The following is a 230,686-nucleotide window of genomic DNA, read 5'->3' as shown; positions in this document are numbered from 1 at the left end:
CTACACCGGATGTTCCCTGGGAGGTGTCTGCCACGGGCACTTTTTCCCTGCTAATCATCCAAGATCGTCAGCGATGGGGATCCATCACATCAAATTCTTGAAATCGTTTCAATTTCCCCGAAAAAGACCGGAATTCCCCCCTGTCTTTTCCCAATTTCGCGGTCCGTCTAGCATAGGACGCCGGGACTCGCAACACGCGTAATAGCGGAAAGCGCCGTTTGGGCAAGGGGGAATGCGTTTAAATTTTCCGATTTCGCTCAGGATGCGGCATCTGTGCGTCACAAAAGGCAAAAAGCCCGCTTCAGACCAGCCCGAACACGTAGCTCAACGACAGTGCAGCGAGCAGAAAGTGTACAACCAGGAGTATGAAATTCCGCATGGTTGCGCCTCCGTCCGAGAGAATGGAGAGAATGCCGCCGAACACGCTGAGACCGAAAGCCGCACCGAAGGCGAGATAGACCATGGGCTGCGCCAGAAGCAGGGCGGCGGCGCCGAGACCGAGATAGAAGCCGGCAAGCGATGAGCGCACGAGCGCATAACCATCCCTGCGCTCACCCGACGGCTGCAGACCAAAGGCACGCAGCGTAATCCCCGGCGCAAACATGAAAAAAAGGCCCATCACGGCCGAAACCACCGCCGCTCCGAAAGCCAGCTGCTCGCCGAACTCGGCGGGAAAATAAAACTCCATCTCGGTCCCCAAATCATTTTGACTGCCTGCTGCGTTATGACACGGTCATGACAGCGGGAAAACGCCCCAGCGGCAAAGTTCAAAGGAAACTTTGCGGATCGATATCGAGCTGAACATGCACGCTGCCGCGCTCTTTGGGGCCATTGGCCAGCAATGTGCGAAGGAAGGACTGCATATCGGAATTGCGCCGCCCATGCACCAGGAGACGGAAACGGTGGCGGCCGCGGATGAGCGCGAGCGGCGCTTCCGCCGGGCCGAGTAGCATGATGCCGGTAACCTGCGGCGCTGCGGCCCTTAAACCCCTGGCATGGGTTTCCGCTTCCCCGCGCGTATCGGCGGAAACGATGATCGAGGCGAGACGGCCGAAGGGCGGCAGAATGGCCTTTTCCCGCTCCACGATCTCCCTTTCGTAGAAGGCCGAGGCATCGCCCGAAACGATCGCCTGCATGACGGGATGCTGCGGCTGGTAGGTCTGCAGCAGACCATGGCTCTTCAACCCCGTGCGCCCGGCGCGCCCCGTCACCTGCGAGAGCAGCTGGAACGTTCGCTCTGCCGCGCGCGGATCGCCATTGGCAAGGCCCAGATCGGCATCAACGATGCCGACAAGCGTCATCAGCGGAAAATTATGCCCCTTGGCGACGAGCTGCGTGCCGATGACGATATCCGCCTCACCCTTGACGATCGCCTCCAGCTCCAGCCGGAGGCGCTTGACACCCATGAGATCGGAGGAGAGCACGATGGTGCGGGCCTCGGGGAAATGTTTCTCCACCTCTTCGGCAATGCGCTCCACGCCGGGACCGCAGGCCACCAGATGATCGAAGGTGCCGCACTCCGGGCAATGGTCCGGCGTCGGCTCATTGTGGCCACACTGGTGGCACTGCAACTGATTGCGAAAGCGGTGCTCCACCAGCCAGCTGGAACATTGCGGGCACTGGAAACGGTGGCCGCAGACCCGGCAAAGCGTCAACGGCGCATAACCACGGCGATTGAGGAAAAGCAGCGCCTGCTCGCCCTTTTCGATCGTCTTGCCGATGCCGCGCAGCAGGACGGGCGAGAGAAACCCTCCCCTTTCCGGCGGATGGCGGCGCATATCGACGAGGTGCAGATCGGGCATCGCCGCATCGCCAAAACGTGTATGCAGGTGAATGGTGTTGTAGCGCCCCGAACTGCCATTGACCTGGCTTTCCACCGACGGCGTTGCCGACACCAGCACGACAGGAAATTCTGCGATCCGCGCCCTGACGACGGCCATGTCACGGGCATTATAAAAGACGCGGTCTTCCTGCTTGTAGGCGGGGTCGTGCTCTTCATCAACGATGATGAGACCGAGATTGTCGAAGGGCAGGAAAAGCGCCGAGCGCGCGCCGGCCACCACCTTCACCTCACCCGTCACCGCCTGCCGCCAGACCTTTTCACGCATGCGCGGCGACAGGTCCGAATGCCATTCCGCCGGTTTCGCGCCGAAACGATCCTGAAAACGCTCAAGAAAGGCCGCCGTCAACGCGATTTCAGGCAGCAGGATGAGAACCTGCTTGCCCTGACGGAGCGTTTCGGCCACCGCCTCGAAATAGACCTCGGTCTTGCCCGAGCCGGTCACGCCATCGATCAGCGAGACATGAAAACCACCCTTGCGCACATCTTCAAGGATTTCCGAAGCGGCCTGTTTCTGCGGGCCTTCCAGACGCGGCTCGACATAGTCAGGATCGGGCTCGGCCACGACAGGCGGCGCTGGCAGAAAAACCGTCTCGAACACGCCCTGTTTGACAAGGCCGTCGATGACGCTGGTCGAAACGCCGGCGGCATGGGCAAGCCCGCTCTTCGTCCAGCCGTGCCCTTCCGCGGCCAGTTCCATCACCCGTTCGCGGGCGGGGGTCAGGCGCTCCGGCCGGCCTTCCGTCAGCCGAAGCCCCTCGATCATCGGTTCGGGATCGAAGGCGGTAGGCGCTCTGAGCGCCATGCGCGCCACCAGGCCGGGCGGAGAAAGCGTATAGGCGGCAACCCAGTCAACGAAACGGCGCATCTCCGCCTTCAGCGGCGGGCATTCGAAACTCTTGGTGATGGGCCGCAATTTCTTTGGATCGACGCCCTTGTCGCCGGCATCGTCCCACACCACGCCGAAGACCTGTCGGGGACCGAGTGGCACCTGCACGACCGAGCCGGTCTCGACCACCATATCCTCAGGCACCGCATAGCTGTAGGGCCCGGGCGCCGGCATGGGCACGAGAACGGGCACCGTGCGCACGGGCGACGGCGGGTCGAACAAAGCCCCAAACAGATCGGACGAATCTTTTGCCATGATGTGGCGACCATGCCCCGGCGAGATGAAAAAGGAAACCGCCCGGATGTAGTGGGCCCATCCCGCAAAGTCCATCTCTTAACCAAATACTGACCATAGGGGCATAGCTTCAGAGCATGGAATGGAGCGCCCCGTGACTGAAATCCTGACATTTGCGCAACCCGATCTTTTGAACGAGCGCCAGTCCTGGCTCGCCGGTCTTGCCGGCGAGCGCCGTCTTTCCGACAACACCGTCGAAGCCTATGAACGCGATACCCGCCAGTTCCTGACATTTCTCACCGGTTACATCGGCAAGCCCGCCGCCATCGCCGATATTGCCGATTTGCGCCCGGTCGATCTTCGCGCCTTTCTGGCCAACCGACGCAAGGAGGGAGTTGGTGCGCGTTCACTCGGCCGGCATCTGGCCGGACTGCGCTCCCTTCTTCACCACCTGCAAAAAAAAGGCCTCGTCAATGCGGCCGGCGCCACCGCCATGCGCGCGCCAAAACAGCCGAAATCCCTGCCAAAACCGCTGACCGACCGGCAGGCCCTGAAGATCACCACGGCCGAGGCACAATTGAACGAGGAACCGTGGATCGCCGCCCGCAATGCGGCAGTCCTTTCGCTGCTTTATGGCTGCGGCCTCCGCATTTCCGAGGCACTCGGTCTGACGCCAGCCGATTTTCCGTCCGGTGCCCGCAGCCTGCGCATCACCGGCAAGGGCAACAAAACGCGTATCGTGCCACTGCTGGCAGTGGTGACGGAAGCAGTCGATGCCTACAGGAAGCTCTGCCCCTATGCTCTGGCGGCGGATGCCCCCCTCTTCCTCGGCGCACGCGGCGGCAAGCTGCAGCCCGCCATCATACAGCGGGAAATGCAGAAGCTGCGTGGCGCTTTCGGCCTGCCGGAAAACGCCACGCCACATGCGCTGCGCCATTCCTTCGCCACCCATCTTCTGGCTGGTGGTGGCGATCTGCGCACCATTCAGGAACTGCTGGGCCATGCGAGCCTGTCCACTACCCAGGTCTATACCGGCGTCGATACCGCCAGACTGCTGGAAATCTACGACAATGCCCACCCGCGCGCATGACGCAGGAAATGGTTAACCATAAACATTAACCAGACATCCAAGCCGCCGTTCTATAAGCGAACAAGAACCGGATTGGACCCATGCACAGCCTGATAAAGCCACACAACCTTACCGCCACCCTGATGGGCAAAACCGGCGACGCCCTGCTGTGGCTGCTCGCGGCCCTGCATGTCACGGCCCTCGCCATTCTGCTCATGACTTTGCTTTCGCTAAGTGAAGCGGAAGCCGCAGGGCAACAGATCACCTGCACGGGCAGCGACATTCTCGTGGATATGCGCAAGACCGATCCGCAGGCTTTTGCGAAGATCGAACAGGAAGCGTCAGCGATCCCCAATGGCAAGGGTAATTTCTGGCGCATCGAAAAGGCCGGAACCGAGCCCTCCTATCTTCTCGGTACGATGCATGTCACCGACCCACGCGTTCTGGAAATGCCTGCCGCCGCGACACCCGCCTTCGAAAAAGCCGCAACTGTCATCGTGGAATCGGACGAAATCGTCGACGACAAGAAGGTCGCGACCTCGCTGCTGAGCAAACCCGAACTCACCATGTTTCTGGACGGCAAGTCGATCACCGACATCCTGTCGCCGGAGAATGTCGCGCGTCTGGAAAAGGGTCTCAAGGAGCGCGGCATTCCGCTGAATGCCGTTTCACGGATGAAGCCGTGGATGCTCTCGAGCTTCGTTGCCCTTCCCGCCTGCGAATTTGCCCGCAAGGCCACCGGCCTCTCCTTTCTCGACAAGAAATTGGCCGAAGATGCACTCGCGGATGGAAAACGCCTCGTCGGGCTGGAAACCATGGTCGAGCAGCTGACGGCCATGTCCGAACTGCCGATGGAATTTCATCTTCAGGCGCTGATTGAGACGCTCGAACTCGGCGACCGCATGGACGACGTGATGAAGACCATGACCGATCTCTATGTCGCCGGCGATATCGGCATGACCATGCCCATGCTGAAGAGCCTGGACCCCAAGAAGGCAGTGGCAGAAAACGAACAGGGTTACGCCGCCTTCGAGCAACGTATCATCACCGACCGCAATCACGTCATGGCGGAACGGGCCACCCCTGAACTGGCCAAGGGCAATGTCTTCATGGCCGTGGGCGCCCTGCACCTGCCGGGCGAAGAGGGCGTGATCGAACTCCTGCGGGCAGAAGGCTTCACCCTCACGCGGGTTGAATAAGACCCCCGTCTGCGATGCGGACAGGCCGGACATTGGCGCAGAATGGCCGCATCGTCGCCGGCACGATCCGACGGTGAAACGGCCCGACGATAAGAAGATATAGCCGCCCGAACAGGTTCCTGCGCCTGACAATGGTGGTGACGCTCACCGTCTGGCGGCTACCCGTCTCTTCGAGATCGATGACGATCCGGAAATCGAGATGGCGGTCATCGAAGCCGAGCACGGTCCGTTCCGGCGTGGATGACAGAACCGGAAACCCGCCCGCCGAAGCACCCGCCGCCAGTTCGACCGTTTTCAAGCCGAAAAGCGAAACGACACGGTTTCGAAGCGTCATAAGGCGGCTTATCCATAGCGGCGGATGGTCGAGAAGCAGCCTGCTCACATCGAGCGAGGACGACTTCGGCGACACCATCTCCCCTTCGAAACGATCCCACCAGTCAGCGCCCGGCAATATGTCTTCGTTATTCCGCATCCATGAACCCCGGCCGCCCGATGCGGCAGGAGCCACCATCGTCTTTTTCCGATGGGCGGGAAACGCGACAAACCGCCGCTCGAAGCATTCCCGGCGAAAGCGCGAAGCCATCTTTCGTCCTGAAGTGCCCTAGCCGTGTGTCATGCGCTTCAGGACATTGGTGCGCCAGTAGAACTGGTGAACCAGAACGGCTGCGACATGGCCGACGATCAACACCCACATCAGCGCCTTGAACGGGCCGGAATGCAGCTGGCCTGCGGCCTGGGCACCGAAATAATAGGCGGCGACACCGGATAGAGGCAGGACGAAGAACAAGGCGTAGAAGGTGAAATGCGCCACTTTGGCCGCGATCTGAAACGGCCAAGGCTCTTCCGCGGGATGCGGCGGCACGCCCTGGAAAAAGCGCAGACAGAGGCGCAGAACCGCAAGCAACAGGATGGCAAAACCGACATAGGCGTGAATATTGGCCGAGGAAATCTGATCCGGTGTCAATGTTTCACCCCGCCGCATCAGCCGGTAGGCATGGGCCATGGCGTCAGGAAACAGCAGATTGAAGAAGATCAGAAGCGCCATCGCCCAATGAATGATGCGCTGTGGAACCGAGAAGGAAACTTGAGTTGAAAATGCCATTTTATTGCCTTTTATCAAAAGGTTAGACAGGCTATGGCACGAGTATGTGAAACCCCGGCCTGCATGGCAAGCCGGGGTTTGGCAGATGAATGAAATTTAATATTTGCACGTCGGGCAGAAACACCCCCGGGCGGTTTTGAAAGCCAGCACGCAAACAGAAGCCAGACCGGCGGAACGCTTTCGTTTTCGTTCTGCCGTTCCAGCGCCGGTCACATGTGGATCGGCTTGAAGAACGTCGCAAGTGCCGCTTCCTTCACGGCTTCCGACATGGTCGGGTGCGCATGGCAGGTGCGGCCCAGATCTTCCGAAGAACCGCCGAATTCCATCAGCACGGTGATTTCGTGGATCATTTCGCCAGCGCCGAAGCCGACGATGTGACCGCCGAGAACCCGGTCGGTTTCCTTGTCGGCAAGGATCTTCACGAAACCATCCGTCACCTGCATGGCGCGGGCGCGGCCATTGGCGGTGAAGGGGAACTTGCCGACCTTGTAGGCGACGCCAGCGGCCTTCAGTTCTTCCTCGGTCTTGCCGACGGAAGCAATTTCCGGCTGGGTATAGACGACTGCCGGAATGACATCGTAGTTCACATGGCCGCGCTGACCGGCGAGGATTTCCGCAAGCGCGACACCTTCGTCTTCGGCCTTGTGCGCCAGCATCGGACCCTTCACCACGTCACCGATCGCATAGATGCCGTCGACATTGGTCTTGTAGTGGCCGTCGATTTCGACACGGCCACGGCTGTCCAGCACCACGCCTGCTTCCGCAAGACCGAGACCTTCGGTGTAGGGTTTGCGGCCGGTGGAGATCAGCACGACATTCGCTTCCAGCGTTTCAGCCGCGCCGCCCTTGACCGGCTCGAACACGACCTTCGCACCGGTAGCGGTCTTTTCAACAGCCGTCACCTTGGCGCCGAGCTTGAAATCGAGGCCCTGCTTGGCGAGCAGACGCTGGGCCTGCTTGGAAACTTCGCCATCCATACCACCGAGAATATTGTCGAGATATTCGACGACGGTAACCTTGGCACCGAGGCGCGACCAGACCGAACCAAGCTCCAGGCCGATGACGCCACCGCCGACAACAATCAGCTTTTCCGGAACCTTGGAAAGGGCGATCGCACCCGTGGAGGAGACGATGACGCTTTCATCGATATCGACCTGAACGCCCGGAATGCCGGCAACATCGGAACCGGTGGCGATAACGATGTTCTTCGCTTCGATTTCTTGGCTCTCGCCCTTGTCGTTGGTGACGGAAACCTTGCCGGCGGAAACGACCTTGCCGGTGCCCTGGAAGGCATCGATCTTGTTTTTCTTGAACAGGAAGGACACGCCGTCGACATTGGCCTTCACCACGCCGTCCTTGTGGCCCATCATCTTTTCAAGGTTCAGCTTCGGCGCGGCGACTTCGATACCGAGCGAATCGACGCCATGGGCAACATGGGCGAAGGTTTCGGACGCGTGCAGCAGCGCCTTCGAAGGGATGCAGCCGACATTGAGGCAGGTGCCGCCATAGGTCGCGCGCTTTTCGATGACAGCGACCTTCAGGCCGAGCTGTGCCGCCTTGACCGCGCAAACATAACCGCCGGGGCCCGTGCCGATTACAACTACATCATATGCCATGTTCGTTTTCCTGATTGATGTCGGGCAAGATGCGGGATCGTTGCCCTGCTTGCGTTTGACCTGAAACTCAGGCCGCTTTTTCCGTTGCGAGTTTTATACCGAGTGCGATGAAGACCACGCCGCTGGTGCGGTCGATCCATTGGCTGGCGCGCTGAAATGCAGCGCGCATGCGCGGCGTCGTCATGAACAGGCTGACGCCGACGAACCACAGGATAAGGCAGCTCGCCATGACGAGCCCGTATCCGAATTTGATGGCGACCGGCGTATGCGCGTGAACCACCGTCGAAAAGATCGACAGGAAGAAAAACACCGGCTTGGGATTGAGCGCATTGGCGGCAAAACCGAGTGTGAACGCCTTCAGCGCCGTCTGCCTGCTTTTGACCGGCACGACACCATCCGCGTCAGCCTCCGGCAATTCGGTCTTGCCCGCACGCAGCGCCTTGATGCCGATATAGATGAGATAAGCGACGCCCAGCCATTTGACGATGTTGAAGAGATAGATCGATTGGGAAATGATGAGGCCAAGTCCGAGGATCGTATAGGTGACATGGAACATCAAAGACGTTCCAACACCGAAACTGGTGATGATCGCCTGCCTGCGCCCATGCACCATGGCCTGGCGCATGACCATGGCGAGATCGGCACCGGGCGACACGATCGCGAAGGAGAAAATCGCCATCAGGGATGCAAGTTCGATGAGATATTGATGCATCGTAAAGCAGCCTTCAGAACATCAGCACGACAAACATGAGCGCCAGCCCAAGCACGGACCCCAGCCACACGAAAGAGCGGATATAAGGGACGCCCGCCAGATAGAGCGGAATATAGATCACCCGGCAGATCAGCCAGATCCAGGCACCAGTCAGCGCCAGACCGGCAGGATCACCCGCCATGATGACCCCGAAAGCGAGCGCCAGAAAAGCCGGATATGTTTCCCGGAAATTCGCAGACGCGCGTGAGGCACGGCCGGAAAGCCTGCCCTGCGGCACCTGGCTGCCATCCCTTGGCCCGGCATTCCATTCCAGCCCGAATTCCTTGGTCGCCGTCATGCCCTGCAGCATGACGTGAAACACGAGCAGAAGAACGCTTAGACCGATGAGCGGCAGAAAAGGGGAAGCGGCAAGAAATGTCGGCTGCACATCTGCTCTCCAGGTGGTCTTTCAGCGGGGCTTCACTTGAAACCCCGCTGAAAGGAAAAGCAAGAGCGATTAGAGATCGAGAACCAGACGTTCCGGATCTTCCAGGCTTTCCTTGACGCGGACGAGGAAGGTCACGGCTTCCTTGCCGTCAACGATACGGTGATCGTAGGAGAGCGCAAGATACATCATCGGGCGGATAACGACCTGACCGCCGATGGCGACCGGGCGTTCCTGAATCTTGTGCATGCCGAGGATGCCCGACTGCGGTGCGTTGAGGATCGGCGAGGACATCAGCGAACCGTAGACACCGCCATTGGTGATGGTGAAGGTGCCACCCTGCATGTCGGCCATGCCGAGCGAACCGTCACGCGCGGCCTTGGCGAGGCGGCCGAGCTCCTTTTCGACGCCGGCGATGGAGAGCTGGTCAGCATCGCGGATAACAGGAACAACGAGGCCCTTGTCGGTGCCGACAGCCATGCCGACGTGACAATAGTTCTTGTAGATGATGTCCGTGCCGTCAATTTCAGCGTTGACGGCGGGCAGTTCCTTCAGCGCGTGGGTCACGGCCTTGGTGAAGAAGCCCATGAAGCCGAGCTTGACGCCATGCTTCTTCTCGAACACGTCCTTGTAACGGTTGCGCAGGTCCATGACCGCGCTCATGTCCACCTCGTTATAGGTGGTCAGCATGGCGGCGGTGTTCTGCGCATCCTTCAGGCGACGGGCGATCGTCTGGCGCAGGCGGGTCATCTTCACACGCTCTTCGCGGACCTGATCCTGTTCGGCGGAAACCGGACGGGGTGCGGCGGCCGGAGCCGGAGCGGCGGCAGGTGCGGAAACGCCCTTGGCGACAGCGGCGAGAACGTCACCCTTCAGAACCTGGCCGCGCTTGCCCGAACCGTCGACCTGATCGGCAGACAGGTTGTTTTCAGCAAGCAGCTTGCCGGCGGCAGGTGCCGGCGGCATGGAACCGGTTGCCGGAGCGGCAACGGCGGCAGGTGCCGGTGCGGCGGCCGCAGCAGGCTTTGCCGGTTCTGCGGCAGGTGCGGAGGTTGCTGCACCGGCAGCACCTTCGGCGATCTGGCCGAGAAGCGCGTCGAGGCCGACGGTCTCGCCGTTCTGCGCAACGATTTCGGTGAGAACGCCGGACGCAGGCGCCGGGACTTCGACGGTAACCTTGTCGGTTTCCAGTTCAACGAGAGGTTCGTCGGCCTTGACGGTATCGCCGACCTTCTTGAACCAAGTGCCGACGGTCGCTTCGCTGACGGATTCGCCGAGGGTTGGTACGCGGATTTCAGTGGCCATGATCTAGTTCCGTTATTCAGGTGTCTTTTTTGCGGGGCGATGCGGGAGAGTTTTCACTCTCCCAGCGCGTCTTCCAGGAACGCAGCAAGCTGCGCCAGATGCTTGGACATCAGGCCGGTCGCCGGAGAGGCGGCCGCCGGACGGCCCGTGTAACGGACCTTCTGGTACTTGGCGTCGATATGCGCCAGAACCCATTCCAGGTAAGGATCGATGAACGACCACGCACCCATGTTCTTCGGCTCTTCCTGGCACCAGACCATCTCCGCATTGCGGAAGCGCGACAGCTCGTTGATGAGCGCCTTGGCCGGGAACGGATAGAGCTGCTCGACGCGCAGCAGGTAGATGTCGTCGATACCGCGCTTTTCGCGTTCCTCGAGCAGATCGTAATAGACCTTGCCCGTGCACATGACGACGCGACGGATCTTCGAATCCTTCTGCAGCTTGATCGGGCCGTCCTTGATGACTTCAGCATCGTCCCACAGGAGACGGTGGAAGGAGGACTCGCCTGCAAGCTCGGCCAGCGACGAGGTGGCGCGCTTGTGACGCAGCAGCGACTTCGGCGTCATCAGAATCAGCGGCTTACGGAAGTCACGCTTCATCTGGCGGCGCAGGATGTGGAAGTAGTTGGCCGGCGTCGTGCAGTTGGCAACCTGCATGTTGTCTTCGGCACACATCTGCAGCCAGCGCTCCAGACGGGCGGACGAATGTTCCGGGCCCTGACCTTCGTAGCCATGCGGCAGAAGGCAGACGAGACCGGACATGCGCAGCCACTTGCGTTCACCCGACGAGATGAACTGGTCGAACACCACCTGCGCGCCGTTGGCGAAGTCGCCGAACTGGGCTTCCCAAAGGGTCAGCGCATTAGGACGGGCCAGCGAATAGCCGTATTCGAAACCGAGAACGGCTTCTTCCGAAAGCATCGAGTTGATGACTTCGTAACGGGCCTGCGTCGGCGAAAGATTGGCAAGCGGAATATAACGCTCTTCGGTCTCCTGATCGTAGAGAACCGAATGACGCTGCGAGAAGGTGCCGCGTTCGCAATCCTGACCGGAAAGACGGATCTTGTGGCCGTCTGCAACGAGCGAACCGAAAGCCAGCGCTTCCGCCATCGCCCAGTCGATGCCTTCACCCGTCTCGATCATCTGCGAGCGGTTTTCCATGAAGCGCTGGATCGTGCGGTGGGCGCTGAAGCCTTCCGGAATGGTCGACAGCTTCTTGCCGATTTCCTTCAGCTGCTTCATCGGTACGCCGGTCTTGCCGCGACGCTGCTCATCGGCATTGTCGGCGGCGCGCAGGCCCGACCACTGACCATCCAGCCAATCGGCCTTGTTCGGCTTGTAGGACTGGCCCGCTTCGAATTCCTGCTCCAGATGGGCGCGCCAGTCGGCCTTCATCTTCTCGAATTCGCCTTCGTTGATCAGGCCTTCGGCGATCAGACGGTCGGCATAGATGCGCGCCACGGTCTTGTGGCCACGGATGACCTTGTACATCTTCGGCTGCGTGAACGCCGGCTCGTCGCCTTCGTTATGGCCAAAGCGGCGATAGCAGAACATGTCCACGACGACAGGCTTGTGGAACTTCATGCGGTATTCGGTGGCAACCTTGGCCGCATAGGTCACAGCTTCCGGATCGTCACCGTTGACGTGGAAGATCGGCGCTTCGATCATCTTGGCAACGTCGGACGGATAGGGCGACGAACGCGAGAAGGCCGGGTTCGTCGTGAAACCGATCTGGTTGTTGATGATGAAGTGCATGGTGCCGGCAACGCGGTGGCCGCGCAGACCGGAAAGGCCGAGAATTTCAGCAACAACGCCCTGACCCGCAAAAGCGGCATCGCCGTGCAGCAGGAGCGGCAGTACCTTGGCGCGTTCCGACAGCGGAATGATGTCGCCGTCCCATGCCTTGGCAAGCTGGTCCTGCTTGGCGCGGGCCTTGCCCATCACAACGGGGTTGACGATTTCAAGGTGCGACGGGTTGGCCGTCAGCGACAGGTGAACCTTGTTGCCGTCGAATTCGCGGTCGGAGGAAGCACCGAGGTGGTACTTCACGTCACCGGAACCCTCGACATCGTCAGGCTTGAACGAACCGCCCTTGAATTCGTGGAACACGGCGCGATGCGGCTTGCCCATGACATTGGTCAGAACGTTCAGACGGCCACGGTGGGCCATGCCGAGAACGACTTCTTCGAGACCTTCCTGGCCGCCGCGCTTGATGATCTGCTCGAGTGCCGGGATCAGCGATTCACCGCCATCAAGGCCGAAACGCTTGGTGCCCTTGAAGCGCACGTCGAGGAACTGCTCGTAGCCTTCGGCTTCGACCAGCTTGGACAAAATGGCCTTCTTGCCTTCAGCCGTGAAGGCAACGCCCTTGTCCGGGCCTTCGATGCGCTCCTGGATCCAGCCTTTTTCTTCCGGGCTGGACATATGCATGAATTCGACGCCGATGGTGGAGCAGTAGGTGCGCTCCAGAATATCGATCATCTCACGCACGGTCGCATATTCGAGGCCGAGCACGTTATCGATGAAAATCTTGCGGTCGTAGTCGCTTTCCTCGAAGCCGTAGGACTTCGGCGACAGCTCGTTGTAATCCTCAACGGCGACGGCGATGCCGAGCGGATCGAGCTTGGCATGCAGGTGGCCGCGCATGCGGTAGGCGCGGATCATCATGATGGCGCGAACGCTGTCACGGGTTGCCTGCAACACTTCCGCTTCGCTGACCGGCTTGCCCGTGTCGGCGCTCTTGGCTTCGGCCTTCGCCTGAACCTTTTTCTCGATGGCCTTCTCGACCGTGGCCCAGTTTCCGTCCAGCGCGGATACCAGTTCGCCATTCGCCGGGATAGGCCAGTTGGCACGCTTCCAGGAGGCGCCCTTGGCCGCCTTCTTCACATCTTCCGGATTATCGGACAGTGCCTTGAAGAAGCTCTGCCACTCCGGCGACACGGAAGAGGGATCCTCTTCGTACCGGGCATAGAGCTGCTCGATATAGGCTGCATTCGCGCCGTCCAGAAACGACGTGATCTGAAACTGCTCGTTCGCTTCTTGCCTTGCCATTTTCGTTCCTGCGGACTTGTCCGTCCGCCTCCTCGATGCCGTTAGGGCCGTTTCACCGGCCTGCCGCTTTGATTATTGCTGTCTGCCGCCGGGGCGGTATGCCGTCTGTCTGTCTGCTTGCGGCATCGGGCAGCGCAGCGTTGAAGCCGCGCCGCCCGTTACCGGTCTCATGTGGTCTCAGCCCTTGAGGACTTCAACCAGCGTCTTGCCGAGGCGCGCCGGGGAAGGCGAAACCTTGATGCCGGCCGCTTCCATGGCAGCGATCTTGGATTCCGCATCGCCCTTGCCGCCGGAAACGACAGCGCCGGCGTGGCCCATGGTGCGGCCCTTCGGAGCCGTACGGCCCGCGATGAAGCCGGCCATCGGCTTCTTGCGGCCCTTCTTGGCTTCGTCGATCAGGAACTGCGCCGCATCTTCTTCAGCCGAGCCGCCGATTTCGCCGATCATGATGATCGACTGCGTGGCTTCATCGGCGAGGAACATTTCCAGGATGTCGATGAACTCGGTGCCCTTGACCGGGTCGCCGCCGATGCCGACAGCCGTCGTCTGGCCGAGGCCTTCGTTGGATGTCTGGAACACGGCTTCATAGGTGAGCGTGCCTGAACGGGAAACGATACCGACCGAACCCTTGCGGAAGATGGAGCCCGGCATGATGCCGATCTTGCATTCTTCCGGCGTCAGGATGCCCGGGCAGTTCGGGCCGAGCAGGCGCGACGTGGAGCGGTCGAGGCGAGCCTTGACGCGCACCATGTCCATGACCGGGATACCTTCGGTGATGCAGGTGATGAACGGAATTTCAGCATCGATGGCTTCGATGATAGCGTCGGCTGCACCTGCCGGCGGAACATAGATCACGGATGCATCCGCACCGGTCTTTTCCTTGGCTTCGGCAACGCTTGCGAAGATCGGCAGGGTTTCGCCCTTGGAACCGGTCCAGGTTTCGCCACCCTTCTTCGGGTGAATACCGCCAACCATCTGCGTGCCGTAATAGGCAAGCGCCTGCTCGGTGTGGAAGGTGCCGGTCTTGCCGGTCAGGCCCTGTACGAGGACCTTGGTGTCTTTATTGACGAGAATCGACATTATATCCGGTCCTTCAAATTAGCCGTTCACCGCTGCGACGATTTTCTTCGCCGCATCGTCGAGATCGTCAGCCGCGGTGATCGCAAGGCCGGACTCGTTGAGGATCTTCTTGCCAAGCTCGACATTCGTGCCTTCGAGGCGCACGACGAGCGGAACCTTCAGACCGACTTCCTTGACGGCTGCGATCACGCCTTCGGCAATGACGTCGCACTTCATGATGCCGCCGAAGATGTTGACGAGGATACCCTCGACCTTCGGGTCGGCCGTGATGATCTTGAAGGCCGCCGCAACCTTCTCCTTGCCGGCACCGCCGCCGACGTCGCAGAAGTTAGCCGGCTCTTTGCCGTACAGCTTGATGATGTCCATCGTCGCCATAGCGAGACCTGCACCGTTGACCATGCAGCCGATGTTGCCGTCGAGGGCGACGTAAGCGAGGTCCCACTTGGAGGCTTCGATTTCCTTGGCGTCTTCTTCGGTCTCGTCGCGCAGCGCCTTGACATCGTCATGGCGGAACAGCGCGTTGCCGTCGAAGGACATCTTGGCATCGAGAACGCGCAGATGGCCATTTTCCATGACGATCAGCGGGTTAACCTCGAGGAGGGCCATGTCCTTCTCGTTGAAGGCCTTGTAGAGGATCGGGAACAGCGCCTTGGCGTCTTCGGCTGCAGCACCCTCAAGCTCGAGAGCCTTGGAGATCGCGGCAACGTCGGCGTCGCTCACACCCTTTTCCGGGTTGATGGCGATGGTATGGATCTTTTCCGGCGTGTCGTGGGCGACAGCTTCGATGTCCATGCCGCCTTCCGTGGAAACCACGAAAGCGACCTGGCCGACGGAACGGTCAACCAGCAGCGAGCAGTAGAGTTCGCGGGCAATGTCAGCGCCGTCTTCGATGTAGAGGCGGTTGACCTGCTTGCCGGCTTCACCGGTCTGCGCCGTTACCAGCGTGTTGCCGAGCATGTCCTTGGCGTGGGAGACGACTTCGTCGATCGACTTCGCCAGACGAACGCCGCCCTTGGCGTCCGGGCCAAGTTCCCTGAACTTGCCCTTGCCGCGGCCACCAGCGTGGATCTGGCTCTTGACGACGTAGAGCGGGCCGGGAAGCTGCTTGGCGGCAGCTTCGGCTTCTTCGACCTTGAGAATGGCGACGCCTTCAGCAACCGGCGCGCCGTAGCCCTTCAGAAGAGCCTTGGCCTGATATTCGTGAATATTCATGGAATAATCCCTGTTTGGAGCCGCTTGAAATATTACTTCAGCGACGGAGCGATGTTGACGCAGGCTTCGCAAAGACCAGCGACAGCGCCGACGGATTTCTGGAAGGCGGCTTCTTCTTCCTTGTTGAGTTCGATCTCGATGATGCGCTCGATACCGCCGGCACCGATGATGGTGGGCACGCCGACATACATGTCGTCTACGCCATACTGGCCCGAGAGGTGGGCAGCGGCGGGCAGAACGCGCTTCTTGTCCTTGAGGTAGGATTCAGCCATTTCGATCGCCGAAGCGGCCGGCGCGTAATAGGCCGAACCGGTCTTCAGCAGGCCGACGATTTCAGCGCCGCCGTCACGGGTGCGCTGGATGATCTGCTCGAGGCGCTCGGCGGTCAGCCAGCCCATCTTGACGAGATCGGTCAGCGGAATGCCGCCAACGGTGGAATAACGTGCAAGCGGCACCATCGTGTCGCCATGACCGCCAAGAACGAAGGCAGTGACGTCCTGAACCGAAACGTTGAATTCTTCAGCCAGGAACAGACGGAAACGGGCGCTGTCGAGCACGCCGGCCATACCGACGACCTTGTTCTTCGGCAGGCCGGAGAACTTCTGCAGTGCCCAGACCATGGCGTCGAGCGGGTTGGTGATGCAGATGACGAAAGCGTTCGGGGCATATTTCTTGATGCCGGCGCCGACCTGCTCCATGACCTTGAGGTTGATACCGAGCAGATCGTCGCGGCTCATGCCCGGCTTGCGGGCAACGCCGGCGGTGACGATGCAGACGTCGGCACCTTCGATGGCGGCATAATCGGAAGCGCCGGAGAGCTTGGCATTGAAACCTTCAACCGGACCGGACTGGGCAATATCCAGACCCTTGCCCTGCGGAATGCCGTCGGCAATATCGAAGAGGACGATATCGCCCAGTTCCTTCAGGCTGGCGAGGTGTGCCAGCGTGCCGCCGATCATGCCAGAACCAATAAGTGCAATTTTTTTGCGAGCCATCGAATGCTTCCTCTTGAGCTTCAATTCAATTTCACCGCGCCAAACCGGCAGCTAAATTGTCGCACTTCGATTAGCCCCATTGGCCAAAATTGGCAACAGATTCTTTTGTGATGAATATTTTCAATCGTTTAGATCATTATTTTCTTACGTAAACGTAAGAAAATACGTCACGAAAGTGTCAAACTTTCTGCCGCTTTTCGTGATGCAGCGCCAGATAATCGGCACTGCGCATCTCAAACAACCGCGAGGCCGTGCGGTCGAATTCGAAACCTTCCGTCCCCTTGCGTTTGCCGAGCAGGTCCTCCGGCATGGCGGCAGCGGAAGCGAAAAGCCTGACGCTGTGATCGTAAAGCGCATCGATGAGGATGATGAAACGTTTGGTCTCGTTGCGCTTGTCCGCGTTCAAGAACGGAATGTGGTCGATGAAGACCGTATCGAAACGATTGGCGATGGCAAGGAAATCGGAAGCCCCGAGTGGCTTCTCGCAAAGATCGGAAAAGGAAAAACGGGCGACCCGGCCGCTGGCGCGGGGCACCAGAATGGAGCGGCCCTTCATCGGTATCTCGGTCGGCGCAACGAGGTGACCGGCAATCATGTGCCGCCAGGCCATGTCCATCGCCTGATCCGCCGAACCGTCGAGCGGCGTGACATAGACGGGCAGGCTTTCCAGCTTCTCCATCCGGTAGTCGGTGGGGCTGTCCAGCGTCACCACCTCCACATATTTCTTCAGCAGATCGACGAAGGGCAGGAACAGACCGCGGTTGAGGCCGTCCTTGTAGAGATTGTCCGGCACGACGTTGGAGGTCGTCACCAACGTGCAGCCATTGGCGAACAGCTCGCTGAACAACCGGGCGAGGATCATCGCATCGGCAATATCCGTGACGGTGAATTCGTCGAAACATAAAAGCTCGGCTTCCGCCAGCAGCTGGGCGGCAACGGGCGGAATGGGGTCAGCCTGTTTGGTTTCGCCGTTCTTCAGCTTCTGCCGGTGCGCGTGCACACGATTATGCACATCCGCCATGAATTCATGGAAATGGCAGCGCCGCTTGGAGGAAACCGGTGCCATTTCATAGAACATGTCCATCAGCATCGTCTTGCCACGACCAACGCTGCCATAGACATACAATCCCTTGACGGCGGCGGCAGGTCCGGCCTTGCGCGCGAACATCCAGCCAAGCGCGCTCTTTTTCTTGGCCGGCTTGCGCGCCTTCAGATCGGCAAGGATACGATCGAGATGCGCTGCCACGCCAAGCTGAGCCGCATCGGCCTGCAAGGTGCCAGCTGCCGTCAATGCGTTGAGCTGTTCAACGACACTATGATTGTAATCAGGCAATGGCTTCATGGAAAAGCGCCCCGGCCGCGGGCGCAACGCAGCACCCGCGAGGAATGGAATGACTCAGAACAACGAAAGCAATCCGGCCGCACCGGAACGGCTCACCGGCTGAGGCTGAGCGGCTGACCGCTGTTGGTCGTGCCGTCGAAGCGCGCATCGGCGCTCTTGTAGACGCGGCCGATGGTGTCGCCCGAACGGTTCTTGAAGAGAACCATCTTGCCCGACACTTCCCAGGAACCCATCGCCGTCAGTTCGCCGGAACATCCACGTGTGCCGCCGCGCGAACCGCTGCCGAGATTGGTGAGCGTCAGGAACATGTCACAATTGGCGCCGCCATTGGAAACGCGCCAGTTGCCGACCATGGATTCCTTGGTCACGTCAAGCGCCGTTGCCGGAGGTGCCGCGGAAGCGACATTCATGCCGCCAGGGGCCGCCGATGCCGGAGCCGAAGGGAACTGGCTGCCCGAAGCGCCACCAGGCGGCGGCAGGGCGCCGGACTGAACGGAAGGAACCGGCTGAGCCTGCAAGGGCGGCGTATAACCGGGATTGTTGCTGCCGTTATTGTTGTAATCGTAGGAGGTACGTTGGCAACCGGCGAGACTCATCACAACCGCAAGGCCTGTCACCACATATCTGAATTGCATATCAAGCTCCCGATTCTCTCGCTTCAGGAAAGACGATGATCAAACAAGAAGGCTGAATTATTACCAAAGCCTTATCTTGCGCAAGCGATGGCCGGGATAATTACAATTTCGGTTGATTTTTACCGATTTTCCCGAGCCATGTCGTAAAAAGAGCCGCGGCTGAGACCGCGGCCCGGATAAATTCCCGTCACCAGCGAATCGCCGTTAGACGCGACGTTCGACCATCATCTTCTTGATTTCCGCGATCGCCTTGGCCGGGTTCAAGCCCTTCGGGCAGGCCTGCGCGCAGTTCATGATGGTGTGGCAGCGATAAAGACGGAACGGGTCCTCGAGATTGTCGAGACGCTCGCCGGTTGCTTCGTCGCGGCTGTCGATCAGCCAGCGATAGGCCTGCAGCAGAACGGCCGGACCAAGGTAACGGTCGCCATTCCACCAGTAGCTGGGACAGGAGGTGGAGCAGCAGGCGCAGAGAATGCACTCATAAAGACCGTCGAGCTTCAGGCGGTCCTCATGGCTCTGCTTCCATTCCTTGGCAGGCGTCGGCGAAACCGTCTTCAGCCAGGGCTCGATGGAGCGATGCTGGGCATAGAAGTTCGACAGATCGGGAACAAGGTCCTTCACGACGGGCATATGCGGCAGCGGATAAACCTTCACCGTGCCGTTGATCTCCTCCATGCCCTTGGTGCAGGCAAGCGTGTTGGTGCCGTCGATGTTCATGGCGCAGGAACCGCAAATGCCTTCGCGGCAGGAGCGGCGCAGCGTCAGCGTCGGGTCGATATTGTTCTTGATGTAGAGAAGCGCATCGAGAACCATCGGCCCGCAATCGTCGACATCGATATAATAGGTATCGATGCGCGGGTTCTGGCCGTCATCCGGGTTCCAGCGATAGATGCGGTATTCGCGCACATTCTTGGCACCGTCAGGCTTCGGCCAGACCTTGCCTTCGCTGATCTGGGAATTCTTGGGGAGAGCGAGTTCAACCATATCCAGTTCCTCAAATCAGTAGACGCGCGCCTTCGGCTCGATCTTTTTCGGATCGATGCCGTCGGCGATGAGGTCGGTGTGAACCGGGCGGTAGTCGAGCTTGACGTCGCCTTCCGGGCTGACCCAGGAGAGCGTGTGCTTGCGCCAGTTCACATCGTCGCGACCGGCGAACGGACCGTCGACGAAATCCTCACGGGCGTGCGAACCACGGCTTTCCTTGCGCGCTTCCGCGCCATAGACCGTGGTGATCGCATTGGCCATGAGGTTGTGCAGCTCGAGCGTCTCGACCAGATCGGAGTTCCAGACCATCGAACGGTCGGTGACCTTGACGTCAGGCAGTTCCTTCCAGATGGCGGAAAGACGCTGGCAACCGCTTTCCAGCGATTCCTGCGTGCGGAACACGGCCGCATCGTCCTGCATGGCGCGCTGCATCTTGTCGCGCAGCACCGCCGTCGGCGTCGAGCCATTGGCATAACGCACGCTGTCGAAGCGCTCCATGATCTTGTCACAAGCCGCGATGTCGAGCGCCGGAACCGGCGCATCGCGGTCGATGACCTGCGCGGCGCGAATGGCGGCGGCACGGCCGAAGACCACAAGGTCGATCAGCGAGTTGGAGCCGAGGCGGTTCGCACCGTGAACCGAGGCGCAACCGGCTTCGCCGACAGCCATCAGGCCGGGTGCGATACGTTCCGGGTTGTTGGCATCGGCATTCAGCACTTCACCCCAATAGTTGGTCGGAATGCCGCCCATATTGTAGTGAACCGTCGGCAGGACCGGGATCGGCTCGCGCGTCACGTCGACACCGGCGAAAATCTTGGCGCTTTCGGAAATGCCCGGAAGGCGCTCATGCAGGATCGCCGGATCGAGGTGATCGAGATGCAGGAAGATGTGGTCCTTGTTCTTGCCGACGCCGCGGCCTTCACGGATTTCCATCGTCATGCAGCGCGAGACCACGTCACGCGAGGCAAGGTCCTTCGCGGAAGGCGCATAACGCTCCATGAAGCGCTCGCCTTCGGAGTTGACGAGATAACCGCCTTCGCCGCGTGCGCCTTCGGTGATCAGGCAGCCTGCGCCGTAGATACCGGTTGGATGGAACTGCACGAATTCCATGTCCTGAAGCGGCAGGCCGGCACGGGCGATCATGCCGCCGCCGTCGCCGGTGCAGGTATGGGCCGAGGTCGCCGAGAAGTAGGCGCGGCCGTAACCGCCGGTCGCCAGGACCACCATCTTGGCGGCGAAGCGATGGATCGTGCCGTCATCGAGGTTCCAGGCAACGACGCCGGTGCAGCGGCCGTCGGGAGACATGATGAGGTCGAGCGCGAAATATTCGATGAAGAATTCCGCATTGTTGCGCAGCGACTGGCCATAAAGCGTGTGCAGAATGGCGTGACCGGTACGGTCGGCGGCGGCGCAGGTGCGCTGCACCGGCGGGCCTTCACCATAGTTCTGCATGTGACCGCCGAACGGGCGCTGGTAGATCTTGCCTTCCTCGTTGCGCGAGAAAGGCACGCCGTAATGCTCCAGCTCATAGACCGCTTTTGGCGCTTCCATGGCGAGATATTGCATCGCATCGACGTCGCCGAGCCAGTCGGAGCCCTTCACGGTGTCGTAAAGGTGCCACTGCCAACAGTCAGGCGTCATGTTGGTGAGCGATGCGGCGATGCCGCCCTGCGCCGCAACCGTGTGGGAGCGCGTCGGGAAAACCTTGGTGATGCAGGCCGTGCGGAAACCCTGTTCCGCCATGCCGAGCGTTGCGCGCAGACCCGCGCCGCCGGCGCCCACCACGATCACGTCATAGGAGTGATCGACATAGGTGTAGGCCTTGCCATTCTGGGAAGGTGAACTGATCGATGCCATGGCGGACTTATCCTGCGAATGCGATTTTCAGAATGGCGAAGATGGAAAGGCCGCCAATGAGAACCGCGAAAAACATATTGAGCATCAGAAGAACGAGCTTCGAAACCTCGGCGTGAATGTAGTCTTCGATGATGACCTGCATGCCGAGCTTCATGTGGATGAGGCCGGAAACCAGAACCAGAGCCATGATGACCGCAACGAGCGGGTTCGACAGCGCCGCGACGACTTCAGGATAGGGCGCGCCGGCATATCTGATGAGGAAGACGACAAAGAAGACGAGCAACGGAACGTTGGCGACCGCAGTCACACGCTGGCGCCAGAAATGGTCGGTGCCTTCCTTGGCGGAGCCGAGGCCGCGAACCTTTCCGAGAGGTGTACGCATATCCATGAAAAATCTCCTCAGCGCACGATCAGGGCAATGACCCAGATCAGCGCGGTCAGACAGATCGACACCACCCATGAGGCCTTTGCCAGCTTGGTGGTAAAGTGCTTTTCGAAACCGTAGCCCAGATCCCACATGAAGTGGCGAAGACCGCCCAGCATGTGATGGACCAGAGCCCAGGTGTAGCCGATCAGGATGAGCCTGCCGATGATCGTACCCATCGCCCAGTTGACCCAGTCGTAATAGGCAGGACCCGAGGCGATTGCGATCAGCCACCAGGCAACCAGAAGCGTTCCGAAATAAAGCGCGCCGCCTGTAATGCGGTGCACGATGGATGCGACCATCGTCGGAATCAGCTTGTAAACTTGAAGATGCGGCGACAGAGGCCGGTTATTTGTCACATTCGCCATCAGAACCTCGCGGCGTTTTCCCGTGCGCCCACAAGATTGGACGCCCCCAAGCAACAGCACATGACGAAAGAATGTGCATTGCACCAACCGCGACGTTTAATCACATGGGGGCATCACCACAAGCACATTTCATGACCGATTCGAATTTAATCGATTGGTTCACGAATTTTTTTTGGAATTTTTTTGCGTGAAAATAAAAAATCGAGCGTTTCCAAGATTTACACCCTCGAAATATTTACCTTTACGTAATTCAGGAATCGTGTAATTTACCTTTGGTTAACCTGAAAAATCCGGAGAATGTGGCTCATGTTACAGCGCCGAATCGCCGCTCTGACCATGATGGTCGCAGGCGTCATTTTCACCGCAATGCCATCTGCGGCGGCAGAGGATTTTCATAGCCGCCATGATTATCGGCATAGGCAATCACAGACAAGTTTCTCCACGGACGGGCTGCCGTCAACCCTGCCCGGCGGCACCTATGTGGGCGCGATATCGGCCCTGCGGATACGCGGCAACGGCAATTATTTTGCAATCGGCGGCGGGTTTACGCAAAGAGGAGCAGGGGATACGACGGCCGCGCAACTTGCCCCCAAGGCTAAAATCATCAACGTCCATGCCGAAAGCGCGGGCGATGCCTGCGCCTACGAACATGGCGTCTGTATTATCAGGCCCTAGGGCGTTCCGGTAAAAATGCAGAACGACCTTGCGTTCGAAAATGCGGAACGCTCCGATCAGATGAAGCGCCACACCGTGGTCTTTTTCACTTCGCTGTCTTCCAGCGCCCGCGTTACCGGCACCTGACAGGTGGCTTCAGCGCGAAGACGCTCTTTGGGCAGATAAGCCCGCCCCGGATCGCCGACGAGCACCCTCACGCCCTTTTCCGTCAGGTCCAGAAACCATGGCACCAGAAGATCGGCGAAGGCACGGTCGTAAAACACATCGCCCGCCAGCAGCACATCCGCCTCCACCGGCTTTCCGACCATATCGAGCCCCGTAAAACCGATATCCACGCCATTGAGCGCCGCATTCAGCCGAATGGCCGTTTCCGTCCATGGATCGATATCGGCGGCCAGGACCGTATCGGCACCCGCTTTCGCAGCCGCTATGGCGACCAACCCGGAGCCGCTGGCGAAATCCAGCACGCGTCTGCCGGAAACGCTTTCAGGATGATCGAGAACATAACGGGCAAGCCCCTGCCCGCCGGCCCAGGCAAAGGCCCAGAAGGGCGGCGGCAGGCCGATCTCCTCCAGCTCCTCCTCCGTCTTCAGCCACAGCTCATGCGCTTCGGTGGCGAGATGAAGGCGCAATTCCGGCACATGCGGCGGATGCATGATGCCGGTATTGTCGAGAATGAAACGTTCGGGATCGGTCCTCACCGAAGGATCAGTCCGGTGACTTCGGCGGATTGGCGAGTTTGCCCATGCGGCAGACCTCAAGATATTCCTCTTCCGTCACGGGCTGCACGGAGAGCCGCATGGAGGTGACGAGCGACATCTTCTCCAATTTGGGGTTGGCCTTCACATCCTTCAGCGAAACCGGCTGCGGCATATCGCAGACAGCGCGGATATCAACGCAGTCCCATTTCAGATCCCCTTCGGCGGTCGAGTCCGGATGCGACAATGCGCAGACTTCGACGATGCCGACAACATCCAGCCCCTCATTGGAATGATAGAAGAAACCCTTGTCGCCGATCTTCATGGCGCGCATGTTGTTGCGCGCCTGATAATTGCGCACGCCGGTCCATTCTTCGCCCGCCTCGCCCTTGGCCTTCTGCATCTCCCAGGACCATTTGAACGGCTCGGACTTGTAAAGCCAGTAATTCGCCATGCCCACTCAAGCTCCCGGATTGTTGAAGACCCAATTATAGGGCTTCACATCCACGCTTTCGAACAGGCCAGCCTTGGCATAGGGATCGGTATCGGCGAGCGCCTTCGCCGCATCGATATCGGCGGCTTCAACGATCACGAGGCTGCCATTCGGCTTGCCTTCAGCATCCAGAAACGGACCGGCAATCTTCAGCGTACCCTCGGCATTCAGCTTGTTCAGGTGCTCCAGATGCGCCGGGCGCGTTTCCATGCGTACATTCAGATGGCCGGGCTTGTCCTTGCAGATAAAGGCAAACAGCATTTTCGTCTCCTCGTTAAAACATGTCTTTCAAAAGCGTCAGCGGCTTGGAGCAAAGACCCACCCTCATTCGGTGGTGATGGGCCGTGTCATCAATTGTTGCATGGCGTTCGCCACATCCAGATTGCCGTCGATGATGGCAGCCACCGCTTCGGTAACCGGCATGTCGACGGCATGACTTTCTCCGAGCCGGGCGGCGACGGCTGCCGCAAAGGCACCCTCCACCAACCCGCCGGACATATCCTTGCCCTCACCCCGGCCAAGCGCGATGCCGAAACGCAGGTTGCGCGACTGGTGGCTGGTGGCGGTCAGCACCAGATCGCCGAGGCCCGAGAGGCCGCGCACTGTGTCCGCCTTGCCACCCATCGCAACGATGAGACGCGACATCTCGGCAAGGCCGCGCGAAATCAGCGCCGCCCGGGCGGAATCACCAAGACCCGCGCCTTCGACGATGCCGGCGGCAATGGCGAGCACATTCTTCAGCGCCCCGCCAAGCTGCACGCCGATACGGTCGGTCGAGGCATAAAGCCGGAAGGTCCTGCCGGAAATCGTGGTCGCCAGCCGTTCGGCAACCGCTGCGTCTTCCGCCGCAATCGCCATGGCGGTGGGCAGGCCGCGTGCGATATCTGCCGCAAATCCCGGACCGGAAAGGACCGCAATCGGATGATGCGGCAGTTCCGCCTCAAGAAGTTCCGTCAGCAGCCGGCCGGAGCTGCGGTCGATACCCTTGGCGCAGGTAACGATGATGGAGTCATTAGCCAGATAAGGACCATAATGACGCGCCGCATCCGCATGAGCCTGCGAGGGCATGGCGAAGAGCACGATATTGGCGCCAGCCAGCACATCCGGCTCAACCGAAAATTCAAGCGCGTCCGGCAGCTCGACACCCGGCAGGGCCGCCTCGTGAACACGATCAACCTTCAGATCGGCCATCAGCGATGCATCACGTCCGAGCAAGGTGACGTCATGCCGGTTTTCCAGCGCAATGACGACGGCAAGCGCAGTTCCGAAGGCGCCAGCGCCGATGACGACGATTTTTTCCCGCTGCATCAGGCCTTGGCTCCCCTTTTGCCGAAACCGATTAACGTCTCCGCATTGCCATCAAGTGGCCAGCGCGAGCGCGGCGGTATCTCCAGCGGATCGGCTTGCCTGCCATCCGCCATGCGCTCCAGTCCCGCCCAGGCGATCATTGCGGCATTGTCGGTGCAAAGCCGGTGCGGCGGCGCGACGAAACGGAAGCCATGCGTATCGCAAAGCGCCTGCAGCGTCTGGCGGATTTCCTGATTGGCGGCGACACCGCCGGCGACGACCAGAGCAGGCTCGGTTTCCATATGCGGAAATTCCTGGCTGAAACGGGCAAGGCCACGGCCGATCCGATCCTTGAGTGTGCGCGATACCGCTCTCTGGAACGAAGCGCAGATATCGGCGATATCCTGCTCCGAAAGCGGCGCGATGGCGGTCGCCGCCTGCCGCACCGCCGTCTTCAGGCCGGAAAAGGAAAAATCGAGCCGGGTTTCGCCGACCATCGGGCGCGGCAGCGGAAACCGGTTCGGGTCCCCCTTCGCCGCCGCTTTCTCGACCGCAGGCCCGCCGGGATAGGGCAGCCCGAGAAGCTTCGCAGTCTTGTCGAAAGCTTCACCAAGCGCGTCATCGATGGTGGTGCCCCAGCGCTCATAATCGCCCACGCCACGCACCAGCACCAGCTGGGTATGGCCGCCGGAAACCAGCAGCATCAGATAGGGGAAAGACAGGCCATCGGTCAGTCGCGCCGTCAGCGCATGGCCCTCCAGATGGTTGATGGCGTAAAGCGGCTTGTCCGCCGCCTTGGCTATCGCCTTGCCCGTCATCAAGCCCACCAGCAGGCCACCGATGAGGCCGGGTCCGGAGGTGGCAGCAATGGCGTCGACATCGGCAAGCGTGACACCCGCCTGCTCCAGCGCTTCTTCCACCAGCGTGTCCAATGCCTCGACATGGGCGCGCGCGGCAATTTCCGGCACCACGCCGCCATAGGCGCTGTGTTCCTCAAGCTGCGACAAAACGACGTCGGAGACGATCTCGCCACGCCCGTCCGCATGCCGAACCACAATGGATGCAGCGGTTTCGTCACAGCTTGTCTCTATGCCGAGGATACGAAGAAAGGGGGTCATCAAATCTGTTCGTTCATTGCGATCATGCGCTGAGTTGGTCTAAGACAACTCCGGTAACAATGGATAGACGCGGATGCAAACAAAACCTTTCCGAATCGGCACGCGCGGCAGCCCTCTGGCGCTCGCACAGGCTTATGAGACCCGCAGCCGGCTGATGTCGGCGCATGGCCTGCCGGAAGACATGTTCGAAATCGTCGTGCTATCCACCAAGGGTGATCGGATAACCGACCGCGCTCTGTCGGAGATCGGCGGCAAGGGCCTGTTCACTGAAGAACTGGAGAGCCAGCTTCTGTCCGGCGAACTCGATATTGCCGTGCATTCCTCCAAGGACATGCCGACCGTCTTACCCGAGGGCCTGCATCTCTCTGCCTTCCTGCCGCGTGAAGACATGCGCGACGCCTTTATCGGCCGCACCGCGCCGAAGCTTCTGGAGTTGCCGCAGGGCGCCGTTGTCGGCTCCGCCTCTCTGCGCCGTCAGGCGCTGATCCGCCGCCTGCGGCCGGATCTGAGCGTCATCGTTTTTCGCGGTCTGGTCGATACCCGCCTGCGCAAGCTCGAAGAAGGCCAGGCGGATGCAACGCTTCTTGCCTTTGCCGGCCTGAAAAGGCTCGGCAAGGAGAATGTCCCGACGGAAATTCTCGACCCGAAGGAATTCCCCCCCGCTCCGGCACAAGGCGCGATCTGTGTGGAAAGCCGCATCGGCGATACGCGCATGGACGAGCTGCTTGCCCCGATAAATGACAGGCCGACTTTCGACGCCGTGACCTGTGAGCGCGCCTTTCTGGCCGCGCTTGATGGCTCCTGTCGCACGCCGATCGCCGGTTATGCGACCTGCGACGGCGACGATTTGCATTTTTCCGGGCTCATCCTCACGCCCGATGGCCAGACGAGCCACGGCATCGAAATCTCCGGCAGCCGCAGGGATGCGGCGAAACTTGGCCGACAGGCCGGCGAAGAGGTGCGCGCCAGGGCGGGCAGCAATTTCTTCGAAGGCTGGAGCTGAGCCGGTGCGGATCGTCGTCACCCGGCCGCAGCGTTCGGGCGAAAGGACGGCCGCAAAGCTTGAAGCGCTCGGCCATGAGCCGGTGCTTCTTCCGCTGTTTCATCCCGTCCATCATGGCGAACGCGCCATCTCGGCGCTCTCCGGTCCGCTGGCGGCTATCGCGGTAACCAGCGCAGAGGCGGTACGGGCACTGGACACATTCGGAGAGCGACTGGCCCCGCATCTTTCGAAACCGCTTTTTGCGGTCGGCGGAGCAACGGCGCAGGCAGCGGAAAAAGCCGGATTCGGGCAGATATTCACCGCGTCAGGAGATGCGCTCGGTCTGACTGCACTGGTGACGGAGCACCGCGCCTTTTTTTCCGAGGAACAACCCCTGCTCTATCTCGCCGGCAGGCCACGTGGCTCCGTCTTCGAGGAAGGTCTTGCCGCAGCGGGCATTCCCTTCAGAACGGTCGACTGCTACGAGATGCTGCCCTCGGACATCTCCGAAAACATGCTTGAAACGGCCCTTCTCGACACCGCTGCCGATGTAGTCCTGCTCTACTCCTCGGAGTCGGCACGGGCCTTTTTCCGCCATGCGTCGGCGGAAAAATATGTGAGGGCGCTGGCGGCGGTCCAGTTCATCTGCATCAGCCGCAATGTGCTTTCTCTGGTTCCGGAAATCTTCCGCTCAAAGGCCATCGCCGCCGAAGAGCCGAGCGAGGCGGCGATGTTCGAACTTCTGCGCCAGAACTCTGGAACCTAATTGGCGTTCGCCCCTTTCCTTTGCCGCCGTCACTGACTAGGTTTAGATTACTGCAGGCAGAAATGAGGTTGTCATGGTATCGGGAAAGCCGCCACGCCACTCCAAGTCCAAAGCCGAACCGGTCACAATCGACCTGGACGCAAAAGACGTGAAAGCAATTTCCGCCGAAGGGGACGCTGCCGGGACGGATGAAAAGCCCGATGACAAAACGCCGGCGTCACCTGTAAAACCGGGCGCTCCGGAAACAAAGCCTGAAGCAGTCGCAACGGGCAATCCCGCGCCCGTCTGGGATCAGCCGAAGAAAACCCCTATCGAGCCCGAGCCCAATGTCGGCAAAGCGGACTCCGCAGCCGCCGGACCGAAGGCTGAAAGCACCGGGGACAAGCAGAAGGAGCCGGTCTCGTCGGTTCCTGTTCCGCCCAAAGCCGATGCAAAACCGACGGCGGATACAGCCGGAGCGAGCGCCGCCGCGACTGCTGCTGCGGCGTCGAAACCGGCTTTTGGCGCCACAGCCTCCGCCGGCACATCCGGCAACGCCTCTGCCGCGAAACCATCGGCCACGACCCCGTCTTCAGGGCCGGCCAAACCGTCCGCACCACCGCAGGCGGAGCGCAAACAGGCGGCAACCTCGGGCCTGATCGCAGCCGGTATCGTCGGCGGCCTCATCGCCCTCGCCGCCGCCGGCAGCATGCAATATGCCGGTATACTGCCTTCCTCCAATCCCGGAAAAGCCGGAAGCGATGAGATCGCCACATTGAAAACCGATATCGCCAGCCTGCGGCAGCAACTCGCCAATGCCCCGACGGCGGACACTTCGGCACTGGAACAGCGCATCGCGACGCTCGAAGGCGCAAAGGGTGAGGCCCCGCAGGTGGATGGGCTTGCGGAAAAAGTCGCCGCGCTGGAAACCGCGCTGCAGTCGGAACGATCCGCGCAGGCATCGGCAACAGCGGAACTGACGCGCCGCCTCGCCGATGCGGAAACCAAGATCAACGAACCGCGCGACGATATCGAAGTCGCCCGCGCCATCGCCTCGGCCGCGCTGAAGGCCGCGATCGATCGCGGCGGTCCGTTCCTCACGGAACTCGACACGCTCTCCAAGGTCACGCCCGACGATCCGGCCATCGCATCGCTGCAATCCTTCGCCGCAACCGGCGTGCCGTCACGTTCCGAACTGATGCAGAAATTCCCTGATGTCGCCAATGCGATGCTGTCGGCCATCAATCAGCCCGACCCCAATCAGGGCATCATGGAGCGCCTGACGGAAAGCGCCTTTTCGCTGGTAAAGGTGCGCCCGGTCGGAAATATCGAGGGTGAGACGCCTGACGCCATGATCGCGCGCATGGAAAACAAGCTGCGCAACGGCGATCTGCAGGGCGCGGCACTTGAATGGAACGGGCTTCCCGAGGCTGCCCAAACAGCGTCCGCCGACTATAAAAAATCTCTGGATGCACGCATCGAGGTCGAAAATCTGGTGGGCGGCACGTTGAACCGCGCCATCACCAGCACCGGCAGACAGGGGTAAGGGCATGACCAGAATTCTGACTTTCGCCCTTCTCGTTCTGGCGCTCGGTTTCGGCTTCTCCTGGCTGGCAGACCGGCCGGGCGTGCTTTCCATCGTCTGGCAGGGCCAGCTGATCGAAATGAGCCTGATGGTCGCCGCCTCCATCATCGCAGCACTGGTTGCGGCCGTCATGCTGGTCTGGTGGATTGTCAACGCCATCTGGACCTCACCCAATGCCGCCCGCCGTTATTTCCGTGCCCGCAAGCGCGACCGCGGTTATCAGGCGCTCTCCACCGGCCTCATCGCCGCCGGGGCCGGCAATGCCATCCTCGCCCGCAAGATGACGGCCCGCACGCAAGGATTGCTCAGCGCCGACCAGGAACCACTGATCCACCTCCTCGATGCGCAGGCCGATCTCATCGAAGGCAAATATGACGAGGCGCGCCGCAAGTTCGAAGCCATGGCCCGCGATCCCGAGACCCGCGAGCTTGGCCTTCGCGGCCTTTACATCGAAGCCCGTCGTCAGGGCGCTTATGAGGCCGCCCAGCAATATGCCGAGGACGCGGCGGAAAAAGCCCCCTATCTGCCCTGGGCAGCACAGGCGACGCTGGAAAATCGTTGTCGCAACGGACAATGGGATGACGCGATCCGTCTGCTGGACCAGCAGAAGGCGGCCAGCGTCATCGAACGCGGCGAAGCGGAACGCCTGAAAGCCGTGCTTCTCACCGCCAAGGCCGGCGAAAAGCTGGAAAGCGATCCTGTCGGTGCGCGCGAGGATGCCAAGCACGCTCTGAAGCTCGCAAAAAGCTTGGTCCCGGCAGCTCTGATCGCGGCAAGGTCCTATTTGCGCGAAGACAATCTGCGCAAGGCCGCCACGGTTCTGGAGCCCGTGTGGAAAAACGATCCACATCCGCAGATCGCCGAACTTTATGTCCGCGCCCGCAGCGGCGATACCGCCATCGACCGGCTGAAACGCGCCGAGCGGCTCGAGAGCCTGAAACCCAACAATATCGAATCCCTGTTCGCCGTCGCGCAGGCAGCACTCGACGCAAAGGAATTCGCCAAGGCGCGGGCCAAGGCTGAAGCCGCAGCCCGGATCGAGCCGCGCGAGAGCATCTTCCTGCTGATGGCCGATATTGAGGAAGCGGAAACCGGCGATCAGGGCCGGGTTCGCTACTGGATGGCGCAGGCGCTGCGCGCGCCGCGCGATCCGGCCTGGGTGGCCGATGGCATCGTCTCTGAGAAATGGCTGCCGGTTTCGCCCGTCACGGGCCGTCTCGATGCCTTCGAATGGAAAGCGCCTTTTGGCCAGCTCGAAGGTCCCGTCGAAGACCTGACAATCGAAAATGCGATTGCCGCCGCACCCGCAAGGGCCGAACCGGTTGCGAAAACAATCGTCGTTGAAGCTGCTCCCGAGCCTCGCACGGAGCCGAAGCCCGCTCCCGCCACACCGATAGAGGTGGCGCCGACCGTAGCGGTTCCCAAGGAGAAAAAACCCGTTACGATCGAAGCGCCGGTTGAAACCGAAGCTGCGGATGAAAAGGCGGAGGCCGTACCCTTTTTTGGCGGCGCACCGGATGATCCCGGCGTCAAGAAACCCGGCGCGGAAGCCGAACCCAAGACCCGGCTCAAACTCTTCTGACCAACAGGATATCGATGCTCAACCGGATTCAGTCGTTTATTCAGAACCTCGTCGGTCCGCATGCGGATGATTTCAGCCCTGATGATCTGAGGGTGGCGGTGGCCGCCCTCTGTTTTCAGGTGATGGAAGCGGACGGCACTGTCTCGAAAAGCGAGCGTGACCGGCTGCGTGAAATCCTGCAGGACTATTATCATCTCGATTCCGGCAAGCTGGATGCGCTTCTTGACGCCGGTCAGGAGGCTGGCAAGGAAGCCGTCGATTATTACCGCTTCACCACCGATATACGCCGTCATCTCGACGAAGATCAGCGCGTGGAGCTTATTGGCATATTATGGGATATTGTTTACGCTGACGGCGAACGAAGCGAAATGGAAGACCATGTGATCTGGCGTGTTGCCGATCTGCTCGGTGTTTCTGTGCGCGACAGGGTTCTGCAACGTCAGCAGGCCGCCACGAGGTCCGGGCCCGCTGAAGAAAGCGAAAACGAAGACGATGCTGTTTGACCCTTCCAGGCAACAGAAAGAACAACCTTCGCTGCTCATCGTCCTGCATCAGGAACGTTCCACGCCCGGCCGCGTCGGCCAGATGCTGGTGGAAAAGGGGTATCGTCTGGATATAAGACGGCCCGCACTCGGCGACGACCTGCCGCAAACGCTCGAGAAACACGCGGGCGCCATCATCTTTGGCGGCCCGATGAGCGCCAACGATTCTCATGACTACGTCAAAGCCGAAATCGACTGGCTGAAGGTGCCGCTGAAGGAGAACAAGCCTTTTCTCGGCATCTGTCTCGGCGCGCAGATGCTGTCCAAACATCTGGGCGGCAAGGTCGAGGCCGACAGGGAGGGCAAGGTGGAAATCGGCTGGTATCCGCTCCATCCCACCGAACATGGGCGACTTCTGATGCCGCACTGGCCGAAGATGGTCTATCATTTCCACCGCGAAGGCTTCGATTTGCCGCACGGAGCCGAACTTCTGGCCTCGGGCGAAACCTATCCCAATCAGGCCTATCGCTATGGAAAAAATGCCTGGGGCCTGCAGTTTCACGCAGAACTGACCCGCGCCATGATGCACAGCTGGGTGGTTCGCGGCGCGCAGCGTTTCGGCATGCCCAATGCGCAGGTCGGCAGCCAGCATCTGGAAGGCCGCATGCTGTTCGACACGCCGCTCAGGGCATGGCTCGGCAATTTTCTCGATCTGGTTTTTGAGGGCAAGGCGCAGCGCTGAAGCCCGTCGCCGTCAGCGCGGCGCGTCCAGATTGTCGATCTTGCGCAGCTTGGAGAAACCGAGCGCCCAGATGACCGCCACGGCAAGCGTACCGGCTCCGCCGATGACGACTGCCGGAACGGCCCCCACAACATGAGCCATGGTGCCGGCACGGAACTCGCCCAGCTCATTGGAGGCTCCGACGAACACCATGTTCACCGCATTCACACGCCCGCGCACCTCATCCGGCGTCCAGAGCGCAATCAGGGTTTCGCGCACATACACCGACACCATGTCTGACGCGCCCATGACCACCAGCGCCGCGATGGACAGCCAGGCCGTTTCCGAAAGCCCGAACACCACGGTGGAAATGCCGAAGAGACCGACACCAACGAACATCAGCAGGCCGGCATGATGGCGGATGGGCTTAAACGCCAGAATGACCGCAACGGTGATGGCCCCGATGCCGGGTGCGGCGCGCAGAAGCCCGAGCCCCCATGGCCCCAGCGTCAGCACCTCCTTCGCGAAAATAGGCATCAACGCAACGGCGCCACCCAGCAGGACTGCAAAAAGATCGAGCGAGATCGCACCGAGGACGATTTTTTCCTGCGAGATGAACTTGAACCCGGCGAGCATGGTTTCAAGGCTGATGGCTTTCGCCGGGCCGCGCTGCTCCGGCTTGCGGATTGTCACCGCCAGTATCGCCGATACGATAAAGAGCACGAATGCCACGCTATAGGCGACAGAAGCGCCAAGGCCATAAAGCAAGCCACCGGCAACGGGGCCGAGAATGGATGCCATCTGCCAGGAAGAGGAATTCCAGGCGATCGCGTTCGGCAAATCCTCGACAGGCACGAGATTGGGCGCCAGCGACTGAACCGCCGGCCCCATGAAGGCCCGCTCAATGCCAAAGACGACGAGAATGGCGAAGACCGGCCAGGGGGAAAAACGGTGCGCCAGCGTAAGACCCAGAAGAGCCACGGCACACAGCGCGGCGATCAGCAGGCATATGGCCATGATGCGCCGGCGATTGTGCCGATCGGCAACCGTTCCGGTGACGAGGATCAGAAGCAGCGATGGCAGGAACTGGAAAAGACCGATCAGGCCGAGATAAAAGGCATTACCGGTCACCTCATACATCTGCCAGCCAACGGAGACGCTGACGATCTGGATGGCGAAGGCCGAGAAAAACCGGGCGCTGAAGAAACGGCGATAGGAACTATGCCGGAATGCGCCGAAGCGGTTTTCGGCAGAAGGCAGGGACATCGGCTGGGTGCTCGCGAGACAATATGAGATGTTTGCAATAGAGCGATATGACAAGAATCGCCAGCCATATTGGCGCAACACTTGCCGGTTCGCGCGTCAATGTCTAAATGTCTTGCAACCAAGATACGGAGATATTGATGCTTGCCCTGTTTCAGACCATCGATCTGGCCTTGAACCTCTACACCTGGGTGCTGATCGCCAGCGCCATTTTTTCCTGGCTTTATGCCTTCAACGTCATCAATTCCCGCAACCAGTTCGTGAATGCCATCGGCAGCTTTCTGTTCAATGTCACGGAACCGGTTCTGCGCCCCATCCGCCGCATTCTGCCCAATCTCGGCGGTATCGATATTTCGCCGATCATCGTGCTCTTGATCATCTTCTTCATCCGCTCCTTCATGTGGAATACGCTTTACCCGATGGTCGCGTGAGCGGTTGCTGGCAGAAGCACAGCGGTCATATCCGCCTGTCCGTTCGCCTCACCCCGAATGGCGGGCGGGACGCCATTGACGGCGTGGAACAGGATGCGGACGGGAATAGCCATCTGAAAGCCCGTGTCAGCGCCGTGCCGGAAGGCGGCAAGGCAAACAAGGCCCTTATTGTTTTGCTGGCGAAAAAACTTGGGCTACCCAAATCCTCCATCGGCTTCGTTTCAGGCGAAACAGCGCGCAAAAAAATCCTCCGGATCGATACCGACCCGGAGGATTTCGAAGAGCTGTTTAAAAAGCTCGAAAACTAGATCAGCCCTGCGCCTTGTAGCGCTCGATGGCTTCGACGATCAGCTTCTTGGCAACGTCGACATCCTGCCAGCCGCCCATCTTCACCCACTTGCCGGGTTCCAGATCCTTGTAGTGCTCGAAGAAATGCTCGATCTGCTTCAGCGTGATTTCCGGCAGGTCGGTGTAATTATTGACCTTGTCGTAGCGGCGCGTCAGCTTCGGAACCGGCACGGCGAGAATCTTCTCGTCCTTGCCGCCATCATCTTCCATGATCATCACGCCGATGGGGCGGACATTGATCACACAGCCGGGAACCAGCGGGCGGGTGTTGCAGATGAGAACGTCGATCGGATCACCATCGTCCGACAGGGTATGCGGCACGAAACCATAGTTACCCGGATAGGTCATCGGCGTGTAGAGGAAGCGATCGACGATCAGCGCACCGGCATCCTTGTCCATCTCGTACTTGATCGGATGGCCACCGACCGGCACTTCAACGATAACATTTACGTCTTCCGGCGGATTCTTGCCTACGGAAATTGCATCGATACGCATTCGCTTCCCTCATTCGACGGGTTGGATTTGGTTTTCGATACTGGGAAAGTCGCCGCATTGCAACATGGCTTTGGGCGGATAAGGCAGAATGCAGGATTTGAGGCTATCGCAATTGCGCATGGCCGCCACGAAAAGAAAACGGCGTGAAATCCACCGGACGCTCTCGTCAGTTCCAGACAAAACCGACCTTGCGCAGCGAAGTGCCGTCGAAATCCTCCATGCCCTCGGCAATATCGCGGCCGCCATGCGAGCGGAAAAACCGATTGGCGACATCGCTGTCCTCGAGGCACCAGACAACAATGCCGTTGCAGCCAAGCGAGGTCAGCAGCCTGCGCGCTTCCGTAAACAGCAGCGAGCCAAGACCGATACCCTGATATTCCGGGCGAAGATAAAGTTCGTAGATCTCGCCGTCATGCGGCAGCCCACGCGCCCGGCTGAGGCCAAGCGTCGCGTATCCGGCGACCACACCGGCCACCTCCACCACCAGCATGGTTGCGGAACCCTTGGTCGCCTTCTTCCACCAAATCTCGCCACGACGCTCCAGCATCTGCGTCAACGGCCTGTGCGGTATAAGCCCCGCATAGGCCTGTTGCCACGACAGGCGGTGCGCCTCGGAAATGGCGCGCGCATCATGCGGCTCGGCACGGCGAACATCGATGGATAACGTTTTCATAACGCGATTCTGGCCCCGGCCACGGAAACTTGCCAGTCATAAAGGTTAACGCCGGCGAGCTTACCCACAGCCTATTCATGTGGACGACCGATAAAAATTAACGCATCCTTAACCTTCGGCACAAGCGCCTTTCGACTCATGCACACATAAAAACGAATGCATAAAAAAACCCGGCGCGAAGCCGGGTTTTTCGAAAGCAGGGATCGAACCGATCAGCTGGCGGCAAGCTTTGCCTTTTCGAAGCGCTTGCGGTCGTTCGGGTCGAGGTAGAGCTTGCGAAGACGGATCGACTTCGGCGTGACTTCAACGAGCTCGTCATCCTGGATCCAGGACAGCGCGCGCTCCAGCGTGAACTTGATCGGCGGCGTGAGCTTCACGGCCTCATCCTTGCCGGCGGCGCGGATGTTGGTCAGCTTCTTGCCCTTCAGCACGTTCACGTCGAGGTCGTTGTCACGGCTGTGAATGCCGATGATCATGCCCGCATAAACCTTTTCGCCGGCGTCGATGATCATCGGGCCGCGATCTTCAAGGTTGAACAGGGCATAGGCAACGGCTTCGCCCGACTCGTTCGACAGCAGAACGCCGTTGACGCGGCCGCCGATCTCACCCTTGTAAGGCTGGTAGTCGTGGAACAGACGGTTCATCACGGCCGTGCCGCGCGTGTCGGTCAGAAGTTCCGACTGGTAACCGATCAGGCCGCGGGTCGGCGCGAAGAAGACCAGACGGACGCGGTTGCCACCCGAAGGACGAAGCTCGACCATCTCGGCCTTGCGCTCAGACATCTTCTGAACGACGACGCCGGAATGTTCCTCATCCACGTCGATCACGACTTCTTCGACCGGCTCCATCAGCTGGCCGTTTTCATCCTTGTGCATGACAACGCGCGGACGCGACACGGCAAGTTCGAAGCCTTCGCGGCGCATGTTTTCGATCAGAACCGCCAGCTGCAATTCGCCGCGGCCAGACACGAAGAACGAATCCTTGTCGGCGGATTCCTCGATCTTCAGCGCAACGTTGCCTTCGGCTTCCTTGAACAGACGGTCGCGAATGACGCGGCTCGTGACCTTGTCGCCTTCGGTGCCGGCAAGCGGCGAATCGTTGACGATGAAGGACATGGTGACGGTCGGCGGATCGATCGGCTGCGCCTGCATGGGTTCCATGACGGCGGGATCACAGAAAGTATCGGCGACGGTGCCCTTGGAGAGACCGGCGATGGCGACGATATCGCCCGCATGGGCTTCCTCGATGGAGGTGCGCTCAATGCCGCGGAAAGCGAGGATCTTCGAGATACGACCGTTTTCGATCAGCTTGCCGTCCTGGCCGAGAACCTTGACCGCCTGGTTCGGCTTGATCGAACCGGAAGCGATACGGCCGGTGATGATGCGGCCGAGGAAGTTGTTGGCTTCAAGGATCGTGCCGATCATGCGGAACGGGCCTTCTTCGACCTTGGGCTCGGGCACGTGCTTGACGACGAGATCGAGAAGCGGCGCAAGACCCTCATCGGTCGGGCCTTCCGGATTGACGTTCATCCAGCCGGAGCGGCCGGAACCGTAAAGGATCGGGAAGTCGAGCTGCTCGTCGGTGGCGTCGAGAGCCGCGAAGAGGTCGAACACCTCGTTGACGACTTCCTCGTGGCGGGCATCCGGACGGTCGATCTTGTTGATGGCAACGATCGGGCGAAGACCAACCTTCAGCGCCTTGCCGACCACGAACTTGGTCTGCGGCATCGGGCCTTCGGCAGCGTCGACGAGAACAATGGCGCCATCCACCATCGACAGGATACGCTCGACCTCACCGCCGAAGTCGGCGTGGCCGGGGGTGTCGACGATGTTGATGCGGGTATCTTTCCACTCGATCGAGGTCGCCTTGGCGAGAATGGTGATGCCGCGCTCTTTTTCGATGTCGTTGGAATCCATCACGCGTTCCATCACGCGCTGGTTTTCACGGAACGAACCGGATTGCTTCAGAAGCTCGTCAACAAGCGTCGTTTTTCCATGGTCAACGTGCGCGATGATCGCGATGTTGCGAAGTGCCATTGTTTAAAATCTCTGAGGTTGGGCGCTATATTGATGAGAAACGCCAATTTAGTTTGGCGCGCTCATAACCTTTTTTTTGCAAATGCGAAAGGGGGGCTCATGTCATAAGCCCCCTGCGCCCAGCTTCTAGCTCAGAATTATGACAGTCTCTTATAGGAGACCGCGCTTCGAAAGCATGGCATCCGGGCTCGGCATCTTGCCACGAAAGGCGAGATAAGCCTCCTCGGGATCGATCGAGCCGCCGACGGAATAGATATTGTCCTTCAGCCGGCGCGCCATCTCGCCGTCAAAGGCATCGCCGGTTTCCTCGAAAGCCGAAAAGGCGTCGGCGTCCAGCACTTCCGACCACATGTAGGAATAATAGCCGGCGGAGTAGCCGTCGCCCGAGAAAACATGCTGGAAATGCGGTGTCGCATGGCGCATGACGATGGACTTCGGCATCTGGAGCGCGGCCAGAACCTCCCCTTGCACGGCCATCGGATCGGCAACGCTGTCGCGCGTGTGGAACGCCATGTCGACGATCGCCGAGGAGGTGAACTCCACCGTGCTGAAACCGGCATTAAAGGTCTGCGCGGCCAGAACCTTGTCCAGCAGCACCTTCGGCATTGGCGCGCCCGTGTCATAATGCAGGGCGTATTTTTCGAGAATTTCCGGCACCGTCAGCCAATGTTCGTAAAGCTGCGACGGCAATTCGACGAAATCACGCGAGACACCCGTTCCGGAAACGGAAGGGTAAGTGACATCAGACAGCATGCCATGCAACGCGTGGCCGAATTCGTGAAACAGCGTGCGCGCATCGTCAAGCGAAAGCAGCGCCGGTTTGCCCTCGGCCGGTTTGGCGAAATTGCAGACATTGTAGATGATCGGAATTTCACCGACGGTGCCGTTCTTCAAGGGCAGCTTGTGCTGCGACTGGAACGAACTCATCCATGCACCGGATCGTTTGGAGGGGCGGGCGAAATAATCGCCGAGGAACATGGCCTTCAGACCGCCCTTTTCGTCGCGGATTTCGAAAACCCGCACGTCGGGGTGATAGGCGGCAACGCCCTTGACCTCGACCGCTCGAACCCCAAACAGCCGCCCGGCCACATCGAAGCAGGCCTCGATGATCTTTTCCAGCTGCAGATAGGGCTTCAATTCCGCCTCCGAGAAGCTGAATTTCCGTGCCCTCAGCTTTTCGGCATAGTGGCGCCAGTCCCACGGCAGCACCTCGTGATTTCTGCCCTCCTCGGCAATGATGGCAGCAAGTTCAGCCTCTTCCTCGCCCGCGCGGCGCACGGCCTTTTCCCAGACCTGACCGAGAAGGCCGTTCACGGCATCGGGCGTCTTTGCCATCGTGTCATCAAGCTTGTAGGCGGCGAAATTGGCGTATCCGAGAAGTTTTGCCTTCTCCTCGCGCAGTTCGAGCGTGCGCTGGACGATCTCGCGATTGTCGGTCTCGCCGCCATTCTCACCGCGCGCCACCCAGGCCTTGAATGCCTGTTCGCGCAGATCGCGACGTTCGGAGAAGGTCAGGAAGGGCTCGATGATGGAGCGCGAAAGCGTGACGGCGAATTTGCCGTCCTCACCATGCTCACGGGCGGCACCCGCCATTGCATCGCGCAGAAAACCGGGAATGCCGGCCAGCTCCTCCTCCGTGGAAAGCAGAAGCTTCCAGTTCTTCTCGTCCGCCAGCACATTCTGCCCGAATTTGGCGCCGAGACCGGCAAGCTCTTCATTGATCGCCGCAAGCCGCTCCTGCCGGTCTTTCGGCAATTTTGCGCCAGAGCGTACGAAACCCTTCCAGTGCCGTTCGAGAACACGCTTTTCCTCGCCCGTCAGCCCGAGCGCCTCGCGCTTTTCCCACAATGAATCGATGCGCTTGAACAGTGCTTCGTTCATGCCGATCTTGGAATAATGCCGCGACATTTTCGGCGCGATCTCCCGCTCAAGCGTCTGGATCACCCCATTGGTATTGGCCCCCGCCCTGTTCCAGAACAGCGCCGAAATACGCGAGAGATCATCGCCGGCGATTTCGAGTGCGGTCACCGTGTTTTCGAAACTCGGGGCCTGCGTATTTCCGGCAATCGCATCGATTTCCTGTTCATGGGACAGAAGTGCGGCCTCGAAAGCCGGCGCGAAATCCTCATCCTTGACCGCATCGAATCTCGGCAGACCATTGAGGCCGTTCCAGTGAACGAGTGCGGGATAAAGCGCGGTCTTGGATGGCATTTCATCTTCCTTGTACAATTCCGGTTTAAGCCCATATGGGCACGCCTCCACCACCAATTCAATACGCCGTAATTTGGTGTGGAATATGCGATCACCATCACGGCAAAGTATTGACCGAAGCGATGGTGTCGTGATCTGGTTTCTTGAAACAATATCCCATGATGGAGATATGTATTATGGAGATTTATTCTTTAAGGTCCTCTAATAATTTCCTTTTCAGGGACAATTCCCGAAATGCCAGATCCGTGGGCAGCGCCGATTTCGGCAAGGCTCCCAAATCCGACGCAGGTCCGGGCTTCGAGGAAACTGTAAAACGTATCGACTTCACCCGCGTCAGCCCGCACGAATTGCGGGAAATTGCCCGGGAATATTATGATATGGGGAAAATCAGCCAGGATACGTGGCTTGAGCTTTCGTCCGAACTGCCGACGCAGACGCTGAATGCCAATGGCGAGGTGATCGATATAACCGAAGTGACCGACGATACGGATTTCAACTTCGTCGCCTATTTTTCCGACCGGGCCGAGATTGCCCGCTCCATCGGCACCGCAGATGAAGTGGAAAAAATGCAGGATGTCCTGTCTTTTTTTGCTTTGGTGTAATGATCATCGACTATGCTGGCGGCCATCCCGCAACCGAACTGACGAATACTTTACTCGATTTTCGACAATATGATTTGTGCACCATTGATTATCGCCCGGAATTTAGTAAGGCTGACTTACGAAAAGGCGAAGCATGGGCACGAAGCGCGAAAAAGATTCACTGGCATTTCTGCTGAACAGCGGCGCACGTCTGCTGAACAGTGCATTTGAACGCCGTATTTCCGAAGCTGGACTGGGCCTGACCCCCGGTGAAGCGCGTGCATTACTGACGGTTGCGGTCGTTGATGGCAGCAAACAGTCGGATATTGCCGCCCGCCTCGGCATCGAGCCGATGACGATCTGCGCCTATCTCGACAAGCTGCAATCTCTCGATCTCATCGAGCGCCAGCAGGACCCGCAGGACAGGCGTTCCAAACGTATCGTGCTGACGAAATCCTCCACCGAGATGCTGGAAGCCGTCCGCCAGGAAATCGATGAACTTGTCCGTCAGGCCACACAGGGCCTGAACGAGGAAGAAGTCGTGCTCTTTCGCAGCTTCCTGCAGACCCTTCGCAACAATCTGCAGCCGGAACAGCCGGGCCAGAACAGCTGACTGCAATGTCGCCAGAACCGATCATGTCCACAAAGCGCACGGCAATACTCGGCGCGTTGCTGACGGCTCTGGCGCCCATTTCCATGGCGATCTACACGCCGGCCATGCCGGAACTGACGCGGGTTTTCAGCACCACGGAAGCTGCCGTCAAACTCAGCCTCTCGCTTTATTTTGCCGGTTTCGCCATGGCGCAGCTGCTCGCCGGACCGGCCTCCGATGCCTTCGGCCGGAAAAAGGCGAGCCTCGTCTTCCTGTCCGTCTTTCTCGGTGGCGGGCTGCTTGCCGTTTTCGCCCCAACGATCGAAGTGCTGCTCTTCGCCCGGCTGGTGCAGGGCATCGGCGCCTCCGTCGGCATGACGGTGGCGCGCGCCGTGGTGCGTGACCAGTTCACCGGCGCTGAAGCATCCAGCATCATGAACCTCATCGGCATCATGCTGGCCGTCGGCCCCGCCATGGGACCGACGATCGGCGGGCTTTCGCTTGCGGCCTTTGGCTGGAAGTCTGTGTTCTTTCTGATGGCCGGCCTGGGAGCCATCGCCATCGTCTCCGTGTTGGTTTTTCTGCGCGAAACGACGATCCCGGACAAAAGCCTGATACGCCCCCGCCGGCTTCTCACCGCCTATGGCACCTTGCTGACCGAGCCACGATTTCTGCTCGCCGCACTGGTACTCGGCGGCTCCATCGGCGCGCTTTATGCGCAGGCGACCATGCTGACCTTCATCCTCATCGGCGAAGTGGGCATGACACCCACCGCCTTCGGCATCGGCATGCTGATGCAGACCGGCGCTTACTTCTTCGGCTCCATTGCCCTGCGTTATATCGCACCGAGGCTGGGTGACCGCCGCTCGGTCATGCTCGGCCTCTGTTTTTCAGGGTCAGGCGGTCTCCTCATCCTGCTGTCGGTATTCCTGATACCACCGTCCTTCTTCTCGATCATGGCGCCCGTGGCGGTCGCGACGGTCGGCATCGCTTTGCTGACACCCTCGATGGTGACGGCCGCCCTTGCCCCCTTTCCGCATATTGCCGGTTCTGCATCGGCGATGATGGGTTTCATCCAGATGGGATCGGGCTTTGCGGGCGGTGCTGCGGCTTCGCTCATCGGTTCGCCGCTGACCGGCTTCGGCATCATCATCCCGGTGATGGAATTCACAGCCATTGCCAGCTATATCGGCTTCCGCATCGTTTCCAGAAGAGAGACATAAAAAACCCGCCGGCGTCGCCGCCAGCGGGTTCCTGTTTTTATCTAAGCTGAATTACTTGCTGAGATTACGCTTGGCCAGCGTGCGAAGACGCAGCGCATTGAGCTTGATGAAGCCCGCCGCATCCTTCTGATCGTAGGCGCCGTGGTCGTCTTCGAAGGTTACCAGCGCGTCGGAATAGAGCGATTTTTCGCTCTCGCGGCCGGTAACCATGACATTGCCCTTGTAGAGCTTCAGCGTCACTTCGCCTTCCACATGTTCCTGGCTCTTGTCGATCAGGGCCTGCAGCATTTCGCGCTCCGGCGAGAACCAGAAGCCGTAATAGATGAGTTCAGCGTAACGCGGCATCAGATCGTCTTTCAGATGCGCGGCACCCCGGTCGAGCGTGATGGATTCGATGGCGCGATGTGCGGCAAGCAGGATGGTGCCGCCGGGTGTTTCATAAACGCCGCGCGACTTCATGCCGACGAAACGGTTCTCGACCAGATCAAGACGGCCGATGCCGTTTTCACGGCCGTAATTGTTCAGCGTCGCCAGAAGCGTGGCGGGCGACATTTCGACGCCGTTGATGGAGCAGGCATCGCCCTTGCGGAAACCGACCTTGATGACGGTCGCCTTGTCCGGAGCCGCTTCCGGGGAAATGGTGCGCATATGCACATATTCCGGCGCTTCCTGTGCCGGATCTTCCAGAACCTTGCCCTCGGAAGACGAGTGCAGCAGGTTGGCGTCGACGGAGAAAGGCGCCTCGCCCTTCTTGTCCTTGGCGACCGGGATCTGGTGCTGTTCGGCGAAGTTCAGGAGGTCGGTACGGCTCTTGAACGTCCAGTCGCGCCAGGGCGCGATAATCTTGATATCAGGGTTCAGCGCATAGGCCGAAAGCTCGAAACGGACCTGGTCGTTGCCCTTGCCCGTGGCGCCATGGGCAATGGCGTCGGCGCCGGTCTTCCTGGCGATTTCGATCAGATGCTTGGAAATCAGCGGGCGGGCAATCGAGGTGCCGAGCAGGTAGACGCCTTCATAAACGGCGTTGGCGCGGAACATCGGGAACACGAAATCACGCACGAATTCTTCGCGGACGTCCTCGATGAAGATTTCCTTGATGCCCAGCATCTCGGCCTTCTTGCGCGCCGGCTCAAGCTCTTCGCCCTGGCCGAGATCGGCAGTGAAGGTCACGACTTCAGCGCCGAGTTCCGTCTGAAGCCATTTCAGGATGATCGAGGTGTCGAGACCGCCGGAATAGGCGAGAACGACTTTCTTAACGTCTTTCGGAAGTGCCATAATGATGTCCATCTGCATGATGACGGCATCCGCGTACCGCCATTTCCTTGGGATTTCGGCACTTTTACAGTGCAACCCGAAATGTGTGAAGCGCTTTTCCGTGAGATAAGCGACAAAACAATTGATGGGGACGTCTGGCGACGGGTGATGACCGGCCGTGCTGATGGGAACGAGGCGATTGTCACATGCATTTAGAAAATTCGCGCTTTATCATGAAGCGGCGCGATCGACTTGAAGACCGTGAATGAAGCCAGTGAGGTTCAGGCAACGTTGCAAACCGCTGGAAACAGCAGAAACGACGCGAAGGAGAAACCTATGACGACCATCCACCCCGCATTCAAGGAAGATAATGTCGCTGTCATAACAGGTGCGGCATCCGGCATCGGACTTGCCGCCGCCCGCAAATTTGCGAGTTTCGGCATGAGTGTCGTGCTCGTCGATCTCGACGGTGAAAAGCTCGCCGCAGCGCATGCGGATATTCTGACCGTCGCCAGGGACGGCGAAGCGCAGATCGTCGCCATCCCGACCGACGTATCGAAACTCGATGAACTGGAGGCGCTGGAACGCGCCGTGATCCAGCGTTTCGGACGTGTCCACGTCCTCATGAACAATGCCGGCATCCAGCCGGGTAGCGCCATTTTCGGACCACAGGCCAATTGGGAAAAAATCATCGGCGTCAACCTGATGGGCGTGGTGAACGGCAGCCGCGTCTTCGGCCAGGGCATGATCGCCCATGGCGAGCCGGCGCTCATCATCAATACCGGCTCGAAACAGGGCATCACCACGCCTCCCGGTGATCCGGCCTATAATGTCTCGAAGTCCGGCGTCAAAACCTTCACGGAAGCGCTTCAGCACGAGTTGCGCAACAGCCCGAACGGCTCGGTTTCCGCCCACCTTCTGATCCCCGGTTTCGTCTTCACGGGTTTGACCGCCCATGACAGGACGGAAAAACCGGAGGGCGCATGGACCGGTGAACAGACCGTCGACTTCATGATCGAGAGCATCGGCCGGGGCGATTTTTATATTCTCTGCCCCGACGGCGAGGTAGACCGCCCGACGGATGAAAAGCGCATTCTCTGGGCGGCCCAGGACATCGTCCAGAACCGCCCGCCGCTGTCGCGCTGGCATGCGGAATATTCCGCCGCTTTCACCAGCTTCCTGAAAAACTGAAGTTCCGACCGCCGCGCTCTATAGGGTGCGGCGGCTCCCCGCCCCCATCCGGCGACGTAAGCGCAAAACCATTGGCAGAAACACGAAATCGCGTTAAGCAACGGCAATCTTGAGCTTTCATGGGTGCCGCGATGGATTTTGTTCCAAGCCTGCCAACACTTGTCGCCTTTACCATCGCCATTCTGCTGCTGGCGGTGACCCCGGGGCCTGACATGACGCTCTGGATCAGCCGTTCGTTGCGCGAGGGCCGGGCGGCGGGTTTCATGACGCTGGTCGGAACCAATATCGGCATCACCGTGCATACGATGCTGGTCGCCTTCGGCGTCGCCGCCCTCATCGTCGCCTCGCCGACAGCCTTCATGATCCTGAAAACCGGCGGGGCCGCCTATCTGGTCTGGCTCGCCATTCAGGCCGTGCGCAAGGGTTCGGATTTCGTGATGGTGAAGACGGCAGGCGAAAAGCCGCAATCATCACTCAGATCAGCTCTGCTGAACGGTATCTGGGTCAATCTGCTGAACCCAAAGGTCATCATCTTCTTCATGACTTTCCTGCCGCAATTCGTCAGCGCTTCCGATCCGCATGTGACCGGCAAGCTGATCTTCCTCGGCATCTGGTCCATCATCGTGGCGCTGCCGATCGGCATCGGTATCGTCGTCGCCGCCGATGTCCTGTCCGCCTGGCTTCAGCGCAACCGGAAAGTTCTGCGCGGTCTGGATTACACGATTGCCGGCGTCTTTTCGCTCTTCGCCATCAAGATTTTCTTCACGCAAACGCGCTGAAGGCAAATAAAAAGGCGCCGGAAGGCGCCTTTTGAAATGGTCAGCCGATCAGCAACTCATCGTCATCAAGCGTCTGGCCGCGTATCTTGCGGAACATCTCGATCAGGTCTTCGACCTCAAGGTCCTTGCGGCTATCGCCGGACACATCGAGAACGATTTCGCCGGCATGCAGCATGATTGTGCGGGTGCCGTAATCCAGCGCCTGACGCATGGAATGGGTGACCATCAGCGTCGTCAGCTTGCGCTCCGACACCACCTTGCGGGTCAGCTCCATCACGAATTCCGCCATGCCGGGATCGAGTGCAGCCGTATGTTCATCCAGCAGCAGCACGTCCGAACCCGATAGCGTCGCCATGACCAGCGAAACCGCCTGCCTCTGCCCGCCGGACAGAAGATCCATACGATCCTTCAGGCGATTTTCCAGCCCGAGATTGAGCGAAGCGATCCGCTCCCTGAAGAAATCCCGACGGCCGCGCCCGAGCGCCGGCAGAAGACCACGACGCTCGCCACGGGACGCCGCAAGCGCCAGATTTTCCTCGATGGTGAGCGCGCCGCAGCTGCCCGCCAGCGGATCCTGAAACACGCGTGCCACCCGACCGGCCCGGCTGGCGGTCGGTTTGCGGGTAACGTCGGCGCCACCAATCATCACCTTACCCGCAGTCGGCAGAACATCGCCGGCCAAGACACCGAGAAGCGTGGATTTGCCCGCGCCATTGGAACCGATGACGGTGACGAAGGAACCATCTTCGATGGTGAGATCGATCTTGGCCAGAGCCTGCTTTTGCAGCGGCGTGCCACGCCCGAAGACGACCTGAATATCGGAAAGGGAAATCACGATGTTGCTCCCCCACGGCGCAGTCGGGGCAGGATCAATGCGATGGCCACCAATACCGCCGTTACGAAATTGAGATCGGATGCCTTGAGGCCCAGCACATCGCTCGACAGGGCAAGCTGGATGGCGAGACGATAGGCGATGGAGCCGAAAACACAGCCGATGAGCGCAATCAGAATGCCGCGTGCACCGAACAGCGTTTCGCCGATGATGACCGCCGCAAGCCCGACGACGATGGTGCCGACACCGGAGGTCACATCGGCAAAGCCATTGGTCTGCGCGAACAATGCGCCACCGAGGGCGACCAGCGCATTCGAAAGCGCCATGCCGAGATAGATCTGGTTGCCGGTCTTCACGCCCTGCGCCCGCGCCATCCGCGCATTGGCACCTGTCGCCCGCATGGCAAGACCCGCATCGCTTTCAAGAAAACGCCAGACGAGAATGACCGCGACCAGCACCAGCGCGCCGACGAAAAGCGGCCGCACCAGATATTCGGACAGGCCGAGGCCGTAAAACGGCGATATCATCGTATCCTGATTGAGCAGCGCCACATTCGGCTTTCCCATCACCCTGAGATTGACGGAAAACAGCGCGATCATCGTCAGGATCGAGGCAAGCAGGTTGAGGATTTTAAAACGCACGTTGAGCGTTGCGGTGACCATGCCCGCAGCGGCACCGGCAACCATCGCAACCGCCGTCGCGACCCAGGCGTTCAGACCGGCGATGATCAGCACGGCGGCCACAGCGGCGCCAAGCGGAAACGAACCGTCCACGGTCAGGTCAGGAAAATCAAGCACACGAAAAGCGAGATAGACGCCGATCGCCACGAAAGCGAAGACCAGTCCCAGCTCCACGGCACCCCAGAAGGCGATTTGGCTCACGGTAATGTCCTTGTTATTGCCGCCATCAGGCGGATACGGGCACCGTCTCGTGCCACGTAAAGCGGGCGGCGGAATTGCCGCCGCCCGCGATTCAGTCGGGTTTCAAGTTAGTCGATGACCTTGGTGGCGCGCTTCGTCACGCTTTCTGGGAAGGTGACGCCAACTTTTTCGGCAACCTTCTTGTTGATGACGAGATCGGTGCCGACAGCCACGGTTGCCGGAATGTCGCCCGGCTTTTCACCCTTGAGGATGCGGACAACAACCGCGCCGGTCTGTTTGCCAACGTCGAAATAGTTGAAGCCGAGGGCCGCAACCGCACCGCGCGCGACGGAATCCGTATCAGCGGCGTAAAGCGGGATCTTGGCTTCGCTCGCAACACCGGCTGCCGCCTCGAAAGCGGAAACGATGGTGTTGTCGGTCGGAACGTAGATCACGTCGGCCTTGCCGACCAGAGCACGGGTTGCGCCCTGAACTTCAGCCGATTTGGTGGCGACGGATTCGACGACCTTCAGACCAGCCTTGTCGGCTTCGGCCTTCAGCAGGGCGAGCGTCGAGGCGGAATTGGCTTCAGCCGAATTGTAAATGAAACCGATGGATTTGGCGTTCGGCGAGATTTCCTTGATGAGCGCCAGATGCTCGCCAACCGGCAGCATGTCGGAAAGACCGGTCACATTGCCGCCGGGCTTTTCCATGCTCTTGACGAGCTGTGCGCCGACCGGATCGGAGACGGCCGTGAAGACCACCGGAATGTCACGCGTGGCCGCAACGACGGCCTGGGCCGACGGCGTGGAAATCGGCACGATGACGTTGGGCGCGTCGCCGACGAACTGGCGGGCGATCTGCGCTGCGGTGCCGGGATTGCCCTGCGCGGACTCGTAAAGGAACTTGAGGTTCTCGCCTTCCTTGTAACCGGCCTCAGTAAGGGCCGCCTTGACGCCATCACGGGCAGCGTCAAGTGCCGGATGTTCGACGATGGCGGTGACGGCAACGGTGACGTTTTCAGCCTTGGCCGGCAGAACGATGGCGCTCGCAGCAGCGAGAGCCAGAATGAATGCGCGCATGGATATCCTCCTGTTGGTTCCCTGTTTTCGTCTTTCTAGGAACAAGACAGACCGAAATCAATCGGAGAACCGCCGGAAAACCAGCTTTATGGCGCAAATGCGGCTGATTCAGTCATCCGCACCGTGATTGGCGATCATCATCGCCTCGAAAGCCAGCCTTTCGGTCTTGCGCATGCGCTCGGATTCAGACTTGAGCTGACCGCAGGCGGCGAGAATATCGCGGCCGCGCGGCGTGCGGATCGGCGAGGCATAACCCGCCTGATTGATGAAATCGGCGAACTTCTCGATCTGCGCCCATTCGGAGCACTGGTAGTTCGTGCCCGGCCACGGATTGAACGGAATGAGGTTGATCTTGGCCGGAACGCCCTTCAGCAGCTGCACCAGCATCTTGGCATCTTCCAGGCTATCGTTCACATCCTTCAGCATCACATATTCGAAGGTGATGCGACGGGCATTGGAAAGACCCGGATAGTTGCGGCAGGCCTCGATCAGTTCCTTCAGCGGATATTTCTTGTTGATCGGCACCAGCATGTCGCGCAGCTCATCACGCACCGCATGCAGCGAAATCGCCAGCATCACGCCGATCTCGTCACCGGTGCGAAAGATTTCCGGCACGACGCCCGAGGTGGAGAGCGTCACCCGACGCTTGGAGAGCGACAGGCCGTCGCCATCGGTGGCGATCAGAAGCGCGGTCTTCACATGCTCGAAATTATAGAGCGGCTCACCCATGCCCATCATCACGATGTTGGACACCTTGCGGCCTTCGCTCGGCACATAGGCGCCGACCGGCGTCGAACCATCGGGAAAATCGCCGAGGCGGTCACGAGCGAGCAGAAGCTGCGAGAGGATTTCCTCAGCCGTCAGGTTGCGCACCAGACGCTGGGTGCCGGTGTGACAGAAGGAACAGGTCAGCGAGCAGCCGACCTGGCTCGATATGCACAAAGTGCCGCGCCCTTCTTCGGGAATATAGACCGTCTCGATCTCCACGGGGCGGCCGGCACCGCGCGGCGGAAAGCGCATCAGCCATTTGCGGGTGCCGTCATTGGAGATCTGCTCCTCGACGATTTCCGGGCGGGCGATGGTGAAGGCCGCCTTCAGCTTCTCGCGAAGCTCCTTGGCGACATTGGTCATGTTGTCGAAATCCGAGACGCCCCGCACATATAGCCAGTTCCACAATTGGCTGACGCGCATCTTCACCTGCTTCTGCGGCACACCGACTTCCGCCAGTGCCTCACCCATCTCCTCGCGGGTCATGCCGATCAGCGACGGCTTGCCGGACATGAGATCGCTATTGGCGATCAGCGGGGTTTTGACTGCCAGGCCGGCAGGAGCTTGCATTACGGACATCACGCTATCCCATCATCCAATGCAGCGCACGACCGGCCTGTCGGAAAGGCGGAAAATCGTCTGCATGTCGAGAAAATCAAAGGCGGAGCACTCTTCGCGCGTCCGCCTGTCAATGTTGCCGCGCCTTTAGCATCAAACCGGCAAAAACGCAAATGGCCGGTCAAGGACCGGCCATTCGTAAACACGGGAAAGCGTCGGGATTATTTGCAGCTCTCGATCTGCTTGAGGGCTGCCGAGATACCCGACAGGGAATAGGAGTAGGAGGTTGCGGTGCCACGGCCGGAAGTCGCCTTTACGGTCATCGACTTGCCGCCTTTCATGGCAGCGACGAGAGCGGGCTCTTCAGCAGCATTTTCGACCCAGGCAGCCTTGTCCTTGGTGAACATGACGAAGTTCTTGTTGTCGATCGTCACATTGACCTTGGAACCCTGCTTCAGCGGATAACCCACCATGGCCTGCGGCTCGTAGGAAATGTTCTGGCCCGGACGCTGCGACACGATGAAGAAGATGTCGCCGTGATCGACGCTTGCCGGTTCCTTGGCGGTCGGAATGGAAAGAACGTAGCAGACGGTGCTGTTGCCCGATTTGTACGAATAGGCACCCCAAGCATTGAACTGCTGGATGCGCGTGGGCGACTGTGCAGATGCTACGCCGACGCTGGTCAGCAAAATGGCCGCTGCGGTTGCTACACTTCTTACAAACATAGAATTTCCTGCCGGGTTATTGTCTTCCATTGGCCCGAAGCAGCGGCGGGCTCCATTTTCTGGATCGGCCACGTTCAGGTGCGGATCGTCTTTTCTCATTGTGGTCGGGAAGCGGTTACCAAACCGTCAACAACACGCATAAAATGCCTAAAACATCTTTCGGTGTTACAGATTGGCGACTCCCGACGCACTGGGGAGAAGGGCGTGGCACGTCCTTCACTCGCGTGTATGACACATAAATTCAGGCAAGAATTTGTCACCCGCCGGGCTATGCCGGACGGACACATCACAGAGACGTTACCCTGCTTCCTGCTGCCGCTTCAGCATGGCGTCAGCCGCTTCGTAGTGTTCCATCTTGATATGCGCCCTGATCATGGCAAGCGCCGCGGTGATGACGGCGATGTCGTCGGTAAAACCGATGACGGCGAGCACATCCGGCACGGCATCCATGGGCATGATGAAATAGGCGAGCGCCGCAAGGATGATGCCCTTGGCGCGCAGCGGCGTGTCGCGGTCGATCGCGCAATAATAGGCAGCCGCCGCATCGCGCGCGAAAGGCACCTTCGACATGACGCGCTTCAGCTTGGGCCAGAATTTCGCCCGCACCACATCTTCGCGCTCCTGCTGCCTGTCGGTTTCGCCAGGCAGAAGAATTTCACCGATTTTCACATCATCCATGATCGACGGTCCTCCGGTCATGGCTATTATATGGGACTGAACGCCCGTCGTTCAATTCCCCCGGCCTGCAGCCGCCTTCTGCATGGCTTCGGCCAGAAGAAAATCCCGCTCCGTCACACCCTGTGAATCATGGGTGGTGAGGCAGACCTTCACCCTTGAATAGACGTTGGACCATTCGGGGTGATGATTGAGCTTCTCCGCCGCAAGAGCCGATTCGGCCATGAAACCGAAGGCTTCGGCAAAACTCGAAAACTTGAAGGATCTGACGATCGCCGCTCCATCCTCGCGCAGGGACCAGCCTTCGAGCTTGACGAGAGCCTGCCGGATGGCCTCCGGTTCGAGTCTGGGATATTTCATGAACTTCCCTCCGCTTGATAACCATTAACGCCTCAACGACCGGATCGACGCATAATCCATGAAACATATCACCGTTCTTTTCGTCTGCATGGGCAATATCTGCCGCTCGCCGCTTGCCGAAGGTATCTTGGCACACCTTGCCGATGCTGAAGGCATGTCCCGCCAAATCACCGTCGATTCCGCCGGCACCGGCGGCTGGCACGCGGGCGATGCGCCCGATCCGCGATCCATCGCCGTGGCACGGCGGCACGGTGTCGATATTTCCCGCCAGCGGGCGAGACAGGTCGCCTCGGCGGACTTCGAAAGCTTCGACCTCATCCTCGCCATGGACGAAAACAATCTGGCGAGCCTGCTTCAATCGAGCCCGCAGGGGCACCGGCACAAAATCCATCTTCTCATGGAATATGCCGCCGGCCGCCGCGAGAATGTCCCCGATCCCTATTACGGGGCCGAGGACGAGTTCCTTGACGTCTACAACATGCTCTTGGCGGGATGCAGATCGCTGCTCGAAAAGATGGAGCTGGACCGCGCCTCGTGAAGCGGGAATGCCTCTTCAACGATATAAGGGCCGCCGCCCACCGATTCCTTGGACGACATCAGCACGAAACGGCCGACCGTGAAGGGCGAGGTGCGGAAGTTGCCGCGTCCGGAAAGATACTGCACCACATCGTCCACGCGGGAGGAGCGCAGCCGTGCAAGCGTGACATGCGGCATGAACTTGCGCGGATCGGGCGGCAGACCGATCCTCTGGCAGATTCTTTCGATTTCCGCCTGAAGCGCATGCATTTCCGGTGAGGGAGAAACCCCGGCCCAGATGGAATGCGGTTTCTTGGAACCGAAGGAACCCATGCCGGTGAGGTTGAGCTGGAACTCCGGCCTTTCGATCCGATCCAGCCTGTCCACGACCTCATCGGCGGTCCGCCCGTCGATGTCACCGATAAAACGCAGGGTTATGTGATAATTCTCCACATCGATCCACCGGGCTCCCGGCAGACCACCGCGCAACAATGAGAGGCTCATAGCCGCATTGCGCGGAATTTCGAGGGCGGTAAACAGTCTCGGCATGGCGAGCTCCCCGAATCTCTTGGCAGAACAAGCATAGCGAATCACGCAATGCAGACGGGCGCAAGTGCTTATTTTTTTTGCGCACCGATTGTCTTGATGAAGCTTTCAACAGCCGGCAAAGATTTCTCCACCATCATTGCCACGCCCTTCGTATTGGGGTGCATCTTGTCATCCAGCTTCAGCGCGTCATCCGTCACCACCCCGTCCAGAAAGAAGGGATAAAGCGGCAGGTTGTATTTTTCCGCAAGCTTTGGGAAGATCGGATTGAAGCGCCTGGCATAGTCGTCGCCCATATTCGGCGGCGCCATAATGCCGACCAGCAGAACCGCTATATTGCGTTTCTGAAAACCGGAAATGATGGCGTCAAGGTTCTTTTCCGTCTGTTCCGGCGCAATACCACGCAAGGCATCATTGGCACCGAGCTCCAGAATGACCCCATCCGTACCATCAGGCACGGACCATTCCGCCCTTGCCAGACCGCCGGAAGACGTATCGCCGGACACGCCGGCATTGGCGACTGCGACATTGACGCCCTTCGCCTTTAATGCAGCTTCAAGCTGTGCCGTATAGCTGTCGGTGGGGGGCAGCTGATACCCGGCCATGAGGCTGTCGCCAAGGCCGACCAGTTGCAATGTCCGCTCCTGAGCCGTGGCCACCGAGGCGGAAAAGGCAGCGGCGAAAATGACGATGAAGTGAAACAGGGCAGCTTTAAATCTCATCACGGCTTTCCTAACTTGGTTCCCATTGTCTGAAATACCGACCGCATCGACACCGCCAGACCGTTTTCATCACCCTATATAGGAACGAGAATTGTGACGAAAAGCATCATAGAGCTGAAGAAGGCCGACCTCACCCTTGGCAACGCCGCCGCCTCCGTCCACGTTCTCAAATCCATCGATCTGTCCATCAGTGAAGGTGAAGCGGTTGGCATCGTCGGCCCTTCCGGCTCGGGAAAATCGACGCTGCTGATGGTGCTTGCCGGTCTTGAGCGGCTGGACAGCGGTGAGATCGTCATTGCGGATACGGAACTTCACAGGCTCGGCGAGGATGCGCTGGCAGATTTCCGCGGCAGGAATATCGGCATCGTCTTCCAGTCCTTCCACCTCATCGCCAATATGACGGCTCTGGAAAACGTGGCCGTTCCGCTGGAGCTGGCCAACGTCGCAAACCCCTTCGAAATCGCCAGGCGCGAACTCATCGCCGTCGGCCTCGGCGAACGCCTCAACCACTATCCCGGCCAGCTTTCCGGCGGCGAGCAGCAGCGTGTCGCCATTGCCCGCGCACTTGCACCTTCGCCGGCCGTGCTGATCGCCGACGAACCAACGGGCAATCTCGATACCGATACCGGCAGGCAGATCGCCGATCTTCTGTTTGCAAAACAGGCCGAACGCGGCATGACCATGGTGCTCGTCACCCATGATCCGTCACTTGCCGCCCGGTGCTCACGGCAGATCAAGGTGCGATCCGGCGAGATTGAGGGCGACAGCGCCCGCCCCCAGATGGCGCGGGCGGTATCGGCATGATCGGCTCCATTTTCCCGTCTTTCGCCAATGTAAGAAACGCCATGAGGCTTGCGCGCCGCGAAATTCGTGGCGGCCTGCGTGGCTTTTACATTTTCCTCGCCTGCATTGCGCTCGGAACCGGCGCCATAGCCGCCGTCAATTCCGTGTCGCGCGCAGTCACCAGCGCCATAGCCACCGAAGGCCAGTCGATCCTCGCCGGAGACGTCCGTTTCGAACTGCGCAACAGGGAGGCGACGCAGGAGGAACGGGCCTATCTTGACGGCCTTGGTACCACCGCGGTTTCCACCGGGCTGCGTTCCATGGCGCGCCTTGCCGATGGGTCCGAACAGACCCTGACGGAAGTGAAGGCCATCGACGGCGCCTACCCGCTCTATGGCACCTTCGTGGCTGATCCGAACCGGCCGCTGAATGAGCTTCTGGCCGGAAACGGCGACACCTATGGCGCCATTGCCGCACCGCTCTTGCTGGAACGCCTCGGCATTAAGGTCGGCGATGAAATCCTGCTCGGCAATGCAAAGCTGAAACTGACCGGCACCGTGGTCGACGAGCCGGATGCGCTGTCTGACGGTTTCGGTTTTGCTCCAAGGCTGATGGTCAGCCGCGATGCCCTTTTCGCCTCCGGTCTCGTTCAGACGGGAAGTCTCGTCGAACACGCCTACAAGATCAAACTGAACGATCCTTCGGCGCGGGCAACCATGACCGATGCGGCCAACAAGGCCTTTCCGGATGCCGGCTGGTCCGTTCGCACCAGTGATCGGGCAGCGCCATCGCTCACCGAAAACGTCAACCGCTTCTCGCAGTTCCTGACACTGGTGGGCCTCACCGCCCTCATCGTCGGCGGGGTTGGCGTCGCCAATGCCGTTCGCGCGTTTCTGGATTCCAAGCGCACCACCATCGCCTCGCTGAAATGCCTCGGCGCGCCTGCCTCCGTGGTCACCATGACCTATCTCTTCCAGATTGCCTTCATTGCCGCCGTTGGCATCGTCGTCGGCCTTCTGGTCGGCGCCATCGCGCCGCTGATTGCCATGCGGTTTCTGGAAGGCGTGCTGCCCGTGCCGGAAGAGCTTGCCTTTTATCCCGGCGCTCTCGGCCTCGCCGCCCTGTTCGGCCTCCTGACGACGCTTGCTTTCGCCATCGTACCGCTCGGTCAGGCACGCGAGGTGCCCGCGACGGCGCTTTTCCGCGAACAGGGTTTCGAGGAAGGCAGCTGGCCATCCTGGCCTTATCTGGCCGCAACCGGCCTGCTGCTGGCGGCGCTGGCCGCGCTTGCCATCTTCTCGGCGGAAGACCGCTTCATCGCCTCGGTCTTTCTTGCTGCCATCGCATTTGCCTTCGTGGTGCTGCGACTGGTAGCCTCCGGCGTCAAGGCCATTGCCAAACGCAGCCCGCGCGTTCACTCCGCCGCCCTTCGTCTGGCAATCGGCAATATCCATCGCCCCGGCGCGCTCACACCTTCGGTCGTCCTCTCCCTTGGCCTTGGCCTGACCCTGCTCGTGACGCTGACGCTGATCGACGGCAATCTGCGCCGCGAGCTGACGGACAGCCTGCCGGAGCGCGCGCCGAACTTCTTCTTCGTCGATATCCAAGGCAGCGAACTTCAGGGCTTCCGCGATCTTCTCAAACGGGAAGCGCCTGATGGCACGCTGACCGAGGTGCCAATGCTGCGCGGCCGCATCCTCGCGCTCAACGACGAGGATGTGACAAAGATGGAGGTGCCGCCTGCCGGACGCTGGGTGCTGCGCGGCGACCGGGGCATCACCTATTCACAGGATATTCCCGAAAACGCGACACTGACGGAAGGAAGCTGGTGGGGCCCGGACTATAGTGGCGAGCCATTGGTCTCCTTCGCGGCGGAAGAAGCGCAGGAACTCGGCCTCAAGATCGGTGACAGCGTCACCGTCAACGTCCTCGGCCGCAGCATCACGGCGAAGATCGCCAATCTGCGCAATGTCGAGTGGGAATCCCTCTCGATCAATTTCGTCATGGTGTTTTCGCCAAATACCTTCCGCGGCGCACCCCACGCCTGGCTTGCGACACTTGCCGACCCTTCCGCTTCCGCAAGCGACGAAGGCCGCATATTGCGTTCCGTCACCAATACCTATCCGACGATCACCAGCGTGCGTGTGAAAGATGCGCTCGATGTCGTCAACCGGCTGGTCGGCCAGCTCGCCACCGCCATTCGCGCCGCTGCGGCCGTCGCGCTCATCGCCTCCGTTCTGGTTCTCGCCGGCGCCCTTGCCGCCGGAAACCGCGCCCGCACCCATGACGCGGTCATCCTGAAAACGCTGGGCGGCACGCGAAACCTGCTCATCCGCGCCTTTTCCTACGAATATATGATGCTCGGTCTCGCCACCGCCGTTTTCGCGCTGTTCGCCGGCGGCGTCTCCGCATGGTTCGTGATTGCCCGCATCATGAAACTGCCCTCCAGCTTCCTGCCGGATGTGGCGATCGGCACGCTTGTCGTCGCCCTCGTCATGACGGTCGGCATCGGCCTCATCGGCACCTGGCGGATTCTCGGGCAGAAGGCGGCGCCGGTTCTCAGGCAGGCGGGGGAATGATCATCGGTTGTGCGCCGCTTAACTTTAGCGATTAATTCTTTGTAATGATCGCCAAAACGTGAGCGCTTTTCGCGCATATGGTGTCTTTTCGACGGGAAAAGGCCTTGTATCGGACACGTTCTGCCATCATATTCCTGAGCAGGCTTGCTGAAGCTCCGCAGCGGCGCCCGGGAGGTATCCCGACACCGTAGCAATTACGGAGCTCAAAAGAGGAAACAATGGCTGACTTCAATAACTACCAGAACCGCATGGCGCAGACCCGTGCACAGACTGGTGCGATGATCGATGAGGGTCTTCGCGCCTATATGCTCAAGGTTTACAACCTGATGGCGCTGGCTCTGGTCATCACCGGCGTTGCAGCGTTCGGTACCTATACGCTCGCCGCTTCGAACCCGGCCTTCGCCCAGCTGCTTTACGCTTCGCCGCTGCGCTGGGTTGTCATGCTGGCACCGCTCGCACTGGTTTTCTTCCTTAGCTTCCGTATTCAGAACATGAGCGTTTCTGCCGCCCAGACGACCTTCTGGGTCTATGCGGCGCTGATGGGCGTGTCGCTGTCGGCGATCTTTCTGGTCTTTACCGGCCAGAGCATCGTTCAGACGTTCTTCGTGACCGCGGCCTCGTTCGGTGCGCTCTCGCTTTACGGTTACACCACGAAGAAGAACCTTTCCGGCCTCGGTTCGTTCCTCATCATGGGTCTGTTCGGCCTGATCATCGCCTCCATCGTCAACATCTTCCTTGCATCGTCCGCGCTGCAGTTCGCGATTTCCGCGATCGGTGTGCTGATCTTCGCAGGCCTGACCGCCTACGACACCCAGAAGATCAAGGAAATGTATTTCGATGGTGACGACGTTGCCGTGGCCGGTCGCAAGGCCATCATGGGCGCGCTGACCCTCTATCTCGACTTTATCAACCTCTTCACCTTCCTTCTGCAGTTCCTCGGTAACCGCGACGACTAAGGCTGAGAGGCTTTCAAGACAAGACATGCGAAAGGCGGCCCTTCGGCCGCCTTTTTATTTGGGAACGGTCATAGCTGACGATGGCTCACCCGCCCGTCCTATCCGGCAGGCGGCCATCGGTTCTGAAGCCTATTCGATGAGTTTCAGGACCTTGTCAAAAACCTTGAGAACCTGCGGCAGCTCATGGCCGCGTTTGAGAATACGGCCATCCGTATTCACCACACAATAAGCCCCCTGTTTCGCCGCCAGCCTGGGGTTCTTCTCAATCCTGTACAGCGGCATTTCACCCGAACGTTTGAAGACCGAAAACACCGCCTTGTCCTTCAAATGGTCAATGGCGTAGTCGCGCCATTCCCCCTCTCCCACCATCCGACCATAGATGCGCAGGATCGCATCCAGCTCGCGGCGGTGAAAGGTGACCGGCAAAGGGTCCTTGTTCTTTTTATATTCGCGGAGATCGATAACGGTGGAATTGTCGCGTGAAGCGGTTTGCACCTGCTGCACATCCGGTTGATCGGTCATCCAATACCTCCGATTCCACCCAAATCACCCAACCAATGTGAGCCTGAGACGGCGAAATTGCAAGCCTTGCGAGGTCTTTGGGCAACGCGCAGGACGATGGGGGAAGACTCTGAAAAATCTTGGTCGGCTATAAAACCGGAAAGCCCGTGACAGGGAAAGGATCGTCGCAATTTCGCGGAAAAGCACTGCCCGCAACAAAAGCAGGGGTAAAAAATGGTAACCATTTAGGCAGCCACTTTCGCAGGGCTTGCCGTATTTCGGTCAAACCATGGCCTGAATTGGGTGGAATAGTCCTATTGTCAATTGATGCCTAGGCACCAAGATGACCCGGTCCGGTGCATTGACCCTTTACCCCCAGCCCCCAATGCCCGGACCGGATCTTCAATCGCCAGGTTGGCGATTATGGCTTTTCATTTCCCAGCAAAATACTTGCGCCGACGATTGCCGCCGGATCACCACTGGCATTGGCCGTCTGCAAAAGCACGGCGCAGCCGCCCTTTTTCACCTTTGCCACGACGCTCGCGGGAAGCTTCACCGTCATCGGCGAACCATCCCACATGCCGACAGTCTGTACGTCGTAGACGCTGTGCCAGTAGGACATTTTTTTCCCCTGGTTCTCGCCCTTCTGCACATCCACCGTCTGTTCACGCGTGAAATAGGCAACGACGACATCGGCCTTGCCGCTGCCGGCACCGATATCAATCTCGACCTCGTCGCCGGCAAATTTTGACGAGACCGGCACGTTCAACCCCTGGCCTTCGCGCTTGAAGGCATCGAGCCTGTCATAGATGCCGCGAACATCCGCACCCTTGACATGGTCGCGGCCGTTGAGAATGGCCTGCGGCGTATAGACCCCATTGCGGCCCAGCGCCCGCATGTAACCATATTGCCGGTCGGTATTTTCCTTCGAGGCCAGCGAATCGGTCCAGCCAAGATAGTTCCAGTAGTCGACATGGTAGGAAAGGCCGACGACATCGCCCTTCTGGATCATCTTGCGCAGCGCCTCGTCCGCCGGCGGGCAGGATGCGCATCCCTGCGATGTGAACAATTCGACAACGCCCTTCACAGCCTCCTGCGCCTGCGCGGAGGTGACGAGAAACGTGCCGAGAAGACATATCGACAGGGGAAATTTCAGCGGCATTACGAAAACCTTTGTCCGGAAGATATCCAGACGAATTGATGCGATCAATCCTGCCGGGATGCAAACCGGAAAATAACGTCTATTGCCCTTCAATAGAAAGTCACGAAGGGGTGAGCGGCAATCACAAAACTATAGTTTCTGAAACGGGGAAAGACGCCGGAATTTCTCCCGGCGTCTTATTGATCCAGAGTTTTATCAAGCGGCCAGATCGCGAAGAACAGTCTGCAGAATGCCGCCATTGTTCATGTAGATCACTTCGTCCAGCGTATCGATGCGGCACAGAAGCGGAACTTCCTTCACCGAACCATCGCTGTAGGTGATCTTGGCGATCTTCTTTTCACGCGGCTTGATTTCGCCTTCGAGACCGTCGATCTCGACGACTTCGTCACCCTTGAGATCGAGGCTCGCCCAGGTCGTGCCCTCCTCGAAGACGAAGGGAACGACGCCCATGCCGACGAGATTCGAACGGTGGATACGCTCGAAAGACTGCGCAATCACGGCCTTGACGCCGAGCAGGTTCGTGCCCTTCGCCGCCCAGTCGCGGGACGAGCCGTTACCATATTCGACACCGGCGAAGATGACGAGCGGAACGCCCTCCGCCTTGTATTTCATGGCGGCGTCATAGATCGACATCTCTTCCTTGGACGGATAGTGGATGGTGTAGCCACCTTCCTTGCCGTTCGGGCCAAGCATGTGGTTGCGGATGCGGATATTGGCGAAGGTGCCGCGCATCATCACTTCATGGTTGCCACGACGCGTGCCGTACTGGTTGAAGTCGGCCACGGCAACGCCATGTTCCGTCAGATAGGCGCCCGCAGGCGAAGCCGCCTTGATCGAACCGGCCGGAGAAATATGGTCGGTGGTGATCTTGTCGCCGAAGAGACCAAGAACGCGCGCGCCCTTGATGTTCTTCAGGCCCGAACCGGTCTTGCCCATGCCGACGAAGTAGGGCGGGTTCTGGACGTAGGTCGACTGGTCGTCCCAGGCATAGGTCTGACCCGGAGGAACCTGAACAGCCTGCCAGTTCGCGTCACCCTTGAACACATCCGCATATTTCGTTTCATAGAGTTCGCGGGTGACGTATTTCAGGATGAATTCCTGGATTTCCTTCGAGGTCGGCCAGATATCCTTGAGATAGACCGGGTTGCCGTTCTGGTCGTCGCCGATCGGCTCCTTCGTCAGGTCCTTCTGGACCGTGCCGGCAAGGGCATAGGCCACGACGAGCGGCGGCGATGCCAGATAGTTCGCCTGAACATCAGGCGAGATACGGCCTTCGAAGTTGCGGTTGCCCGAGAGAACACCCGATGTGATCAGGCCCTTGTCGTTGATCGTCTTGGAAATCGCAGGCGGCAGCGGACCGGAGTTACCGATGCAGGTCGTGCAGCCGAAGCCGACGAGGTTGAAGCCGATGGCGTCGAGATCCTTCTGCAAGCCGGACTTGTCGAGATATTCGGCAACGACCTGCGATCCCGGCGCGAGCGACGTCTTCACCCATGGCTTGGACTTCAGCCCCTTGGCAACCGCGTTGCGGGCAAGAAGGCCGGCCGCGATGAGAACCGAGGGGTTGGAAGTGTTGGTGCAGGAGGTGATGGCGGCAATCGCCACGTCGCCATGACCGAGATCGAACTCTTCGCCTTCCACCGCATAGCGGTTCGAAAGCTGGCCTAACTTCTTATAGTCGTTTTCAAGAGCCGTCGCGAAATTCGGCGCGATGGTTTCGAGCGGCAGGCGGCCTTCCGGACGCTTCGGGCCGGCCATCGACGGTACGACATCGCCGAGGTCGAGTTCCAGCGTGTCGGTGAAGACGAGGTCGGAACCGTCGCCGGTACGCCACATGTCCTGCGCCTTCGAATAGGCTTCGACGAGCGCGATGCGGTCCTTGGCACGGCCGGACATGGTCAGGTAGTTGATGGTTTCGCCGTCAACCGGGAAGAAGCCGCAGGTCGCGCCATATTCCGGACCCATATTGCCGATGGTCGCGCGGTCGGCCAGAGACATCGAATCGAGGCCGGGGCCGAAGAATTCGACGAATTTGGAAACGACGCCCTTTTTGCGCAGCATCTGCACCACGGTCAGCACGAGGTCGGTCGCGGTCACACCTTCCTTCACCTTGCCGGTCAGCTTGAAGCCGATGACCTCGGGCAGGAGCATGGAGACCGGCTGGCCCAGCATGGCCGCTTCAGCCTCGATACCGCCGACGCCCCAGCCGAGAACGCCGAGACCATTGATCATGGTCGTGTGGCTGTCCGTGCCGACGCAGGTATCCGGATAGGCAATCGTTTCGCCATCCTCTTCCTTCGTCCAGACGGTCTGGCCGAGATATTCGAGGTTGACCTGGTGACAGATGCCGGTGCCGGGCGGAACGACGCGGAAATTCTTGAACGCCTGCTGGCCCCACTTGAGGAAGCGGTAACGCTCGCCATTGCGCTCATATTCAAGCTCGACGTTGCGGGCAAAGGCGCTCGGCGTGCCGAATTCATCGACGATGACCGAGTGGTCGATGACGAGATCGACGGGAACGAGCGGATTGATCTTTTCCGGATCGCCACCGAGAGCCTTGATGCCATCACGCATGGCGGCAAGGTCAACCACGGCGGGAACGCCGGTAAAGTCCTGCATGAGAACGCGGGCGGGGCGGTAGGCGATTTCGGTTTCGGTCAGGCCCTTGTTGTTCAGCCATTCGGAAACGGCCAGAATGTGCTCCTTGGTGACGGACTGGCCGTCCTCGAAACGCAGCAGGTTTTCCAGGAGAACCTTCATGGAATAGGGCAGCTTGGAAACGCCCTTGAGGCCATTGGCTTCCGCCTTGGGAAGGCTGAAATAGACATAATCCTTACCATCCACGGTAAGGACGGAACGACATTTGAAACTGTCGAGTGATTTGGGCATGGATAAAAACCCCGCTTACTCTGATAGCCAACACGTGCGTGCGGACACCTATGCACTCATGCACATCAGGATGCGGGTGCGACCATTTCCGCTGTCCGCACGTGAAAATTGCTCCTCGCAATCGTCAAGTCCGGCGCAAGATGATGTTCACGCCGGCCGCTGGCGTGGTTGACACCCATATAGATAATTTCGGAGAAACGTGCCAGACCATCAGGGACCCAAATCGATATTTTTTGTAATCGAGACGATGAAAATCTTAAACGGAACCGCAGCATGGATTTGACGGCGGAAAATCTCGGCGTTCGGCGCGGTGAAGATTTCATATTCATGAATATTTCCTTCAAGTTAAGTGACGGCGAGGCGCTGGTGCTGACCGGTCGAAACGGTTCGGGCAAATCGACTCTTCTGCGCACGGTGGCCGGCCTGCTGCGGCCCGAACAGGGACGGATAAAGATAGCCGGCGAAGAGATAGAGGAGGGCATGCGACCCTCGGAAGCCTGTCATTATCTCGGCCACCGCAATGCGATGAAAACGGAGCTGACCGTTGCTGAAAATCTCGAATTCTGGAAGGACTTCCTCGGTGATTTCTCCGGCGGCGCGGGCGTGGCAATTGATGAGGCGGCGGAGATCGTCGGTCTCTCCGGCATTGCCCACCTGCCTTTCGGTTATCTCTCCGCCGGCCAGCAACGGCGTTTTGCCATGGCGAAACTTCTGATCGCCTGGCGGCCGGTATGGATTCTCGACGAACCGACGGCTGCTCTCGACAGGGCGGCGGACGCCATGTTTACCGATCTCGTCAAGAGCCACCTTGGGAAAGGTGGCATCGTTCTGGCTGCGACCCATCAGCCTTTGGGGCTGGAGAATGCACGGGAATTGCGGATGACGGGCTTTGCGGGTGTGGAGGCTTGGGCATGAACGGTTTGCGCGTGCGGCTTACCCCCAGACGCGGAGCAACCCCAATGACCGCCCTCCTCCTGCGCGATATCAAACTCTCCATCCGTGCCGGCGGCGGTGCCTTGATCGGCGTGCTGTTCTTCATGACCGTTGTTGCCGTCATCCCCTTCGGTGTCGGCCCGGATCTCAACCTGCTCGCCCGCATCGGCCCCGCCATCGTCTGGATCGGCGCGCTTCTGTCCGCCCTTCTCGGCCTTGACCGGCTGTTTCAGGCCGAGCGGGATGACGGTTCGCTGGATCTCATTCTCATGCAGGAAACCCCGCTGGTGCTGACGGTGTTCGTCAAATGCCTGGCGCATTGGGTGGCGACCGGCCTGCCGCTGGTTTTGGCCTCGCCACTGCTCGGGCTGTTCATGAATATGGACGAGGTGGCAATCGGCGCCGTGATGCTTACCCTTCTCGTCGGCTCGCCGGCCATCACCTTCATCGGTGCGGTGGGTGCGGCGGTGGCCGTCGCGTTGCCGCGTGGCGGCCTTCTGGTCTCCATCCTCGTGCTGCCGCTTGCCATTCCCGTCCTGATCTTCGGCGTCAGCGCCTCCTATGCGGCGGTGCAGGACCCGGCGCCCTTTATGCCGCCTTTCCTCATTCTCTGCGCGATCACGTTATTTTCAGCCGTGACCGGCCCTTTCTTTGCCGCTTTGGCACTGCGCAATGTTATGGATTGATGAAACCACGCCAGACGATCGCCTGTTGACAGGGATCAATTGCGGGGCGGCCATTCTCGGGTTACACAAACGGCATGAACGAGCAGACCTTCACCATCACCAAATTCAGTGATCTCGCCAATCCCACGCGGTTTCTGGCGCTGGCGGCACGCATTCTGCCCTGGCTCGCTGCGCTCACGGCGCTGGTGCTGGCCGCTGGTCTTTATCTCTCCTTCACCACCGAAGGCGATTACCAGCAGGGTTATACCGTGCGCATCATGTATGTGCATGTCCCCTCCGCCTGGCTGGCAATGATGTGCTATTCGGTCATGGCGGTCTCGGCCATCGGAACCCTCGTCTGGCGTCATCCGCTGGCGGATGTCAGCCACAAGGCCGCTGCCCCGATCGGCGCCGCCTTTACGCTGATTGCGCTCATCACCGGCTCGCTCTGGGGCAAACCCATGTGGGGAACCTGGTGGGTGTGGGATGCACGGCTGACCTCCGTCTTTGTGCTTTTCCTGATGTATCTGGGGCTCATCGCGCTCAATCGCGCCATGGACGATCCCTCCAGAGCCGCCCGTGTCAGCGCCGTGCTGATCCTCGTCGGTTTCGTGAACATTCCCATCATCAAGTTTTCGGTCGAATGGTGGAACACGCTGCACCAGCCGGCAAGTGTCATCCGCATGGGCGGCTCCGCCATCGATGCGGAATTTCTCTGGCCGCTTCTGACCATGGCCATCGGCTTCACGCTGCTGTTCTTCACCTTGCATATCGCCGCCATGCGCAATGAAATCTGGCGCCGGCGCGTGGCCGCGCAACGGCGGCTTGCCGCGCGCATGGCCAACCGGGAGGGCTGAGGTGATGACACACGCCTTTTATATCGGCATGTCCTATGCGGCGACCGGGCTTGTCGTTCTCTGTCTCATCGCCTGGGTCGTCGTGGACGGTCAGGCGCGCAAACGGGAACTGAAGCAGCTGGAGGCATCCGGCGTGCGCCGCAGGGCAAGAGCCGGTTCAGCAGGTGACGGGCAATGACGCAGGCCAGCCAGAATCAGGATTCCAAAACCAAGACGACTGGCCGCGCCCGTTATGCGCTGGCCCTGCTGCCGCTTCTGCTTTTTGGCGGCTTTGCCCTTGTCGCCGGCAAGATGCTTTATGATCAGGATGTGAACGGGCTGGACATCAGCGCCATCCCGTCAGCGCTTATCGGCACCAAGGCACCGTCGCTGTCGCTGCCGCCGCTGGAAGGCTCGAACCTGCCGGCGCTCACCGATGCCGCCATCAAGGGCAAGCTGACGCTGGTGAACGTCTTCGCCTCCTGGTGCATTCCCTGCCGGCAGGAACACCCGCTGCTTCAGGAACTGGCCAAGGACAGCCGTATCACCGTCGTCGGCATCAACTACAAGGACAAGCAGGACAATGCGCTTCGCTTCCTCGGCGAGCTCGGCAATCCCTTTGCCGCGATAGGCGTCGATCCGAACGGCAAGGCGGCAATCGACTGGGGCGTCTATGGCATTCCCGAAAGTTATCTGGTCGGTGCCGATGGCACGATCCTTTACAAAAAGGTCGGTCCTTTCGATGCCCGCAGTGTCGAGCGTGACCTGCTGCCGGCCATCACCGCCGCAGCCGGGAAGTAAGGTCAAACCGCAAGGGCGTCACGCCTTGGTAATGACCCTGAGCGAAGGACCTTCGGCAGGCAGACGTATACCTTCCAGCACCACCTGATCGCGCCCGCCTCGCTTTGCGGCATAGAGACTGTCATCAGCCCGTTTGATGGCATCGTGGATGGAATGATCGCCCCTTGCAACAGCCGAGACACCGAAGCTCGCCGTGATCTGGCTGCTGACACCCCGATTGCGCCAATCGAGCGATGAAAGGTCGAGACGCATGCGGCTGGCAAGCTGGCCGGCTTCCGCAGCCGTCTGGCCGGGCACGAACACCACGAATTCCTCACCGCCGAAACGTGCCACCAGCGCATCTTCCGGCGCGTTTCTCCTGAGGAGGTCGGAAAGGCCGATGAGCACGATATCTCCGGCGGCATGGCCATACACATCATTGATGTGTTTGAAATGGTCTATGTCACAGGCAATGATCGCACCTTCGGGTGTATCGTTGCGGAAATCGGGAACGCGCCGGTCGAAGCCGCGGCGGTTCAGCACATCCGTCAGCGGATCATGTTCCGCCGCGTGCATGTGACGGTCAACGGTAACGGAAATCTGGCTCGCAAGCACAGACAGCGCGAGCAGGAAGCCGAATATGCTCGCCGCAAGCTGCATATAGAAGGCGTAATCCGACTCGAAGAATTCACTCAACTCGATCATCGAGCCAGTCGGCGTCATCACGAGCAGCATGACGATACGCACCAGTGTCTCCAGCACAACGAGCGATGCAATCAACACCATCAGCCTGTCGGCGAGTGCGACGGGCCGCTTGCGCACGAGCCAGACCGGAAAAGCAAGCAGCAGCGCGCAGACAAGATCACCGATGACGAGTTCGCGCTTCAGATCCGGCGTGACGAAGACATGGAATGCGACCAGCACCACCGCGACAACCACGGCCGATAGCCGAACCGTGGTATAAAGCGGCCGCTGGAAATGGGTGAGCAGCGCATGGCCGTAGAGGAAGAAGGCGGAGAAGAACAGCAGGTTCGAAAGGATCGCCTGGATCTCGAAGGGCAGGCCGCCAAGCACGAGCGGCGTTGCAAAACCGAAAGCCGCCGAAAGATATCCGATACCCCAGTAGCGCGCCGAAGCGTGACCGATCCTCTGCAGGAACAGGAACACCACACCAAAGGTCAGCATGATGAAGGGGAGAAGATAGGCGAAGTTATCTTGCAATGGGTTCTGCCGGAGGGAGAGACAAGCCTTTGAAGCCGGACGTTACCGCAATGCCATTAAGAAAACCTGCATATATTGCGCGGTTTTCGCGCCTTTCGGGCCGGAATCCCCACGAACCCGTTCACATTTGCGGGAGCGCGTTCTGCCATTCCTTGATCGCTTCCACGGGCCAGACCAGCATCACCACGTTCAGCGTCAGATTATCGCGGATCAGCCAGCCGGTGAAGATTTCAAAGAAGATGGCGATCAAGACCGTCAGCCACACCGGCACGCGGGCGGCGAAGAGGAAACCCAGCACCATGAAAACCGTATCCATCGCCGAGTTCAGGATGCTGTCGCCGGTATAACCCAGCGCCATGGTCGCGGTGCGGTAACGATCGATGATAAGGGGCGAGTTTTCAAGGATTTCCCATGCCGCCTCCACCAGAACCGCGAGAGAAAGGCGCATGGAAAGCGGCTTGTTGCGGAACAGCAGCCAGGCGAACCAGTAGAACAGGAAACCGTGAATGATATGCGAAGGCGTATACCAGTCGGCCAGATGCTGGGAATTGCCCGGCGTGTTCACGCCCGGCTCGAACAGCTTCACATAACCGCATTCACAGATCGGAATACGGCCCATGGCATAAAGGATGGCAATCTGCAGGAGAAGCAGCCCGGCGGCCAGGCCGAACCATTTGAGCGAACGGGAAGCCGACATCTCCGCAACTGTCATTTTTCGTCCTTGTTGAGCGGTTCGAGCGAATGGCGCATGACAAGCGGCATCTGCGCCATGGTGAAGATGATGGTGATCGGCATCGTGCCCCACACCTTGAAGGCAACCCAGGTGTCGGTGGTGAACATGCGCCACACCACCTCGTTCAGCACCGCAAGAAAGAGAAAAAACACGCCCCAGCGCAGCGTCAGCTTGCGCCAGCCCTCATCCGTCAGCTTGAAGGCCGAATTGAAGACATAACCGAGCAGCGACTGCCCGAAGAACAGGCCGCCCAGCAGAATGACACCAAACAGCGTGTTGACGATGGTCGGCTTCATCTTGATGAAGGTGTCGTTCTGCAGCCACAGCGTCAGCGCGCCGAACACGAAAACCACGATGCCTGATATCAGCGGCATGATCGGCAGTTTGCGCGTCAGCACCCATGAAACGGACAGTGCAACAGCCGTCGCGATCATGAACAGGCCGGTGGCAATGAAGATCGGTCCGCCGAACTCCGTCAGCACGGGGAAGGTGGAGGCCAGCCATTCGCCGCGGGAATTGGCGAAGAAGAACACCATGAGCGGACCAAGCTCGAGCACGAACTTCAGGAGCGGGCTGATTTCCGCCACCATCTTTTCGCTTTCCTTGGAATTGCTTTCGATATCCATACTCAAACTCCCGCAATGGCCTTGGCGAAATCTTCCGCCTCGAAGGGCTCCAGATCATCCACACCTTCACCCACACCGATGAAATAGACCGGCAGCTTGTGTTTGGCAGCGATGGCGACGAGGATACCGCCCCGCGCCGTGCCATCCAATTTTGTCATAATCAGGCCCGAAACCCCCGCGACATTGCGGAATATTTCCACCTGGTTCATGGCGTTCTGCCCCGTCGTCGCATCCAGCGTCTGCAACACGGTGTGCGGCGCATCTGGATCGAGCTTGCCGAGCACGCGCACGATCTTTTCCAGCTCCGCCATCAGTTCCGTCTTGTTCTGCAGACGGCCGGCCGTATCGATGATGAGAACGTCGCTTTTCTGCGCCCGCGCCTGCTCATAGGCGTCATAAGCCAGACCCGAGGCATCCGCACCGAGCTTGGTGCCGATGAATTGCGAACCGGTGCGATCGGCCCAGATCTTGAGCTGCTCGATCGCCGCGGCGCGGAACGTATCGCCCGCCGCCAGCATCACCTTGAGGCCCGAGCCCGAGAGCTTGGCAGCAAGCTTGCCGATGGTCGTCGTCTTGCCGGTACCGTTCACGCCGACGACGAGAATGACATGCGGCTTGTGCGAAAGATCAAGCTCCAGCGGCTTGGCCACAGGCTTCAGGACCTTGGTGATCTCGCCCGCCATGATGCGCGCCACATCCTCGCCGCTCACATCCTTGCCATAACGTTCCGAAGACAGGGCGCCGGTGATGCGCATGGCGGTCTCGACGCCGAGGTCGGACTGGATGAGAAGATCTTCCAGCTCATCAAGCGTGTCCTCGTCCAGCTTGCGCTTGGTGAAAAGCGCCGAAATCTGCGTGGTCAGCTGCGACGACGTGCGGGCGAGCCCGGCCCGCAGGCGCTGAAACCAGCTGAGCTTCGGTTGCGGTGCTTCGGCGACAGGCTCTTCACGCTCGCTTGCTGATGAAAAGCCCTTCGGCAAAGCCTGCGGCACGACAGGGAGCTCGGCTGCATCTGCCGACTCCGCTTCATCGAGCAGCGCATCCATCGCATCAGCATCGAGCACGGCTTCCGGCAAAGGCTCGGCCTGCTCTTCGGCAGCGGCTTCCGCCTGCAGCAGCGACAGCGGCACCACACCCATGTCGCCGGAAAGCTCGGCACCGGGCAGAAGCGGTGCGTCCTCTTCGTCGTCTTCTTCGGAAAGGACCGCATCCAACGTCTCATCCGGCGCCGGTCCGCCCGCTGTCTCCATCTCCAGTTCGGAAACGGGGTCCTCATCGACAGGGTTATGCGCTTCGGCCTCGCTCAGTGCCGCTTCGAAGGAGGCGTTTTCATTGCCACGCTCGGGCGCGGCGTCCTCTTGCGGCCGCTCGTCCGTTTCCGCCTTGTCCTTGCCGAACGAAAAGACTTTTTTGATGAAGCCGAGGGCCATGGTCGTTCCCGTGTCTTTTCTCTTGTGCCGCCTCAGGCCGCGTCCGCCGCCAGAAGCTTCATGTTCAGATGTTTGCCGTTGTGGCCGGTAATCGCAACCTGCGCAAGAGTGCGCGGGAGAAGATCAGGCGCCTCCACCAGCGTGAAATTGTTCGTATGGGCAAAACCGTTGTTTTCCACGAGGATCGTCTGCACCGAACCGACCATACCTTGCAGATGCGTGAGCCTCAGAGCCTCGCCGCGAGCACGGAGCCTTGCCGCCCGCTCCTTCACCAGTACCCGGTCGAGCTGCGGCATGCGGGCCGCAGGCGTGCCGGCACGCGGGCTGTAGGGAAAGACATGCAGGCTGGAAATGCCGCATTCTTCCGCAAGTGTGGCGGCATTTTCGAACATCTCTTCCGTCTCGGTCGGGAAACCAGCGATCATATCCGCCCCGAAGGCGATATCCGGCCGAAGCGACCGCACGTCGCGACAGAAACGAATGGCATCGGCCCGTGAATGGCGGCGTTTCATGCGTTTCAGGATCATGTCGTCACCATGCTGGAGAGAGAGATGCAGATGCGGCATGAAACGCGGCTCATCGGCAATCAGATCCATCAGATGGTGGTCGGCCTCGATACTGTCGATCGAGGAAAGGCGCAGGCGCAGAATGTCCGGCACCTGCTTCAGCAAAGTCTTGGCGAGATAACCGAGGGAGGGTTCACCCGGCAGATCAGCACCATAGCTGGTCGCATCCACTCCGGTCAGCACGATCTCGCAATAACCGCTTTCCGTCAGTCTGCGCGCCTGGTCCACCACCGCACCCATAGGCACCGAGCGGGAATTACCGCGCCCATAGGGAATGATGCAGAAGGTGCAGCGATGATCGCAGCCATTCTGCACCTGAATGAAGGCGCGCACATGCCCGTCAATGTGCTTGACCATCTGCGGCGCGGTGGCCTTGATGCTCATGATGTCGTTGACGCGCAGCTTTTCTTCCGCCGAGACGCCAAAATCCGGCAGCGCACGGTAGGAAGTGCCTTTCAGCTTTTCCTCATTGCCCAGCACCGCATCCACCTCGGGCATTTCGGCAAAGGTCTGTTTCTCGGTCTGGGCGGCGCAGCCGGTAACGATGATGCGCGCATGCGGATTGTCGCGCCGCGCCCGGCGGATGGCCTGACGTGCCTGACGCACCGCCTCGCCCGTCACGGCGCAGGTATTGACCAGCACGGCATTGTTGAGCCCGGCCTTTTCGGCCTCCGCCCGCATCACTTCCGATTCATAGGTGTTGAGACGACAGCCGAAGGTTATGACCTCGACGCCGCTCATACGGCCCCCCGCTCGACCACATCGCGCGCCCAGGCGCCGTTGACGGGATCGACGGAACCGGACCATTCCCATTCGGCCGGGCCGGTCATGATGACGTGATTATCCTCGCGCCATTCGATGGTCAGCGGCACACGGATGGGGCTGGAGGCGACATCGATCGTGACCTTCCGGCCTGTACGCCCCGTGCGGGCGGCGGAAACGGCTGAAGCGCAGGCGGCAGAACCGCAGGCGAGCGTCAGCCCGGCGCCGCGTTCCCAGGTGCGGGTGCGCAGCGCGCTGTCGGAAATCACCTGCGCCAGTGTGATATTGGCTTTTTCCGGAAACATCGGGTGATTTTCGAGAAGCGGGCCGAAACGTTCGAGATCGAACTCCATCGGATCGCGGTCCACCCAGAAAATCGCATGCGGGTTGCCCATGGACATGACGGCGGGCGAATGCAGGATCGGCGCATCGATCGGCCCGATCTGTAATTCGATGCGGCTGGTATCGTGGAATTCCTCCGAAAGCGGAATATCGCTCCAGCGGAAACGCGGCAGGCCCATATCGACCGATATCATGCCGTCTTCATGCTCGACGGCATTCAGAATGCCGGCCACCGTCTGGAAGGTGAAGCTGGTCTTGCCGGTTTCGGAAGACAGCGCCTGCACCACGCAGCGCGTACCATTGCCGCAGGCCTGCGCCTTCGTGCCATCGCAATTGAGGATGTCGATAAAGGCATCCGTGCCACTGACACGCGGATCGTGGATAGCCATGATCTGGTCGAACTGTGTGGCAGCATCGGCGTTCAGCGCAATCGCGGCTTCCGGCGTGACCATATCCTTGCGGCCGCGCATGTCGATAACGAGGATCTTGTTGCCAAGCCCGTTCATCTTCGCAAATTCGACCGTATCCGCCATCGCCTTGAACCTGAAAACCATCTGAAATTGGATTGCACACGGGATTTATCCCGCGCTTTCGCCCTATATGGCGGAAAGGCCGGCAAATTACCAGACTGTTGCGACGCAAACGGGGCAGCGGCTCAGGCGGGAGGCACGTCGAAAACCTCGCCGGGGCGCATCGGCCGGAAACGGCTCTCGTCCACTCCCTGCTCGGTCAAGGCGACCTTGAGTGCCGCAAGCGGCGCATCCACCGCCTCATCGGTGAGCTGCACCGTGCCCCAGTGATGGCCACAGACATGCGCCGCGCCGCAAAGCCTCATGCCCTCCACGGCTTCCGCCGGGTTCTGGTGCTGGCCCTTCATGAACCAGCGCGGTTCGTAAGCACCGAAAGGCAGGTTGGCGAGGCGGAAATCACCGTGCTTCTTGCGTGCGGCGTGGTAGTTGAGACCCTCGTGGAAGCCGGTATCGCCTATATGGTAGATTTTACCGCCCGGTGTTTCGATGACGAAGGCGGCCCAGAGCGCCATACGCCTGTCGTTAAGACCACGGGCCGACCAATGGTGGCACGGTTCGAAATGAATTTTCACCGGACCTGTCTCCACCACATCGCCCCAGTCGCCCACCTTGATACGCGCGGCCTCGACACCGGTGCGGATGATGGCATCATTGCCGAGCGGCGTGATGAAAAGCGGCTTGTGCGCCACATGCAGGCGCTTCAGCGTCTCCATGTCCAGATGGTCGTAGTGATTGTGCGTCACCAGAACCAGATCGATGGGCGGCAGCTCCTCAAAACGGATGCCGGGCGGATTGACCCGCTTGGGACCCGCAAAGCTGAACGGGCTGGTGCGCTGCGACCACACCGGATCGATGAGAATATTCAGACCAGCCGTCTGGATAAGGAAGGAAGCATGGCCGACGAAGGTGACGCGCATATCCCTGCCTTCGATCCGGGCTTCCGGTTTTGCAAAGGGAAAAGGGCTCGGATAACTTTCCGGCCATGTGGCGCGCTCGCCATTGAAGCGCCACTTCAAAAGACCCATGAAATTGCCGGGCGGTGAACCGCCGGGATTGAAGAAACGCACCCCGTCGAAATGATCGGAGATCGGGCCGCTATAATAAGCGCTAGCGTTCGAACGGCGGGCATAGAGGCCGCCGCCCGCCAGAGCGAGCAGACCAAGTGCGGAAAAACGAAAGAAGTTTCGACGTTTCATGACAAAGGTATAGGAAGCGGAATGGCGCCGTTCAAGCGCCACCAATCGCGGCTTGCGGCCAATCACGCAAAGATGAAATGCAGGCTTTGCCGGCCGCAAACCGGCATCGCCTTGACTTTTCCCGCACTTTCCTGTTTATCCCGCCCATCAGCTGGCAGTTTCATGACTCCAAGCCGCCGACCGGGACCCGCAAAGGTATAAAGAGATCCCGGAGGTCAACACCCGACAGCGCGATGCGCCCTCGGGTGCTTTTTGGCTTTGCGTCTTGTTTTTGCCAGCAAAAGCACCGACGTTTCGGAAACCCCGGAACGAAGAAGGAAGAAACGATGTTTGAAAACCTCCAGGACCGCCTTGGTTCCATTCTGAATGGACTGACCGGCCGTGGCGCGCTGACGGAAGCCGATGTTGCTGCCGCCCTGCGCGAGGTTCGCCGTGCGCTCCTGGAAGCGGACGTTGCGCTGGAAGTCGTGCGCTCCTTCACCGACAGGGTGCGTGAAAAGGCCGTTGGTGCCGCCGTCCTGAAGTCCATCAAGCCTGGCCAGATGGTCGTCAAGATCGTGCATGACGAGCTTGTCGAAATGCTCGGCACCGAAGGCGTCTCCATCGACCTCAACGCCCCCGCCCCCGTCGTCATCATGATGGTGGGTCTGCAGGGCTCGGGCAAGACCACGACCACCGGCAAGATCGCCAAGCGCCTGACCGACCGCGAGAAGAAGAAGGTGCTGATGGCATCTCTCGACACGCGTCGTCCGGCCGCACAGGAACAGCTTCGCCAGCTGGGCGTCCAGACGGGCGTCGACACGCTGCCGGTCATCGCCGGCCAGTCGCCGACCGATATCGCCGCACGCGCGGTGCAGGCGGCAAAGCTTGGCGGCCATGACGTCGTGATCCTCGATACCGCCGGCCGCACCCATATCGACGAACCCTTGATGCTGGAAATGGCCGACATCAAGAAGAAGTCCAACCCGCATGAAATCCTGCTGGTCGCGGATTCGCTGACCGGTCAGGACGCCGTCAATCTGGCGCGCAATTTCGATGAGCGCGTCGGCATCACCGGCCTCGTGCTCACTCGTATGGATGGCGATGGGCGCGGCGGTGCGGCGCTGTCCATGCGTGCCGTCACCGGCAAGCCGATCAAGCTGATCGGTATCGGCGAGCGCATGAACGAACTCGACGAGTTCCATCCGCGCCGTATCGCCGACCGTATTCTCGGCATGGGCGACATCGTTTCGCTGGTCGAAAAGGCCGCCGAAAACATCGATGCGGAAAAAGCCCGCGCCATGGCCGAGAAGATGGCCAAGGGCAAGTTCGACCTCAACGATCTCGCCGATCAGCTTGGCCAGATGAAGAAGATGGGCGGCATGGGCGGCATCATGGGGCTGATGCCCGGCATGGCCGGCATGAAGGACAAGATGGCTTCGGCCGGTATGAACGACAAGATGTTCGACCGCCAGATCGCCATCATCTCGTCTATGACCAAGGCCGAGCGTGCCAATCCCGATATTCTGAAACACAGCCGCAAGAAGCGCATCGCCGCCGGCTCCGGCACGGATGCCGCCGAAATCAACAAGCTCCTGAAAATGCATCGCGGCATGGCCGACATGATGAAGGCCATGGGCGGCAAGGGCAGAGGCGGCATCATGAAGCAGATGATGGGCGGCCTTGCCGGCAAGATGGGGCTCGGTGGCATGATGGGCGGCGGCATGCCCGATCTGTCGAACATCGATCCGAAGCAGCTTGAGGCGCTCCAGAAGCAGGCGGAAGCCGCCGGTCTCGGCAAGCCGGGCGCCATGCCCGGTCTTGGTGGCATGCCAGGTGGTTTGCCGGGTCTCGGTGGAGCCAAGCTGCCGGGTCTCGGCGGCATGCCGGGCCTGCCCGGCTTTCCGAAAAAGAAGTGAGGGGGACACCAGTGAACAATGCAGAGGTGAAAGCCCAGCTTTCCGAATATCGCCAGTCGATCGACAATATCGATGCCGCACTGGTTCACATTCTTGCCGAACGTTTCCGCTGTACCAAGGCGGTGGGCGTGCTGAAGGCAAAGTACAATTTGCCGCCGGCCGACCCGGCGCGCGAGGAATACCAGATCGAACGCCTTCGCCGTCTGGCGAAGGACGCCAATCTGGACCCGGATTTCGCCGAGAAGTTCCTGAACTTCATCATCAAGGAAGTCATCCGGCATCATGAAGCAATCGCCGCCGAACATGGCGGTAACGAAAAGACCGCCTGAACGGCGGACAAGCCATCCTAAGGAGTAAATGACATGGCACTTAAAATTCGTCTCGCACGCGGTGGTTCCAAGAAGCGCCCGTATTACCAGATCGTCGTTGCAGACGCCCGTTCGCCCCGCGACGGCCGTTTCCTCGAGAAGGTCGGTTCCTGGAACCCGATGCTCGGCAAGGACAACCCGCAGCGCGTTGAGCTGAAGGCTGACCTCATCAAGGAATGGATCGCCAAGGGCGCACAGCCGACCGACCGCGTTCTGCGCTTCCTCGCCGAAGCCGGCCTTGCCGAGCGCGCCGCTCGCAGCAACCCGGAAAAGGCAAAGCCGGGCAAGCGCGCTCTCGAGCGTATCGCTGAAAAGAAGCAGAAGGCTGAAGATGCAGCCGCTGCTGCTGCGGAAGCCTCTGCTGCAGAATAATCTGCACGGAAACTTTTGAGGAACGGGTGGCGTGGTTTTCCATGCCGCCCGTTTTTTGTTTATTTTGGCGTCAACAAACCTTAAAGCTGACGCAACCAACACCAGAAGACGGACGGCCCGATGGCAAAGCTGGAAAACCCGGTACTCATGGCAAAAATCGGCGGCGCGCAGGGCCTGCGCGGCGAAGTCCGTGTCAGCACCTATACGGGCGATCCCCTGGCGCTCGGCGACTATGGCAATCTTGTCACTGCCGATGGCCGGGTCTTCGAAATTCTGGAATTGCGCGAAGGCAAGAATGTCGTCGTCGTCCGTTTCCGGGGCATCAATGACCGCAATGCGGCCGAGAGCCTGAACGGGCTGGAACTCTTCATCGAACGCGACAATCTGCCGGATGACGAGCTTGACGATGACGAGTTTTATTATGCCGATCTGGAGGGGCTGGAAGCCGTTGACGCCGAGGGCAAGAGCTACGGTGCCGTCAGCGCCGTCTATGATTTCGGCGCCGGCGATCTGCTGGAACTGAAAGGTGCCGGCCGTCGTCCCGCCCTTATCCCCTTTTCGGAGGCGGCCGTGCTTGAGATCGATCTGGAAGCCGGGCGCATTCTCATCGATCCGATGGCCGCCGGCTTGATCGACAATCCCGACGACAAGGACGAAACCGGCGTATCGCCGTTCGGCAAGAAATAATCCATGACCTTCAAGACGACCGTGCTGACGCTCTACCCGGAAATGTTTCCGGGGCATCTCCAATATTCGCTGGCCGGCAAGGCGCTGGAGCGGGGGCAATGGTCGCTGGAGGCTGTGCAGATCCGCGAATTCGCCACCGACAGGCACCGAAGCGTCGATGACACGCCGGCAGGCGGCGGCGCTGGCATGGTCCTGAAACCCGATGTTCTGGCTGCGGCCATCGACCATGTTTCGGATGGCGATACGCGGCCTCGTCTCCTTATGAGCCCACGCGGCAAACCGCTATCGCAGAACCGTGTGCGTGAACTCGCAGCCGGGGAAGGCGCGATCATCGTCTGCGGCCGTTTCGAAGGTGTCGACCAGCGCGTCATCGAGGCACGCGGGCTGGAGGAAGTGTCGATTGGCGATTACATTCTCTCCGGCGGTGAGCCGGCGGCGCTGACGCTTCTTGACGCCGTCGTCCGCATCCTGCCGGGCGTCATGGGCAACGATCTTTCCGGCGTGCATGAGAGCTTCGAGGGCGGGTTGCTGGAACATCCGCACTATACCCGCCCGCAGATCTGGGAAGGCCGCGATATTCCCGCCGTCCTCACCTCCGGCAACCACGCCGTCATCGACAGGTGGCGTCATGAACAGGCGCTGAAACTGACGCAGGAAAGACGCCCGGACCTTCTGGTAAAGGCTCAGGCCGAAACGAAATAATAGGCCGTCAGCACCAGCCCGACGGCGATCACCAGCCAGCGGATGATCCACTGTGGCACCCGCCGTGCCGTGTGCACGCCCGCATAACCGCCAAGTGCGGCCGCAGGGAACATGATGAGCGCCGCCCACCAGGAAACGACACCGCCGCCGACGAAGATCGTGATTGCGATGACGGCGATCACGACGGACAAGAGGTTCTTCAGCGCATTCAGATGATGATAGCTGCCGCCCGAGGTTATTCCGAGGATGGCCAGCATCATGATGCCCATGCCGGCACCGAAAAACCCGCCATAGACGGAAGCGAGACCCTGAAAGACAAGGCTCTGCAGATTGCCGGGCGAACGTTCGGCGCTCGCTTTCGGCCGCAGCCACGGGCCGGCAGCGAAAACGGCGGTTGCAGCGAGAAGCAGCCACGGCACGAGCTGGCGGAAGGAGGGATTGTCGAGCGACAAAAGCAGAAGCGATCCGGCCAGCCCGCCGACGATTGAAACGCCCGACAGAAGGATCGCCTCGCGCCAATGGGCGCGGATTTCCGGCCCGTAGGCGATGACGGAGGTGATATAACCCGGAAACTGCACGATGGCCGACGTGGCGTTGGCGACAATGGGTGGCAGGCCAGCCAGCGTCATCGCTCCGAAGGTCAGGAAAGTGCCGCCACCGGCGATCGCATTGACGACACCCGACAGAAAGCCGGTGACAAACAGCATGAGAATAATGAATATGGACATGGCCCCTCCCAAGGTTCCCATGCCATATCCGCCAGCGCGCCGCTTCGCAACTGCCGGAACGCGGCGCGTAATTGATAAAATATTGTCATGAAAGGGATGACAAACGGCGCATCCTCGTGTATGTGCCCGCGTGGAAATGGGAAATATCCCAACCGAAAGCAAAGAATGGCGAACCCGCTCCTGCCGAAAGGCATGGTCTGAAGGCATTGACCGACAGACGAAACGTTGAGCGCTCTGGCTGTTTCAGAAGAAATCAGAGGTTAACATGACCAATATCATTCAGCAGCTGGAAGCCGAACAGGCCGCCAAGATCGAAGCAAAGCGCACCCTGCCCGAGTTTTCTCCGGGCGACACCCTGCGCGTCAACGTTCGCGTGACGGAAGGTAACCGTACCCGCGTTCAGGCTTACGAAGGCGTTTGCATCGCCCGTTCCGGCGGTGGCCTTTCCGAAAGCTTCACCGTTCGCAAGATCTCCTACGGCGAAGGCGTCGAGCGTGTATTCCCGATCTACTCCCCGCTGGTCGAAGGCGTTGAAGTCGTTCGCCGCGGTAAGGTTCGCCGCGCAAAGCTCTACTACCTGCGCGACCGTCGCGGCAAGGCTGCCCGTATCGTTGAAAACACCGGTACGCGCGCGCGCAAGCTGAACGAGTCCGAGCGTCAGGCACTGGCCGACGAAAAGGCACGTCTGGAAGCCGAAAAGGTAGCAGCAGCACAGGCTCTCGCCGCCGAGAAGGCAGCAGCCGAAGCCGCAGAAGCCAAGGCAGCGGAAGAAGCAGCAAAGGCTGCGGAAGCCACAGCGGAATAAGATTTCCATTTCAATGGATTTACGGGAAAGGCGGTCTTCGGACCGCCTTTTTTGTTGTGCCGACATGACTTGCCCTCACCCCGGCAAGCGTGCATTTTCAGGAAAATCGTTTCCGGAGGCCTCCATGATCGCCAGACGTCCGCTTCTCGCCGCCTTTGCCGCCCTGGCCATGGCGCCCGCTTTTGCCAGCGCCGCCGATCTGCCGGACCTGAAGGGAAGAACCGTCGTTGTGGTTACGGAAAACGCCTATCCGCCGCTGCAATTCATCGACCCCAAATCCGGCGAGGCCATCGGCTGGGAATATGACGCGATGAAAGAAATCGCGCGAAGGCTGAATTTCAAGCTGGAATATCAGAACATCTCCTGGGATGCGATGATTCAGGCCGTGTCGGCCGGCCAATACGACATCGGCATGACCGGCATCAGCATCAAGGACGACCGCAAGGAGAAGGTGGATTTCTCCGCACCCTATATGCGCTCGGAGATGTTCATGCTGGTACGGGCCGACGAGACCCGCTTCACGGATGCGAAGAGTTTCGCCGCCTTCGAGAAAGGCCTGGTCGGCGCACAGGCCGGCACGACGCCCTTCTACACTGCCGTTTACGATGTTCTCGATGGTAATGAACAGAACCCGCGCCTGCGACTGATGGAAACCTTCGGCGCCAGCGTCCAGGCATTGAAGACCGGCGATGTCGATCTGGTGCTGACCGACGGCGTTGCCGGCAAGGGTTATGTCGATGCCTCGAACGGCACGCTGAAACTGATCGGCGAGCCATTGGGCGGAGATGATTTCGGCTTCATCTTCAAGAAGGGCTCCGATCTGGTTGCCCCGGTCAATGCCGCAATTGCGGCACTGAAGGCGGACGGAACGTTTACCGCCCTCGATAAGAAATGGTTCCTCGACTACAAGCTCGGCGAATGACGCTACACGGCGCTCCTCCGCGACGGTCCGCATCGGGCGGTGGGAATGAGGACTTCCCTTGGTGGCTGGCGGCGATCATCTTGATCGGCATCGCCCTTGCACTGGTAATCGCCGTCAACGGCATCTACGCCCAGGTTTTCAGCACCGTCGCCAAGGGTATCGGCATCACTATTTCCGTAACCCTGACCGCTTTCGCGCTGGCCGCGCTGTTCGGTCTGGCTATTGCGCTAATCGGCATGTCCGACAATGTCGTTTTGCGGCAGGTGGCGCGATTTTATGTCGAGGTCGTTCGCGGCATACCGGTCATCGTCCTATTGTTTTACGTCGCCTTCGTCGGCACACCGGCGCTGGTGGCGTTCTACAATTGGCTGACTTTGCCGCTTGCCGCCAATGGCTGGCTGGAACCGCTGATGGTTCGCGACGTATCGCTGACATGGAGGGCGATCATCGCGCTGACGATCGGTTATGCCGCCTTCATCGCGGAAATCTTTCGCGCCGGCATACAGGCCGTTCCGGAGGGGCAGATCGAGGCGGCGAAGGCACTGGGTTTCAGCCGCTACCGACGTTTCAGGCTCATCATCCTGCCACAGGCGATCCGGACGATCTTTCCGCCGCTTTCCAACGATTTCGTTGCCATGGTGAAAGACAGTTCGCTCGTCTCGGTGCTTGGTGTCACCGACATTACCCAGATGGGGAAAGTCTATGCGGCCGGTTCTTTCCGGTTTTTCGAAACCTATTCCATCGTCGCCTATATCTACCTGATCCTGACCATTGGTCTGTCGCTGATGCTGCGGCGGATCGAGAAGGCGATGCGCTCAAAACGCGGATAAGGAAAGGACGACAGCCGGCGGAACCGGCTGTCGGATTGGTAAAGGTCAAGCGGCCCCGGCCGGATTGCCCATCCTGCGGGTGGCGATGATGACCAGCACGCCCGCAAGCGCAAGGCAGAAGGCAAGGAAGAACATCGGCGCAATGGTGCTGCCGGTCTGATCCTTGATCCATGGCACCACATTCTGCGCCACGAAACCACCCAGATTGCCGACGGAGTTGATGGCGGCAATACCTGCGGCCGCACCCGCTCCCTTGAGGAAGCGGCCGGGCAGGCTCCAGAACACCGGCTGGCCGGCAAAGATGCCGGCGGCGGCAACGCACAGGAAGGCGAACTGCAGAACGGGATCGCTGAGCAGCGCCGACATCAGCAGGCAGAAGGCGCCCACGAAGGCGGGGCCGACGATATAGGGCGTCTTGTTCTTTGCCTTGTCGGCGGCCAAAGGCACGACGAACAGGGCAATAGCCACGATCACCCAGGGGATGATGTTGATGAAGCCATTGGCGGTGTTGGAAACGCCGAAGCTCTTCACGATCGTCGGAAGCCAGTAGCTGAGACCATAGGCGGCCAGCGGAAAACCGACATAGCAAAGCGCCATGAACAGGACACGCGGATTGATCAGCGCCTTGAAGCCGTCTTCCGCATGTTCTTCCATGCCCTTGTTTTCTTCAGCCAGACGGTTCTTCAGCCAGTCCTTCTCGTCCTGTGTCAGGAATTTCGCCTTTTCGGGCGTATCATCCAGATAAAAGAAGGTGACGATACCGGCGATGACGGCGGGAATACCCGTTGCCAGGAACACCCATTCCCAGCCGGCATAACCGAGGAAACCATCGAGATCGAGCAGCATGCCGCCGAGCGGCGCGCCGATGGCATTGGCAAGCGCGCTGAAAATCATGAACAGGCCGATCATGCGGCCGCGATAATCGCGCGGGAACCAGAGCGTCATCAGGAACAATACACCGGGGAAGAAGCCCGCTTCGCAAAGCCCGAGCAGGAAGCGCAGGATGTAAAACATCGTGGCGTTCTGCGTGTAGGCAAGCGCGATGGTAACAGCGCCCCAGGAAACCAGAATGCGGGCGAACCATTTGCTGGCGCCGAAACGGTTGAGGAACAGATTGCTCGGCACTTCGAAGATGAAGTAGCCGATGAAGAACAGCGAGGCGCCAAGACCGTAGGCATATTCGCTAAGGCTCAGCGCATCGACCATCTGCAGCTTGGCATAGCTGACATTCTGGCGGTCGATATAGGCGATGAGATAAAGAAGGCCAAGAAACGGCATCAGCCGCCAGGTGATCTTCGAGATAAGGGCCTTTTCGGATACCATATGCTTTCCCTCCCTTCGATTGCTCGTCGAAATGCAAATGATAAGGGGACCCATCTATATGTGCATCGCAAAATACGCAAGTTGCACTGCATCATAACCATTGGGAACCGCCACGAGGCGGGGCCGTAACGGGCCTTCGGCCATGATGCGGTGCATATAGAAAATGCCGAACCGTCGGCTTCCCGGCGGTACGCATTCATATTGCCGTAAAACCGGCGATCTGCTATGAAAGCTGCCATGGGATCTAAATTCGGATGTCTCGCGCAGAATGTTTATGTGCTGCAGGACCACAAGCGTCTGCCGGCACGGTTCTTTGCGCGCGTTTCCGGGGCGCTCACCAGCCGACTTAGGCTCGCCTGACAGCACCCGCTGTCCACCGCCTTATTGAACCCTGATTATCCTTTTCCATGACAAGGCATAGAGCCATGAGCGCACCCCGCACTTTGTATGATAAAATCTGGGACGACCATGTCGTCAATCGAGACCCGGACGGAACCTGTCTTCTCTACATCGACCGTCACCTCGTCCATGAGGTGACGAGCCCGCAGGCCTTCGAAGGGCTGCGCATGGCCGGTCGCCCCGTGCATTCGCCGACCCGCACGCTCGCCGTGGTCGACCATAACGTTCCGACCACCGCCGACCGGCTGGAAGGCATCAAGAACGAGGAAAGCCGCATTCAGGTGGAAGCGCTTGCGCAGAACGCCAAGGATTTCGGCGTCGAATATTATTCCGAGCGCGACAAGCGCCAGGGCATCGTCCATATCGTCGGCCCCGAACAGGGCTTCACCCTGCCGGGCATGACGATCGTCTGCGGCGACAGCCACACCTCCACCCATGGCGCTTTCGGTGCGCTCGCACACGGTATCGGCACTTCGGAAGTGGAGCATGTTCTGGCCACCCAGACACTGATCCAGAAAAAGGCCAAGAACATGCTGGTGCGTGTCGACGGCAAAATTCCTGATGGCGTCACCGCAAAAGACATCATCCTCGCCATTATTGGCGAGATCGGCACGGCGGGCGGCACCGGCCACGTGATCGAATTTGCCGGCGAGGCGATCCGGTCGCTTTCCATGGAAGGCCGCATGACGGTCTGCAACATGACCATCGAGGGCGGCGCCCGCGCCGGTCTGATCGCGCCTGATGAGACCACCTTCGATTACATCAAGGACAAGCCGCGCTCACCGAAGGGCGAAACGCTGGAACAGGCCATCGCCTACTGGAAAACGCTGAAATCCGACGAGGGCGCCCATTACGACAAGGTTGTCATTCTCGATGCAGCCAACCTGCCCCCCATCGTCTCCTGGGGCTCGTCTCCGGAAGACGTGACCTCCGTCGAAGGCATTGTTCCCAATCCCGATGATATCGAGGAGGAAAACAAGCGCGCCTCCAAGTGGCGTGCGCTTGACTATATGGGCCTGAAGCCCGGCACACGCATCACCGATATCGCCATTGACCGCGTCTTCATCGGCTCCTGCACCAACGGCCGCATCGAGGATTTGCGCGCGGCGGCGAAGATCGTCGATGGCCGCAAGGTGGCCTCCACCGTTTCGGCCATGATCGTGCCCGGCTCCGGCCTCGTGAAGGAACAGGCGGAAAAGGAAGGTCTGGACAAGATTTTCCTCGACGCCGGTTTCGAATGGCGCGAACCGGGCTGCTCCATGTGCCTTGCCATGAATGACGACCGCCTGAAGCCCGGCGAACGCTGCGCCTCCACCTCGAATCGCAATTTCGAGGGCCGTCAGGGCTACAAGAGCCGCACCCACCTCGTCTCCCCCGCAATGGCGGCGGCGGCGGCAATCGCCGGTCACTTCGTCGACGTTCGCGAATGGCAATAAAACCCTGAGGCCATCTTTTCAGCAAAGCCACCCGTCCCACGCAGGGGCGGGTGGCTTTTATTATACCCCCTGCAAACGCCGTTGCGGCTGCGTGCCGTGCAGGAACACGGCAAAAGTATCCCAGGGCGGCGTGATGGAGAGCTGACTCAAGATACGAGCAACCTCCCCTCTGTGAATGCCGGCATGCAGGACCATGTGCGAGATCATCTCGGCACGGGACATGTAACCCTTGTCACCATCCGTAAAGGTGAAGGCGACAAATTCGCCAAGCGATTCGGGTGATGTTTTCTCGATATAATCGAGATACCAGCGATCGAGAGCGGCAACATCCTTCGCAAGATCATCCAGCTGCGGGGTTGCCTCGGTATTATCAGAGAGAAAACCGTGCGCCGTTCCGGTGAGATGACCCGAAAAAATCCTCGCGACGACGTAGTAGTGATTGACCAGCCGAAGTGCCGTGTGCCGTATGGACGCGTTCTGCACGGGATCGAGGTGTTTGAGCTTCTCGAATAAATCCCTGTTCGCCCATTGGTGATAGCCGAGCAGGCTCCTGAGCAAATCCCTCATGACAATATCCTTTACATCTGAAAAATGTGAGCACTATGTTTATATTTTCGCCATGGAGGATGCCTTGTCTACTCGCATTGCAAAGCGGAAGAGCGAGATGCGCAAGGAGCCGCGCCAGGAGCGTTCCAGGGCCACGGTCGATGCCGTCATCCATGCGGCAGCTCGCATTTTGAGCGACCACGGCTGGGCAGGCTTCACCACAAACAGGGTTGCCGAAACGGCCGGCGTCAGCATCGGCTCGCTGTATCAATATTTCCCGGACAAGATTTCGATCGTGGAAGCGGTACGCCACCGTCACCTTGAGGATTGTCTCTCCGTCATGAAGGGCGTTTCGCAAAAGCGGCAATCGCTCGCAAAATTCGTGGAAGAACTCGTGACCGGCATGATCGCGGTTCACAGCATCCATCCCGGCCTTCACAAGGTGCTTCTAGATGATGCGCCCGGCCACGAGGGGACAAACGATCCCAACAGCGCTTTCGAACAGGAATATCTCGGTCTCTATGCGGCGGCGATCGCGGCGCATACCACAGCCGGCTCAAAGGTAGAGAGCGGAACCGCGGCGCTGATCGTATCCGATGCCATTGACGGCATCATCCATAATGCCGCCCGCCGCGGAGCATTGCAGTCACCCAAAATCAGGCGGGAAATGATAGCACTCGTTCACGCCTACCTGTCTCGGGCAACTGGCGGATGAGAGACCGTCAACTCATTCCGAGATGATCTTCACCCGCTGCCCCGGCTGAAGCGTGGCGGTGGCGCTCATCGCATTGATCATGCGGAACATGTCGAGCTTGCGCTCGGTCCCCATCATCCGTGCGGCGATCGTCGCCACGGTTTCGCCGGGCTTCACCGTCACCACCCGCACGCGCAACGGCTTCAGCGACGCGATTTCCTGCGGGGTCATCTTGCGGAAACTCGTGCGCAGCACATTGGCGATGGAATCGAGCTGGGCATTGCCCTTCGGCACAGCCGTCAGGAAGCGGAATATCTGCTGCCCGACACGGATGACGGTCACGTCAAAATCCCATTTGTCCGCGCTTGCCCGGGCCGTTGCGGCATCAAGACCGTTGATCTGCGTTTCCCTGACGGTTTCCGGCAAGAGACCGGCAACCCAGCCGCTGGTCAGGTAATTGGCAAGGCTGGTCTGTTTCGGATCGGCGACACCATCGAAACGGATCGCCATGTCGCCGGGTCCCGTCGCGAGAACGGCCTCCACCTTGTTGTCGATGACGAAACCTTCCGGCACGTCGAAACGGATGCCCAGCGTTCCGTGCAGAAACGTCTGCCCGCGGACGTAGCCTTCCTGCGGGCTGTCGCCATAAAGCAGGCCGTCTATGCCATCCAGAAACCAGTCACGGCCACGATCGCCGACCTGGCCTTCCTGGCCGAAGGCGCGGGCATGACGGCGCGCCAGCTCGATGCGCTGCGGCGTGTTGGGGTGGCTGGAAAGGAAGTCGAGGCTCTGGTCGTTTTCGGGATCGGCCGAAGAAAACCGCGCATAGGCCGCCATGGAATCCAGAAAGCGCGGCGAAGCGTAGGGATCGTAACCGGCTTCGCCCAGCATGCGCACGCCGATGACATCCGCCTGCAATTCCTGCTGACGCGAGAAGGCCGCAAGGCGAAGCTTGCCGCGCGCCAGAGCCTGCTTGCCGGCCAGATCGCTCGACAGAACCTCGGCAACCACGCGGCTCGCAATCACCTCCGCCTCTTCGCGGCGCTGGCGCTCGATGCCGTGGTTGGCAGTCACATGGCCCATCTCATGCGAAAGCACGGCGGCCACCTCGGAGGCGTCGTTGGCAAGTGCCAGAAGCCCGCGCGTGACGTAAAGATATCCGCCCGGCAGCGCAAAAGCATTGATAGCCGGCGAATTCAAGATGGTGATACGATAGGACTGCTGCGGGTTTTCCGAAACGGCCGTGAGCGCGCCGGCAATACGGGCAACGAGCCGTTCCGTCTTGGCGTCGTGATATTCACCGCCATAGCTCGCCACGATACGCGGGTGCTCGCGCGCGCCCATCTGGGCGCGGGGATCGTTCTTCTGCACCTGTTCCACGGTCTGCGGATTGTCCGAGGGACGCAATGTGGACTGATAAGCCGGGCTGAACAGAGACTGGCACGACGACAGGAACACGGCGGATGCCGTCAGCACGGAACAGGCAGCAGCCATCCTGCCCGAACGGCGAAGGCCTGAACGGGAGAAGAGCCTCCACTGTGCAGTCATGCTATTTTTCATTCTCTATGCCTGCCCCTTAACGTTCCTGATCATCCGTTAATTGCAGACCAGAATAACAGATTCGCCCCAACGGGAGATGAATGCCGAAACGGTAAAAACGATCCATCAAGTCCGGAATATTCCTGAAGAACGCAATAATTCCCATCTTTTCTCGGGCAGCAACTTGAAACTGGCAAGTGCTAATTAGCGCCATTGAAGTCATCTAAAGCGATTGCCAGCGGCGCGCGTCGAAAATAAGGCGATCAGCCGTTCAGGAAACTGTCGACGGCCTTCACATTTTGTGTGGTGAAGAAATCTGCGGTCTGGCCAGCATAGATAATGCGGCCGCGATCAAGAAAAACCACCCGTTGCGCCAGCTTCTTCATGTCTTCCGGATGGTGGGTGACAATAATCACCGTATTTTTTGTTTCGTTGTGCAAGTCGAGAAGCAGGGAGGTCATGCCCGACCGCAATCCCGGATCGAGCGCGGCGAAGGGCTCGTCGAGCAGCATGACCGGTTTTTTCCTCACCAGCGCGCGCGCCAGTGCCGCCCTTTGCCTTTCGCCGCCGGAAAGCGTGCCCGGCAGACGCTTGTCAAAACCCGCAAGGCCAACGCGGGCAAGCGCCATTTCAATCCCCTGCCGGTCTTCCGCCTGCAGCTTCAGTGCGGGGCTGACACCGAGGGCGACATTGGTGAAAATATCGAGATGGGCGAAAAGATTATTGTCCTGAAAGATCGATGAAACAGGTCTTTCGGAAGGATCGAGCACCGTCATGTCCCGCCCGCCAATCACCACCCGGCCGGAATCCGGTGCCTCGAAACCGGCAATCAGATTGAGAAGTGTGGATTTGCCGGAACCGGACGCACCGACAACAGCGGTCACCCGACCCTGCGGGAAAGTGCAATCGAGGTCGAAATCCTGCGTTCCAAGCTGCAGCCTGACCTTGTCCAACCGAACCGCGAAATCATCGCCTGTCATATGCTTGCCCTTGCTGATTGCGCCCCTGCTGATTGCGCTTGCCGTGAAACACCACCTGCGGCAAGCAGCAGGCAGACGATACCGAGAAGGAAGGCATAGCCGGCGGCATCATTGGTGCGGTAACTGCCCATATTGCTGTAAACCAGCCAAGGCAAGGTGACGAAATTTTCCGATCCGAACAGCGCAACCGCCCCGAGATCGCCAAGCGACAGCGCCATGGCAAAGAAAAACGCCATTGCCATGGGTCGCCACAGAACCGGCAGATCGGCAAACCGCAACCGCGTCAGGCCCTGAAGCCCGAGACTGGCGGAGAGGCGGCCGGTGCGCAGAAAATGACTGGTAAAAGCTGGCTCGAGGACACGCATGGCAAGTGGCAAGGCCATCAGCATATTGATGAGTGCAACGAGAATGGGAGCATAGGCGCTGACATCCCCAAAAGGTCGCAACAGCAGGAACCACCCGCTTCCAAGCACGACGGGCGGCACCAGGAGCACGAGCGAAGACCCGGCCCCAAGCGTAGCGGACAGAACGCGCAGGGGCCATGCCGCCCGCCGTTTTGAATCCACAGCCTGACGCGCACTGATGATCGCCATGCAGCAGAACACAACGAGTATTGCCGACAGCACGGCGATTGCAAGACTGGTCACCGCCGCACGCAGGAAGATCGGCGCAGTGACGAGACGCGGCAGATCGGCCGTCAAACCCGAGACGGCTATGGCGACGAGCGGCAAACCGACCAGCAGAATTGCAAAACCGATCGCCACCCCGTCCCAGAGACGCGCATTGACGCTCTTGCCATCGAAACGACGGATGAGACGACCAAGCGAGGAAATCTCCGCTTCCGGCGATGGCAGAAATGCCAGGAGACCGAGCAGGACTGCGGTGAGGACAATCTGCAGGACGGAAAGCACAATCGCCCGCTGTGGATCGAAATCGAACCGCAGCGCCTGATAGATCGCCACCTCCAGCGTCGTCGCCGCCGGCCCGCCGCCCAGGAGAAGCACGAGCGTGAAGCTGGTCGCGCACAGCATGAACACGAGCCCGGCAATACCCGGAACAAGCCGCGAGATCGCCGGCCATTCGATGAAACGGAACACCGAGACCGGCCCCATGCCAAGGCTTGCCGCCATGCGCCAGTATTCGCCGGGAATGCGCTCCAGCCCCGCCAGCATCAGCCGCACGCAAAGCGGCAAATTAAAAAACACATGGGCGATAAGAATGCCGGAGAGGCCATAAATGCTGAAGGGCTCGTCCACGCCGGCAAAAACGAGGGCGGTATTCACGATACCCTGCCTGCCCCAGATGGTGATGATGCCGAAGGCGCCAACAATCACCGGCAGGCCCATCGGCACCGCCAGCAGCCGGATGATCCAGATTCTTCCCGGAAACTCTCTCCGCCGGGCAAGCGCCAGAGCTACGGGCAGGCCGAGAACAATGGACAAAAGGGTGGAAAGCATCGCCTGATAAAGCGTGAAGCGCAGGATGCGCAGCGTGTAGGTATCGATGATACCGGCAGCGGATGCACCCGTGTCAAAAGACAGCAGCGCAAAAACGGCGAGCGCCATGAACAGGAAAACGGCGGCAAAAGCCGCCGTCCCGAAAATGATCGACCGCCGGTAATCACGACGCAGCATCATGCGCGGGCGTGCCTCTTCGTCAGTTCATGCTCATGGCCGCCAGCCACTCTTCAATCCAGGCCTTGCGGTTCTTGGCCACCTCTTCCGGGTCCATCAGGAAAGTCTTCTGCGGCACCACGAGTTTGGAAAACGCCTCCGGCAAAGGTGCCGAGGTTGCCGCAACCGGCATCATCCAATTGTTCTGCGGAATCGCATCCTGAAAGCCCGATGTGAGCGTGAAAGCGAGGAACTGCTTTGCCAGCTCCTTGTTTGGTGCGTTTTTGAGAAGGCCGGACACCTCGATCTGGATGTAATGTCCTTCGGAAAAGGCGGCGGCCTGATAACGGTCCGACTTTTCGGCGACCATGTGATAGGCGGGCGAGGTGGTGTAGGAAAGCACCATCGGTACCTCACCCTTGGTGAAGAGACCGTAGGATTCCGACCAGCCAGGCGTCACGGTGAGAATACGCTTCCTGAGCTTTACCCATGCCTCCGGCGCCTTGTCGCCATAAACCGATTTTACCCACAAAAGCAGGCCGAGCCCGGGCGTGGAGGTGCGCGGGTCCTGAATGGCAATCTTCTGCGAGGGATCGCCTTCCACCAGCTCTTTCAGGCTCGTCGGCGGGTTCTTCACGGCCTGCGTATCATAGACGACGGCGAAATGCCCGTAATCATAGGGCACGAACACATCGTCCCTGTAACCGCCCGGCACCCTGGCCGCCGATGCATCAATGCCGCTGGCGTCAAAAAGCCCCGTCTGCTTCGCCTCCGCCACGAGATTGGTATCGAGACCGACGACGACATCGGCCTTGGACCCCGCGCCTTCCAGCTTCAGGCGGTTCAGCAGCGCCACGCCATCCGCAACACCCACGAAATTGACCGTGCAACCGCACACCTTCTCGAAGGCTTCCTTCACCTTGGGGCCGGGACCCCATTCGGAAACGAAGCTTTCATAGGTGTAGACGGTCAGTTCCTGCCTGTCCTGCGCAGCGGCGAAACCGGGCAGAAACAGCGAGGCGGCAACGAGGGAATTCAGGAAAAGACGACGGCGCACGGGTATCTCCTCAAAAACGATAGGGAAATAGCCGCTTGCCTTAAAGCCGTCTAATCCCTCCGCCGGTATGAACCGGATCAGGTTCTTCGGGTTGGCAAGCCTCTCAGCCTTCTGCCCGCGAGAACAGAAGACACCCCGTTAGATCAAGATGATGGTTTAGTCCCGCCGTTTGCGATTGGCAAGGTGGCTAAGGTCAGCCCTGTCCCGTCATGTGCACCAGTTCCCACACATGGCCGTCGGGATCCTGAAAACTTCCGGCATACATGAAGCCGTGGTCCTGAACGGGTTTCCAGCCACTGCCTCCAGAGGCAAGCGCCGTTGCAATCATCCGGTCTATTTCGTCGCGGCTTCCGGCGGAAAGACAGGTCAGAACTTCGGTGCTGCGCTTGGCATCAGCGATATCGCCATTGATGAAATCGCGAAAACGCTCCTCCTGAAGAAGCATCACGAAGATGTTCTCCTCCACGATCATGCAGAGCGTGCGGTCATCCGAATATTCCGGGTTGAAGCTGAAACCGAGCGCCGTGAAGAAGTTTTTCGATGTCTCGATGTTCTTGACGGGCAGGTTGACGAAGATCATGCGCATGGTGTGAACTCCTCCGAACCGGCACAGGAAACGGCAATTCCGCCTCCCTGTCAAAGGTGGATGCGGTTTCAATCAGCAAAAGACCATCGTCTTCAGCCTTCCAGTTCCTCGCGCAGCATCTCCAGTTCCAGCCATTCCTCTTCCATGGCCTCCAGCTTTTCGCGCAGTTTCGACATCTCCTGCGCCAGCATGTTGAAGGTGGCCGGGTCCTTGGTAAAAAGCGCCGGATCGGCCATGCGCTGTTCGCGTTTTGCGATTTCGCCCTGAGCCTTTTCCATCTCCTTCGGCAGATTTTCGAGCGCGAATTTCTGCTTGAAGGAAAGCTTGCCCTTCGCCTTTGCCGGCTCCTGCGACGGCGCGGCTGAAGACGCCGTCTTTGTCTTCTCCTGCTTTTCCGCCTTGCGTTTTTCTTCCGCAGCACCCTTGCGCTGCGCCATCATGTCCGAATAGCCGCCGGCATATTCGATCCAGCGCCCATCCGGCTGGTCCGGATTGGCCGGCGCAATGGTGGAGGTGACGGTGCGGTCGAGAAAATCACGGTCGTGGCTGACCAGAATGACCGTGCCGGAAAAACCCGCAACGATCTCCTGAAGCAGATCGAGCGTTTCAATATCGAGATCGTTGGTCGGCTCGTCGAGGATCAGAAGATTGGTCGGCCGCGCCAGGATGCGCGCCAGAATAAGCCGGGCGCGTTCGCCACCCGAAAGATTACGGATCGGCGTGCGGGCCTGTTCCGGCTGGAACAGGAAGTCCTTCATGTAGCCCGTTACGTGCTTCACTTCCCCATTCACCAGCAGATTGTCACCCCGGCCATCCGTCAGGTAATGCGCGAGCGTATCGTTGGGATTGAGCTCCTCGCGCTTCTGGTCGAGCGTCGCGATCTCCAGGTTGGTGCCAAGCTTCACCACACCGCTATCAGGCTCAAGCTGGCCGGTAAGCATCTTCAAAAGCGTGGTTTTGCCCGCGCCATTCGGTCCAACGAGACCGATGCAATCGCCGCGATGCACCCTCAGCGAAAACGGCGAGACGATCACGCGCTCGCCATAAGCCTTGGTGATGGCCTCTGCCTCGATGACCAGCTTGCCGGACTCGCGGCCTTCGGTGACGGTCGCCTGCACCGTACCCTGCGGCCCCTTGTGGCCGCGATATTCGGCGCGCATGGCCTGAAGCTCGCCGACACGGCGCATGTTGCGCTTGCGCCGCGCGGTCACGCCGTACCGCATCCAGTGTTCTTCGCGTTCGATGGCCTTGCCGAGCTTGTGCTGCTCCAGTTCTTCCTCTTCCAGCACCTTGTCGCGCCATTCCTCAAAATGGGCAAAGCCACGATTGAGACGGCGGGACTGGCCGCGATCGAGCCATACGGTCGAAGTCGAGACTTTTTCGAGAAAACGCCGGTCGTGCGAAATCAGCACCAGCGCACTGCGCGACTGCTGCAATTCGCTTTCCAGCCATTCGATGGTGGGCAGGTCCAGATGGTTGGTCGGCTCGTCCAGCATCAGGATATCAGGTTCCGGCGCCATGACGCGGGCAAGCGCCGCGCGCCGCGCCTCACCGCCGGAAAGGCTCGCGGGGTTTTCCTGCCCGGTCAGCCCGAGATGCTCGAGAAGATAAGTCACGCGGTAGGCATCGTCACCGGGCCCGAGGCCCGCCTCGGCATAGGCCTGAACGGTGTCGTAGCCGACAAAATCCGGTGCCTGTTCCAGATAGCGGATGGTGGCGGCCGGATGCCGGAAAACCTCGCCCGACTGCGCCTCGACCAGCCCGGCGGCGATCTTCATCAGCGTGGACTTGCCCGAACCGTTGCGCCCGACAAGACAGATGCGGTCACCCGGCTCCACCTGAAGATTGGCGCCATCCAGAAGCGGGGTCACGCCGAAGGTCAGCTTGATATCGTCGAGTTTCAAAATAGGGGGTGCCAAGGCGTCAGGCTCCGGTCAGATCATAAGGGCGGGCGAGCACGATGGCTTTTCCGCTTTTCAGCGAGAAATGCACAGGGCCGCCATTCGCGACATTGGAAATAGTGCGGGAGGAACCGAAAGCAAGCGCGAAATCGTCAAGCGGATAACGCACATTGCCGATATCCAGCCCCCCAAGGGCGGTAAATCCGGCCACCGAGAACAACGAGCCGGCCGGCAGATCGACATCAAGCGAGCCGGGAAGCAGCGGCCGGGCCTCCTCCTCACCGGAGGTCAGCGTAACGTCGAGCCCCCGTTCGGCAAGCGCCACCGCGTAAAGCAGATGCTGCAGCGCGTGGTCGCTTCTCGCGCCCCCGAGCGCGCCCACCAGCAGCAGCGAATGCGCGCCGCGGGAAAGAGCCTCCGAGACAGCAATCTCACCATCCGTCACCGCCTTTGCGGCGGGGTAAGGCTGGCGTTCCACATCAGGCCAGGCATCGAGCAGCACTTTGCTGGCGGAATCGAAATCCCCGACCCACAGCTCCGGCTTAAGCCCGAGTGGGCCGGCATGGCGCATGCCGCTATCGGCCGCAATCACGCGGCTTTCCGCGACCGCCTCCTCAAGACGATCCGTAACCGTGACATCGCCGCCAAGCAGAATGGTGAAGCGCTCTTTATCCATGCCCTGCCTTATCGCAACTGGCACAAAAAGGGAAAGCCGAAACCCGATGAAATCAGCCTATATTGATTTTCGCCGGCTTCAGGATTATGAAACGCCTCAGTGGTGATTTGCCGACCGGCTTGCAGCCACTTTAAAGAAGTCGCTAAAGGGTCGAGGAAAAAGGCAATTTCCTGGGACCGGTCGCGATTTCGCTGCCGGTTTTTTTGTTTTCGCAACGTTCTTTACGTCATCCGAAAAGAGAGTTCGACATGCCGATCAAGATTCCCGATACGCTTCCCGCCTTTGAAACCCTCGTTCATGAGGGCGTGCGGGTCATGACCGAAACGGCGGCCATCCGGCAGGATATCCGCCCGCTCCAGATCGGGCTTCTCAACCTCATGCCGAACAAGATCAAGACGGAAATCCAGATGGCGCGGCTTGTCGGGGCCTCGCCGCTGCAGGTGGAGCTTTCGCTGGTGAGGATCGGCGGCCACCGCGCCAAGAACACACCGGAAGAACATCTCCTTTCCTTTTATGAGACGTGGGAGGAGGTGCGCCACCGCAAGTTCGACGGTTTCATCATTACCGGCGCACCCATCGAGCTGCTGGACTATGAAGATGTGACCTACTGGAACGAGATGCAGAAAATTTTCGAGTGGACACAGACCAACGTCCATTCGACGCTGAATGTCTGCTGGGGTGCGATGGCCGCCATCTATCATTTCCACGGCGTTCCAAAATATGAATTGAAGGAAAAGGCATTCGGCGTCTATCGTCACCGCAATCTCTGCCCCTCGTCCATCTACCTGAACGGTTTTTCTGACGATTTTCAGGTTCCGGTCTCCCGCTGGACGGAGGTGCGCCGCGCCGACATAGAAAAACACCCTGAACTCGAAATCCTGATGGAGTCGGAGGAAATGGGCGTATGTCTGGTGCATGAGAAAGCGGGCAACCGGCTTTATATGTTCAACCATGTCGAATATGATTCGACGTCGCTTTCGGATGAATATTTCCGCGATGCGAATGCCGGCGTGCCCATCAAGCTGCCGCATGATTATTTCCCGCATAACGACCCGGAACTTGCCCCGCTCAACCGCTGGCGCAGCCATGCCCATCTGTTTTTCGGCAACTGGATCAACGAAATATATCAGACGACACCCTATGATCTCGAAGCCATCGGTAAACTGGCGGCGTAAAGTGCGCCGCGTCCTGCCAAACGCATGCAACGCGTTTTCGTCCCTGGTTTAAGCATGTCCTTGTCCCAAAACCCCGGGACACTTTTGGTGGACATGCCTTGAATTGCGGGATTGCGAATTGCCGGAAAATGACGCAACGTCCGCCCGGCAATTCATAAATCCAGGGAGAGTGACGAGATGAGCGACGGTGCGGCACGGGAGAATTTCGGTTTCACGGCAACCGGCGAAAAGGTCGAACGCGTCACCATCTCGAAAGGTGGTTTGACGGCGAAAGTCATCACCTGGGGCGCCGTCATTCAGGACCTGCGCCTTGATGGCCATCAGCCACCGCTGGTGCTCGGTTTCGATAAATTCGAGGACTACAAATATTCCTCCTATTTTGGCGCCACACCGGGCCGCAACGCCAACCGCATCGGCAATGGCAGGTTCTCCATCGACGGGCACGAATATCAGCTGGAGCTGAACGAAAAGGGCGTAACCCATCTGCATGGCGGCAGCGACGGCATGGGCAAGCGCAACTGGATGCTGATGGAACATGGCGAAAGCCACGCGGTACTGCAGATCATCGATCCCGATGGCCGCGCCGGTTATCCCGGCAATTGCACGGTGACGGCCACCTACACGATCCGCGACGGCGGCGTGCTTTCAGTGGTTTATGAAACGGTGAGCGACAAGCCGACCATCGCCAATGTCTGCCAGCACTCCTACTTCAATCTCGATGGCGCGGAGACGGCGCTTGGACACGAGATCAGCATTGCCGCCGATTATTATCTGCCGACCAACGAACAGCAGATACCGACCGGCGAAATCCGCTCTGTCGACGGCACCGTCTTCGACCTGCGCCAGCCGACGCCGATGCGGCGCAAGGAGAATGGCGAACAGGTGCTTTACGATCACAATTTCTGCCTGTCGCCCGAGCGCCGCGCCAAACGCAAGGTCGCCCGCGCCTATTCGCCGGCCTCAGATATCGCCCTTGAGGTTCACACCACCGAACCCGGCGTGCAGTTTTATTCGGCCTTCAAGCTGAATGTTCCCGTTCCCGGCCTCGACGGCCGCCACTATGGCCCCTTCGCCGGTTTCTGCCTGGAAACGCAGATATGGCCCGACGCCGTCAATCACGCGGATTTTCCGCACGCGATCCTGCGGCCGGGCGAAACCCTGCGGCAGGAAACCGATTATATCTTCACGAAAGGCTGAGTTGGCGGGCGGGGATCAGTCCAGCACACAGCCGACATAGCCACCCGATGCCCGGGCACGCCGCTCGATAAGGCCCGCGAGCCTTTGCAGGCCGCGCCCCGGCTTGCTGGCGACACGGTCGATGGGATTGGGCAGGGAGACGGCCAGCAGTGCCGCCTGGCGGGAACTGAGCTTTGCCGCCGGAATCTTAAAATGGTGCTGCGCGGCGGCCTCGATGCCGTAAATACCCGGGCCCCATTCGGCAACATTGAGATAAATCTCCATCATCCGCTTTTTGGACCAGACGAAATCGGCGGCAATCGCCAACGGCAGTTCCAGCCCCTTGCGCAGGAAAGAGCGACCGTTCCATAAAAACAGGTTCTTTGCCGTCTGCATCGGAATGGTGCTGGCGCCACGGGTCGCGGCCCCGTCGAGTGCATTGCTGACCACCGACTGCATCTGATTCCAGTCCACCCCGCCATGGAAACAGAATTGTCCATCCTCGGACATCATCACGGATTGGACCAGACGCGGGGAAATATCCTCAAGCGGCACCCAGCGTCGGTCGTAACCCTGCAGGGTCACCAGATCCGCCAGCATCAGCGTCGAAACAGGGCGGATAAACGGCAGCGCATAGACGGGAATGAGCAGATAGGGCAGGATCAGCAATGCCAGCAAGGTCATGATGATGCGCTTTGCCAACGTGCGAAAATCCACCTTCGGACTGCTCCGGTCTTCCGCCAGCACGGCGTAATCTGCGTCGCTTTCAGGCGTACTGCTCAATATCCGTCCCCGCGCCCCACGCCAATTTAAGCCTTTCATAGTCCATTGCCGTCTTCAAGGCGAGTCCGGTCACTCTGTTGCGGCTCTCGAATCACGAAAAGGTTTGCCTGGCCCGGCGCGGCGTGCCAAAGAGCGCGGCATGGACGCTCAGATGACGAATTTTGAAACGCGGCTGCGCGAGAACGCGGCAAAAACCGAGGCCCTGCTCGGCCGCCTGCTCTCGGGTGAAGCGCGCGGAGACGAGATCACGCGCCCGCAGAACCTGCTCGACGCCATGCGCCATGGGGTGCTGAACGGCGGCAAACGCCTGCGGCCCTTCCTCGTCATCGAAAGCGCCGAACTTGCGGGCGGAGACGCCGAAGCCGCTTATTATGTCGGCGCAGCACTGGAATGCCTCCATTGTTATTCGCTTGTTCATGACGATCTGCCGGCCATGGACGACGACGACCTGCGCCGTGGCCAGCCGACAGTGCATCGCAAATTCGATGAGGCGACCGCCATTCTCGCCGGCGACAGCCTGCTGACACTCGCTTTCGATATCATCGCCTCGGATGAAAATCCGCTCGCGGCCGAGCGCAAGGCCGCACTCGTGCTTTCGCTCGCCCGCGCAGCCGGCATTGGCGGCATGGCTGGCGGACAGGCGCTCGATCTTGCCGCTGAAAAGAAGGCGCCGGACGAGGCTGGCGTCATTACATTGCAGGCCATGAAAACCGGCGCATTGCTGCGTTTCGCCTGCGAGGCCGGCGCGATCATTGCCGGCAGCGACAGTGCCGAACGGCAGAGACTGCGTCTCTTCGGCGAAAAGATCGGCCTCGCGTTCCAGCTCGCCGACGATCTTCTGGATCTGACCGCCGATGCCGCCACCATGGGCAAGGCGACCGGCAAGGACGCCGCACGCGGCAAGGGAACACTTGTGGCACTGCGCGGCGAGGAATGGGCGCGCCGCAAACTGCAGGAACAGGTGGCCGAAGCCGCAGAACTCCTGGCCCCTTATGGTGAAAAGGCCGCGATTCTCATCGCGGCCGCAAGATTTATCGCCGAACGCAAAAGCTGAGTCGGCATACCCGCTCAGCCCCTACATCCGATCAGCCCTTGAGGGGCGAAATCAGCACTTCGACGCGGCGGTTCTGGGCGCGACCGTCAGGCGTTGCATTCGATGCGATCGGCTGCGAGGCACCAAAGCCGAGCGTCGAAATACGGCGCTGGTCGACACCGCGCGCACCGAGATAATTGGCAACCGAAGCGGCGCGACGTTCCGAAAGGCCCTGATTGTAACCGGGGCTACCGGTGGAATCGGTGTGACCGTTGATATCGATCAGCGTGCGGTTGAACTTGTTCAGCACGATGCCGACGGAATCGAGCGTCTGATAGAACGGCGGAATGACCTGATCCTGATCCGTCGCGAAGGTAATGTTCGACGGCATGTTGAGAACGATGCTGTCGCCGCGGCGGGAAACCGAAACGCCCGTACCCTGAAGCTGGGCGCGAAGCTCGGCTTCCTGACCATCCATGTAATTGCCAATGGCGCCACCGGCGAGCGCACCGATGCCCGCACCGATAAGCGCAGCATTGCGGCGACCGGTCGGCGAACCGCCGACAGCCAGGCCGCCGAGCGCGCCAACCACGGCGCCGATACCGGCACCGCCCGCCGTATTCGACATCTTCTGCTCACCCGTATAGGGATCGGTGGTGGTGCAGGCGGAAAGATAGGTCCCGCAAAGGGCGACGATCGCGATTTTTTTGATCATATGTTTTGATGCTCCGAGAGGTTCAGGAGGTACGACAGTGGAATTCCGGCCTTTTCACGGTACTCTTTACTCCGCCGCGTCTTTCCGGCCGAAACGCTTTTCGATGTAATCGGCCACAAGCGCTTCGAAATCACCGGCAATGTTGGGACCACGCAGGGTGAGCGCCTTTTCCCCATCTATGAAGACGGGAGCGGCGGGGCTTTCGCCGGTTCCGGGCAGGGAAATACCGATATCGGCATGTTTGCTTTCGCCGGGACCGTTGACGATGCAGCCCATGACAGCAACATTCAGCGCCTCGACGCCGGGATATTTCTCGCGCCAGACCGGCATGTTCTTGCGAATATCGTTCTGGATGTTCTGCGCCAGTTCCTGAAAGACGGTGGACGTGGTGCGCCCGCAGCCGGGACATGCCGCAACGACCGGAATGAATTGCCTGAAACCCATGACCTGCAGCAATTCCTGCGCCACCTGCACCTCGCGGGTGCGGTCGCCATTCGGCTCCGGCGTCAGCGAAACACGGATCGTATCGCCGATACCGTGCTGCAGCACATAACCCATGGCGGCAGACGAGGCGACGATGCCCTTGGAACCCATGCCCGCTTCGGTAAGACCCAGATGCAGGGCGTGATCGGACCGCTCCGACAACATCGAATAAACGGCGATCAGATCCTGCACCTGACTGACCTTGGCGGACAGGATGATACGATTGCGCGGCAGGCCGATCTCTTCGGCAAGCTCGGCGGAAATCAGTGCCGACTGCACGATGGCCTCGCGCGTGACCTGGCGGGCGGAGAGCGGAAAACCCTCTTCCTTGTTCCTGTCCATCAGCGTGGTCAGCAATTCCTGATCCAGCGACCCCCAGTTCACGCCGATTCGGACCGGCTTGTCGTAGCGGATCGCCATTTCGACGATTTCGCCGAACTGCTTGTCCTTTTTATCCTTGAAGCCAACGTTGCCGGGATTGATGCGGTATTTCGCCAGTGCTTCGGCGCAGGCCGGATGATCGGCCAGAAGCTTGTGGCCGATATAATGGAAATCGCCGACAAGCGGCACATCAAGCCCAAGACGCAGCAACCGCTCGCGGATTTTCGGAACGGCAGCCGCACTCTCGTCACGGTCGACGGTGATGCGAACGATTTCCGAACCGGCCCGGAACAGCGCCGCCACTTGGCTGACGGTGGCATCGATATCAGCCGTATCGGTATTGGTCATCGACTGCACGACGACGGGCGCGCCGCCACCGACGATGACACCGCCCACGTCTACGGCGACGGATGCGCGGCGGGGCTTCGGGTCATAATCGGCATGTGACGTCATGGCGTTCTCTGGAGCTTGCGGCAAGGTCTGGCAATTGAGGTGAAACAAGGGGGCCTGCTTGTCAACACCCAACGCATGAGAGCTTCTACTTTACCGCAATCATGGCAAAATTCGAGACGCCTATTCCTTGCCGGCGCCATCCGCGTGGCGGGCGAGCCGCGAAAGCAGCAAAACCACCACATGCAGCAACGGCAGCGCGATGAAAACACTGGCAAGACCCGTATGTTCTGCAATGAAGCCGATTGCGGAGGGTGCCACCAGAATACCGGAATAACCCATGGTGGTGACGACGGAGAGCCCGATTCCCGGCGCCAGTCCCGGCATGTTGCCGGCCGCCGAGAAGGCGATGGGCACCATGTTGGAAATACCGATGCCCGCAATGGCGAAGCCGATGATGGCGAAGGTGGAATTGCCCGCAAGACCAGCGATCAACAGACCCGTGATTGACATGACCGAGCAGAATCGCAGGGTATTGACCGCTCCGAACCGGTCACGCACCAGATCGCCGGCAAAACGCATGGCCGCCATGGTCATGGAGAAGGCCGCGAAGGCAAAACCGGATTGGGACACCGAGGCTCCCAGCTCATTGCGCAGATAAAGTGCGCCCCAATCGAGGATCGCGCCTTCCGGAATCATCGAGAACAGCGCCATCAGGCCGATGATCCATGGCAACGGTGTCAGCGGCAGGCCGCCTTTCGGGCGCTCCGCTTCCGGATGTGGACGATCCGCGAGAACCCGCGGCCAGGCAATGACCAGCAGCACCAGCGCAATGACCGTCAGCGCTACAGCATGGCCCTGCACGCCAATGGCCGTGATGAGGTAACCACCGAGACCGGCGCCGATCAGGCCACCAAGGCTCCAGAACGCATGGCACGACGACATGATCGCCCGGCGCATGTCGCGCTCCACCGCCACCGCATTGGCATTCATGGCGACGTCCATCGCCCCCGTCAGACCGCCAAACAGGAAGACCGCAATCACCCCCGCCCAGATCGTGCCTGCCCAGGAGATGAAGAGCAGTGTCGGCAAAAAGATCGCCGCAGTCACGAGGCTTACCGTGCGCGAGCCGAAACGGGCAATCTGGGAACCGGCAATGGGCATGAAGACCAGTGAGCCGATGCCGAAAACCAGAATGATAAGGCCGAGAGCGCTTTCACTGAGGGACAGGCGCGCCGCGAATTCCGGGATCTTGGGCGCCCAGGATCCCATCATGAAACCGTTCATCAAAAACAGCAGGGAAACGCCCAGCCTGTGCCGGGTCAGATAGGACGAGCGTGCAGCCGTCGGCGAAAATGACGTGGGGCCATTCATCGGCAATATCCTTCAGACTTGACCGTGGGAAAATCGGGCGGCGTCTTCATCGCCGCAATAAACGTCTACACCCTTCACCGACAGCGCCTCGACCAATGCGCGGTCGGCATTCTGCTCCAGCACGAGGGAAAGCGGCGGGGAAAAATCATGGACGTGAAAGGCTGCCTTGTGACCGAGCTTTTCGGTGGTGATTGCCGCGACAATCCGCTGGCTGGCGCTGCAGGCAAGCCGCTTGAACACCGCATCCTCGAAAACATCGGCCGAGAGGCCCATTTCAGTCGCGACACCGCAAACGCCGAGAATACAGAGGTCGGGCCGCATCAACTCAAGCTGCCGCAGTGCCATGGCGTCGATCGCAGCACCAACAGCCGGATCGACCTTGCCGCCGATCAGCACCAGATCGATATCGGCTCGCCCTGTCAGTTCGGCGGCAATGGCGGGCGTATTCGTCACGACTGTGAGGTTGAGACCGGCCGGGATCGCTCGTGCAACGGCGAGATTGGTGGAGCCGGCATCGATAAAAACGACCATGCCCGGCTCAAGCAGCGGAACGACGGCACGCGCCAGCATCGCCTTCCGGTCGGCATCCTCGGCAATACGCATCTTCAGCGGCACCGTCGTGCTGTCGGAGAGCAGTGCTCCGCCATAAACCCGCAGACATTCCCCACGCGCCGCCATCTCGCGCAGGTCACGGCGCACAGTGTCTTCGGAAACACCGAAACTCTGGGCCAGATCCTGCGCAAGCACCCGGCCGCTTTGCCGCAACTGCGCGAGGATGAGCGCCTGCCGCTCACTGACAAAATGATCGCTCATCGAAACTCATGCATAAACAGGAACAAACGTGCACGAACATGCATATTCGAGTTTCTGCCGAAGCGCAATAAAAAACGCCCGCCGAAAGGCGGGCGTCTGCAACCTTATCGACGATGCGACAGGGCTTATTCGGCGTAGGAGATCAACAGGTCCTTCGCGTCGATCTGGTCGCCGGGGCGCACCAGAACCTCAGCGATCTTGCCATCACGTTCGGCGTGGAGCGCGGTTTCCATCTTCATCGCTTCGATGGACAGCAGCACATCGCCGGCCTTGACCTCCTGCCCCTGATTGACAAAGACGCGGCTGATCACGCCCGGCATCGGCGCGCCGATATGGGATGCATTGCCGGGTTCGGCCTTGCGGCGCACGGCGGAGCCGGAAGCGCCATGTGCCCGGTCCGGCACCTTGATGCGGCGGGGCTGACCGTTGATCTCGAAGAACACCGTCACCATGCCCTTATCGTCAGTGCCGGATGAGGCCTGATTGACGATGACAAGCGTCTTGCCGCGCTCGATGTCGGCAAACAGCTCCTCGCCATCCTCCATGCCGTAGAAATAGGCATGGGTGGGCAGCACGGAAACCGGACCATAGGTCTCGGCGGTAAGCGCGAAATCGGTGAACACCTTCGGATACATCAGATAGGACGCGAACTCAAAATCGTCGACCTTGCGCTCCAGCTTGGTCTCGATCACCTTCCGCTCCGCGTCGAGATCGGCATCTTCCAGCAGCGAACCCGGACGAACCGTGTAGGGCGCTTCGCCCTTCAGCGCCTTTTTCTGCAGGGCTGCCGGCCAGCCGCCGGGCGACTGTCCAAGATCGCCCTTCAGCATCGACACCACCGAGTCAGGGAAAGACACTTCACGATCAGGGTTTTCGACATCGGCCACCGTCAGGTCCTGGCTGACCATCATCAGCGCCATGTCACCGACGACCTTGGAGGACGGCGTCACCTTGACGATATCGCCGAACATGCGGTTGGCGTCGGCATAGGCCTGCGCCACCTCGTGCCAGCGGCTCTCGAGACCCAGCGAACGGGCCTGTTCCTTGAGATTGGTGAACTGGCCGCCCGGCATTTCATGCAGGTAGACTTCCGAAGCCGGCCCCTTGAGATCGCTTTCGAACGCCGCATATTGATTGCGTACGGCCTCCCAGTAGAAGGAAATGCGGCGGATCCATTCGGTATCGAGACCCGTATCGCGTTCCGACCCCGCCAGCGCCTCCACGATCGAGCCGAGGCATGGCTGCGACGTATTGCCGGAGAAGGCATCCATTGCAGCATCCACGGCGTCGACGCCGGCATCCACGGCGGCAAGAACGGTCGCGGCGGAAATGCCCGAGGTGTCATGGGTGTGGAAATGGATCGGCAGGCTGGTCGCCTCGCGTAGCGCCTTGAACAGGACCCTGGCGGCAGCCGGTTTCAACAGACCCGCCATGTCCTTGACGGCGATGATATGCGCACCGGCCTTTTCAAGCTCGGCGGCAAGGCTGGTATAATATTTGAGATCGTATTTCGGACGCGCCGAATTCAGCAGATCGCCGGTGTAGCAGATGGTCGCCTCGCAGAGCTTGTTCTCCTCGGCAATCGCATCCATCGAGACACGCATATTCTCCACCCAATTCAGGCAGTCGAAGACGCGGAAAAGATCGACCCCGCCCCTTGCGGCCTGGCGGACGAAATATTTGACGACGTTATCAGGATAATTCTTGTATCCGACGCCATTCGCACCGCGCAGAAGCATCTGCAGCAGCAGGTTCGGCGCGCCTTCCCGAATGAGGGCCAGACGTTCCCAGGGGTCTTCAGTCAGGAAGCGCATGGAAACATCGAATGTCGCCCCGCCCCAGCATTCCAGCGACAGAAGCTGCGGCAGCGCCTTGGCGTAAACATTTGCGACCCGGGCGATATCATGCGTGCGGACACGGGTGGCCAGCAGCGACTGGTGCCCGTCGCGCATGGTCGTGTCGGTGACCAGCACACGCTTTTCGTTGCGCATCCAGTCCGCGAAGCCCTTCGGACCGAGCTTGTCCAGCAACTGCTTGGTGCCGTCAGGCGTCGGCGCATCGATATAGGGTACGACGGGCTTTGCCGCCTTGTCGGAGGGTTTCGCACGCCCCTTGGTTTCCGGGTGGCCATTAACGGTCACGTCGGCAAGATAGGTCAAAAGCTTGGTGGCGCGGTCCTGACGCTTGACCTGCGCAAACAGTTCCGGCGTCGAATCGATGAAGCGGGTCGTATAGGTATTGTTGCGGAAGCTGTCGTGACCGATGATGGCTTCAAGGAAGGTGAGGTTGGTCGCAACGCCGCGGATGCGGAATTCGCGCAGCGCGCGGTCCATGCGGTTGATGGCCTCATCCGGTTGCGGCGCCCAGGCCGTTACCTTGACGAGCAGCGGATCGTAATATCGCGTGATGACGGCGCCGGTATAGGAGGTGCCGCCGTCCAGACGAATGCCGAAGCCCGAAGCGGAACGATAGGCAGTGATACGGCCATAATCCGGAATGAAATTATGTTCCGGGTCTTCCGTCGTGATGCGGCACTGCAGCGCGTGGCCGTTGAGGCGGATATCCCCCTGCTTGGGAACGCCGGATTCCGCCGTGCCGATGGCAGCTCCTTCAAGAATATGAATCTGCGCCTTGACGATATCGATACCGGTCACGACTTCGGTGACGGTATGCTCCACCTGAATACGCGGATTGACCTCGATGAAGTAGAATTTGCCGCTATCGGCATCCATCAGATATTCAACCGTGCCGGCGCCGATATAATTGGTCGCGGCGGCGATCTTCAGGGAGTAGGAGGCGAGCTCCTGACGCTGCGCTTCGCTCAGATAGGGCGCGGGCGCACGCTCGACCACCTTTTGGTTGCGGCGCTGGATCGAACAATCACGCTCGAACAGATGCACGACATTGCCATGCGTATCGCCGAGAATCTGGCTTTCGACGTGACGCGCACGCTCGACCAGCTTTTCGAGATAGACCTCATCCTTGCCGAAAGCCGCCTTCGCCTCGCGCTTTGCCTCCGTCACCTCACGGGCGAGATCTTCTCGTCTACGGATGGCGCGCATGCCGCGACCGCCGCCACCCCAGGAGGCTTTCAGCATGACGGGATAGCCGATTTCCTCGGCCATGCGCTCCACTTCCACAATATCATCCGGCAGCGGATCGGTGGCGGGAACAACGGGTACATCAACCGAGATCGCCAGATTACGGGCAGCGACCTTGTTGCCGAGCTGGCGCATCGTATCCGCCGTCGGTCCGATGAAGGTGATGCCGGCCTTGTTGCAGGCCTCCACAAATTCCGGGCTTTCAGACAGCAGACCATAACCGGGATGGATCGCGTCCGCTCCGGAGAGCTTGGCCACACGGATAACTTCCTCAATCGAAAGATAACTTTCGATCGGCCCCATATCCTTGGCGAGATGCGGCCCCCTGCCGACCTGATAGGATTCATCCGCCTTGAAGCGGTGCAAAGACAGCTTGTCTTCTTCCGCCCAAATCGCAACGGTTTTAATCCCAAGCTCGTTGGCTGCCCGGAAAACGCGGATCGCTATTTCGGATCGGTTGGCAACAAGTATTTTCGATATTTTCAAGACGGTCTCCCCACACGCCAAAACAAAATTTCTGCTGCACTGCGGAATTAAGCAGCAAAACCCGGTCTTGGAAAGGGCAATTCGGGAGAGAACCGTCCTGTCGCCGTTAGCTTAGCAGGCCATGGCGAAAAGCGAGCGCGACGGTATGCTGCCTGTTCCTGGCGCTGAAACGGCGCTGGATTCCGTTGATATACCAGTCGACCGTGTGGTTGGAGATGGATAGCTGGCGTCCGATTTCGGTAGAGGTCATGCCATCCGCCATCAGCGTCAGGACCTCCATTTCGCGCCTCGTCAATTCGAGCGCGGAGACTTCCGGGGCATTGTTGAGACCATGGGCCTGGCCCGAAAGATCGAGCAGCCGCCAGAATACCGCGCGTGTCGCCGCATCCAGCAGCTCGACCTGCAGCGACGGCAATTGCCGGTCCTGACCGCCAATGAAGACCGCGCCGATAAAGCCCGCGCGCCCATGCACCGGAAAGGCATAACCGCCTTGCAGACCGTAACGGCCGGCATCGTTAAAAAAGACGCTCGCCCTTTTACGATGCATTGCACGCGGCAGGCCCTCAAGCGCTTCTTTCCACTGAAACGGCTTGTGCACCATGCCGATCACCTTACGGACGGGATCGACGAGATTGTATTTCTTGGCCCTGTAGACCTCGATCCAGCCTTCCGGCAGATGTTGCGCAAGGATCTGGCCGTTAGAGGCAAGCTCCCCGGTCATCCGCCTGCTGACGAGGAAATATTCGAAACCGTATTCGCGGATGAGCGCCACAAATTCGGAGCGCACGTGGTCGGCGTTTCCCGCTTGGTAACAGGCAGAGATGAAATGAAGAATATCATGCATAAAGACACAAGGTCCGGAGCTTGGCTTGAAGGGAATGACACGGAGGACATGGTCCCGCGATGACGTCATGTTACTCGGGCGCCGGTCGGTTCAGATTGAACATATCGTCGTTAGCAATCCCTGAAACGAAGATGCGAAATCTTGTGACGGCGTCCCCCGGGAAACATCGGGTTCGGTTTTTTTCGGTTCGCACGCGCGCTCAATTTGTTAAGCCGCCATTCAGACAGAAAGAGCGATAATTACACAAAATTCGCCGTCTCATGCAACCTTGCTAAAGTAGCAAGGCTTTGAGACCGAACAATCAACAGCTCGAAAAAGACGCACGGACTGGATTGAAAATTTGACCTTGTTTCAGGTTTACACACGCGCTCTGCGCTATCTGACCGTTCATAAATGGCGGGTGACGGTGGTCGTCATCGCCAACGTCATTCTTGCAGCGATCACCATCGCCGAACCCGTACTGTTCGGCCGTATCATCGACGCCATCTCTTCCGGCACCAATGTCACGCCCATCCTCATTCTGTGGGCGGGTTTCGGCGTCTTCAATACCGTCGCTTATGTCGCGGTCGCGCGCGAGGCCGACCGGCTGGCCCATGGCCGGCGCGCTTCGCTTCTGACCGAAGCCTTCGGCCGCATCATCTCCATGCCGCTCTCCTGGCACCATCAGCGCGGCACATCCAATGCCCTGCACACGCTGCTGCGCGCCAGCGAAACGCTGTTCGGCCTGTGGCTGGAATTCATGCGCACGCATCTGGCTACCTTCGTCGCGCTGGTGCTGCTTGTGCCAACCGCCATGTCCATGGACCTGCGCCTCAGCTTCGTGCTGATCGGCCTCGGCATCGTCTACTGGTTCATCGGCAAGTGGGTGATGGGCCGCACCAAGGACGGCCAGGCTTCGGTCGAAGAGCATTATCACAGCGTTTTTGCCCATGTCAGCGATTCCATCAGCAACGTGTCGGTGCTGCACAGCTACAACCGCATCGAAGCTGAAACCAAGGCGCTGAAATCCTTCACCGAAAAGCTGCTGAGCGCGCAATATCCCGTGCTGGACTGGTGGGCCTTCGCAAGTGCGCTCAACCGCACGGCCTCCACCGTTTCGATGATGATCATCCTCGTCATCGGCACCGTGCTGGTGAAGAACGGCGAACTGCGCGTCGGCGACGTCATCGCCTTCATCGGTTTCGCCAACCTCCTGATCGGCCGTCTGGACCAGATGCGGCAATTCGTGACGCAGATTTTCGAAGCCCGCGCCAAGCTCGAGGATTTCTTCGTGCTGGAGGATTCCGTCAAGGAACGGGAAGAGCCGGGCGATGCCCGCGAATTGTCGAATGTCTCCGGCACGGTAGAGTTCCGCAACATCAATTTCGGTTTCGCCAATACCAAGCAGGGCGTTCACGACGTCTCGTTCACGGCCAAGGCGGGCGAAACGGTTGCGATCGTCGGGCCGACGGGCGCCGGCAAGACCACGCTCATCAATCTCCTGCAGCGGGTCTATGATCCCGATTCCGGCCAGATCCTGATCGACGGAACCGATATTTCGACGGTGACGAAAAACTCGCTCCGCAACTCCATCGCCACCGTGTTTCAGGATGCCGGTCTGCTAAACCGCTCCATCCGCGAAAACATCCGCCTCGGCCGCGAATCGGCAACGGATGCGGAAGTGGTGGAAGCCGCAGCGGCGGCCGCGGCAACCGACTTCATCGACAGCCGTATCAACGGCTATCTCACCCAGGTCGGTGAACGCGGCAACCGCCTCTCCGGCGGCGAGCGCCAGCGTATCGCCATTGCGCGCGCTATCCTCAAGAACGCGCCTATTCTGGTTCTCGACGAGGCGACCAGCGCACTTGACGTGGAAACGGAAGCCCGCGTGAAGGCTGCGGTGGATGCGCTGAGAAAGAACCGCACGACCTTCATCATCGCCCACCGTCTTTCCACGGTTCGCGACGCCGATCTCGTGCTGTTCCTCGATCAGGGCCGGGTCATAGAAAAGGGTACTTTCGATGAGCTGAGCCAGCGCGGCGGACGCTTCACCTCGCTGCTGCGCACCAGCGGCCTGCTGACGGAAGAAGAAGGCCAGTCCCGGCCAAAGGCCATAGCGTCCTGACGCCTTGGCAATAGGAATACAAAAAGGGCGGACAACATATTGTCCGCCCTTTTTCTTTGCCTGTTTCGTAAAGACGGTTCCAAGCCATGGGTCCTATCGCAGGATTTGCGCCAAAGAGCTCGCCAGCCAAAAATCGATCTGCCCGAATGGGAAGACATATCCCAGAAAGGCAACGAGACCCGCCGTAACATTGATCAGAAAAACACCGAGAAGCACGCCAAGTGTCACTCCAGTGCCCGTTTTCGAAGGGTAGCGCGCCAGCCAGCACGACAATGCCAAGGACAGGACGGCAAAGAATATAGACAGCGCGGTTTCTGTGAAAGAGACGTTGAATTGCAAGATAACCCTCCTTCCGGCCTGACGAAATTGTCGCGGAACGCGCGAAGACCACTTCCAGTCACTGTTGGTACATTCTGAAACCGGCCGTCCATGACAGTTTCCTGCCAAGACACATATTTCGCAGATGGAGCGCCCGCAAGCACGGCTTCTGCGAGAAGTGGTCGACGACTCCGGGCCTGACACTCCAGCCCGATCCCTGGAGGCTTTCACAGATGACCATATCCCGGCGCCGCCGGCTTTTCGCCGGCAGCTGCGAAAGCCGCTGGGCGTCAGGGCTATCAGCCGCCAAGATGCTCAAACGGACTTGAAGGCAGCCCTGTAAAAATTCAGGCCCCTGCGTCACCGCAGGAGCCTGATCTTAGGCAGATATAGAGCTGACAGCGTCAGTCGAAGGAGATCACCCCATCGCCGGCCGCCAGGTCCTTGCCGTCGACGGATATGGAAACCTCCACCGTACCGGCCTTGCGGCTGACGGTAATGTTTCTTGCTTTTCCATCGAGCGTGATGCTGACCGAGAAACCGCTCCAGTCTTCCGGCAGCGACGGCGAAACATGCAGCTTGCCGCCGGTGCGGGTTATGCCGAGAATCCCCTCGACAGCTGCCCGGTAGAGCCAGCCGGCGGAACCCGTGTACCAGCTCCAGCCACCGCGCCCCGCATAGGCGCCCTCGCCATAAACATCTGCGGTCACCACATAGGGTTCGACCCGATAGGTTTCCGACGATGCCGCATCGAGCGCATGGTTGACCGGGTTCAGCAGCTTGAAGCAGTTCCATGCCTCCTGGGCGCGGCCCTGCCGTGCGAGAGCAAGAACCACCCAGGTCGCGGCATGGGTATATTGCCCGCCATTTTCACGCACACCCGGCGGATATCCCTTGATGTAACCCGGATCGTGCGGCGCACGCGAGAAGGGTGGCGTGAACAGCCGGATGATACCGGTCTTTTCATCGACCAGATGCTCCATGACCGCGTCCATCGCCTGCCGCGACCGGCCTTCTTCGCCTTCGCCGGAGAGAACGCTCCAGCTCTGGCCAAGCGAATCGATCCGGCATTCCTCGCTGCTGGCTGAACCGAGCGGCGTGCCGTCATCGAAGTAGCCGCGCCGGTAATAGCTGCCATCCCAGCCTGCGGTTTCGAGAGCATTGCGCAGTTTTTCGCGGTGCGATGCCCATTTTCCGACGCGGTCGGTATCACCACGCTTCTCGGCGATCTCGATGAAATCGCGCAAAGCCCCGGAGAGGAACCAGCCGAGCCAGACGCTGGTGCCCTTACCGCCGACGCCGACACGGTTCATGCCGTCGTTCCAGTCACCGCCGAGGATCAGCGGCAGACCGTTTTCACCAGTGCGATGAATGGCGAGATCAAGCGCAAGCGCCGCATGTTCGTAAAGCGTGACAGACCGCTCGCTTGTCTCCGGCTGGAAGAAGGCATCATGCTGGCCTGGCATCAACGCCGGGCCTTTCAGGAAGGGGATGTTTTCATCGAGAATGGCGGCATCACCCGTGGCCGAGACATACTGGTTGATCGCATAAGCGAGCCAGACGACATCGTCCGAAATCGTCGTGCGGACACCCGCACCCGTCAGCGGCAGCCACCAGTGCTGCACGTCGCCTTCCGGGAACTGGCGGCCTGCCGCGCGCAGGATCTGCTCGCGGGCGAGATCCGGCTGGTAGAGCAGGAAGGCCAGCGTATCCTGCAGCTGGTCGCGGAAGCCGAAGGCGCCGCTCGACTGGTAAAAGGCGGTGCGCGCCAGAATGCGGCATGCCAGCGCCTGATACGGCAGCCAGTTATTGACCATGTGGTTGAAGCCGGCATCGGGCGTGGAAACCTGCAACTGGCCGGTAAAGCCCGTCCAGAAAGCCTTGCTCGCATCCAGCACCGTCTGGAAGTCCGCCTTGCGGGCATCCTTCACCAGTGCTTCGGCCTCTTCCGCATTGTCGGCATCACCGAGAATGAAGGTCATGTGCCGTTCTTCACCGGGCTTCAGATGGATTTCCTGCATCAGCGCGGCGCAGGGATCACCATCAAGCTCGGTGCTACCGCTGAGTGCGGCACCGGATACGATCCCCTGTGGTGCCTGTGCCGAACCGAAGCGGCCGATGAATTCCCGGCGGCTGGTGGTGAAGCCGCTCACCTCAGTGTCGAGCGTCAGGAAGGACGTGCGGGCGCTATAGTCGATGCTGTAGGGGTTCGACGCGAAGATCGCGTTGCTGCCGGCATCGTGCCTGCTCAGAATGAACGGCGCGGATTTCTGGCCGTTATTGCCGAGCACCCATTCCACATAGGCATAGACCTTCAGGCGGCGGCTTTTCGTGCCCTTGTTGCGAACGATGACCTGCGAGAACTTGACCGGCTTCTCGCGGTCGACGGTCTGCGTCACCTCGACTTCGAGCGTATCCGCCACACCGGTCAGCACGGAGTATCCGAGACCATGACGGGTTTCGAACAGCGCTTCGGGATCACGCGACAGCGCGGCGCAGGGCGTATAGAGCTTTCCTGTCTCGACGTCGGCGACATAGAAAGCCTCACCCGGCCGGTTGATAACCGGGTCATTGCTCCATGGCGTCAGCTGATAGTCGCGCGAATTGCGGCTCCAGCTGAAACCGGCACCTTCGCCCGAAATATGGAAACCGAAATTCTCGTTCGAGACGACGTTGATCCACGGATGCGGCGTGGACTGCCCGCCATTGAGGCGCACCACATATTCCTGTCCGTTTTTGGCGAAGCCGCCAAAGCCGTTCCAGAAATCGAGATCGCCCGCATCCTCGACCGGCTCTGCGACCGGGAAGGCTGGAACAGGCAAACGGGCCTGTGCGGCATCGCTCGTGCCGTCCGGGCCGCGATGGGCCGCAAACAGCGATACAGCGCGGTTGATCTGGTCGACGATTTTGCCGTTGCGCACGTGAAGAACAACACGGGAGGCGGCGAGAAGCGCGCTCCAGGTCTCTTCGTCCATCAGGTCGCGACGCACGGAGAAGACATGCGGGCGCCCGCCATCGGCAGGATTGATGCGGCGCTGCGCCTCGGAAATATGATCCAGCGCATGCTGCATGTCCTGCGCATAGGACGCGGCCCGTTCGTTGACGATGACGAGATCGAAGATCACGCCGCGTGAGCGCAGATATTCATGGGCGCTCAGCGCCTCACGGGCGATATCCATGTCCATATCGTCGTTGATGCGCAGGCTGAAGATCGGGAAATCACCCGAAATGGCGAGCGGCCACAAGGCGCGCTGCGAGGCGAGGCCCGTTTTCAGCGTTTCTGAATCCGCACGCAGATGCATGTCCGGATAGGTCAGATAACGGCCGAGATGCTGGAAGGCGGCCGCCTGCTGCGAGGTGACGCCCACATGGCGCATCTGCACCTGCGTACGCGTCCAGGCATGCACGAGTTCATGCGCAAAAGCGTCCGGATGGCGGTAACGGTCGATCGCCTTGTCGACTTCCTCGCGGCTCGGCGCGGCGATCGTCCAGAAGATCACGCTCACCTTCTTGCCCGCCGGCACGCGCACGGTGCGGCGCAGCGACAGGATAGGATCGAGTGTGAAACCATCCGTACTGGAAAGCGTCGCACCGGTATCAAAGGCAGCAGCTTCGCGCAGCGACCGGCCACGACCGATGAACTTGGCGCGGTCCGTCTCGAATTCCGTCGGGCGTGACGGGCCGGCATTGTCGGCGGCCAGATGCGCGATGACGGTACCCGGCTCGTTCGGGCTGCGACGGTTGCGCCAGGCGCGGATGACGTCACCACGCCGGCCGATTTCCGTCTGCACGAACATGCGCGAGAACAGCGGATGGGCGTTGTCGTCATCTTCCGACGCGATGACCGGCTCCATATAGGAGGTCACTTCAATATAGCGATCCTCGGAACCGACGTTCAGCAGGGTGATACGGCGGCCTTCGGCATCGTGCTCGGTGGCGACGATGCACTCAACCACGCTCTGCAGATCGCCTGTTGTCTTGTGGAACTCGGCCTTGTCATCGGTGAAGATCGTCTTGGTCTTTTCACCTTCGATAACGCGCGGTTCTGCCGTCGCACTCCACCATTGCCCATTGGTGGTATCGCGCAGGAAGATGAAGGTGCCCCAGCGATCTTCGGTCGGGTCGGCCTTCCAGCGGGAAATCGCCTGGCCGTTCCACTTTGAATAACCCGCGCCCGTCGAGGTGAGCATGGTCGAATAATGGCCGTTCGAGAGGAACACCACTTCGCGGTCGCGCACCGCCGGATCGGCGATGGAGCGCACCTCGGCACGCAACAGGTCGGCCTGTTCCTTGCCGGGCGTTTCCGGCTCGTATTTGGCGCTCATGACCGGAACTTCGCGCGGCGCCTTTTCCTGCAGCAGCAGTTCGGCCGCCTCGATCACCGGATCGGAGTGGAACAGTTCGCGCAGCACGCCGTCAAAGGCGACGTTGGCGACAGCCGCAATCGACATGCCGTGGTGGTGGGCATAATAGTTATAGACCACCGCGCAGACCTTGCCGTCAGGCACACGCGTCGGCGTGAAATCCACCGCATCGTGGAAACCGTACTGGCCAAGCGCGCCAAGCTTGCGCAGCTTGTCGAGGTTCTCAAGCGCACCGTCAGGATCGTACTGGCTGGCGAGGATCGACGCATAAGGCGCGATCACCGCATTCTGGCCAAGGCCACGCTTGAGGCCAAGGGTCGGCACACCGAAGTTGGTGTATTGATAGTTCATGTTGTGATCGCGGGCGTTGAAAGCCGCTTCGGAAATGCCCCATGGCGTGCCGAGACGACGGCCATGGTTCATCTGCTCCTTGACGATCAGATTGTTGGTCTGGTTGAGAATGCCACCCTGACGCTCCTGCATGACAAGCGGCGGCATCAGATATTCGAACATCGAACCCGACCACGACACCAGTGCGCCCTGCGCGCCGATCGGCACGACCTGCCGGCCGAGACGATACCAGTGCTCGGTCGGCAGATCGCCCTTGGCGATGGCAAACAGGCTGGTCAGGCGGCATTCGGAAGCCAGAAGGTCGTAGCAGGCTTCGTCCAGCTCCTTGCTTTCGACACGATAGCCGATCGACAGCAGACGGCGATCCTTGCGATAGAGGAACGTGAAGTCCATCGAGAAGGCGAGATTGCGGCTGCGGTCGCGCAGCGAAGCAAGACGCTGGCGCAGCGGCTCCATATTGGTGAGGTCGATGGCGCTGTCGGAAATATGCGACTCGCAGCATTCCACCAGCAATTGCGCCCAGCGCGTCACTTCCGCGCTCTGGGTCGATTTCACCTCGTGGTCGACGTTGGTGGCAAGCTTCTGGATATCGCGCGCAAGTACCGCCAGATTGATGACGCGGATCGAGGCGAATTCATGCTCGCGCTTGACGGAGGCGAGCGCGTTCGAGAAACCGATGATGCGCTCTTCGAGACGGCGGTGCAGCGGACGCAGGTTCTTGCGGTTGTCAGGCAGGGCCTTCAGCGTTTCGCGCAGGATGCCGGCAACGTCGCCGATACCGTCGAGATTGCCCTGAAGGTGGGCGGAAGGAGCTTCCGCCCAGTCACGGCAGGCGGACGAGACCGCAATCAGGTGACCGGCGAGATTGCCGCTGTCCACCGCCGAAACATAGCGCGGACCAAGCGTCTGCAACGTGTCCGTATGGTACCAGTTATAGAGATGGCCGCGATACTTCTCCATTTTCTCGACGGTCTGGATCGTGTTTTCGATCCGCTCCAGCGTATCGGCAAAGCTGATCCAGCCGAACTGGCGCGCCGAAATGACGGACAGCAGATAAACGCCGATATTGGTGGGCGAGGTGCGCGAGGCGACGATCGGCTCCGGCGTTTCCTGGAAATTGTCCGGCGGCAGATGGTTTTCCTGCGGCGTCACGAAAGTCTCGTAATAACGCCAGGTGCGGCGCGCGATCTTGCGCAGCTCGAAGGAGACGTGTTCGGAGACGAACAGCCGATCCTCTGTTTCAGCCGACTGGCTGACATACCAGGCAACGGCAGGCGACAGGACCCAGAGCAGCGTGAAGGGAATGCCGATCAGGAAGGCATTGTCACCCGGCAGCGCAGCAAACAGCAGGCCGAGCATCGCCACCACGGGCGCGTGCCACATCTGGCGATAATAATCGATGATGCTGCCTTGCGCGCTGGACTGGATGCTGGCGGCGGTGCGCCATTCCAGCATCAGCTTGTGGCTGACGAGCAGACGGTAAAGCGAACGGACAATCGCGTCCGTCATCATGCAGGCGGCATCGGCAATGAAGACAATGCGCAGCGCAACTTGCGCGTTGGTGGCGCGGATTTCCGACCAGATGGTATGGAAATGCGCCTGCGGCACGATGTCGGTGGAACGCGGCACGAGGCCGGAGAGCAGCGAAAGCGTCGGCGCCACGAAGAGCGAGAAGATCAGCAGGATCTGCCAGATCAGCGCGCCGAGCGGATCCATGAAATACCAGCCGAGGATGGAGGCGAAGAACCAGGCGATCGGTGTGAGCGAGCGACGCAGATTGTCGACCATCTTCCAGCGACCGATGGCGGTAACGCCGCGGGCGCGATCGAGAATATAGGGCAGGAGCTGCCAGTCGCCACGGGCCCAGCGATGCTGGCGCGAGACTTCCACCTCATAGCGGGTCGGGAAATCCTCGACCAGTTCCACGTCGGTCACCAGCGCGCAACGCGCAAACGAGCCCTCGAGCAGATCGTGGCTGAGGATCGAGTTCTCTTCGATACGGCCCTTCAGCGCCGCCTCGAAGGCATCCACATCGTAGAGACCTTTGCCGGTGAAGGTGCCTTCCGAGGTCAGGTCCTGATAGACGTCGGAAACGGTGAAGACGTAAGGATCGATACCGCGATTGATCGAAAAGACGCGCTGGAAGACGGAAGCATCTTTGCCTGTCGTGAGCGAGGGCGTTACGCGCGGCTGTAGCAGGCCGTAACCTTCGACAACACGGCCGGAAACAGGATCGATCACCGGACGGTTGATCGGGTGATGCATCTTGCCAACGAGCTTGGTCACCGCATCGCGCATCAGGCGCGTATCGGCATCCAGCGTCATGACATATTTGACATCGGTCGGCACGATGTTCGCGCCGCCGAGGAATGTCGTATCCTTGTCGCCGCGCAGCAGCATGTTCAGTTCATGCAGCTTGCCGCGCTTGCGCTCCCAGCCCATCCAGCAGCCTTCGGCCGGATTATAGATGCGGCGTCGGTGCAGCAGGTAAAAACGCGTCTTGCCGTCAAAGGCATAACGGCTGTTCAGCGCCGCAAGCTCGCGCTTGGCATAGTCGAGGATCTCGAGATCCTCATCGGATTGCTCATATTGCGCATCGCGCCAGTCGCTGACGAGCGAGAAATAAATCTCGCCATGCGGATTGGCGAGATAATGCACCTCGATATTGCGCATCATCTCGTCAACGCTGTCGCGGCTGGTGAGCATGCAGGGCACGGCAACCAGCGTGCGGGCATCCTGTGGAATGCCGTTCTTGAACTCGTATCCGACCAGCCGGAACGGTTTTACGAAGAAGGTGACGAGCGTGTTGAAGAGACCGGTTGCCCCTTCCGAGGCCGGCAATGCGAACATCAGCAGGAAGGCGGTGACGACATACCACGGCATGCCGGCTTCCGCGAGGAACCAGCCGACCGCCAGCATGGCAAACGCGGTGATCAGAAGCACCGGCGCGGCGATTGCCAGCCAGTTGAACTTACGCATCGAGCGCACGATGTGCTGCGACACCAGCGGCCGGTAACCCAAAGCCTTTTCAAGCTCAAAACGACGCTGGCCGACAAGCACGGAGCCGACATTGACGCGATGGTTTTCATCAGCCCCGGCTGGTGTCTCCGAACGCGCCATTTCGACGGCGGCGCGCGCCACCTCAACTTCGGTCTTGGGGGAGCGACGTGCCAGAAGCTCGATCGTGTTGCGATAGGTGTTGCGCGAACCGAAATCGAGAACTTCGTAATCGGTCTCCTCGCGCAGAACCTTGTCGATATGGCTGACTTCCTCAAACCACACCGACCATTCGGTATCGTCGATTTCGCGCAGGCTCTTGACGATGTTGCCCATCGTCACATTGCCGGACGCCAGACGATTATGTTCCGACATCATGACATTTTCGGCATCGGTGCCGGCGGCATGCAGGCGCTCTTCCAGCCAGGCAACGGCAAAGCCCGATGTCTGCGAACCGTTGCGCAGACGATAAAGGAACTGTGTCGCGAAAGTCGGATCGTCGACCAGCGAATCGACCTGTTTCAGAAGCGCGGCCGACGCCTCGGCATCGTTCAGCCGGATGATCTCGTCGACGACCTCGTTCGCCTTCTGGCGCATGCGGCGCGAGCGCTCGACGCGAATGGAGATGCGGCGAAGATTTTCAATGAGGACAAAACGGATGATCGACGGCAGTGCCCACAATTCGCCGATCTGCAGCGTCTTCGAGGTCTGGTAGCCATCCACCAGCGCTGTCATGTTCTCGCGCGAAACCGTGCTGTGGGTATGGGCGACATAAAGCCAGCCAAGCGCCATGACCCGCGGGATCGTCACGCCGCCCACCGTCATCGTCGGCAGCTGGCGATAGAATTTGCGCGGAAAATCGCGGCGCACTTCCTGGATCGCTTCTTCGATGACGTAGTGGTTGTCGAGCAGCCATTCCGCAGCCGGCGTGATCGTCGCGCCATTTTCCGCATCGACGGCCGTCGTGCGGTAGACCCTGAGGATTTCCTTCTCGTTCTCGCGGTGACGCTCGAAGAAATCGAATTCCATGAAACCGGGAAGGCTGTCGGCACCGTCGCGGGAAAGCGCGGCACCCGCATCATGCAGTTCCTCGATCGTCATATAGGACGCGCGGATCGAATCATTATGATCGATCTGCTTCGTCTCGGAATCACGGGCGGCGGCGGTCGGGGTGATATGAAATGACATCGGGCTCGTATTCTGAACTTAAGGGAAACCTGTTCGACTTGACCGGCATTTCGTCCGTGGCGGGAACACGCACGAAAATCGGGCCACGCTATATTTATGACTTATCCTGAACCTTCGGTGAACCGGGCCGGGCGCCGGACGGATCGGATCATCCGATGACGGATGTCCGTGGGCGCAGCATCGTGCAGGGCAATTTTTCCGAGGTGCCTGCAAAGCAGGAGATCGGTGCAGACAGCGAGTTTCCGGCGACAGGAAAATTTCATCCTGCGGCCCGGCAAAGCCGTTCCAACCGGATTTCGCACACTCCCCGACGGCGAAAATTGTTCGCGCAACGCCCGATAGTCCCCCGTTGACAACCTGAAGGGCAACGCGAAACCAAGGAGGCCCGCGCCACATCCGAAAGAAGCTAATGCCCCAGGACGTCAATAGTTCCATGCCACCTGTCGCGGCACGATGCAAGCGTTGAATTTCTGGGTGTTTCGGCACCGGAAACGCCCCTTACATGGCCCTGCATATGCTGCTATGTCATTTGCCAAAGGCGCCGGAAACAAGCGGCGAAACCCGGGACTTCAAAAATGACCAGACAGACCGCCAACGTCACCTCTTTTGCCAACCACATGCCGGATGTGGTGGCGATCCGCCACCACCTGCACCGCCATCCTGAAATCGGCCTGTCCGAGTTCAAGACGTCGGATTTCATCGCCGAAAAGCTGGTGGAAATGGGCTATGAGGTGACGCGGGGGCTCGCCGGGACCGGCATCGTCGCCACGCTGCGCAATGGCGACAGCACACGCACGCTCGGCATCCGTGCCGATATCGACGCCCTGCCGATCCACGAGGAAACCGGGGCGGAATATGCAAGCGCCAATCAGGGTGTAATGCATGCCTGCGGCCATGACGGCCACACCGCCATGCTTCTGGGGGCGGCAAAGATCATTGCCGAACGCCGGAACTTCGAGGGAACGCTGCATCTTATCTTCCAGCCCGCGGAAGAGAATTTCGGCGGCGCCCGCATCATGATCGAGGACGGCCTGTTTGACCGCTTCCCCTGCGATGCGGTTTTTGCCCTGCATAACGATCCCGGCGTGCCCTTCGGGCAATTCGTGCTGCGCGACGGGCCGATCCTTGCCGCCGTCGACGAGTGCAGGATCACCGTCAACGGTTATGGCGGCCACGGCGCCGAACCGCAGGATGCGGCAGACCCCATCGTTGCCGGCGCAAGCATCATCATGGCGCTGCAGACCGTGGTGTCCCGCAACATCCATCCGCAACTGTCGGCCGTCGTCACCGTGGGCGCATTCCACGCCGGTGCGGCGAGCAACGTCATTCCCGAAACGGCAGAGATGCTTCTTACCATCCGCTCCTTCGATGCCGGCGTCCGCGACGAGCTGGAAAAGCGCATCCGGGCGATAGCGGAAGGTCAGGCGGCGAGCTACGGCATGAGCGTCACCATCGATTACGAGCGCGGCTATAATGCAACCGTCAACCACAAGGCGGAAACGGACTATGTCGCCGATCTCGCCCGCCGTTTTGCCGGCGCTGAAAAGGTAGCCGAGATGCAGCGCCCGTCCATGGGCGCGGAAGACTTCGCCTATATGCTGGAAAAACGGCCCGGCTGTTATTTCTTCCTCGGCACGGCGCGCACCGACAACGACCCGCCGCTGCACCATCCGAAATTCGACTTCAATGACGACATCCTGCCGATCGGAACGGCTTTCTGGGTCGATCTGGCCGAGGATTACCTCAAGGCGTGACAAACAGTAAAAGGCCGGTCGGAGGAGCGACCGGCCTTTTGTTCTCAAGTTACCTGATGGGAAAAGTCGGGAGGATCAGGGAACGAGACCGAGAATAACCGCGGCGACAAAGGCCACGCACACGCCGACAAGAGCCGCATGCACCGAATCTCTCCAGTTGCGCGGCGACTGGGGCTGCGAGACAAAGTCTTTTACTTTTCCTGCCTTGGAATAAGACATTGTGCACTCCCTTCCCTGTCAGGCCCGCCGGAGCGGGCAATGGTTAATTTCAACCAAAGAATAGCTTTATCCCCTACCATTCCAGTAGAGATAAAATTCCATAAGAAGCGCCAATTGGGAAAAATAGGGGTCGCCACTTGCCTCCCAACAAGCATCAATCTACCCATCGCGGAATATTAACGCGGCAGGACGGCGTTCGTTCAGGCGAACAGTCCGTGGACGGGAAGAGATGACGGATATCGACGCCATCATCATAGGCGCGGGGGTAATCGGGCTTGCGGCGGCCCGTGAGCTTTCAATGCGCGGCCTTTCCATCATCATCCTCGAAGGTGAGAAGGAATTCGGCTCCGCGACCTCCTCCCGCAACAGCGAGGTCATTCACGCCGGGCTCTATTATCCGGCCGGAAGCCTCAAGGCCCGCCTCTGTGTCGAGGGTAAAAAGCAGCTCTATGTCTTCTGTCAAAGCCATGGTGTTGCACACCGCCGCTGCGGCAAGCTCATCGTGGCTGCAGAGGAGGCTGAGACGGCCCTGCTGGCCGCACTCAAGGACAAGGGTGAGGCGAACGGCTGCGAAGATCTGGAACTGATCGATGGGCAGGAGGCGCTTTCGCTCGAACCCGCCCTCGCCTGCAGGGCAGCCCTGTTTTCGCCCTCGACCGGCATCATCGACAGCCATGGCTATATGCTGGCATTGCTCGGCGAGGCGGAAGACCACGGCGCGGCTCTTGCCTTGAATGCTCCCTTCGAAAGGGCGGAGCCGATCGGCGAGGGTTTCCGGGTCCATGTCGGTGGCAGGGACCCCATGAGCCTGACATGCCGGCTGCTCGTCAATTCCGCCGGCCTCGTCGCACCCATGGTGGCAAAAGAGATCGCGGGATTGCCGGCCCATGCCATTCCGCAGCCGCGTTTTGCCAAGGGCAGCTATTTTTCGCTGACGGGCAAGCCGCCGTTTTCACGGCTGATCTACCCGGCACCGCACACCCACGGCCTCGGCGTGCATCTCACTCTCGATCTTGCCGGCCAGGCCCGGTTCGGCCCTGACGTGGAATGGGTCGAGAGCATCGATTACGCCGTCAATCCCCGCCGCATGGAGGGTTTCGGCGAGGCGATCCGCCGCTATTGGCCGGGCCTTCCCGAGGACGCCCTGATCCCCGCCTATTCCGGCATCAGGCCGAAGATTTCCGGCCCCGACGAACCCGCCATGGATTTCCGTATCGACGGGCCGGAAACCCACGAACTTGCCGGCCTCGTCAACCTGTTCGGCATCGAAAGCCCCGGCCTCACCGCCTCGCTGGCGATCGCCGCAGAGGTTGCGGCTCGGCTCGAGGACTGATCTCACGCCGCCGCTTCAGCCAAAGCGGGACAGCGCATCCGCCATGATCCCGGGATCGACATTGCCCCCTGAGGCAACCGCAATCACCGCATCGCTCTCCAGCTCGCGGCCATGAAACAGCGCTGCCGCAAGAGCCACGGCGCCGCCGGGTTCAATGACGATCTTCAGCCGGTTGAAGGCAAGCACCATGGCCCGCAGCGCTTCCTCATCGGTCACGGCAACGCCTTTTCCGCAAAGCTTGGCCAGAATAGGGAAAGTGATGTTGCCGGGCTGCGGTGTGATGATCGCATCACAGATGGAACCGGAAGTCGAAACGTTACGCTCGATCTTGCCCGATGCGAGCGAGCGCGCCACGTCATCGAAATGCTCGGGCTCTGCGGTCCTGACTTTGTAGGCCGGCGCCTTCGCGGCAAGTGCGAGCGAGATGCCGGATGTAAGGCCGCCGCCCCCGCAGGGCACGAGAACCTCGGCCGCGCCAATCCCCAGTTCCGTGCCCTGTTCGGCAATCTCAAGTCCCACGGTCCCCTGTCCTGCAATGACAAGCGGCTCGTCGAAGGGCCTGATCAGCGTCAGCCCGCGTTCGCGTGACAGGCGATCACCGATGGCGTCGCGATCTTCGTTCACCCGGTCATAAAGCACCACCTCTGCGCCATAGGCACGGGTATTGTCGATTTTGATCTTCGGCGCATCCGATGGCATGATGATGACAGCGGGAACGCCATGCAGGCGGGCGGCGAGCGCCACACCCTGCGCATGGTTGCCGGAGGAAAAGGCGATAACACCCTTGGCGCGCACCTCCGCCGGCAGGCCGGACACTGCCGACCAGCCGCCGCGAAACTTGAAGGAACCCGTTCTTTGCAGGCATTCGGCCTTCACGAACAGCTTTCGTCCGGCAATCTCGTCCAGAAAAGGTGATGACAGCAATGGTGTCCGCACCGCATGGTTGCCGATACGCTGGCACGCGGCCTCTATCATCGAAATATCTGTCATGCCCTGTCCCTGTAACGCGGATTCGGGGATACATTAGGAGGTCGCAATCAATTACGAAACCACCCGGAAAAGAAAAATCCCCGGACGCAGCCGGGGATTTTTCTTCATTCTCGCTCAGTGATTATGCCGGGGCATCTTCTCGGCGATCCTGCGGAAATCCGCAGCCCCTTCCAGAACCGCGCCATCCGAAAGCTGGGTCACCGATTGACGGTAGATACGCTGCCAGGGCGTTGCATCCGCCGGTACAGCAGGAATGCCGTCGGCCTTGCGCGCTTCCAGTTCCGCCTCCGGCACCAGCGCATTGCACTCGCCTTTGTTGAAGTCGATGCGGATCACATCGCCGGTGCGCAACCATGCCAGCCCGCCGCCAGCCGCACTTTCCGGCGAGGCGTTGAGGATGGACGGGCTGTCAGCCGTTCCCGATTGCCGCCCGTCGCCGATTGTCGGCAGGCTGGTAATACCTTTTTTCAACAGCGCATCCGGCGGCTGCATGTTGACGACCTCAGCCGAACCAGGCCAGCCGAGCGGACCGGCTCCGCGAATGACAAGGATGGTGCGCTCATCGATATCCAGCGCCGGGTCGTTAATGCGGGCGTGATAGTCTTCCGAACCATCGAAAACAACGCATTTGCCCTCGAAAATCCCCTCGCGGCCCGGCTCGCTCAGATAACGTTGCCGGAATTCCGCCGAAATCACGCTCGTCTTCATGATGGCAAAGTCGAACAGATTGCCCTTGAGAACCAGGAAACCAGCCCGTTCCTTGAGCGGCCTGTCGTAAGGCAGGATCACGTCGCGGTCGGTCGATTCCCGCCCTTCGAGATTTTCCGCCATGGTCCTGCCTGTCACGGTCGGACAGTTTCCGTCGAGCCTGCCGGCCTGCAGAAGCTCCCACATGATGGCGGGCGTGCCGCCGGCGCGGTGATATTTCTCACCCAGCCATTTGCCGGCCGGCTGAACGTTGGCCAGCAGCGGAATGTCGTAACCGTGGACCTGCCAGTCCTCCTCGCGAAGTTCAACGCCCGCATGTTTGGCCATTGCCGCCAGATGCGGCTGGGCGTTGGTAGAACCGCCAATCGCCGAATTGACGCGGATCGCGTTCAAAAACGCCTCGCGCGTCATGATATCGGAAGGCTTGATATTCTCGACAACCAGTTCGACGGCGCGGCGACCGGTGCGATAGGCCATCTGGCCGCGTTCACGGTAAGCGGCCGGGATCGCACCACAGCCGGTGAGCGACATGCCGAGCGCCTCCGCCATGGCGTTCATGGTGGAAGCGGTGCCCATGGTGTTGCAATGGCCGACCGACGGGGCTGATTCCAGCGCTGCCTGTAAGAATTCCTCGCGGGTGATTTCGCCCGCGCCATATTTGCGGCGCATGCGCCAGATCACCGTGCCGGAACCAACCAGATCGCCGTCGTGATAACCGTCGAGCATCGGGCCGCCGGAAAGGACAATGGCCGGAATATCCACCGTGCTTGCCGCCATCAGCGCCGAAGGCGTGGTCTTGTCGCAGCCCGTGGTCAGAACGACGCCGTCGAGCGGATAACCGTAAAGCACTTCCACGAGGCTGAGATACGCAAGATTGCGGTCAAGGGCCGCCGTCGGGCGCTTGCAGTTTTCAAACATCGGGTGGGTCGGAAACTCGATGGGAATGCCGCCCGCATCGCGGATACCGTCCCGCACCCGCTTGACCAGTTCCACATGGACGCGGTTGCAGGGCGTCAGATCGCTGCCGCTCTGGGCGATGCCGATGACCGGCTTGCCGGAACGCAGCTCCTCCGGCGTCACACCATAATTCATGAAGCGCTCCAGATAGAGCGCCGTCATGTCGAGATGGTCAGGATTGTCGAACCAGTCCTGGGATCGCAGGCGGCGTATGGGTGCCTTGTCGTCGCTCATGAGATCGCCTCAGCCCTGTTCCCGGTTGTTGAGTTTTTCGAGGTAAAGCAGGATGCCGCTATGGTCGATATCGGCCCCACCGTCGCCCACAAAGTCATCGAATTCCCGTGTCACCTGCTGGGTCAGCGGCAATGTCAGCGACATATCCTTCGCCATTGCCAGCACGCCGTTCAGATCCTTGAGCTGGAACTTGGATGGGCCGCCCGGCACGAAATTGCGCTTCACCATGCGTTCGCCATGCAGTTCCAGAATCCGGCTTTCGGCAAAGCCGCCACGGATGGCGTTGCGGAAACCTTCGCGGGATGCGCCGCCCGCTTCCACCAGCATCATCGCCTCGGCAACCGCGCCGATCGTAATGGCGACGATCTGCTGGTTGGCGAGCTTGCAGAGCTGACCGGCACCCGAGGGACCGACATAGGTCAGCCGGCCCATTGGCGCGAAGACATCCGCAAGAGCAGAGATCAGCGCCTCATCCCCGCCAGCCATGATGGCAAGCGTGCCGGCAATGGCCCCCGGCACACCGCCGGAGACTGGGGCATCGACGTGATGAATGCCGAGCGCCTCAAGCCGCGAGGAATGTTCGCGCGCAATCGGCGGCGCAATCGAACTGCTATCGATCACCACAGCACCCTTTTTCAGCGCGTCGGCCACGCCGGCCGCAAACAGCACCTCGCCCACAGCCTTGCCATCGCTCAGCATCGTGATGACGATATCGGCACCCTTGGCGGCCTCCGCAGGAGATACCGCCAGAACCGCACCATCGGCGACAAGGGCTTCAGCCTTGTCGACGCTGCGGTTCCAGACCGTGACCGAAAAGCCTGCGCCCAGCAGTCGCCGGGCCATCGGCCCACCCATCAGGCCCGTGCCGATAAAGGCAACCGACCGCTTTTTCTCCTCCCCGCCAACATTCATTTCAGTGAACCTCCCAGTTCGTCCTCGATATGAACCTGAATGATCTCTTCGAAAGAGCTTTCGGCGGTGAAGCCCAGCTCGCGGGCGCGCTTCGCTTCAAAACCGGGTGCCCAGCCCTCGCACATGCGCATGATCATCTCATTCGGCTCGCGGCGGATGAGGGCGACGGCCTTTTCGCCAGCAACCTTGCGCAGCGCTTCGATCTGCTCACCAACGGTGGCGCTGAGGCCGGGCATTGACAGGTTGCGGCGCGGACCGACTTTTTCGACGTCGATCGTCGCACCATGAATGAGGAAACCGACGGCAGAGCGCGGCGAGGCATGCCAGTGGCGAATGCTTTCCGGTACAGGAAGAACCGCTTCCTGGCCGACCAGCGGCTCGCGCAGAATATTGGAGAAGAAGCCGGAGGCAGCCGCATTTGGCTTGCCGGGGCGAATGCAGATGGTGGGAAGACGGATGCCGATACCGTCGAAGAACCCGCGACGGCTGTAATCGGACAACAGCAATTCGCAGATCGCCTTCTGCGTGCCATAGCTTGTCAGCGGCGTGGTGTGGAATTCATCCGGGATCGGATAGGGAAGCGGCGCGCCAAACACGGCAATCGACGAGGTGAAGACCACGCGCGGCTTGTAACCGTCCTTACCGTTGGCAATGCGGATGGCGTCGAAGAGATAACGGGTGCCGTCGAGATTGATACGGTAGCCCTTGTCAAAATCGAGTTCGGCTTCACCGGAGACGATGGCGGCGAGATGGAAGATGGCATCCGGACGGGCCTCCACCAGCTTTTCAGCTTCACCCGGAGCGGAGAGATCAGCCGCGCGCGCATCGACCGCACCGGCAAAACCGGCGGGCGCTTCGGGCTGGAACACGTCGATAAGCGTGAATTTCTCGATCGGCTTGCCACCCAGCGATCCATCTTTCACGAGACGCTGCGTCAGCTTGCGGCCAACCATACCTGCGGCGCCGATGATTGCGATATGCATGTCTTCCTCCTCTTTGTCCCGGTCATTCTCCCGAGACCGAAAAAACATCATCGGCCTGTCGACCGATAAATTAGCTTGTAAGGTTGTCTGATAACCTTATATGATCGGATTGAAAATAGTATTTTTTCACAAACTGGAAAAAGCAAGGGCGCCGGTAGAATCAACGGTACGACCCTTGACCGGATATTTAGGGCGGATTGGACGGAGAGGGTGGAATGACGATCGTGAGTGAACACGATATCGAGGAACTGCGGTTCTCGCTGAAGAACAGGCTGGGCGAGGCCCTGTTGCTGACATCGCAGGAAGACATGCTGCGCTATTGCCGCGACTGGCACGGCGACGTCACCAGCTCGGCCGTGGCCGTCATCCGTCCCCGCTCGACCGAGGAAGTGTCCGACACGGTGCGTGCCTGCGCCGAACTTGGCCTCGCCATCATCCCCCAGGGCGGCAATACCGGCCTGGTGCTCGGCGGTATTCCGGATGCGCCCGGGCATCAGATCGTGCTGAGCCTTGAACGCATGAACGCCATCCGCACCATAGATGGCGACGATTTTTCCGCCGTCGTGGAAGCGGGCTGCATTCTCTCGGAATTCAAGGACGCCGTTCAGGACAAGGGCATGTTCTTCCCGCTGTCGCTCGGCGCACAGGGCAGCTGCCGTATCGGCGGCAATGTTTCCACCAATGCCGGTGGCATCAATGTCCTGCGTTATGGCATGACCCGCGAGCTGGTTCTGGGTCTCGAAGTCGTCCTGCCGGATGGCACCATCTGGAACGGCCTGTCGACGCTGCGCAAGGATAATCGCGGCATTGACCTGAAGCAGCTTTTCATCGGCGCGGAAGGAACGCTCGGCATCATCACCGCCGTTGCCGTCAAGCTTTACCCCAATCCTGAACATGTCGAGACGGCGCTGCTCGGCCTCAATTCGCTCGACGATGCCATCAAGCTTTACCGTCGCGCCCGCCGCGAATGCTGCGACCTGATGTCCGCCTTCGAATTCATGCCGCCGGTGGCCTTCACACTGGCGATCGAGGCAATCCCCGACCTCAGGATGCCGATCGCCGGCGATTACCCGGCCTATGTGCTGATGGAAATTTCCGGCTCCGGTCTGGTGGATACCGCCGATCTGATGGGCCGCTTCCTTGAGGGCGTCATGGAAGACGGTCTGGTACTGGACGGCGTCATCGCCTCCTCGCGGGCGCAGGCGCAGTCGTTGTGGCTGTTCCGTGAGGGCATGAACGAGGGTCAGGCGCTGCGCGGCAGCCATATGCGTACCGACATTTCGGTGCCGCTTTCGAAACTTTCGGCTTTCGTGGCCGAGGCGGAAGCCGAACTTGCGGAAAAACTGCCGGAATGCCTTGCGGTTTCCTATGGCCATGTCGGCGACGGCAACGTCCATCTCAACGTCCTGCCCCCCAATGGCGCGACACCGGAGGAGCGTGAGGCGTTCATCTACAAGTCCAAGACACTCGTCAACGAGGTCCTCGACCGTTACGTCGGCAGTATCAGTGCCGAGCACGGCATTGGCCGCCTGAAGCGCTCCGATTTCGAAAGCCGGCTATCGGATGTGCAACGTCGGATGATCACGGGTTTGAAAAATGCCTTCGACCCCGATTTGCGCATGAATCCCGGTTGCCAGATAAGCCTGCAACCGGATAGCTAATCGAGGAACGGCAAAGGCGGCTGTGAATATGCCGCCTTTTAAAACCCGCTGACGGCGAAGGAGGACGTCGCCTGCGGCGGGCAAAATGAACCAATCGTTTCTGCGGAACGGGAGCAATCATGACGCTGGAGTTCAATCAGATACATCGCAACGATCATCTGCCCGGCCGTATCGCCGCCGAGATCGCGCGCGAAATCAATGATTCGAAACTCGGTCCGGGCGACAGGCTGCCGACGGAACATGTTCTGGCGAAAACCTTCGGCGTCAGCCGCTCGGTCATTCGCGAGGCGATCGCGCAATTGCGCAATGAAGGCTTCGTCGAAACCCGCCAGGGCGTGGGCGCATTCGTCACCGATCCCCGCCAGAGACTGTCCATCCGGATCGAGCGCTCCCGCCTCAATGATCCGGACAATTTCCGCGACCTCTTTCAGCTTCGCATGCCGCTGGAAATAGAAGCGGCAGGGCTTGCAGCATTGCACCGCAGCCCGCAGCAGCTGACGCGGCTGGCCGCGGCGCTGGAGAAAATGAAGACCGCCGACGACTGGTCTACCGAAGGTGTTGCCGCCGATCTCGACTTTCACCGTATTCTGGCGGAAGCGACTGAGAACGAATATTTCCTGATGTTCCTCGGCTTCATCGCGGAACGCATCAGTTCCGCCATCAACATCGCTTTCTCCCGCGCGGTGTTCGGTGAAATTCTTGAGGTGACGATCGCCGAACATGTGGCGATCTACGAAGCCGTCGAGAAGGCCGATGCGACCGCAGCCAAGAATGCCATGCGCAAACATCTGATCGGCGCGGCAAGCCGGGTCAATCTGGAACTGGATATATTCTGAAGCACGGAATAAATGCGCCGACCGTAAAGCTATAGGACAGGTTTCCAGGCTTGACCGGTATCCGGAACCGAATGGCGATAATTTTGTCCGCGAGACCGCTAGACTCGCCGGAAAAGTCATACTAAGAAGAATGAGATTAGGTTGTCAGACATCCAGACAATAAGACCGCAGGAGGCGGCCTGTCGATGGGCTGAAGGGGAGGACATTACATGACCGGCGCAAGGTCCATCGACGCTACCGCAATTCTGCCTGAAGATTATGAAAACGCCCTGCTCGTTGGCCGCGTCTGGTCGAAGAGCGAAGGCGGTCCCTGCCCCGTCCTGCTCAAGGACGGCGTGCTTTATGACCTCACCTCGATTTCCCCAACCATGTCCGAACTTCTGGAAACGGCGGATCTGGTGGAGCGGCTCGCCGACACCGGCACATTCGTGGCACTTGGCGCGCTTGAAGCATTTCTCGACGGTTCCGCCGGCGAGCTTCTGGCCCCCAACGACATTCAGGCCGTCAAGGCCGCAGGTGTCACCTTCGCCGACAGCATGCTGGAACGCGTGATCGAAGAACAGGCCAAAGGCGACCCGCTTCGCGCGCAGGAAATACGCGGGCGTCTGGCGCCGGTTCTCGGCGACAACCTGAAGGGACTTGAGGCCGGCTCCGAGAAGGCCGCCGAGGTCAAGAAACTGCTCCAGGAAATGGGCCTCTGGTCGCAATATCTGGAAGTGGGCATCGGTCCGGATGCGGAAATATTCTCAAAGGCGCAGGCCATGGCCTCGGTCGGCTGCGGCGCGCTGATCGGCGTTCACCCGAAATCGCAGTGGAACAACCCGGAGCCGGAAGTGGTGCTCGCCATCACCTCCGATGGCCGTATCATCGGCGCGACGCTCGGCAACGACGTCAACCTGCGCGATTTCGAAGGCCGTTCCGCCCTTCTGCTCAGCAAGGCGAAGGACAACAATGCCTCCTGCGCGATCGGTCCTTTCATCCGCCTGTTCGACGGTAGCTTCACCATCGAAGACGTGAAGAAGTCGCAGATCTCGCTTCTGGTCGAGGGTGAGGACGGTTTCACCATGACGGGTGTCAGCCCCATGCAGGCGATCAGCCGCACGCCGGAAAACCTCGCTTCGCAACTCTTGAACCGTAACCATCAATATCCTGACGGCGCCGTCTTTTTCCTTGGCACGATGTTCGCGCCGGTGAAGGATCGCCATGGCCCAGGCCTCGGTTTCACCCATGCCAAGGGTGACCGTGTCGAAATCTCCACGCCCAAGCTCGGCAAGCTGATCAACTGGGTCGCGACGACCGACGAATGCCCGGAATGGACATTCGGCACCGCGGCCCTGATGCGCAACCTGGCGAAACGAGGGCTACTCTAGATATTTCTTCGGGAGGGGAAAATGCAAAAGACCATCAATCTCTTTTACCGGATTCTCGAAATCATTCTCGTCCTGCTGCTCGCCGGCATGTCGATCATGGTTTTCGTCAACGTCGTCATGCGTTACACGATGAATTCCGGCATCAACGTCTCGGAAGAACTGTCGCGCTATTTCTTCGTCTGGCTGACCTTCATCGGCGCCGTGCTGACATTTCGTGAGAACAGCCACATGGGCATCGAAACGCTCGTGATGTTTCTCTCCCGCCGTGCCCGTATCGTCTGCATGATCGCATCGAACATCATCATCCTGGCCTGTTCCGCCATCTTCTTCTGGGGAACCTGGAAGCAGTCCGGCATCAATGCCAGCATGCATGCGCCCGTCACCAAACTGTCGATGATCTGGGTCTACGGCATCGGCATGTTCACCGGTGGCCTGATGTTCATCATCGCACTGGAACGCCTGTACCGTCTTTTGACGGGCCGCGTCACGGAAGACGAAATCGCCCAGTTCGCGGGCGAGAACCTGACGATCGAACAGCTTTCGGAGCGCTGATACCATGACACTTCTCGTTTTTGTCGGCTCTCTGCTGGGAGCCATGGCGATTGGCGTTCCCGTCGCTTTCTCGCTGATGTTCTGCGGCGTCGTGCTCATGTGGTACATGGGCATGTTCAACACCGCCATCATCGCCCAGAACATGATTTCGGGCGCGGACACCTTCACGCTGCTCGCCATCCCCTTCTTCATTCTGGCCGGTGAACTGATGAATTCCGGCGGCCTTTCCCGCCGCATCATCGACTTTGCAATTGCGCTGGTCGGCCATATCCGTGGCGGCCTCGGCATCGTGGCCATCGTCGCGGCCATCATCATGGCCAGCATCTCCGGTTCGGCAGCAGCCGACACCGCAGCTCTTGCCGCAATTCTCATCCCGATGATGGCCAAGGCCGGTTACAATATTCCGCGCTCCGGCGGCCTCATCGCCGCAGGCGGCATCATCGCCCCCGTTATTCCGCCGTCGATGGCCTTCATCGTTTTCGGCGTCGCCGCCAATGTCTCGATCACCCAGCTTTTCCTTGCGGGTATCGTTCCCGGCATCCTGATGGGTGCGTCGCTCATCATCGCCTGGCTCATCGTGGTCCGTAAGGATAACGTCAAGCCGCTGCCGAAGACCTCCGCCAAGGAACGTCTGACCGCCACTGCCCGCGCCGGCTGGGCGCTCGGCATGCCTGTCATCATTCTCGGTGGCATCAAGGCAGGCATCATGACGCCGACGGAAGCTGCCGTCGTTGCGGCTGTCTACGCGCTTTTCGTCGGCATGGTGATCTACCGCGAACTGAAGCCGGCGGATCTGTTCCATGTGCTTCTGCGCGCCGCCAAGAGCACGTCCATCATCATGTTCCTGGTTTGCGCGGCGCTCGTCTCCGCATGGCTCATCACGGCTGCGAACATCCCGAACGAAGTCGCAGGCTATATCGAGCCGCTGATCGACCGCCCGATGCTTCTGATGGCCGCCATGATGGTTCTGGTTTTCATCGTCGGAACCGCGCTCGACCTGACGCCGACCATCCTGATCCTGACGCCCGTTCTGATGCCTATCGTCAAGCAGGCGGGCATCGACCCGGTCTATTTCGGCGTTCTCTTCATCATCAACAACGCCATCGGCCTGATCACCCCTCCGGTCGGCGTGGTTCTCAACGTCGTCAGCGGCGTCGGCCGCATCCCGCTCGGCAAGGTCACGATCGGTGTCTGGCCGTTCCTCGTTGCCGAAACCATCGTTCTGGCGCTGCTCGTGATTTTCCCGGACATCGTCCTCGTACCGCTGCAGTATCTTCGTTAATCCGCAACCGCTTCTCGAACACAATCCAAGGGAGGATATTATGAGAAAGCTTCTTCTGACCACCACGGCCATCGCTTTCGCCGTTGGCGCCGCAGCTCCGGCAATGGCCGAATTCAACAGCCGTAACATCCGCGTTTCGAACGGCATCAACCAGGACCACCCGGTCGGCAACGGCATCAAGGCCATGCAGGCCTGCCTCGATGACAAGTCGGGCGGCAAGCTGAAGCTGACGGCATTCTGGGGCGGCGCTCTCGGCGGCGACCTTCAGGCGACACAGGCCCTGCGCTCCGGCGTTCAGGAAGCCGTCGTGACGTCGTCCTCGCCGCTCGTTGGTCTCATCCCCTCGCTCGGCGTCTTCGACCTGCCGTTCCTGTTCGCTAACGACAAGGAAGCCGATGCCGTCATGGATGGCGCCTTCGGCGACATGATGAACAAGAAGCTGGAAGAACAGGGCCTGGTAAACCTGGCTTACTGGGAAAACGGCTTCCGCAACCTGTCGAACTCCAAGCACGCCGTCACGAAGTGGGAAGACTTCTCCGGCCTCAAGGTTCGCGTGATGCAGAACAACATCTTCCTCGACACCTTCCAGAACCTTGGCGCCAACGCAACGCCGATGGCCTTCGGCGAAGTCTTCTCGGCGCTTGAAACCAACGCGATCGACGCACAGGAAAACCCCTATGTGACGATCGACACCTCCAAGTTCTACGAGGTGCAGAAGTACATCACCGAGACGAACCACGCTTACACGCCGTTCCTCTTCCTCTTCTCCAAGCCGATCTTCGACAGCTACACACCCGAAGAACAGGCTGCCCTGCGTGAATGCGCAATCGTCGGCCGCGATGAAGAGCGCAAGGTCATCCGCGAACTGAACCAGCAGTCGCTGGAGAAGATCAAGGCCGCCGGCCTCGAGGTCAACACGCTGTCTCCGGAAGAGCAGACCCGTATCCGCGAAAAGTCGATGGTCGTTTACGAAAAGCACAAGGCTGAAATCGGCGCCGATGTCGTTGACGCCGTTCTGGCGGACCTGAAGAAGATCCGCGGCCAGTAAGCCCATTTGGTAAAAATGAAAAACACCCGGAGGTTCCGCCTCCGGGTGTTTTTGTTTGTGAAGACAACCGGCAGAAAAGGCTGCCGAAGCAGCCTTTCCAAAAGATCACGCCGTGCGGTTCTGCCGGTTGGCGATCAGATCTTCGACCACCGCCGGATCGGCGAGCGTCGATGTATCCCCAAGCGCACCGAAATCGTCCTCGGCGATCTTGCGCAGGATGCGCCGCATGATCTTGCCGGAGCGGGTTTTCGGCAGGCCCGGCGCGAACTGGATTTTGTCCGGCGTCGCAACCGGCCCGATCTCGTTGCGCACGTGCTTTACCAGCTCCTCGCGCAGCGCATAGTCACCGTTCTGGCCCGCCATCAGCGTGACATAACAATAAATGCCCTGCCCCTTGATGGCATGCGGGTAACCCACCACGGCCGCTTCCGAAACAAGGTGATGCGATACCAGTGCCGATTCCACCTCGGCCGTGCCGAGGCGGTGGCCGGAAACGTTCAGCACATCATCGACGCGGCCGGTGATCCAGTAATAACCGTCCTCGTCCCGCCGGCAGCCATCGCCGGTGAAGTATTTGCCCTTGTAGGTGGAGAAATACGTATCGACAAAGCGCTGATGATCCCCATAAACGGAGCGCGACTGACCCGGCCAGCTGTCGATGATGCAGAGATTGCCGTCCGCCGGCCCTTCCAGCACATTGCCCTCGGCATCGACAAGCTGCGGCTGCACGCCGAAGAACGGCCTTGTCGCCGAGCCCGGCTTAAGATCGGTCGCCCCCGGCAGCGGCGAGATCAGAATGCCACCGGTTTCCGTCTGCCACCAGGTATCGACGATCGGGCTCTTGTCCTCGCCGACCACATGATAATACCACTCCCAGGCTTCCGGATTGATCGGTTCGCCCACCGTTCCAAGCAGCCGGAGGCTATCGCGCGAGGAGCGCTTGACGAACTGGTCGCCGGCTCCCATCAGCGATCTGAGCGCTGTCGGTGCGGTGTAGAAGATATTGACCTTGTGCTTGTCGATCACTTCCCAGAAACGACCCTGATCCGGGAAGTTTGGAACACCTTCGAACATCAGCGTCGTCGCGCAATTGGCAAGCGGCCCGTAGACGATGTAGGAATGGCCGGTGACCCAGCCGACATCGGCGGTACACCAGAAGACCTCGCCATCCTTGTAGTCGAACACATATTCATGCGTCATCGACGTATAGACGAGGTAACCACCCGTCGTGTGCAGAACGCCCTTCGGCTTGCCGGTGGAACCTGATGTGTAGAGGATGAACAGCGGATCTTCCGCCCGCATCTTCGCCGGCGGGCAATCCGGTTTCACCGTGGCGATTTCCTGATGGTACCAGATATCGCGGCCCGGCGCCCATCCGGTCTTGCCGCCGGTGCGGCGCACGACAAGAACCTTGTTGACGATGACATATTGCTTGGCGGCGATATCGATCGCCTTGTCGGTGTTTTCCTTGAGCGGGATCGGCTTGCCGCCGCGCACGCCTTCATCGCAGGTGATGACGAAGGTTGATTCGCAGTCGACGATACGACCGGCCAGCGCTTCCGGCGAGAAGCCACCAAAAACGACAGAATGCACGGCACCGATGCGGGCGCAGGCGAGCATCGCATAAGCCGCCTCGGGGATCATCGGCATGTAGATGGTGACGCGGTCGCCCTTCTTGACGCCGTGCTTCTTCAGCACATTGGCCAGACGGCAGACATAATCATAGAGCTGGTTATAGGTGATCTTCTTGTCGATATACGGGTTATCGCCTTCCCAGATGATCGCCGTGCGTTCGCCATGCGTCTTCAGATGCCTGTCGATACAGTTGTAGGAGACGTTGGTCAGGCCATCCTCGAACCACTTGATCGGCACCCTTCCCTTGAAGGACGTGTTCTTGACCTTGGTATAGGGCTTGAACCAGTCAATCCGCCGGCCGTGCTTGTCCCAGAACTTTTCCGGATCCTCGACGCTCTCCTGATACCATTTCTGGTAACGCTCATTGTCGATGAGCGTGCGGGCCTTCGCCGATTTGAGCACCGGGTAGATTTTGGCAGACATGAACTCCTCCTGGAACCAGATATGGCTTTTAACGCGACCCGAGACTCCCACCTCAGGCATGTGTTGAATTCATAGCAGTTCAAATCCGCACGGCAATTAGACAAAGGTCATTTGTTTCGCAAAGAATTGCAATTATGATGCAATCCGGTTATAGAGCGCCAATATCCCGGAAATCAGTGGTTGATACCACGCCCGCGACACCGGCGCGGACGGACAGAAGGACTGTATCTATGGCTCAACAATTGCTCATGCCAAAGGCTACGGCTGTATGGCTGGTTGACAACACCGCGCTGTCGTTCGATCAGATCGCCACGTTCTGCAAACTGCATCCGCTCGAAGTCAAGGCGATTGCCGACGGTGAAGCCGCGCAGGGCATCAAGGGTCTCGATCCGATCGCGACGGGACAGCTTTCCCGCGACGAGATCGCCCGCGCCGAAGCCAATCCCAACCACAAGCTCAAGCTTTCCGAACCGAAAGTCCGCGTGCCGGAATCCAAGCGCCGTGGCCCGCGCTACACCCCGGTTTCCAAGCGTCAGGACCGTCCGAACGCCATTTTGTGGCTGGTGCGCAACCATCCGGAACTGAAGGATGCGCAGATTTCGCGTCTCGTCGGCACCACCAAGTCCACCATTGAGCAGATTCGCGACCGCACCCACTGGAACTCGGCCAATCTGACGCCGATGGACCCGGTGACGCTCGGCCTCTGCAGCCAGATCGATCTCGACCTCGAAGTCGAACGCGCATCGCGCGGTCGCCCGCTGCCGACCGCCGAGGAACTCGACAACACGCTGCAGCCGGCAACGGCAACGGAAGGTCTGGAATACAGCTTCCAGCGTGAGGAAGACGAGCAGATCGACGCCGATGCCGTCTTCAAGAAGCTTTCTTCGCTGAAATCCACGCAGAAGGACGAAGACGAGGACGATCAGTACTGATCGCAGCCCTTCGCGAGATTACGAACCCGGCCATCGTGCCGGGTTTTTTGTTGCACAGCTCAGCGTGCGCCGAAAATCGCGGAGCCGACGCGCACGCTTGTTGCGCCAAATTCGACGGCGGTTTCAAAATCACCGGACATGCCCATGGAGAGCTTTTCCAGACCGCATTGCTTGGCAAGCTTGGCCAGAAGGGCAAAATGCGGACCGGGATTTTCTTCCGCCGGCGGAATGCACATGAGCCCTTCGACAGCCAGTTTCAGCTCGTCCCGGCAAAAAGCCACGAAAGCAACCGTTTCACGCGGGTCGATACCCGCTTTCTGCGGCTCGAGCCCGGTATTCACCTGCACGTAAAACCGCAGGCTGCGGCCCTGCCTGGCGCATTCTTCGGCAAGCGCACGCGCGATCTTCTCCCGATCGACGCTCTGCACCACATCGAACAGCGCCACGGCATCCGCCGCCTTGTTGGACTGCAGCGGGCCGATCAGATGAAGCTCGAGATCAGGCGTCCTCTCTTTCAGCGCGGGCCACTTGCCCTGCGCCTCCTGTACGCGGTTTTCGCCGAACAGGCGCTGACCGGCATCGATGACGGGCTGGATCGCTTCCGCATCGAATGTCTTCGAAACGGCAACGAGAGCGATATCCGTCGCCTTGCGGCCGGATTTTTCCGCAACATCCGCAATGCGCTGCCTGACATCCTCAAGACGTGCTTCGATTTCCATCACAAGACCTTTTTTAAACCGTTCGAACCGCTAACTAGACGCCGATTGCCTTGATGCCAAGCGCCTTTAGCACCATTTGAGACACGCTGGCCAAGATTGAACGCCCGAATGCCCCGCCAAACTTGACGCCCCGGTCGTTTCATGGTGAAGGTCAGCGCAAATTTTTCCCCTCGATACCCGGAATTCTATACAATGGCCATCGAACGTTATAATCCTCGCGACGCCGAGCCGCGCTGGCAGCAGAAATGGAACGAAGACAAGGTTTTCGTCACCGACAACAGCGATCCGCGCGAGAAATATTACGTTCTGGAGATGTTTCCCTATCCGTCGGGACGCATCCATATGGGCCATGTCCGCAACTATGCCATGGGTGACGTCGTCGCGCGCTACAAGCGCGCGCGCGGCTTCAACGTCCTGCACCCGATGGGCTGGGATGCCTTCGGCATGCCGGCGGAAAACGCGGCCATGCAGAACAAGGTCCACCCCAAGGACTGGACCTACCAGAACATCGCCACCATGCGCGGCCAGCTGAAATCCATGGGCCTGTCACTCGACTGGACCCGTGAATTCGCCACCTGCGACGTGGAATATTACCATCGCCAGCAGGCGCTGTTCATCGATTTCATGGAAAAGGGCCTGGTCTACCGCAAGCAGTCCAAGGTCAACTGGGATCCGGTCGACCACACGGTTCTGGCCAATGAGCAGGTGATCGACGGCCGCGGCTGGCGCTCCGGCGCGCTGGTGGAACAGCGCGAACTGACACAATGGTTCTTCCGCATCACCGATTTCAGCCAGGACCTGCTGGACGAGCTGGACGAACTGGACCAGTGGCCGGAAAAAGTGCGCCTGATGCAGAAAAACTGGATCGGCCGCTCCGAAGGCCTGTCCCTGCGCTGGCAGACGGTTGCCGACACGGCGCCGGAAGATTTCTCCGACATCACCGTCTACACGACGCGCCCGGACACGCTGTTCGGCGCATCCTTCCTGGCGATCGCCGCCGACCACCCGCTGGCAAAGGAACTGTCGGAGAACAACCCCGATATCGCCGAGTTCTGCGACGAATGCCGCCGCCATGGCACCTCTCTGGCAGCGCTGGAAACCGCGGAAAAGAAGGGTATCGATACCGGTGTCAAGGTCGTGCATCCGCTGGACCCCAGCTGGGAACTGCCCGTCTACGTCGCCAATTTCGTATTGATGGATTACGGCACCGGCGCGATCTTCGGCTGCCCTTCGGGTGACCAGCGCGATCTGGATTTCGCCCGCAAATACGGCCTGCCTGTTGTCGCCGTCGTGGCACCGGAAGGTCCCGATGCTGAAAGCTTCACCGTTAAGGACACCGCCTTCACCGATGACGGCGTGATGATCAATTCGGGCTTCCTGAATGGCATGCAGACGGCTGACGCCTTTGAGGCGGTCGTGCAGAAGCTTTCTGCGCAGACGCTGGGCAACGCGCCGCAGGCCGAGCGCAAGGTCAATTTCCGCCTGCGCGACTGGGGCATTTCCCGCCAGCGTTACTGGGGCTGCCCGATCCCGGTCATTCATTGCGAAGTCTGCGGCGTGGTGCCGGTTCCGAAAAAGGACCTGCCGGTCAAGCTGCCCGACGACGTGACTTTCGACGTGCCCGGTAACCCGCTGGATCGCCACCCCACATGGCGCCATGTTTCCTGCCCGCAATGCGGCCATGACGCGCGGCGCGAAACCGATACGATGGACACCTTCGTCGATTCCAGCTGGTATTACACCCGCTTTACAGCGCCGTGGGAAGACCAGCCGACCGACCCGAAGGTCGCCAATCACTGGCTGCCGGTCGATCAATATATCGGCGGCATCGAGCATGCCATCCTGCACCTGCTCTATTCGCGCTTCTTCACCCGCGCCATGCGTGAGACCGGCCATGTCGGCGTCAAGGAGCCCTTCAAGGGCCTGTTCACGCAGGGCATGGTCGTGCACGAGACCTATAGCCATGGCGAGGGCATGACCCGCGAATGGATATCGCCCGCTGACCTGCGCATCGAGGAAACGGACGGCGCACGTCGGGCATTCCTGCTGTCTTCCGGCGCGGAAGTGAAAATCGGCTCTATCGAGAAAATGTCGAAGTCGAAGAAGAACGTGGTCGACCCGGATGATATCATCGCATCCTATGGGGCCGATACCGCGCGCTTCTTCGTCCTGTCGGACTCTCCGCCCGACCGTGACGTCATCTGGTCCGAAGCCGGTGTGGAGGGCGCAAACCGCTTCGTCCAGCGCGTCTGGCGCATCATTGGCGAAGCGGCTGAAGAGTTGAGAACCGTCCAGCCGAAGCCGGCAACCGAAGGCGAGGGACTGGCGGCCTCCAAGGCGGCTCACAAGACGCTGAAGGCCGTTCAGGAGGATCTGGACAAGCTCGCCTTCAACAAGGCGATCGCCCGCATCTATGAACTCGTCAATGCGCTTGCCGGACCGCTTGCGGACGTCGCAGCAGGCGGCAAGCCTGAAGACGTGAGGGCCGCGGCACGTGACGCCGTCGAAATCCTCATTCGCATCATCGCCCCCATGACGCCACATCTGGCGGAAGAATGCTGGTCGGCGCTGGGCAATGAAGGCCTCGTCGCCCAGACGCCATGGCCGGCCTTCGTCGCCTCGCTGGTCGAGGAAAATGACGTGGTCATGCCCGTGCAGGTCAATGGCAAGAAGCGTGGAGAATTGACAATCGCGCGCGATGCGGATCAAGATGCAGTCCGTTCGGCTGCCCTTGCTCTGGATGCCGTCAAATCCATTCTTGCCGGTGGCGAGCCCAAGAAAGTCATCGTGGTTCCGCAGAGGATTGTGAACATTGTTGTCTGACGTTTTTTCGAGATGGAGCCGCGTCGCGGCAGCAATTTCCGTCGTGATGATGGCTGGTCTTCTAGCGGGCTGCCAGGTACGCCCGCTTTATGGCGAGGCTTCCGGCACCAAGGAAAGGCTGGCAGCGGTCAGCATCTCCCCGATCGGCGGCAGGATCGGGCAGGAAGTCCGTAACCAGCTGATCTTCCTGACATCCGGCGGCGCAGGTGAGCCCGCCACGGCGCAGTACAACGTCAAGGTATCCGTGAGTTCGAGCGCGACGTCCACCGAAGTCGAGAATTACGACCTGACGACCCGGACCAACAACAATTACGACGGTCCTTACCCCGGTCGCGTCGTGATGAGCGGTCAATATGTGCTGACGCGGATTTCCGATGGCCAGATCCTGCGTTCCGCACGCCGCAGCGTGACGGCGCAGGTGGACCTGCCGCAGCAGGAATTCGCCAAGATCAGGGCGATCCGCGATGCCGAGAACCGGGCTGCCCGGGAGCTGGCTGAAATCATCCGCACCGATATCGCTGCCACCCTCGGCCGCTGAGAGCCGCGGCCGTGGCGGAGATAAAATCGCATGAATTCGAGCGCTTCGCCGAAAATCCGGCGGAGCGCTTTCGCGTTTTCGTGCTTTACGGCCCGGACCGCGGCCTCGTGTCGGAACGGGCAAACGTGATCGCCAAAAAGACGGGTATCGACCCCGATGACGCTTTCGCATCGCTGAAGCTGACCGCATCCGATCTGCAGGGCGATCCCGGTCGCCTCCTTGACGAAGTGAATGCCATCGGCCTTTTCGGCGGCGAAAAACTCGTCTGGGTCAAAGGTGCTGCGGCGGAAAAGGCGCTGGTGGATGCGCTCCAGATTCTGGCCGAAACACCACCACAGGCAAGTTTCCTGATCATAGAGGCGGGCGACATCAAAAAGGGTACGGGATTGCGCAAGATAGCGGAACCTGCGCGCTCCATCGCGGCAATTCCCTGTTATGCGGATGATGCGCGCTCCCTGAACGCACTGATCGACCAGGAACTCTCCAACGACAATCTGCGCATTGCCCCTGCCGCGCGGCAAAGGCTCATCGAATCGCTCGGCGGTGACCGCATTGCCTCACGCAACGAAATCCGCAAGTTGGCACTTTATTGCCGTGGCGCGGAGGTGATCGAGGAAGACGACGTGCTGGCCATCATCGGCGATGCCAGCACCGTTTCGGCTGACGATGCCGTTGATGCCATCCTGAAAGGCGACAGGAACGCCTTTTTCCACGCCACCCAGAAGATCATCTCATCGAAGACACCGATCTTCCTTGTGCTTCAGGGATGCCTCAAGCAATTCCAGCTGCTCGACCAGATGCGCGCCGAGATGGACGAGAAAAAGCAGCAGGCCGGTCAGGTCATGCAGACACTCGGACGCCATATCCATTTCCGCAGGAAACCCATCATCGAAAGAGCGCTGCGAACATGGCAGCCAGCGGCGATCGCCCGCGAGATGAACCGTCTGCAGGCCGCGATCCTGCAAAGCCGCCAGCGGCAAAGCCTGGAGGAAAGCGTGGCCCTTCTGACCTTGCTTTCGACCACCCTGCAATCCGGCCGTGGCGGATGAACGGGTAAAGCATACCAAAAAGCCCTCGCGCTGCTGCTGCGAGGGCTTCCCGGATCACACTAAAACGACCTCTTGGATCGTCTGAACTCAGTCGCCCTGGCCGGGCTCCGCGGAGAAATAAAGCTCGAGCTTGCCTGCAACGCCGTCCATTTCCTTGGCTTCCGGCATCGGGTCACGCTTGATGGTGATGTTCGGCCAGATCGCAGCATATTCAGCGTTGAGCTTCAGCCACTTGTCGAGACCCGGCTCCGTATCGGGCTTGATCGCCTCGGCGGGACATTCCGGTTCACACACACCGCAATCGATACATTCGTCAGGATTGATGGCGAGGAAATTTTCACCCTCGTAAAAGCAGTCGACGGGGCAGACCTCAACGCAATCGGTGTATTTGCAGCGGATGCAATTGTCGGTCACGACATATGTCATGATGAACTCCAGAATATGCAGGCCGGGTCTTTGGGCTTCGGAACACAAGCCGTCGCCCGGAATTCAGACAGGGCAATTTCGCAAAGGACGTAATGCCTTTGCCTTCAGATAGCAAGGATAAACAATTCTGAAAAACGGGTGTAACTTGGAGGTTTATTCTAATCTTTGCTTCCGTCACTATCCGACAGAAACCTGTCGAGCGCCCTGCGCTCCTTTTTGGTCGGACGCCCGCTGCCCGGCTCGCGCATGGCCTGTTCGAGAGGGGTCAGCCTGTCGGAAGGCTCCCGTGGCGGCGTGAGATCGTCGTAGAGACGTCTGGCCTCTTCGTAGGGCCCACGGCGCACTCCACCGGACTTGACGACAAGCACCCTGTCCATGCGCTCAAAACCGATATCCAGCCTGTCACCGGCCTTCACCGCATGGCTGGGCTGGCGGATGGTAGCGCCGTTGACCTTGACCTGACCCGACTGAATATAGCTCTGGGCAAGCGAGCGCGACTTGGCCATGCGGGCAAAGAACAGCCACTTGTCCAGACGCTGACGCGTACTCTCCAGTGGCTGTTCGTTGCTCCCCATAGGCTTACTTCTTCAGCTGCTCCTTGAGAGCAGCGAGCTTTGCGAAAGGCGAATCCGGATCGATCGGCTTCTCCTTGCGTGGCGGCTTGGCTTCGAAACGCTGCTGGCCCTGCGGCTTTCCGCCGCGGTCATTGCGTTCCGGCCGGTCCTTGCGCTCGCCGCGATCATGACGGTCGTTGTTGCGGTTGTTGCCCCGATCGGGACGACCACCATCACGCTTGCGTTCACCGTCACCACCGCGATTGGCGGCGTCGCGATTTGCGCCGTCACGACTGTCGCGACGGCCTTCGGCACGACGCTCGCCCTGCTCGCGCGCTCCCTGTTCGCGGCCATGACCACGATTACCGGGACGGCGGTTTTCGCCGCGCTGGTTTTCGTTGCGGCCACCCGGACGCCACAGAAGAACAGGCTTCGGCTCAGCGGCCTCGGCCCCTTCCACGGGGGTGGTTTCGTTTGCGGCAACCGCTTCACCGGCAGCTTCCGTGACCGGTGCTTCAGCAGCTTCGCCTTCCGCAACAGCAACCGTCTCGGACGCCTGTTCTTCGGAAGCCGGCTCGTCCTGCTCGGTCTCGGCGCTTTCTTCTTCCGCTGTCACAGCGTCCGCCGGAGCAGCGGCACCGGCCTGGCTGGCGAGGAAGGCCTGCGCCTCTTCCGCCGTCACCTGATCGGCGCGGTAGCCGAGGCCCTTGAGAATTTCCTCCATGTCGTCGAGCGTCGCACCGAGAATGGAAAGCATGGCGGTCGTCGTCGTAAAGCGACGGCCATCATAAGCACCTTCCGGGCGCGGCTGCTGGCCGGGCTTCCACTGCAGCAGCGGACGGATGAGATCGGCCAGACGCTCGAGAATATCGATGCGCACGGCGCGCTTTCCAAGGAAACGGAAACCGGCAAGCTTGTAGAACATGCGCTCGAAGCTGGCATCCGTCACCACCGAGGTGCGGCCAGCAGCCAGCACCGGAATGAGATCGCCATAGCCCGGCTTGCCGAGGCCGTCATTCTTCAGCGCCCAGAGCAGCGTCACAAGCTCCGCCGGAGCAGGCTTCAGCAGCGCCGGCAGGAAGACGTGATAGGCACCGAAACGAACGCCGTAACGACGCATGGAGGCACGTGCGTCCTGATCCAGCGACTTTACGTCTTCCGTGACATCACGGCGGAACAATACGCCAAGATTTTCCACCAGCTGGAACGCCAGCCCCTTCGCCAGACCCTGAAGGTCCTCAGCGCGTGAAATATCGTCCAGCGGCTTCAGCACGGTCGCAATCTGGTGATTGACGAAACGTTCGACGCGCGCCAGCGCATGATCACGGGCATTGCCGCTCAACTGCTCGTCGGCCAGCAGGATCACCCGCGGCTTCATGATGTTGTCGCCGGCCGAGAGGCGGGCAACCGGCTCGCCCAGCCAGCGAACCATACCATCGGAGCTCAAAGCGAGATCGCCGTTGCCACTGGCATGCAGACGCGCGGCACGCGCCTCGAATTCCAGCGCCAGCGCCTTCTGCGACGCAGCCTGCACGGCCTTCTGATCCGGCCCTTCCATTCCCGACACCGGCGTGAACCGGAATCCGGCCAACTGGCCGACGTGATGGCCTTCTACGAAGACATCACCATTTACACTGATTTCAGCTTCAAGCATCGCATTCTCTCTCAGGCGCCTCATGAGCACAGATGTCCTGCGATCAACAAAGCGTTTCGTCAACCTTTCATGTAGCGCATCGGACAATCGATCCTCGATTTCCCGCGTCTTTTCTTGCCAGTGTGTCGGATCGGCAAGCCATCCTGGGCGGTTCGATACATAAGTCCATGTTCTGATCTGCGCAATCCTCGCAGACAAGGTATCGATCTCTCCATCCGTCCGGTCGGCGCGACGCACCTGTTCGGCCATGAAATCCTCGTTCACCGCACCGCGCTTGACGAGATCGAAATAAAGCGTCGAGATCAGGTCGGCGTGCTGGGCAGGCGCGATGCGTCGATAATCGGGCAGCGCGCAGGCCTCCCAGAGTTTTTCCACCCGCGCCTCCGTCGTCGTCACGTCGATGATCTCGGGATAACGCGACAGATATTCCAGCGCCTGCTGGTCGATGGCCGGCAAGGCCCTCGAGAGCCCCTGGATCGTCGGCGCGGCATCAAGGCTCACGCGCAGATTGGCGATGGAGGAAAAATCGAAGTTTTTCGTCCGCCACTGCAGCACCTTCACCGCATCGAACTGATGGGTTTCGATGCGCTCCACCAGCTCGTCATCGAACGGATCGACGCGCCCCGTGACACCGAATGTGCCATCGCGAAGATGACGGCCGGCACGGCCGGCAATCTGGCCGATTTCACCCGGATTGAGATTGCGGAACTGGTAACCGTCGAACTTGCGGTCCTGCGCGAAGGCGACATGATCGACATCGAGGTTGAGGCCCATGCCGATGGCATCCGTCGCGACAAGATATTCCACGTCGCCCGACTGGTAGAGCCCGACCTGCGCATTGCGCGTACGCGGCGAAAGCGCCCCCAGCACCACGGCCGCACCGCCGCGCTGGCGGCGCACGAGTTCGGCGATGGCATAGACCTCGTCAGCGGAAAAGGCGACGATTGCGGTGCGCTGCGGCAGGCGGGTAATCTTCTTCTGGCCCGCGTAAAAAAGCTGCGACAGGCGCGGCCGCTCCACCACGGTAATTCCCGGCAGCAGCTTTTCGAGGATGGGCCGCATCGTGCCGGCGCCGAGAAGCAACGTTTCCTCCCGCCCGCGCAGATGCAGCACCCGGTCGGTGAAGATATGGCCCCGCTCAAGATCGCCGGCCAGCTGCACCTCGTCGATCGCGACGAAGGCGGCAGCCGTCTCGCGCGGCATGGCTTCCACGGTACAGACGGAATATTTGGCTTTGGGTGGCGCGATTTTCTCTTCGCCCGTGATCAGCGCCACATTCGGCGCCCCCACCTTTTCAACCAGACGGGCATAGACCTCGCGCGCCAGAAGGCGCAGCGGCAGGCCGATAACACCGCTGCCATGCGCAACCATTCGCTCGATCGCGTAATGGGTCTTGCCGGTATTGGTAGGGCCGAGAACGGCCGTGACACCGCGGCCGCTCAGGATCATGGGGCGAAAATTCAACGTACTATCCGCGAATCGACTTCATCTGCTTGCCGTGCCCGCCCACCATCATGAACGCGATCACGCGCACCACACATGGCAACGCCCGCCGACAAAGGCAATAGGCCTCGCCCGTAAAGTGGCGGCGGGTCAATTCGCAGGCGAATTTTCCATTCAGATTCAGCGACTTGATGGCCAAAAAAGAATCCGGCGAAAATGGAATCGATTCGGCTGCGGAACAGTTTGCGAACGAATCGAATACGAATCGCTGACTCGCCCGGATTCAGCTTTTGTTCTCCGCAATATCTGGTTGGAGAATTCACGCCCCATACAAGATTGTGAATCCGGATAAGTCCTTGCCCGGATTCAGCTTTCCATGACCGGCGAAAGACAGAAAACACCGCAACTGCCTGTCAAGCGGCAATTGCAGATGGACCTGCTTGCCCCTCGGCGAATGGTTCAGTTCAAAGCGCCTCGCCAGCCAGCAAGCGCGGCGCATTCGAATCCGTCGTACCGGCGGCCTGACCGATGAAATAGGATTTGAGACCCGGCAAACGATCCACCACGCCCAGACCGAAATCACGCATGATGCGGATGGGGCCGACATCGTTGGAGAAAAGCCGGTTCAGCACATCGGTCGTCACACCCATCCGCAACGTGTCGAAACGCCGCCAGGACTGGTAGCGCTCCAGAACGTTGAGGGAGCCGATATCAAGACCGAGGCGATCGGCCTTGACCACGGTTTCGGCAAGCGCCGCCACGTCCTTGAAGCCGAGATTGAGGCCCTGCCCCGAAATCGGGTGAATACCGTGCGCCGCGTCACCCGCAAGCGCGAACCGCGGCGCGACGAAGGAACGCGCAAGCGTCAGACCCAGCGGAAAGGCACGGCGCGGACCGACGGGACGGATAGAACCGAGTTTGTGGCCGAAGCGGCGTTCGAGTTCCTCCTCGAACACCAGATCGTCGGAAGCCACCAGCCTGTCGGCATCGGCCTTGCGTTCCGTCCACACGAGCGACGACCGGTTCCCCTTCAGCGGCAGGATGGCAAAAGGTCCTGACGGCAGGAAATGCTCCTCCGCACAGCCTTCATGCGGCCGCTCATGTTCGACAGTGGTGACGATGCCGGACTGGTCGTAATCCCAGCGCACGGTCTTGATGCCGGCCATATCTCTCAGCGCCGAGCGAACCCCGTCGCAGGCGACGAGCAATCGGGCTTCAAGCGACGAGCCGTCGGAAAGGCTGATGGCCGTCGATTGCGCACCGGCGGTAAAGCCGGAAACACTGAGGCCGTGGCGGATTTCGATGCCGAGGCGGTCACACAGGCCTCTCAGCGCCCCGACCATCGCGACATTCGGGACCATATGGGCAAATGGCCTCCCCTCCTCCACCGCGCCATCGAAGGTCAGAAACACCGGTCGAACCGGATCGGCGGTTTTCGAATCGGTAACAATCATCCTGTGGATCGGCTGCGCTTCCGGCTCGATCTCGTTCCATATGCCGAAAACATCAAGCATGCGCGTGGCAGCCGCGATGATGGCCGAAGCGCGGACATCCTTCTTCCAGACATCCTCAGTGGCGGCCTCGATCACCTGCACATTGAGGTGCCTAGCCGCCTGCTTAATTGCGACAGCAACGGAAAGACCGACATATCCGCCGCCTGCCACCACCACGTCCAGCATCGCGCTTCTCCTCAAATCTTGTGCACGCATCATCGGCGCACTATAGACCATGTGACGTCTTCCTACAGCCGGAGCAGGCCGAAAAAATGTCGCATCCCTCGCAAACGTCAGACCCGATGGTCAATCTCATCGCCACGCTCGATCTCGAGAAGCTGGAAGAGAACCTGTTTCGCGGCGAAAGCCCGCAAATCGGCTGGCAGCGGGTTTTCGGCGGCCAGGTCATCGCGCAGGCCCTGATTGCGGCGCAAAGAACGGTGGATGACAATCGCCTCGTGCATTCGCTGCATTCCTATTTCATGCGCCCCGGCGATCCGCTGGTGCCCATCGTCTACCAGGTGGAGCGTATCCGCGACGGCGCAAGCTTCTGTACCCGCCGCGTGGTCGCCATCCAGCACGGCAAGGCGATTTTTTCCATGTCGGCGTCGTTTCAGATCTTCGAAGACGGGTTTGACCATCAGATAAAGATGCCCGACGTGACGCCACCGGAAAAACTGATGAGCGAGGAACAGATGCAGGCGGCCTTTCTCGCCAAGGCACCCGCCTCGATCCGGAACTACTGGAGCAACAAACGTCCGATCGAAATCAGGCCGGTTTCGCTGACCCACTATATCTCGAAGGAAAAGCTGGAACCGCAACAGGACATCTGGGTCCGCGCCGTCGGCGACGTGCCTGACAATCCGCGCCTGCAATCGGCCATTCTCGCCTATCTCTCGGATATGACCCTGCTCGACACCTCGCTTTATGCTCACGGCACGACGATCTTCGATCCGTCCATTCAGGTGGCGAGCCTCGATCATGCCATGTGGTTCCACCGGCCCTGCCGGCTGGACGACTGGCTGCTCTACACGCAGGACAGCCCCAGCGCCTCGGGTGCCCGCGGTTTGACCCGTGGCAATATTTTCACCAGGCAGGGTGAATTGGTCGCCTCCGTGGCACAGGAAGGTTTGATCCGCAAAAGGGCAAATGATTAAATAATGCGCTTTTTTGAAAAATCGCACATTTAATAGACGAAAATTACGCGCATCCGTGCCCGTTTTTCAGACGCTCGTCATATAAATTTTATATTTCAATACGTTAGAAGAACCATCCAAAACTGGCACGCCCTTTGAATGTATGTCCGCAGTCGCTGTTACTGATCTGCCAGCGGCAAGGAGAGTCGGCTCCGTGCCGAGGACAAACAAAGGATGGGAAACCAGATGAAAATTGTGATGGCCATTATCAAGCCGTTCAAGCTGGATGAGGTGCGCGAAGCGCTCACCGGCGTCGGCATCCAGGGCCTGACCGTAACCGAAGTGAAGGGTTACGGACGCCAGAAGGGGCATACCGAGATTTATCGCGGCACGGAATATGCGGTGAGCTTCCTTCCCAAACTGAAGATCGAGATCGCGGTCGCATCCGATGTCGTCGACAAGGCTGTCGAGGCGATCGCGTCTGCGGCAAAGACCGGGCAGATCGGTGACGGCAAGATCTTCGTCTACTCTATCGAACAGGCCGTGCGCATCCGTACCGGCGAAACCAACACAGAAGCGCTTTGAAGCACGGCTGACAGGGGAGTTTTCTCGCTATGCAATTCAACAAGTTTTCAACACTCGGCAAGCTGGGCGCCGGTATGGCAGCCCTGATGGCCCCGGCCATCGCCTTTGCCCAGGATGCCGCGCCGGCAGCAGCAGCGGCACCCGTTCCGGAAAAGGCCGACACAGCCTTCATGTATGTCGCGACGATCCTCGTGCTGTTCATGATCATTCCCGGTCTGGCGCTGTTTTACGGCGGCCTTGTCCGCACCAAGAACATGCTCTCCGTCCTCATGCAGTGCACGGTCGTTGCCGCGGTCATGATGCTCGTCTGGGTGATCTACGGTTACTCCTTCGCCTTCGGCGGTAGCACCGGTCCCTATTTCGGCGGCTTCGGCAAGCTGTTCCTGTCGGGCGTTTCGCTTGACAGCACCTCCGCCACCTTCTCGGAAGGCGTGGTGATCTACGAATACACCTTCATCGCCTTCCAGATGACCTTTGCGGCCATCACACCGGCGCTGATCGTTGGTGCGTTTGCGGAACGCGTCAAGTTCTCCGCCGTCATCCTCTTCACCATTCTCTGGGCCACCTTCGTTTATTTCCCGGTCGCACACATGGTCTGGGACGCAAACGGCCTGATCTTCGGCATGGGCGCTCTCGACTTCGCCGGCGGCACGGTCGTTCACATCAATGCCGGTATCGCAGGCCTGATCGGCGCGATCATGGTCGGCAAGCGCACCGGCTTCGGCAAGGACATGATGGCTCCCCACTCCATGACGCTGACGCTGGTCGGCGCGGCCATGCTGTGGTTCGGCTGGTTCGGCTTCAACGCCGGCTCCAACCTCGAAGCATCTGGTGGTGCGGTTCTCGCAACCATGAACACCTTCCTCGCAACCGCGGCCGCCATCGTTTCCTGGTCGCTGGTTGAAAGCTTCACCCGCGGCAAGGCCTCCATGCTGGGTGCAGCTTCGGGCATGATCGCCGGCCTCGTCGCCGTCACGCCCGCCGCCGGCTCCGTCGGCCCGATGGGCGCGATCGTTCTCGGCCTCATCGTTTCGCCGATCTGCTACTTCTTCGTCTCCGTGGTGAAGAACAAGTTCGGTTATGACGACACGGCCGACGTCTTCGGCGTCCACGGCATTGGCGGCATCATCGGCGCTCTCGGCACCGGCATCTTCACCTCTCCGCTGCTCGGCGGCACCGGCAAGGAAGACTTCTCCATCGCCTCGCAGGTCTGGACGCAGTTCGTCGCCGTCGCCATCACCATCGTCTGGTGCGCCATCGTCTCGGCAATCCTCTACAAGATCGTCGACGTGATCGTTGGTCTCCGGGTACCGGTCGAAGCCGAACGCGAAGGTCTCGACCTCGCAACCCACGGCGAAGCCGCCTACCACTCCTGATACCAGGGAAAAGGGGTTCTCCATCCCCTCTCCCAAAAGAAGGCCCGCTTCGGCGGGCCTTTTCTTTGCCGCAAATTCGCGGATGGCGTCAAAAACCCGCATGGTTAACACGACATTAACCAGCCAGCGGTTAGTTTTCCCTGTCAATCCGGGATCAGATCACCTGCCGGATCTTGCCGAAACCAAAAAACGATGGGTTCAGGGACATGGGCAGAATGCACTCTCCGACATTCGATGGTCGTCACACGCGCTTTGTGTTGACGGCGTTTTTCGTACGTCAGATCATGGCTCTGGCCGGTTTCGCTCTGCTTGCCACGATCGCGCTGGGAATTGCCGCGCTCGCCACATGGAACGTGGCGGATCCAAGCCTGTCCTATGCAACGGGAAACCAGCCCACCAATCTTCTGGGTTACAGCGGCGCGATCTTCGCCGATATCGTGATGCAGTTCCTCGGGCTTTCCGCCATCATCGCGCTTTTGCCCGTCATCGCATGGGCCATTGCCCTGATTGCCGGCCGCAAGTTCCACAGGATACCGGCCCGTCTCGTCGCCTGGGTCGCGGGCGCCATTGTCTGCGCCGCATCGCTCGGCTGTTTTCCGGCGCCCGTCACATGGCCGCTGCCAAACGGCATCGGCGGTGTCATCGGTGACATGATCCTGCGCTTCCCCGCCCTTTTCATCGGCGCTTACCCCACTGGCACCATTGCCACCGTGCTCGGCGTCATATTCGCGGCGCCCGCCGCCTGGCTGATGCTGTTTGCCGCCGGCATTATCGGCGGCCTCGACGATCTTGAACAGGAAGAAGCTCTGCCGGTTGCCAGCAAGGCCCGCACCACCCGTGAGGCCGAAGAGGATGACGAGGACGACGGTGAAGGGTTCTTTGCCAACATTCTCGCCTTCGGCGCACTGGCGCATTACTGGTACATCACCCAGGCGCGCCTGCGCCGCCTGTTCGGCCTGAAGTCGAAATCCCTGCACGAAGAATTCGAGCATCCTTACGACTTCAACGAATATGAATTCGGCACGCTGAACGAGCCGTCGCGCCTGAAGACCGCGATCAACCGCCTCGACCAGCGCTCGGAACCGTCTTTCGAAGAACGCGCCGCATCACGCCGGCAGATGTCGCCGCCCTCCATCGCGCTCGATCATGACGACGACATGGATGACGAACAGCCCTTCGACGCGGATGGACGCCGTCTGCCGAGCGGCATTCTTTCCGACGAAGAATCCGACCAGAAATTCACCGCAAGACAGGCTCCGGGGCGCGGGCAGACCAGAATAACCGCCCCTTCCGCACGCCCCAAGCCCAGCGAGCGCGTGGCAAGGGAGGCGCAGTCCTCCTTCATCGCTGCCGACGGTTTCCAGCTGCCTACCGTCCATCTGCTGGCCGAGCCGAAGAATGTGGTTCGCGACAATATGCTGAGCGAGGAAGTGCTGGAGCAGAACGCACGCCTTCTGGAAGGAGTTCTTGAGGATTTCGGCGTCAAGGGCGAGATCATTCACGTTCGCCCCGGCCCGGTCGTGACACTTTACGAACTGGAACCGGCGCCCGGCATCAAATCCTCACGCGTCATCGGCCTTGCGGATGACATCGCCCGCTCCATGAGCGCGATCGCCGCCCGTGTCGCCGTCGTCCCCGGCCGCAACGCGATCGGCATCGAACTGCCGAACCAGACGCGCGAAACCGTGTTCCTGCGTGAACTCATCGGCAGCCGCGATTTCGAAAACAGCAAGGCCAAGCTCGCCATGGCGCTCGGCAAGACCATCGGCGGCGAACCCGTCATCGCCGATCTCGCCAAGATGCCGCATCTTCTCGTCGCCGGCACCACCGGCTCGGGCAAGTCGGTTGCCATCAACACCATGATCCTGTCGCTGCTCTACCGCATGTCGCCGGAACAGTGCCGCCTGATCATGATCGACCCGAAAATGCTCGAACTGTCGATCTATGACGGCATTCCGCATCTGCTTTCCCCTGTCGTCACCGATCCGAAAAAGGCCGTCGTGGCCCTGAAATGGACGGTGCGCGAGATGGAAGAGCGCTACAAGAAGATGTCGAAGATCGGCGTGCGCAACATTGACGGCTTCAACAGCCGCGTGCAGCAGGCGCTCGACAAGGGTGAAATCCTCACCCGCACCGTGCAGACCGGCTTCGACCGCCAGACCGGCGAGGCAATCTACGAAACCGAAGAATTCGATCTGAAGCCCCTGCCCTATATCGTCGTCATCATCGACGAAATGGCCGACCTGATGATGGTCGCCGGCAAGGACATCGAAGGCGCGGTCCAGCGTCTTGCGCAGATGGCGCGCGCCGCAGGCATCCACGTCATCATGGCCACCCAGCGCCCCTCCGTCGACGTCATCACCGGTACGATCAAGGCAAACTTCCCGACCCGCATCTCCTTCCAGGTGACATCGAAGATCGACAGCCGCACCATTCTCGGGGAGCAGGGTGCAGAACAGCTGCTCGGTATGGGCGACATGCTCTACATGGCGGGCGGCGGGCGCATCCAGCGCGTGCACGGTCCCTTCGTCTCCGACAACGAAGTCGAAGAGATCGTCGCCTATCTGAAGACACAAGGGTCGCCGGAATATCTTGAAGCGATCACCGAGGAAGACGACGAGGAAGGTGCTGGCGGCAGCCCGGCCGGCGGCGGCAACTTCTCCGATTCCGAAGACCCCTACGATCAGGCCGTCGCCGTCGTGCTTCGTGATGGCAAAGCCTCCACCTCCTACGTGCAACGGCGTCTCGGCATCGGCTACAACCGCGCCGCCTCGCTGATCGAACGCATGGAGCAGGAGGGCATCATCGGCCCCGCCAATCATGCCGGAAAACGCGAAATCCTCGTGCCAACGGAAGCAGACATCATCGAGCGGTAATACATGTCTCCCGAAAATGTGTAGAGGTTTCGGGATAACGACATGCGCAAAGCAAAGGCCCGATGCGCCGGGCAACCAAGCGGGGCCGGGAAGCGTTATTACACGCTTTCAACGTCATGAAGCCGCCGCCTTTTATGCGGACAATCGCTGCGATGAAGGAGAACAGAATGAACGACCTCACCACCGGCGAAACGGCCATCGCAAACGCACCGCAGGACGGCGTGACGCGACGGGGCGTGCTGACGGCATTTTCCATGGCTGCAGTCATGGCAGGCCTGTCACCGCTTGACGCATTTGCCCAGGCAGCCGGCAATAGCGGTGCAACCGCGCAGAAGATCGCCAACCACTTCTCGTCGGTCAAAACCATGATGGGCGAATTCGTCCAGTTCGGCCCGCGCGGCGAACAGACCGGCGGCAAATTCTACATCGAACGTCCCGGCAAGCTTCGTTTCAACTATGAAGATCCCTCACCCATGCGGGTCATCGCCGACGGCAAGAACGTCGTCATCGGCAACATGAAGCTGAAGACGTGGGATCTCTATCCGCTGTCCAAAACCCCGCTCAGCCTGCTTCTGTCCGACAAGATCGACCTCGGCAACCAGAAGGTCCGGGACGTGAAGGAAGAATCGGACCTGACCACCATCGTGCTCGGCGACAAGAGCGTCTTCGGCGATTCCACCATCACACTGATGTTCGACCCGAAAACCTTCGACCTGCGGCAGTGGACGACGACCGACGCGCAGAACAAGGACACGACCGTGATGATCTTCAACGTCCAGACCGGCGTGAACTTCGACGAACGCGTCTTCAACATCAATTATGAGGAAGTGCGCAAGCGCGGCTGAGCCTCTTCGCCCAAAAGAACTCTTCGAAAGGCGACCCTCAGGTCGCCTTTTTCATTTTGCCGCTAAAATACATTCCCGTTTTCATCGCGATGTTATAAGCCTTCGCCCCGGAAACACGTCTCGAAACATTGTGCTTCGAGGCAAAGGAGCATTTCCAGGAAAAGTGGCCATCGGCTTTCCGTCCGGAAATGCGGCAAAATACTCTAGAAGCGGAGCGCATGCATGTCGTTTTCGATAACCACCTGGAACATCAACTCGGTCAGGCTCAGAATGCCGATCGTTGAGCAGTTTCTGGTGCGTTACAAGCCCGACATTCTCTGCCTGCAGGAAACGAAATGCCCGAATGGCGAGTTTCCGATGAAACCGCTGAAGGCGCTCGGTTACGAGCATGTCATCATCCATGGCCAGAAAGGCTATCATGGTGTGGCCATCGCTTCGAAAATTCCGCTGACAGAAGATCACCGCCAGGACTATTGCGGCATCGGCGATGCGCGACATATCTCCGCGATTTTTCAGGTCGGATCGCGCCGGGTGAGGCTGCATAATTTCTACGTGCCGGCCGGCGGCGACGAGCCGGATCGGTCGATCAATCCAAAATTCGGCCATAAGCTCGATTTCATCGAGGAAATGAAGGCACTTCGTGCCGATGGCGTGCCGGGCACCTCGTCCATTCTCGTCGGCGATCTCAATATCGCGCCGCTTGAGAACGACGTCTGGTCGCACAAGCAGCTTCTGAAGATCGTCAGCCACACGCCTGTCGAGACCGAGGGCATGCTCGATATCATGAAGCAGGGCAACTGGCTCGACCTGATGCGCCTGAACGTACCGGAGACGGAAAAAATCTACACCTGGTGGAGCTACCGCGCCAAGGATTGGGAAGCCGCAGACCGCGGCCGCCGCCTCGACCATATCTGGTCTTCGCAGGATCTTGGATCCTCGCTCGAAAAAATCGACATATTGCGTGAAGCGCGCGGCTGGAACCGGCCATCGGACCACGTTCCGGTCACGGCTCATTTCCGGTTCTGAACCGGGCTTTCAGGCGAAGCCGGTTCGGCGCGGAGGTCAGATGAAGCGGTTCTGCAAACGGGCCGCACCCGCCGCCAGCGACGCTATATTGTCACGAATGCGTGCCGAGACGATATCGGCAACCTCCGGAAACTCCTCCACCAGCCGGTGAAACAGGATACGTGTTATCCGGATGACTTCGGAATCCTCCGCGGCGACCGCGGTGAATTTCCTTTCGCAGAGGGTAAAGAGCGCGAGTTCCGAAAGCAGGGCTCCCTTGCCCGGCGTCGCCTGCAGCTCGGGCTTGCCATCCCGCCCGGCCGCGAAGAGCTCGAAATGACCCGCTGTCACCGCAAAGGCGCATTCGGCCGGCGAATGTTCACGAAACAAGGTCTGCCCGGCCGATACACGGCGGCGTTCCGCGCCGAAGGCGATGAGCCGCAACTGATCGTCGCTGAACCCCGCGAATAACGGCACTTGCCCCAGCAGAATGATATCGTCCGTCAAGGCCATGTTGATTGTTACTCCGGAAAACCACCTGCATCACTATAGCGGTTTTCCAATATCAGCCCTCAAAATACAAGATGTTAGAACGCCGCGCACTTTCTTGGACACGCGGCGTGAAGTTTCAAGCCTGACATGATGACGGGCGCGGAGAGGCCTCTGCTCAGGGAACGATCTTGTAGCCGCCGTTCTCGGTCACCAGAATTTCGGCATTGGAGGGGTCGCGCTCGATCTTCTGGCGCAGGCGATAGACATGCGTTTCCAGCGTATGCGTGGTCACGCCGGAATTGTAACCCCAGACCTCCTCCAGCAGGACGTCGCGGGTCACAACGGTGCTGCCGGCGCGATAGAGATAACGGATGATCGCCGCTTCCTTTTCCGTCAGCCGGATTTTCTTGCCGTCTTCGGTCGTCAGCAGCTTCTGGCTGGGCTTGAACTGATAGGGTCCGACGGTGAAAACCGCATCCTCGCTCTGCTCATACTGACGCAGCTGCGCCCGGATGCGCGCCAGAAGCACGGCGAAACGAAACGGCTTCGTCACATAATCATTGGCGCCCGCCTCAAGCCCGAGGATCGTATCGGAATCGGTGTCGTGTCCGGTGAGCATGATGATCGGCGCCTTGAAGCCGCCCTTGCGCAACAGCTTCACCGCTTCGCGGCCGTCCATGTCCGGCAGGCCGACATCCATGATCAGAAGATCGACCTGGGCGGTCTTGGCCGTCTGCATCGCCTGCGCGGCGTTTGCACCGCTCAAGAGCGAGAATTCCTCATAGGGAGACAATTGCTCGGTCAGCGTCTCCCGAAGATCGTCGTCATCGTCCACCAGAAGGATAGTGCGAGCCGTCATTCGGATTCTCAGCCTTTCTTACTTTAATCGTCAGCCAATTCAGCGGTTTGCCGGTAAAAGGTCAACCCATTGCCATCACATGATGAAATGCTATGACTTCACGTTAAATAACCTGCAAAGCAAAATCTCGTGAAAAACATGAGCAAACGCCCCGTAGAACAACGTAAACGCGCATCGACGCTCATGGTTCGGCCGGCTCCCTTGAAAATCAGCCGGGCCATCGTTCAACTCGGGCATCTCACCTTTCCCGCCGCGATCGGGCGGAATGGCCGCACCATGCTGAAACGCGAGGGAGACGGGAAATCCCCGATTTCCGTTACCCGCCTGCTGCACGGATTTTATCGCGGCGACCGCATTTCCGCCACCACGACGGCATTGCCGATGCAACGGACACAAAACTCCATGCTGTGGTGCGACGAGCCTCGAAATCCCAATTACAACAGGCTGGTCAAGGCACCCTTCGCTCCAAGCCACGAGGAAATGATGCGCAAGGACGGCCTCTATGATGTCTGTCTGGTGCTGGACTGGAACATAACCTCAAGAAGCCGTAACCGCGGCTCGGCAATCTTCATGCATCTCATCCGACCGGGATACGAGCCGACCGCCGGCTGCATCGCCCTCCACCCTCGAGACATGCGACGCGTTCTGCCCCATATGCGCAAGGGCACGAAAATCCGTATCCTGTGATGTGCATCATCTATCGATGAGGCAACAAAAAACCCGCCATCAAGGCGGGTTTTTTTAGAAGGAAAAAGCCTGGTATTAAGCGGCTTCGTCCTGAGAATCGTCCTCTTCAACGGTCTTGCCGCGCTTGGGACCCTTGGCAAGGTTGACTTCCACCAGGCGGACAGCCTCGGTTTCGGACATCTTGTTGACGGCGGCGATTTCGCGCGCCATGCGGTCGAGAGCGGCTTCGTAAAGCTGACGCTCGGAATAGGACTGCTCCGGCTGGTTTTCCGCACGGTAGAGATCGCGCACAACTTCAGCAATCGCAATGAGATCGCCGGAATTGATCTTCGCATCATATTCCTGCGCGCGGCGCGACCACATGGTACGCTTCACACGCGCCTTGCCCTGCACCACTTTCAGCGCCCGCTCGACAAAATCGCCTTCGGAAAGCTTGCGCATGCCGATGCTCACGGCTTTGGCGACGGGAACTTTAAGACGCATCTTGTCTTTTTCGAAATCGATGACAAAAAGCTCAAGCTTCATGCCGGCGACTTCTTGTTCCTCGATGGCAGAAATGGTACCGACACCATGAGCGGGATACACAATCGCTTCACCGGTCTTGAAACCGTGATGTGCTGGAGATTTCTTCTGCTGGGTCGTCATTCGTTCTAAAAACTCCCTGTTACATACCCGGGGATGCCGGGGTTGGGTCGGTCAGGCCCTGATGAGACGGGGGAACCGTCAGGTGACTCCGCACTGGTCCAGCCGTGCACGCAAAAACACACCTTCCCGTCTTGCGGGGTTCGATAACGTAAACGCTCGATATGTCACGGAAACCGCGTGCAAAAGAGGTGTTGCTTTCGTGGTGTTTTTGGGCACACAAATGCCACGCTGTGGATCAGTGTCGTTGGTGTACCACAAAAATAGGCGCAAATCAATAATTTGCTTCGACCGTGGCCGCAACATCACATGGCGGCTCAATAACCGCCTAAAAATTAGCCGCTAAAATACTGTCAAATGCTTCGCGACGGACCCTCATGGCAAAAGAAGCAAAAAAATTTCACTTACCGACTGAAGAAACACGAAAGCCTCTTAAACTCTTCGTAATTCCACGCCAATATCCGATTCGACTGAAAAGGCAAAATCCGTAAATTGGCGGTGCTTTTTTATATTAAAGTGTGATTTTTGGAGGAATCCACGTCAAATGGGCTACAGAAATAATCCAAAACGCGAAAAACAGATCGAAAAAGCGCGCCAGCAGGCAATTGCCGAAAATGTCCAATTTCTTGATCCAGGTATTCTTTATGGAAGGGCAAGTGCCGACGATATAGAATATTATTCCGCGGAGATGCTGGCAGCGAGCGCGGCTCACAGTTTCCAGGCGCTTTCGCACTGGACCGGAGAGACGCCCCATATCAGCATCACCCAGGTGGACGGCGTTTCACCGCGGGATATTCCGGTAACGGTCCTGACGATTATCGGCCGCAACATGCCCTTCCTTTATGATTCCGTGATGGGCGAGGTCACCAGCAGCTATCGCGGCCTTTATCTGGCAGTCCACCCCATCCTCGTCCGCGATGAGGACGCGCGGGCCGGTTACCGCCTTGCCGAGCCAGAGGACGATCCGGCTGAGAATATCAGCCTCATACAGCTTCATATCGCGCCGCTGACACAGCAGGCCGCCGCAGCGCTTGAAGAGCGCCTGCGTTTCGTGCTGACGCAGGTCCAGTTCGCCTATCGCGACTGGCGGCCCATGCTGGCGAAACTCGACGAGGCGCTGGATGAATTGTCCAAGCGCGGCTCCTCGCGACGCAAGGCCGAGCGGACGGAAGCCGTCGAATTCCTCAACTGGCTTCGCAACGACAATTTCACCTTCCTCGGCATGCGTGACTACACCTATTCCGGCAAGGGGAAGAACGCGAAGATCGAGCGCGGTGATGGCGTCGGCCTCGGCAGCCTGAGCGACCCGGATGTGCGCGTGCTGCGCCTGGGCAAGAACGCCGTGACGACGACGCCCGAAATCCTCGCCTTCCTTGATGGCCCGGATTTCCTCATCGTCACCAAGGCGAATGTGAAATCCATCGTGCACCGTCGTGCCTATATGGACTACATCGGCATCAAGCGCTTTGACGAGGACGGCAACGTCATCGGCGAATTGCGCATCGTCGGCCTTTTCACGGCGACTGCCTATACACGTTCGGTCAAGCAGATACCGCTGCTGCGTGCCAAGGTGGCGGATGTCGAGCGGCATTTCGGCTTCGACCCCAACAGCCACTCCGGCCGCATCCTGCAGAACACGCTGGAAGCCTATCCGCGTGACGATCTCTTCCAGATCGAGACCGATCTTCTGATCCGTTTCATCGAGCAGATCATGGAACTGAGCGACCGTCCGCGTGTGCGGGTCCTTGCGCGTATCGACCGTTTCGACCGCTTCGTTTCCGCCATCATCTTCGTGCCGCGCGAGGAATATAATTCCTATGTGCGCGAGAAGATCGGCGATTATCTGAGCAAGGTCTATGACGGACATATCTCCGCCTATTACCCCGCCTTCCCTGAAGGCGCCGTCGCCCGCGTCCATTTCATCGTCGGCCGCACGGAAGGCAAGACGCCGCGCATTGCCCAGGACAAGCTTGAAGACGCCGTCAGCGACATTGCGGCGCGCTGGATAGACCACTTTATTGGCTTGTCGGAACCGGGCGCACCGGTGCTGGAGGTGGATCAGGCCTATCAGGAAGCCTTCACGCCCGAAGAGGCGATCGGCGACATGCCGGATATTCTGGGCGCGGCAAAGGGTGAACCGGTCCGCATCGAATTCTATCAGCAGGAAGGCCAGTCGCCCGAGACGCTGTCGCTGAAAATCTTCCACCGCGATGGCCACCTGCCGCTTTCGCGGCGTGTGCCGCTGCTCGAAAATCTGGGCTTCAACGTCATCAGCGAACGTACCTTCGATATCGGCGTCGTTGCGGATGGCGAAAAGCGCGATATCGTGCTGCACGACATGGAACTGTCCGTCGCTGCGGGCACGACGCTCGATCTGCCGCATTACGGGCCGAAACTCGAGGAGGCCTTCCTTGCCGCCTTCTCCGGCAAGGTGGACAATGACAACTTCAACCGTCTGATCCTTGCCTGCGGCCTGACAGTGCGCGAAGTCTCTGTGCTGCGCGCCTATGCCCGGTATCTGCGCCAGACCGGCATCGTCTATTCGCAGGAGCATATTTCCGAAACGCTCTACAAATATCCGGCCATTTCCCGGAATATTTTCGCACTGTTCAAGGCCGGTTTCGATCCCTCTGTCGATGAAAAGAAGCGGCTGAAAAAGCTCGCCGAGATACACAAGGCAATCGAAGCAGCCCTGAGCGGCGTTCCCAATCTCGATGAGGACCGCACCCTCAGACGTTACGTCAACGCCATCGACGCGACGCTGCGCACCAATTACTTCCAGAAAAATGCCGATGGCACGCCACGTGACATTCTGGCGTTCAAGTTCGATCCCAAACATCTGGATGGCCTGCCGGACCCGCGCCCCTTCCGCGAAATCTTCGTTTACGGAACCGAGGTCGAAGGCGTGCATCTGCGCTTCGGCAAGGTCGCGCGTGGTGGTCTGCGCTGGTCGGATCGCGGCCAGGATTACCGCACGGAAGTGCTCGGCCTCGTCAAGGCACAACAGGTCAAGAATGCGGTGATCGTGCCGGTTGGCGCCAAGGGCGGCTTCTTCCCGAAGAACCTGCCGGCCGGCGGCTCCCGCGATGAGGTCTTTAATGCCGGCCGCGAGGCCTACAAGACCTATATCCGCACCCTGCTGTCCATCACCGACAATATCGTCGATGACGCCATCATACCGCCTGCCGATACGCTGCGGCTCGACGGTGACGACCCCTATTTCGTTGTCGCCGCCGACAAGGGAACGGCAACCTTTTCCGATACGGCAAACGGCCTTGCCCGCGAAGCCGGCTTCTGGCTGGACGACGCCTTCGCATCGGGCGGTTCCGCCGGTTACGACCACAAGAAAATGGGCATCACCGCACGCGGCGCATGGGAAACGGTAAAGCGCCATTTCCGTGAAATGGACACCGACATCCAGACCACACCCTTCACTGTGGCGGGTGTTGGCGACATGTCCGGTGACGTCTTCGGCAACGGCATGCTGTTGTCGGAAAAGATCAGGCTCATCGCCGCCTTCGATCACCGCGACATCTTCATCGATCCCGACCCCGATACCGACAGGTCCTTTGCAGAGCGCAAGCGGCTTTTCGAACTGCCGCGTTCCAGCTGGCAGGATTATGACCGCTCGGCCCTCTCCGGCGGTGCGATGATCATCTCGCGTTCCGAAAAATCGGTGACGCTGACGCCGGAAGCCGTCGCTGCCATCGGCATCGACAAATCCGTCGCCACACCCTTCGAGATCATGACCGCCATTCTGAAGGCGCCAAACGATCTCCTCTGGTTCGGCGGCATCGGCACCTATATCAAGGCGGCGGTGGAAACCAATGCCGAGGTGGGCGACAGGGCGAACGACCCCATCCGCGTCAACGCCACCGAACTGCGCGCCAAGGTCATCGGCGAAGGCGCCAATCTCGGCATCACCCAGAAGGGCCGCATCGCCTATGCGCTTTCGGGCGGACGTTGCAACTCCGATGCCATCGACAACTCGGCCGGGGTGAACTCCTCCGACGTCGAGGTCAACATCAAGATAGCGCTTGCCTCCGCCGTTAACAGCGGCCGCCTGACGATGCCGAAACGCAACCAGCTTCTCGCTTCCATGACGCCGGAAGTGGCGCAGCTGGTATTGCGCAACAACTACCTGCAATCGCTGGCGATCTCGCTGACGGAACGGCTCGGGCTTGCAAACCGCGAAGAGCTCGGCCGCCTGATGGGTGCATTGGAGGCAACCGGGCAGCTGAACCGCAAGGTGGAAACCCTGCCTGATAATGCCGAGTTCAGCGAAAGATACGCCTCCGGCAAGCCGCTGACCCGGCCGGAAATCGGTGTGCTGCTATCCTATGCCAAGCTGACGCTGTTCGATGCGCTGGTGGCAAGCCCGCTGCCGGATGAGCCCTATCTCCAGCATCTGCTCGTCGACTATTTCCCGGCCAAGATGCAGAAGAACTATGCGGACGATATCAAGGCACATCGCCTGCACCGCGAGATCGTTGCAACCGCGCTCGCCAATGCCGTCGTCAACCGTGGTGGCCCGGGCTTCGTGCAGAAACTTGCCGATGCCAGCGGATTATTGGCGGCCGACGTCGTGAAAGCGGCCGTCATCGTTGAAGATGGTTTCGGTCTCAAGCGCCTTTGGGCAGAGGTCGATGCACTTGACGGCAAGGTTGGCGGCCAGGTCCAGAACGGGCTTTATGCTACGATCACCCGCATCTTCTCCGATGCGAGCAGGCTATACCTGCAAACGGGAAGCGCGGCGACGGGCGACATGGCGACCGAGATCGAGCGTCTGAAGACCGCGATCAAGACGCTGTCGCCGACAGCGGCGAAATATCGCCGCGAACTGGGCGTGACAGAAATCGACGGCGTTCCTTTCACTCTTCTGGAGGAGCTGGATACGCTTTCCCTGCTGGTCTATGTGCCTGAAATCATGCGCATTGCCGAAAGTGCGGGCACAACGCTTGCCCGCGCCGCCGAAAGCTATGCCACCGTATCCTCGACCTTCCGTGTGGCACGCCTGCTCGATGCCAGCCAGCGCATCGCACCGGCCGATCATTACGAGAGCCTGGCTCTTCTACGCAGCCAGGACCAGATCTCCTCGTCCAGACGCCGGATCGTCATCTCTGCATTGACGGAGTATGCGAAAGAGAAAGATCCGGTTCAGGCCTGGTATGCCGCCGACCGCGTGCGGGTGAACCGCATCGTCTCCGAGCTGGGCGCCCTCAGCGAAAGCGGTGATACCAACCTTGCCCGCCTGACCGTGGCGGCGGGGCTGCTTGGCGATATCGTTCAGGCGCGCTGATCGGCAGTCTTGAAAACACCATCCGGGTTATCGACCCGGATGGTGACAAACGAAGCGGATGACCGGCATCCCGCACTCTATCCTTCCCGATTATCCGATAGGACGATGAATGACTGTCCCCTCCCAAAACGCGGAAACAGTGGTTGCCAAACGCGGCATCTGGGGCTGGGTCATGTTCGACTGGGCGGCGCAGCCGTTTTTCACCGTCGTCACCACCTTCGTTTTCGGGCCTTATTTCGTCGCCCGGCTCACCGATGATCCGATTTCGGCACAGGCGACATGGAGCAATATGGCGACGGTCTCCTCGATCATCATCGCCCTCTTCTCGCCCATCCTCGGCTCCATCGCTGATCAATCCGGCGCGCGCAAACCGTGGATCGCCTTTTTTGCCGTCATCAAGATCGTCAGCCTTTTCTTATTGTGGTTTGCGGCGCCGGGTTCACCGATCATCCTGCCGATCATCTGCATGATCCTTGCTTCCATCGCGGCGGAATTCTCGATTGTCTTCAACGATTCCATGATGCCGCGACTGACCAACCCGCAAAATGTCGGGCGCATTTCCAATCTCGCCTGGGGGCTGGGTTATCTCGGCGGCATGGTAGTGCTGATTGCGGTGGTGACACTTCTGGCCGCGAGCCCGCAGACCGGGCTGACCATCGCCGGCATCAAGCCGCTCTTCGGACTCGACCCGGCAACCGGTGAAGACGCCAGAATAACCGGCCCGCTCGCAGCACTCTGGTATCTCATCTTCATTCTGCCGATGTTTCTGTTGACCCCGGACGCCGAAAAGGGCCTGCCGTTCAAGGCCGCGATCCGTTCAGGGCTGGGGGAGCTAAAGATCACGCTCCGCGAGCTGCGCTATCGCCCCGTGCTTTTGCGGTTTCTGATCGCGCGCATGCTCTATCAGGACGGCGTCAATGGCGTTCTCATACTCGGCGGCGCCTTTGCCGCCGGCATGTTCGGCTGGGCGACGATGGAAATCGGCCTCTTCGGCATTCTCCTCAACGTCGTCGCCATCGCGGGCTGTTTTGCCGCCGGGCGCGTCGATCAGAAACTCGGTTCGCGCATCACCATCCTCATCAGTCTGGTGCTTCTGCTGCTGGCCACGCTCGGCATCGTCTCCACGGAAAAGGGATCGACCCTGTTCGGCTGGATACAATTATCCACGGTAGACAATGGCGGCATCTTCGCCACCGGCGCGGAAAAGGCCTATCTGCTCTATGGCGTGCTGATCGGCCTCGCCTTCGGCCCCGTTCAGGCCTCGTCACGCTCTTATCTCGCCCGCAATATCACCGTGGCGGAAGCCGGCCGTTATTTCGGCATCTACGCGCTTTCCGGGCGCGCCACGAGTTTCATGGCAACGCTGTCGTTTTCCATAGCGACCTATATAAGCGGCTCCGCCCATATTGGCATGGCCACGCTCATCGTGTTCCTGGGCGCTGGATTCCTGCTGCTGCTGCGCGTGCCTGAACGCGCCGCAAGTTGACCGATCTAAAGCCAGAGATGCGCGGGAGACAACGCGCTCGGCATCGTCAACGTCATCCTCTGGCCTGACCTGAGGATGATAAAGGATGTTTTCAACACGTTAGTCAGCGATCAGAAAACTGCATCGCATACATAGGCGAGCGAAGCCGGAACAGCGCGCCACTTCCGGCATACTCCTCACGCCATCACAGCTGGTCGAGCTTTTGCTGCAATGCGCGCAGCTGCGCCTTCAGCTCATCGATTTCGGATGCATTCGGCTTGCGGGTTTCCTTGGGCGCCTGCGGCATTGCGAAAGGCGTGAAACCCTGCATCGCCTGCCGAAACAGTTCCGTATTGCGGCGGATCTGCTCCTCCATCATTTGCAGCGGCGCCTGAAAATTGCGGGCAAGAGAGCCGTCGCCAAAAGCCTTGGCCATATGCTCCTGCATCTGGCTCTGCTGGTCGGAGAACGTCTTCATCGAATGTTCGAGGAAGGTCGGCACGACCATCTGCATCTGGTCGCCGTAATAGGAGATCAACTGTCGCAGAAACGCCGTCGGCAACAGCGTATTGCCGGTTTTGGCCTCCTGTTCGACGATGATCTGCGTCAGGACAGCATGGGTAATATCTTCGGACGACTTGGCATCCTGGACCTTGAAGTCCTCGCCGCGCTTGACCATCTGCGCCAGATCATCAAGCGTCACATAGGTGCTGGTGCCGGTGTTGTAGAGCCGCCGGTTGGCGTATTTTTTAATGATTGTTTCGCCGTCGTGTTTCGCCATGCCCGCCTCCTCGCGATGATGGTATTTTTTTGTTTTTTGGTGTTCTTGCTCTTCCCGGCTCAAAGTGTATGCGCAAAACAAGCCCTCTGACAAATGTTTTGTGCATCGCAACAGTTTGTTTTTTGCGCAGCAATTTATCGCAAGATTCCCGGGTGATTTAGCAACATCTTTTAAAGCAACTTTCGGCATTTGACTTGTATTGAAAGCTTTGCCAGTCTCCGCCTCGCATGTGAGGAGAATAGAGATGACCCTGCCTTCAATCGTGATTGCCAGCGCTGCGCGCACCGCCGTCGGCTCTTTCAATGGCCATTTCGCCAATACGCCAGCCCATGAACTCGGGGCGGCCGTCATCGGCGCTGTGCTGGAACGTGCCGGCATCACGGCAAACGAAGTCGATGAAGTCATTCTCGGTCAGGTGCTGACGGCAGGCGAAGGGCAGAACCCGGCGCGGCAGGCGGCAATGAAGGCCGGCATTCCACAGGAGGCGACCGCCTTCGGCCTCAATCAGCTCTGCGGCTCCGGCCTGCGCGCCGTGGCCCTCGGCATGCAGCAGATCGCGACCGGCGACGCGAACATCGTCATTGCCGGCGGCCAGGAATCCATGTCCATGGCGCCTCACTGCGCCCATTTGCGCGGCGGCGTGAAGATGGGCGATTTCAAGATGATCGACACCATGCTCAAGGACGGTCTGACCGACGCCTTTTACGGTTACCACATGGGCATCACCGCCGAGAATATCGCCCGCCAATGGCAACTCTCCCGTGATGAACAGGATCAGTTCGCCGTCGCATCGCAAAACAAGGCCGAAGCGGCACAGAACGCCGGCCGCTTTGCGGACGAAATCGTCGCCTTCACGGTCAAAGGCCGCAAGGCCGATATCGTCATCGATGCTGACGAACATATCCGCCACGGCGCTTCGCTGGAAACCATGGCCAAGCTACGCCCCGCCTTTGACAAGGAGGGCACTGTCACGGCCGGCAATGCCTCCGGCCTGAATGATGGCGCAGCCGCCGCACTTTTGATGTCTGAACAGGAAGCCGCAAAACGCGGCATCAAGCCGCTGGCGCGCATCGCCTCCTGGGCAACGGCGGGCGTCGATCCCCAGATCATGGGCACCGGGCCCATTCCTGCCTCTCGCAAGGCGCTGGCCAAGGCCGGCTGGTCAATCAATGATATCGGCCTTGTGGAGGCCAACGAAGCCTTTGCCGCCCAATCCTGCGCAGTGGTGCGCGAGCTGGGCCTCGATCCGGCCATTGTCAACGTTAATGGTGGGGCAATCGCCATCGGCCATCCGATCGGTGCTTCCGGCGCACGTGTCCTGAACACTCTGATTTATGAGATGCGCCGCCGCAACGTATCGAAGGGCCTCGCAACACTCTGCATCGGCGGCGGCATGGGCGTCGCCATGTGCATCGAGGCGCTCTGAAGCCGCTATACGGCTTTCCAAAAATCAATTCCGGTTCGGTGAACAATAGGGTAGAAGCGGCCTCCCATTGGCCGCATTTCTGTGGCCGTTGAGCACGACAAACGGGTTGAGCAGGATGAAGCATCGCGCATGAGCAGGCGCTTCAGTGACAGGTCATGGAGGCCGATATGAGCCGGGTTGCGTTGATTTCCGGCGGGACGAGCGGCATAGGCGCCGCGATTGCCCGCGCCCTGCAGGCAGCCGGCTACCGGGTGGCCGTCAACTACGCCTTCACGACGGACCGGGCGGAAGCCTTCCAGAAGGAAACCGGCATCCCTGCATATCAGTGGGACGTGCGCGACTATGACGCCTGCGCAAATGGCATCGCGAAGGTGGAAGAGACCTTCGGACCGGTCGAAATCCTTGTCAACAATGCCGGCATCACCCGCGATGCCATGTTCCACAAGATGTCGCCGCAGCAGTGGCGCGAGGTGATCGACACCAACCTTACCGGCGTGTTCAACATGACACATCCCGTCTGGCCGGGCATGCGCGACCGCGGCTTCGGCCGTATCGTCAATATTTCCTCCATCAATGGCCAGAAGGGGCAGGCCGGCCAGACCAATTATTCCGCCTCGAAGGCAGGCGATATCGGTTTCACCAAGGCGCTCGCCCAGGAAGGCGCCAGCCGCAACATCACGGTCAATGCCATCTGCCCCGGTTACATCGGCACCGAGATGGTGAGAGCGATACCGGAGAAAGTCCTGGCTGAACGGATCGTGCCGCAGATTCCGGTCGGGCGGCTGGGTGAACCGGAGGAGATCGCCCGCTGCGTGCTGTTTCTGGTGTCAGACGAGGCCGGCTTCATAACCGGCTCCACGATGACGGCGAATGGCGGGCAATATTTCGCCTGACGACGGCAAACTTGACCCGCTCGGCCGCGCAAGCGGTAAACTTTTCGTGATGCCCATCGCTCCGATTTTGGTGCACACAAAAACTTGAGCACGAAAAACCGGAAAATGACAATCGCTAAGCCAATGAAAATACGATAGTTTTTGTATAGTTTAGAATGAGTCTAGAAATCTCCTGCCGATTCAAAAATAGGTTTTTCTTGACATTTGGTGTCCTGTTTTGGTTTAAGAACGAAAACAACGTGTTGCGTCATACAGGCAGTCCATCATGCTGGTTTGCAGCTGCAATTACATCACCGATCACGATATCCGGGACGTCATCAACGAACTCCTCGATGAGGACTGTTGGCAGCTGATTGTTCCTGCAAAAGTGTATCACGCCATGGAAAAACGCGGTCGCTGCTGCGGCTGTTTTCCGACCGTTGTCGACCTGATCATCAAGACCACCGAAGAATATCACGCCCGTCGCCACTCGACTGAGGCCGATGTTTTTGATTTTATGTCCCGCTTGAAGCGATTCCATGAAGAGAACAGGAGAGCGGACATTGAAAGGCGACAAAAAAGTCATCGAGCGGCTTAACGAGGCCCTTTTTCTCGAACTCGGCGCGGTGAACCAATATTGGCTTCATTACCGGCTGCTGAACGACTGGGGCTACACCAAGCTCGCAAAGAAGGAGCGCGCTGAATCCATCGAAGAGATGCAGCACGCCGACAAGATCATCGATCGTATCATCTTCCTTGAAGGTCATCCCAACCTTCAGACCCTTGCTCCCCTGCGCATCGGACAGAACGTCAAGGAAGTACTCGAGGCCGATCTGGCCGGTGAATACGACGCCCGCACCTCCTACAAGAAGTCCCGTGACATCTGTCACGAGGCCGGCGACTACGTCTCCATGAAGCTGTTCGAAACCCTGCTGATCGACGAGGAAGGCCATATCGACTTCCTCGAAACCCAGCTCGAACTGCTCGGCAAAATCGGTGAGGAAAAATACGGCCAGCTCAACGCCGATTCCGCCAACGAAGCGGAATAAGCTCTCAGCATCGGACAGGGAAAAGGCGGCCACGGGGCCGCCTTTTTTATTTGCCGGAGAGGTGACGGAACTCCGTAACCACCTTCTCATAGACAGCACGCTTGAACGGAACGATCAGTTCCGGCAGGCTTTCCATGGGCTTCCAGCCCCAGGCATCGAATTCAGCCGTATGTCCCGTCGGTGGCGGGTCGATCTGGATTTCACTTTCGTCGCCTTCGAAGCGGAAGGCGAACCAGCGCTGCGCCTGCCCGCGATATTTGCCTCTCAACCCGATACCGATCAACTCGGGCGGCAGATCATAATGAATCCAGTCGCTTGCTTCTGCCAGCAGCGTCACCGATTTCATTCCTGTCTCTTCGTAAAGCTCGCGAATGGCAGCTGTCAAAGGCCGTTCGCCATCGTCAATGCCGCCCTGCGGCATCTGCCACAATTGCGGTGAGCCGTCATATTCGGAATTGCCTTCCCGGATGCGCCGGCCAGCCCAGACGAGGCCCTCGGCATTCAAAACCATTATTCCCGCGCAGGGACGGTAAGGCAAATCTTCTGCTTTGATTGTCATGGGAAACCCGCATTGTCTGAGCGCTGAAAGGCGCGGAAATGGCCGCAGGCAAGGTTTACTGCCCCGCCGGCTCCGAAACAAGCGCAGAAACGCCGACAATCTCGACGCCGCGGCCCCCGGCTTCACGCGACCATTTGGAGATCGCCGCAATACTCTCGTCAAAAGCCGATGCGACACCAATTGCCTGGCCATTGCGGCGGGCAATGCGCTCCAGCTCGTCCAGCTTGCGCAAGATAGAAGCTTCGGTCACTTCACCATCGAGCAGAATATCGGCAAATCCCTGTGGGGCGGAGATGGCCTTTGCAATTCCGCCGCTCAGCGACTGCGCCGAGGAACCGTCATCCAGAAACAGCAGACCGCGTTTTCCGATATCGCGCATCACCGGCTCCAGCGCCGCCTGCTCGGCCAGAAAGCGTCCGCCCAGGTAATTCATGATGCCGGTATAATTGGTGATCTTCGCCATCGATCGATGCAGCCGGTCAAGATTGACCTTAGCCGGATCGCCGGCCAGCAACGTGTCCGGCCCGGGATTGGTGCCGGGATAACCGAAAGGCTCCAGCGGTATCTGGAGAAGGATTTCATGCCCCTCACGGCGCGCTTCCTGCATCCACCGCTGCAGGCTGTTGCCGCTCGCGGCAAAACCAAGCGTTACCTCCGGCGGCAATTCCCGGATCGCTTTTTGCGAACCTGTCTGGCTTAGGCCGAGACCGCCGACCACGATCGCCACCCGGGTGCCGCGCGCGCCGGACCATGGCCGGGCATATTGTTCCATCGGTCGCAGGCCATCTGCACCAACGACGGGCAGCCTGCCAAACGCAGTCTCTTCCAGCAGCTCTTCATTGGGGCGCATGGCCATGCGCGGATCCTGGCCATAGGTCTGCCCGCTCATCAGCACCGGCCCCTCGCCGTCACGGGGCCGGGGAGAATAAACGGATACCACATTGCCATCCGGCATGGTTGCGCGATTGATATTGGCGCCGGAACGGCCGCTTTGCGTCTGCAGGCCTGCATTTTCGCCGGCAGCCTGTTCCGCAACTGCTGTCTCAGGCGCCTTTGCAGCCAGCGGCGGCGTCGCCTCAGGCCCGGAGGCCGTCTTCTGCAGGTTGCCGGGCGAAAGCGCCGTATAGACGGAGAGGCCGCCGATCGAAAGAACCGCAAGCGCAGACAAAACCATAATGACGGAAAAGCGCCGGTTGATACCGGCGCTTTTTTTCTGACGACCCAGAAGCGGTTTTCGCAGGTCCGAAGGCAATGAACGATCCGTCCAAATGGTTGGGCATTCAAGAAAATGTGCCGGCTGGCCGGCGCACTATCTTACTGCTTGTTGACCACAGCCTTGTCCGGGTTCGGCGGGAAGGACGGATCCGTCTTGACGCCGCGCAACAGGTCCAGCGCATAATTGAGCTGGATATCGTCCTTGGCTTCCGGCGGCACATAGGCGGAGGAGCCCGAACCTTCATCGGTCTCGCTCTGGCCCTTGATATGGCCGGAAAGGCTGGATTCGCCCTCGGAGGTGACACGGCCCTGCAATTCCGGCGGCAACGGCTGTTCCACCTTGATGTCCGGCTCGATGCCCGTGCCCTGGATAGACTTGCCCGATGGCGTGTAATAAAGCGCCGTGGTCAGACGCAGCGCACCTGCCTCACCGAGCGGAATGATCGTCTGAACGGATCCCTTGCCGAAGGAACGCGTACCGACCACGGTCGCACGACGCAGATCCTGCAGGGCGCCGGCAACGATTTCCGAAGCCGAAGCCGAACCGCCGTTGACGAGGACGATCACCGGCTTGCCGTCGGTCAGATCGCCTGCCGTCGCGTTGAAGCGGCGTGTCTCGTCGGGATTGCGGCCGCGGGTCGAAACGACTTCACCGCGCTCAAGGAAAGCGTCGGAAACGTTGATCGCCTGGTCGAGCAGGCCACCCGGGTTAAGGCGCAGGTCAAGCACATAGCCCTTCAGCTTGTCGGCCGGCACATCCGCCTTGATCTTCTTGATAGCCTTTTCGAGATCGTCATAGGTCTTCTCGGTAAAGGAGATGACCCGCAGATAACCGACGTTGTCACCCTCGACACGGGACTTGACCGCCCGCACGGCAATGACATCGCGCACGACAGTGATGTCGAGCGGCTTGTCGGCGCCCTGACGGATGATCGTCAGCTTGATAGGCGTCTTGACGGCGCCGCGCATCTTTTCGACGGCCTGTTCGAGCTTGAGACCACGAACGGGCGTGCCGTCGATTTCCGAAATGAAGTCACCGGCAAGGATACCCGCACGCGAAGCCGGCGTATCGTCCATCGGCGAGATCACCTTGACGAGCTCGTTCTCCATGGTCACTTCGATGCCGAGACCGCCGAATTCACCCTTTGTCTGGGTGCGCATGTCGTTGGCATCCTTGGCATTCATGAAGCTGGAATGCGGATCGAGAGAGCTGAGCATGCCGTTGATGGCATTTTCAACCAGCTTCTCGTCATCGGGCGGCGTCACATATTGTGCGCGCACGCGCTCGAACACGTCGCCAAAGATCGACAGTTCCTTGTAGGTCGAAGGCCCGGCCGCCTGTGCCGGCATGCTCGCCGAATAAATCACGCTCATCGCCGTGGCGCCCATAAGCCCACCGATAAGGAGAAGCGAAACCTTACGAATCATTGTGCGCCCTTCCGGTATTTTTTGCGGTCCACCACGGTTGGGAATCAACCGGCACACCATCTTTCCTGAACTCAATGTAGAGCGTTGGCCTGTCGGTTTCCAGCGCCAATGCTGCTGCACTCGCTACTCTTTTTGCACCCATGGAGGCGATGGGCTCTCCCGAGAACACGAACATTCCCTGCCGTGTCCTCACATTGTCCATGCCCGTCATCACCACATGATATCCATCACCCGTATTAAGGATGATCATCCGTCCGTAACTGCGAAAATCTCCGGCAAACACCACGAAGCCGTCCGCAGGCGCCGTCACGATGGCTTCCGGCCCACTCGCAACGACAATCCCCTTGGAAAAGTGGCCCGTACCGTCCGCATCGCCGAAACGCCGCAGCACTTCGCCCGCAACCGGCACCTCCAGCTTTCCCTTCAAACTCGCGAAGGGATATGCGGGCGCAATGCGGTTTTTATCAGGCATTCCAGCCGCGGCCGCGGCACGCTCCTTTTCACGTTCAGCCTCGGAAAGACGCGCCACGCGCTGCTCTTCCGCGCGTGCCTTTTCCATTGCTTCCCGCACCGAGGTGATCTCGCCTTCAAGCGAACTGACCAGGCCTTCCAGGCTGGTCGCCTTGCTTGCAAGCTCCTCGGATCGCTTGCGTTCCGCCTCCAGTTCCGCCGCCGTCTGCGTATTCTTGCGGTCGTTTTCGGCAATCAGCAGGTCGAGGCGTTTTTCCTCTTCCAGACTTGCCGTCATCATACCCGTAAGATCATCCTTTTCGCGAGCGATTGCCTGCCTGAGATCAGTCAATTCTTTGAGAGCGGCGACGAGCTTGTCCGTTTCACCGCGAATACCTGGAACGACGGCACCGAGAAGAATGGCGCTGCGCACCGAAGCAAGCGCATCCTCCGGTGAGACCAGCAGGGCAGGGGGCGGATTGCGACCCATCCGTTGCAGCGCCGCCAGAACCTCGGCCAGCACGCCACGCCTCTCACGCAACGACGCCTTGACACCGTCTTCGCGAACGGAGAGCTTGGCCAGACGATCCTCGCCGTCGCTGATCCTGGTCTCCAGCGCCCTGCGCCGGGCAGCGGATGCAATCAGTTCTTCCCGGATGCGAGCGCTATCCTGATTGAGGGCAGCAATGCTCTCCTCGAGATTGCGGGTCTTGTCTTCCGAAAGACCGATGCTGTCGACCAGTTCCTCCAGATCCTGCCGGTTCTGGTCACGGCGTTTTTCCAGTGCCTGCAGTGCATCCGGAGATGAATCGCCATTTTCGGCCGGAACGGCGCCCGCATCATCGCGCGAATAGGTCGGACCGATCCCCATGACGAAAGCAGCAATAACCGCGCCCGCAAGGGCAGCGTGCCGTTTTCGTTGAGACCTGTTGTCCATTTGAACTTTCTTTGATGCCGAAGCAGAAGCGGCGATATTAGGGATTTTGCCGCGATCTTCCAAGAGGCCTGAAAGATCACGGCGGCAGAGCCGTCCGCAGCCTGTCGTGTCGCGAAGCTTCATGTTGAAATTGAGACGCCAATCCTCATCCGAACCGTTCAAACCCGGTGATAGGGATGGCCTGAGAGAATGGTGACGGCGCGGTAAAGCTGCTCGGCAATCAGGATACGAACGATCTGGTGCGGCCAGGTAAGCTTGCCGAGGTTGATAACGGCGGCGGCCCTGTCGTAAAGGGCCGGATCCAGCCCGTCAGCGCCACCTATGGCGATAACGAGTTCGCGCTTGCCGCTGTCACGCAGGTCACCAAAAAACGAAGCAAAGGCAGGACTGTCCAGCGCCTTGCCGCGCTCGTCCAGCAAGACGAGCACCGTGCCGTCGGGGAGATGTTTTTCCAGCATCGCGGCTTCTTCGCGCTTGCGCGTTTCCGCATTCGATGCCCGGCTTTCCGCCACTTCGATCACCCGCGAAAACTCCAGCCCGATCGCCGGGCCGGTCTTCGCAAGACGCTCGATATAACGGGACGCAAGATCCTTTTCCGGGCCGGATTTCAGCCGTCCCACCGCAAAAATCGAAATCCGCATCGCAAACCCGCACTTCTCGTGACCCAACAGGGTCCCGCTCTTAGCAGCTTGGCCTGCGGATTCCTATGCGGCCGGTTTGATTTCCGGCCAGAGGCACCCTTCCGAAGTCGAAGACGACCTTCGGCAACGGGGATGCGCTCGATCCAGGGCCTACCGGGTCAATGCAGCGTTTCTTCCGGCATGTCCGGCGTCGCCCACATTTTTTCAATATTGTAGAAGGCGCGGATTTCCGGACGGAACACATGAACGATGATATCGCCGGTGTCGATCAGCACCCAGTCTCCGGTCTCGAGACCTTCAACGCGGGCGTTTCCGAACCCTTCATCCTTCATATCCCTGAGAAGATGCTCGCAGATCGCCGAGACATGCCTGTTCGATCGCCCGGAGACCACCACCATGTAGTCCGCAAGCGCCGATTTTCCGGCAATGTCGAGAGATACGATATCTTCGGCCTTGGAGTCCTCAAGGCTCGCGAGGACGGTGTCGAGAGCATGGCCGGCGGCATCGGCGCCACTGTCCTGGCCCTTCGGGATAGCAACGAATGCTCTTCCCTTGCTGTGTACTGTTGTCAGAGGTTTTCCCTTTCCAAGAATGACAAAACAGATACTGGCGACGCGATTCTCTGCGTCACACAATAAAGGTGGCATCAAACCATTAACTTTTCAAGATATGGAGCCTGCAACCGCCGCCCCATACATCATTTGTGATTATTGCGCAGCGCCGTGGAACTGAGCGTGGAACGGGGACCGTGAATGAAGACCCAGGCAGGCGCCCGTTTTTTCCAAAGCACCCCCGCGTCATCCTCATCTATCCGCGCCTGGCTGAAAGCATGCGCCATGGTCGAGGAGAGGTAGGACAAAGTGGAACCTGGCCGATCGATGACGGCAATCGGAAATGTTTCTGCGATCGTCCGCCATTTCTGCCAGCGGTGAAAACTTTTCAGATTGTCGGCCCCCATGATCCAGATGAAGCGGACATGCGGATTTTTCGCCTTCACCTTCGCAAGCGTGTTGGCCGTGTAGCTGATGCCCAGCGATTTCTCGAAAGCAGTCACCTTGATGCGCGGATCGCTGACAAGCTTTTCGCAGGCAGCGATGCGGTCCTCAAGCGACGCAAGTTCTGAGCGGCTTTTCAGCGGATTGCCGGGCGTGACCATCCACCAGAGCTGGTCGAGACCCAGCCGCCGCAGCGCGATCTCGGCAACAAGCGCATGGCCGGCATGCGGCGGATTAAAGGAACCGCCGAACAGACCGACAACCATGCCGCGCTCCGCATGCGGCATGGTGAGATAACGTCTGTCGAGGCGCTTCCCGGTCGGCAAATATCAGGTCCGTGTCTGGCCGGTGCCGCGCACACGGTATTTGAACGAGGTAAGCTGCTCGACACCGACGGGACCGCGCGCGTGCATCTTGCCCGTGGCGATACCGATTTCCGCACCCATGCCGAATTCGCCGCCATCGGCAAATTGCGTCGAGGCATTGTGCAGCAGAATGGCCGAATCGAGTTCATTGAAGAAGCGCTCGACCACATCAGGGTCTTCGGCGATTACAGCCTCGGTATGGTTGGACGAATAGGTGCCGATGTGATCGATCGCACCTGAAATACCCTCAACCACCGCGACCGAAATGATCGCATCGAGATATTCGGTCCGCCAGTCCTCTTCCGTCGCGGCCTTCAGGCCCTCAACCACGCTTCGAACCGCCTGCGAGCCACGTACTTCGCAACCGGCCGCAATCAAGTCATTAACGAGCGGCGCGAGATGCGTGGAGACAGCGGCGGCATCGACCAGCAATGTCTCTGCCGCCCCGCAAATACCGGTGCGGCGCATTTTGGCATTAACGACGATGCGTTTCGCCATATCGAGATCGGCCGAGGCATCGACATAGATATGGCAAATGCCTTCCAGATGGGCGAAGACGGGCACCCGTGCCTCAGACTGCACCCGCGCAACCAGGCTTTTGCCGCCGCGCGGCACAATCACATCAACCGTGCCGTTCAATCCGCCCAAAAGCGCGCCGACCGCAGCACGATCTGTCACCGGCACCAGCTGAATGGCATGTTCGGGAAGCCCGGCAATCTTCAAACCTTCCACGAGGCAGGCATGGATAGCACGCGATGAATATTGCGAATCCGAGCCGCCGCGCAGGATGACCGCATTGCCGGCCTTGAGGCAAAGTGCGCCGGCATCCGCCGTTACATTCGGGCGGCTTTCGTAAATGACGCCGATAACACCAAGCGGCGTGCGTACGCGCTCGATCTTCAGCCCGTTCGGACGATCCCAGGCGGCGATGACCTCGCCGACCGGATCGGGCAGCGCCGCAACCGAGCGGATACCTTCGGCGATACCAGCGATCCGCGCATCGTTGAGCGTGAGCCTGTCCACGAAGGAAGCAGCAAGACCGGCGGTTTCCGCCGCCGCCAGATCCTTGCTGTTGGCAGCGAGGATCGCTTCCTTCGACGCCTCGATGGCGGATGCCATGGCGAGAAGCGCGCGGTTCTTCTGGTCGGTGCCGGCGATGGACAACGGTCGCGAAGCAGCTTTTGCCTGAGCGCCGATGGTCATCATCAGCGCGTCGATATCATGGCTCTGCTTCACGGCCTGTTCAGGCATGGATCTCATCCTTCTTTGCATGTTTAACTTTGACGGCAGCGCCGGTCATCACGAGGTCGTCACGATGGATCATCGCCGCCCGCCCGACATAACCGAGGATCGCCTCGATCTCGTTGGACTTGTGACCGATGATGAGACGCGCCTCTTCCGCGTCATAACCCGCAAGACCGCGCGCAATCTCACGACCTTCGACACCGATAATGGCAACCGCATCACCGCGTCCGAAATTGCCCTTCACCGTCCGCACGCCCGCAGGAAGCAGGCTTTTGCCGGCATAAAGGGCCTTTTCCGCGCCGGCATCCACGTGGATTTCGCCCGCCGGCTGCAATTGCCCGGCAATCCAGGTCTTGCGCGCTGTCACCGGCGTGCCTGATGGCGCAAACCACGAGGAACGGGCGCCATTTTCAATGGCCTTCAGCGGATTGAGCGTCTTGCCGGAGGCGATGATCATGCCGCAGCCGGCAGCGGTCGCGATCTTGCCGGCATCAATCTTGGTGCGCATGCCGCCGCGCGAAAGCTCGGAGGCCGCCCCGCCCGCCATGGCCTCGATTTCGGGGGTGATGTCAGCGATCGTCTCAAGGAATTTTGCATCCGGATCAAGATGCGGCGGGGCCGTATAAAGCCCGTCAATATCCGACAACAGGACCAGCAGATCCGCACCCGTCATGGTCGCCACGCGCGCCGCAAGACGGTCATTGTCGCCATAACGGATTTCGGTGGTCGCCACGGTATCGTTTTCATTGATGATCGGAATAGCGCCGATTTTCAGGAGCTGATTGATCGTGGCGCGCGCATTGAGATAACGGCGCCGCTCTTCGGTGTCAGACAACGTCAACAGAATCTGCCCGGCGACGATTTCGTGCCGCGACAGGCTTTCCGACCATGCCCGCGCCAGCGCAATCTGCCCGACAGCCGCCGCCGCCTGGCTTTCTTCCAGCTTCAATGCGCCGGAAGGCAGGCCGAGCACAGTGCGGCCAAGCGCAATCGCGCCCGAAGACACGACCTGAACATCCGCACCGTTTTTCTTCAGCGCGGCGATATCCTCACAGATGGCATCGAGCCAGTCCTTCTTCAGGCCGGTCTTCCGGTCCACCAGAAGCGCCGATCCGATCTTGATGACGATCCGGTGGTGGCTCGCCAGCGGCTTGCGCGTCAGGCTCATAGGCGGTCGTCCCCTTCCTCGGCCTCGCTGTCCTCATGCGGCATCGACCGGTCGGGAAGTGCGGTTTCGCCGCCATTGCTCGCCGAAACGATGATGTCGCGAAGGGCGCGCAACGCCTCCGTCATGCCGATATGCGCGGCAGCCGACAGAAGAAGCGGCGGGCGGCCGCAGGCCTTTTCCAGTTCCTTGGCCTTCTTTTTAAGTTCTTTTTCATCCAGCACGTCGATCTGCGACAGCGCGACGATTTCCGCCTTGTCCGTCAGCCCGCCGCCATAGGCGTCCAGCTCGGCCTTGACCGTCTTATAGGCCTTGCCGACTTTTTCTTCCTGTGCGGAGACGAGATGCAGAAGCACGCGGGTGCGCTCGACATGACCAAGGAAGCGGTCACCGATGCCGACACCCTCATGCGCGCCTTCGATCAGGCCGGGAATATCGGCAAGCACGAATTCGCGGCCATCAATGGTCGCAACGCCAAGGTTCGGATGCAGCGTGGTGAAGGGATAATTGGCGATCTTCGGCCGTGCGCGGGTCACGGTCGCAAGGAAAGTGGACTTGCCTGCATTAGGCAGGCCGACGAGACCGGCATCGGCGATCAGCTTCAGGCGAAGCCAGACCGTCTTTTCCTCGCCCGCAAGGCCCGGATTGGCATGGGTGGGCGCCTGGTTGGTGGACGACTTGAAATAGGCATTGCCGAAGCCGCCATTACCGCCGGCGGCGAGACGGAAGCGCTGGCCTTCCTTGGTAAGGTCAACGATCAGCGTCTCGTTATCTTCCTCGAAAATCTGCGTGCCCACCGGCACCCTCAGCACCACATCCGACCCCTTGGCGCCGGTGCGGGTCTTGCCCATGCCGTGCTGTCCGATCGAGGCCTTGAAATGCTGCTGGAAACGGAAGTCGATCAGCGTGTTGAGACCGTTGACCACCTCAACCCAGACATCGCCGCCGCGTCCGCCGTCGCCACCGTCAGGACCACCGAATTCGATGAATTTTTCGCGCCGGAAGGACACGGCACCCGCGCCGCCATCGCCGGACTTGATATAGACTTTTGCTTCATCGAGAAATTTCATCGGACTGCCGTTCTGTCGGTTTTCGGACGCAGCAATCTTTCCGCTGCGTCAAACAAAAATATTGTCGTTTCGAATACAAGCGCTTCTCCGCAAGGTCAAAGACTATCGTGCGGGAAGCCCCTGCGCGAGACAAGGCCGGTCCGGGGCAAACCGGCCCTGTTCAAAGCATCGGGCCGAAAACTGTATGTGGTTTTCGGCCCGATGCTCTTCAGGTATCAGCGACGCGGCGCAATGAAATCTTCCGCCGTGATCATCGTGTCGATATGGGCCACCATGGCGGCACGCGCCGTGGCATAGATCTGGTGGCAGCCGGTCACCCGGAAACCGAGTTTCTCCTGCACACGCAGCGAAGCGGGATTATCCGCAAACACGCCGGAATGAAGGATCACCCCGGGCATGCGGCGGAAGAACCGCTCGACCACGGCAGCCACCGCCTCGGTCATGTAACCCTTGCCCCAGTAGAAGCGGTTCAACCAGTAGCCGAGATGCCACTCGCCATGCCGCAATTCCACCGCGACCACGCCGATCAGGGTATCGTCACCACTGGTAATGGCGAAATCCCAGTCGGGCAGGGTGCCGGAGGTGCGCAGGACCAGCCATTCCAGCGCATCCTGCTTGTGGTAGGGCGCGGGAACGCGGGCCAGCATCCTCGTCACGGCAAAATCGCCAAGCGATTCCGCAATGCTGCCGGCATCGGAAAGCCGCTGCGGCCGCAACACCAGACGCTTTGTCTCGATGACGGGGCAGGGGCCGGGCGGCGCCACGGTGGTGGAAGTTCGCCGTCGGGTCAGTTCGAGCGCACTCATCCCATATCCCCCCAGCTCTTCAGCGAAACCCAGGTCTTGCGGTCCAGCCTGTACCATTCGACCGGCACCATGCCGCCAAGGGCCAGAGACCCGACCATGCCGGAGCCCTGGAACTGGAAACCGCACTTCTGGATGACGCGGCGCGAAGCAATGTTGGTGACCCGGCAACGGGCATCGATCTGGTCGATTTCACGCGTGCGGAAGGCCATGTCGATCAGCGCATGCGCGGCTTCCGTCATGTAACCCCGGTTCCAGTAGGGTTCCCCCAGCCAGTAACCGATTTCCAGCGTCTTTTCGTCTTCTTGGGGTTCGAGCGCGCAGCAGCCCAGAAACTCGCCATTGTCCATGCGGGTAATCGCATAGACGCACTTGCCAATCTCGCCAGCTTTGGAGCGTCGCACAAAATCCGCGGCGTCTTTCGCCGTGTAGGGGTGCGGCATACGCGACACCATGGTCGCGATATTGACATTGTTGGCAAGATGGGCAAGGGCGTCGATGTCTTCTTCGTGAGGCTTGCGCAAAACCAGCCTCTGCGACAGTAAAACGGGGCAATCGCTCCTCGACCGATCGGGCCTCGGCCGTTCCTCGGGTGACCGTGATTGGTCAACCCTCAACAATTCAGCTTGCATGGTTCAGTCCCTCCATGAGGTTAAAGAAAAAGGGGAGTTGGGTGGTGCCCCATCTCCCCTGTTTTCTTGACTGAACCTGATACGTCTCAGCCGGGTCGATGGGACACCGGCTGCATATGACGCTTACCGGCTTATTCTGCGGCTTCCGCTTTCGGGGCCACGGATACGAATACGCGGCCGTTGGCCTTCGTGCGGAAGTTCACGTTGCCTGCGGTCAGTGCGAAAATCGTGTGGTCCTTGCCGATGCCGACGTTGGCGCCCGGATGCCACTGCGTTCCGCGCTGACGCAGAATAATGTTGCCTGGAATGACGGCTTCGCCGCCGAACTTCTTCACGCCAAGGCGCTTGGATTCGGAATCGCGACCGTTACGCGAGGAACCGCCAGCTTTTTTGTGTGCCATTGGAGTTCTCCTTTAAACCTTGTTTCCCGTGTCGCGCCGATCAGGCAGCAACGATGTCCGTGATGCGGACGACAGTGTGATGCTGACGATGGCCGCGCGAACGCTTGGAGTTCTGACGACGACGCTTCTTGAAGGCGATGACCTTCTTGCCGCGATTGTGCTCGACAACTTCAGCCTTGACGATGGCGCCCTTGACGAAGGGAGCACCGATCTTGGCGTCGGCGCCTTCGCCAACAACGAGAACTTCGGTGAATTCTACAGTCGCGCCTGCCTCTGCTTCCAGCTTTTCGATGGTCAGCACGGCGTCGGCCGCTACGCGGTACTGCTTACCGCCGGTCTTGATGACTGCGAACATTTTTTATCCTTTCATGTTCGTTCCGGCTCTGCCCGCAAATGCAAGCTGGCCGTCTTTTTATCAGTCGGAGTAGCGGAAATCCGTCAGGACTGAATGCCCCTTTGAATGTCTGCCGGTGAGGCCGCCTTTTGAAGGGCGGAATAAACAGAAGGCGCATTACGCCATCAATTTGGGTGCCGATTACGCGAGACGCCCGTTTATGTCAAGATGACGACGGCTTGAAAAGTAACTGTAACGCCAAGAATTTCATGCTTTTTCGGCGGGTGAAGCAGTCGGGTCTCGAAATTTGTCCAGCAAGTGTTTATATGGGCCTTCCAACAAGGAGCAGAAATGGCCCGCATAGACCAGACCGACGATTGGCGGGACCGCCATGCGCCGACGCTTTCCGCCTTCGAGTCGCTTGCGATCGAGGCATATGGCCACCTGCCGGAAGAATTTCGCGCATTGACGAAAGATCTCATCATCGAGATCGCCGATTTTCCGACCGATGATGTGTTCGAGGACATGGCGCTTGAAACGCCTTTCGACCTTCTCGGACTGTTCGAAGGGCGCGGCATCTCCGAACGTTTCACCATGGAAACGGGCGAGATGGTGAACCGCATCACGCTCTATCGCCGTCCCATTCTCGACTACTGGGCCGAGAACGAGGAAACGCTTGGTGATATCATCACCCATGTCCTGATCCACGAGATCGGCCACCATTTCGGCCTGTCGGACGACGATATGGAGCGGATCGAGGAAAGCGCCGACGAGGCCGCCGCCGATCGCTGATCGGGGCGGCTGGCGCCGCTCACTGCTCGCCGAGCTTCATGTCCGGATGGTATTCCTTGCCTTCGACCACCTTGGTCACGGCCTGGCCGCAATGCATGACGCCACTCGCGGCATTGAAGGCATAGCTCGGCGAACCGGCAAGTTCCCAGCCCTTGTTCAACGCTTCGGTGACCCGGTGACAGAATTTGGAGTCGTCCGGACCGGTTATGAAACGATAGACCTTCACGTTTTTTTCGCCTTTCTTTGCGCGATGATATCGGCCATGGCGACCAGCCTTTCGGCCTGGCCCACATGCAGCCGTTCGATCATCCGACCGTTCATGTTGATGACGTTCAATTCCACAGATTCCGGTTTTGCGAAAGCGGCAATGATCTCGCGGGCTTCCGCAACCGCCGCTTCATCCGGGGCGAAATGCCGGTTGGCCGGTTCGATCTGGGCAGGATGGATCAGCATCTTGCCATCAAATCCCATGGCGCGCCCCTGTTCGCATTCAGCGTCAAAAACCGCCATATCGCGAAAATCATTCGAGACGCTGTCGATGACGTCCAGCCCGTAAGCCCGGGCGGCCAGCACGACCTGCATCATCCACGGCACCAGATAAGTGCGGCCAGGAAGGGACGGAACGCGTGTTTCCTTGCGCAGATCGTTGAGGCCGATAACGAAGGCCGCAAGCCGCGCATCCGGCGTATGGGCCGCATCGGCAATCGACGCGGCATTAAGAACCCCGAACGGCGTTTCGATCATCGCCCAGACTTTCAGGCGCCCGGGCGCATCGGCCTCGGCGAGAAGATCGGCCAAGTCATTGATGTCGGCGGGCTGCTCCACCTTGGGCAAAAGAACCGCATCCGGCAGGCAGGAAAGCACAAGCCTCACGTCCGCTTTCCCCTCCGGCGTCGACAGAGGGTTGATGCGGATTATGGTCTCGCGCCGGGCGAGAAGTCCGTCCGAAAACAGCCTTTCCAGATTGTCCCGTGCCTTGCCCTTCATGTCGGGCGCAACGGAATCCTCCAGATCGAGGATCACCCCGTCGCAGTCAAGCTCACGGATTTTTTCGAGTGCCCGGACATTGACGGCCGGAACTGACAGCAATGAACGACGTGGTCTCACGGAAATATTTTCGGAAAAATTGACGATGCCGCACTTGTGTCAAGCTTTTGTGACATCTGCAAGCTGACAATCCACTGAATCCTCTTGCAAGCCGGAAGAAGAAGGCCCACATTCATCTGGATAGAAAGGTTTGGATCATGCAAGGCATACGTTCATTTTTCATCGCCGCATCCGGCATTGCAATTCTGGCCATGGCCGCTCTTTTTACCGCGTCGCTTACGGTCGCTTTCATCGGCGTGCTCGCGGTTCTCAGCGCTGCCCGCATGCTGTCTGCGCGCCTGAAACCCGCTCCCATTCCGGTAAAGCCCCGCAACCAGCGCGACATGCGCGTCTGGAACGACGGCAAGGGCACGATTATCGATCTCTGAGATCGTTTAATCCGGTCAAAATGCCAGTACGCCGCAGGAGGCGTACCGAAGAACGCGGGTTTGCGCTTCTAAAGCGCCAAGTTTTGCAGTATTTCCCGGCAGAGAACATCCGGCAGGCTTTTTGCGAGTGCCGGATTTTGTTCAAGGGAAACACGGGAAGCGACAGATGGAAAAATTCACCAAGCTGACGGGCGTTGCCGCGCCCATGCCGGTGGTCAATATCGACACCGATATGATCATTCCGAAAGACTATCTGAAGACCATCAAGCGCACGGGCCTTGGCAAAGGCCTCTTCGCCGAGTCGCGTTATCTTGAGGACGGTTCGCCCAATCCGGATTTCGTGCTGAACAAGCCCGCTTATCAGAACGCCCAGATTCTTGTGGCCGGCGACAATTTCGGCTGCGGCTCCTCGCGCGAACATGCGCCATGGGCACTTCTCGATTTCGGCATCCGCTGCGTGATCTCCACCAGCTTCGCCGACATCTTCTACAATAACTGTTTCAAGAACGGCATTCTGCCTGTTGTCGTCAGCCCCGAGAACCTCGAAAAGCTGCTGGACGATGCTTCGCGCGGATCGAACGCCGTTCTGTCCATCGATCTGGAACGCCAGGAAATCAGCGGCCCCGACGGCGGCACGATTACCTTCGAGATCGATGAATTCAAGCGCCATTGCATGCTGAACGGTCTGGACGATATCGGCCTGACGCTGGAACATTCCGGCGCTATCGACACGTTTGAAAAGGCGAACGCCTCGGTTCGCCCCTGGGCCTGACCGCATTTCCGCTCTTCAAAAAAGCCGATCCCGTACCAAACAGTACCGGATCGGCTTTTGCTTTGCTTGAAAAGCCGTTGAGGCGGAGATAAGAAGCCCTCGATCCCGTCCGGCTGCGATACGACCAGGCATGCGCAGGACGGAACGAGTTTGACGCCGCGCTCGCCGCCATCGAAAACCCTTCGTGATGTTTTCCGGCGCGCCGCCCAAGGAGGGTTCTCATGACAGTCCGTTCGCTTTTCCTGCTGCCCGGTGACGGTATCGGCCCCGAAGCCATGGCTGAGGTCCGCAAGCTGATCGATTATATGAACAGCGCGCAAAATGCCGGCTTCACCGTTTCGGAAGGCCTCGTTGGCGGTTCCGCTTACGACGCCCATGGCGTGGCTATTTCCGATGCGGACATGGAAAAGGCGCTTGCCGCCGATGCAATCCTGTTCGGCGCCGTTGGCGGCCCAAAATGGGATGGCGTTCCCTACGAGCATCGCCCGGAAGCGGGTCTGCTGCGCCTGCGCAAGGACCTCGAACTTTTCGCCAATCTGCGCCCTGCCATCTGCTACCCGGCACTCGCCGCCGCCTCCTCGTTGAAGCCGGAGCTGGTTGAAGGCCTCGATATCCTCATCGTTCGCGAACTGACCGGCGGCGTTTATTTCGGTGAACCGAAGCAGATCGTCGATCTCGGCAACGGCCAGAAGCGCGGCATCGACACGCAGATCTACGACACTTTCGAAATCGAGCGCATCGCCAGCGTCGCTTTCGAACTGGCCCGCGCCCGCGACAACCGCGTCTGCTCGATGGAAAAGCGCAACGTCATGAAATCAGGCGTTTTGTGGAACCAGGTCGTCACCGAAACCCACGCGGCCAAATACAAGGACGTGCAGCTGGAACATATGCTGGCCGATGCCGGCGGCATGCAGCTGGTGCGCAAACCCAAGCAGTTCGACGTGATCGTGACCGACAACCTCTTCGGCGACATGCTCTCCGACGTTGCCGCCATGCTCACCGGCTCGCTCGGCATGTTGCCTTCCGCCTCGCTTGGCGCACCTGATGCCAAGACCGGCAAGCGCAAGGCCATGTACGAACCGGTGCACGGTTCGGCTCCTGACATTGCCGGCAAGGGCATCGCCAACCCCATCGCCATGATCGCCTCCTTCGCCATGTGCCTGCGCTACTCGTTCAACATGGTTGACGAGGCGACGAAGCTCGAAACGGCAATCGCCAACGTGCTGGACAAGGGCATCCGCACCGCCGACATCATGGCCGATGGTTGCCGTCAGGTCGGCACCGGTGAAATGGGTGACGCGGTTCTCGCCGAATTCAAGGCGCTTTCGGCGTAACGCTGACAGGAACCGGCTGGGCAGGCGGCACCGCCATCTGCCCATCCTCCTTGGGCAGAAGATGCTCGTAACGCCGGTCGGTCAGCGTCTTCAGAAAAGCCACGATGGCATCCACCCGCTTGTCATCCAGCGCCGGCGCAGATGTCAGTTCCGTCATGGCGATATTCGCGGGCACCTCAGGCGCATCCCAGGTCTTGCCGGTTTCCGGGTTGATCTGGCGGCTGGGCTTCTTGCTTTTATATTTCACGTAAAACAGCACCACCGTGCGCAAATCCCTGAACACGCCATTGTGCATATAAGGACCGGTAACGGCGACGTTGCGCAGGGTCGGCACCTTGAACTTGCCGCGTTGTGCCGGATCGCCGGCCACTTCAGGATTTTGCGCCAAACCCAGATCGACCGCACCGGGCTTCGAGCCATTCACGGCCCTGACCGCCATATTGGCGGGAACGCCGATATTGAAATATTTGTGGTTGGTGAAAAGGCCGTCTTCCAGCCCCTTGGCGCCGCGGATTTCATGGCAGGTATTGCAATTGGTGAATTGCGTCGAGGAGATCAGAACCCGGCCCAGCTCTTCCTGATCCGTCAGCTTTTCCTCGCCGCGCAGGAAGCGGTCATATTTGGAATCGAAAGTCGAGAATTCGTCCGAGCGCTCGAAACTCGCCAACGCCTTGGTCATCGCGGCATAGGCGGTTTCATCGCTCTGGAAGACATCATTGCCGAATTGCGTGCCGAAGGCTGCGACGTAATCCGGGTTTTCCCTCAACCGCTTTACGACAGAGGCTTTGTCCGGCATGCCCATTTCAAGCGGGTTAAGCGGCGGTCCGCCCGCCTGGTCCTCCAGCATGGAGGCCCGGCCATCCCAGAACTGCCCGCCGACATACTCACCGGCCGAATTCTTGCTGAAAGGCGGCGTGAACCTCGCATAGGCCGCCGTCGGGGCATTGCGGTCGCCGAGCGAAATACCGTCGTCACCCAGAGAGACATCCCGACCGACCTTCTCGCTCTCCCGTGCATCGGAAAACCCGGCCGCCTGCATATGGCAGGTGGAACAGGCCATTGTCCGGTTCATCGAAAGATTGGGATCGTCAAACAGCGCTGCGCCCAGCTTTTCCAGCGTCGCATAATCTTCGCCGCCGTGAGCGAACATGTTGTTAATCCCCCCACCGAAGGGAACCAGCAGAATGGATGCAGCAAGAGCGGCAGAGAGAAAAATTCGGGGCTTTATCATCGGTAGGCACGCTCGGGACAAAATGCGCGATAGCAGGCTCGGGCCGGAAAATATGAAACAGTTTTCAATCCGACCAGACTTCACGGAACATGGATCGCAGGCGCTATGTCCGCTTTTCCATGTTCCCTGAGGCGATCTATAGCACTTTCCAGTGGCCAGAGCCTACAAACTTTCGCAGCTTGCTCCACTTTGCCGCAGATCCCATGGAAAGGCGATGATGCAGAAGGTCAACCACCTCTCGCAATAGCATGGAAGAAAGTGCCAGAGACGAAACCCCTTCTCCCACCCGACGGCCCGAGCGGACGGCCCTGGCCGTCGGCGATCTGGGCAAAAGGCTCATCATGGCCGGGATCGGTGACCCGCGCATAATGAAACTCATGGCCGCGCAGAACATTCCCCGCCACGCCAAGCGGACCACTTGCCGCGATCGTTGCCTGCCGGTAACCGAGATTCATCTTGCGCGTCGCAAAGCTGGTGGCATGCGACAGAAGCCCGGTCATGGCATGGGTCACCCCATCGGCATCTTCCAGCGCCTCGCCAAGCACCATGTAACCGCCGCACTCACCATGAACAGGCTTTGTCGCGGCAAAACGGGTAATGCCTGCCTTGAAACCGGCCGCATCCGCAAGTTTTCCGGCAAAAAGTTCGGGATACCCGCCCGGAAGCCAGCAGACATCGCAGCTCCCGTCCGGCACCTCATCAGCCAGCGGCGAGAACGGCACGATCTCGGCCCCGGCCGCATGCCAATGCTTCCTGAGATGCGGATAAAGGAAGGTGAAAGCCGCATCCTCCGCCAGCGCGATGCGCTGGCCTGGCGGTGCAATCGCCGCGCCCACCGAACCGGAAGACACATTCACCGGCGCGGCGAGTGAAAGCAAGGCGTCGAGATCGATGGATTTTTCCATCGCATCCGCCAGCCGTTCTATATGCGCATCGATTTCCGGGTGTTCGCTGGCCTGCACCAACCCCAGATGCCGCTCAGGCAGGATAAGCGAAGGATCGCGCAGGACGCAGCCGGCAACGGGCAGGCCAATTTTTTCGATGGCTTCCGTGCACAGTGTCCGGTGTCTTTCGCTGCCGGCCCGGTTCAGCACCACTGCCGCCATGGTGACATCAGGATCGTAATGGGCAAAACCATGGGCGACAGCGGCGGCCGTTTGCGACTGGCCCGACACATCCAATACCAGCAGCACGGGAATGCCGAACAGCCGCGCCAGATCCGCCGCCGAACCGGTGCGGTTTTCCGCCACCGGAATGCCGTCGAACAGGCCCATGGCGCTTTCGATCAGAACGAGTTCCGCATCCTCGGTCTGCTGCGAAAACAGATGCCGCAGCAAATCCGGCTGCATGGCCCAGCTATCCAGATTGAGACCGGGCGTGCCGGTGGCGAAGGTGTGGAAACCGGGATCGATATAATCCGGCCCCGTCTTGATGCCCCGCACCTTGATGCCCCGCCGGGCAAATGCCCTGAGAAGACCGATAGTGACGCTGGTCTTGCCCGACCCCGAGCGCGGTGCACCGATGATGATCGCCCGCGCCGTCATGATACTGAAACTCCAAGCCGTTCCCGCATCGAAACGATCTCGCCGATGACGATCAAAGCCGGGGCTTCGAAGTTTTCCCGCTTTGCATCGTCAGCTATGCTTTCCAGCTTGCCGATGAAAATTCGCTCCTGCTCAGTCGTCGCCGACATGATGACTGCAACCGGCGTAGCGCCTGAACGGCCACCCTGCATCAGAAGTGCAGCAATCGAGCCGATATTCTTCAGTCCCATGTAAACGACGATGGGTTCCTGTGTTTTCGCCAGCGCCAGCCAGTCAAGATCTTCTTCAGTGCCCGCCGCATGGCCGGTGGCGAGCGTCACGGCGCGGCTGATGCCACGCATGGTGGCCGGAATACGGGCAGAAGCAAGAGCCGCAAGCGAAGAGGTCATGCCCGGCAATATACGGAATGGAATGCCGGCGCGGACAAGCGCCTCCGCCTCTTCGCCACCGCGCCCGAAGATGAAGGGATCGCCACCCTTCAGCCGCAGCACCTTTTTGCCTCGGGCGGCGAAATCGATCAGCGACGCGGTAATGTCGTCCTGCGTCGCCGAAGGCTTGCCGCCGCGCTTGCCGGCGAAAACGATTTCGGCCTGAGGTCCAAGAGACACAACATCATCGCTCACCAATGCATCACGCACAATGACATCGGCTTGCGAAAGCGCCAGCGCCACTTCCAGCGTCAGATACCGCACATCGCCCGGCCCTGCGCCCGCGAGCCAGACGTGACCGGCCTCAAAGACCGGACCTTTTGCGGCAATGCTGTTTAAAATCTGCGGTATCGACATTTTCTTGGCTGCTTTTTAACGATGACGGAAAAAGCCGTCCCGGCTATAGGAATTCATATGGAAACGGATGGAAAGACCCTTCGCCGCGGCTGGACCACGGGCACCTGCGCGGCAGCCGCCACGAAGGCGGCCTGCGCCGCCCTTCTGACCGGCGAATTTCCTTATCCTGTCGAGGTCGAACTTCCAAGCGGCGCAAGGCCGGCATTTTCCCTCGCGACAGAGGAAAAAGGTGAAAACTTCGCCCGCGCCGGCGTCGTCAAGGATGCCGGAGACGATCCCGACGTCACCCATGGCGCCCTGATTGAAAGCACGGTCAGACGGGGAGAACCCGGAAGCGGCATCACCTTCAAGGCCGGCAAGGGCGTCGGCACCGTTACCCGGCCGGGCCTGCCGCTGCCGCCGGGAGAACCCGCCATCAACCCGGTGCCACGCAGGATGATCGAGACGGCCATTCGCGAAGTGGCGGGAACGGATGCCGATTTCGAAGTCGAGATTTCCGTTCGTGACGGAGAAAGACTGGCGGAAAAAACCCTGAATGGCAGGCTCGGCATTCTCGGCGGCATTTCCATTCTCGGCACCACCGGCGTCGTCATTCCCTTTTCCTGCTCGGCCTGGATTCACTCCATCTGGCGCGGCATCGATGTGGCGCGGGCAACCGGCTGCACCCACGTGCTGGGCGCGACCGGAAACACCTCCGAAAAGGCCGGGCAGGCGCTGTATGACCTGCCGGAAACCGCCCTGATCGACATGGGCGATTTCATCGGCGGCATGCTGAAATATCTGCGCAGCCACCCGGTCGAGCGGGTGACGATCGCCGGCGGCGTCGCCAAGATGACCAAGCTCGCCCAGGGCATGCTCGACGTGCATTCCAAGAAAGGCCTTGCCGACCTTGAAGCACTGGCGGCTTTGGCCACGGAGGCGGGAGGGGATGACAAACTCGCCATTGCCATCCGTCAGGCCAATATGGTCGCGCACGCCTTTCAGCTGGCCGAAAGCGCGGGAATAGACCTCGGGGCAACCGTTGCGGAAAAAGCCTGGGTAACCGCCGCGGCGGCGCTGAACACGCCGGCCATCGCGCTCGATATTGTGGTTTTCGATCGTCAGGGCGCGCTCAAGGGGCGCACCGCCTCCACACCGTCGCATCAGCTCGCCGCATCTTCTTTCGGAGAACGGAACCGGCGGACATAGTCGGTACTATAAAGCGCGCTCTCGCGAAAATCCGTCGAGGCAAGCCCGCGCCCGACAAAGATCAGCGCCGTGCGCTCCACCGGCTCGGCCGCAAGCCTGCCCTCAATATCGAACAGCGTGCCGCGAATGACCCGCTCATCCGGCCAGGAGGCGCGCACCACGATGGCAACGGGGCAATCGGACCCGTAAAGCGGCGTCAGCTCCTCCGCCACCCTGCCGATGGCATGGATTGCGAGGTGGATGGCGAGTGTCGTGCCCGTTGCGCCGAAAGCCTTCAGCGTCTCACCGTCAGGCATCTTCGATGCACGGCCGGAAATGCGGGTCAGCACAAGGCTCTGCGCCACTTCCGGCACCGTCAGCTCCCGCTGCAGGGTGGCGGCAGCGGCGGCGAAGGAGGGCACGCCGGGCGTGACGGTATAATCAAGCCCCAGCCGTTCCAGCCGGCGGATCTGCTCACCCATCGCGCTCCAGACGGAAAGATCGCCGGAATGCAGCCGCGCCACGTCCTTGCCTGCCTTTGCCGCCGCAACAAATTCCGCCTCGATTTCATCAAGCGAAAGTGCAGCCGTATCGACGATGCGGGCACCCGGCGGGCAATAATCGATCAAGGCCTTCGGAACCAGCGAACCGGCATAAAGACACACAGGGCAGGCAGCGATCAGATCGCGCCCACGCACCGTGATGAGATCTGCGGCACCCGGACCGGCGCCGATGAAATGAACCGTCATTCTTCTTCTCCGTATTCAATGGCGCAGTCGTTACCACGTGGCGCGTTGCCCGTCGTTGCGATAGCCACAGTTACATCACCGACGATGAGGCGGGGCGCAACCAGCCGTGCACCTGCTCCAGCTGCCGCAAGCGCCGAGGCTTCGCTGACGCTGGGCGTTCCGGCGTGATCGAGGCTGGCCTGTGAAAATGTCATCGTCTCGGCGGCAACTGCCTCGAGCCGTTCCTGCGTTACGATTTCAAGCGACAGCGACAGAGCTTTCGCCGCTTCCGCGAGGCCAACTTTCCCGGCCTTGAGCGGAGCAGTCGCCAAAGAGTCAACCTTCATGCCAGAGGCCTGCTCGGCGGCGCGTATGGCCGCGATGATCGCATCCGAAGCAGCACCTTTGCGGCAGCCTATACCAGCCACGGTCACCATGGCTTGACCCAGCTCCATTGCGTCACCGGCATGGCCGGACGCCAGCCGGACATGGAACCGACAGCCGTTACGCGAGAAACCTCCAGCCGGATCATCGAACCGCCAAACCGCGCATTCGCATCTAGCAAGACCGCCTCCATTTCCAGCGTCACCGCATTGGCGACCAGCCGACCGCCGGGTTTCAGCGCCTCCATGGCAGCCTCGAACACACCTGCTTCGCTGCCGCCACCACCAACGAAAATGGCATCCGGCGTGGGCAAGCCTTCAAAAGCTGCCGGGGCCACACCGATCATGACCTCCAGCCCCGGAACACCAAAAGCATCGGCATTGCGGGCGATCCGTTCCGCCCTTTCCGGATGTTGCTCTATGGCGATGGTGCGCAGCGAAGGATGCGACAGCATCCATTCGATGCCGATCGAGCCGGAGCCCGCGCCAATGTCCCACAGCAGTTCTCCACGCCGGGGCGCCAGCGAGGAGAGCGTCACCGCCCGGATTTCACGTTTGGTTATCTGCCCGTCATGTTCGAACAGGCTGTCATCGAGCCCTCGCGTGAACGGCAGGACACGCGCATCCTCATCCGCAACGACATCAATCGCCACCACATTCAGCGGGTCGATATCTTCAAAGGCAAAATCAGCCGCCCGGGCTTGCCGCCGCCTTTCACGCGCTCCGCCCAATGCCTCGAGCAGAATGAATTCCGACCGACCAAAACCGGACTCGGCAAGTAACCCCGCAATCAAAGCGGGGTCGCGCTCATCCGAGGTCAGCGCGATGATCCGCGCGCCGGGATGCAGATGCGGCCGCAAAAGATCGATGGAGCGCCCGTGCAGCGAAACGCATTCGGCCGATTGCAGCGCCCAGCCAAGCCGTGCCGCAGCCAGAGAAAAGGCGGAAGGCGAGGGATGGCAGACTGTCTCCTCCGATGGAATCCGCCGAAGAAGCGTAACACCGACACCGTAGTAGAATGGATCGCCGGAGGCGAGCACACACACCCGGCGGCCACGCAATGCGAGAACACCGCTCATCTCCACATCGAACGGCACCGGCCACGGGCGCGCCTCGCCCTGAATGGCCGCAGCCGCCAATTCCAGATGGCGTTTGCCACCAAAAACCACCTCGGCCGCTTCTATCGCCCGGAGTGCATTTTTACCGAGCCCTTCAAGCCCGTCCTCGCCTATGCCGACGATGGAAAGCCACGGCTCTTTTTTCTTTTCTGCGGCAGCGCTCTTTTCAGTAGAAGCTATCTTTTCAGTAGAAGCATTGCCCGTTCCGGAATATTCAGACGTCATGACACGCTCCATACTCATCCTTGGCGGTACGGCGGATGCCCGCATTCTGGCCGGCAGGCTGGCAGAGGACTCCGACTACCGAATTCTGTTGTCCATGGCGGGCCGCACGCTCTCGCCGGTGGAACAGCCGGTACCGATGCGCAGCGGCGGGTTTGGCGGAGCGGCGGGGCTGGCGGATTTCATCCGCTCCGAGGGCTTCGATATTCTGGTCGATGCCACCCATCCCTATGCGGCGAGAATTTCCGCCAACGCGGTTGAAGCGGCAAGGCTGGCCGACATTCCGCTCGTCGCGCTTTCGCGCCCCGCCTGGCAGCGCCAGCCGGGTGACAGGTGGCAGAGCGTCGAAACCATCAAACAGGCCGTTAACGTGCTCGGAGATGAAAGCAGGCGTGTATTTCTGGCTCTCGGCCGCCAGGAGCTTCTTCCCTTCGAAGCCGCACCCCGGCACAATTATCTCATCCGCAGCGTCGACCCCGTGGAGCCGCCGCTGAACGTACCGGATGCGCGCTACATCACCGCGCGCGGCCCCTTTGCGCTGGATGACGAAATCCGCATGCTGGAGGAAAACCGCATCGAGACGGTGGTTTCCAAGAATTCCGGTGGCAGCGCCAGTTACGGCAAGATCGAAGCGGCGAGACGGCTTGGCCTGCCGGTCATCATGATCGAGCGGCCGCAACCTCTCGGTGACGCGCCCCTGAAGGGCGCGACGGTGCCGGACATAGCGTCTGCGCTCACCGCCATCCGCCATCAGCTCTCCCTTTTCGAAAACCGCGGCGAATAGACGATCGGTTCCTTACCGGAACGCTCGATCAGACGGGTTTCCACCGAACCGACGATGATGCAGGTGGCCATATCAGCCATATCGCTCGATGCTTCCGACAGGGGCACGACCCGAATGCGCTCATCCGCCCGGCCTGCGGCGCGACCGAAGATCACCGGCACCGATCCGGGCAGATGCGCGCGCAAAAGATCAAAAGCAGTGCCGAGCTGGTGCGGCCGCGCCTTGCTAACGGGGTTGTAGAAAGCCATCACGAATCCGGCTTCCGCCGCCGCGATCAGTCGCTTTTCAATGATGCCCCAGGGCTTGAGATTATCCGACAGCGAAATGGCGCAGAAATCATGACCCAGCGGAGCGCCGGCCTTTGCGGCAACCGCCAGCATGGCGGTCACACCCGGTACGACGGAAAAATCGATCTCGCGCCATTCGGATGGGCCATTTTCAATCGCCTCGCAAATGGCCGCCGCCATGGCGAAAACGCCGGGGTCGCCGCCGGAAACCACGCAGACCTTGCCACCTTCGGCCGCAAGCCGCAGCGCCTGTTCGGCGCGGGAAATTTCCTCACGGTTATCGGAGGCATGGCGGCGCTGGTGGGGACCAAGCGACAGGCGGTCGAGATAAGGAATGTAACCGAAGAAATCTTCCGAAACCTCGACGGCAGCCAGCGCTTCCGGCGTTACCTGCGCTGTACTGCCGGGACCGAGGCCGACGACGACGAGCCTGCCGGTCATGATTTTTCACCTGTAGAGGGTCTGGTTTTCCAGCCAGGCACCAGAACCAGCGAAAAATAGGGGGCGGGCGATGCGTCACGCTCGATAAGCGGCACCGCATGGCTGTTTACCATGGTGCCGCGCTCCACATAAAGCGCCTCGCTAAGCTTGCCGGCCTTTTCCAGCGCCCGGCGGATTTTCGGCAGGTTGCGCCCGACTTTCATGATCACGGCTCCATCCGTGCCGGAAAGACGTTCCGCGAGAATATCTTCCGCCAGCGTTCCGGGGAGCACGCTCAATATGTCGTCGCCCTGCACCAGCGGCAGCCCAGCCATGGACCAGCAGCCGGACATGGCGGTGATACCCGCGACCACCTCTGCATCATAGGACGGCGAAAGCCGCAAATGAAGGTGCATATAGGATCCGTAAAACAGCGGATCGCCTTCCGAAAGCACGGCCACATTGCGCCCGGCCTCGAGATGGGCGGCGATGTCTTTCGCCGACTGATCAAAGAATGCGGCGATCGCGCCGCGATAATCCTCGCCGTTCTTGTCGCTTTCGACGGTCACCGGATAGACCAGCGGCATTTCCAGCGTACCGGGGCGGATAAAGGCTTCGACAATACCGCGACCATTACCGCTGCCGCCCTTTTTGCAGAAAAAGGCAAGCACATCGGCATTTTCGATGGCGCGCACCGCTTTCAGCGTCAGAAGCTCGGGATCGCCGGGCCCGGTGCCGACACCGATCAGTTTACCCTTGGCATGTTCAAAAAGAGCCGCACTCACAGGCCTGCCCTCGCAACCGCATTGATGGCGGCGGCCGTCATGGCCGAACCGCCCATGCGCCCCTTGACGATGGCATAGGGAATGCCGAGCGCGCTTGCCTCCAGCGCATCCTTCGATTCCGCCGCGCCGACGAAGCCAACGGGCATGCCAATGATGGCGGCCGGACGCGGCGCACCCTTTTCCAGCATCTCGAGAAGATAAAACAGCGCCGTCGGCGCATTGCCGATGGCCACCAGAGCGCCATCCAGATGATCCGCCCAGAGATCGAGTGCGGCGGCAGAACGCGTATTGCCGATCTTTTTCGCAAGCTCCGGTGTGCGTGGATCACGCAACGTGCAGATGACGGCATTGTCAGCCGGAAGCCGGGCGTGGGTCACACCATGGGCAACCATTTGCGCATCACAGAGGATGGGTTTTCCGGCCAGCAACGCACCCCGTGCAGCGGCAACGAAGTCAGCCGAGAAACGGAAATGGCTGGCCGCTTCCACCTGCCCGCAAGCGTGGATCATGCGAATGGCGATATCCGCCTGCTCTTCGGTAAAGGCGGATAAATCCGCTTCTTCACGGATAATGGCAAAGGAGCGCTCATAGATCGCATTGCCATCGCGAATATAGTCATAGTCGGTCATCGGTCATCCTGTCGAAGCGCCGCACCGATTGCTTGCCCGCCCAGACGGGCGAGCAGGGTGGCGCCGTTTTCCCCGGGCTTATGTTCTTTTTCGTAAAGACGGGCAAGCCGCGAAAGCGCCGTCCTCTGCTGTGCGAAAGGTAAAATCCCGTCAGGCGGCTCGCCGGCGCGGCCGGAAACGGAAAAGGCGATACCATCGGCCGTGCCGCAAAAGGCCAGAAGCGACGGAGCGGGGTGCGCGCAACCTTTGCCACAGCCGGAAATATGCAGCGTGAAAGAACCGTCGAGCAATGAAGCGCATTCCCGGGAGGCAAAGGCGGCCAGTTCATGGGTGGGAAGAAAAGCCGATGCACAGCCCGGCGCGCCGGGACAGACGGCAATGGAAGATCGCGCATCGCCGGCCTCGGTAACGAAACCACTTGTCCCTGCAGCCTCAAGCAACGCATCGCAAGCAGATTTCGATCCGAAAAATAGCATGCTATGGTTTGGTGATGGCCGCAAGACCCTGATGTCGAGCATATCTGCCTCCTGGCAGAGACGCGATAAATCCGAGCCTCGAACCTGTCCGAAGGCAGGCGCGACACCGGCGGCAAAAAGACCCATGCCCGCCGCCATCAATCCCAGCAGCGAAGAAGGTGCCTGGACGGCCTCGCTCTTTATCACCCGATCCAGCAGCCGATCACCACAAACCGATTTGATGATCGAAGCGTCCAGATCGCGGCCACGGGCGAGCGGCCCCTTGCCGGCGAGATAAAGGAGAAGCGACAGGACGACATCCGCTGCCGCATCCGTTTCGACCAATCCCGCATTCAGCGCCTTGCTTTCCGGCCCACCGACAAGCAATTGCCAGAAAATCTGGCTGCCCAGCCGGATCGCTTTCAGGCGAATATCTGCGAGTAATTCCCCCATGGAGAGATATCCGCCGCCATCGATGATGATGGAAATCTTGGCGGCGAGCTTTTCATGAAGAGCGAGCCGGTGGGCCTCTTTCCGAATCTGGTCGGCAAGAAAACGGCCATCGGCGATTTCCACATCGTCCCGGCCGGCAAGAGGCGAAGTCTCGACCGCCAGCCCTTCGCGCAGCGGCAGGCCAAGCGCCAGCACATCCTTTTCCAAGGCGCATGCGCTTTCCGGCGTCAGGCCACGGAACTGGAGGCTGCCGCGTGCGGTGATGTCGAGCAGCCCATTGCCGTGCCGCTCGGCGAGATCACAAAGTGTCACCATCATACGGGGCGAGATATCCGCCTCGAAAGCTACTCGCGACAGAAAACCATCGCCGGTCCGCATGGGTGCCGAGAGCGCCGGGCAAAGACCGCGGCGACCGAATGGCTGAACGGGATCGGCAGCAGCAGCCATCATGCGCCCACCCTTTCGGAACGGGGCATGATCAGCATTTCAAGCTCCGCATCCACCGCATTTCGCCGGCTGTGCCACAGGCCGCGACGGCGGGCGGACAGGAAACGTTCGGCCATCACCTGTGCTGCCTTCGGATTTTCCCGCAGGATGAAATCGCGCACCTCCTCATTGCCGAAATAGGCATCATAAAGCGCCTCTATCAGCGAAGAGGAAACCACATGGGTGGTTTCGGCAAAACCAACGAGCCTATCCACCGTTTCGGCAAATTCCGCCGCTCCGCGTGGGCCATGCCGCATTTGGCCGGCAATGAAGCGCGGGTTGACGGCGCGTGCGCGCGCTACCCGCGTCAGCGCCTGCGTCATCGACCTTGCACGCGGGCGTGCCGGATCGGTCGTATCCAGCGCTACAATATCGGCTACACCACCCAATGCTGCCTTCGCAGCAGAAAAGCCGCCGATGAAGGCCACATCGGAAGAACCGTCAAGAAGATCACGGCCGGGGTCGTCGCCGGTATGGACAAGGAGATCGGCCCGACGTACCAGCTCCACAAAACCGGCATCTTCAAAAATCTCCAGCCCGTCAGCACCGCCGAAAGCATGGCTTGCCGCATCGAGATAGGCCTGCCCCAGTTCCTCGCGTTCGTCCCATTTTCCGCTGGCGAGTTTTTCCTCGATACCCGCGCCATAGGTGCCAGGCGCGGAGCCGAAGATGCGCGCCGGAACATGCCCGAGCGCGGCCGCCTCTTCCGCCAGCGGATTGTCGCCCGGCGCCTCATCCCGCCGCGCCACGGCCTTGGCAGCCGTATCAAGCAGCGCGATCAGTGCCGGAAACATGTCGCGAAACAGGCCGGAAATGCGAAAGGTGACATCGACCCGCGGCCGCCCGAAGCTCGCCGGCGGCAGAACCTCGATGCCGGTAACGCGGCCAGTCGCCGGGTCATGGATCGGCCTTGCGCCCATCAGATGCAGCGCCTGCGCCACATCCTCACCGCCATTGCGGAGACTCGCACTGCCCCAGAGATCAAAAACCAGATGTTTCGGCCAGTCGCCATGGCTTTGCAGATGATGGCGCAGCACCTCCTCACCCGCCATGCGACCCAACTCGAAAGCCGTCGGCGTCGGCATGGTGCGCGGATCGGCAGCATAAAAATTACGCCCGGTGGGCAGCACGTCGAGCCTTCCGCGCGCGGGTGCGCCGGAAGGGCCGGGGGGGATGTGACAACCGTCGAGCGCGGCAAGCAGCGCGGCTTTCTCCGCCTTCGCGCTTTCAAGCCTCAACGGATCGGCCTCGCCTTCCGGGCAGCGGCCGAAAATATGTTGACCATCCTTGATGGCGAAATCCTTGAGGTCGCAGAGAAAGGCGTCGATGCGCGACAAAGCCGCATCGGCATCGTCCTTCGCACCCACGCCCGCCTCTGCCGCAAGCCCGGTTTCCAGCGCCTTTTCAACGATCAGTTTCGCCAGCCGATCGCGGCGGCGGCGATCCAGCCCATCGGCCTGCGCATATTCGTCAACCAGTTGTTCCAGAGCCGATTGTTCCGGCGAGAGCCCGGCATTGACCAGCACCGGCGGAACATGGCCGATGGTCACAGCCGCAATCCGCCGTTTTGCCACCGCCGCCTCGCCGGGATTGGAGACGATAAAGGGATAGACCACCGGCAGCGGACCGGTGACGATTTCGGGAAAACAATCGCGCGAAAGCGCCACCGTCTTGCCCGGCAGCCATTCCAGCGTGCCATGCGCGCCGACATGCACGATGGCGTGTGCAGCCGCTACCCGCTGCATCCATGTGCCGAAAGCGACAAGCGCGTGACGCGGCGGCAGGGCAGGATCGTGGTAATCCACCCGCCGATCCTCATTGCGACCCCGGTCCGGCGCAAGCGCCACGAAAACATTGCCAAAGCGGGCAACGCGAAAGCGGAATGCGCCATCAACAAGCACATCGTCACTTTCCGCAGTTCCCCATGTTGCATTCAGGGCAGTTGCGGCAGCGGCCGGCAATGCGGTCAGGAAATCGCGATAGTCAGAAAGATCGACCGTCGCTTCCTGCTGTTCAACGCAGTCGAGCAACGCTCGCGCCGTGTCTGGAATATCCGACACCGCATATCCTGCATCAGCAAGATCGCGCAGCATTTCAAGCACGCTTTGCGGCACATCCAGACCGACGGCATAACCCGTGCGCCCCGGTGCCGCACCCGGATAATCCGGCATCAGAATGACGATACGGCGATCCTGCGGCGGCGCCTGTTTCAATCGCAGAAAGGCCGCGATGCGCTTCGCCACCTGTTCGATACGATCCGCCTCCGGCACATTCAGCAGGCTGCCACCGCCATCCGCCCGCACCTGCTTGAACGAAATCGCCCCGGCGAGAATCCGGCCATCCAGTTCCGGCAGAACCACATGCATGGCAAGATCGGAGGGGTTGAGGCCACGCGCATTTTCCGCCCAGCCATCACGCCGGGTGGTCGCCATCACCACCTGAAAAACAGGGACACCGAGACGGTCAAACAGCGTCCGTCCGTCCTCATCCGTCTGGCTGGCGAAAGCGGTCGCAGCAATGATGGCCGCAGGCTGCAGGTCAGGCAACACACTTTCGAGAAAACGGATCGCTTCCCCGTCCTTCAGGCCGCTGACGAAAATCGGCAGTGGCGCAAAACCGTGCCCGGAAAGTGCGTGGAAGAGCGCATCCACGGGTGCTGCATCAGCCGCCAGCAGCATGGAGCGATAAAAGAGAATGGGCAGTATGACTGCATCGGCTGGAAAATCGGCAAGGGCTTCCGCTTGACTGACAACACCCTGCCCGGGCCGGTAAAATCCGGCCTTCGGCAGAGGCTCGGCCTCGATATCCGGCCACGCGCCATCCTTTGCCAGAGCCGCAAGACCAGTTGCAAGGCTGCCCATATTCGCCTTTCCCCCTTCACGGAAAAAGGAAAGGGCAGAGGCCAGTATCTGCCTGTCCACGGTCGAGGCCGCTTCGAGCTTTTCGTCCCTGTCGCTGCATTCGCCCGGCAATAGCAGAAGCTTGATGCCGCGCCGTCGGGCCATCATGGCAAGCTGATCGACACCATAGCGCCATCGATCCGCTCCACCGAGAATCCGGATAAGGATAACGCGGGCGCGCTCCGCCGTCTTTTCGATCCAGAGATCGACCGACATGGGATGCCGAAGCTCGGAGAGGTTGGCGGCGGAGAGCGACGGGAGAACATCGCCAGCCTGCCGCCACGCCCTTTCCAGCCCGGCAAGATCGCTTGCCGAAAAAGACAGCATCACCACATCCGAACGGGGCTGGTTGAGATCAACCGGCTCGATCAGATCGTCCAGGGACGAGGATGTGGTGGCGAGAATATGCATCTAAGGCATTCCCAGTAAAAGTCCGTAGCGGTCAGGCGGCCAGCATCTGCTCGATCTTTTCGCGGTTGATGCCCTTTTCACCAATGATAACGAGCCGGCTGCGGCGTTCCTCACCCGCCGCCCATGGGCGGTCATAATAATGATTGACGCGGCTGCCGACAGCCTGCACCTGCAGGCGCATCGGCTTTGCGGAAACTTCGATGAAACCCTTGATGCGCAGGACATTTTCCGCAGCCGCCGTCTCGGCGATGCGGGCTGCCAGCGCCTCCGGGTCGCTCACGGCCGGCAGGTCGATGACGAAGCTGTCGAAATCGTCGTGTTCATGGTCGAACGCGCCATCGTGATGGGTACGGCGGTTTTCGATATCCTCTTCCACCGCAAGGCCAAGGCCGATCAGCACGGCAGGATCGATGGCGCCATTCGACGCGACAACGATCTTCGCCGCCCTTGGCAGGTGTTCGAGCACATGAGCCTTCGCCTTCTCGAGACCGGCATCGTCAAGAAGATCGGCCTTGGTCAGCACGATAAGATCGGCGCAGGCGACCTGATCCTCGAAAACTTCCTCTACCGGATCATCGTGATCGAGCGCCTCGTCATTGGCCCGCTGGGCGGCAAGTGCTTCCATATCGTGGGCAACCTGTCCCTCGGCAAGGGCTGCGCCATCCACCACGGCCACCACGGCATCCACCGTCACGCGGCTCTTGATCGCCGGCCACTGGAAGGCCTGCACCAGCGGCTTCGGCAGGGCGAGACCCGACGTTTCGATGAGGATATGCTCCACCTTCGGCTGGCGGCTAAGGATTTGTTCGATAGCGGGCTGGAAATCATCCGCCACCGTGCAGCAGATGCAGCCATTGGCCAGTTCGACGATGTTTTCTTCCGGGCAGCTTTCAATACCGCAGCCCTTGAGAATTTCGCCATCGATGCCGATATCGCCGAATTCATTGACGATGATGGCGAGCCGCTTGCCATCCAGCTTTTCGAGCAGGCCGCGCAGCAGCGTGGTTTTTCCGGCCCCCAGAAAGCCGGTGACGATGGTGCAGGGAACGCGGTCCAGAAGGGTGCTCATAATCTCTCCTCGGTAAAATCGAATGGGGGAATGCGCGCCACCATGCCGCGCTTTAACGGTTCGGGGCGGCCGCGCCAGGGCATCAGGCCATCGGGGGCGGCGGCCAGCAGCCTTGCGCCAGTCAGCAGGTCTTCAGCGTCACCGGGTGTCAGGCCGCCGAACACATAGGACCAGCCATCGGCGCTGCGCAGAACGGCGCTGAGGCCACGCTTGCAATTGGCGAGGCAATTGACGGAACGGACGGCAATTCCGAATTCCTCCGCCTTCGCGATGGTGGCATCGGCAAGACGCGAACCGGGACGCGGTTCGGCATTCGGATCGGCGTCATCGCGACAGCTTCGGCAAACGAAGACAGTCACGCCGGATGCTGTTTCATCCTGTGTGTTTCCGCCTGCGCCTGCAGATGTCGCTGAAATATCCAAACCGTCCCGCTTCCCGCGCCATTAAAAAAATATTCGGGGGTGCGGATATCGAAAACGGCACGCGGACAGGCGCAAACCGGCTGTTCGATCTGACCGACTGACCGGAGCACCCCGCCCGGCAGACGTTTTTTCCTGAAACGGCAGGTCTCCTGGCTTGCGGCTCGATCAACACCCGGACACCGCCTTCCCGAACCCATCTTCAAAGGTCCAGTGGCTTTACGGTGCGGGCTTACCGCTTACAGTTGCGGGGGCAGCCACGGAGTAACCCATTTTCCGGGTGGAACCGTGTTCCCTCTTAGCTTTTCCCGTTGCCGGGAAAAGACCGTCAGTTCGTTACCCTTAGGCCGAACGGACGTAAGGGTCAATGCCGGGGGCCTGCGGCCGGCACATTGCCGGGTGCGGCAAATTGGGTATAGTCGCCGCTCCGAATGGCGGGCACACCGGTTCCCGCGCAGCTGGATAAGAAGGAACATGCGATGACACGCGACATCAGCGACAGCGAAGCCGAACGCCACCGGCAGAAAATGGTCAACCGCAAGACGGTACAGGATGCCGAAGTCGCGGCAAAAACCATCGAAAAAGGCCTGCTGATGGTCAATACCGGCCCCGGCAAGGGCAAGTCCACGGCTGCTTTCGGCCTTGCGCTACGCATGCTCGGCACCGGGCGGCGGGTCGGCGTCGTGCAGTTCATCAAGGGCGCATGGTCGACGGGCGAACAGCAGGCCCTGACGCTGTTCGGCGACAAGGTTGTCTGGCGCACCATGGGCGAGGGTTTCACGTGGGACACGCAGGATCTGAAGCGCGATGTTGCCGCAGCCACGAAGGCCTGGGAAGAAGCCAAGGCCCTGATGGCCGACGAAACCATCGGCCTCCTGATCCTCGACGAACTGAACATCGCGCTACGTTACGACTACCTGCCGCTGGAAGACGTCGTTGAAACCCTGTCCAGTCGCAGGCCCGATCTGCATGTCATCGTCACCGGTCGCAATGCCAAGCAACCACTGATCGACGCCGCCGATATGGTGACGGAGATGACGCTGGTGAAACATCACTTCAAGGCGGGTGTGAAGGCGCAGGCCGGGATAGAATTCTGACATGACCGCGCGGGTGCTGATGTTTCAGGGAACCGGCTCGGATGTCGGCAAATCGCTGATGGTGGCTGGCCTTGCCCGGGCCTTCACCCGGCGCGGCCTGTCCGTCATGCCGTTCAAGCCACAGAACATGTCTAACAACGCGGCGGTGACCGCCGATGGCGGCGAGATCGGCCGTGCGCAGGCGTTGCAGGCACGGGCGGCGGGTGTACCGCTCTCGGTTCACATGAACCCGGTACTCCTGAAACCCCAGAGCGAAACCGGCGCACAGGTGGTGGTGCAGGGCAAGATCGTCGGCAATGCCAGAGCGGCCGATTATCAGCATATGAAGGCCGGGCTGATGCCGCGCGTGCTGGAGAGCTTTGAACACCTGAAACAACAGGCCGATCTGGTGCTGGTGGAAGGGGCGGGCAGCGCGTCTGAAATCAACCTGCGCGCCAATGACATCGCCAATATGGGTTTCGCCCGCGCAGCCGATGCCCCCGTCATCCTGATCGGCGATATCGACCGGGGCGGCGTCATCGCCAGCCTTGTCGGCACCAAAACCGTGCTCGAAAACGATGATGCGACAATGATCGCGGGCTTCATCGTCAACCGTTTTCGCGGCGATCCCGCACTGTTTTCCGATGGCATGCGGATGATTGCGGAAAAGACCGGCTGGGCTTCCATAGGGCTTCTGCCGCATTTTTCCGACGCCGCGAAACTGCCCGCAGAGGATGCGCTCGGACTATCCGGCCCGGCACAGCAAAAAGCCGGTGCAAAAATCCGCGTCGCCGTGCCAATCCTGCCGCATATTTCCAATTTCGATGATCTCGATCCCCTCGACATGGAACCGGATGTGGAGCTGATCCGCATACGGCCGGGCGAGACAATTCCAGCCGATTGCCGGCTGGTGCTGCTTTGCGGCTCGAAATCCACCATCGCCGATCTCGCCGTGCTCAAAGATGCGGGTCTCGATATCGATATAAAGGCCCATGCCCGGCGCGGCGGTTATGTTCTCGGGCTTTGCGGCGGATACCAGATGCTTGGAAAAACCGTTGCCGATCCCGAGGGCATCGAAGGACCGCCGGCGACGGTTGCCGGGCTTGGTCTGCTGGATGTCGACACGGTTCTGACCGGAGACAAGCGACTGGTCTCCGTGAGCGGAGCGACTTTCGATGGCGTTGATTTATCCGGCTATGAAATGCATGTCGGTGAAACCAGAAGCGCTGGAAACAGCCAGCCGTTTTCGATAGTCAACGGACATGCCGATGGAGCGTTATCGCCGGACGGCCGCGTCTTCGGCACCTATATTCACGGTCTTTTCGCGGATGATCACCAGCGCAGCGCCTGGCTGAAGCGGCTTGGCGGCCAGCGTTCGGAACTGAATTATGATGCGCAGGTGGAGGCCGTCCTTGATCGTCTTGCCGCACACATGGAGCAGCATCTCGATCTCGACAGGCTGCTTGCTATAGCGCGATGAGGATTGCCAGAAGACCAAACAGGCCGATCAGCAACCCGTCGGCGATCCGTGCCAGCTGAAGTGCCGTGCGAATATCACCAGCAACGAGCGTCGCCCTTCCGCCTTCACCCATGAAACGCGCCTCGATCATCTGCCCGCCATAGGAACGCGGCCCGGCAAGCGCAAAACCGAGCGCGCCGGCAAGCGCCGCCTCCGGCCAGCCGGCATTGGGAGAACGGTGGTGGCGCGCATCGCGACGGATCGCGGCAATGGCCCCTTTGGGCGATGCGCCTTTCACGAAGAAGGCCGCAATCACAAAAAGACCGCCGCTGAGCCTCGAGGCCGGCAGATTGACCAGATCGTCCAGCCGCGCCGAGGCCCAGCCGAAAGCCTCATGGCGTGGTGACCGATGGCCGATCATGCTGTCGGCCGTATTGATCGCCTTGTAGGCCGCGCCGCCCGGCAGGCCCAGCAGGCCGAGCCAAAGGGCAGGCGCGACAATGCCATCGGAAAAATTTTCGGCAAGACTTTCAATCGCCGCCCGGCAGATCGCCGCCTCATCCAGCTTTTGCGGATCGCGGCCGACGATCATCGATACCGCCCTGCGGCCACCGTCCACCCCATCGCGCTCCAAGGCCGCAGCGACAGCCTCCACATGCTGCTCCAGGCTTTTCTGTGCCGGGAGAGACGCACCGAGGATTGCCACAGCCAGAAGGCCGAAAGGCAGGAGTAGCAAAGCTGATTGCGCAAACCATGCGAGGATCGCCGTCAGCCCGAGAATAACAACGAGTGCCCACACACCCGCCGCCTTGCGCTGCGAAAATGATGCACTCTCCCGGTTCCATTTTTTGTCCAGCAGCGCGATAAGCGAACCGATCCAGGTGACGGGATGGCCGATACGGTTGAACAACCAGTCCGGATAACCGGTCAGGCGTTCGATCACGAGCGACAGGAAAGCGAGAGCAAAGAACATGGGCGAGACAGTATCAGAAAAGGCGCAGGCTGCGATCCGTCACGGCGGCAATCTCGGCAAGGCGCGTCTGATGTTTCCTGACGCACCTGAACCATGGATCGACCTTTCGACCGGGATCAACCCACACTCCTATCCGCATTCGCCCGTTCCCGCCAGCGCCTTCGCCCGCCTGCCGGAACCTGGTGCCGCCGAAGAACTGAAACAGCTGGCGGCAGCGCATTTCGGCGCGCCTTCCGCCCGGCATGTGGCGCTGTCTCCCGGCACCCAGATGCTGATGCCGCTGCTGGCGCAGATTGCGCTTGTCCGGGGTGCCAAGAACGGCGCCGTGCTTTCGCCCGCCTATGCCGAACATGCGCGCACCGCCCGCATGGCCGGGCTGACAATGACGGAGGTGGAGAATATTCACGACCTGTCGGCTTACGATTATGCCGTGGTGGTCAATCCCAACAATCCGGATGGTCGTGTGGCTGATCGCGAAAGCCTGCTCTCGCTGGCCGGATTCATGTGCCGCAAGGACGGCCTGCTCGTCGTGGATGAAGCTTTTATCGAAACAGGTCACGCCGAAACCCTCGCAAACGCCACCGATCAGAACGCGCTGGTAGTCTTGCGATCCTTCGGCAAATTCTACGGCATGGCGGGCGTGCGGTTGGGTTTCGCGATTGCGCATCCTGATGTCGCCGCCGAACTCGAAGCAAGGCTTGGTCCGTGGGCCATTTCCGGCCCGGCGCTGCACATAGCGGCTGAAGCTCTGGCGGACAGGGAATGGCAATCATCCATGCGCCTGCGGCTTTCGCAGGAAGCCCGGCGCATGAATGCTCTGCTGGAAAAAACAAGGCTGAAAATTGCCGGCGGCGCATCCCTGTTTACGCTGGTGCGGGACCATCGGGCCGGCGAACTCTTCGGCCATCTCGGCAGGCGCGGTATTCTGGTTCGCATTTTCGATGAAAGGCCGAACGACATGCGTTTTGGCCTTCCCGGCAGCGAAGCGGAATGGCAGCGCCTCGATGAAGCGCTGTCATCTTTTAATCATCCCTCGAAAGTGTAGGTCTCGATCGATTCCGGCTTCATTTCGATGGAGAAGCCCGGCAGCTTCGGCGGCATGTAAGCGGCATTGCGAATATCGCAGGGCTCGATGAAATGTTCGTGCAGGTGGTCGACATATTCGATCACGCGGCCTTCCTTCGTGCCTGACACCACCAGATAGTCGATCATCGACAGATGCTGCACATATTCGCAAAGGCCGACGCCACCGGCATGCGGCCAGACCGGCAGATTGTATTTGGCGGCGATCAGCAGAACCGCCAGCACTTCGTTGAGGCCCCCCATGCGGCAGCTATCGATCTGCACCACGTCAATCGCACCTTCGGCGATAAACTGCTTGAACATGATACGGTTCTGGCACATTTCCCCGGTCGCCACCTTCACCGGGCCGATGGCAGCACGGATCTTGCGATGGCCGGCGACATCGTCAGGGCTGGTTGGCTCCTCGATGAAGAAAGGCTTGGCGAAGGCGAGCTTCTTGACCCAGTCGATTGCCTGATCCACTTCCCATACCTGGTTGGCATCGATCATCAGGTAACGGTCGGGGCCGATCACTTCGCGGGCGATGGTGAGACGGCGAATGTCGTCCTCCAGATCACGGCCGACCTTCATCTTCACATGGTTGAAACCGGCATCGATGGCTTCCTGGCAAAGACGGCGCAGCTTGGCATCGTCATAACCGAGCCATCCTGCTGACGTCGTGTAGCAGGCATAACCCTCGTTCTTCAGCGTCTCGATACGCTCCTTCTTGCCGCTCTCGGCTTGTCTCAGGATCGCGAGAGCGTCGTCGCGGGTCAGCACATCGGTCAGATAACGGTAATCGACAATATCGGCGATTTCTTCCGGGCTCATATCGGCAACAAGCTGCCACACCGGCTTGCCCGCCTTCTTGGCGAGCAGATCCCAGACCGCATTAACGACGGCGCCGGTGGCGAGATGCATCGCGCCCTTGTCCGGTCCGATCCAGCGCAGCTGGCTGTCACTCGTCAGATGCCGCCAATATTTGCCGGGGTTCTCGGTGACGGTGGCGAGATCGGTGCCGACCACCAGATGACGCATCGCTTCAATGGCCATGCAGCAGATGTCGTTGCCGCGGCCGATGGTGAAGGTCAGGCCATGGCCCTTCAGGCCCGGCTCGTCGGTGTCGAGAATGACGTAAGCCGCCGAATAATCCGGATCGGGGTTCATCGCATCCGAACCGTCAAGGCTCTGGGATGTGGGAAAACGCAGGTCGAAAACACGCAGATCAGTAATTTTGGTCATGGCCGGTCACTCGCGGTCAGTGTCAAAGGAAATCGTTCAGTCGTGGTGGAAGGTTTCTTCCATCATTGCCCACCACTCGCCTTCCTTCCGGCTTTCGAGCGGTTGCTGACAGGGAATGGTGAAAGACCACCATTCCTGGTTCTTGGGGCTTGCGGCTATCTTCGCCATGTCGGCGCTGAAATCGCTGCCATGATATTCCCAATAGCCAAAGAGCAGATTCTCCGGCTCGCGCAGGAAGATCGTATAGTTACGGATGTTGGAGTCGCTGATGAGCGCCAGAACTTCCGGCCAGACGGCCGCATGCAGCCTTTTATATTCTGCGATCATCTCCGGTTTGACGCCTATGACCATGCCCATGCGCTGCATGAAAAACTCCGTTATTGCTTGATGGTGGCGAGCGCCGCGCGCAGCCCGTGTTGCGGCAGGTTCAATCCCAGCCGTTCTGCAGCAGCGATGATCGGGGTAAATCGACGACGCTTCTTTTCATCGTGATTGCCGGCGATATCTGCGAGCCGGTGCGCGAGAAAAGGATTACGCAAACGTTCGCGCAACACAGCGATATAGGCCTCAGCCTCATCTCCCATGCCTTCCGCAACAAAGACCGGCAGAACCTCGTCTCGCCAGAGTGTTTCCAGATCCGCAACGAGGGCGTCGTCGGCCATTGCCTGCCGCACCGTCTCGTCCTTCGCACGCGCATCCTGCAACCAGCGTTCCGCCAGATAGGAATGGCCGAGATTGAGCAGGAAAAGTTTCAGCTTTTCATAGTGATCGAGATCGTCCGTCAGCACCACGGCAGGGTGGGTGCAGGGAAGGACAAGCCCCTCTTGGCTCTCGATCGCCCAGAGTGCATAGGGTTCTGCCACAGCACCAACCGGATCGATCGGCTCGGAGACGATACGATCCACCAGACTGTTGGCGAAACGGCACTTCTCATTCAGATAAAAGGCAAAACCCGCCGGCAATTGCCATTCATCTGCAAGCTGGCGAATGATCTGCTTCAGCCGCTCGCCATTCCGCGGCACAAGCTCGCAGGGGAAGATCGACAAAGGCGCTTCCGGATTGGTCGTGAAGCGCTCCAGCAGCAACATGCACAGCTTGGCCGGAAAGCTTTTCGGAACCACTGTGAAGTCGGCTGCAAGGCTTGGCCCGTCAGTGGAATCCAGCTCATAACCGCGATCGCCCGTGTTGGACAGAATGACCTTGGCCACACAGGCGAGACGCCGCACCTCGGCCCAGTCGGTTGCAGCGGTCAGCGCCCGCGCGGCAGCCTTACCCGGAATTTCCTCGTCCACTTCCTGCCCATCGCGAATGCCGCGAATGCGCACAGGATAGGGCATGCCGCTATTCAGCGCGGCAACACGCTTCAGGCTCTCGGCATTGCCGGTAGTCTGGACAATGGCGATGCGTCCGAGAGCCTCGCCTTTATCCAGCGCCTGCGAAACGAACAAGTCCGCATGCGCCAGAAGAAAGCGGCTGGTGCCGAATTGCAGAATGGGCGTATTGAACGTCATGCGACCTCCACCATGCCCTTGATGACTCCGGCTTTCGGATCGGTCAGTCCGGCGAATTTGGTGGGTACATCGGCAAGCGTCATGCGGTGGGTAATCAGCGCTTCCGGTACCTTGCCTTCCCGCAGCGCCTGCAAAACGCGCTCGAAATCCTCAGGCGTAGCATTGCGGCTGCCAAGCAGCGTCGTTTCGCGCTTGTGGAATTCCGGATCGTTGAAGCCGATATCGCTGGCGACGATGGATACCAATACATAGGAACCACCATGGCCAACAAAGGAGAACCCCCGCTCCATGGCCTTCGGATTGCCGGTCGCATCAAAGACCGCATCAAAGAAATCGCCATCGGTGATTTCGGAAAGGCGATCCCCGTCGCCCTCTCCGAGCGCCACCGTATGGGCAACACCGAGATGCTTTTTGCAGAAATCCAGCCGGTCTGTGCGCCCATCGATCATGGTCACTTCGCCGCCATCGAGGACCGCGAACACCGCAACCGCCATGCCAATCGGGCCGGCGCCGACGATCAGGACCTTCTGCCCCTTTTCGACTACGCCACGGCGCACCGCGTGCGCGCCGATGGCCAGAAATTCGGTCATCGCCGCCTGGTCGAGGCTCAGCCCCTCCGCCTTCAGCACGAATTGCTGCGGCACGCTCAGATATTCGACCATGCCGCCATCACGGTGAACGCCGAGCACACCGATATTGCGGCAGCAATTGCTCTTGCCCTTCAGGCAGGCGCTGCATTTGCCGCAGGAGATATAGGGAATGACAGTGACCACGTCGCCAGCGGAAAGATGGCTATCTTCCGGCGCTTCTTCAACCGTGCCGGAAAGCTCGTGGCCCATGATGCGCGGATAGGAAAGATAGGGCTGGTTGCCAGTGAAGATGTGCAGATCCGTACCGCAGACGCCGATGCGGCGAACGCGCACCAGTACTTCACCTTCACCGCGCACAGGCTTGGGCAGGTCCTTGGCGGTGAGTTGACCGGGGGTGTCACAGAAAATCGCCAGCATGCATCACCTGTCGGAAAGGGAATAAAAACGGATGGCGTTGCCGCCGAAAACTGCCGCATGGTCTTCCGCCGGCACGATATCGCGGCAAAAATCCAGCCAGCCCTGATAATCGCCCGCCAGGCGCAACACCGGCCAGTCGCTACCGAAAATCACGCGGTTTGCGCCGAACAGTTCCAGAATGGTTTCGGCATAAGGCCGTACCGCTTCCGGCCGCTGCTCGCCACGCTCGGTCAACAAACCCGAAAGCTTGCAATAGAGATTGGGCAGAGCCGCCAAAGCGGCCATGTCGCTGCGCCAGTCCCTGTAGTGGCCAGTGGCGATCAACGGCTTTGCACCATGATCGATGACAACGGGCAATTGCGGATGGCGGCGGGCGAAAGACAGGAGATGCGGCAGATTGGGCGGCAAAACCAGCGCATCGAACACCAGCCCATGTTGCACCAGCGCTTCCACGGCAGGACCGAGTGCCGGATCGTCTATCCAGGCGACATCCTCCATGCCCTGCAACATGGGGCGCACACCCTTGAAGGCCGGGTGTTTTGCCCGGCGGCCGATTTCCGCCACGGCATCGCAAGACTTCATGTCGACCCAGCCGACCACGCCCTTGATAAAATCGGTCTTTTCCGCCAGCTCCAGCATGAAATCTGTGTCAGCCGCGGTCTCCATCGTCTGCACCAGCACCGTGCCGGAAACCCCGGCAGCGGCCAGCAACGGCGACAGATCGGCCGGAAGAAAGTCCCTGTAGATGGCGGCAAGCGATGGCGGCGGCCATTGGCCGGTGCGATCCTTCATCAACCAGAAATGCTGGTGGGCGTCTATGAACATTGCCTCAAGCCTCTCCGACCGGCACGGGCGCACCTTCGGCAATCAGGCCACGCCTGTGCAGCTCGGACCAGAATTCATCCGGGATCGACTGCTCGAACCATTCGATATTGGAGGCAAGCTGCTGTGCATTGCGCGCGCCGGACACGACCGTGACCGAAGCCGGATGCGCCAGCGGAAATTGCAGCGCGGCCGCCTGCAGCGACACGCCCAGCTCCTCGCACACGCCCTGCAGCGCATCGACGCGGGTGAGGATATCGGCAGGCGCATCGGCATAGTTGAACTTGCGGTTGCCGGCCAGAATGCCCGAATTGAATGCCCCGGCAACGACGATGCCAACGCCGCTTTCCGCGCAGCGGTTCATGAAGGTAAGGCTCTGCTGTTCCAGAAGCGTATAACGTCCGGCAAGCATGGCGACATCGATATCGAAGACATCCATGGCATCGTTGACGATCTGCCACTCATTGACGCCGAGACCAACGGCGCCCGTCGATCCTTCCTCACGCAGCTTGCCAAGCGCCCGGAAACCGCCGCCGGTGGTCAGCTGCTCCCAAAAATGCTGATGCTTTTCGCCGTGAGTATAGGAGCCGATATCATGCACATAAAGGATATCCGGCTTCAAAACACCAAGCCGCTGCTGGCTTGCTTCGAAGGACCGCAGGATACCGTCATAGGAATAATCATAGACCGGGCGGAAGGGCAGCGGCGCAATATAGGCGTCCTCCTCCGGTCCGACGGTTTCATCTGGAACCATCACACGGCCGACCTTGGTGCTGAGCGTATAGTCACCCCGCTCATGCTCGGTCACCATGGTGCCGAGACGACGCTCCGACCGCGTATAGCCGTAAAAAGGCGCGGTATCGAAATAACGCATGCCGCTTTCCCACGCCTTGTCGAACGCGCCTTTGGATTCCTCATAGGGCGTGACCCGGTAGAGATTGCCCATCTGGGCACAACCGAGGCCCATGACCGTGACATCAACGGCGCGGCGCGGCAATTTACGTGTATCGGAGACTTTCATCGCAGGGACTTTCCAGCTTGTCTTTGGAAGGACGCGCCGCCGCACAGCGGCGCGCCATCACGCAATCAGTAAAGGACGTTCTTGGCTTCCGGCTTCTCGATATTGTCCTTGGTGACAACAACGACGCCGGTATCGACGAACTTCTCGACCTTTTCCTTGTTGATGAGCTTGGAAATGGTCTCCACGCCCTTTTCACCCATCTGATAGGAACCCTGAACCACGATGCCGGCCAGCGTGCCATCCTTGACGAAGCCCTGAAGGTCCTGATTGCCATCGAAGCCGATGGCGACGACCTTGCCGGCCTTGCCGCTCTGGGCAAGCGCACGGCCGACGCCGATTGCGGTCGGCTCATTGGCGCCGAAAATGCCCTTGAGGTCGGAATTGGCGGCCAGAACGTCGGTGGTCTGGTTCAGCGCGGTCGCCATCTGCGACTGCGAATAGAACGGGCCGACGATCTTCAGGTTGGAGTTCATCTGGATGTAATCGGTAAAACCGCCAACGCGGCCGATTTCCGAACCGGCACCGGCGACATAGGACATGACGGCGATCTTGCCTTCCTTGCCCACCTTGTCGATCAGCGCCTGTGCGGCCAGTTCGCCGGCTTTCTTGTTATCGGTCGCGAGGAACGACTGGTAATATTGCTCCGAGCCGCTCGCCAGCTGCGAGTCGATCAGCACCACGGGAATACGGGCTTCCCAGGCCTTCTTGACGGCAGGCACCAGCGCGTCCGGATCGGAAGGAGCAAGAACGATACCCGCAACCTTACGGTTGATGGCGTTTTCAACCATGTTGACCTGGTCGGCGATCGCGGATTCGGCTGCCGGACCCTGGAAGGTCATGGTGTTGCCGGAAGAGTTCTTCATCGCCGCATCGGCGCCCTTCTGGACGTTCTGCCAGAAGGTGGAATTGACGGTCTTGACGATGACGGCGATTTCGCCGGCCTGCACGGTGGAAACGCTCCACAGCGCGATTGCGGATGTCAGAAGGGCAGTCGCAATTTTCTTCATTTCTTCCTCCGTGATGTCGGCATACCGGGCCTCCCCTTGCCGATCTTTTTTGCGGAAAGGGTCCGCAGGCCCTTGATCAGCGGCGGTTGCGCAGCTGGTCGATCCAGACGGTGACCAGAATGACGAGGCCGATGATGATCTGTTGCGTGAAGGCGGAGACGCCGTTCATGTTGAGACCGTTGCGCAGGATGCCGATGACGAAGGCACCGATGGCCGTGCCGGAAATCGTGCCCACGCCGCCGATGAGGGACGTACCGCCGATAACCGCGCTGGCAATCGCATCCAGCTCATACATCACACCTTCATTCGGCTGGGCGGTGACGAGGCGCGACATCAGCACGCAGCCCGTCAGGCCGGCGAGCGTGCCGGACAGGATGTAGGTGAAATTGGTAACACGGGCGACATTGACACCAGAAAGACGCGCGGCATCCGCATTGGAGCCGACAGCATAGATGTGACGGCCGAGGATCGAGCGGTTGAGCATGAAGGAAACCGCAAGCGCAATCACCACCATCAGGATGACGGGGTAGGGGATACCGGGAAACACCACATTCGGAAAGCCATCGTCACCGATATTGACGATGCGGAAAAGAGCGCCATTGCCGAGTTCACCGAAGGACTCGCCAAGACCTGAAACAGCGCGTGCACCCGTGATCTGCAGCGCCACGCCACGGGCGATCAGCATCATGCCCAGGGTGGCGATAAAGGGTGGCAGCTTGAAACGGGTGACCAGAAGGCCGTTGATGAGGCCGCAGAGCGACCCCGTCAGAATGCCGAGCAACATGCCGACCGGCACCGGCATGCCGAGTTCCTTCACCGCAAGCGCCGCAACGACGCCGGCAAGCGCCAGCACCGAGCCGACGGAAAGATCGATGCCACCGGTGATGATGACACAGGTTGCGCCAATGCCGAGAAGCGCGATGGACGTGACCTGCAACGCGATCGTCATGCCATTATTGACGGTGAAGAAAGCGCTGCTGGTTGCGGAGAAGACCGCGACAAGCGCAAAGAGGCTGCCAAGTGCGGCAAATTTCTGGATAATGTCCTTCTGGCGGTCGCTGACAGCAAAGCTCTTCTTGGGTTCTGCAATATTGGCCATGTCGTTCCTCACTGCGCGGCCCGGCCGTAACCGGACGCATACCGCATGATTTCTTCCTGATTGGTCTTGGCGGTTTCGAGCACGCCCGTGATACGGCCCTGATGGAAAACGGCGATACGGTCCGTCAGCCCGAGAATTTCCGGCAGTTCCGAGCTGATGAGAATGACACCGATACCCTGCGCGGCCAGTTCGTCCATGATCTTGTAGATCGCGAATTTCGCGCCGACATCGATGCCACGTGTCGGCTCATCGAAGAACAGCACGCGCGACTGCCGGAACAGCCATTTGCCGATGATGATTTTCTGCTGATTGCCGCCCGAAAGCAGCCGCACCGTCTGTTCGATCGAGGGGGTGCGGATATTCAGGAGATCGACGTAGCGCTTCGCAACGTCGTCATGCTTCTTGAAATCGATCAGGCCGAAGCGGTTGGAAACCTCGCCGAGATTGGCAAGCGTGGTATTGGCCGCAACCGACATCTTGATCGCAAGACCATCGCTTTTGCGGTCCTCCGAGAGATAGGCAATGCCCTCCCGGATAGCGTCCTGCGGCGAGCTGATGGAAAGTTCGCGCCCGTTGAAAACGATCTTGCCCGCATCAAGCGGATCGGCGCCGAAGATGGCCCGGGCGACTTCGGTGCGGCCGGCGCCCATCAGCCCGGCAAAACCGAGGATTTCACCGCGCCGCAGCGAAAAACCGACATCGTGGAACACGCCGCTGCGCGTCAGGCCTTCAACCGAGAAGATGATGTCATCCGTCGGGCGGGACGTGCGTTCGGGGAACTTGTCTTCCAGCGAACGCCCGACCATGCGCGTGACGATGTCATCGACAGTGATCGAAGCGAAATCGTCGGTCGAAATATAACGTCCATCACGCAGAACCGTCACCCGGTCGACGATTTCGGCCATTTCATCCAGACGATGGGAAATATAGACAATGCCGACACCGGATGCCTTGAGATCACGGATGACCTTGAACAGGAGCCGCGTTTCCTGCTCGGTCAGCGAGGAGGTCGGCTCGTCCATGATGAGCACTTCGGCGTCAAGAGAGAGCGCCTTGGCGATTTCCACCATCTGACATTGCGCGACCGAGAGGCCACGCACGATCTGGTCGGGGTCGATATCGACACCCAGCCGGTCGAGACAGCGCTTGGCGTCAAGCCGCAGCTTTTTGCGGTCGACGAGGAAACCGCGGCGCGGCTCGCGCGCAAGATAGATGTTTTCGGCAACGGAAAGATGCGGAACGAGGTTGAGTTCCTGGTGAATGATGGCGATGCCGGCGGCTTCGGATTCCAGCGGCGATGCATATTGCACCTTCACGCCCTTGTGCAGGATGGTGCCGTCGCTCGGCTGATAGACGCCACTGATAATTTTCATCAGCGTCGATTTTCCCGCGCCATTCTCACCGCAGACCGCATGCACTTCGCCGCTGCGCAGATCGAAATGCACATTCGACAGCGCCTTGACGCCTGGAAATTCCTTGCTGATGTTTTCGAGACGCAGAAGGACCAAACGCTCCGCGCGCGCCATCTCCCCAGGCGAAAATTCGCCCCGAATTGTCGATGCGCCCTGCGACATCAGAAAACCTCCACCCGCACTCCCCGCCCCACCGGGGGTCATGAACAGGCCAAATGGTTAGGCCGGTTTTGAAGAATGGTCAAGCCAATTAGGTCAAAAAGTGAAGAGGTGCATTCAGGAGAACGAAGAGCCATCGAAGACAACATTAAAATAACAACGTATTTTCAGATATTTAAGTAATTTCTTGCGTATTGTTGCACTTGGCGTTACGGTAAGGCCAAATACCGATATCACAAAGGCTTCAGCAAAAAACACATGAGTGGTCAGGCCAAAATAACGGAACCGCGCCGGCTTTATCAGCAGATTGCGGACCAGATACGCGAACTCATCGATCTCGGTGAATTCCTGCCCGGCACACGGCTTCCTGCCGAACGGGAACTGGCCCAGAAGCTCGGTGTATCGAGACCCTCGCTGCGTGAGGCGCTGATTGCGCTTGAAATCGACAACACCGTCGAAATTCGTATGGGTTCCGGTGTTTATGTGTCGACCGAGGCTCTCCAAACGACCCATCACACCAAATCGCTGGGCGACAGCCCCTCCGAACTGATGCAGGCACGCGCCGCATTGGAAGGTGCGACGATCGTGCTGGCGGCGAGCCGCATGACCGACGAGACGATCTCAAGCCTTCGCCAGATCCTCAATACCATGCAGAGGGAAATCGAGGCCGGGCGTAAACCTCTTGATCAGGACCGGTTGTTTCACGTCACCATTGCCGAACAATCCGGCAACAGCGTTCTGGCACGGCTGGTAGCGAACCTCTTTGATGAACGACACAGCCCTATTTCAGCTCAGCTGCGTGTCAAATTCGAGGACCGCGACACCTGGACCTATGCGCTTCAGGAGCACGAAGCGATTCTGGCGGCGCTGGAACTCAAGGATCCGCTGCTGGCGCAGGCGGCCATGCATACCCATCTGGAAGGCTCCAAGCGGCGCTGGGTGGAAAGCTGATTTAAGAACATAGCAGGCAATATACCGGGAGGAGGAAAACCCGTGAGTGAGAATTCCGAGGCAACCATTTTGCTGAACGCCAACGACAATGTCGCGGTGGCGCGTCGGTCCATTCCGGCCGGCGGCGCGACGGGCAGGGGCGATCTGGCAGCGCTCGAGCTGATCGGGCGCGGGCACAAGGTGGCCCTCAAATTCATCAAATCCGGCGATGAGGTGCTGAAATACGGACAGGTCATCGGTATTGCCACCCGGGATATCGAACCCGGCCAGCACGTGCACCTGCACAATCTCGCCATGGTGCCTTCCGAACACGCGCATCAGTTCAGCATCGATATCGAAGAAAAGGGCATGGTGCCGGAAACCGAGCGCCGCACCTTCATGGGTTATGACCGTGGTTTCGGCGGTGTCGGCACGCGCAACTATATCGGCGTCATCGCTTCGGTGAACTGTTCCGCCACCGTGTCGCGTTATATCGCCGATTATTTCAACAAGCAGGGCGGCCTTGACGGTTTCGACAATGTCGATGGTGTCGTGGCGTTGACCCATGGTGGCGGCTGCGCGCTGAACACCAAATCGGAAGGCTATCGCCTGCTGATCCGCACCATTCAGGGTTATGCCCGCCACCCCAATTTCGGCGGCATTCTGCTGATCGGCCTCGGCTGCGAAACCAACCAGATCGCCCCCATCCTCGAACACTACAAGATGGAAGAGGGCGAGCGGCTGCGCACCATGACGATCCAGCAGCATGGCGGCACGCGCAAGACGATCGATGCGGCAATCGCCGAGATCAAGGCCATGCTACCGATGGTCAATGCCGCCCGTCGCACCGAGCAACCGCTTTCGAAGCTGAAGGTGGCGCTGGAATGCGGCGGATCCGATGGCTATTCCGGCATATCGGCGAACCCGGCCCTGGGTTATGCATCCGATCTCATTGTCCGCAACGGCGGCACCACGGTTCTTTCCGAAACGCCCGAAATTTATGGTGCCGAGCACCTGCTGACAAAACGCGCCGTCACGCCGGCAGTCGCCGAAAAACTGTTGCAACGCATCGACTGGTGGCGGGACTATACCGCCCGCAATGGCGACGAACTCAACAACAATCCCTCCCATGGCAACAAGCTTGGCGGCCTGACCACCATTCTGGAAAAATCGCTGGGCGCGGTTGCCAAGGGCGGCTCCATGCCGCTGAAGGCAGTTTATGAATTCGCCGAGACCGTGACGGAACAGGGCTTCGTCTTCATGGATACACCCGGCTACGACCCCGTCGCCGTCACCGGCCAGGTTGCCGGCGGCTGCAACGTCATCTGTTTCACCACCGGGCGCGGCTCGGTTTCGGGCTTCAAGCCGGCACCCTGCATCAAGATCGCCACCAATTCCGAAATGTATGAACACATGAAGGAAGACATGGATATCAACTGCGGCGAGATCGTTACCGGGGCGGAAACCATCGAAGAATCCGGCAAACGAATTTTCGAGCATATTCTCGCCGTGGCTTCCGGCGACAAGACGGTTAGCGAGATTTACGATTACGGCGACAACGAATTTGTGCCGTGGCAGGTCGGTGCAGTGACCTGAACAAAAATCGAGACTGTCCCACGTGAAACAAAAGGCCCGGAAATCGCTTTCCGGGCCTTCTTTATTCCTGACTATTTCCGCACTTAGTGGCGGAAGTGGCGCATGCCGGTAAAGGCCATCGCGACATTATGCTCGTTCGCGGCGTCGATCACTTCCTGGTCACGCATGGAACCGCCCGGCTGGATGACAGCTGTAGCGCCTGCGGCAATCGCGGCGAGCAGGCCGTCAGCGAAGGGATAGAACGCCTCCGAAGCAACGGCAGAACCGCGTGTCAGCGGTTCGGCAAGACCGAGCGCCTTGGCAGCATCTTCCGCCTTCTGCGCGGCGATGCGGGCGGAATCCACGCGGCTCATCTGGCCGGCGCCAATGCCCGCCGTCTGTCCATCCTTGGCATAGATGACGGCGTTGGATTTCACATGCTTGGCAATCTTGAAGGCGAATTTCATGTCCTCAAGCTCCTGCGCCGTCGGCGCGCGCTTGGTGACGACCTTGAGATCGAGATCCTCGACCATGCCATTGTCGCGGCTCTGTACCAGCAGGCCGCCCGAAACGGTCTTCGCCGTAATCCCGGCTGCGCGCGGGTCCGGCAGGCCGCCGGCGGTCAAAAGGCGCAGATTCGGCTTGCGGGCGATAATGGACTTGGCTTCTTCGGTGACATCAGGCGCGATGATGACTTCGGTAAAGAGCTTGACGATCTCTTCCGCCGTTTCCGCATCAAGCGTACGGTTCAACGCAATGACGCCGCCAAATGCGGATACGGAATCGCATGCCAGCGCCCGCCGATAGGCTTCGGCAAGGGTCGGACCCGTCGCCACACCACAGGGATTGGCGTGCTTGATAATGGCAACGGCCGGAGCGTTTTCCGGCAGGAACTCCGCCACCAGCTCGTAAGCGGCATCCGTATCATTGATGTTGTTATAGGAAAGCTGCTTGCCCTGAAGCAGCGTCGCGGTTGCGACGCCGGGGCGCTTTTCACCGGTCAGGTAAAAACCGGCGCTCTGGTGCGGGTTCTCGCCATAACGCATCTTTTCCTTCAGCACGCCACCGATGGCGCGGTAATCCGGCGTCTCGATTGCAAGCGCCTCTGCGAACCAGTTGGAAATCACCGCATCATAGGCCGCGGTTCGAGCATAGGCCTTGGCAGCGAAACGCTGGCGCAGCGCGTAGGACGTCTGGCCGTCATCAGCCTGCAGGGCTTCAACCAGATCAGGATAGTCGGAGGGATCGGTAACCACCGTGACATAGGCATGGTTCTTGGCAGAAGCACGGATCATTGCCGGTCCGCCAATATCGATATTCTCAACCGTCGTCGGATAATCGCCGCCCTTGGCGCGAACTTCCTCGAAGGGATAAAGATTGATCACCGACAGATCGATCGCCTCAATGCCATGTGCCTTCATAGCCTCGACATGTTCGGCGTCATCCCGGATAGCGAGAAGCCCACCATGCACATTCGGATGCAGGGTCTTGACGCGGCCATCCATGATTTCGGGAAAATTGGTCACGTCGGAAACATCCGTCACCGGCAGTCCCGCATCGGCAATGGCCTTCGCCGTTCCGCCGGTCGAAAGCAGCCGGACACCAAGCTTGGAGAGAACCGTCGCCAGCTCGATAATGTCAGTCTTGTCGGACACGGAAAGAAGCGCCGTGCGGATTTTGACCTTATCGGGGGCGGGGATTTTTTTGGACACGACGGCCATCGGGCATACTCCGTTTAACGGGGAGGACAGGCTGGAATGGGATTGATCCAGCAATTGCCGCCGCGTTAACACAGCTTACCGAATTAATAAACAGCAGGGACATCGAACGGTGAAAACTATGGTGGTTTTTGTCCCGCTCCGTCGGAATTTTCCTAGGCCTTGCGCTCGATGATCCAGCGGATCTCCCGCGTATTGGCGAGATTGAAAGGCAGTTCGATCTGTTGCGACGGACGCATGCCCGAGGCATCCGCCATGAAAACATCCTCCGTAACGAAAACCTCCAGACCAGGCGCTGAAAACAGCCAGGTGGTTCCGTCCGCCGCTTCCATATAAACCGACTCTTCATCCCGCTGATGCAGTTGAATATGAGGATGGATATGAAAACGTGAAACCGCCGAGATCGACTGCAATTGCACCTTTGCTGCATTCTCGTCAGCGCGGAGCAGGTCACGGCCCTTGATCTTCGTGCCGGCGGCATTCAACTCGATTTCACGCTCGTGGTAACAGCCGAAGTTCTGCAGGTATCCATCATGTGACGCCCGCAGCACATCATTGCCGTTTTCATCCGTTCCGCGCTCGCTATCCACTTGGCTGACACCCGAAACCATGATCGGACCCAGAAGTCTGGAGCGCGATAATCTGCAGGAGGAGGTATCCGCAAGCGTAACGGTGGAATGGGCGGCCGTCGACCGGCTGGCCCGCTGATATTCCGGCGCGGCATTTCGTGGAAAACCGGAATTGACGATAAACCGGTTCTTGCCGCAGGACATTTCGAAGGACAGGCAACCCGAATGGGCATTGCGCGAAAGCTCGGCCGAACCGGGATACCCCGTGTCCACGATGATGACAGTCTCATCCGTCGCGAGCCGGTGGTAATTCACATCCGGCAAGATTTTCGAAGGCCGGCCGGCGGTTTCGTCATAACGCAGCACGGAGACAAGCTCATTGGCAAGCGTTGCCGTCGCGCCATTAAACAGTGCGAGATCGCCGCCCTGATGCCGGAAAAACCGGATTGCCGGAAACATCCGGTCTATTGCCGGCACCAGCCCCGAGGGTAGGTCGTGGCCAAGATTGATGTAGCTTTGCCGAAGCGGCAGAAGATCGAGCAGCAGATCCAGCATGACCCGCGGATTGCGGGAAACATGCCCGCCATCGGGTAGAATCTGGCGTTCCATTTCCTGAGCCAGCTTCATTCCATGCCGGGTAATACGTGACAGGCGTGTTGGCATGGCAATGGAGGCCATGGCAAGCGCGATCCTGATCCGCAGCCGGGCTTCGCCATCCGGTGCATGTTTCACGATCCTGTCGAGATACCGCACGTGAAAAGCGAGGCTTCTCAGGAACCGACGATAGAAGCCGGCGTCAGCCTCATATAAAACCACTGGGGAATGGGATAACCAGGCGATCAAACGCTGTGCCGCAATCTCCGGCGACCATCCGGTGCCCGTAACGCGTCTGCCGTTCAGGGCAATCCACTCGGCCACGATGCGGCGCGCCCGCTTGCATGCCTCGCTCGACCTGTCGGAACGGATATGCCGCAGCCAGCCGAAAGCGTGCAACCGTTCTTCAAAAACGAGGGAGGGGTAATCCACCTGGAATGGTGAAAGGCCACCGGTTTCGACAACACGACCGGCAAGCGCGATCCGGCCGCGCAACAATTCCTCGGCAAAATACGGATCAATCGCCCTGAGATCGGTCGGCGCCGCAACCAGACCATCGGGAACACGGTTGGCAAACCGTGAGACATGCAGACGCAAAGGTGTGAGGCCGACACACAGATGACGATATGCCATCCGTGAAAGAAGACCGGCCGCATTCATGCTGCCTGCAAAGGACCCAAACAAGCTGTGTTTCCCGCTTCACATAGTTTTGTTTTTATCAGTGAACCGTGATGACCGGAACGTTATCGATAATATCAATGATTCGCTAAAGCTTCGCTTTTTTCTACTTCTTACGCAAGACACTGCTAAAAAACCCATCGACGCCGCCAAACATATCCGGCGTTGTACGCAAATCTCCCTGCGGGCTGATCGCCACCTCCATTCCCGGCCAGTCCTCCTTGCGCACGGCAATGCGCTCGATATCGGGATTCTCCGCCAGAACCTCGGCAATCATCGCTTCGCCCTCCGAAGGGTCCAGCGAGCAATTGGAGAACACCACGACACCGCCAGACCTCACCAGCGTCAAGGCATGGCGCAGCATCTGGCCCTGAAGAGCCGCAAGCTTGGCAATGTCCGTTTCATCCTTGGTCCAGCAGACATCCGGATGTTTGCGCAGCGTACCCGTCGACGAGCATGGCGCATCCAGAAGAACGGCGTCGAAAAGCTGCTCCGGCTGGTACTTCAACATGTTGACCTCCACCGTTTCGGCGTGGAGACCAAGCCGGTCGAGATTTTCCCTGAGACGGCGCAGGCGATTTCCGGACTGATCCAGCGCCGTCACCTTTGCACCTGCAAGTGCGAGCTGGGCCGTCTTGCCGCCCGGTGCCGCGCAGAGATCGGCGACACGCTTGCCGGAAATATCCCCCAACAGCTTCACCGGCATGCTGGCCGCAAGATCCTGCACCCACCACGCGCCTTCGGCGAATCCGTCAAGCGAAGGGATCTGGCCTTCGAACTCACCCAGGCGAACGCTGCCATTCGGCATAAGTGTGCCACCCAGCTTTTCCGCCCAGAGACCAGGATCGGTTTTGACGGTGATATCGATGGAGGAAGGCGTCAACTGCGCCTCCGAAATGAGTTGTGCGACCACATCGCCGTAAGCCGAAACAAGCCGGGCGTAAAACCAGTCCGGCAACACGGGCACATCGGCAAGAGCCGTTTCGATCTCCGTTTTTTCCCGGCCCAGCCGCCGGAGGACCGCATTGACCAGCTTCACGAAACGCCGGTTGCGCGGATCCCGGTGCGCCTGTTCGACAGCCAGATCGACAGCGGAATGATCGGGAACATCAAGGTAGAGCATCTGCGCCGCGCCGACGACGAGAACATGATGCAATGATCGAGCGCCTTGCGGCAACGGACCATCCAGCAGCATCGCCAATGCCTTTTCGATGCGGGGAAGGTGGCGAAGTGCACTATTGACGATGGCCCTCACCAATGCCCGATCCGCAAGCGACAGCGCGCGATAGACCGGATTGCCGTTTTCATTGTCCAGCATGCCGTCCAGCGAGGTCTTCTTTTCCAGAACGGCAGCGAGAATGCGGGTCGCGGCAATGCGTGCGGCAAGGCCTGGCTTGTCCTGGAAAGACGAAGGGCCGTCTTCACGGCCCCTGCCTTGGGCCGGTCTCGATTTTTTAAACCGCGCCGGCTTATTCTGAATATCGGATGTCAAGACCACGGCCCCTTGCGCTCGTTTTCGTTGCCACGTCCCCAACCCGTATTGGGCACGGAGCCTGATTTGCGCAGAGGTCTATCACCCGACGGCGGCGGCGTCGATGCTCGCGGGGAAAACTCCTGTGCCATGGCATGCAATGCTGCAACCCGGTTTTCGGTGTTCGGGTGTGTGGAGAAGAGATTGTCCATCCGCTCGCCAGAGAGGGGATTGATGATGAACATATGCGCCGTTGCCGGGTTGCGCTCAGCATCGTCGTTATGAATCTGCTGCGCCATGCCGGAAATCTTCTGCAAGGCTGAGGCGAGCCAGAGCGGATTACCACAGATTTCAGCACCGCGCCGGTCAGCGGAATATTCCCGCGTGCGGCTGATCGCCATCTGCACCAGCATCGCCGCAAGCGGCGCCACGATCATAGCAACCAGTACACCGATGAAACCAAGCGGATTGTTGTTGTTTTCCCGGTTGCCGCCGAAGAAGAAGGCAAAATTGCCGAGCATGGAAATAGCACCCGCCAGCGTGGCGGTGATCGTCATGGTCAGGGTATCGCGGTTCTGCACATGCGCCAGTTCATGCGCCATGACGCCGGCCACTTCCTCCGGCGTCAAACGCTCCAGCAATCCTGTTGAAGCTGCCACAGCAGCATTCTGCGGGTTTCGCCCCGTCGCAAAAGCATTGGGTTGCGGGCTGTCATAAATATAGACCTTCGGCATCGGCAAGCCGGCATTGTGCGAGAGGTCCCGGATCATGTGAAAAAATTCGGGCGCGTTCGCCTCGTCGATCTCCCGTGCCCGATAGGCGGAGAGGACCATTTTATCCGAATTCCAATAGGAGAAGAGATTCATACCAGCGGCAATAAGCAGCGCAATCATCATGCCGCCCCGGCCGCCGATCAGAAAACCGACACCCATGAACAATGCGGTCATGAAGGCCAGAAGCATTGCCGTGCGCATCATGTTCATCCGTTGAAATCTCCCTGTCGCTCACCAGAATTGTTACGGGGTTTATAAAGCCCGTCAGATTATATAATCTGGTGAACGGCAAACATATTTCAATATCCCGTCATAGGGAGGATTTCTCATGCAGGACGCAGATAATGACAATGGCGCGGAAAAGCCGAGACGGCTGTCGCCGGCCGCAGAACGGGCCCTGAAAGAAGCGGAGGAGCGGCGCAGGCAACAGGCTGATCTTCAGCTGCCGCCGGAAACCGGCGGCCGCGGCGGTGCCGAACCCGTCCGTTTCGGCGACTACGAAATAAAGGGCCGGGCCATCGACTTTTGAGCCGCGCGAAATAAAAATACCCGCCAGAGGCGGGTATTTATCAATTAAAACAGATATTTAGCTATTTTTGCTCTAGCAGCCGGCAGACCGCTTCCAGCTGCTCCAGCGTACGGTAGCCGATACGGATTTGCCCCGATCCGCCCTTGTGGATGATCTTTACATCAAGCCCCAGAGCGTCCGACAGGCTACGCTCCAGCGCTATCGTGTCGGAATCCTTTTCAGCCGCCGGCCGCTTCTCGACAACGTCCTGAGACTTAATGTCGTTCTGTGCCAGACGTTCGGCATCACGCACCGACAATCCCTTGGAAACGATCGTACGCGCAAGGCTCGCCGGATCGGAAGTGGACACGAGCGCACGCGCATGACCGGCGGAAAGCGAACCATCCGCCAGCATATCCCGCACCGGATCGGGAAGCTTGAGGAGCCGAAGGCTGTTGGCGACATGGCTTCGGCTCTTGCCGATGATCTCACCGAGATCGTTCTGGGTATATCCGTGTTCGGCAATCAGCTGCTCATAACCCATCGCCTCTTCAAGCGGATTGAGGTCTGAACGCTGCACGTTCTCGACAATGGCCAGTTCCAGCGCGGTACGGTCATCCACATCGCGAACGATAACCGGCACGTCGGTAAAGCCAGCCAGCTGCGCGGCGCGCCAGCGCCTTTCACCTGCAATAATCTCGTATCGATTGACTCCAACCGTTCGCACTACCACAGGCTGAACAATCCCGTGCTGACGAATAGATGCGGCCAGATCCTGCAGCTCATTCTCATCGAAGTGCCGCCGGGGGTTTCTTTGACTGCGAGCGATGAATTCGATCGGGATGGTCCGATCAGCGTTAACGGCCCGCTGCGGTTCGCCCACCGGGACAGGCTGGTCCATTTCACCGATCAAGGCAGCAAGGCCGCGCCCCAATCGGCGCTTGGAAAGATCATCACTCATAAGACATTACTCCATACATTCCGGCAAACGTCAGGCGGCCTTGCGCAAACGCTCTCTCTGAATCACTTCCGATGCCAGCTGCAGATAGGCCTGACTGCCGGCACATTTCAGATCATAAAGAATTGCCGGTTTACCATAAGAGGGCGCTTCCGAAACACGAACATTGCGCGGAATGAGCGTGTGGTAAACTTTTTCTCCCAGGTGCGTCCGCACATCCGAAACGACCTGCTGCGCAAGATTATTGCGCGCATCAAACATTGTCAGAACAATACCCTGAATATCAAGTTGCGGATTAACCGAACCACGGATCTGGCTGACCGTATCCAGCAGCTGGCTAAGGCCCTCCAGTGCAAAAAACTCGCATTGTAGCGGCACCAGCACGGAATGCGCGGCTGTCATTGCATTCATGGTCAGAAGATTAAAGGAAGGAGGGCAGTCAACGAGAATATAGGAGTAACCTCTCGCCTCCTGCGTTTCCATAGCCGCGCGCAAGAGAAACACACGATTGGAAACATTCGCGACCTGCATTTCGAAGCCGAGCAAATCCATCGTGGAGGGTACGATATCAAGATTTGGAACGGCTGTTGGAACAGCAACTTCACTGATGCCATGATCGCCCACAAGAAGATCATAGGATGAAAGCTTCCGCTCCTTGCGATCAATTCCAAGCCCGGTACTGGCATTTCCCTGCGGATCAAGATCAATGATCAACACGCGTTCGCCGATAGCCGCCAGCGCCGTTGCCAGATTAATGGCAGTCGTCGTTTTACCGACCCCACCCTTCTGGTTTGCGACTGCGATAATCCGGTTTTTTTCAAAAGTCATGCCGCACCTGGCCAGCTTATCAGCGCCTCAGGGTGAGGTTGCTGATTTCAAGAACAACAGAATCTGCCTCAATGGCACTCTGATGTTTTACCAGATCGAACTGCCAGCGACCATGCGCTTTCTGCACTTCCGAATCATAATCCCGGCCTTTATTAAAATAAGCCTTGAGATTTGGATTATTCCGCGCCCACGGGTGAATGTATTCGAAGAGCAGATCCAGCTCCGCCAGTGCCCGCGCCGAAACAGCATCGCAGGTTGCAACGATTTCAGGCGCTTTTTCGATTCTCACGGGATGAACTGCACCTCTTGCGCCGGTTTCCTTCAGCGCAATCCGCAAAAACGCGGCTTTCTTATTGTTACTTTCGATCAAATCTACCCAGCCATCGCCAAGTTCCGCCAGAAAAATAGCGGTGACAACGCCAGGAAAGCCGCCACCGCTGCCCAGATCGATCCATTTTTTCGGATGGGGAAAAAGTTGAAATATCTGCGCGCTATCGGCAACGTGCCGGCTCCAAAGCTCGCCAAGAGTGGAAGGCGCGACCAGATTCGTGGTTTTGTTCCACTTCTTAAAAAGCTCGACAAAATGCTCGAGCCTTTCTTGTGTTTCACGTGAAACACTCTGGCCGTTTATCTTCATAATCCGACTCGCTATTGGTGCATGCGCAATTTTTCATTTCGCGCTGTGGAGTTTTTCCGCAGGAGCGCGAGCAGCAGCGATATCGCAGCAGGTGTCATACCGTCAACACGCGCTGCCTGCGCAATGTTCTCGGGTCGTGCCTTTTCCAACTTTTGTTTCAATTCATTGGAAAGACCCGACAGGCTCTGAAAATCGAAGTCCTCTGGAATCTTTCTGTCTTCGTCCCGCTTGATATCGACGATATCGGCACTTTGTCGCTGCATATAAACCGCGTAACTGGCTTCAATCTCCAGAACCTCCGCAACTTTACCGCGGAGAGACTCCAGCTCCGGCCAGTGCTGCGTCAGAACGTCCAGCGTTATATCGGGATAAGCGAGCAGTTCATAAACAGAACGGCGCTGGCCATCCTGATTGAGTTTTAATCCCTGTTTCGCCGCCTGGGACGGGCTGATGGAGATAGTCTTCATCAGCTCGCGACCTGATTCCAGGTCCGCAATAAATGCTTCAAAGCGCTTTTCCCGCTCGGCGCCGATAATGCCCGCCCTTTGACCAATCGGTGTCAGCCGCAGATCGGCATTATCTACCCGGAGGGAAAGCCGGTATTCCGCCCTGGATGTGAACATACGATAGGGTTCACTCACACCCTTGGACGTCAGATCATCGATCATGACACCGATATAGGATTCCGTGCGACTGAAATAGAGCGCGTCGGTATTGCTTGCATACAGAGAGGCATTCAGTCCGGCAACAAGACCCTGAGCGCCGGCTTCTTCATAACCAGTGGTGCCGTTGATCTGTCCGGCGAGGAAGAGCCCCGGAATTTTGCGGCATTCGAGCGATGGCTTGAGTTCACGCGGATCAACATAATCATATTCAATCGCATAGCCGGGCTGAAGAATGGCAACCTGTTCCAACCCCGGTATGGTACGGATAAATTGTTCCTGAACCGAAGCGGGCAGGGAGGTCGAGATACCATTCGGATAAATGGTGTGATCATCCAGGCCTTCCGGCTCCAGAAATATCTGATGACCGTCGCGCTCGCCAAAGCGGGTTATCTTGTCCTCGATCGACGGGCAATAACGCGGACCGACTCCTTCGATCTGTCCGGAATACATCGCCGACAAATGTATATTGTCCCTTATGATCTTGTGTCCGGCAGGCGTCGTGCGGGTTACACCACATTCAATCTGCGGATTGGCAATATGATCGGTCATGAAGGAAAAGGGCACGGGATCTTCATCCGCCGCCTGCCGGTCTACAGCGCTCCAGTCAATCGTTCGGCCATCAAGCCGTGCAGGTGTACCGGTTTTTAGCCGTCCCATGACCAGACCGAGCCGCGAAAGTGTATCAGACAGACCAACCGACGGTTTTTCACCCACACGGCCGGCAGGGATCTTTTCGGAACCGATATGAATAAGCCCACGCAGGAAAGTCCCGCTGGTGAGGACGACAGCTCCACAGGGAATCCGGCTACCGTTTTCCATTAAAACTGCGGCAACCCGATCATTGACCATCTCAATATCAAAGGCATCGCCTTCGATAATCGTCAGATTCTCGATTGCACCGATTTCCCGCTGCATAGCTTCACGGTAGAGCCGCCGGTCGGCCTGCGTCCGTGGCCCACGGACTGCCGGCCCCTTTTTGCGGTTAAGCATACGGAACTGAATGCCCGCCGCATCGGCGACCCTGCCCATCAGGCCGTCAAGAGCATCGATTTCCCGAACGAGATGCCCCTTGCCAAGACCGCCGATTGCCGGATTGCAGGACATCACTCCGATGGTTTCGCGCTTATGGGTAACAAGAGCGGTTTTTGCACCATGCCGTGCGGCAGCGGCAGCCGCTTCACTGCCCGCATGTCCACCGCCGATAACAATAACATCGAATGACTGGTGCATATTCCTGCGCCCTATCCCAAATCACCGGCATAGCCCAAGGGGCCGCCAATGTTTCACGTGAATCATTTTCCTATGCAGAATTCCGAGAAGATTACACCGAGCAAGTCTTCCACATCAACGCGCCCGGTAATGCGTCCGAGCGATGTCGCCGCAAGCCGCAAGTGCTCCGACCTTATCGCAAGGTCCATGGCTTCGGAATCGAGCGCATCACTAACATAGTTCAGCGTCTCTTCAAGTCGTTTTTTATGGCGGGCGCGGGCAGGAACCAATGTCAGCCCTCCGCCTATGCGGTTTTCGATCTCCTGTTTGATCAACCCACGCAACCCATCAAGCCCCTGTCCTTCTTTTGCCGAGATCGAAAGATCGAAGCCATTTTTAACCGATCCGGAAGCGAGCGCGGCCTTCGTTCTGATATAAAGGCGGCGTGAATGCTCAAAGGAGACGGAAGATTGTTTCGGAGACGAATCATTATCTTGAAGTAACAGGACGAGGTCAGCATTCTCGGCAGTCAGCCGTGCGCGCCTTACACCCTCCTGCTCCACCACGTCCTGTGTCTCACGAATACCGGCCGTATCAAATATCCGGACAAGATAGCCTTCGAGATTGATATCGACACTGAGCACGTCTCTCGTGGTTCCCGCTATATCGGTCACAATCGCGACGTCACGACCACTCAGGGCATTAAGCAGGGTTGATTTTCCTGCATTCGGCTCCCCAACCAGCGCCACCTTGAAACCGTCACGGATGATTTCGCTATTTCCACCATCATGAAGGTGAGCCGATATTTCCTGCCGCAATTGCGCCATCGTTTCCCAGACCTGAGAGGCAACCGAATCCGGGACATCATCCTCGTCGGCGAAGTCCAACTCGGCCTCGATCAGCGCCCGTGCCCGCGTTAAACGGCTTGCCCAGCCATCGTAGAGCGCCGACAATTTGCCCGTACTCTGCTCCACGGCCAACCGTCTCTGCATTTCCGTTTCCGCCTGCAGCAGATCTGCCAGCCCTTCGATTTCAAGAAGATCCATCTTGCCATTCTCGAAGGCCCGGCGGGAGAATTCACCGGCATCAGCAGGGCGGAACCCGTCCAGACTTTCAAGCTCGGCGAAAATCGACGCCAGAACCGCCCGGCTTCCGTGGCTGTGAATCTCCACGCAATCCTCACCGGTAAAAGAACTCGGCGATGGGAAAACCATGACCAGCGCCTGGTCGATAATCTCGTTGTTTCGATTCCGAATCGAATTCAATACGGCTCGGCGCGGCGGCGGCGCTTGCCGCCCCGTCAATGCCGTCAAAGCCACCAGAGCGCCAGGCCCACTGATTCTGATCACAGCAACGCCCGCCGGCAAGGCTCCGCTTGAAAGCGCATAAATGGTATCAGCGGAAGCTGACATCGCTCACCTCGGTTTAAAACAGTCAAGCCGCATCCGAATGAACGAATGCGGCTTCAAGGTCTTCAGACGAATCCGGCTAAAATCCGGATCAGGTATTCATGGATTCGAAGAAATCCGAATTGTTCTTGGTCTGCTTCAGCTTGTCGATCAGGAATTCGATAGCGTCCATCGTTCCCATCGGCGCAAGAATACGGCGAAGAACGAAAATCTTCTGCAGATCCTGGCGCGGCACCAGCAGGTCTTCCTTACGTGTACCGGACTTCAGAATATCCAGCGCCGGGAAGATGCGCTTGTCGGCAACCTTGCGATCGAGCACGATTTCCGAGTTGCCTGTGCCCTTGAACTCTTCGAAGATGACTTCGTCCATACGGCTGCCCGTATCGATCAGCGCAGTGGCGATGATCGTCAGCGAACCGCCTTCTTCGATGTTACGCGCGGCACCGAAGAAACGCTTCGGGCGTTGCAGGGCATTGGCATCCACACCACCGGTCAGAACCTTGCCGGAGGAGGGAACGACCGTGTTATAGGCGCGACCAAGGCGGGTGATGGAATCGAGCAGGATCACGACGTCGCGACCATGTTCGACCAGGCGCTTCGCCTTTTCGATGACCATTTCAGCGACCTGAACGTGGCGCACCGCCGGTTCGTCGAAGGTCGAGGACACAACCTCGCCCTTGACCGAACGCTGCATGTCGGTGACTTCTTCCGGGCGTTCGTCAATCAACAGAACGATCAGGTAACATTCAGGATGATTTGCCGTGATCGAGTGAGCGATATTCTGCAGCAGAACCGTTTTACCGGTACGCGGCGGCGCGACGATCAATCCGCGCTGGCCCTTTCCGAGCGGAGCAACGAGATCGATAACCCTCGAAGACAGATCCTTGGATGTCGGAACATCCAGTTCCATCTTGAAGCGCTCGTTCGGATAAAGCGGCGTCAGATTGTCGAAGTGAACCTTGTGGCGGATCTTTTCCGGATCGTCGAAATTGATCGTATTGACCTTGAGAAGCGCGAAATAACGCTCGCCTTCCTTGGGGCCGCGGATCGGTCCTTCAACGGTGTCGCCGGTCTTCAGCGAGAAGCGGCGGATCTGCGAGGGCGAGATATAGATATCATCCGGACCGGGCAGATAGTTTGCGTTAGCGGATCTCAGGAAGCCGAAACCGTCCTGCAGGACTTCAACGACGCCCTCGCCGATGATTTCGATGTCCTGGCTCGCGAGAACCTTGAGGATTGCGAACATGAGTTCCTGCTTGCGCATGGTGCTCGCATTTTCAACTTCCAGGGATTCGGCAAAAGTCAGCAAGTCGGTAGGCGATTTGCTCTTAAGTTCCTGAAGCTTCATTTCAGCCATGAAGAGAAGACCGTTTGATAATGTAATGTCGGGGGAGGGCGTGTTCGCGAATCAGATGCTGTGGGAGATACCGCAGATGACTGAATAATTCACATGCCACGAAGATGAGTGGTCCGAAAATAGCGATTGAACACGGCCGCTGCAAGAGGAAAGCACGAATTCCGCGAAATTTATCGTCGCACCGACTTAACCGAAGGGTTTCACAACCACAAGTATGACAATCAGGATCATCAGAACGGTCGGAACTTCGTTCATCAACCGCCAGTGACGGGCAGGTCTCGTATTTTCATCGCGTGCGAAGCGTTTGGCGCTTCGGGTGAAATAAACATGTGCCGCGGTCAGAAGCACCACCAGCCCGATCTTGGCATGCAGCCATCCGCCGGAAAAACCGTAAACCGACCATGCGAGATAAAGGCCCAATATCCAGGATATCATCATCGCGGGGTTCATGATGACCCTGATCAGCCGCTGCTCCATCACCTTGAAGGTTTCGGATTGCTGAGAACCGGCCGGCGCATCGGTGTGATAGATGAAAAGCCGCGGCAGATAAAAAATAGCGGCCATCCATGAAATCACAGCGATGATGTGAAGCGCCTTGATCCAGAGATAGAGATCGGCAGGGTCGGCATAAAACAGCAGCGCGACGAAGGCGGCAAAGACACCGAGTGCGATGCCGGCCCGCAAGGCCGCCCTGTTTCCGGAGCGGGCCGAAGTCTGTCTGTCGTCGCTCATATCCCGGCTCCACCGCTACGCACCCGCTGCACCAGACGGGCGACGTTTTCAGGATCGGCCTGCGGGGTAATACCATGGCCAAGATTGAAGATCAGCGGCCCCTGTCCGAGAGCCTGCAGCACCGCATCAATACCATCCTGCAGCGCTTTGCCGCCCGCCACCATGAGCATCGGGTCCAGATTGCCCTGCACCGGGCCTTCCTTCTGCAAATCACCGGCAAAGCTCAAGGGGACCGACCAGTCGAGCCCGATGGCGTCGGCACCCGTTTTGCGGCGATAATCCTTCAGGAGATAACCGGCCCCTTTTGCAAAAGCGATGATCTTTGCGGCAGGCCGGCGGGCGCGCACGGAAGCGATGAT

General features: G+C 59.7%; 213 protein-coding genes and 3 riboswitches (2 of these 216 only partly in view). Of the genes, 77 read left to right on the top strand and 136 right to left on the bottom strand.

Annotation, left to right across the window (positions count from 1 at the left end):
• From N434_RS06530 to N434_RS06520, 3 genes are all read right to left on the bottom strand, one after another.
• Positions 1–40: the beginning of a F0F1 ATP synthase subunit delta gene (locus tag N434_RS06530; protein ID WP_174030529.1), read on the bottom strand. It extends 527 nt beyond the left edge of the window; 40 of the gene's 567 nt are visible here — the first part of the coding sequence; its start codon is at positions 38–40; its stop codon lies beyond the left edge, outside the window.
• 261 nt (positions 41–301) lie between these two features.
• Complete coding sequence (locus N434_RS06525) at positions 302–688, bottom strand: AGROH133_08824 family phage infection protein (protein ID WP_110756744.1); 387 nt, start codon at positions 686–688, stop codon at positions 302–304.
• 79 nt (positions 689–767) lie between these two features.
• Positions 768–2,984 (bottom strand): primosomal protein N', encoded by a 2,217-nt coding sequence (locus tag N434_RS06520; protein ID WP_110756869.1) that lies wholly within the window; start codon positions 2,982–2,984, stop codon positions 768–770.
• 121 nt (positions 2,985–3,105) lie between these two features.
• Here N434_RS06520 and N434_RS06515 point away from each other — a divergent pair, with 121 nt between their 5' ends.
• Together N434_RS06515 and N434_RS06510 are read left to right on the top strand one after the other, a co-directional pair.
• Positions 3,106–4,053 carry a tyrosine recombinase XerC gene (locus N434_RS06515; RefSeq protein WP_110756742.1) on the top strand — a complete coding sequence of 316 codons (948 nt, stop codon included), beginning with the start codon at positions 3,106–3,108 and terminating at the stop codon, positions 4,051–4,053.
• Between the two features lie 80 nt (positions 4,054–4,133).
• Positions 4,134–5,231 (top strand): TraB/GumN family protein, encoded by a 1,098-nt coding sequence (locus tag N434_RS06510; protein WP_110756741.1) that lies wholly within the window; start codon positions 4,134–4,136, stop codon positions 5,229–5,231.
• Here N434_RS06510 and N434_RS06505 read toward each other — a convergent pair.
• From N434_RS06505 to sdhC, 16 genes are all read right to left on the bottom strand, one after another.
• Positions 5,215–5,703: a DUF2867 domain-containing protein gene (locus tag N434_RS06505; protein WP_181423893.1), complete on the bottom strand. Its 489-nt coding sequence runs from the start codon at positions 5,701–5,703 to the stop codon at positions 5,215–5,217. The genes N434_RS06510 and N434_RS06505 overlap by 17 nt on opposite strands.
• Before the next feature lie 129 nt (positions 5,704–5,832).
• Positions 5,833–6,333, bottom strand: a complete 501-nt coding sequence (locus N434_RS06500) for a cytochrome b (protein ID WP_110756739.1) — start codon at positions 6,331–6,333, stop codon at positions 5,833–5,835.
• 209 nt (positions 6,334–6,542) lie between these two features.
• Positions 6,543–7,949, bottom strand: a complete 1,407-nt coding sequence (gene lpdA, locus N434_RS06495) for a dihydrolipoyl dehydrogenase (protein WP_110756738.1) — start codon at positions 7,947–7,949, stop codon at positions 6,543–6,545.
• 67 nt (positions 7,950–8,016) lie between these two features.
• Positions 8,017–8,661, bottom strand: a complete 645-nt coding sequence (locus N434_RS06490) for a LysE family translocator (protein ID WP_110756736.1) — start codon at positions 8,659–8,661, stop codon at positions 8,017–8,019.
• A 13-nt stretch (positions 8,662–8,674) separates the two neighbouring features.
• Complete coding sequence (locus N434_RS06485) at positions 8,675–9,088, bottom strand: MAPEG family protein (RefSeq protein WP_065114264.1); 414 nt, start codon at positions 9,086–9,088, stop codon at positions 8,675–8,677.
• A gap of 69 nt (positions 9,089–9,157) precedes the next feature.
• Positions 9,158–10,390 carry a 2-oxoglutarate dehydrogenase complex dihydrolipoyllysine-residue succinyltransferase gene (gene odhB, locus N434_RS06480; protein WP_065114265.1) on the bottom strand — a complete coding sequence of 411 codons (1,233 nt, stop codon included), beginning with the start codon at positions 10,388–10,390 and terminating at the stop codon, positions 9,158–9,160.
• A gap of 53 nt (positions 10,391–10,443) precedes the next feature.
• Positions 10,444–13,440 (bottom strand): 2-oxoglutarate dehydrogenase E1 component, encoded by a 2,997-nt coding sequence (locus N434_RS06475; RefSeq protein WP_065114266.1) that lies wholly within the window; start codon positions 13,438–13,440, stop codon positions 10,444–10,446.
• A gap of 177 nt (positions 13,441–13,617) precedes the next feature.
• On the bottom strand, positions 13,618–14,520 hold the full coding sequence (gene sucD, locus N434_RS06470; RefSeq protein ID WP_110756734.1) for a succinate--CoA ligase subunit alpha: 903 nt from the start codon (positions 14,518–14,520) through the stop codon (positions 13,618–13,620).
• A gap of 18 nt (positions 14,521–14,538) precedes the next feature.
• The gene (gene sucC / locus N434_RS06465; protein ID WP_110756732.1) at positions 14,539–15,732 is read right to left on the bottom strand and encodes an ADP-forming succinate--CoA ligase subunit beta; all 1,194 of its coding nucleotides are present in this window, start codon (positions 15,730–15,732) and stop codon (positions 14,539–14,541) included.
• Between the two features lie 32 nt (positions 15,733–15,764).
• On the bottom strand, positions 15,765–16,727 hold the full coding sequence (gene mdh / locus N434_RS06460) for a malate dehydrogenase (protein WP_065114269.1): 963 nt from the start codon (positions 16,725–16,727) through the stop codon (positions 15,765–15,767).
• A gap of 178 nt (positions 16,728–16,905) precedes the next feature.
• Entirely contained in the window at positions 16,906–18,069 is a 1,164-nt protein-coding gene (gene zapE / locus N434_RS06455) for a cell division protein ZapE (protein WP_065114270.1), read from the bottom strand.
• A gap of 92 nt (positions 18,070–18,161) precedes the next feature.
• The gene (locus N434_RS06450; protein ID WP_065114271.1) at positions 18,162–18,704 is read right to left on the bottom strand and encodes a protease inhibitor Inh/omp19 family protein; all 543 of its coding nucleotides are present in this window, start codon (positions 18,702–18,704) and stop codon (positions 18,162–18,164) included.
• 204 nt (positions 18,705–18,908) lie between these two features.
• On the bottom strand, positions 18,909–19,688 hold the full coding sequence (locus tag N434_RS06445; protein WP_003523509.1) for a succinate dehydrogenase iron-sulfur subunit: 780 nt from the start codon (positions 19,686–19,688) through the stop codon (positions 18,909–18,911).
• 15 nt (positions 19,689–19,703) lie between these two features.
• Positions 19,704–21,545: a succinate dehydrogenase flavoprotein subunit gene (gene sdhA / locus N434_RS06440; RefSeq protein WP_065114273.1), complete on the bottom strand. Its 1,842-nt coding sequence runs from the start codon at positions 21,543–21,545 to the stop codon at positions 19,704–19,706.
• Positions 21,546–21,552: 7 nt separating this feature from the next.
• Positions 21,553–21,933 carry a succinate dehydrogenase, hydrophobic membrane anchor protein gene (gene sdhD / locus N434_RS06435; protein ID WP_065114274.1) on the bottom strand — a complete coding sequence of 127 codons (381 nt, stop codon included), beginning with the start codon at positions 21,931–21,933 and terminating at the stop codon, positions 21,553–21,555.
• An 11-nt stretch (positions 21,934–21,944) separates the two neighbouring features.
• Positions 21,945–22,337, bottom strand: a complete 393-nt coding sequence (sdhC, locus tag N434_RS06430; RefSeq protein WP_065114275.1) for a succinate dehydrogenase, cytochrome b556 subunit — start codon at positions 22,335–22,337, stop codon at positions 21,945–21,947.
• A 306-nt stretch (positions 22,338–22,643) separates the two neighbouring features.
• Here sdhC and N434_RS06425 point away from each other — a divergent pair, with 306 nt between their 5' ends.
• Entirely contained in the window at positions 22,644–23,012 is a 369-nt protein-coding gene (locus N434_RS06425) for a hypothetical protein (protein WP_065116065.1), read from the top strand.
• 56 nt (positions 23,013–23,068) lie between these two features.
• Here the strand turns inward: N434_RS06425 and N434_RS06420 are convergent, their stop codons facing one another.
• The 5 genes from N434_RS06420 to tsaD form a co-directional block, all read right to left on the bottom strand.
• Positions 23,069–23,713 (bottom strand): class I SAM-dependent methyltransferase, encoded by a 645-nt coding sequence (locus N434_RS06420; protein ID WP_110756729.1) that lies wholly within the window; start codon positions 23,711–23,713, stop codon positions 23,069–23,071.
• A 7-nt stretch (positions 23,714–23,720) separates the two neighbouring features.
• Positions 23,721–24,164: an EVE domain-containing protein gene (locus N434_RS06415; RefSeq protein ID WP_110756866.1), complete on the bottom strand. Its 444-nt coding sequence runs from the start codon at positions 24,162–24,164 to the stop codon at positions 23,721–23,723.
• A 6-nt stretch (positions 24,165–24,170) separates the two neighbouring features.
• Positions 24,171–24,464: a YciI-like protein gene (locus N434_RS06410; protein WP_110756727.1), complete on the bottom strand. Its 294-nt coding sequence runs from the start codon at positions 24,462–24,464 to the stop codon at positions 24,171–24,173.
• Positions 24,465–24,527: 63 nt separating this feature from the next.
• A complete protein-coding gene (locus N434_RS06405; RefSeq protein ID WP_110756725.1) occupies positions 24,528–25,511 on the bottom strand; it encodes an NAD(P)H-dependent glycerol-3-phosphate dehydrogenase in 984 nt (327 codons plus the stop codon).
• Positions 25,511–26,608: a tRNA (adenosine(37)-N6)-threonylcarbamoyltransferase complex transferase subunit TsaD gene (gene tsaD, locus N434_RS06400; protein WP_110756723.1), complete on the bottom strand. Its 1,098-nt coding sequence runs from the start codon at positions 26,606–26,608 to the stop codon at positions 25,511–25,513. Before tsaD ends, N434_RS06405 begins: the two co-directional genes overlap by 1 nt.
• Before the next feature lie 73 nt (positions 26,609–26,681).
• Between tsaD and hemC the strand changes: the two genes are divergently transcribed.
• The 6 genes from hemC (at position 26,682) to N434_RS06370 (ending at position 32,726) form a co-directional block, all read left to right on the top strand.
• Positions 26,682–27,611, top strand: coding sequence for a hydroxymethylbilane synthase (hemC, locus tag N434_RS06395; protein WP_110756722.1), 930 nt, complete (start codon positions 26,682–26,684; stop codon positions 27,609–27,611).
• 4 nt (positions 27,612–27,615) lie between these two features.
• A complete protein-coding gene (locus N434_RS06390; RefSeq protein WP_110756720.1) occupies positions 27,616–28,356 on the top strand; it encodes a uroporphyrinogen-III synthase in 741 nt (246 codons plus the stop codon).
• 73 nt (positions 28,357–28,429) lie between these two features.
• Entirely contained in the window at positions 28,430–29,881 is a 1,452-nt protein-coding gene (locus N434_RS06385; protein WP_110756718.1) for a COG4223 family protein, read from the top strand.
• Between the two features lie 4 nt (positions 29,882–29,885).
• Complete coding sequence (locus tag N434_RS06380; protein ID WP_110756716.1) at positions 29,886–31,502, top strand: heme biosynthesis protein HemY; 1,617 nt, start codon at positions 29,886–29,888, stop codon at positions 31,500–31,502.
• A 14-nt stretch (positions 31,503–31,516) separates the two neighbouring features.
• Positions 31,517–32,005: a tellurite resistance TerB family protein gene (locus N434_RS06375; protein WP_065114283.1), complete on the top strand. Its 489-nt coding sequence runs from the start codon at positions 31,517–31,519 to the stop codon at positions 32,003–32,005.
• Positions 31,995–32,726 carry a glutamine amidotransferase gene (locus N434_RS06370; RefSeq protein WP_110756714.1) on the top strand — a complete coding sequence of 244 codons (732 nt, stop codon included), beginning with the start codon at positions 31,995–31,997 and terminating at the stop codon, positions 32,724–32,726. The genes N434_RS06375 and N434_RS06370 overlap by 11 nt, the downstream gene beginning before the upstream one ends.
• 12 nt (positions 32,727–32,738) lie before the next feature.
• On the opposite strand, the gene N434_RS06365 is transcribed toward N434_RS06370, so the two are convergent.
• Positions 32,739–33,971, bottom strand: coding sequence for an MFS transporter (locus N434_RS06365; protein WP_065114285.1), 1,233 nt, complete (start codon positions 33,969–33,971; stop codon positions 32,739–32,741).
• A gap of 137 nt (positions 33,972–34,108) precedes the next feature.
• Here N434_RS06365 and N434_RS25730 point away from each other — a divergent pair, with 137 nt between their 5' ends.
• Entirely contained in the window at positions 34,109–34,399 is a 291-nt protein-coding gene (locus N434_RS25730; RefSeq protein ID WP_003523487.1) for a YggT family protein, read from the top strand.
• Positions 34,396–34,707: a DUF167 domain-containing protein gene (locus N434_RS25725; RefSeq protein WP_174030566.1), complete on the top strand. Its 312-nt coding sequence runs from the start codon at positions 34,396–34,398 to the stop codon at positions 34,705–34,707. The genes N434_RS25730 and N434_RS25725 overlap by 4 nt, the downstream gene beginning before the upstream one ends.
• Before the next feature lies 1 nt (position 34,708).
• Here the strand turns inward: N434_RS25725 and ppa are convergent, their stop codons facing one another.
• The 4 genes from ppa to N434_RS06340 form a co-directional block, all read right to left on the bottom strand.
• Positions 34,709–35,242: an inorganic diphosphatase gene (gene ppa / locus N434_RS06355; protein ID WP_004443856.1), complete on the bottom strand. Its 534-nt coding sequence runs from the start codon at positions 35,240–35,242 to the stop codon at positions 34,709–34,711.
• A gap of 166 nt (positions 35,243–35,408) precedes the next feature.
• Positions 35,409–35,915 carry a GNAT family N-acetyltransferase gene (locus N434_RS06350; protein ID WP_065114287.1) on the bottom strand — a complete coding sequence of 169 codons (507 nt, stop codon included), beginning with the start codon at positions 35,913–35,915 and terminating at the stop codon, positions 35,409–35,411.
• Between the two features lie 212 nt (positions 35,916–36,127).
• Positions 36,128–37,951 carry a translational GTPase TypA gene (typA, locus tag N434_RS06345; protein WP_004443860.1) on the bottom strand — a complete coding sequence of 608 codons (1,824 nt, stop codon included), beginning with the start codon at positions 37,949–37,951 and terminating at the stop codon, positions 36,128–36,130.
• Positions 37,952–38,101: 150 nt separating this feature from the next.
• Positions 38,102–40,162, bottom strand: coding sequence for a M3 family metallopeptidase (locus N434_RS06340; protein WP_110756863.1), 2,061 nt, complete (start codon positions 40,160–40,162; stop codon positions 38,102–38,104).
• Positions 40,163–40,407: 245 nt separating this feature from the next.
• Here N434_RS06340 and N434_RS06335 point away from each other — a divergent pair, with 245 nt between their 5' ends.
• The 3 genes from N434_RS06335 (at position 40,408) to N434_RS06325 (ending at position 42,558) form a co-directional block, all read left to right on the top strand.
• Positions 40,408–40,764 (top strand): hypothetical protein, encoded by a 357-nt coding sequence (locus N434_RS06335; protein WP_286172135.1) that lies wholly within the window; start codon positions 40,408–40,410, stop codon positions 40,762–40,764.
• A gap of 133 nt (positions 40,765–40,897) precedes the next feature.
• The gene (locus N434_RS06330) at positions 40,898–41,356 is read left to right on the top strand and encodes a MarR family winged helix-turn-helix transcriptional regulator (RefSeq protein WP_065114290.1); all 459 of its coding nucleotides are present in this window, start codon (positions 40,898–40,900) and stop codon (positions 41,354–41,356) included.
• A gap of 5 nt (positions 41,357–41,361) precedes the next feature.
• Entirely contained in the window at positions 41,362–42,558 is a 1,197-nt protein-coding gene (locus N434_RS06325; protein WP_181423892.1) for a multidrug effflux MFS transporter, read from the top strand.
• Between the two features lie 51 nt (positions 42,559–42,609).
• On the opposite strand, the gene N434_RS06320 is transcribed toward N434_RS06325, so the two are convergent.
• The gene (locus N434_RS06320; protein WP_065116067.1) at positions 42,610–43,833 is read right to left on the bottom strand and encodes an argininosuccinate synthase; all 1,224 of its coding nucleotides are present in this window, start codon (positions 43,831–43,833) and stop codon (positions 42,610–42,612) included.
• Between the two features lie 315 nt (positions 43,834–44,148).
• Here N434_RS06320 and N434_RS06315 point away from each other — a divergent pair, with 315 nt between their 5' ends.
• Positions 44,149–45,003: an SDR family NAD(P)-dependent oxidoreductase gene (locus N434_RS06315; protein ID WP_110756861.1), complete on the top strand. Its 855-nt coding sequence runs from the start codon at positions 44,149–44,151 to the stop codon at positions 45,001–45,003.
• Positions 45,004–45,134: 131 nt separating this feature from the next.
• Positions 45,135–45,782: a LysE family translocator gene (locus N434_RS06310; RefSeq protein WP_110756859.1), complete on the top strand. Its 648-nt coding sequence runs from the start codon at positions 45,135–45,137 to the stop codon at positions 45,780–45,782.
• 40 nt (positions 45,783–45,822) lie between these two features.
• Here N434_RS06310 and N434_RS06305 read toward each other — a convergent pair whose 3' ends face one another.
• The 7 genes from N434_RS06305 to N434_RS06275 form a co-directional block, all read right to left on the bottom strand.
• A complete protein-coding gene (locus tag N434_RS06305) occupies positions 45,823–46,617 on the bottom strand; it encodes an ABC transporter ATP-binding protein (RefSeq protein ID WP_065114292.1) in 795 nt (264 codons plus the stop codon).
• Positions 46,614–47,495, bottom strand: a complete 882-nt coding sequence (locus N434_RS06300; protein WP_110756709.1) for an ABC transporter permease — start codon at positions 47,493–47,495, stop codon at positions 46,614–46,616. The genes N434_RS06305 and N434_RS06300 overlap by 4 nt, the downstream gene beginning before the upstream one ends.
• 107 nt (positions 47,496–47,602) lie before the next feature.
• Positions 47,603–48,556: an ABC transporter substrate-binding protein gene (locus tag N434_RS06295; RefSeq protein WP_110756707.1), complete on the bottom strand. Its 954-nt coding sequence runs from the start codon at positions 48,554–48,556 to the stop codon at positions 47,603–47,605.
• A 108-nt stretch (positions 48,557–48,664) separates the two neighbouring features.
• Positions 48,665–49,837 (bottom strand): dual-specificity RNA methyltransferase RlmN, encoded by a 1,173-nt coding sequence (gene rlmN, locus N434_RS06290; protein ID WP_081284494.1) that lies wholly within the window; start codon positions 49,835–49,837, stop codon positions 48,665–48,667.
• A gap of 266 nt (positions 49,838–50,103) precedes the next feature.
• Positions 50,104–50,607, bottom strand: coding sequence for an invasion associated locus B family protein (locus tag N434_RS06285; protein WP_065114296.1), 504 nt, complete (start codon positions 50,605–50,607; stop codon positions 50,104–50,106).
• 297 nt (positions 50,608–50,904) lie between these two features.
• Entirely contained in the window at positions 50,905–51,285 is a 381-nt protein-coding gene (locus N434_RS06280; RefSeq protein ID WP_065114297.1) for a YkvA family protein, read from the bottom strand.
• 51 nt (positions 51,286–51,336) lie between these two features.
• Entirely contained in the window at positions 51,337–51,642 is a 306-nt protein-coding gene (locus N434_RS06275; protein ID WP_065114298.1) for a 4a-hydroxytetrahydrobiopterin dehydratase, read from the bottom strand.
• A gap of 58 nt (positions 51,643–51,700) precedes the next feature.
• Between N434_RS06275 and N434_RS06270 the strand changes: the two genes are divergently transcribed.
• The gene (locus N434_RS06270; protein WP_110756705.1) at positions 51,701–52,180 is read left to right on the top strand and encodes a low molecular weight protein-tyrosine-phosphatase; all 480 of its coding nucleotides are present in this window, start codon (positions 51,701–51,703) and stop codon (positions 52,178–52,180) included.
• Here the strand turns inward: N434_RS06270 and thpR are convergent.
• Together thpR and N434_RS06260 are read right to left on the bottom strand one after the other, a co-directional pair.
• Positions 52,114–52,707, bottom strand: a complete 594-nt coding sequence (thpR, locus tag N434_RS06265; RefSeq protein WP_065114300.1) for an RNA 2',3'-cyclic phosphodiesterase — start codon at positions 52,705–52,707, stop codon at positions 52,114–52,116. The genes N434_RS06270 and thpR overlap by 67 nt on opposite strands.
• 68 nt (positions 52,708–52,775) lie before the next feature.
• On the bottom strand, positions 52,776–53,426 hold the full coding sequence (locus N434_RS06260) for an arylesterase (RefSeq protein ID WP_065114301.1): 651 nt from the start codon (positions 53,424–53,426) through the stop codon (positions 52,776–52,778).
• Positions 53,427–53,519: 93 nt separating this feature from the next.
• Between N434_RS06260 and N434_RS06255 the strand changes: the two genes are divergently transcribed.
• The 3 genes from N434_RS06255 (at position 53,520) to N434_RS06245 (ending at position 57,744) form a co-directional block, all read left to right on the top strand.
• The gene (locus N434_RS06255; RefSeq protein ID WP_110756703.1) at positions 53,520–54,230 is read left to right on the top strand and encodes an ABC transporter ATP-binding protein; all 711 of its coding nucleotides are present in this window, start codon (positions 53,520–53,522) and stop codon (positions 54,228–54,230) included.
• Entirely contained in the window at positions 54,227–56,788 is a 2,562-nt protein-coding gene (locus N434_RS06250; RefSeq protein ID WP_110756701.1) for an ABC transporter permease, read from the top strand. The genes N434_RS06255 and N434_RS06250 overlap by 4 nt, the downstream gene beginning before the upstream one ends.
• A 218-nt stretch (positions 56,789–57,006) precedes the next feature.
• Positions 57,007–57,744: a Bax inhibitor-1/YccA family protein gene (locus N434_RS06245; protein ID WP_065114304.1), complete on the top strand. Its 738-nt coding sequence runs from the start codon at positions 57,007–57,009 to the stop codon at positions 57,742–57,744.
• A gap of 129 nt (positions 57,745–57,873) precedes the next feature.
• Here the strand turns inward: N434_RS06245 and N434_RS06240 are convergent, their stop codons facing one another.
• The 4 genes from N434_RS06240 to N434_RS25720 form a co-directional block, all read right to left on the bottom strand.
• Positions 57,874–58,266 carry a DUF2794 domain-containing protein gene (locus N434_RS06240; protein ID WP_065114305.1) on the bottom strand — a complete coding sequence of 131 codons (393 nt, stop codon included), beginning with the start codon at positions 58,264–58,266 and terminating at the stop codon, positions 57,874–57,876.
• A 400-nt stretch (positions 58,267–58,666) separates the two neighbouring features.
• Complete coding sequence (locus tag N434_RS06235) at positions 58,667–59,407, bottom strand: DUF1223 domain-containing protein (protein ID WP_065114306.1); 741 nt, start codon at positions 59,405–59,407, stop codon at positions 58,667–58,669.
• Between the two features lie 195 nt (positions 59,408–59,602).
• Entirely contained in the window at positions 59,603–62,296 is a 2,694-nt protein-coding gene (gene acnA, locus N434_RS06230; RefSeq protein ID WP_110756699.1) for an aconitate hydratase AcnA, read from the bottom strand.
• A gap of 65 nt (positions 62,297–62,361) precedes the next feature.
• Positions 62,362–62,625, bottom strand: a complete 264-nt coding sequence (locus N434_RS25720) for a hypothetical protein (protein WP_162540188.1) — start codon at positions 62,623–62,625, stop codon at positions 62,362–62,364.
• On the opposite strand from N434_RS25720, the gene ccmA reads away from it, so the two are divergent.
• The 5 genes from ccmA to N434_RS06205 all read left to right on the top strand — a co-directional run bounded on the left by ccmA (position 62,570) and on the right by N434_RS06205 (position 65,531).
• Complete coding sequence (gene ccmA / locus N434_RS06225; protein ID WP_110756697.1) at positions 62,570–63,211, top strand: heme ABC exporter ATP-binding protein CcmA; 642 nt, start codon at positions 62,570–62,572, stop codon at positions 63,209–63,211. The genes N434_RS25720 and ccmA overlap by 56 nt on opposite strands.
• 44 nt (positions 63,212–63,255) lie before the next feature.
• A complete protein-coding gene (gene ccmB, locus N434_RS06220; RefSeq protein WP_110756695.1) occupies positions 63,256–63,915 on the top strand; it encodes a heme exporter protein CcmB in 660 nt (219 codons plus the stop codon).
• Positions 63,916–63,989: 74 nt separating this feature from the next.
• Positions 63,990–64,751 carry a heme ABC transporter permease gene (locus N434_RS06215; protein WP_065114310.1) on the top strand — a complete coding sequence of 254 codons (762 nt, stop codon included), beginning with the start codon at positions 63,990–63,992 and terminating at the stop codon, positions 64,749–64,751.
• Positions 64,752–64,755: 4 nt separating this feature from the next.
• The gene (gene ccmD, locus N434_RS06210) at positions 64,756–64,929 is read left to right on the top strand and encodes a heme exporter protein CcmD (protein WP_065114311.1); all 174 of its coding nucleotides are present in this window, start codon (positions 64,756–64,758) and stop codon (positions 64,927–64,929) included.
• Entirely contained in the window at positions 64,926–65,531 is a 606-nt protein-coding gene (locus N434_RS06205; RefSeq protein WP_065114312.1) for a DsbE family thiol:disulfide interchange protein, read from the top strand. Before ccmD ends, N434_RS06205 begins: the two co-directional genes overlap by 4 nt.
• 18 nt (positions 65,532–65,549) lie before the next feature.
• Here N434_RS06205 and N434_RS06200 read toward each other — a convergent pair whose 3' ends face one another.
• From N434_RS06200 to N434_RS06170, 7 genes are all read right to left on the bottom strand, one after another.
• A complete protein-coding gene (locus N434_RS06200; protein WP_181423891.1) occupies positions 65,550–66,731 on the bottom strand; it encodes a GGDEF domain-containing protein in 1,182 nt (393 codons plus the stop codon).
• A gap of 121 nt (positions 66,732–66,852) precedes the next feature.
• A complete protein-coding gene (locus N434_RS06195; protein ID WP_110756693.1) occupies positions 66,853–67,443 on the bottom strand; it encodes a DUF2585 domain-containing protein in 591 nt (196 codons plus the stop codon).
• On the bottom strand, positions 67,440–68,090 hold the full coding sequence (locus tag N434_RS06190) for a septation protein A (RefSeq protein WP_110756691.1): 651 nt from the start codon (positions 68,088–68,090) through the stop codon (positions 67,440–67,442). Before N434_RS06190 ends, N434_RS06195 begins: the two co-directional genes overlap by 4 nt.
• 2 nt (positions 68,091–68,092) lie before the next feature.
• Positions 68,093–69,520, bottom strand: coding sequence for a signal recognition particle-docking protein FtsY (gene ftsY, locus N434_RS06185; protein ID WP_110756689.1), 1,428 nt, complete (start codon positions 69,518–69,520; stop codon positions 68,093–68,095).
• A gap of 32 nt (positions 69,521–69,552) precedes the next feature.
• Positions 69,553–70,827, bottom strand: a complete 1,275-nt coding sequence (gene mtaB, locus N434_RS06180; RefSeq protein WP_110756687.1) for a tRNA (N(6)-L-threonylcarbamoyladenosine(37)-C(2))-methylthiotransferase MtaB — start codon at positions 70,825–70,827, stop codon at positions 69,553–69,555.
• On the bottom strand, positions 70,824–71,723 hold the full coding sequence (gene dapF, locus N434_RS06175; protein ID WP_110756856.1) for a diaminopimelate epimerase: 900 nt from the start codon (positions 71,721–71,723) through the stop codon (positions 70,824–70,826). Before dapF ends, mtaB begins: the two co-directional genes overlap by 4 nt.
• Before the next feature lie 122 nt (positions 71,724–71,845).
• A complete protein-coding gene (locus N434_RS06170) occupies positions 71,846–72,916 on the bottom strand; it encodes an MBL fold metallo-hydrolase (RefSeq protein ID WP_110756854.1) in 1,071 nt (356 codons plus the stop codon).
• Positions 72,917–73,242: 326 nt separating this feature from the next.
• Between N434_RS06170 and ffh the strand changes: the two genes are divergently transcribed.
• The 5 genes from ffh (at position 73,243) to trmD (ending at position 76,943) form a co-directional block, all read left to right on the top strand.
• Positions 73,243–74,814, top strand: a complete 1,572-nt coding sequence (gene ffh / locus N434_RS06160; RefSeq protein ID WP_110756685.1) for a signal recognition particle protein — start codon at positions 73,243–73,245, stop codon at positions 74,812–74,814.
• An 11-nt stretch (positions 74,815–74,825) separates the two neighbouring features.
• On the top strand, positions 74,826–75,143 hold the full coding sequence (locus N434_RS06155) for a chorismate mutase (protein ID WP_065114319.1): 318 nt from the start codon (positions 74,826–74,828) through the stop codon (positions 75,141–75,143).
• Between the two features lie 33 nt (positions 75,144–75,176).
• Positions 75,177–75,554, top strand: a complete 378-nt coding sequence (gene rpsP / locus N434_RS06150) for a 30S ribosomal protein S16 (RefSeq protein ID WP_003520510.1) — start codon at positions 75,177–75,179, stop codon at positions 75,552–75,554.
• A gap of 120 nt (positions 75,555–75,674) precedes the next feature.
• Positions 75,675–76,241: a ribosome maturation factor RimM gene (rimM, locus tag N434_RS06145; RefSeq protein WP_065114320.1), complete on the top strand. Its 567-nt coding sequence runs from the start codon at positions 75,675–75,677 to the stop codon at positions 76,239–76,241.
• Between the two features lie 3 nt (positions 76,242–76,244).
• Entirely contained in the window at positions 76,245–76,943 is a 699-nt protein-coding gene (trmD, locus tag N434_RS06140; protein WP_110756683.1) for a tRNA (guanosine(37)-N1)-methyltransferase TrmD, read from the top strand.
• Here trmD and N434_RS06135 read toward each other — a convergent pair.
• Entirely contained in the window at positions 76,925–77,671 is a 747-nt protein-coding gene (locus N434_RS06135) for a sulfite exporter TauE/SafE family protein (RefSeq protein ID WP_065114322.1), read from the bottom strand. The genes trmD and N434_RS06135 overlap by 19 nt on opposite strands.
• Positions 77,672–77,936: 265 nt before the next feature.
• On the opposite strand from N434_RS06135, the gene rplS reads away from it, so the two are divergent.
• The 3 genes from rplS (at position 77,937) to N434_RS06120 (ending at position 80,228) form a co-directional block, all read left to right on the top strand.
• Positions 77,937–78,476 (top strand): 50S ribosomal protein L19, encoded by a 540-nt coding sequence (rplS, locus tag N434_RS06130; protein ID WP_059759847.1) that lies wholly within the window; start codon positions 77,937–77,939, stop codon positions 78,474–78,476.
• Positions 78,477–78,600: 124 nt separating this feature from the next.
• Positions 78,601–79,398 (top strand): transporter substrate-binding domain-containing protein, encoded by a 798-nt coding sequence (locus N434_RS06125; RefSeq protein ID WP_065114323.1) that lies wholly within the window; start codon positions 78,601–78,603, stop codon positions 79,396–79,398.
• Positions 79,395–80,228, top strand: coding sequence for an amino acid ABC transporter permease (locus N434_RS06120; protein WP_110756681.1), 834 nt, complete (start codon positions 79,395–79,397; stop codon positions 80,226–80,228). The genes N434_RS06125 and N434_RS06120 overlap by 4 nt, the downstream gene beginning before the upstream one ends.
• A 45-nt stretch (positions 80,229–80,273) precedes the next feature.
• On the opposite strand, the gene N434_RS06115 is transcribed toward N434_RS06120, so the two are convergent.
• Positions 80,274–81,551 (bottom strand): MFS transporter, encoded by a 1,278-nt coding sequence (locus N434_RS06115; protein ID WP_110756679.1) that lies wholly within the window; start codon positions 81,549–81,551, stop codon positions 80,274–80,276.
• A gap of 425 nt (positions 81,552–81,976) precedes the next feature.
• Between N434_RS06115 and leuC the strand changes: the two genes are divergently transcribed.
• Positions 81,977–83,386, top strand: coding sequence for a 3-isopropylmalate dehydratase large subunit (gene leuC, locus N434_RS06105; protein WP_065114326.1), 1,410 nt, complete (start codon positions 81,977–81,979; stop codon positions 83,384–83,386).
• A 60-nt stretch (positions 83,387–83,446) separates the two neighbouring features.
• Here leuC and N434_RS06100 read toward each other — a convergent pair whose 3' ends face one another.
• Positions 83,447–83,953: a DinB family protein gene (locus tag N434_RS06100; RefSeq protein WP_110756678.1), complete on the bottom strand. Its 507-nt coding sequence runs from the start codon at positions 83,951–83,953 to the stop codon at positions 83,447–83,449.
• Positions 83,954–84,050: 97 nt separating this feature from the next.
• Between N434_RS06100 and N434_RS06095 the strand changes: the two genes are divergently transcribed.
• Positions 84,051–84,647 carry a TetR/AcrR family transcriptional regulator gene (locus N434_RS06095; RefSeq protein ID WP_110756676.1) on the top strand — a complete coding sequence of 199 codons (597 nt, stop codon included), beginning with the start codon at positions 84,051–84,053 and terminating at the stop codon, positions 84,645–84,647.
• Positions 84,648–84,659: 12 nt separating this feature from the next.
• Here N434_RS06095 and N434_RS06090 read toward each other — a convergent pair whose 3' ends face one another.
• The 7 genes from N434_RS06090 to N434_RS06055 all read right to left on the bottom strand — a co-directional run bounded on the left by N434_RS06090 (position 84,660) and on the right by N434_RS06055 (position 92,978).
• A complete protein-coding gene (locus N434_RS06090; RefSeq protein ID WP_174032900.1) occupies positions 84,660–86,174 on the bottom strand; it encodes a M48 family metalloprotease in 1,515 nt (504 codons plus the stop codon).
• 254 nt (positions 86,175–86,428) lie between these two features.
• On the bottom strand, positions 86,429–87,145 hold the full coding sequence (locus N434_RS06080; RefSeq protein WP_110756672.1) for a thiamine ABC transporter ATP-binding protein: 717 nt from the start codon (positions 87,143–87,145) through the stop codon (positions 86,429–86,431).
• The gene (thiP, locus tag N434_RS06075; protein ID WP_110756670.1) at positions 87,142–88,782 is read right to left on the bottom strand and encodes a thiamine/thiamine pyrophosphate ABC transporter permease ThiP; all 1,641 of its coding nucleotides are present in this window, start codon (positions 88,780–88,782) and stop codon (positions 87,142–87,144) included. Before thiP ends, N434_RS06080 begins: the two co-directional genes overlap by 4 nt.
• Before the next feature lie 19 nt (positions 88,783–88,801).
• Positions 88,802–89,815 carry a thiamine ABC transporter substrate binding subunit gene (gene thiB / locus N434_RS06070; protein WP_110756668.1) on the bottom strand — a complete coding sequence of 338 codons (1,014 nt, stop codon included), beginning with the start codon at positions 89,813–89,815 and terminating at the stop codon, positions 88,802–88,804.
• Between the two features lie 37 nt (positions 89,816–89,852).
• A riboswitch (TPP riboswitch) is annotated at positions 89,853–89,963 on the bottom strand.
• A 45-nt stretch (positions 89,964–90,008) separates the two neighbouring features.
• Entirely contained in the window at positions 90,009–90,401 is a 393-nt protein-coding gene (locus tag N434_RS06065; RefSeq protein WP_110756667.1) for a VOC family protein, read from the bottom strand.
• A gap of 92 nt (positions 90,402–90,493) precedes the next feature.
• The gene (locus N434_RS06060) at positions 90,494–92,320 is read right to left on the bottom strand and encodes an ABC-F family ATP-binding cassette domain-containing protein (RefSeq protein ID WP_110756665.1); all 1,827 of its coding nucleotides are present in this window, start codon (positions 92,318–92,320) and stop codon (positions 90,494–90,496) included.
• Positions 92,321–92,324: 4 nt separating this feature from the next.
• Positions 92,325–92,978: a thiamine diphosphokinase gene (locus N434_RS06055; RefSeq protein ID WP_110756663.1), complete on the bottom strand. Its 654-nt coding sequence runs from the start codon at positions 92,976–92,978 to the stop codon at positions 92,325–92,327.
• Between the two features lie 89 nt (positions 92,979–93,067).
• A riboswitch (SAM riboswitch) is annotated at positions 93,068–93,144 on the top strand.
• A gap of 82 nt (positions 93,145–93,226) precedes the next feature.
• Between N434_RS06055 and metA the strand changes: the two genes are divergently transcribed.
• Both metA and N434_RS06045 read left to right on the top strand, forming a co-directional pair.
• A complete protein-coding gene (metA, locus tag N434_RS06050) occupies positions 93,227–94,153 on the top strand; it encodes a homoserine O-acetyltransferase MetA (protein ID WP_065114335.1) in 927 nt (308 codons plus the stop codon).
• A gap of 177 nt (positions 94,154–94,330) precedes the next feature.
• Complete coding sequence (locus tag N434_RS06045; RefSeq protein WP_110756662.1) at positions 94,331–95,350, top strand: aldose epimerase family protein; 1,020 nt, start codon at positions 94,331–94,333, stop codon at positions 95,348–95,350.
• Positions 95,351–95,365: 15 nt separating this feature from the next.
• On the opposite strand, the gene mtgA is transcribed toward N434_RS06045, so the two are convergent.
• On the bottom strand, positions 95,366–96,112 hold the full coding sequence (gene mtgA / locus N434_RS06040; RefSeq protein ID WP_081284473.1) for a monofunctional biosynthetic peptidoglycan transglycosylase: 747 nt from the start codon (positions 96,110–96,112) through the stop codon (positions 95,366–95,368).
• Between the two features lie 139 nt (positions 96,113–96,251).
• On the opposite strand from mtgA, the gene N434_RS06035 reads away from it, so the two are divergent.
• A complete protein-coding gene (locus N434_RS06035; protein WP_110756660.1) occupies positions 96,252–97,166 on the top strand; it encodes a polyprenyl synthetase family protein in 915 nt (304 codons plus the stop codon).
• A gap of 31 nt (positions 97,167–97,197) precedes the next feature.
• Here the strand turns inward: N434_RS06035 and N434_RS06030 are convergent, their stop codons facing one another.
• From N434_RS06030 to N434_RS06005, 6 genes are all read right to left on the bottom strand, one after another.
• Complete coding sequence (locus tag N434_RS06030; protein WP_065114337.1) at positions 97,198–97,860, bottom strand: YiaD family glycine zipper/OmpA-like lipoprotein; 663 nt, start codon at positions 97,858–97,860, stop codon at positions 97,198–97,200.
• Positions 97,861–97,926: 66 nt separating this feature from the next.
• A complete protein-coding gene (ispG, locus tag N434_RS06025) occupies positions 97,927–99,177 on the bottom strand; it encodes a flavodoxin-dependent (E)-4-hydroxy-3-methylbut-2-enyl-diphosphate synthase (RefSeq protein ID WP_065114338.1) in 1,251 nt (416 codons plus the stop codon).
• A 120-nt stretch (positions 99,178–99,297) separates the two neighbouring features.
• Positions 99,298–100,488 carry an MFS transporter gene (locus N434_RS06020; RefSeq protein WP_065114339.1) on the bottom strand — a complete coding sequence of 397 codons (1,191 nt, stop codon included), beginning with the start codon at positions 100,486–100,488 and terminating at the stop codon, positions 99,298–99,300.
• A gap of 12 nt (positions 100,489–100,500) precedes the next feature.
• The gene (locus N434_RS06015) at positions 100,501–101,301 is read right to left on the bottom strand and encodes a DeoR/GlpR family DNA-binding transcription regulator (RefSeq protein ID WP_110756658.1); all 801 of its coding nucleotides are present in this window, start codon (positions 101,299–101,301) and stop codon (positions 100,501–100,503) included.
• Between the two features lie 125 nt (positions 101,302–101,426).
• On the bottom strand, positions 101,427–104,888 hold the full coding sequence (gene pyc, locus N434_RS06010) for a pyruvate carboxylase (protein WP_110756656.1): 3,462 nt from the start codon (positions 104,886–104,888) through the stop codon (positions 101,427–101,429).
• A gap of 106 nt (positions 104,889–104,994) precedes the next feature.
• Complete coding sequence (locus tag N434_RS06005; protein ID WP_065114342.1) at positions 104,995–105,732, bottom strand: helix-turn-helix transcriptional regulator; 738 nt, start codon at positions 105,730–105,732, stop codon at positions 104,995–104,997.
• Between the two features lie 340 nt (positions 105,733–106,072).
• On the opposite strand from N434_RS06005, the gene N434_RS06000 reads away from it, so the two are divergent.
• Entirely contained in the window at positions 106,073–107,836 is a 1,764-nt protein-coding gene (locus N434_RS06000) for a glucan ABC transporter ATP-binding protein/ permease (RefSeq protein WP_065114343.1), read from the top strand.
• A gap of 93 nt (positions 107,837–107,929) precedes the next feature.
• On the opposite strand, the gene N434_RS05995 is transcribed toward N434_RS06000, so the two are convergent.
• Entirely contained in the window at positions 107,930–108,175 is a 246-nt protein-coding gene (locus N434_RS05995) for a hypothetical protein (protein ID WP_110756654.1), read from the bottom strand.
• A 383-nt stretch (positions 108,176–108,558) separates the two neighbouring features.
• On the bottom strand, positions 108,559–117,054 hold the full coding sequence (locus N434_RS05985) for a glycoside hydrolase family 94 protein (protein WP_110756650.1): 8,496 nt from the start codon (positions 117,052–117,054) through the stop codon (positions 108,559–108,561).
• 575 nt (positions 117,055–117,629) lie between these two features.
• On the opposite strand from N434_RS05985, the gene N434_RS05980 reads away from it, so the two are divergent.
• Entirely contained in the window at positions 117,630–118,808 is a 1,179-nt protein-coding gene (locus N434_RS05980; RefSeq protein ID WP_065114346.1) for a M20 aminoacylase family protein, read from the top strand.
• Between the two features lie 75 nt (positions 118,809–118,883).
• On the opposite strand, the gene N434_RS05975 is transcribed toward N434_RS05980, so the two are convergent.
• A complete protein-coding gene (locus tag N434_RS05975) occupies positions 118,884–119,027 on the bottom strand; it encodes a hypothetical protein (protein ID WP_081284474.1) in 144 nt (47 codons plus the stop codon).
• A gap of 229 nt (positions 119,028–119,256) precedes the next feature.
• Here N434_RS05975 and N434_RS05970 point away from each other — a divergent pair, with 229 nt between their 5' ends.
• On the top strand, positions 119,257–120,360 hold the full coding sequence (locus N434_RS05970; protein WP_110756647.1) for an NAD(P)/FAD-dependent oxidoreductase: 1,104 nt from the start codon (positions 119,257–119,259) through the stop codon (positions 120,358–120,360).
• A gap of 15 nt (positions 120,361–120,375) precedes the next feature.
• On the opposite strand, the gene N434_RS05965 is transcribed toward N434_RS05970, so the two are convergent.
• From N434_RS05965 to denD, 4 genes are all read right to left on the bottom strand, one after another.
• Entirely contained in the window at positions 120,376–121,350 is a 975-nt protein-coding gene (locus N434_RS05965) for a threonine ammonia-lyase (protein WP_110756646.1), read from the bottom strand.
• Between the two features lie 114 nt (positions 121,351–121,464).
• Positions 121,465–123,249, bottom strand: coding sequence for an IlvD/Edd family dehydratase (locus tag N434_RS05960; RefSeq protein ID WP_110756644.1), 1,785 nt, complete (start codon positions 123,247–123,249; stop codon positions 121,465–121,467).
• Between the two features lie 9 nt (positions 123,250–123,258).
• Complete coding sequence (locus tag N434_RS05955) at positions 123,259–124,161, bottom strand: NAD(P)-dependent oxidoreductase (protein ID WP_110756643.1); 903 nt, start codon at positions 124,159–124,161, stop codon at positions 123,259–123,261.
• Positions 124,158–125,144, bottom strand: a complete 987-nt coding sequence (denD, locus tag N434_RS05950; protein ID WP_110756852.1) for a D-erythronate dehydrogenase — start codon at positions 125,142–125,144, stop codon at positions 124,158–124,160. The genes N434_RS05955 and denD overlap by 4 nt, the downstream gene beginning before the upstream one ends.
• A 215-nt stretch (positions 125,145–125,359) precedes the next feature.
• Here denD and N434_RS05945 point away from each other — a divergent pair, with 215 nt between their 5' ends.
• The 6 genes from N434_RS05945 (at position 125,360) to N434_RS05920 (ending at position 131,893) form a co-directional block, all read left to right on the top strand.
• Complete coding sequence (locus N434_RS05945) at positions 125,360–126,805, top strand: FAD-binding oxidoreductase (RefSeq protein ID WP_110756641.1); 1,446 nt, start codon at positions 125,360–125,362, stop codon at positions 126,803–126,805.
• 119 nt (positions 126,806–126,924) lie between these two features.
• A complete protein-coding gene (locus tag N434_RS05940) occupies positions 126,925–127,641 on the top strand; it encodes a FadR/GntR family transcriptional regulator (protein WP_065114353.1) in 717 nt (238 codons plus the stop codon).
• A 209-nt stretch (positions 127,642–127,850) separates the two neighbouring features.
• On the top strand, positions 127,851–129,011 hold the full coding sequence (locus N434_RS05935) for a fumarylacetoacetate hydrolase family protein (protein WP_110756639.1): 1,161 nt from the start codon (positions 127,851–127,853) through the stop codon (positions 129,009–129,011).
• Between the two features lie 21 nt (positions 129,012–129,032).
• Entirely contained in the window at positions 129,033–129,563 is a 531-nt protein-coding gene (locus N434_RS05930; RefSeq protein ID WP_065114355.1) for a TRAP transporter small permease, read from the top strand.
• Positions 129,564–129,567: 4 nt separating this feature from the next.
• Positions 129,568–130,845 (top strand): TRAP transporter large permease, encoded by a 1,278-nt coding sequence (locus N434_RS05925; protein ID WP_065114356.1) that lies wholly within the window; start codon positions 129,568–129,570, stop codon positions 130,843–130,845.
• A 40-nt stretch (positions 130,846–130,885) separates the two neighbouring features.
• The gene (locus tag N434_RS05920; protein ID WP_110756637.1) at positions 130,886–131,893 is read left to right on the top strand and encodes a TRAP transporter substrate-binding protein; all 1,008 of its coding nucleotides are present in this window, start codon (positions 130,886–130,888) and stop codon (positions 131,891–131,893) included.
• 105 nt (positions 131,894–131,998) lie between these two features.
• On the opposite strand, the gene acs is transcribed toward N434_RS05920, so the two are convergent.
• Entirely contained in the window at positions 131,999–133,951 is a 1,953-nt protein-coding gene (gene acs / locus N434_RS05915; protein WP_065114358.1) for an acetate--CoA ligase, read from the bottom strand.
• Positions 133,952–134,181: 230 nt separating this feature from the next.
• Between acs and N434_RS05910 the strand changes: the two genes are divergently transcribed.
• A complete protein-coding gene (locus tag N434_RS05910; protein ID WP_065114359.1) occupies positions 134,182–134,883 on the top strand; it encodes a DUF1013 domain-containing protein in 702 nt (233 codons plus the stop codon).
• A 59-nt stretch (positions 134,884–134,942) separates the two neighbouring features.
• Here N434_RS05910 and N434_RS05905 read toward each other — a convergent pair whose 3' ends face one another.
• Positions 134,943–135,602 carry a YggS family pyridoxal phosphate-dependent enzyme gene (locus tag N434_RS05905; protein ID WP_110756635.1) on the bottom strand — a complete coding sequence of 220 codons (660 nt, stop codon included), beginning with the start codon at positions 135,600–135,602 and terminating at the stop codon, positions 134,943–134,945.
• A 192-nt stretch (positions 135,603–135,794) separates the two neighbouring features.
• On the opposite strand from N434_RS05905, the gene leuS reads away from it, so the two are divergent.
• Genes leuS through holA form a run of 3 tightly spaced genes read left to right on the top strand, consistent with a single transcriptional unit; the run spans position 135,795 to position 140,012 of the window.
• Positions 135,795–138,425: a leucine--tRNA ligase gene (leuS, locus tag N434_RS05900; RefSeq protein WP_110756634.1), complete on the top strand. Its 2,631-nt coding sequence runs from the start codon at positions 135,795–135,797 to the stop codon at positions 138,423–138,425.
• The gene (locus N434_RS05895; RefSeq protein ID WP_161991778.1) at positions 138,418–138,963 is read left to right on the top strand and encodes an LPS assembly lipoprotein LptE; all 546 of its coding nucleotides are present in this window, start codon (positions 138,418–138,420) and stop codon (positions 138,961–138,963) included. The genes leuS and N434_RS05895 overlap by 8 nt, the downstream gene beginning before the upstream one ends.
• A gap of 11 nt (positions 138,964–138,974) precedes the next feature.
• Positions 138,975–140,012, top strand: a complete 1,038-nt coding sequence (holA, locus tag N434_RS05890) for a DNA polymerase III subunit delta (RefSeq protein WP_110756632.1) — start codon at positions 138,975–138,977, stop codon at positions 140,010–140,012.
• Between the two features lie 87 nt (positions 140,013–140,099).
• Here holA and fdxA read toward each other — a convergent pair whose 3' ends face one another.
• The 5 genes from fdxA to N434_RS05865 all read right to left on the bottom strand — a co-directional run bounded on the left by fdxA (position 140,100) and on the right by N434_RS05865 (position 145,879).
• Positions 140,100–140,438 carry a ferredoxin FdxA gene (fdxA, locus tag N434_RS05885; protein WP_046799760.1) on the bottom strand — a complete coding sequence of 113 codons (339 nt, stop codon included), beginning with the start codon at positions 140,436–140,438 and terminating at the stop codon, positions 140,100–140,102.
• Between the two features lie 158 nt (positions 140,439–140,596).
• Entirely contained in the window at positions 140,597–141,013 is a 417-nt protein-coding gene (locus N434_RS05880; RefSeq protein WP_110756630.1) for an RNA-binding S4 domain-containing protein, read from the bottom strand.
• A gap of 4 nt (positions 141,014–141,017) precedes the next feature.
• Complete coding sequence (locus N434_RS05875) at positions 141,018–144,095, bottom strand: helicase-related protein (protein WP_110756628.1); 3,078 nt, start codon at positions 144,093–144,095, stop codon at positions 141,018–141,020.
• A gap of 19 nt (positions 144,096–144,114) precedes the next feature.
• Positions 144,115–144,288 carry a hypothetical protein gene (locus N434_RS25715; RefSeq protein WP_181423890.1) on the bottom strand — a complete coding sequence of 58 codons (174 nt, stop codon included), beginning with the start codon at positions 144,286–144,288 and terminating at the stop codon, positions 144,115–144,117.
• A 265-nt stretch (positions 144,289–144,553) separates the two neighbouring features.
• On the bottom strand, positions 144,554–145,879 hold the full coding sequence (locus N434_RS05865) for a ubiquinone biosynthesis hydroxylase (RefSeq protein ID WP_502695772.1): 1,326 nt from the start codon (positions 145,877–145,879) through the stop codon (positions 144,554–144,556).
• Here N434_RS05865 and tesB point away from each other — a divergent pair.
• From tesB to N434_RS05835, 6 genes are all read left to right on the top strand, one after another.
• A complete protein-coding gene (gene tesB, locus N434_RS05860; RefSeq protein ID WP_065114367.1) occupies positions 145,855–146,739 on the top strand; it encodes an acyl-CoA thioesterase II in 885 nt (294 codons plus the stop codon). The two genes, N434_RS05865 and tesB, sit on opposite strands and share 25 nt — an antisense overlap.
• Positions 146,740–146,952: 213 nt before the next feature.
• Positions 146,953–147,303 (top strand): P-II family nitrogen regulator, encoded by a 351-nt coding sequence (locus tag N434_RS05855; RefSeq protein ID WP_019565993.1) that lies wholly within the window; start codon positions 146,953–146,955, stop codon positions 147,301–147,303.
• 29 nt (positions 147,304–147,332) lie between these two features.
• Entirely contained in the window at positions 147,333–148,679 is a 1,347-nt protein-coding gene (locus tag N434_RS05850) for an ammonium transporter (RefSeq protein WP_110756624.1), read from the top strand.
• A gap of 215 nt (positions 148,680–148,894) precedes the next feature.
• Positions 148,895–151,555: a DNA translocase FtsK gene (locus N434_RS05845; RefSeq protein WP_181423889.1), complete on the top strand. Its 2,661-nt coding sequence runs from the start codon at positions 148,895–148,897 to the stop codon at positions 151,553–151,555.
• A gap of 116 nt (positions 151,556–151,671) precedes the next feature.
• Positions 151,672–152,400, top strand: coding sequence for an outer membrane lipoprotein carrier protein LolA (locus N434_RS05840; RefSeq protein WP_161991780.1), 729 nt, complete (start codon positions 151,672–151,674; stop codon positions 152,398–152,400).
• A gap of 222 nt (positions 152,401–152,622) precedes the next feature.
• A complete protein-coding gene (locus N434_RS05835) occupies positions 152,623–153,426 on the top strand; it encodes an exodeoxyribonuclease III (protein ID WP_110756620.1) in 804 nt (267 codons plus the stop codon).
• A 36-nt stretch (positions 153,427–153,462) separates the two neighbouring features.
• On the opposite strand, the gene N434_RS05830 is transcribed toward N434_RS05835, so the two are convergent.
• Positions 153,463–153,918: a cyclic nucleotide-binding domain-containing protein gene (locus N434_RS05830; protein WP_065114372.1), complete on the bottom strand. Its 456-nt coding sequence runs from the start codon at positions 153,916–153,918 to the stop codon at positions 153,463–153,465.
• Between the two features lie 154 nt (positions 153,919–154,072).
• Positions 154,073–154,756: a response regulator transcription factor gene (locus N434_RS05825; protein ID WP_003505216.1), complete on the bottom strand. Its 684-nt coding sequence runs from the start codon at positions 154,754–154,756 to the stop codon at positions 154,073–154,075.
• 183 nt (positions 154,757–154,939) lie between these two features.
• Between N434_RS05825 and N434_RS05820 the strand changes: the two genes are divergently transcribed.
• Positions 154,940–155,443: a L,D-transpeptidase family protein gene (locus N434_RS05820; protein ID WP_110756618.1), complete on the top strand. Its 504-nt coding sequence runs from the start codon at positions 154,940–154,942 to the stop codon at positions 155,441–155,443.
• Positions 155,444–155,518: 75 nt separating this feature from the next.
• Here the strand turns inward: N434_RS05820 and N434_RS05815 are convergent, their stop codons facing one another.
• Positions 155,519–156,088 (bottom strand): CarD family transcriptional regulator, encoded by a 570-nt coding sequence (locus tag N434_RS05815; RefSeq protein WP_003505223.1) that lies wholly within the window; start codon positions 156,086–156,088, stop codon positions 155,519–155,521.
• 541 nt (positions 156,089–156,629) lie between these two features.
• Between N434_RS05815 and N434_RS05810 the strand changes: the two genes are divergently transcribed.
• Together N434_RS05810 and N434_RS05805 are read left to right on the top strand one after the other, a co-directional pair.
• On the top strand, positions 156,630–161,384 hold the full coding sequence (locus N434_RS05810) for an NAD-glutamate dehydrogenase (RefSeq protein WP_110756617.1): 4,755 nt from the start codon (positions 156,630–156,632) through the stop codon (positions 161,382–161,384).
• Positions 161,385–161,493: 109 nt separating this feature from the next.
• Positions 161,494–162,870 (top strand): MFS transporter, encoded by a 1,377-nt coding sequence (locus N434_RS05805; RefSeq protein ID WP_110756615.1) that lies wholly within the window; start codon positions 161,494–161,496, stop codon positions 162,868–162,870.
• 184 nt (positions 162,871–163,054) lie between these two features.
• On the opposite strand, the gene phaR is transcribed toward N434_RS05805, so the two are convergent.
• Positions 163,055–163,630 (bottom strand): polyhydroxyalkanoate synthesis repressor PhaR, encoded by a 576-nt coding sequence (phaR, locus tag N434_RS05800; RefSeq protein WP_003520279.1) that lies wholly within the window; start codon positions 163,628–163,630, stop codon positions 163,055–163,057.
• 244 nt (positions 163,631–163,874) lie between these two features.
• Between phaR and N434_RS05795 the strand changes: the two genes are divergently transcribed.
• The 4 genes from N434_RS05795 (at position 163,875) to bfr (ending at position 166,977) form a co-directional block, all read left to right on the top strand.
• Positions 163,875–165,056 carry an acetyl-CoA C-acetyltransferase gene (locus N434_RS05795; RefSeq protein ID WP_110756613.1) on the top strand — a complete coding sequence of 394 codons (1,182 nt, stop codon included), beginning with the start codon at positions 163,875–163,877 and terminating at the stop codon, positions 165,054–165,056.
• 167 nt (positions 165,057–165,223) lie between these two features.
• Positions 165,224–165,949 (top strand): acetoacetyl-CoA reductase, encoded by a 726-nt coding sequence (phbB, locus tag N434_RS05790; RefSeq protein ID WP_065116075.1) that lies wholly within the window; start codon positions 165,224–165,226, stop codon positions 165,947–165,949.
• A gap of 265 nt (positions 165,950–166,214) precedes the next feature.
• Entirely contained in the window at positions 166,215–166,526 is a 312-nt protein-coding gene (locus N434_RS05785; RefSeq protein ID WP_080600126.1) for a (2Fe-2S)-binding protein, read from the top strand.
• Positions 166,492–166,977 (top strand): bacterioferritin, encoded by a 486-nt coding sequence (gene bfr / locus N434_RS05780; RefSeq protein WP_065114378.1) that lies wholly within the window; start codon positions 166,492–166,494, stop codon positions 166,975–166,977. The genes N434_RS05785 and bfr overlap by 35 nt, the downstream gene beginning before the upstream one ends.
• A gap of 46 nt (positions 166,978–167,023) precedes the next feature.
• Here the strand turns inward: bfr and N434_RS05775 are convergent, their stop codons facing one another.
• From N434_RS05775 to rplU, 14 genes are all read right to left on the bottom strand, one after another.
• On the bottom strand, positions 167,024–167,536 hold the full coding sequence (locus tag N434_RS05775) for an RNA pyrophosphohydrolase (RefSeq protein WP_110756611.1): 513 nt from the start codon (positions 167,534–167,536) through the stop codon (positions 167,024–167,026).
• Between the two features lie 55 nt (positions 167,537–167,591).
• Positions 167,592–168,788: a divergent polysaccharide deacetylase family protein gene (locus N434_RS05770; protein WP_110756610.1), complete on the bottom strand. Its 1,197-nt coding sequence runs from the start codon at positions 168,786–168,788 to the stop codon at positions 167,592–167,594.
• Positions 168,789–168,850: 62 nt separating this feature from the next.
• Entirely contained in the window at positions 168,851–170,179 is a 1,329-nt protein-coding gene (locus tag N434_RS05765) for a S41 family peptidase (RefSeq protein WP_065114381.1), read from the bottom strand.
• A complete protein-coding gene (locus tag N434_RS05760) occupies positions 170,169–171,566 on the bottom strand; it encodes a murein hydrolase activator EnvC family protein (protein ID WP_065116076.1) in 1,398 nt (465 codons plus the stop codon). The genes N434_RS05765 and N434_RS05760 overlap by 11 nt, the downstream gene beginning before the upstream one ends.
• Positions 171,567–171,724: 158 nt before the next feature.
• Positions 171,725–172,207, bottom strand: coding sequence for a 23S rRNA (pseudouridine(1915)-N(3))-methyltransferase RlmH (gene rlmH, locus N434_RS05755; protein ID WP_110756608.1), 483 nt, complete (start codon positions 172,205–172,207; stop codon positions 171,725–171,727).
• Positions 172,208–172,365: 158 nt separating this feature from the next.
• Positions 172,366–172,854, bottom strand: coding sequence for a ribosome silencing factor (gene rsfS, locus N434_RS05750; RefSeq protein ID WP_110756605.1), 489 nt, complete (start codon positions 172,852–172,854; stop codon positions 172,366–172,368).
• A gap of 50 nt (positions 172,855–172,904) precedes the next feature.
• On the bottom strand, positions 172,905–173,489 hold the full coding sequence (locus tag N434_RS05745) for a nicotinate-nucleotide adenylyltransferase (RefSeq protein WP_081284483.1): 585 nt from the start codon (positions 173,487–173,489) through the stop codon (positions 172,905–172,907).
• Positions 173,490–173,531: 42 nt separating this feature from the next.
• Positions 173,532–174,818, bottom strand: coding sequence for a glutamate-5-semialdehyde dehydrogenase (locus N434_RS05740; protein WP_181423888.1), 1,287 nt, complete (start codon positions 174,816–174,818; stop codon positions 173,532–173,534).
• Positions 174,811–175,980 carry a glutamate 5-kinase gene (gene proB / locus N434_RS05735; protein ID WP_065114385.1) on the bottom strand — a complete coding sequence of 390 codons (1,170 nt, stop codon included), beginning with the start codon at positions 175,978–175,980 and terminating at the stop codon, positions 174,811–174,813. The genes N434_RS05740 and proB overlap by 8 nt, the downstream gene beginning before the upstream one ends.
• Entirely contained in the window at positions 175,977–177,047 is a 1,071-nt protein-coding gene (obgE, locus tag N434_RS05730) for a GTPase ObgE (protein WP_065116078.1), read from the bottom strand. Before obgE ends, proB begins: the two co-directional genes overlap by 4 nt.
• Positions 177,048–177,262: 215 nt before the next feature.
• Positions 177,263–177,853: a GNAT family N-acetyltransferase gene (locus N434_RS05725; protein ID WP_110756603.1), complete on the bottom strand. Its 591-nt coding sequence runs from the start codon at positions 177,851–177,853 to the stop codon at positions 177,263–177,265.
• Positions 177,850–178,482: a GNAT family N-acetyltransferase gene (locus N434_RS05720; RefSeq protein WP_110756601.1), complete on the bottom strand. Its 633-nt coding sequence runs from the start codon at positions 178,480–178,482 to the stop codon at positions 177,850–177,852. The genes N434_RS05725 and N434_RS05720 overlap by 4 nt, the downstream gene beginning before the upstream one ends.
• Before the next feature lie 131 nt (positions 178,483–178,613).
• Positions 178,614–178,883, bottom strand: coding sequence for a 50S ribosomal protein L27 (gene rpmA / locus N434_RS05715; protein WP_003492686.1), 270 nt, complete (start codon positions 178,881–178,883; stop codon positions 178,614–178,616).
• 40 nt (positions 178,884–178,923) lie between these two features.
• Positions 178,924–179,238, bottom strand: coding sequence for a 50S ribosomal protein L21 (gene rplU, locus N434_RS05710; RefSeq protein ID WP_065114387.1), 315 nt, complete (start codon positions 179,236–179,238; stop codon positions 178,924–178,926).
• Positions 179,239–179,568: 330 nt separating this feature from the next.
• Here rplU and N434_RS05705 point away from each other — a divergent pair, with 330 nt between their 5' ends.
• Positions 179,569–180,009, top strand: a complete 441-nt coding sequence (locus N434_RS05705; protein WP_003520258.1) for a metallopeptidase family protein — start codon at positions 179,569–179,571, stop codon at positions 180,007–180,009.
• A gap of 19 nt (positions 180,010–180,028) precedes the next feature.
• Here N434_RS05705 and N434_RS05700 read toward each other — a convergent pair whose 3' ends face one another.
• Complete coding sequence (locus tag N434_RS05700; protein WP_003492695.1) at positions 180,029–180,235, bottom strand: DUF1737 domain-containing protein; 207 nt, start codon at positions 180,233–180,235, stop codon at positions 180,029–180,031.
• The gene (locus N434_RS05695) at positions 180,232–181,143 is read right to left on the bottom strand and encodes an HpcH/HpaI aldolase/citrate lyase family protein (RefSeq protein ID WP_181423902.1); all 912 of its coding nucleotides are present in this window, start codon (positions 181,141–181,143) and stop codon (positions 180,232–180,234) included. The genes N434_RS05700 and N434_RS05695 overlap by 4 nt, the downstream gene beginning before the upstream one ends.
• A gap of 110 nt (positions 181,144–181,253) precedes the next feature.
• On the opposite strand from N434_RS05695, the gene N434_RS05690 reads away from it, so the two are divergent.
• The 3 genes from N434_RS05690 (at position 181,254) to leuB (ending at position 183,590) form a co-directional block, all read left to right on the top strand.
• On the top strand, positions 181,254–181,484 hold the full coding sequence (locus N434_RS05690; protein WP_065114389.1) for a hypothetical protein: 231 nt from the start codon (positions 181,254–181,256) through the stop codon (positions 181,482–181,484).
• A 166-nt stretch (positions 181,485–181,650) separates the two neighbouring features.
• The gene (gene leuD / locus N434_RS05685; protein WP_065114390.1) at positions 181,651–182,256 is read left to right on the top strand and encodes a 3-isopropylmalate dehydratase small subunit; all 606 of its coding nucleotides are present in this window, start codon (positions 181,651–181,653) and stop codon (positions 182,254–182,256) included.
• 221 nt (positions 182,257–182,477) lie between these two features.
• The gene (gene leuB, locus N434_RS05680) at positions 182,478–183,590 is read left to right on the top strand and encodes a 3-isopropylmalate dehydrogenase (RefSeq protein WP_110756598.1); all 1,113 of its coding nucleotides are present in this window, start codon (positions 182,478–182,480) and stop codon (positions 183,588–183,590) included.
• Here the strand turns inward: leuB and N434_RS05675 are convergent.
• The 3 genes from N434_RS05675 to cobA all read right to left on the bottom strand — a co-directional run bounded on the left by N434_RS05675 (position 183,571) and on the right by cobA (position 187,150).
• Complete coding sequence (locus N434_RS05675) at positions 183,571–184,821, bottom strand: cytochrome-c peroxidase (RefSeq protein WP_110756596.1); 1,251 nt, start codon at positions 184,819–184,821, stop codon at positions 183,571–183,573. The genes leuB and N434_RS05675 overlap by 20 nt on opposite strands.
• Positions 184,822–185,048: 227 nt before the next feature.
• Positions 185,049–186,365: a cobyrinic acid a,c-diamide synthase CobB gene (locus N434_RS05670; protein ID WP_110756594.1), complete on the bottom strand. Its 1,317-nt coding sequence runs from the start codon at positions 186,363–186,365 to the stop codon at positions 185,049–185,051.
• Complete coding sequence (gene cobA / locus N434_RS05665) at positions 186,362–187,150, bottom strand: uroporphyrinogen-III C-methyltransferase (protein WP_110756592.1); 789 nt, start codon at positions 187,148–187,150, stop codon at positions 186,362–186,364. The genes N434_RS05670 and cobA overlap by 4 nt, the downstream gene beginning before the upstream one ends.
• Positions 187,151–187,207: 57 nt before the next feature.
• Between cobA and N434_RS05660 the strand changes: the two genes are divergently transcribed.
• Complete coding sequence (locus N434_RS05660) at positions 187,208–188,338, top strand: cobalt-precorrin-5B (C(1))-methyltransferase (RefSeq protein ID WP_181423887.1); 1,131 nt, start codon at positions 187,208–187,210, stop codon at positions 188,336–188,338.
• On the opposite strand, the gene cobM is transcribed toward N434_RS05660, so the two are convergent.
• Genes cobM through cbiE form a run of 3 tightly spaced genes read right to left on the bottom strand, consistent with a single transcriptional unit; the run spans position 188,293 to position 190,771 of the window.
• Entirely contained in the window at positions 188,293–189,066 is a 774-nt protein-coding gene (cobM, locus tag N434_RS05655; RefSeq protein ID WP_110756590.1) for a precorrin-4 C(11)-methyltransferase, read from the bottom strand. The two genes, N434_RS05660 and cobM, sit on opposite strands and share 46 nt — an antisense overlap.
• Positions 189,063–189,482 carry a cobalamin biosynthesis protein gene (locus tag N434_RS05650; protein ID WP_181423901.1) on the bottom strand — a complete coding sequence of 140 codons (420 nt, stop codon included), beginning with the start codon at positions 189,480–189,482 and terminating at the stop codon, positions 189,063–189,065. Before N434_RS05650 ends, cobM begins: the two co-directional genes overlap by 4 nt.
• Positions 189,476–190,771: a precorrin-6y C5,15-methyltransferase (decarboxylating) subunit CbiE gene (gene cbiE / locus N434_RS05645; protein ID WP_110756586.1), complete on the bottom strand. Its 1,296-nt coding sequence runs from the start codon at positions 190,769–190,771 to the stop codon at positions 189,476–189,478. The genes N434_RS05650 and cbiE overlap by 7 nt, the downstream gene beginning before the upstream one ends.
• Between cbiE and N434_RS05640 the strand changes: the two genes are divergently transcribed.
• Complete coding sequence (locus tag N434_RS05640) at positions 190,770–191,552, top strand: cobalt-precorrin-6A reductase (RefSeq protein WP_110756584.1); 783 nt, start codon at positions 190,770–190,772, stop codon at positions 191,550–191,552. The genes cbiE and N434_RS05640 overlap by 2 nt on opposite strands.
• On the opposite strand, the gene N434_RS05635 is transcribed toward N434_RS05640, so the two are convergent.
• From N434_RS05635 to N434_RS05605, 7 genes are read right to left on the bottom strand one after another with little or no spacing between them, the layout of a single operon-like run.
• Entirely contained in the window at positions 191,519–192,280 is a 762-nt protein-coding gene (locus tag N434_RS05635) for a precorrin-3B C(17)-methyltransferase (protein ID WP_110756582.1), read from the bottom strand. The two genes, N434_RS05640 and N434_RS05635, sit on opposite strands and share 34 nt — an antisense overlap.
• Positions 192,277–193,044 carry a precorrin-2 C(20)-methyltransferase gene (locus tag N434_RS05630; protein ID WP_110756581.1) on the bottom strand — a complete coding sequence of 256 codons (768 nt, stop codon included), beginning with the start codon at positions 193,042–193,044 and terminating at the stop codon, positions 192,277–192,279. The genes N434_RS05635 and N434_RS05630 overlap by 4 nt, the downstream gene beginning before the upstream one ends.
• Positions 193,041–193,673, bottom strand: a complete 633-nt coding sequence (locus N434_RS05625) for a precorrin-8X methylmutase (protein WP_065114402.1) — start codon at positions 193,671–193,673, stop codon at positions 193,041–193,043. The genes N434_RS05630 and N434_RS05625 overlap by 4 nt, the downstream gene beginning before the upstream one ends.
• Complete coding sequence (gene cobG / locus N434_RS05620) at positions 193,670–195,028, bottom strand: precorrin-3B synthase (protein ID WP_110756842.1); 1,359 nt, start codon at positions 195,026–195,028, stop codon at positions 193,670–193,672. The genes N434_RS05625 and cobG overlap by 4 nt, the downstream gene beginning before the upstream one ends.
• The gene (gene cobN, locus N434_RS05615) at positions 195,028–198,378 is read right to left on the bottom strand and encodes a cobaltochelatase subunit CobN (protein WP_110756579.1); all 3,351 of its coding nucleotides are present in this window, start codon (positions 198,376–198,378) and stop codon (positions 195,028–195,030) included. The genes cobG and cobN overlap by 1 nt, the downstream gene beginning before the upstream one ends.
• Before the next feature lie 31 nt (positions 198,379–198,409).
• Positions 198,410–199,447, bottom strand: a complete 1,038-nt coding sequence (cobW, locus tag N434_RS05610) for a cobalamin biosynthesis protein CobW (protein WP_065114404.1) — start codon at positions 199,445–199,447, stop codon at positions 198,410–198,412.
• Positions 199,444–199,869, bottom strand: a complete 426-nt coding sequence (locus N434_RS05605; RefSeq protein WP_110756577.1) for a DUF1636 family protein — start codon at positions 199,867–199,869, stop codon at positions 199,444–199,446. The genes cobW and N434_RS05605 overlap by 4 nt, the downstream gene beginning before the upstream one ends.
• Here N434_RS05605 and N434_RS25710 point away from each other — a divergent pair.
• The 3 genes from N434_RS25710 to N434_RS05595 all read left to right on the top strand — a co-directional run bounded on the left by N434_RS25710 (position 199,812) and on the right by N434_RS05595 (position 202,422).
• A complete protein-coding gene (locus N434_RS25710) occupies positions 199,812–199,970 on the top strand; it encodes a hypothetical protein (protein ID WP_181423903.1) in 159 nt (52 codons plus the stop codon). The two genes, N434_RS05605 and N434_RS25710, sit on opposite strands and share 58 nt — an antisense overlap.
• Before the next feature lie 21 nt (positions 199,971–199,991).
• A riboswitch (cobalamin riboswitch) is annotated at positions 199,992–200,211 on the bottom strand.
• A gap of 134 nt (positions 200,212–200,345) precedes the next feature.
• On the top strand, positions 200,346–200,963 hold the full coding sequence (cobO, locus tag N434_RS05600; RefSeq protein ID WP_065114406.1) for a cob(I)yrinic acid a,c-diamide adenosyltransferase: 618 nt from the start codon (positions 200,346–200,348) through the stop codon (positions 200,961–200,963).
• Position 200,964: 1 nt separating this feature from the next.
• Positions 200,965–202,422, top strand: coding sequence for a cobyric acid synthase (locus tag N434_RS05595; RefSeq protein ID WP_110756575.1), 1,458 nt, complete (start codon positions 200,965–200,967; stop codon positions 202,420–202,422).
• Here N434_RS05595 and cbiB read toward each other — a convergent pair.
• Positions 202,409–203,374, bottom strand: a complete 966-nt coding sequence (gene cbiB / locus N434_RS05590) for an adenosylcobinamide-phosphate synthase CbiB (protein ID WP_110756573.1) — start codon at positions 203,372–203,374, stop codon at positions 202,409–202,411. The two genes, N434_RS05595 and cbiB, sit on opposite strands and share 14 nt — an antisense overlap.
• Between cbiB and cobD the strand changes: the two genes are divergently transcribed.
• Positions 203,373–204,419 (top strand): threonine-phosphate decarboxylase CobD, encoded by a 1,047-nt coding sequence (gene cobD, locus N434_RS05585; protein ID WP_110756571.1) that lies wholly within the window; start codon positions 203,373–203,375, stop codon positions 204,417–204,419. The two genes, cbiB and cobD, sit on opposite strands and share 2 nt — an antisense overlap.
• Here cobD and N434_RS05580 read toward each other — a convergent pair.
• The 9 genes from N434_RS05580 to N434_RS05540 all read right to left on the bottom strand — a co-directional run bounded on the left by N434_RS05580 (position 204,401) and on the right by N434_RS05540 (position 213,719).
• Positions 204,401–205,678, bottom strand: coding sequence for an L-fuconate dehydratase (locus tag N434_RS05580; RefSeq protein WP_065114410.1), 1,278 nt, complete (start codon positions 205,676–205,678; stop codon positions 204,401–204,403). The two genes, cobD and N434_RS05580, sit on opposite strands and share 19 nt — an antisense overlap.
• A gap of 36 nt (positions 205,679–205,714) precedes the next feature.
• Entirely contained in the window at positions 205,715–206,044 is a 330-nt protein-coding gene (locus N434_RS05575) for an L-rhamnose mutarotase (protein WP_065114411.1), read from the bottom strand.
• 11 nt (positions 206,045–206,055) lie between these two features.
• Positions 206,056–207,189, bottom strand: a complete 1,134-nt coding sequence (locus N434_RS05570; RefSeq protein ID WP_110756570.1) for a mannitol dehydrogenase family protein — start codon at positions 207,187–207,189, stop codon at positions 206,056–206,058.
• Positions 207,186–208,196, bottom strand: coding sequence for a zinc-binding alcohol dehydrogenase family protein (locus N434_RS05565; RefSeq protein WP_110756568.1), 1,011 nt, complete (start codon positions 208,194–208,196; stop codon positions 207,186–207,188). Before N434_RS05565 ends, N434_RS05570 begins: the two co-directional genes overlap by 4 nt.
• A 3-nt stretch (positions 208,197–208,199) precedes the next feature.
• On the bottom strand, positions 208,200–209,021 hold the full coding sequence (locus tag N434_RS05560; protein WP_110756567.1) for an amidohydrolase family protein: 822 nt from the start codon (positions 209,019–209,021) through the stop codon (positions 208,200–208,202).
• A gap of 4 nt (positions 209,022–209,025) precedes the next feature.
• Positions 209,026–210,039 carry an aldo/keto reductase gene (locus tag N434_RS05555; protein WP_110756565.1) on the bottom strand — a complete coding sequence of 338 codons (1,014 nt, stop codon included), beginning with the start codon at positions 210,037–210,039 and terminating at the stop codon, positions 209,026–209,028.
• Positions 210,040–210,104: 65 nt separating this feature from the next.
• Positions 210,105–211,046: an ABC transporter substrate-binding protein gene (locus N434_RS05550; protein ID WP_065114416.1), complete on the bottom strand. Its 942-nt coding sequence runs from the start codon at positions 211,044–211,046 to the stop codon at positions 210,105–210,107.
• 76 nt (positions 211,047–211,122) lie between these two features.
• Positions 211,123–212,145 (bottom strand): ABC transporter permease, encoded by a 1,023-nt coding sequence (locus tag N434_RS05545; protein ID WP_065114417.1) that lies wholly within the window; start codon positions 212,143–212,145, stop codon positions 211,123–211,125.
• Between the two features lie 8 nt (positions 212,146–212,153).
• Complete coding sequence (locus N434_RS05540; RefSeq protein WP_065114418.1) at positions 212,154–213,719, bottom strand: sugar ABC transporter ATP-binding protein; 1,566 nt, start codon at positions 213,717–213,719, stop codon at positions 212,154–212,156.
• Between the two features lie 255 nt (positions 213,720–213,974).
• Between N434_RS05540 and N434_RS05535 the strand changes: the two genes are divergently transcribed.
• Positions 213,975–214,667 carry a FadR/GntR family transcriptional regulator gene (locus N434_RS05535; RefSeq protein ID WP_110756563.1) on the top strand — a complete coding sequence of 231 codons (693 nt, stop codon included), beginning with the start codon at positions 213,975–213,977 and terminating at the stop codon, positions 214,665–214,667.
• Positions 214,668–214,709: 42 nt separating this feature from the next.
• Positions 214,710–216,242 (top strand): UxaA family hydrolase, encoded by a 1,533-nt coding sequence (locus N434_RS05530; RefSeq protein WP_110756561.1) that lies wholly within the window; start codon positions 214,710–214,712, stop codon positions 216,240–216,242.
• 83 nt (positions 216,243–216,325) lie between these two features.
• Here the strand turns inward: N434_RS05530 and purH are convergent, their stop codons facing one another.
• The 4 genes from purH to htpX form a co-directional block, all read right to left on the bottom strand.
• A complete protein-coding gene (gene purH, locus N434_RS05525) occupies positions 216,326–217,942 on the bottom strand; it encodes a bifunctional phosphoribosylaminoimidazolecarboxamide formyltransferase/IMP cyclohydrolase (RefSeq protein WP_110756560.1) in 1,617 nt (538 codons plus the stop codon).
• Positions 217,943–218,094: 152 nt separating this feature from the next.
• Complete coding sequence (locus tag N434_RS05520; protein WP_174033201.1) at positions 218,095–219,762, bottom strand: heparinase II/III family protein; 1,668 nt, start codon at positions 219,760–219,762, stop codon at positions 218,095–218,097.
• Positions 219,763–219,886: 124 nt separating this feature from the next.
• On the bottom strand, positions 219,887–221,272 hold the full coding sequence (locus N434_RS05515; RefSeq protein ID WP_110756838.1) for an RsmB/NOP family class I SAM-dependent RNA methyltransferase: 1,386 nt from the start codon (positions 221,270–221,272) through the stop codon (positions 219,887–219,889).
• Positions 221,269–222,234: a zinc metalloprotease HtpX gene (gene htpX / locus N434_RS05510; protein WP_065114424.1), complete on the bottom strand. Its 966-nt coding sequence runs from the start codon at positions 222,232–222,234 to the stop codon at positions 221,269–221,271. The genes N434_RS05515 and htpX overlap by 4 nt, the downstream gene beginning before the upstream one ends.
• 118 nt (positions 222,235–222,352) lie before the next feature.
• On the opposite strand from htpX, the gene N434_RS05505 reads away from it, so the two are divergent.
• The gene (locus N434_RS05505; RefSeq protein ID WP_110756558.1) at positions 222,353–222,553 is read left to right on the top strand and encodes a DUF1674 domain-containing protein; all 201 of its coding nucleotides are present in this window, start codon (positions 222,353–222,355) and stop codon (positions 222,551–222,553) included.
• 61 nt (positions 222,554–222,614) lie between these two features.
• Here N434_RS05505 and N434_RS05500 read toward each other — a convergent pair whose 3' ends face one another.
• The 8 genes from N434_RS05500 to hemE form a co-directional block, all read right to left on the bottom strand.
• Entirely contained in the window at positions 222,615–223,493 is an 879-nt protein-coding gene (locus N434_RS05500) for a ParB/RepB/Spo0J family partition protein (protein WP_065114426.1), read from the bottom strand.
• 30 nt (positions 223,494–223,523) lie between these two features.
• Positions 223,524–224,318 carry a ParA family protein gene (locus N434_RS05495; protein ID WP_110756556.1) on the bottom strand — a complete coding sequence of 265 codons (795 nt, stop codon included), beginning with the start codon at positions 224,316–224,318 and terminating at the stop codon, positions 223,524–223,526.
• A gap of 19 nt (positions 224,319–224,337) precedes the next feature.
• Positions 224,338–224,955 carry a 16S rRNA (guanine(527)-N(7))-methyltransferase RsmG gene (gene rsmG, locus N434_RS05490; RefSeq protein WP_110756554.1) on the bottom strand — a complete coding sequence of 206 codons (618 nt, stop codon included), beginning with the start codon at positions 224,953–224,955 and terminating at the stop codon, positions 224,338–224,340.
• An 11-nt stretch (positions 224,956–224,966) separates the two neighbouring features.
• Complete coding sequence (gene mnmG / locus N434_RS05485) at positions 224,967–226,850, bottom strand: tRNA uridine-5-carboxymethylaminomethyl(34) synthesis enzyme MnmG (protein WP_110756552.1); 1,884 nt, start codon at positions 226,848–226,850, stop codon at positions 224,967–224,969.
• A gap of 62 nt (positions 226,851–226,912) precedes the next feature.
• Complete coding sequence (mnmE, locus tag N434_RS05480) at positions 226,913–228,241, bottom strand: tRNA uridine-5-carboxymethylaminomethyl(34) synthesis GTPase MnmE (RefSeq protein WP_110756551.1); 1,329 nt, start codon at positions 228,239–228,241, stop codon at positions 226,913–226,915.
• 88 nt (positions 228,242–228,329) lie between these two features.
• Positions 228,330–229,595 (bottom strand): transcription termination factor Rho, encoded by a 1,266-nt coding sequence (gene rho / locus N434_RS05475; RefSeq protein WP_004444236.1) that lies wholly within the window; start codon positions 229,593–229,595, stop codon positions 228,330–228,332.
• Positions 229,596–229,781: 186 nt separating this feature from the next.
• Positions 229,782–230,327: a protoporphyrinogen oxidase HemJ gene (hemJ, locus tag N434_RS05470; protein WP_181423886.1), complete on the bottom strand. Its 546-nt coding sequence runs from the start codon at positions 230,325–230,327 to the stop codon at positions 229,782–229,784.
• Positions 230,324–230,686, bottom strand: the final stretch of a protein-coding gene (hemE, locus tag N434_RS05465) for a uroporphyrinogen decarboxylase (protein WP_110756548.1). It continues 672 nt past the right edge of the window; 363 of the gene's 1,035 nt are visible here — the last part of the coding sequence; the start codon falls outside the window, past its right edge — the gene reads right to left on this strand; it ends in the stop codon at positions 230,324–230,326. The genes hemJ and hemE overlap by 4 nt, the downstream gene beginning before the upstream one ends.

The organism is Rhizobium sp. UGM030330-04, assembly GCF_003208455.1.
GTDB lineage: Bacteria > Pseudomonadota > Alphaproteobacteria > Rhizobiales > Rhizobiaceae > Agrobacterium > Agrobacterium rhizogenes_A.
Note: the sequence above shows the minus strand (reverse complement) of the source record. Positions and strands in the feature narration are given on the sequence as shown.

Excerpts from the sequence above, each read along its gene's own strand:
- N434_RS05705 (WP_003520258.1), top strand. The coding sequence starts at position 179,569 with ATGGCCCGCATAGACCAGACCGACGATTGGCGGGACCGCCATGCGCCG.
- cbiE (WP_110756586.1), bottom strand. The coding sequence starts at position 190,771 with ATGACGTCTGAATATTCCGGAACGGGCAATGCTTCTACTGAAAAGATA.
- N434_RS05875 (WP_110756628.1), bottom strand. The coding sequence starts at position 144,095 with ATGATCCTGAGCGGCCGCGGTGTCACGGCCGTTCTCGGCCCTACCAAT.
- tsaD (WP_110756723.1), bottom strand. The coding sequence starts at position 26,608 with ATGACCCCCTTTCTTCGTATCCTCGGCATAGAGACAAGCTGTGACGAA.
- N434_RS05940 (WP_065114353.1), top strand. The coding sequence starts at position 126,925 with ATGACGCTGGAGTTCAATCAGATACATCGCAACGATCATCTGCCCGGC.
- N434_RS06170 (WP_110756854.1), bottom strand. The coding sequence starts at position 72,916 with ATGAAACGTCGAAACTTCTTTCGTTTTTCCGCACTTGGTCTGCTCGCT.
- N434_RS06195 (WP_110756693.1), bottom strand. The coding sequence starts at position 67,443 with ATGACAGTTGCGGAGATGTCGGCTTCCCGTTCGCTCAAATGGTTCGGC.
- N434_RS05690 (WP_065114389.1), top strand. The coding sequence starts at position 181,254 with ATGCAAGGCATACGTTCATTTTTCATCGCCGCATCCGGCATTGCAATT.
- N434_RS06515 (WP_110756742.1), top strand. The coding sequence starts at position 3,106 with ATGGAGCGCCCCGTGACTGAAATCCTGACATTTGCGCAACCCGATCTT.
- cobN (WP_110756579.1), bottom strand. The coding sequence starts at position 198,378 with ATGCATATTCTCGCCACCACATCCTCGTCCCTGGACGATCTGATCGAG.
- N434_RS05985 (WP_110756650.1), bottom strand. The coding sequence starts at position 117,054 with ATGTCATTTCATATCACCCCGACCGCCGCCGCCCGTGATTCCGAGACG.
- cobA (WP_110756592.1), bottom strand. The coding sequence starts at position 187,150 with ATGTCGATACCGCAGATTTTAAACAGCATTGCCGCAAAAGGTCCGGTC.
- N434_RS05520 (WP_174033201.1), bottom strand. The coding sequence starts at position 219,762 with ATGAATGCGGCCGGTCTTCTTTCACGGATGGCATATCGTCATCTGTGT.
- leuS (WP_110756634.1), top strand. The coding sequence starts at position 135,795 with ATGGCCATCGAACGTTATAATCCTCGCGACGCCGAGCCGCGCTGGCAG.
- N434_RS05670 (WP_110756594.1), bottom strand. The coding sequence starts at position 186,365 with ATGACGGCGCGGGCGATCATCATCGGTGCACCGCGCTCGGGGTCGGGC.
- N434_RS06020 (WP_065114339.1), bottom strand. The coding sequence starts at position 100,488 with ATGAATGGCCCCACGTCATTTTCGCCGACGGCTGCACGCTCGTCCTAT.
- N434_RS06005 (WP_065114342.1), bottom strand. The coding sequence starts at position 105,732 with ATGCATGATATTCTTCATTTCATCTCTGCCTGTTACCAAGCGGGAAAC.
- N434_RS05580 (WP_065114410.1), bottom strand. The coding sequence starts at position 205,678 with ATGACCAAAATTACTGATCTGCGTGTTTTCGACCTGCGTTTTCCCACA.
- phaR (WP_003520279.1), bottom strand. The coding sequence starts at position 163,630 with ATGGCGAAACACGACGGCGAAACAATCATTAAAAAATACGCCAACCGG.
- N434_RS06065 (WP_110756667.1), bottom strand. The coding sequence starts at position 90,401 with ATGCGCATGATCTTCGTCAACCTGCCCGTCAAGAACATCGAGACATCG.
- thpR (WP_065114300.1), bottom strand. The coding sequence starts at position 52,707 with ATGCCGAGACTGTTTACCGCCCTCGAAATTCCGCGCAATGCGGCTATG.
- cobW (WP_065114404.1), bottom strand. The coding sequence starts at position 199,447 with ATGAGCACCCTTCTGGACCGCGTTCCCTGCACCATCGTCACCGGCTTT.
- ispG (WP_065114338.1), bottom strand. The coding sequence starts at position 99,177 with ATGACGTCACATGCCGATTATGACCCGAAGCCCCGCCGCGCATCCGTC.
- mnmE (WP_110756551.1), bottom strand. The coding sequence starts at position 228,241 with ATGTCAGCTTCCGCTGATACCATTTATGCGCTTTCAAGCGGAGCCTTG.
- acnA (WP_110756699.1), bottom strand. The coding sequence starts at position 62,296 with ATGCCCAAATCACTCGACAGTTTCAAATGTCGTTCCGTCCTTACCGTG.
- N434_RS05980 (WP_065114346.1), top strand. The coding sequence starts at position 117,630 with ATGACCAGACAGACCGCCAACGTCACCTCTTTTGCCAACCACATGCCG.
- N434_RS06100 (WP_110756678.1), bottom strand. The coding sequence starts at position 83,953 with ATGAGGGATTTGCTCAGGAGCCTGCTCGGCTATCACCAATGGGCGAAC.
- N434_RS06425 (WP_065116065.1), top strand. The coding sequence starts at position 22,644 with ATGTTACAGCGCCGAATCGCCGCTCTGACCATGATGGTCGCAGGCGTC.
- N434_RS05965 (WP_110756646.1), bottom strand. The coding sequence starts at position 121,350 with ATGACAGATATTTCGATGATAGAGGCCGCGTGCCAGCGTATCGGCAAC.
- cobO (WP_065114406.1), top strand. The coding sequence starts at position 200,346 with ATGACACGCGACATCAGCGACAGCGAAGCCGAACGCCACCGGCAGAAA.
- N434_RS05575 (WP_065114411.1), bottom strand. The coding sequence starts at position 206,044 with ATGCAGCGCATGGGCATGGTCATAGGCGTCAAACCGGAGATGATCGCA.
- N434_RS05640 (WP_110756584.1), top strand. The coding sequence starts at position 190,770 with ATGACACGCTCCATACTCATCCTTGGCGGTACGGCGGATGCCCGCATT.
- rplU (WP_065114387.1), bottom strand. The coding sequence starts at position 179,238 with ATGTTCGCAGTCATCAAGACCGGCGGTAAGCAGTACCGCGTAGCGGCC.
- N434_RS05725 (WP_110756603.1), bottom strand. The coding sequence starts at position 177,853 with ATGAGTGCGCTCGAACTGACCCGACGGCGAACTTCCACCACCGTGGCG.
- N434_RS05945 (WP_110756641.1), top strand. The coding sequence starts at position 125,360 with ATGACGATCGTGAGTGAACACGATATCGAGGAACTGCGGTTCTCGCTG.
- N434_RS06490 (WP_110756736.1), bottom strand. The coding sequence starts at position 8,661 with ATGCATCAATATCTCATCGAACTTGCATCCCTGATGGCGATTTTCTCC.
- N434_RS06320 (WP_065116067.1), bottom strand. The coding sequence starts at position 43,833 with ATGGCACTTCCGAAAGACGTTAAGAAAGTCGTTCTCGCCTATTCCGGC.
- ccmB (WP_110756695.1), top strand. The coding sequence starts at position 63,256 with ATGACCGCCCTCCTCCTGCGCGATATCAAACTCTCCATCCGTGCCGGC.
- sucC (WP_110756732.1), bottom strand. The coding sequence starts at position 15,732 with ATGAATATTCACGAATATCAGGCCAAGGCTCTTCTGAAGGGCTACGGC.
- N434_RS05505 (WP_110756558.1), top strand. The coding sequence starts at position 222,353 with ATGCAGGACGCAGATAATGACAATGGCGCGGAAAAGCCGAGACGGCTG.
- ccmA (WP_110756697.1), top strand. The coding sequence starts at position 62,570 with ATGGATTTGACGGCGGAAAATCTCGGCGTTCGGCGCGGTGAAGATTTC.
- N434_RS05935 (WP_110756639.1), top strand. The coding sequence starts at position 127,851 with ATGACCGGCGCAAGGTCCATCGACGCTACCGCAATTCTGCCTGAAGAT.
- N434_RS05625 (WP_065114402.1), bottom strand. The coding sequence starts at position 193,673 with ATGACCGACTATGACTATATTCGCGATGGCAATGCGATCTATGAGCGC.
- leuC (WP_065114326.1), top strand. The coding sequence starts at position 81,977 with ATGAGCGCACCCCGCACTTTGTATGATAAAATCTGGGACGACCATGTC.
- N434_RS05760 (WP_065116076.1), bottom strand. The coding sequence starts at position 171,566 with ATGGACAACAGGTCTCAACGAAAACGGCACGCTGCCCTTGCGGGCGCG.
- N434_RS05855 (WP_019565993.1), top strand. The coding sequence starts at position 146,953 with ATGGGAAACCAGATGAAAATTGTGATGGCCATTATCAAGCCGTTCAAG.
- rpmA (WP_003492686.1), bottom strand. The coding sequence starts at position 178,883 with ATGGCACACAAAAAAGCTGGCGGTTCCTCGCGTAACGGTCGCGATTCC.
- N434_RS05920 (WP_110756637.1), top strand. The coding sequence starts at position 130,886 with ATGAGAAAGCTTCTTCTGACCACCACGGCCATCGCTTTCGCCGTTGGC.
- dapF (WP_110756856.1), bottom strand. The coding sequence starts at position 71,723 with ATGGCGGATACGGTCGAATTTGCGAAGATGAACGGGCTTGGCAACAAG.
- N434_RS06505 (WP_181423893.1), bottom strand. The coding sequence starts at position 5,703 with ATGCGGAATAACGAAGACATATTGCCGGGCGCTGACTGGTGGGATCGT.
- N434_RS05905 (WP_110756635.1), bottom strand. The coding sequence starts at position 135,602 with ATGGAAATCGAAGCACGTCTTGAGGATGTCAGGCAGCGCATTGCGGAT.
- N434_RS05845 (WP_181423889.1), top strand. The coding sequence starts at position 148,895 with ATGCACTCTCCGACATTCGATGGTCGTCACACGCGCTTTGTGTTGACG.
- trmD (WP_110756683.1), top strand. The coding sequence starts at position 76,245 with ATGACCTTCAAGACGACCGTGCTGACGCTCTACCCGGAAATGTTTCCG.
- N434_RS05930 (WP_065114355.1), top strand. The coding sequence starts at position 129,033 with ATGCAAAAGACCATCAATCTCTTTTACCGGATTCTCGAAATCATTCTC.
- N434_RS05635 (WP_110756582.1), bottom strand. The coding sequence starts at position 192,280 with ATGACCGGCAGGCTCGTCGTCGTCGGCCTCGGTCCCGGCAGTACAGCG.
- N434_RS06190 (WP_110756691.1), bottom strand. The coding sequence starts at position 68,090 with ATGGATATCGAAAGCAATTCCAAGGAAAGCGAAAAGATGGTGGCGGAA.
- hemC (WP_110756722.1), top strand. The coding sequence starts at position 26,682 with ATGCAAACAAAACCTTTCCGAATCGGCACGCGCGGCAGCCCTCTGGCG.
- N434_RS06095 (WP_110756676.1), top strand. The coding sequence starts at position 84,051 with ATGCGCAAGGAGCCGCGCCAGGAGCGTTCCAGGGCCACGGTCGATGCC.
- N434_RS06315 (WP_110756861.1), top strand. The coding sequence starts at position 44,149 with ATGACGACCATCCACCCCGCATTCAAGGAAGATAATGTCGCTGTCATA.
- N434_RS06120 (WP_110756681.1), top strand. The coding sequence starts at position 79,395 with ATGACGCTACACGGCGCTCCTCCGCGACGGTCCGCATCGGGCGGTGGG.
- N434_RS05650 (WP_181423901.1), bottom strand. The coding sequence starts at position 189,482 with ATGGTGACCGTGGCTGGTATAGGCTGCCGCAAAGGTGCTGCTTCGGAT.
- phbB (WP_065116075.1), top strand. The coding sequence starts at position 165,224 with ATGAGCCGGGTTGCGTTGATTTCCGGCGGGACGAGCGGCATAGGCGCC.
- N434_RS06245 (WP_065114304.1), top strand. The coding sequence starts at position 57,007 with ATGGCTGACTTCAATAACTACCAGAACCGCATGGCGCAGACCCGTGCA.
- N434_RS05795 (WP_110756613.1), top strand. The coding sequence starts at position 163,875 with ATGACCCTGCCTTCAATCGTGATTGCCAGCGCTGCGCGCACCGCCGTC.
- N434_RS05925 (WP_065114356.1), top strand. The coding sequence starts at position 129,568 with ATGACACTTCTCGTTTTTGTCGGCTCTCTGCTGGGAGCCATGGCGATT.
- N434_RS06035 (WP_110756660.1), top strand. The coding sequence starts at position 96,252 with ATGGACGCTCAGATGACGAATTTTGAAACGCGGCTGCGCGAGAACGCG.
- mnmG (WP_110756552.1), bottom strand. The coding sequence starts at position 226,850 with ATGCACCAGTCATTCGATGTTATTGTTATCGGCGGTGGACATGCGGGC.
- N434_RS05775 (WP_110756611.1), bottom strand. The coding sequence starts at position 167,536 with ATGACAATCAAAGCAGAAGATTTGCCTTACCGTCCCTGCGCGGGAATA.
- N434_RS06350 (WP_065114287.1), bottom strand. The coding sequence starts at position 35,915 with ATGAAAACGTTATCCATCGATGTTCGCCGTGCCGAGCCGCATGATGCG.
- N434_RS06380 (WP_110756716.1), top strand. The coding sequence starts at position 29,886 with ATGACCAGAATTCTGACTTTCGCCCTTCTCGTTCTGGCGCTCGGTTTC.
- N434_RS06280 (WP_065114297.1), bottom strand. The coding sequence starts at position 51,285 with ATGGATGATGTGAAAATCGGTGAAATTCTTCTGCCTGGCGAAACCGAC.
- N434_RS06325 (WP_181423892.1), top strand. The coding sequence starts at position 41,362 with ATGTCGCCAGAACCGATCATGTCCACAAAGCGCACGGCAATACTCGGC.
- N434_RS06030 (WP_065114337.1), bottom strand. The coding sequence starts at position 97,860 with ATGATCAAAAAAATCGCGATCGTCGCCCTTTGCGGGACCTATCTTTCC.
- N434_RS05740 (WP_181423888.1), bottom strand. The coding sequence starts at position 174,818 with ATGCCTGAACAGGCCGTGAAGCAGAGCCATGATATCGACGCGCTGATG.
- N434_RS06365 (WP_065114285.1), bottom strand. The coding sequence starts at position 33,971 with ATGTCCCTGCCTTCTGCCGAAAACCGCTTCGGCGCATTCCGGCATAGT.
- N434_RS05675 (WP_110756596.1), bottom strand. The coding sequence starts at position 184,821 with ATGATAAAGCCCCGAATTTTTCTCTCTGCCGCTCTTGCTGCATCCATT.
- N434_RS05815 (WP_003505223.1), bottom strand. The coding sequence starts at position 156,088 with ATGACGACCCAGCAGAAGAAATCTCCAGCACATCACGGTTTCAAGACC.
- tesB (WP_065114367.1), top strand. The coding sequence starts at position 145,855 with ATGTCGCATCCCTCGCAAACGTCAGACCCGATGGTCAATCTCATCGCC.
- N434_RS06405 (WP_110756725.1), bottom strand. The coding sequence starts at position 25,511 with ATGCAGCGGGAAAAAATCGTCGTCATCGGCGCTGGCGCCTTCGGAACT.
- N434_RS06525 (WP_110756744.1), bottom strand. The coding sequence starts at position 688 with ATGGAGTTTTATTTTCCCGCCGAGTTCGGCGAGCAGCTGGCTTTCGGA.
- ccmD (WP_065114311.1), top strand. The coding sequence starts at position 64,756 with ATGACACACGCCTTTTATATCGGCATGTCCTATGCGGCGACCGGGCTT.
- mdh (WP_065114269.1), bottom strand. The coding sequence starts at position 16,727 with ATGGCTCGCAAAAAAATTGCACTTATTGGTTCTGGCATGATCGGCGGC.
- rplS (WP_059759847.1), top strand. The coding sequence starts at position 77,937 with ATGACCAATATCATTCAGCAGCTGGAAGCCGAACAGGCCGCCAAGATC.
- N434_RS06260 (WP_065114301.1), bottom strand. The coding sequence starts at position 53,426 with ATGAGATTTAAAGCTGCCCTGTTTCACTTCATCGTCATTTTCGCCGCT.
- N434_RS06510 (WP_110756741.1), top strand. The coding sequence starts at position 4,134 with ATGCACAGCCTGATAAAGCCACACAACCTTACCGCCACCCTGATGGGC.
- N434_RS05785 (WP_080600126.1), top strand. The coding sequence starts at position 166,215 with ATGCTGGTTTGCAGCTGCAATTACATCACCGATCACGATATCCGGGAC.
- N434_RS05595 (WP_110756575.1), top strand. The coding sequence starts at position 200,965 with ATGACCGCGCGGGTGCTGATGTTTCAGGGAACCGGCTCGGATGTCGGC.
- N434_RS06090 (WP_174032900.1), bottom strand. The coding sequence starts at position 86,174 with ATGACTGCACAGTGGAGGCTCTTCTCCCGTTCAGGCCTTCGCCGTTCG.
- N434_RS06520 (WP_110756869.1), bottom strand. The coding sequence starts at position 2,984 with ATGGCAAAAGATTCGTCCGATCTGTTTGGGGCTTTGTTCGACCCGCCG.
- leuB (WP_110756598.1), top strand. The coding sequence starts at position 182,478 with ATGACAGTCCGTTCGCTTTTCCTGCTGCCCGGTGACGGTATCGGCCCC.
- ffh (WP_110756685.1), top strand. The coding sequence starts at position 73,243 with ATGTTTGAAAACCTCCAGGACCGCCTTGGTTCCATTCTGAATGGACTG.
- N434_RS06340 (WP_110756863.1), bottom strand. The coding sequence starts at position 40,162 with ATGCCATCCAAGACCGCGCTTTATCCCGCACTCGTTCACTGGAACGGC.
- N434_RS25710 (WP_181423903.1), top strand. The coding sequence starts at position 199,812 with ATGCTGTTTCATCCTGTGTGTTTCCGCCTGCGCCTGCAGATGTCGCTG.
- N434_RS05565 (WP_110756568.1), bottom strand. The coding sequence starts at position 208,196 with ATGCTGGCGATTTTCTGTGACACCCCCGGTCAACTCACCGCCAAGGAC.
- leuD (WP_065114390.1), top strand. The coding sequence starts at position 181,651 with ATGGAAAAATTCACCAAGCTGACGGGCGTTGCCGCGCCCATGCCGGTG.
- N434_RS06475 (WP_065114266.1), bottom strand. The coding sequence starts at position 13,440 with ATGGCAAGGCAAGAAGCGAACGAGCAGTTTCAGATCACGTCGTTTCTG.
- fdxA (WP_046799760.1), bottom strand. The coding sequence starts at position 140,438 with ATGACATATGTCGTGACCGACAATTGCATCCGCTGCAAATACACCGAT.
- N434_RS05970 (WP_110756647.1), top strand. The coding sequence starts at position 119,257 with ATGACGGATATCGACGCCATCATCATAGGCGCGGGGGTAATCGGGCTT.
- N434_RS05540 (WP_065114418.1), bottom strand. The coding sequence starts at position 213,719 with ATGTCGCAGGGCGCATCGACAATTCGGGGCGAATTTTCGCCTGGGGAG.
- N434_RS06125 (WP_065114323.1), top strand. The coding sequence starts at position 78,601 with ATGATCGCCAGACGTCCGCTTCTCGCCGCCTTTGCCGCCCTGGCCATG.
- N434_RS06240 (WP_065114305.1), bottom strand. The coding sequence starts at position 58,266 with ATGACCGATCAACCGGATGTGCAGCAGGTGCAAACCGCTTCACGCGAC.
- N434_RS05955 (WP_110756643.1), bottom strand. The coding sequence starts at position 124,161 with ATGAATGTTGGCGGGGAGGAGAAAAAGCGGTCGGTTGCCTTTATCGGC.
- cobG (WP_110756842.1), bottom strand. The coding sequence starts at position 195,028 with ATGGCTGCTGCTGCCGATCCCGTTCAGCCATTCGGTCGCCGCGGTCTT.
- N434_RS05660 (WP_181423887.1), top strand. The coding sequence starts at position 187,208 with ATGGAAACGGATGGAAAGACCCTTCGCCGCGGCTGGACCACGGGCACC.
- N434_RS06235 (WP_065114306.1), bottom strand. The coding sequence starts at position 59,407 with ATGCCGCTGAAATTTCCCCTGTCGATATGTCTTCTCGGCACGTTTCTC.
- N434_RS05820 (WP_110756618.1), top strand. The coding sequence starts at position 154,940 with ATGGTTCGGCCGGCTCCCTTGAAAATCAGCCGGGCCATCGTTCAACTC.
- N434_RS06275 (WP_065114298.1), bottom strand. The coding sequence starts at position 51,642 with ATGAAATATCCCAGACTCGAACCGGAGGCCATCCGGCAGGCTCTCGTC.
- N434_RS05550 (WP_065114416.1), bottom strand. The coding sequence starts at position 211,046 with ATGAAGAAAATTGCGACTGCCCTTCTGACATCCGCAATCGCGCTGTGG.
- N434_RS06115 (WP_110756679.1), bottom strand. The coding sequence starts at position 81,551 with ATGGTATCCGAAAAGGCCCTTATCTCGAAGATCACCTGGCGGCTGATG.
- N434_RS05545 (WP_065114417.1), bottom strand. The coding sequence starts at position 212,145 with ATGGCCAATATTGCAGAACCCAAGAAGAGCTTTGCTGTCAGCGACCGC.
- N434_RS06370 (WP_110756714.1), top strand. The coding sequence starts at position 31,995 with ATGCTGTTTGACCCTTCCAGGCAACAGAAAGAACAACCTTCGCTGCTC.
- rsmG (WP_110756554.1), bottom strand. The coding sequence starts at position 224,955 with ATGAAGATAAACGGCCAGAGTGTTTCACGTGAAACACAAGAAAGGCTC.
- N434_RS05810 (WP_110756617.1), top strand. The coding sequence starts at position 156,630 with ATGGGCTACAGAAATAATCCAAAACGCGAAAAACAGATCGAAAAAGCG.
- N434_RS06500 (WP_110756739.1), bottom strand. The coding sequence starts at position 6,333 with ATGGCATTTTCAACTCAAGTTTCCTTCTCGGTTCCACAGCGCATCATT.
- rho (WP_004444236.1), bottom strand. The coding sequence starts at position 229,595 with ATGGCTGAAATGAAGCTTCAGGAACTTAAGAGCAAATCGCCTACCGAC.
- zapE (WP_065114270.1), bottom strand. The coding sequence starts at position 18,069 with ATGAAGCCATTGCCTGATTACAATCATAGTGTCGTTGAACAGCTCAAC.
- metA (WP_065114335.1), top strand. The coding sequence starts at position 93,227 with ATGCCGATCAAGATTCCCGATACGCTTCCCGCCTTTGAAACCCTCGTT.
- proB (WP_065114385.1), bottom strand. The coding sequence starts at position 175,980 with ATGAGCCTGACGCGCAAGCCGCTGGCGAGCCACCACCGGATCGTCATC.
- N434_RS05560 (WP_110756567.1), bottom strand. The coding sequence starts at position 209,021 with ATGTTCATAGACGCCCACCAGCATTTCTGGTTGATGAAGGATCGCACC.
- rsfS (WP_110756605.1), bottom strand. The coding sequence starts at position 172,854 with ATGCCACCTTTATTGTGTGACGCAGAGAATCGCGTCGCCAGTATCTGT.
- N434_RS05975 (WP_081284474.1), bottom strand. The coding sequence starts at position 119,027 with ATGTCTTATTCCAAGGCAGGAAAAGTAAAAGACTTTGTCTCGCAGCCC.
- denD (WP_110756852.1), bottom strand. The coding sequence starts at position 125,144 with ATGCATATCGCAATCATCGGCGCCGCAGGTATGGTTGGCCGCAAGCTG.
- rimM (WP_065114320.1), top strand. The coding sequence starts at position 75,675 with ATGGCAAAGCTGGAAAACCCGGTACTCATGGCAAAAATCGGCGGCGCG.
- N434_RS05805 (WP_110756615.1), top strand. The coding sequence starts at position 161,494 with ATGACTGTCCCCTCCCAAAACGCGGAAACAGTGGTTGCCAAACGCGGC.
- N434_RS06205 (WP_065114312.1), top strand. The coding sequence starts at position 64,926 with ATGACGCAGGCCAGCCAGAATCAGGATTCCAAAACCAAGACGACTGGC.
- sdhC (WP_065114275.1), bottom strand. The coding sequence starts at position 22,337 with ATGGCGAATGTGACAAATAACCGGCCTCTGTCGCCGCATCTTCAAGTT.
- purH (WP_110756560.1), bottom strand. The coding sequence starts at position 217,942 with ATGGCCGTCGTGTCCAAAAAAATCCCCGCCCCCGATAAGGTCAAAATC.
- N434_RS06250 (WP_110756701.1), top strand. The coding sequence starts at position 54,227 with ATGATCGGCTCCATTTTCCCGTCTTTCGCCAATGTAAGAAACGCCATG.
- N434_RS05960 (WP_110756644.1), bottom strand. The coding sequence starts at position 123,249 with ATGAGCGACGACAAGGCACCCATACGCCGCCTGCGATCCCAGGACTGG.
- acs (WP_065114358.1), bottom strand. The coding sequence starts at position 133,951 with ATGTCTGCCAAAATCTACCCGGTGCTCAAATCGGCGAAGGCCCGCACG.
- N434_RS05840 (WP_161991780.1), top strand. The coding sequence starts at position 151,672 with ATGAAGCCGCCGCCTTTTATGCGGACAATCGCTGCGATGAAGGAGAAC.
- cobM (WP_110756590.1), bottom strand. The coding sequence starts at position 189,066 with ATGACGGTTCATTTCATCGGCGCCGGTCCGGGTGCCGCAGATCTCATC.
- N434_RS06215 (WP_065114310.1), top strand. The coding sequence starts at position 63,990 with ATGAACGAGCAGACCTTCACCATCACCAAATTCAGTGATCTCGCCAAT.
- cbiB (WP_110756573.1), bottom strand. The coding sequence starts at position 203,374 with ATGTTCTTTGCTCTCGCTTTCCTGTCGCTCGTGATCGAACGCCTGACC.
- rlmN (WP_081284494.1), bottom strand. The coding sequence starts at position 49,837 with ATGTCCGGCAAGCCGTCGCTGATCGGCATGACCCGCGAGGAGATGGGT.
- N434_RS06055 (WP_110756663.1), bottom strand. The coding sequence starts at position 92,978 with ATGGATAAAGAGCGCTTCACCATTCTGCTTGGCGGCGATGTCACGGTT.
- N434_RS06295 (WP_110756707.1), bottom strand. The coding sequence starts at position 48,556 with ATGCGCGCATTCATTCTGGCTCTCGCTGCTGCGAGCGCCATCGTTCTG.
- obgE (WP_065116078.1), bottom strand. The coding sequence starts at position 177,047 with ATGAAATTTCTCGATGAAGCAAAAGTCTATATCAAGTCCGGCGATGGC.
- N434_RS06450 (WP_065114271.1), bottom strand. The coding sequence starts at position 18,704 with ATGCAATTCAGATATGTGGTGACAGGCCTTGCGGTTGTGATGAGTCTC.
- lpdA (WP_110756738.1), bottom strand. The coding sequence starts at position 7,949 with ATGGCATATGATGTAGTTGTAATCGGCACGGGCCCCGGCGGTTATGTT.
- N434_RS06285 (WP_065114296.1), bottom strand. The coding sequence starts at position 50,607 with ATGTTTGTAAGAAGTGTAGCAACCGCAGCGGCCATTTTGCTGACCAGC.
- N434_RS05825 (WP_003505216.1), bottom strand. The coding sequence starts at position 154,756 with ATGACGGCTCGCACTATCCTTCTGGTGGACGATGACGACGATCTTCGG.
- sucD (WP_110756734.1), bottom strand. The coding sequence starts at position 14,520 with ATGTCGATTCTCGTCAATAAAGACACCAAGGTCCTCGTACAGGGCCTG.
- rlmH (WP_110756608.1), bottom strand. The coding sequence starts at position 172,207 with ATGCGGATTTCGATTTTTGCGGTGGGACGGCTGAAATCCGGCCCGGAA.
- ppa (WP_004443856.1), bottom strand. The coding sequence starts at position 35,242 with ATGCGTATCGATGCAATTTCCGTAGGCAAGAATCCGCCGGAAGACGTA.
- N434_RS05880 (WP_110756630.1), bottom strand. The coding sequence starts at position 141,013 with ATGGGGAGCAACGAACAGCCACTGGAGAGTACGCGTCAGCGTCTGGAC.
- N434_RS25720 (WP_162540188.1), bottom strand. The coding sequence starts at position 62,625 with ATGAATATGAAATCTTCACCGCGCCGAACGCCGAGATTTTCCGCCGTC.
- N434_RS06270 (WP_110756705.1), top strand. The coding sequence starts at position 51,701 with ATGAAACATATCACCGTTCTTTTCGTCTGCATGGGCAATATCTGCCGC.
- N434_RS05720 (WP_110756601.1), bottom strand. The coding sequence starts at position 178,482 with ATGCAAGCTGAATTGTTGAGGGTTGACCAATCACGGTCACCCGAGGAA.
- N434_RS05495 (WP_110756556.1), bottom strand. The coding sequence starts at position 224,318 with ATGACTTTTGAAAAAAACCGGATTATCGCAGTCGCAAACCAGAAGGGT.
- N434_RS05835 (WP_110756620.1), top strand. The coding sequence starts at position 152,623 with ATGTCGTTTTCGATAACCACCTGGAACATCAACTCGGTCAGGCTCAGA.
- N434_RS05500 (WP_065114426.1), bottom strand. The coding sequence starts at position 223,493 with ATGAGTGATGATCTTTCCAAGCGCCGATTGGGGCGCGGCCTTGCTGCC.
- N434_RS05555 (WP_110756565.1), bottom strand. The coding sequence starts at position 210,039 with ATGAAAGTCTCCGATACACGTAAATTGCCGCGCCGCGCCGTTGATGTC.
- rpsP (WP_003520510.1), top strand. The coding sequence starts at position 75,177 with ATGGCACTTAAAATTCGTCTCGCACGCGGTGGTTCCAAGAAGCGCCCG.
- N434_RS06445 (WP_003523509.1), bottom strand. The coding sequence starts at position 19,688 with ATGGTTGAACTCGCTCTCCCCAAGAATTCCCAGATCAGCGAAGGCAAG.
- N434_RS06080 (WP_110756672.1), bottom strand. The coding sequence starts at position 87,145 with ATGACAGGCGATGATTTCGCGGTTCGGTTGGACAAGGTCAGGCTGCAG.
- N434_RS06135 (WP_065114322.1), bottom strand. The coding sequence starts at position 77,671 with ATGTCCATATTCATTATTCTCATGCTGTTTGTCACCGGCTTTCTGTCG.
- odhB (WP_065114265.1), bottom strand. The coding sequence starts at position 10,390 with ATGGCCACTGAAATCCGCGTACCAACCCTCGGCGAATCCGTCAGCGAA.
- N434_RS06310 (WP_110756859.1), top strand. The coding sequence starts at position 45,135 with ATGGATTTTGTTCCAAGCCTGCCAACACTTGTCGCCTTTACCATCGCC.
- N434_RS06015 (WP_110756658.1), bottom strand. The coding sequence starts at position 101,301 with ATGAGCGATCATTTTGTCAGTGAGCGGCAGGCGCTCATCCTCGCGCAG.
- N434_RS05570 (WP_110756570.1), bottom strand. The coding sequence starts at position 207,189 with ATGACGTTCAATACGCCCATTCTGCAATTCGGCACCAGCCGCTTTCTT.
- N434_RS25730 (WP_003523487.1), top strand. The coding sequence starts at position 34,109 with ATGCTTGCCCTGTTTCAGACCATCGATCTGGCCTTGAACCTCTACACC.
- N434_RS05850 (WP_110756624.1), top strand. The coding sequence starts at position 147,333 with ATGCAATTCAACAAGTTTTCAACACTCGGCAAGCTGGGCGCCGGTATG.
- N434_RS06385 (WP_110756718.1), top strand. The coding sequence starts at position 28,430 with ATGGTATCGGGAAAGCCGCCACGCCACTCCAAGTCCAAAGCCGAACCG.
- mtaB (WP_110756687.1), bottom strand. The coding sequence starts at position 70,827 with ATGAGCGGCGTCGAGGTCATAACCTTCGGCTGTCGTCTCAACACCTAT.
- hemJ (WP_181423886.1), bottom strand. The coding sequence starts at position 230,327 with ATGAGCGACGACAGACAGACTTCGGCCCGCTCCGGAAACAGGGCGGCC.
- thiP (WP_110756670.1), bottom strand. The coding sequence starts at position 88,782 with ATGATGCTGCGTCGTGATTACCGGCGGTCGATCATTTTCGGGACGGCG.
- sdhA (WP_065114273.1), bottom strand. The coding sequence starts at position 21,545 with ATGGCATCGATCAGTTCACCTTCCCAGAATGGCAAGGCCTACACCTAT.
- N434_RS06045 (WP_110756662.1), top strand. The coding sequence starts at position 94,331 with ATGAGCGACGGTGCGGCACGGGAGAATTTCGGTTTCACGGCAACCGGC.
- htpX (WP_065114424.1), bottom strand. The coding sequence starts at position 222,234 with ATGAACATGATGCGCACGGCAATGCTTCTGGCCTTCATGACCGCATTG.
- ftsY (WP_110756689.1), bottom strand. The coding sequence starts at position 69,520 with ATGGCCCTCGGCTTCATCAAAAAAGTCTTTTCGTTCGGCAAGGACAAG.
- N434_RS05910 (WP_065114359.1), top strand. The coding sequence starts at position 134,182 with ATGGCTCAACAATTGCTCATGCCAAAGGCTACGGCTGTATGGCTGGTT.
- cobD (WP_110756571.1), top strand. The coding sequence starts at position 203,373 with ATGGGCGAGACAGTATCAGAAAAGGCGCAGGCTGCGATCCGTCACGGC.
- N434_RS05765 (WP_065114381.1), bottom strand. The coding sequence starts at position 170,179 with ATGATTCGTAAGGTTTCGCTTCTCCTTATCGGTGGGCTTATGGGCGCC.
- N434_RS06410 (WP_110756727.1), bottom strand. The coding sequence starts at position 24,464 with ATGCTGTTTGCCTTTATCTGCAAGGACAAGCCCGGCCATCTGAATGTA.
- N434_RS06375 (WP_065114283.1), top strand. The coding sequence starts at position 31,517 with ATGCTCAACCGGATTCAGTCGTTTATTCAGAACCTCGTCGGTCCGCAT.
- N434_RS06330 (WP_065114290.1), top strand. The coding sequence starts at position 40,898 with ATGGGCACGAAGCGCGAAAAAGATTCACTGGCATTTCTGCTGAACAGC.
- N434_RS06415 (WP_110756866.1), bottom strand. The coding sequence starts at position 24,164 with ATGGCGAATTACTGGCTTTACAAGTCCGAGCCGTTCAAATGGTCCTGG.
- N434_RS05745 (WP_081284483.1), bottom strand. The coding sequence starts at position 173,489 with ATGCCGCATGCGGAGCGCGGCATGGTTGTCGGTCTGTTCGGCGGTTCC.
- N434_RS05535 (WP_110756563.1), top strand. The coding sequence starts at position 213,975 with ATGAGTGGTCAGGCCAAAATAACGGAACCGCGCCGGCTTTATCAGCAG.
- typA (WP_004443860.1), bottom strand. The coding sequence starts at position 37,951 with ATGGCACTTCGCAACATCGCGATCATCGCGCACGTTGACCATGGAAAA.
- sdhD (WP_065114274.1), bottom strand. The coding sequence starts at position 21,933 with ATGGATATGCGTACACCTCTCGGAAAGGTTCGCGGCCTCGGCTCCGCC.
- N434_RS05830 (WP_065114372.1), bottom strand. The coding sequence starts at position 153,918 with ATGGCCTTGACGGACGATATCATTCTGCTGGGGCAAGTGCCGTTATTC.